The following is a 230,686-nucleotide window of genomic DNA, read 5'->3' as shown; positions in this document are numbered from 1 at the left end:
AACGTTTCCGGGTCAAATCGAAAGGAAAAAAATGTCGATTACCGGTGCATTGAACAACGCGATGTCAGGGCTCCGCGCCGCAGGTCGCGCGTCGGAACTGGTATCTTCAAATATTTCGAACGCGCTAACACCGGGTTACGGACGACGTGTGCTGGCTCTATCGACCTCAGCCATCGGAGACTTTGGTGGCGTCAAGATAGACGGCATAACCAGAATGGTGAATGAAGGCGTCGCATCAGATAAACGCCTCGCTGAAGCGAAGAACAATGGGGCTCAACTCATAGCCGATTTCTTTGGCCGCATTGAAGGTTTGACTGGAAAGCCAAATGAGGCGTTTTCAATCAGCGCCCGTATGGCCGCATTCGAAAGCGGTCTGATCAGCGCGTCCAGCCGTCCTGATGCACCAGAGCGTTTGGCCGGTTCAGTTTCAGATGCCAAGGCGCTCATTGCGAGCCTATCTGACGCATCTGACGGCATTCAAAAAGCACGAACTGCTGCCGATAGCCAGATTTCGCGAGACGTCAAGCAATTGAACACGGGTCTAGAACAGCTCCAGATGCTCAATTCGCAGATCACATCATCACAGGTTCGCGGCAGCGACACTGCGTCACTGATGGATCAGCGGCAACAGGTCGTCGATAGGATCGGTGCGCTGGTTCAGATTAGGACCGTACCACGGGACAATGGTCAGATAGCCATCTACACCGAAGGCGGCGCAATCTTGCTAGATGGCTCTGCTATAGAAGTCGGCTTTACCTCTGCGAATGTAGTTACTGCATATCAATCTGTTGGCGCAGGAACACTCTCTGGCATGACCATCAACGGTTTACCAATACGTTCAGATTCCCAAACTGGGCCCCTACGTGGGGGTAGCATTGGTGCACAATTCGCAATCCGTGATGAATATGGCCCTACTGCACAACGCCAAATAGATGCCCTTGCGCGCGATCTGGTCGAGCGGTTTCAAGATCCGACGATAGACACTACTCTTGCGCCCGGGGACCCCGGATTGTTCACGGACGGGGGCGTAGCATTTGATCCTCTGGACGAAGTCGGCCTCTCCCAGCGCTTGACGCTTAACGCTGCAGTCGATCCTGATCAGGGTGGTGAAGCCTTTCGCCTGCGAGACGGCCTTAACGCAACGATCCCAGGCTATTCGGGTGATGCGAGTTTGCTCAATACATTACGAGAGACGCTTAACACGACCCGCATTCCGGCCAGTGGCAGCTTCGGGGGTGGTTCATTTTCAGCCGTGAACCTTGTGTCAGCACTCACCTCCCAATTCGGAGCTGAGCGTACTGAATCAGAGCGGTTACTCAGCTTTTCTTCCGCCCGCTTGGGCGAACTCACTGAACAGTTGCTCGCCGACGGTGTCGATACGGACAGGGAATTGCAGCATCTCATGCTCTTGGAACAGTCTTATGCTGCAAACGCGCGTGTCCACGAAGCTGTTGACGAAATGATGCAAACAATCATGAGGATTTGAAAATGCGTGCCACAAACCTTGGGGATATGGCCCAATCCTTTCAACTTCAGCAGCGCAATGGCGTTTTGAAACAAGATATCCAGCGGTTGACCCAAGAACTTGCGACGGGCCAAATCGCCGATGTCCGCCAGGTCTTAAACGGAAATTATGCTTACCTGACAGATATTGAGCGCACCATGGACGTTCTGGCAGGCTTCAAGCTTGCAACATCGGAAGCAACCCAACTGGCGAGCGGCATGCAAGAAGCGCTCGCCCAAGTCGGAACTCTTAGCGATACGCTATCAAGCAGTCTTTTGTTTGCCGGTACATCGGTTTCAAGTCTTGATGCTGCAACGATGACCGACACCGCCAAGCAAACCCTGGAATCCATGGTTAGCGTTCTGAACACGCGCGTTGCCGGGCGATCTCTTTTTGCGGGTGCGGCTACAGATCGGGCACCAATGCCTTCTGCGGATGACCTAATCTCGGCGTTAAAAACTGCGGTTTCTGGAGCAATAACACCTGACGATATCATTGCTGCGGCAACGGACTGGTTTGATGATCCAGCGGGTTTTGCTGCCGTTTCCTATGGTGGAGCACCCCAATCGATCGCACCGCTTGCTCTCTCAGATACCGAGAACCTATCAATTGATGTTCGAGCTGATAACAAAGAATTAAGGGACCTTCTTCGTAACGCAGCGGTATCAGCGTTGGCGACTGACCCCTCTTTCGGATTGTCCCTCCTAGATCAGTCAGAACTCTTCGGAAAGAATGGAGCCAATATGCTCGGCTCAAACGAGCAATTGATACATCTTCGTGCAAGGGTAGGGTTTGCTGAGGCGCGAATTGAGCAAGTTGCCACTCGCAACAATGCCAAGTTAACTAGTCTGGAATCTGCAAAGGGCGAACTGCTTGGTGTCGACGCCTATGACACCGCGACAAAATTGGAGAGCGTTCAATTTCAATTGCAAAGCCTTTACGCCGTTACCGTTCGCATGTCGCAGCTATCGCTGGTAAATTATCTATGACACTCATCTTCTACATCCTAACAGTACTGTGTTTTTTCACTGGGAGCTTACAAGCGGGGTCTGTGAGGATTAAAGATCTCGTAAATTTCGACGGTGTACGAGGGAACGACCTTGTCGGATATGGCTTAGTTGTGGGTTTAAATGGAACCGGCGACGGCTTGCGCAACGCCCCATTTACTGAAGATATCATGACCAACATTCTCGAGCGGCTTGGCGTGAACGTTACGGGTGAGCAGTTTCGGCCAAAAAATGTTGCCGCTGTATTGGTCACTGCGACATTGCCTGCTTTTGCACGGGCCGGCGGCCAGATCGACGTGACGGTTTCGGCAATTGGCGATGCCAAGAGCCTGTTGGGTGGAACGCTCATCATGACGCCTATGAATGCAGCCGACGGAGAGATTTACGCAGTTGCTCAGGGTGCAATCATTGCCGGAGGTGCCGTCGCTGAAGGCGACGCAGGCACCGTGACACAGGGTGTTCCAACGGCGGGATCGATTCCGTCTGGTGCGAGAGTGGAGCGAGAAATCGACTTTCAACTTAGCAGTCTTGAAGAATTACGGCTGGCATTGCGGGAAGCGGACTTCACAACTGCTGAACGAGTGGAAAAAGCCATCAATCAGAACTTTGGTCGAAGAGTTGCGCTGATGTTGGATAGCGGGACTGTGATACTCAATATTCCAGCCACACAGATGCGATCGGTTGCGCATGCGCTTGGCCGAATTGAGAATATTGAAGTTGAGCCTGAACGGAAGGCACGTGTCGTTGTAGATCAACGTTCCGGGACAATTGTGATGGGAGAAGATGTGCGTATTTCGCGTGTTGCTGTTTCTCAAGGAAATCTAACACTACGCATCCAAGAACAACCCGTCGTGGTTCAGCCGAATCCTTTTTCTGAGGGCGCTACTGTCGTCGTTCCACGCACCAATGCTGCAATCCAAGAAGAACCCGGCATTGGATTGGCGGAAGTACCGTCGGGAGCATCACTCTCAGAAGTTATTAGCGGGCTGAATGCGCTAGGAGTTTCGCCAAGAGATATGATCGATATCCTCAAAAGCATTAAGGCTGCCGGGGCATTACATGCAGAATTCGTTGTTCAGTAACATGGGAACCAATCCAGTTGCGGCTTTCTACCTTCCCTTTCTTCACTAACAACTTGTGCAAACCGCTTTCTGAGGCGGTAAGCATTGCCCACCCCCTAACCGTTCTCAGAATTGAACACTTATATCATGAGGTGTTGTTGCAATAGCTTTGTTGTAAATTGGCCTGAATTCACACTCCGTTCACCCCAAACCAACTTAGCATACGCCCCAGTGCGGGGTATACCGAGTGCCTTGAAGCCATTTGGAACACAGCGCATATTTGGACTTCTGCAACCTGGTGGTCGAAGCAGCCCACCGACTGGCGCAAGTCGATTCAGTTTCACACAAAGCGCCCCACTGACGGCCAACATATCCTCGCATATCTCGTTATCAGGCGAGATCTGATAGATCAGACCCTGCGGCATGTGCGCGTCCCCGATACTGCTACACAGCACTTCAACTGCCCATATCTCTCGTGTTTCCAACATGAAAGACCTTGATGCAGCCTAGACCCATGTTGCTTATGCCGAGTCAAACTGAAGTGTCTTTCCGTCCCCAATGCTACGCCAATCATGGGAGAACCGAGCCATCTGTGGTTGGAAAGCACGCACCCATCCAGGTTTTTTGGCGAGCTGAGACGTCAATACAATCTATGTGGCGCATTCAGAAATCGCGGCGATATCCGACGACAAGGGCGTTGGACCCTCCGTTCGGCATCATAGCTCCAAATCCGTTCGAACGGTGGTGGAGACGGAAAAAAACACTGTCGCGGGGATGGCCGAAATCGATTTCCGCTTCAAGAAACCAGTAGATTAGCGTTTTGCGGGAATCCCCATAATTATCGACTTCGACCTGCGAGAGTTTTGTGTAGCGTGACCCTCCCAAGCCAAAAGCCAAGCTGTCAAAATATGGAAGCCACGGCTGTTCGGGATGATACCGAACGACCACGGGCAGTACCAACTCACCGAAGTCTTGTTTGCCAAAATGCCGATTGAACTGCAATTCTGCGCCGAGTGACCAATTGCTACCGCCTAGTGCATGACTGTATCCCAGAATAGCGCCCGCCACATAGTTGTCAGTAAATGCAACCTTTTGGGGATTAACGGATCCGCCAGCGTTATTGTTTGTCATCGCTCCAGTAAATAGAGCAAAGCTCCAGCCATTCTTCTTAGGTTCCTCAGTATCAGCAGATGCGGTGCCGGCGAAAAGCGACAAAGCTACAATTACAGGCCGTAAAAATTGCAAATTTCGCTTCCTTCGTGGCCAGCTTTGGGTAACATCTAAAACCGAGTTTTTCACCTTGTTGTATTGTTAGTCCGTATTCAGAAACCGGCAATGCAAAACTAGGTGCTATATTCTTCGCGCAGAACGTTTTTTTGCACTTTACCCATCGTGTTGCGCGGCAGTGCGTTGAGGATGATATAGCGACGTGGGTGCTTGAAACGGGCCAGAAGAGGTGCGATTTTGTCGGCGATCACCTCGCCTGCGAGTATTAGGCCCTCCTCCAGTACAATCGCAGCCAAAACGCTTTCACCGAAATCAGGATGCGGCACGCCAAACACAGCACTTTCGAGCACGCCATCCACATCGTTGATCACGTCTTCAATTTCTTTAGGGTAGATGTTGTAGCCCCCTGAAATGATCAAATCTTTTTGCCGCCCCACAATGCTGATCCGTCCATCCGCTGACTGAACGCCTAAATCGCCAGTTATGAAAAAGCCCGTGTCGCGCAGTTCTTCGCGGGTCTTTTCAGGCATGTTCCAGTAGCCTTGAAAGACGTTGTCACCACGCACCTCGATGATCCCAATTTCACCGACGGGCAATGGAGTGCCGCTGTCCGGGTCCGTGATCACAACTTCAGTATTGGGCAACGCAAAACCAACTGTACCGGCAATCCGGTCTCCCTCGTAGGGATTGGACGTGATCATATTGGTTTCAGTCATGCCATATCGTTCAAGGATACGATGACCTATACGCTGCTCAAACGCTGTGTGCGTTTCTGCAAGCAAGGGTGCTGAACCGGACACGAACAAACGCATATCAGCACAGAGACCTTTCGTCATGCGAGGATCGTTCAGCAGGCGTGTGTAGAATGTTGGTACGCCCATCATCAGGGTGGATTTCGGTAGTTCTGCGATGATCGCATCTTGGTCAAATGCCGCCATCAGCCGGATCGAAGTACCAGCCAACAGACAGGTGTTCATCGCGACAAACAAACCGTGCGTATGGAAAATCGGAAGGGCGTGGATCAAGCGATCTTGGCCCGTGATCTGCCACAGCTCGGTTAGGGATTGAGCGTTTGATAGCAGATTCTTGTGGGTCAGCATCGCGCCTTTTGATCGCCCGGTGGTGCCAGATGTATACAGAAGCGCGGCAAGATCATCAGGTTCGCGACAGACCGTATCAAATTCTTCAGGTGCCGCGTCGGCTGCGGTGGCAAGACTGCCCTTCCCGTCGGGTCCAAGAGTGAGGACCGTAATATCATCATCATGACAAAGCGCTAACATTGCCGCTTCGTCTTTGCTGTCACATATCACGACACGCGGCGCGGCGTCTTTGATAAAATAGGTCAATTCCGTCTGTGTATATGCCGTATTAAGCGGCAGATAGACGGCACCTGCCTGGACCGTTGCAGCATACAAGCCTAATGTATCTATCACCTTAGGGGCTTGGACAAAGACGCGATCACCAGGGCTAACACCTGCTGCCACCAGAACATGAGCCAGTTGGGATGTACGGCGGACAAAGCCCGCAAAAGTCAGGTCTTGGCCATCGTCATCAACCAAAAATAATTGATCAACATCAGCATGTGGTGCGATCAGAGCATCATAGAGTGTGTTCTTCATGATCCGGGTTCCTTGATCTTTGTCACGAACGCGGTTGTCGATAATGCGTTCACGACACGGGATGCCGCAACAGTTGATTTCATGGCAAATTCTCCGTGATTCCGTTCCGTTTGCTTTAGATTGTAGAGATAATTCACCATGGCACCGCTGGACTGCTTTTTACCATTCGCAGACATGTCAGCCTGCGCATGGACGTCATGCACCTCCGCACCGTTGCCCAAGTGAAATCGAGCTACGGGGTCAAGAGGCCTGCCATCGCTACGTTTAGCGAGCATTAGATACCGGGCAGCCATTGCGCGGACGTCCTGGGGTTCTGCTGCGCCTTTTAGCACCGCAGTGGCAATTGGGCCGAGTTGTGGATCATCTGTCTGACCTTCAATCCACCCGTTCAGACCGGGAATGGGCGAAAGAGTAACGAAGGCATCAATCTGTGGGCATACCAAGGAAAGTTCAGCTACGACCTGTTTGATCAACAGATTTCCAAAGCTGATTCCACTTAGCCCCTTTTGGCAGTTAGAAATCGAATAGAAGACCGCAACCTTTGCCTGATCAGCCTCAAGAGGGGTACGCTGATCCGACAGCACATCATCAATAGAACTTGGAACTTCTTTTGTTAAGGCAACCTCTACAAAAATGAGCGGCTCATCGGGCATCGCTGGGTGAAAGAACGCAAAGCAACGCCGATCCGGCGGGTAGAGCCTGCGGCGCAAATCATCCAAATCGCTAATTTCATGCACAGCCTCATAAGCGATAATTTTATCAAGGATGCGGGCTGGAGTGTCCCAGTTGATTTGGCGCAACACAAGAAAACCGCGATTAAACCAGCTGCGCAGAAGATGCACAAAGTCGAGGTTTGTTCGGGCAAGATCAGGATGCTCTTTCAACCGTTCAAGAAGGTCCACGCGCATTGAAACCAGTACCGTCGTTGCACCAAATGGCTGGTTTAGACGGCGCAGAAACTCTTGGCGCTTTGGCTCTGCGGCAACACATAGCGAGCCGAACAATTCAGCGGTTGGAGCAGCAGCGTATTGAGTGGCCAAGTCGGCAGTCTTTTCCGCATCAATGTCGAATTCTGAATTCAAGAACATGAAAAATGCGGTTTTTTCCGCTGAGTTCAATGCTGCGTAACGCGCAAGAATTGTCGAAGCGAGCCCTAGACCCGATACTTCACCTTCGGCAGACATCAGCGCATGGCACAGCGCATAGATGTCGCGCGTGTCGTTCTTGCCTCGCATCAAACTGCGCGGGTCAAAGAGCTGGGAAAGAAGGTCCCCAAGAAAGCGGTTTCGCTGCATGTCGTCCCCTTACAAAGAGTCGTTCATGGTTAATATCGATATTTTACAGTTCTGTATAATTAAATCGGTAAAGTATCTCTCAAACATCCAGACCCTTTGAGAGGTAATCTCCGGTGCGTCGGTAGTGGTTCAACAAGCTTGCCGACGCGCTATCTTGGTTGTGCTGAACGGCGGCTTCAAGAATCTCATCGTGCTCTCCGGAGACATCACGACTTTGATATGTACTGCTGGTTGCCGCAAGGTACCGGTAGCGAATGTTAAGATCATAAAGCTGAGAACAATAGCGCTCGAGCATGGGCAGCCCGCTATTGGCCAGCAAGGCCATGTGGAAGGTTTTATGAGCTTCCTCAAAGACTGCTGTGTCCTTCTTTGCCGCCTTCTTCATATGGTGATGCGTCAGTACCAGCCGCTCCTCCCAAGAGGGTGACGCGTTTGCTATGGATTGACGCAGTGCAAGATCTTCTAGCGTACATCGTAACGTAAGAATTTCCTCAAAATTGGCTTTGTTCGCAGGGGCGGCACGAAAGCCACGTTGATCAATCCGCTCGACCAGCATGTCAGATGTTAGCAGACTAAGTGCCTCACGAACGGGCGATGCACCTGTCTTTAAGATTCCTCGAAGCTGTTCAATCTTCAGCTTTTGACCTGCGGGCAATTCGCCAGTTAGGATCATACCGCGCAGCGTCAAATATGCCCCCCGGGTCGCAGAGGACTCTTTACCGCCGGTGTCATCGATCAAATTCATGCTCTGCACCTCTAACCGGATTTAGGATAAACTGACAGTCTTCGTGGAGAGGCCAACCGACAAATTCAACGAGCCTTCGTTTATCATCCAACGCCGCAACGTGAAGCTGCGCGCACCGCTCTTATGCATCGGATCATTTTGCGCCAAAACACGCGCCGCCTCTAAGCTGCCGGCACGGTAGATAATCAGGCCCATGCCTTGCATATGTTCGCCGGTCTCATCGGACATCGGCCCTGCCAGAGCGAGCTGTCCAGCGGCCTCTAACTTAGCTTGATACGCAAGGTGATCAGGCAATGCCGCCTTCACATCTTGCGGTGCTTTCGCGGGGGTACTTTGCACCACATAAAGCTCTAACGCGAGCGCGCCTCGGTTTTTTGCATCTGTCTTGTAGTCTGTCCAAGCAACCATGTTGATCATCCCAAAATATCGATATTTATTGACAATGTCTATTATTGTAGGCAGAATTTCTTGAAACTGACAAGGATACAATCATGAAATATCTGGTGGGCAAGACCCCTAACGGCACCGCGGTATTCGCTGTGGACGGCAATAAAGCCGTTAATCTTACCGCGCTGAACGCGGAGATTGGCAGAGATTTGATGGGTCTTATCGCGAAGCCTGACTTGCTCGAATCGGTTACTGACCAAATCGCTGATGCAGATCATGTCGACGTATCTTCGATCACGCCAGCATTGCCCGTGGCCAAGCCCGGCACGATCATTTGCCTTGGCTTAAACTATACCGACCACATCAAAGAAGGTGGGTATGACATCCCAGACTATCCCGCACTTTTCATGCGCGGCAAGAATTCTATCATGGCAGCCGGCGCGCCTTTGGTGCGGCCCACATGTTCAGAAAACTTGGACTATGAGGCAGAGCTGATGTTCATCGTGGGCAAAGGTGGCCGTCACATTTCCGAGGCTGACGCACTTGATCATGTCTTTGGCTACACAGTGTTCAATGACGGGTCGGTGCGTGACTACCAGCGCAAAACCCACCAATGGACGCCCGGAAAAAACTTTGACAACACAGGTGCCATCGGGCCCTATGTCGTTACGCCAGACGAGATTCCAGCAGGCGCTGCCGGTCTAAAGATCGAAAGCCGTGTCGGGTCCGAGATTTTGCAATCCTCCAACACGGGCAACATGATTTGGTCTGTTGCACAGACGATTGCGACGATTTCTGAATACACCACGCTAGAGCCCGGCGACATGATCGCGATGGGTACACCCCCGGGTGTAGGCCACGCCAAAAAGCCAAAGCCGCGTTGGTTGGTACCGGGCGAGGTTGTGGACATCGAAATCGAGAATATCGGCATCTGCTCCAATCCCATCGTGGACGAGAAAGATTTTGCCGCATGAATGCCCCGACAGGTAAAGACCTCGAAATCAAACGCGCCAAAGCGCAGGAGGATCACCGCGCCTTGCGGGGGCGCATTGATCGTCTATCTAGCGATGCAATAGACCTGATCTTGCGGGATGCGCGGTCTCACTATGCATGGTCAAAGAAGCCGATTGCAGATGAGCTAGTTCAAGAACTGTACGACATCACTATCAATGGCCCAACATCGATGAACACGCTGCCTGCGCGGTTCGTTTTTGTGAAGACCCCGGAAGGCAAGGAACGTCTTGCCAAATCCCTCAAGCCTCAGAATGTCGGGAAGATGATGGGCGCGCCTATCACCGCAATTATTGCGCATGATATGGATTTCTGGAAGGAACTGCCGTTTTTGTTCCCGCACGATGACCGACGTCATCTGTTTGATGGGAACACCGCGTATTGCGAAGACACCGCTTACCGTAACGGCACGCTTCAGGGCGCATACTTCATGATTGCCGCCCGCGCGCTTGGGCTTGATGTCGGTGCGATGTCTGGTTTTTCAAATGCGATTGTCGACGAAGAGTTCTTTGCAGGAACGACACTAAAATCAAATTTTTTGTGCAACATTGGTTACGCAGATGAAACCGCGCTGTTCCAAAAACTGCCGCGCTTCGCCTTCGACCAAGTTTGCAGCTTTGCATAAATAGGGGGACCTTATGGCCATGAAAATGAAAACCGTTGTGACCTACCGAGCGACGGCGCATTGCCCAACACATTCGCGCACAGAAATTCCAGTGCGCGATTTGAATGTTGTGATCGACGAACCCGTCGAGCGCGGCGGCACAAATCTAGGGCCATCCCCAACCGAGGCCGCGATGACCGCCTTGATCGCATGCACGAACGTGATCGGTCACAAATGCGCGCACCGCTTGGGCGTGGATCTTGGTGACGTCACTATCGACGCAAACTGTCAATTCGACCGGCGCGGCGTGCTTATGCAAGAAGAGATCGACGTGCCGTTTCCCGCAATGACCCTGACGGTGAATTGCAACACACCTGCAAGCCAACAAGAGCTGACACAGGTGGGCCAAGACACCTCTAAATTCTGCGCCATTGCCAAACTGTTTGAAGCGGCAGGCACGGATCTGACGGTGAATTGGGTGAAGACAAACTAGTCAACCAACACGGGCCACATGCCCGACTTTCTGGGAGGAATGAAAATGATGAACTGGACAAGACGCAGCCTAATCGGCGCTGCGCTCGCTACGATGACGGCCCTGCCCGTCGCCGCACAGGAAAAAATCTCCGCGGTTGTGATTGATGGTTATCCCGCGCGCGCGCTTTGGGTAAAAGAGTTCACAGCCTTTTTCATCCCCGAGGTGGATCGTCGCCTTGCGGAAACCGGCAATTATCAGATGAGCTGGCAAGAAAATTACGGTGGTTCCATCGTAAAGCCCAAAGGCGTTCTGGAAGGTGTGCAGTTAGGTTTGGGCGATATCGGTATCGTCACAACCATTTTCCATTCATCCAAACTGCCAAGCCAAGGCCTCGCGTCTGTGACGCCGTTTGTGTCGACTGACGCCCGCGCCGTGGCCCGTGCCGTGGACGAAATCGCGCGCGAATTCCCTGCGATGCAGAATGAATTTACCGCCCAAAACCAAGTCTACTTGGCGACCGGCGTTGTGCTCAACAGCTACCAAGTTTTCTCAACGACCGAAGTCAGTAGCTTGGCTGATCTAGAGGGCATGAAGGTTGCAGGCGCGGGCATGAACCTGCGCTATCTTGAAGGTATCAAGGACGCGGCTGGTGTGCGTGGCGGTCTGACGGACTTTTACAACATGCTGCAAACGGGTCTTGTGGACGCGGCACAACTTTGGCCAGAAGCCGCTGCAACATTCAAAATCTCTGAGGTTGCTCCATACATGTTGCGAGCAGATCTTGGTGCCGTGAATTCAAAGACGATCACAGTGAACAAAGATTATTGGGACGGTTTGCCCGATGAGGTCAAAGGCGTTCTTCAAGCTGTGGCAATCGACTACCGGGATCATTTGGCTGGCATCGCGATGGACCGCGCTGCAGCGGCCGAAGCTGCGTATATTGCTGCTGGTGGCACCATCATCGAAGTGTCTGATGCAGACCGAGCTGCTTGGGCAGCCGCAATGCCAAACATCGCGCAAGAACTGGCAGCGACGCTGAACGACAATGGCGAAGCGGGTACTGAGATGATTGAAGCGTATCTAGGCAAGCTTGACGCCGCTGGTTTCACAGGCGTCCGCGACTGGACCCAGCCCTAACTAAACGACGACCCAAGAGAGGAGCCTGATCATGCTAAAGCCTGCTGTAACGGCCCTGTCTCGGGTCGCCAATACTCTAGCGATTGCCGCCAACGCCGCCGGAACCCTTGCGGTTCTGGGGCTGGTGGCAATCCTAAACATTGACGTTGTGGCGCGTGGGGTTTTCAACGCGCCACTCAAAGGCACCTACGAAATCGTTCAGCTTTCGGTCGTCTTTATCGTGTTCCTACAATTGGCTGATGTGGTGCGGGTTGACCGCCTGACACGCTCAGATGGCTTCTTGAACCTAATGCACCGCACCCGACCGAAATCAGCCGCGACGTTGCGCCGTATCATCAACGCAGTATCTGCGATTTTCATGGGGCTGATCGCCTACATCATGTTCCCCGAATTCCTGCATATGTGGGATACAAAAGATTATTTTGGCGTACCGGGCGTATTTACCGTTCCATGGTGGCCGATAAAACTGGTCATTGCCTCAGGCTGCGCCCTGTCGTGTGTGATCTTCGTACTCAAAGTCATCACGGCGCAGGATCGGCCAGAGCTTCTCCGCGCCCCGGAAAATGAAGAGCCGCACCCATGAGCCCGATCGAAATTGGCCTGATTTCGGTCGCCGCAATTATTTTCCTGATCTATTCAGGCATGTATATTCCCATTGCCCTTGGTTCCGTGTCTTTGGTCTCAATCTGGTTGATGCGTGACAATTTCACGTTGTCTTTGAACCTGCTGAAAGTCGCCGTAGGCGACAGCGCGATGGAATACAGCTTTGCCACGATACCGCTGTTCACCTTTATGGGGCTCATTGTGTCCAAGGCGGGATTGGGCCGCGATATCTATGAAGTCATGACCATGCGTTTCCGCAAAGTGAAAGGCGGAATTGGCATGGCGACGGTTGGCGCGAATGCCGTGTTTGCGGCGGTCACCGGGTCGTCGATTGCGTCAGCTTCTGTGTTCACCAAGGTCTCTGTTCCGCAGATGATGGCCCAAGATTACAACCCACGCTTTGCGGTTGGCGTCGTCGCAGGGTCGTCGGTCTTGGGTATGATCATTCCGCCCTCTGCGATGCTGATTATCTACTCGTTTGTAGCGGAACAATCCGTTGGCGATATGTTTCTTGCCGGGGTCATTCCAGGCATCATGCTTGCAGTGTTCTATGTCGGCGCGATTTGGTTCATGGCCCGCTACACACCCAGATTTGTCGGTGGACGCGTCGTTCAGGATACCGAGTGGATGTCACGCCGCGAAATCGCATCCAAGACACTCCCAACGGTGGGATTGATCACAGTCGTTCTTGGCGGCATCTACACAGGTTGGCTGACGGCCGTGGAAGCGGGCGCCGCCGGTGGTTTGGTCGCTCTTGTGATCGCAATGGTTCGCCGTTCGATGACGATGAAGACTTTTTGGGAAGCTTTGCTTGAAACCGGGCACATCACGGCCGCGATCCTATTTTTGATTACTGCGGCCTCCATCTACAGTCGCATGCTCGGCTTGGCAGGACTGCCAAACCAACTGCAAGACCTGTTGGCCGTCAACGAGGCATCGTTCTGGACAATTATGATCCTTTACGTGCTCTTGATGTTATTTCTCGGAACCCTGCTAGACACCGCATCGATCATTTTGATCGTGGTCCCGCTGTTTTTGCCTCTGGTCGAAGCGATGGATATGTCGCTAATTTGGTTCGGGATTATCACCGTTGTTGGCGCGGAAATTGGTCTGCTCACACCGCCGCTAGGCATATCGTGTTTTGTCATCAAATCGACGATCAATGATGACCGCATATCGCTAAAAGACGTCTTTATGGGCGCATTGCCCTTCGCCTTTGTCATGTTGATTGCGTTGTTTATCCTGATTGAATTCCCAATCCTAAGCCTCGCTCTTCTTTAAGGAAACCTGTCATGCGTAACGTCACAGCCGAAAACATTACAGACGTCTTCAAAGGGTATATGTCAAATGAGATGGACCCACGGATGCGCGAAGTCATGGGGTCTTTGGTGCAGCACCTGCATGACTTTGCCCGCGACGTAAACTTGAGCCATGAGGAATGGCGCACCGGCATCGCCTTTCTTGAGGGATGCGCTGCGATCGAAACAGAAGACCGACACGAGTTTATCTTGGCCTCCGACGTGTTGGGCCTCTCGTCCTTGGTGGACATGCTGCATTCAAACGCTGATGCGACATCATCTTCGGTTCTTGGTCCTTTCCATGTGTCAGGCGCTCCCGAATTGGCTGTTGGCGGAGACATGAAGCGACACTTTGGTGGGCCGATGTTGTTGGCCGAAGGGGTTATTCGCGACACCGACGGGAAACCAATTCCAAACGCAGAAATCGATATTTGGCAGACCGCACCAAACGGGCTTTATGCCAGCCAAGATGACGAACAGGATACGTTTTCCTTCCACGGCCTGATGACGGTTGGAGACGATGGGCGGTATGCATTCACGACGGTCAAACCCGTCGAATATACGGTTCCGACAGATGGCCCTGTAGGCGATATTTTGAATGCTTGTGGCCGGCATCCGTGGCGGCCATCACATCTACATTATATCGTCAAAGCGCCGGGCTTCAAAACTCTGGTGACCGAGGTGTTTCCAAATGATGATCCCTACCTGGATCAAGACACAGTCTTTGGCGTCCGGAATGATCTAGTTATGAAGTACGAAGAGAAACAGGCAGCTGCATTCCCAGATGGGATGGTTCTTTCGGGAAATGTGTCTGATCCGTTTCTTTACGTGAACTTTGACGTCACACTAGCAGCGGACTAAGTTTAGGCAGCCACAGTTTAGATCAGCATTGTGGATAGACTTGCGAAATAGCTCAGCAAAATCAGAACCAAAGCCACAGCCAGCAAAAAGGGCCAAAGAGCTTTTAGAATGACGCCAGGCGGCGTGTCACTCATGGAAGATGCGATATAGAGACCGATCCCAACAGGTGGCGTTAAAAGCCCAAGGACGAGGTTCAAGCAAACGACGACACCAAATTGATAGGGGCTGATATCGTAATTCCCTACGGCAATGGGCAACAGGATAGGCGTGATCAAGATAATCGCCGCGATGCCATCGATCACCATCCCAACAAGCAGCAAAGCAAGATTGACGATAAGGAAGAACACGAACGGGTCGGATGTGATCGACGTGATCAGCCCTGCAAGTTTTTGCGGCAGCTCCTCGTAGATTATGACCCAACCGAAAACGCTCGCGGCCGAGATCATGAAGATGATCATTGAAGCGTTCACAGCAGTGCGCTTGAACATCTCTCCCAAATGGCTTGGTCTTAAGTCACCGTAAACGAGCCAACCAACGACAAAAGCGATGAGGGATGCGATGGCGGCAGACTCTGTTGGGGTAGCGACGCCGAAGAGGATGCCCCCGATAATCGCCATAGGGATCAAAAGAGCTGGCAATGCCTCGAGCACAGCGCGAGTTGCGTCTTTTCGTGACATCCAGACGCCTTTTGGGAATTGCTGCTGCCAACCTACGATTGCGATCACCAAGGCAAAAGCCATCGCCAAAAGCATGCCCGGAATAATTCCGGCAATGAACATCTCTCCGATTGGGACTTGCGCCAAGACGCCAAAAATAACGAACATCATCGAAGGCGGAATGACCGGGGCGAGTAGGCCCCCGGCCGCAGTCGTGGCGGCAGCAAACCCTTTCTCGTAGCCCTCAGCTTCCATCGCAGGCACCATGGCGCGCGACATAACAGCAATCTGGGCTGTGGCTGATCCAATTATTGCGGCCATAAACATGTTGGTCAGCAAGTTTATATATGCCAATCCACCCCTGAACCCTCCGACAAAAACGCGGGCCATATTCACCAGGCGTTTGGTCATACCGCCTTCGTTCATCAACTCCCCGGTCAGCATGAACAGTGGAATCGCCAACAGGCCGTAGTTTTCCAATCCGCCAAACATCTTTTGGGCAAAGCTGTCGTAGAGGACTGTGTTTCCGCTTTCCCAGATGTACCAAACCGCCGTGATGACCAGCACGATTGCCACTGGGACAGAAAGAAACAATGCAGCCAAGAAGACGATAGGGCTCACGACTGTTCATCCCGTGGACGCGCGCCGAGCAGGTGCATTGCGGAATGCAATGTGGCGCCTAATGCAAAAAGCCACATGACAGCCCAAAAAACATACTTTGGAACGCCGAGCGTCGAAGTTGGTTCAGCGTATATGAAATTGAACGTGTTGCCTTGGAAGACCTTACTATCAAAGCCAGATCGGGCGAATTCGAGGGGCATAAACCAGCGCCAGCAAAACCATAGCATTGCCAAAGCAAAGGCAAAAACGATGATGTCGACGATTTTGATTGTCACCGCTTTGACGCGCGGCGACACTGCATCGGGCAGCAGTGTGATCGCGACAGAATTGCGGTGATGCAACGCAGCTGAGGCACCCAAGAATGTCATCCACGCCATCGCGTAGATCGCAAGCTCATCCACCCAGAACAGCGCGTTGCCCGTGTTGCGCGTGGCAACGTTGAGTAGAACAAGAAATGTAACGCAGACCGCCAAAAACGCTGCCGCCCAAAGTTCAATTCGCGCCCATGCTGCAGATACGCGGTAGAGCATCATCCGTTCTCCATAAAAAAGGGCGCGAGTTCGACCCGCGCCCTTGTCCGCAAATTAGGTTTCGTTACTTGGTTTCTGCCGCAACAGCACGCAAGCCGTCAAGCGAAGGCGCTTTTTCCGACCAAATCGCATTCCATTCGTCGATCGCACCCCCAAAGAACGTGGCATCGACTTTGGTATACGTCTTGCCCGTCCCTTCGATCTGCGCCAACCAGCCGGCTTCTTTTTCAACGTAGCTATCAATGGTGCTGTCTACGTGCTTGGCCATAAGTTCGCCAATCATCGCGCGATCTTCTTCTGACAGACCTGCCCATACTTTTGCAGAAACCAGGCCCACCATTGGGAACATCATGTGATCAGATTGAACAATCGTGTCAGCGTGATCGTAGTACTTCAGAACCCAGATCAATTCCGCGTCCATATCAATAGCATCCACTTGCCCATTTGCGAGCGCGTCATAAACGGAAGGCAATGGCATAGGCGTTGGTGCTGCGCCGATGGCGTTATAGAAATCAAGAATTGGCGTAAATGGCGTGATCCGAAGCTTCAGGCCTGCGAGATCTTCGGCACTACTTATGTCGCCACGTGATACGATCTGGCGCAAACCAGCCATGCCGTATCCAACACCAACAACGCCAACTTCGGCCGGCAATGGCTCAAGCATCGATGTCGCCTTGTCAGACCGCAGAATACGACCTGCATGCGCAATGTCATCAGCCAAATAAGGGGCATAGAAGGCGCCCAGATCAACGTAACGGTTTGAGACTTCAGCGACAGTCATGAAGGCCATATCTAATGCGCCGGTTTGCAGCTGTTGCAACATCTCGGCTTCATTCCCAAGCTGGCGTGAAGGAAAGACTGAAACGCTGTGCGCGCCGCCGCTTTTTTCGGTCAACTCATCGCCGAACGCTCCAGCTGCTTTTGTCCAGATATGTGGCGGAGGCGTAATTAAACCCAGTCGAAATTCGTCTGCCTGAGCAGTCAAAGTTGACGCAGCAACCAGTGCCACGGACCCCATGAGCTTTGCTATATGTTTCATATTCTTCCCCAGTTGTTTGTTAACTTTGATCGATCAGATGGTGACCCAACCCTCTGGCGGCTCTTTGCCAGGGTGAACCGTATTGCAATTTGCGCAGGTTCGGCTTTCTTCCGAGGCATAAAATTTCTCGTAGACTGGTGGCAAATCCCTGACGATAGACGTCAGCTGCATCTCTGCCCGGTGAACAAGTGAACCACACTCAAAACAGTACCATTCAATAGCGTCTAGATCGCCCGTCTTTCGCTTGGGCTCGACGACCAGGCCGATGGACCCTTCTTCGGGTCGCTGAGGAGAATGGCGCACATGTGGTGGCAGCAAGAAAATCTCGCCTTCCTTAATCGGCACGTCATAGAATTCGTCGCCATCATAGATCTTGAGGACCATGTTGCCCTCAAGTTGATAGAAGAACTCCTCGACCGGATCATCGTGGTAATCCGTTCGCTTGTTAGGCCCGCCCACGACGGTCACCATAAGGTCGGCGTCTTCCCAAATCTGTTGGTTCCCCACTGGCGGCTTCAGCAGATGGCGGTGCTCATCAATCCAAGTTTTGAAATTAAAGGCTCGTAATTTGGACATGGTTCTCTCCCGTTACCAAAAACTTCCGTGACTTTGCCAATAACCGCAAAGAATAAGTGGGTAATTAGCTATCCGATTTGGTTATATCATGCCTCCGCGATTATGGCTTTAAACCACAACTCTCAAACGCACTTCGGATGGCTGCTTTTTCTGTTTCATCTAGTTCCAGCATAGGACTGCGAACCCGTCCGCCAGCTTGACCCAAGAGCTCTTGCCAGTACTTTCCAAACGCCGTCGGCTTACCGGCTGGCTTAGATTGTTTCATCGCATTTCGCACAGGTTCAAGGCTATCGCGTACCTTGCGAGCCTCATCGAACTTACCTGCGAAGGCGAGCTGGGTGTATTCGTGCATTCGCATATCGTTGGCTGTTTGCAACTGATACGGCGGAGAAGAGCAAAGGTACAAACGCCAACCAAGCTCTTCGATGTTGTCCAGCCAATCATCCTCGAGAGAGGTAGAGACCTGTATTTTGTCACCAATCATATGGTGCAATTTCACATACATTTCGCGCGGGACCGAGTATTTAATCGCGACGATGTTGGGGAGCTCAGCGATCCGAGCGCATTCTTCAGGCTGCATAAGATAACCGCTGTCTGGATGGCTCCACATTGCGATACCGATATCCAACTGATCGCAAAACGTCTTGTAATATTGATACAAAACCTCACCTCGATCGTGGACAAAACTGAGCACCGGCGCATGAAGTACAATGTAATCTGCGCCGCAGTTCTGGGCGTGATGCGCGAGCTCCAAGGCCGTATCCATGTTCTGGTCAGAGACTGAAACGATGACCCCAACCTTGCCGGCGCATTCATCCACTGCGATTTCGAAATTTCGCTTGCGCTCTTCAAGGCTCATCGAAAAGAACTCGCCTTGCTTACCAGCCACGAACAATCCCTGTATCTTCAGGTCATCGATCCAGTGACGAATGTTGGACCGCAACCCAACTTCATCCAATGAAAGATCGTCATTGAACGGGTTTAAGGCCGCAGCCCAAATCCCTGTCATGTTCTCACGTGCGTAGTCTTTGGCATTATGTTTGGTATATTTCATTGAGCAAAGCCTATGTTGGAGAGCCTGTGTATCCGACGACAAGAAGGCCGGATCGTATCCGTGATGCCAACCCGAAACAGTAAAATTAGATATCACTATTATCTATATCAAAACGCGGTCAATTTCGTTTAGATCAAGATCAACGAAGGGATAGAACTATGAAAATAGGATTGATCGGTAACGGTGCGATTGCAACATACGTGCGTAACGCGTTGGAGCAACGACCCCATCAGATTGATGCAGTTCTTATGCGGCCGACACGGGTTGCCGAAAACCCGGGCCTCTATGTGGGCTCGGTTCAGGACCTACCGGATGATCTTGATTTGGTGATCGATTGTGCGGGACACGCAGCGCTTGCAGCACATGGACCAGCGGTTCTGCGGCGTGGGATCGATATGATCACGGTCTCGCTTGGTGCGTTGGCTGAACAAAATGTGTTGCAATCGCTTGAAGCGGCTGCAAATGAGGGCGGTGCCAAATTGCATTTGGCAAGCGGTGCCATTGGTGCGTTGGATTGCCTGCAAGCGGCGCGCGTTGGGCAATTGGAGCAGGTGACATATGTGGGGCGCAAACCACCAATTGGTTGGCAAGGATCACCTGCTGAACAAAAAATTGACCTGGGTTCGCTGAAGAGTGGCGCACAAATCCACTTTGAGGGAACCGCCCGCGAAGCAGCACTTGCCTATCCCAAAAATGCTAACGTGGCAGCGGCGGTTGCCCTCGCCGGTGTCGGCTTTGATAAAACACATGTTCGCCTCATCGCTGATGCTGATATCTCCTCCAATATCCATGAGATCGAGGCCACAGGTGATTTCGGCAGTTTTCGCTTTCAGATCAGTGGGCAGTCTTTACCGGACAACCCACGCAGCTCCGCCCTTGCGGCGATGAGTGTGCTCAGCAAATTGGACAATATCGCCGGGACAGTAACGCTATGATTGCCAAACAATCCCGCATCGTCGACCGCGCTTTGACACGATTGAAACTGCGACAGCTCCGTCTGCTGGTCGCTGTCGGCAGTCATGGCAACATTCAGAATGCCGCACGCGAACTGGGGATATCGCAGCCCGCTGCCACCAAGATGATACAGGACCTCGAAATCGATTTTGAGGTCAAACTTTTTACACGCACAAACCGAGGCGTTGTCCCCACTGTATTTGGCGATACGTTGATCCGGCATGGCAAGTTAATCTTCGCGCAAGTGTCCAGCGCCGCGCAAGAATTGGATGATTTGAATGAAGGTAATAGCGGACGTGTCATCGTCGGTACGCTGCTTGCCGCCTCGACCAAACTGTTGCCCGCTGCAATCACTACAGTCCTGCGTGAACGTCCCAAAGTTGCGATCAAGATTAGTGAGGGGACCAACGAAGTTCTGATGCCCGCCTTACTTTCGGGCGAGATTGATCTTGTTGTAGGAAGGCTACCTTCACACCGACATCGCAACAAATTGCTGCAGGAGAAACTCTTTGAGGACCGCGTGATCGCTGTCGTCGGCAACGACCATCCATTGGCACATGCAAAATCATTACCTTTTGAACGCATTAAACCTTTTGGTTGGATATTGCCCCCGCTTGAGACAACGTTGCGCCGGCAAGTCGACCAGTTCTTTATCAGCCAACACCAATATTCGCCCCCCTTTGCAATTGAATCGGTGTCATATCTGGCCAATAGGGCACTGCTTCAATCCAGTGACTGGATCGGTTTGATGCCCGCCGAAGTGATTCAGCAAGATGTTGAGAATGGGTACTTATCGGTGCTGGATTGGGATGTCCCATTTGGTCAAAGCCCCATCGGACTGACGTACCGCAGCGACAACAGCCTCTCACCTGCTGGGCATGCCTTCAAAGACGCGCTGCACAGGGCAGTGAAGGATAGATAGCCTCTGGTATTCTTGAAATTGATACCAGTATTCCTCCAATTCACTTGAAGTAACATCCAACATTGCATGATCTGATGCAGCCATATGAAGGAGCGCTCGTCCCATGTACCCTGAGTTAAAGTTATTTATTGCAGGCGAATGGCGGACGACGCGCCGCGACATGGCAGTCGTAAACCCTGCGACCGAACAAGAGCTTGGGCGTCTGCCTTGTGCCGAACAGAGCGACCTCGATGATGCATTAGATGCCGCCGAGAGAGGCTTTCGTCTTTGGAGCCGCACATCTCCGCGTGATCGCTCCGACACAATTCTGAGGGCCGCAGCTCTAATGCGAGAGCGCCAAGAGGAGATTGCGCGATCCATTACGTTAGAGCATGGAAAACCGCTCACTCAGGCGCGTATGGAAGTTATCCGGGGCGCTGAGTTCTTTGAGTGGGACGCTGGTGAGGCGATGCGAACCTATGGTCGGGTCATTCCCGCAGCACAAGGGCATAAATTCACCGTCCATCATCAACCCATCGGTGTTGTTGCGGCTTTTTCACCTTGGAATTTCCCGATGAGCCAGCCTGCCCGAAAGATCGCAGGCGCACTCGCATCAGGATGCTCGATTATCCTTAAGGCTGCTGAAGAAACGCCCGCTGGAGCCGTCCATATCGCGCGTGCTTTTGCCGATGCGGGTCTGCCAGCCGGTGTTCTCAATTTGGTGTTTGGTGACCCGGCGGAGATTTCCAGCCATCTGATCCCACAAGAGCCTGTCAGGCTTGTGGCTTTCACGGGCTCAACACCAGTCGGCCGCCATCTAACGACACTCGCATCCCAACATATGACGTCCGTTCTCATGGAGCTTGGCGGTCATGCGCCGGTCATCGTCTGCGAAGATACGGACGTCAGAGCGGCAGCCACCTCTGGTGCCATTCGCAAGATGCGCAACGCCGGTCAGGTCTGTACCTCACCGACGCGGTTCTTTGTGAACGACGCCATCTTTGAAACCTTCACTGAGACATTCGTTACGCGGGCGGCAAAGACCGTCGTTGGCAATGGAATGGATACCGGCATCGAAATGGGTCCACTTGCAAATGACCGCCGCATTCCTGCTCTTACCGCGCTTGTCGAGGACGCTCGCTCTAAGGGGGCGATCGTTGCGACCGGTGGCGCGCGTCATGGCGACACTGGATATTTCTTCCAACCGACAGTGCTTGTGAACGTTCCCGATGACGCGCGTATCATGCAAGAAGAACCCTTCGGTCCAATCGCCGTGATCAACTCAGTTACGTCCCTGGATGACGCAATCACGCAGGCGAATTCGGTTCCCTACGGCCTTGCGGGATATGCATTCACAAATCAAGCGGATTACATTGATCGCATGATTGATGAGGTTGAGGTCGGCAACCTTTCGATAAACACACTCGAAGCTTCTATGCCCGAGACACCTTTCGGTGGGGTCAAATCCAGTGGGTATGGCCGCGAGGGCGGGTCCGAAGGCTTGGACAACTACATGACCATCAAGAACGTGTGGCATTCGTCCAATATCGTATGACCGTCAGAGTTTGAATCCCAAGGAAACTTTGCGAAATTTCCACCGTGCCCTGTAAAGATGGCCGTTACAGATCAACCTTCTTTCACGATCTTTAACGCAACCTGTTCAAAGACGGGTGGACACCTAAAAAAAGTGCAGCCCGTCTAGGCTATGAAGAAGCAATGGTTCCGGCTCATTAAAACGGTCACCTCAACTTCACCTAGACAGGTCGTAGGAATTCACTGGCTCCGATCAAGGTTTCAGGTTCTATGTCTACCCAGGAGGCCCCCATGACAGATCATCAAACCACCCATCAAGCCGAAGAAGATGCCCGTAACGACGGGATACTCATTTACGTCGACGGACAGTTGAAGCCCAAGGCCGAGGCCACTGTTTCCGTCTATGACAGCGGCTTCATGCTTGGCGACGGCGTATGGGAGGGTTTGCGCCTCTACAATGGCACATGGGCGTTTGTGGAGGAGCATATCGACCGCTTGTTCGAAGCGGCCAAAGCCATCGATCTTGACATAGGTATGGGCCGCGCTGGCGTGATGGCTGCATTGGAACAAACGCGTGAAGCCAACGGTATGCTGACCGACGCACACGCACGCTTGATGGTCACGCGCGGCGTTAAGCATCGGCCATTCCAGCACCCTGCATTGTCGCGGTCTGGCCCAACTTTCGTGATCATCATGGAACATTCACAGCCAAAACTACCCCGTCCAATCCGGCTCGCCACCGTTCCACATCTGCGCGGTTTGCCAATGACCCAAGACCCTAAACTTAATTCGCACAGCAAGCTGAACTGTATCCTAGCATGCATCGCTGCCGAGAAAGCTGGCGCTGACGAGGCACTGATGCTGGACCTTCATGGCTTCGTGAACACCACCAATGCATGCAACTTCTTTGTGGTGAAAAAGGGAGCTGTTTGGACCTCTACGGGGGATTACTGCATGAACGGAATCACCCGTCAAAAAGTTATCGATCTTTGCCACACCAATGGCATCCCGTGTTTTGAACGGAACTTCTCGTTGGTTGATACATACTCTGCCGATGAAGCGTTCTTAACCGGCACCTTCGGAGCACAAACTCCTGTATCGGAAATCGACGGACGTACGATTGGCACAGGCGAGCTTGGCCCTGTCACTACCCGTCTTCGCGCCCTCTACAAGGACCTCGTCGAAAGTGTCACTGCATGAAAATCGCCATGTGGTCCGGCCCGCGCAACCTGTCGACAGCGATGATGTACAGTTTCGGAAATCGCCCCGATTTTGAAGCGATGGACGAACCTTTTTATGCGCCGTACCTAATGGCTTCTGGTATCACCCATCCTATGCGTGCGCAGATCGTGACCGCGCATGAAACCGACCCCGACAAGGTAGCCGCCGCTTGTGCAGCAGCACCCGCTCAGCACCGCTATATGAAACACATGCCCCATCACATGCTGGATGGCATTCCGTTGGAATGGGCGAAAAATTGCATCAACATCCACCTGATCCGCCATCCGGCCCGCGTTATCGCCAGCTACACCGCTAAACGCGAGAACCCAACACTGGAAGACATTGGCTACGCGCAGCAGACCGCACTGTACGAGAAGATAGGTGGCTTGGTCATCGACAGCCACGACATCCGCGAGAACCCCGAAGCTGCCTTGCGTTCTCTGTGTAATGCGATCGACCTGCCATTCCTTGATACCATGTTGGAATGGCCAACAGGACCCAAGCCCTTTGATGGTGTTTGGGCGTCCCATTGGTACGGAGCCGTCCACCATTCTACCGGTTTTGCCGGACCTGAAGGCGCACGACCACAGCTCGAGGGTGCAGCCTCAGCCTTGTGCAAAAAAGCACTGCCGCACTACGAATTCCTCAAAGCACGTAAGCTGTCGATTGGTGTTGCCGGTGCTCTTGGCCAAAAATAGTAGGTTTGATCTGCAAAATCAGGGCCGCCTTAAGTTTTGTGCGGAAGGTGCGTCGTCTGGTAGTTGCTCCGCTCAGAACAGGTGAGTGCGTTGAATGAAGCGTGACAAGCCCACCTTCTAGAAGACGCACAGAAGCAATTCCCCACCAGCCTATGGGTGGGGCAAAGGGCCAATTCCGGTTTCAGAAAAATTTCGTGATAATAGCTGCGCCAGATTGGCGCAGCTATTTGTTTGCGTCGCGACCTATTCGGCGGCTTCTGCGTAGTCGGACATGGGCGGGCAAGTGCAAACGAGGTTGCGGTCACCATAAGCATTGTCCACTCGGTTAACCGGTGCCCAATATTTATCCATGTGCAACGATCCCGGAGGGAAGCAGGCCTGTTCGCGGCTATAAGGCCGATCCCAGTCACCCACCAGATCGCGCACCGTATGGGGTGCATTCTTCAGTGGATTGTTTTCGGGATCAATCTTGCCGTCGATAATGTCCTGCGCCTCACCTCGGATAGACAACATTGCTTCACAGAAGCGATCCAGCTCTGCCTTGGGTTCGGATTCTGTGGGTTCAACCATCAGCGTTCCAGACACTGGCCAGGACATAGTGGGCGCATGAAAGCCGCTGTCGATTAGACGTTTGGCAACATCATCCACGCTGACATGACCCGCTTCATCAAGCGGTCGGGTGTCGAGAATGCACTCATGCGCCACGCGACCAGTCTCAGACGTATACAAGATGTTGTAACTGTCCTTCAGGCGCGCCGCGATATAGTTCGCGTTCAAGATTGCCACCTTAGTTGCCTGCGTTAGGCCTGCCCCACCCATCAGCAAGACGTATGCCCAGCTAACCGGCAAGATCGACGGGGACCCAAACGGTGCTGCCGATACTGGTCCAACATCTGTGCCGTATTCCGGATGCCCGGGCAGATGCTCTATCAAGTGTGCTTTTACGCCGATCGGGCCCATGCCCGGACCGCCACCACCATGAGGAATGCAAAAAGTCTTATGCAAGTTCAGGTGACTTACGTCGCCGCCAATGTCACCCGGACGCGACAGGCCGACCATCGCATTCATGTTGGCACCGTCGATATAGACCTGACCGCCGTGATCATGCGTGATCTGGCAAATTTCTTGCACAGTTGTCTCAAAAACACCGTGAGTGGACGGGTACGTGATCATACACGCCGCAAGATCAGCCGAGTGCTTTTCAGCTTTTTCGCGGAAATCGGCAACATCAATGTTACCCTTATCATCGGCTTTGATGGGGACCACTTTATAACCCACCATCTGCGCCGACGCTGGGTTCGTACCATGCGCAGAGGTCGGGATAAGGCAGATGTTGCGATGTGCCTCGCCACGTGCCGCGTGATAGCCACGAATGGTCAAAAGGCCGGCATATTCGCCCTGTGCACCCGAATTCGGCTGCTGACTGATGGCGTCATACCCAGTGATCTGACACAATTTGTCGTTCAGATCATCAATCATCTCATGATAACCCAACGCCTGATCCTTGGGGACAAAGGGGTGCAGATTGCTAAACTCGGGCCACGTAACGGGGATCATTTCGATGGTCGCATTCAGCTTCATCGTGCAGGAACCCAGCGGGATCATCGCCCGATCAAGTGCAAGATCACGATCTGCCAAACGCCGCATATAGCGGGTGATTTCCGCCTCGGCCCGGTTCAGGTGGAAAATCGGATGCGTCAGATATTCACTTTCGCGCAACGCGTGATTTGGCAAACGGTATTCCCGATTGGCCTTGGAATCGTCCTTCATATTGCCACCAAACGCAGCCCAGACAGCTTCGATGGTTTCAGGACGGGTCTGCTCATCCAAAGAGATACCAACTTTGGAGTTACCAACCTTGCGCAGGTTGATCCCGTTTTCCACGGCAGCATTCAAGATGACCCCCTGCAGGGCGCCAACTTCTACCGTGATCGTATCAAAAAAGACCTCGGGCTGCACATCAAAGCCAAGGCTTTCAAGACCTTTCGCCAGCCGCGATGTCTTGCGGTGCACCGATTGCGCGATTGCTTTGATACCATCGGCACCGTGGTAGACCGCATACATCGACGCGATGACAGCCAGCAGTGCTTGGGCAGTACAAACGTTCGAGTTGGCCTTTTCACGGCGGATATGTTGCTCCCGAGTTTGCAAGGACAAGCGGTAAGCTTTGTTGCCGCGCGCATCGATGGACACACCAATGATACGGCCCGGCATCCCACGCTTGTAGGCGTCTTTGGTGGCCATATAGGCAGCGTGCGGACCGCCGTATCCCATTGGAACCCCAAATCGTTGGGTTGATCCGATAGCAATATCAGCGCCCATTTCACCGGGGCTCTTCAGCAGGGCCAACGCGAGCGGATCGGCCGCGACAACAGCCAGCGCTTTGCTCTCATGCAAGCTGGCGATGGCATCCGTGAAGTCCCGCACATGGCCGTGTGTGCCAGGGTACTGAAAAATTGCCCCGAACACAGCACTTGCGTCCAGATCATTCGGACAGCCTACGATCACATTGATGCCCAAAGGCTCAGCCCGTGTCCGCATGACAGCGATGTTCTGCGGGTGGCAATTTTCATCAATAAAGAAGCTGTCCGACTTGGATTTCGCGGACCGCTTTGCCATCGTCATTGCCTCGGCGGCCGCAGTGGATTCGTCAAGAAGCGAAGCGTTTGCGATATCCAAACCGGTCAAATCTGAAACCATGGTTTGGAAGTTCAATAGCGCCTCAAGCCGGCCTTGCGAAATCTCGGGCTGATACGGCGTGTAGGCTGTATACCAAGCTGGGTTTTCCAGAATATTGCGCAAGATCGGAGCCGGTGTTGTGGTACCGTGATACCCTTGGCCAATCAACGAAGTCAGAACTTTGTTCTTCTCAGCAATCTGCTTCATATGAAAAAGCGCGTCGCGCTCTGTCATTGCAGGGCCCCAATCCAGCGGCTCCTTTTGACGGATCGCAGGTGGTACGGTCGCGTCAATAAGCTCGTCCAGAGTCTTAAAACCGATCACTTTGAGCATCTCAGCCATCTCTTTTACAGAGGGGCCAATGTGACGGCGATTTGCGAAGTCATAGGCTTCGTAATCGGTGAGTTGAAAGGACATTTCTGAGTTCCTTGTGTCAAATTCCAAAAGCGGCAGTGGCTCCGCAAGCCAGTACCGCTGGATGGTCAGGGGTGGAGGCTTGCTTTAGCCGATCAAGGCTTTGTAGCCGTCCAGGTCCATCAGGTCTTCGAGCTGTGCCTTATCAGCAAGCTTAACCTTATAGATCCAAGCGTCGCCCTCAGGGTTTTCGTTCAAGGAACCCGGTGCATCTTCAAGTGTACCGTTGGCCTCAACGACTTCGCCATCAACCGGCGCGTATATTTCCGAGGCCGCCTTGACGGATTCGATAACACCGATCTCATCGCCTTTTTCAAAATCATCGCCGACGTCTTTTTGTTCAACAAAGACAATCTCGCCCAGCTGATCTGCAGCATGCTGGGTGATTCCGATAGTGGCGATGTCGCCGTCGACTGTGATCCATTCATGGTCATCAGAATAATAAGTGGTCATTTTTTAGTCTCCGAAATTAGCGTTTGTAGTTTTGCTTTACGAACGGCAGCGATACGATTTCAGCAGGCTGAGCCTTGCCACGAATGATGAGGTTTACCTTCTCGCCCGGTACAGCATGGGCCGTCGAAACGTAACCCATAGCAACCGGCGCCCCAACTGTAGGGCCAAAGCCGCCCGAGGTGATGGCGCCAATCGTATTTCCATCGACACACTGCACCTCAACACCTTGGCGCGCAGGCGCGCGGCCTTCGGGTTTGATGCCCACTAATTTCTTTTCGGCACCTTCTGAGAGCTCTCGTTGAATGCGTGCAGCTCCAGGGAAGCCACCCTCTTCACGGCGACGTTTCTGCATCGCCCAATTGAGGGAAGCTTCGACAGGTGATGTCGAATTGTCGATGTCATTGCCATAGAGGCACAGACCAGCCTCAAGCCGCAAACTGTCGCGCGCGCCAAGGCCCGAGGGCGCACAATCGTCATCTGCGAGGAATGCTCTTGCTACCTTTTCGGCATCACCCTCAGGTATCGAAATCTCATACCCGTCTTCGCCGGTGTAGCCCAACCGTGAGATGCGGCATTCGACTCCAACAATATCAGCCAGTGTGGATTCCATGAATTTCAATTCGCGCGCCGCAGGGCAAAGCTCGCCCACGACATCTTCGGCCTTGGGGCCCTGCACCGCAACCAATGCGCGATCAAAGATCTCAATGACTTCGATACCGTCGAGGTGTTTGGCCATATGCGGAATATCTTGGTGGCGCAGCGCTGCGTTGACCACCACAAACATATGGTCACCTGCATTCGTCACGATCAGGTCGTCCATGATCCCACCATCTTCATTTGTGAAGAAAGTATAGCGCGCCTTGCCTTCAGGCAGTGTCGTGAACGCCGACGGGGCAATGCTCTCCAGCTTTTCTGCAACGCCTTCACCGCGCAGAATCACCTGCCCCATATGGCTCACGTCAAACAGCCCAGCTTTTTCACGGCATTGGGCATGTTCGCCCATGATGCCCATTGGGTATTGAACGGGCATTTCCCAACCGGCAAAATCGACCATTTTGCCACCAAGTTCCACATGCAGATCATATAGGACAGTGCGTTTTGGCGCGTCAGCCATTGGTAGCTCCTTTTTTTGGTTCAGTTACGAACACCCGTCACGGTGCAATGCGTATCTCGCATGACGCAGCTGAGGTTAGGAGCAATTTCATAGTTTGGGAAGCCTTCCTAGCTCGATGCTATGAAGGCTCAATCAAAACCCCGTTATTGGCAGTTTCAGAACTTTCCGGTCGAGGCGGCATTTTTTGATGTGCCAGGAAAATTATCCGCTCCTGCAGAGGCCAAACCCAATCAACAGGCAGCAAGAGAAGCGCAGTCTACCTTCCTTTTTTCGGCATATAGCAACGCCATACAAACCGAGAGGAATGGGTGGAAATCTGGGAAGCTAACTTGACGGGGGTACGTTCAGGCTGGCCGGGACAACGTCTTGACGCCAAACGGTGAGAATACCGGGCGCCATTTTGATGGCAAATCTGGAACGCTCACCCGAAAGGTGTAGCCTCTTCAATACATGAGCCGTTCCATCGAAACCGCCTCTAGCGAGGATTTTGGACCTCTGCTTGAGATGCCGCTGGCAACGTCCGGCACGCACCGGAGTCAATTTTCTCAAAACGATTGAGCAAGCTATTTTCCTTCAGCTTGCCGTCCGTAGTCTTCGGCATCAAACCAACCGCGCGACGCTTTTACCTTAAGGTCTTCACCAATCTCCCACTCTTCCCAGCCTCGAATATTGAGCGGGTTGCCAGTGGCCGCATCGTGTCCTGTGAATGTCCAAACGAAAATCACATGGTTCCCAGCGCAGCGCACATCATCGCAGGTAAGCGTCAGATCAGGAACATCCGCATAAAACCCCGCAGCCATGTCCTGAACGCGAGATCGACCACTCCATGGGTCACCATTGTTGATAATAATTCCACCATCCTTTGCGTAAAAGGAAGCTACAGCCTCAGCGGATTTAGAGTTCCAAGCGGCTGTGTAATCTGCCGCGATCTTGGCCACTGCCCGTGCATCAATCATTGCATCGCCTTTCCAAATTGTAATGCCAATAACATGACACACCGCCGTTCGCTGTCTAGGTTGGAATGACAATGTCAGTTGGTGGGGGCCGCGCGAACAGGTTGTTATTTGGTCCTACAGGAAGTCCAAAAAAACCTGCGTGTCCATTGCTTGTGTATCACAATCGCTTTGTAAGCCGAGGAAGGCCCAATCAGATTTTCAGTTTTGAGTAGTATTTCTTAAACAAGGCGGGCAAAAAAAAGGCGACCCTCAGGCCGCCTGTTTCATGTCGCATATGTGCCGTTTTAGTTTGACGCGGGGGCCCCAGGGCCAACGGAAACTAGATACGCCCAGACGTTCTGTGCATCCGCTTCCTTCTTAATCTTGAGTGACATTTTGGATTTGGCCTTTTTGTCATCCAAATAGGTCGCCAAGAATTTCTTTGGGTCTGCGACATAGGACACAAAATCCGCCTCGTTCCACATTAGACCCTTTTCGCCAGCCTCAACGATCGAGCCGCCAAATTTGAAACCATCAAACGTACCGGCAACCCGGTCGTAGACACCGTAAAGGTTCGGGCCAGTCCGGCCGCCCTTTTGAATTTTGGTCCCGTCATCGGCTATGATCGAGTGGCAAGCCTTACATTTCTTAAAAACCTTTTCGCCTGCTGCTGCGTCTCCCGATGCGTGGCCATCGGCAAAAACAGGGGCCGCCAGCATCGCAAACGCCACTGTCGTGATGGAAAGTCGATTCATGTGATTACTCCTCACTTGTATGACACGAACTTAGTGTGGGGCACTGGCGAGTAAAGGTACCATCACGCAAATGACGTCATTGTGCATGACCTTTCCAACCGCCGCCTTTTTCCCGATCAAGAAAAAGTAACTTTGCCATTAGTCGCCCATCTTTCGAGCCCTAAGTTGGCAAAAGCTGGGGCAAAACACCCCCTTGGTATATTTGAAATCGGGAATAGAACCTTGCTCACCTGACCAGACTCGTGTCACAGACGCGCGTCTGAAATGTTCGATATCGAGGCCCCCTTGCACACAATCATGATCCCCGCCTGGATTGACGGCATCTTACAGCCTGTTGAGAAACTGGCTGCGCATAAACGCGGCTTGCGGCATATGGCGGTCTCAGTGTTCTTGATGGAGGGCGACCGAATTCTGCTTCAGCAACGCGCTTTGGGAAAATACCACACTCCAGGTCTTTGGGCGAATACATGCTGCACCCATCCAGATTGGCACGAAGACCCTAGCGTTTGCGCGACACGCAGGCTTGGCGAAGAACTGGGGATCAAGGGCCTGCAGCCAACCCACGTGGGGCAAGTCGAATACCGCGCAGATGTAGGCGGTGGACTGATCGAACATGAAGTGGTTGAAGTCTTTGTCGCACAGGTCGATGGCGCGCTGCCCTTGTCGCCCAACCCCGACGAAGTGATGAACACGCGCTGGGTTTCACACAACGATTTGATGGCGGAAATCCAAGCAACACCAGAGGATTTCACGCCCTGGCTCCGGATCTACCTCGGCCAACACGGCGCAATGATCTTTAGCGATTGAACCGAGTATTATCGCTCGCCGCGTCACATGGGCAATCAAAGCTACCTTTTGCCCGCCTGAGCCGTTGCCATTTTTTTCCGAACAGCCGGTCCAATCCGGGTCATGAGTTTATTCCTACCGTTGGCATTCAACGCGTCCAGCTGATCCCAAAGGGCATAATCAACGGCATAGTATTCTCGCACCTCATCCAAGAGGCGCTCGGGAATGACCGAAGGCATCTGGATGTGACTAGCGTTCATATGGGGCAGCGGTGCGGGTATGCCTAGCGCACCACAAATCTCTTGAAAGGTCTTAGCCACCTCGTGGAACGGGATCACCATATCGACGATGGGCTGACCATCCCGGTGGCAGAACATGTCGCTTTGCAGGCGCTTATTGCCGTTCGGCCGGCGAATGTTCCAATCATTCTGTTCCCAGAACCCAGCGAAATCCATCTCTTCGGGCAGCGGGGTCTCGACTTGATTACCTTTCCGGTAGCGAAACCAAGATCCGATCCAATCCATCGGCTCGCGCATGACGCCAAAGCGGAAAAATGTACGCGGCGCGAAATCTGGCTGCTTGAATAAAAACGGATAGGCGGGATAAGCGTCTCGTGCGGAAATGTGTTTGCGCGCTGGCGTGCCACCCCGGTATATATCTGTATATGGCAAAAGAGCATCTTCGATCGAGGTCGAAGCGGTCTTAGTGTTCGCCAAGAACATGAAGCGTTTTTCGATACTGATCAGCATAGGCCCTGTCCGGCGGCGGGAATTGGTTAACCCTCTTTATCCTGTCTAACACCCGGGGAACAAGTCGGTTCATGGTTATGACCAGACTATACATGTTAATGTGATATGAACGCCCCGGACGACGTAGTGTCATTTCTTTCAACGCCAGCACGCAGATTTCGGGAGATGTTCACATTTGCCCGGAGGCCCTATGCCCGACCGCTCACCCATCCTTAATTTGCCATTCATTTTGCCATCGCAGGCGCAAAAACACGTCACTCATAACGAAGCGTTGCGCCGTCTGGATGTTGTCGTCCAACTTGTCGTGCAATCAGTGGGCGCGACTGATCCGCCCAGCCTGCCCGTCGAAGGACAGGCCTTTGCGCTTGGCCCCAGCCCAAATGGTGCATGGGCTAGCCAAGGGGGCAGCATTGCCGCCTACCTTGATGGCGCGTGGTATTTCGTTACCCCCCACGAAGGGTGGCGAGCATGGGACAGCGCTGCTCAGCTTTTGCGGGCTTGGAATGGCACCCTTTGGGCTGCCGTTGGTGGGGGAACCGAAAATCTGCCCCGGCTTGGCGTTAATGCCACAGCTGACAATACCAACCGCCTGAACGTGTCCAGCGAAGCAACGCTGCTCAATCATGCAGGGATGGGGCATCAACTCAAAATCAACAAAAGGTTTGCGGGAAACACCGCCTCCCTGCTCTACCAGACCAGCTTTTCTGGTCGCGCTGAAATGGGGCTGAACGGCAGCGACGCCTTTTCGATCAAGGTGTCTGATGACGGCAATGCCTGGAACGACGCGCTGGTGTTTGATCCCCAAAACGGCACCGCATCTGGTACGGCTATTCAAGGCGCGACCGATGACACCACCGCACAACGCCTCTTGCGCGTGGGCTCTTTTGGTCTGGGCAATCGCGTGGTGCGCTATAACGCATCTGACGATCTGGACGGTCTTCGGGATTTATCCGCGCTTGTGGGCAACACCCTCAACAACGCAGTGCCGGTCAATTCGCCAACCAACAACGGCGCGTTCGTTGGTCTGACCGCAGCGCTAAATGCGACACGCGGCGCGCAGTTCATGATTGAGACGGTCAGCGACCAAGGCGCATTCTTTCGGGTGGACAACAATGGCTGGAGCGACTGGCGCCGGGTTGTCGACAGCGGCAATATGGTAGGCACAGTGTCGCAGGACGCCGGCACGCCGACAGGGGCAGTGATCGAAAGCGGCAACACAGCAAATGGGGACTACATCCGTTATGCGGACGGCACCCAATGGGCCACCAACAGCAATGCACCCATCACAACAGCACCCGCAGCCTTCGTCGGGACAATCACGAAAATCGACAGCGATAAACTGTGGATTGGGCGCTGGTTCTAACTAAAACGAGCCAACGTAGGATCGCTTGCCAGGTAGCGTGATTGTCGATTGATACGGCGCTCTCTAGCTCGCTTTGCCATTCAGCAAACAACCCTGACCGTGGATAATTTCTGCGGTTTGGGACCCGCGAATTGCTACAATTCGATGACCCGCCTCCCTGCATTGACACTCAAGGCCGCTACAAGATCACGCCGATTTTTTGGCCCGTGCCCCAAGTCACTCTAACAGAACAGCCGCCTTTAGCGCTGGACCCCGGCCCTCAGAGCGTTAGAACAAAGGGATCAAGCCTGAAGGCACCTCCCATGATCCCCGTCAAACTCACCACACTTGCGGCTCTTTCTTCCATCCCAGCGGATACGATCATCGACGTGCGCTCACCCACCGAATTTACCGAAGACCACTTGCCTGGCGCGATCAATCTGCCTGTTCTGTCTGACGCGGAACGTGCAGAGGTTGGCACCATCTACGCGCAAGACAGCGCATTTCGGGCGCGCAAAATCGGCGCAGCGCTGTTGTCGGCTAATGCCGCGCGTCACTTGCAAGGCCCGCTTGCAGATAAGCCCGGCGAATGGCAGCCGTTGGTCTATTGCTGGCGGGGCGGGCAACGCTCTGATTCCTTTGCGACGATCCTTGATCAAATTGGCTGGCGGGTCCGGCTGGTGGAGGGCGGGTATCGCAGCTACCGCACGCTCGTGGTCAACGCGCTCTATACAACCCCCCTGCTGCACAAATTATGCGTCATCGAAGGAGGCACCGGCACAGCCAAGACCCGGCTGTTGGAGCATCTTCGCGAGGCAGGTGCGCAGGTCATTGACCTTGAAGGGATTGCTCAGCATCGCGGGTCACTTTTCGGCGGATTATCACAGGACCAGCCGTCGCAGAAGATGTTTGAGAGCCATTTAGCGACTGCTTTGGGCCATCTCGATCCGGCTCAAACAACATGGATCGAAGCGGAAAGCAGCAAGATCGGCGCACGGCTTATTCCGCCGTCGCTTTGGGCGCGCATGTGTGCGGCCCCCCGTGTTGAACTGCACGCCCCACTCGACGCCCGCGCAGACTTCCTGTGCCGCGCCTACGCTGATCTAACCCAAGACGCGGTCACCTTGCACCGGCTTATCGACAAACTCCGGCCCTACCATGCCGCTGAAACGATCGCGAGTTGGCAGGCATGTGGCAGCTCAGGTGATTTTGCCACATTGGCCGCGCGACTGGTGTCCGAACATTATGACCCCCGCTATGCAAAATCAGCAACGCGCAGCGACACATCAATGCGCGCCATAACACTGGATGACCTGTCGGATGCGACCCTTGCCAGCGCTGCGCGAGCGTTGACGTCACAAACTATACCAGCTTGATAGGCCCAAATCCTTCGGTGAGCTGACCGATAATGACGCCCATCTCACCTTCGGCCTCCAGCGCCACGATCGCCTTGGCCGCCGCAGTCTTGGGAAGTGCCGCAAGCAGTCCACCCGCCGTTTGCGGATCGTGCAGCAGCGGATCACCGACGCCTTCTATCGGTGCATTGTCGCGATTTGCCTGTAATAGAGACGAAAACACACCTGCTTGAGACAAAGCCCGTGCGCCGTCATACACTGGAATCTTGTTCTGCCACAGCTCGGCTTGGACACCCGACGCCGCACATATTGCCTGCACATGCCCCGCTAGGCCAAACCCCGTCACATCCGTCATCGCATGCGCGGACTTCAGCACCTGTGCAGCAGCGGATTGCGGGGTTTGCATAACCTTCAGGACTTCGGTCACCACGCGACCCGGCGCACGGCCGTCCATGTGTCCTGCCATCACAACCCCTGAACCAATCGGCCGGGTCAACACCAGCACGTCGCCGGCCTTTGCCCCTCCGACAGTAATCGGCATCTGGTCCCTAAGCCCGGTCACCGTAAACCCAACGGTCAGTTCCGCGCCGCTTGTAGTGTGCCCGCCGACCAACGCAGCACCGGCTTTGGTGAAAACCTCGTTCGCCGCATGGGTCATCTCTTTGAGGGTCCGCGCTTGAAGTTCCGGGCTCATCTGCGGCAAAATGATGCTGGCCAGTGCCGCTTGCGGAGCAGCCCCCATGGCCCAAACATCGCCCAATGCATGCACAGCAGCGATCCGGGTCATCTGCACCGGGTCGTGAACCATCGCGCGCAGATGGTCCGTGCTCATGACCTGAAATCCCCCACCAGCTTGTCGGAAAACGGCTGCATCATCCCCCGCTCCAGTGACTAAATCAGCCCTATTTCCCTGTGTTAGAGACGATACGGCACTAGCAAGTGCACCGGCCCCAACTTTTGCACCACACCCACCACAAAGCGGTTTCACAGACATCATTTCTTGTACATCAAGGGCTGATGCGGCAGGGGGATGGCTCCGTTTCATCTGCGGCAAGTCACTCAGCCGATCCATGAACGCGCAATCAATGCGGTCTTTCCAACGCCAAAGCGCGGGCCCCGCGAGCGTCATGCCATATTTTTCTGCCATCGCCGATTTGCCGCCCAAGGAGATCAGCTTGAGGTAGTTTTTTTGCGGCCTAAACGATCTACGCCTGGTCCCCATCAAAGCTGCCCGCAAGTTATCATGCAGCACTGGAGCCGCCCGAACCGCAAAAACGCCGGCTTTGGGTCGCGGGGCCCATGACATATGTGCGCAATCACCAACCGCAAAAAGAGTTGGGTCGCCCCGCACAGTCAAATCAGGCTCTATTTCAATAAATCCGTCCTTCAAAGGCAGATCGGTTTGCGCGATCCAGACATGAGGAAACGCGCCAGCAGCACCGACGCACAAAGTGGCAGGCACCGGGTCTTGACCCTGTAGCTGAACCTGATCCGCATCAATCTGCGTCACTTGCGCATTCAACCGCACTGACACACCAAGCGACGCCATTGCCTGGATCATCTGCGCCCGCGCACGGCGCCCAACACCCGAGATCTCAGAACCCGCCTCAATTACGGTAACCTGCGCTGCAGTTCCCACCTCTCCCAAGGCATAGGCCATTGCCATCGCCAGCTCACACCCGGCGACGCCACCTCCAATAACTGCAATTTCCCCTGAAACAGAGCCGCTTTTCGCCCGATCTAGATAATTCCGCCATGTTTCCGCATACACATCCAGCGGCTTAGCCCCCACCGCATGTTCAGCAAATCCCGGCAGGTCCATGCGCGCCGTAATTCCAATATCAATCGAAGCCACGTCATAGGCGATGTCCCCACGGCCATCGACCGTGATCACCTTCGCATTCCGGTCTATTGCATTGGCTGCCCCAAGAATAAGTCGAGCACCCGCATGCCGACAAAGCCGCACGAGATCGATCTCAAGCATGTCGCGTGAATAATGCCCCGCGACGTGCCCCGGCAACATACCGGTATAAGGTGCCGTGGGACCGGGGTTGATTACCGTCAGACGTGCGCCAGGCAGCGGGTTCATGCCCCATTTGCGCAACACCAGCGCGTGGGCATGCCCACCTCCGATCAGAACAAGATCACGGGTCAGTGGCACCGGTTCAATCATGCGTCATCCCTTGGACCATTTCATTTCTACTCTTGGCCTAGCTCCCCTGCCGTCACCTGTCGAGCCATTGCATCCGTCAAAGACCATCACATTGACGCTGGGTGCTAATCGTTTGGAGCAAGTGCTTGACCTATCCAGTCACTACGATAAGCCTACATGATAATAAGGTAAACTTACCAATTGGACACCTGATGCCACAAGACACCGCAATTAACCCCGATAGCCTTGGCTTTTTGATCAATGACCTCGCGCGGTTGATGCGATGCGCGCTCGAGCGCGAGATCGAGAGTGCCGCCATTCCCGTAACCACCGCCGAAGCTCGCGTATTGGCCCATATGGCGCGCTGTGGCGACATCAGGCAGCACCAACTGGCAGAACGGCTGGGAATGGCCCCGATGAGCCTGACCGGGTTTCTTGACCGGCTGGAGCGCGCGGGGCTGGTTGCTCGCGGCTGTGATCCCAAAGATCGCCGTGCCAAGATAGTATCGCTGACAGACACAGCGCCGTCCCTTCTGGCCAAAATCGCCCAAGCAGGGGCCCGCGCAAGTGACACTGCGCTGAGCGGGTTAGACATGCAACAAAGCGACGTGTTTATGGAGTTGGCCAAGGCAATCTGCACAAACTTAGATACCGCACGATCAATGCCAGTCGAGGCGGAAGATCGTCCATGACCACCCCCCTAATGAGCGGACGACGCGTCAGCCTGATCGGCGCTTTGCTGGTAGCAGTCGGCCCCGTCTCAATGGCGCTCTTCACCCCTACAATGACAGCTTTGACGGAAGTGTTTGGCTCTAGTGATGCCGTGATAAAGCTCACTCTGACGCTCTACTTTGGCGGCTTTGCCTGCGCACAACTTATCGCTGGGCCATTGTCGGACGCTCTGGGTCGACGCCCCGTGACGGTAGGTTTCATTGCGCTCTATTGTGCCGCGAGTATCCTCGCTCTATTTGCCCCGACTGTTGAAGTGTTGATCGCCGCCCGCTTTGCGCAAGGCGTTGGGGCATCGGTTGGCATTGCGATCGCGCGCGCGCTGGTGCGTGATCTTTTTACCGACGAACGCTCTTCCCGGATCATGAACCTGATCGGGATAATTCTGGCACTTGGTCCGGCACTCGCCCCGTCACTGAGTGGCCTGATGTTACCTCTCTTTGGCTGGCGGTCGATCTTTGTTTTGATGAGCCTGATTGGCATCATCGTCATTGCCGTCGTCATTTTTTCGATGAAGGAAACAGTTGTCGCGGATCGAAGTCGCCTAAACCTACCGCAGTTGGGCCGCACTTACCGCATGCTGCTAGCAAACAAGCATTTCGTGACGGCATCAATGGTAATGGGAGGATCACTTGGCGCGATTTACGCCCAAGCCACGTTTCTGCCTTTCGTCCTGATGGGGGACGTTGGGCTGTCCCCTGCGCAATTTGGGTTGGCGATGCTGGCCCAATCCGGCGCTTTCTTGATCGGGTCGCTCGTTTTCCGCCGTCTGATGGGGATCTACGGAGCTGGTCGTTTAGTTGCGCCCGGTCTGGTTTTTATCGCACTGGGGAGCATCGGCACTCTCACTTTGCTGTTTTGGCCGCCCAGCTTTTTGCATGTTATGGGCCCTGTTGCGGTCTATTCTTTTGGCATAGCGTTTGTGATGCCCGCCATGTCCACCGCAGCCCTTGCCCCATTTGGCAAGGACGCCGGAGCGGCGGCGGCAATGCTTGGATTTATCCAGATGGGGTCAGGCCTTTTGATAGGCTCAATCGGTGCATTGATGGCCAGTACACTCACCGCCATGGCAGTACTTATCCCTCTGATGGGATTAGCCGCCTGCATCAACTACAAGCTCTACGCGCGGCTTGGCGCATTTGATGCCAAAGCACCTGCTGGATAATCTTTACCGTGGAGATCCAAGGCGTCCAAAATGGCTCTTAACTAAGACTAACCACTAGTCTAAATCGTTACTTAGGCTCTAGTATTCAGCTTGAGATCATAGTTCAGCAGTTAGGGCCTAAGTATAGAGGAGCGACTCGCCGTTCACGAATAGATGCACTTTGCTGGGATCTGCCGTCAGGTTCATCACATTCCCACGCAGATTACGGTGAATGCCAGGCAGCTTGGCGATAACTTTCGGTAGGCCAGAATCGTTGCGGGTGAGGTAAAGCTGAGTGACTTCACCTAGGGCTTCGCTGATCTCGACCGTGCCGGCAAAGGCGTAATCCTGACCGTTAGTCAGCACCATATCCTCAGGCCGAATACCAACATTCAGAGCGGTACCGTTAAGTGCGGCCGTGGTCGGTATGTTGGCACGCACCGTACCTTTGCCCTCGTCCAAGACAATTTCGGTAACCTTGCCGGTTTTTGTGATTTTGCCAGGCAACAAGTTCATCGCGGGTGAGCCGATGAATTGAGCGACAAACTCATTCTTTGGCGTCTCATAAAGCTCAAGCGGCGTGCCGACCTGTGCGATACCCTTGTTGGCAAGAACGACGATCCGCGTCGCAAGGGTCATGGCTTCGACCTGATCGTGGGTCACATAGACCATGGTGGAATCCGGCATGGATTCCTTGAGCTGCGCAATCTCAATCCGAGTGGCGACCCGCAGAGAGGCGTCGAGGTTTGAGAGCGGTTCGTCAAAGAGATACACCTTGGGGTCCCGCACGATTGAACGTCCAATGGCGACGCGCTGGCGCTGGCCGCCCGACAGGGCCTTGGGCAACCGGTCCAGATAGCTATCAAGTTGCAACGCTGTCGCGGCGCGGTTCACAGCTTCATCAATCTCTTCCTTGCTTTTTTTGGCAAGTTTGAGGGCAAAAGCCATGTTTTCGCGCACGGTCATATGCGGATAAAGCGCGTAAGACTGGAACACCATCGCTATGCCGCGCTGCGCCGGGGGGACGTCATTGACGAGCATCCCATCGATGCTGAGATTGCCCGCGGTGATTTTCTCCAACCCGGCAATCATCCGCAACAAGGTGGATTTGCCGCAGCCCGAGGGGCCAACAAACACAATTAGCTCGCCCTGTGCGATGTCGAGGTTGATATCCTTGAGGACCTCAACACCGCCATAGGATTTGCCGACATTCTCGAGAACAAGGTCCGCCATTGGTAAATCTCCCTTAAGTCTAAGTGTCTTGGTCTGTGGCAAAAAACGCCTGATGGGGCGGCAACGTCACCGTCTGCGCCACATCAGTAGAAACAAATGGGGACCCTTCGGTCAGCGCCCACGCGCCCGGCGGCATAGCTATGTCTTGCGGCTGATCACCCAGGTTAAAGGCGCAGAACACACGTTGTGCCCCCTCAGTTCGAATGATCGAAATCCAATCGTCGCTATGCCCCACCAAATCCAGAGTGCCTTTGGTGAGCGCAGGCAAGGTTTGACGAAATGCAATCATGCTGCTGTAGAAATTCAACATGCTTTCAGGGTTGTCTTGTTGGCGCGCAACGGAACGTTCCAGGTGTTCAACTGCAACCGGTAACCACGGCTTAGCGTCCGAAAACCCACCAACCGCGTTGTCCGTAACCCACGGAATTGGCGTGCGACATCCATCGCGGCCGCGATAGTTGGGCCAAAAGCGGATGCCGTAGGGATCTTGCAGATCTTCAAAGGGAACGAAGGCCTCTGTGAGACCCAGTTCCTCGCCTTGATAGATGCACACACTGCCACGCAAACACATCAGCAACGCGGCATAAACCTTGCAAGCAGGCTCACTCAGATTCCACCGGGTCGCATGCCGGGTGACGTCGTGATTGGAAAACGCCCAGCACGCCCAACCGTCTTTGTTCACATCTGCAAAATGGTTCAGCACTTCCGCGACGCGGGTACCACTGGGGTAACTGTTGGAGAGAAACGCGAAATCATAGCACATGTGCACCTTGTCTGTGCCAGCGGTGTATTGGGCCTGAATTTCCATCCCGTATTGGCCGTCGCCCACTTCACCGACCATAGTGGCGGCAGGATATTCATCCAACACGGCGCGCATTTTGCGGAGAAAATCCAAATTCTCTGGGCGGTTCTTGTCGTATTGGTGATCTTGCCAGTTATAGGGGTTCACCGCGGGCGCGATGGTATCGTTGCGGTCCTCAATGGGGAGGGCGGGATTGTCGCGCAGTTGGGCGTCGTGGAAGTAAAAGTTAATCGTATCAAGTCGAAAACCATCGACACCGCGGTCGAGCCAAAAGCGGGCAACCTCCAAAAGTTCTGTCTGCACTTCCTCGTTGTGCAGGTTCAGATCGGGTTGAGCCGTCAGGAAGTTATGCAGGTAATACTGCATCCGTTCTGCGTTCCATTCCCAAGCGGAACCGCCAAAGATTGCCAACCAGTTATTGGGCGGCGTGCCATCAGGTTTGGCGTCGGCCCAGACGTACCAATCAGATTTAGGATTGCTGTGTGAGCTGCTGCTTTCGCGAAACCACGGATGTTCTTCTGACGTATGGCTAAGCACCAGATCAATCAGGACTTTCAGCCCAAGACGGTGCGCTTCTTGCATGAGGACATCGAAATCGCCCAGCGTTCCGAACATCGGATCAATGTCGCGGTAGTCACTCACGTCATAGCCAAAATCCAGCATCGGCGAACGAAAGAACGGCGAGATCCAAATCGCATCGACACCCATGTCGGCAATATGCTTGAGACGGTGCACGATCCCGGCCAAATCGCCGATACCGTCGCCATTGCTGTCTTGGAACGAGCGCGGGTAAATCTGATAGATCACCGCGCCACGCCACCAGTCCTTATCCGCAGTCGTCGGGACTGCAATTGGTTCCATTTGAGTCATTGAGTAGACCATTTCTTACTTAACTGAGCCAGCCAGCAACCCACGCACGAGATACCGCTGCATTGTGAAAAATACGATCAGTGGCACTGCTATTGAGACAAAGGCGGCAGCCGCCAGAATGCCCCAATCGCCACCACGTGATCCCAAAAGATCATCGGCAATTTTGACCGTCATGACCCAAGATTCGGAGTTGGAAGGGAGAAATACCTTGGCCACCAAAAGATCATTCCACGTCCACAGAAACTGGAAGATCGCAAAGGATGCAAGCGCCGGAAAACTGAGCGGGAGCACGATTTTTGTGAACACCTGGAAATCAGTCGCGCCGTCTACTTTTGCGCTCTCGATGATGTCTCTGGGCAGGCCGACCATGTAATTTCGCAAAAGATAAATGGCCAGTGGAAGCCCAAAGCCGGTGTGGGCCATCCAAATTCCCAAAAAGCTCTGTCCGATACCGATCTTGTTGTGAAACTGCAAAAGAGGGACCAGCGCCAGTTGCAAGGGCACAACCAACAACCCCACCACCACCGCGATGATCAATCCGCGCCCAGCGAAATCCATCCACGCCAGCGCATAGGCCGCAAAGGCTGCGATGAGGATCGGGATGATTGTCGCGGGGATCGTGACCGTGAGCGTGTTGATGAACGCGCGGTCCATGTTCGACGAGGTCATAATAGTCTCGTAATTGTCGAGCGAGAAATCAGGCGGGCTTGCGAGGGAAAAATAGACTGTTGGATTTCGGGTAATCTCTGCGGGAGACGTATAAACAAAGTCCCCATTTACCTGAACAGTCAGAGCGCGGTCGCGGGTCAGCGCTGCCGTTTCACCAGCCGCGTAATCCGTAGGAGCCGACCGGCTACCACCAAAGCGAATGACTTCGCTGCCTGTTTCCTCAAAGACATTACCCTTGATGACAAACAGGTCGCCCTCTGGCGTGGCAGTGTCAGCGGCAATCTTTACGCCAAAGTTTTGCTCAACCGCGAAGGCGGACAGCCACCAACCAGAGGCGGAAATTTGATCGCGATCGCGAAACGACGACACCAGCAAGCCTATGGTCGGCAACAGCCAGATTAGGACCAGCAGAATGACTGAGATGTTGGTGACCCAACGAAGGGCGGGGCGTGAACCTGCAATATTTTCCATGATCTACCTCATTTCCGCGCGGGCTTGTCGGATGTTCCAGATCATGACTGGCAGCACGATCAACATGATCACAAAGGCTACCGCAGTCGCGCGCCCGTCGTCACGGAACATGTAAGACATCATATAGCTGGGCAGAATATCTGTGCCAAAGTTGCCGCCCGTCATGGTGTAGACGATGTCGAATACCTTGAGCACGAGGATGGTTATCGTTGTCCAGACCACGGTGATTGTGCCTTTGATTTGCGGCACTTTGATTTTGAAGAAGACTTGAAACGGGTTGGCTCCATCGATAATTGCAGCCTCCACCGTTTCTTCGGGTATTCCGCGCAATGCACCGCTGAGGATGACCATGGCAAAGCCCGTCTGGATCCACACAAGGATGATCATCAAAAAGAAATTGTTCCAAAATCCGACCTGAAGCACGTCGATGGGACCTGCCCCAAACATGTCCCGAATGGCATTGATCAATCCAACATCGGCGTTGTTGGCATAGACAAATTTCCAAATCAGCGACGCCCCAACAAACGAGATTGCCATTGGCATAAAGATCAGGGATTTTGCTATGTTCCCCCATTTTAGCTGATCGGTGAGCTGCGCCACTAAGAGTCCAAAGAAGGTCGAAGCTGCGGGGACAAACAAAATCCACAGAAAGTTATTCGTAAACGCAGTTTGAAACCCGGGATCAGCAAACATGGTGCTGTAATTGTCAAAACCGACAAACTCATCACCGGATCGGTTGTGAAGGGAGCGGACGAATGAACCCACGACCGGGTACATCAGATAGAGGCCCAAAGCGGACAGCGCGGGCAGCAAAAACAACCAAGGGCGGATCACATTGGCCCTGTTGATGTTGCGCCCTGCGTGCGGGCCGCGCGGAGGAAAAAACACTTTGTCGAGGGCTAGGTTTGAAAGCCAGAAATAGGCTACGCACCCCCCAACGCCAAAGAAGACCGTCACAATACCTTGCATCATCGGGGACATGGGCGGCACTCCTGTTGATGGGTTCTCTGGCGCGATTTACCGCGCCAGAGAGTTTTCGCCTAGAGCAAGCTTACTGCATTGCATCCCAACGTGATTGGATACCTTTGGCAACTTCAGCCGCATCCGCACCCGTGGAATAATCCACCATGCCGGTCCAGAACGCACCCGCACCAATTTCACCTGGCATCAAATCAGATGCGTCAAAGCGGAACGTGGTCGCATTGCGCAAAATGTCACCCTGCCCACGCAGGCTGTCATCGGCGTAGGTGGCTGGGTTCACGCCAGCATGTGCTGTAAGAAAGCCACCTTGGGCCATCCACAATTCATGTGCGATAGGTGTTTTCAGGAACTCGATGAAAGCGGTCGTCGCATCCGAAGGCTTCGTGATCCCGAAAAGTGTACCTGCGCCCAGAACTGGTTTGCCCAGATCTTTGTCCGCGTATGCAGGGAAGTAGAAGAAGTCTGCATCTGTACCAATTGAAGTGCCTTCAGGAAAGAATGCAGGGATAAACGATGCCTGACGGTGCATGTAACACGCGGGTGGGATCGCAAAGAGACCTGCGGGGCTTTCACGGAAGTCGGTGTTTGCCACGGCGGAAGACCCACCATCAACATACGCGTCGTTACGTGCAAAGTAGCCGAATTCTTCGATCGCAGCGATGACTTTAGGATCATCGAATTTGAGCTCGTTTGAAACCCATGCATCGTAGTCTTCGGGTGATTGCGTGCGCAACATCATATCTTCGACCCAGTCAGTCGCAGGCCAGCCCGTCGCCGCACCAGAACCCAGACCGATGCACCAAGGCGTTCCGCCGTCAGCGACGATTTGGTCCGTCAGCGCCTTGAGCTCTTCCATTGATTGCGGAATGTCGTAGCCCGCTTCGTCAAACGCATCTGGTGAATACCAGACCAGAGACTTCAGATCGACCCGGTAGAAAATACCATAAAGCGCATCTGCGCCGTCTTTGCCTGTATAGGTGCCCAGGTCGACCCAAGACTGCCCAGCAGCGAAATTTTCGGCAACCCATTCAGCGGTACCGTCAGCCAAGGGCGTCAGGAAACCCTGGCTTGCCAAATCAGCGGCAAGACCCGGCTGCGGGAAGACAGCAAGGTTCGGCGCAGAGCCTGAACGTGTGGAAATCACGATGTCCTGCTCAAAGCTATCAGAGCCGGAGTAGTTAACCGTGGCACCTGTTGCTTCGGTGAAAAAGGCGAAAACCTTGTCGACCTTTTCTTTTTCATTACCTGTCCAAGGGCCCGTGATGTCCACGGTCTGGCCAGCGAGATCATTGGCGTCTGCAAAAGCCTGATAGCTATCCCAGTTGAAGTCGCCTTCGCCAATGACAAATGGGGCGTGGCCGTCCGCAAACGCCATCCCTGCGAAAAGAGCAAGCGCACTTGCGCCGCCCAGAGCTAATCTTTTCATCAAGTCCTCCCAATGCGGTCTATTTGCCGCGTCCTAACCATGCGCAATGTACAATGATTTGCCCAAAGCGCTTTGGATGACCCACCCTGCGCAATTAGAGGCTCAGAGTCAACACGCCCTACTTGCATTGCCAAAGCGCTTTAAATTATGGATAGTGCGGTGACCCGATGCCCAAGTTTGCCGCTTCTTGGTTTTCAAAGCGGTTTGGGAAAAAGGATCCGAAATGAATCTCAAGGAACTAGCAGACGCGCTTGAACTCTCGCAGACGACGGTAAGCCGAGCGCTGAACGGCTATCCTGAGGTTAGCGAAGGCACGCGCTTGCGGGTCCTGAGTGCTGCGCGATCATTCAACTACCGCCCAAGCGCCGGGGCCCGCAATCTTGCGACGGGTCGCAGTATGGCCGTGCGCCACATCATTCCTTTGTCGGCTAACCATGAGATGATGAACATCATCTTTTCAGATTTCATCGCCGGAACGGGGGAAATATATGCCGAGCATGGCTATGACATGATCGTGTCCGTGGTCCCCGAAGCCCAAGAGTTGCAATCCTACCGTGATGCTGTCGCGCGCGGATCGGTCGAAGGGTTCATGATCCACGGACCTCGCCGGAATGATCCACGCCTGCCTTTGTTGCAGGAGCTGGGCGTGCCGTTCTTTGTGCACGGGCGCAGCACAGGATACGACGAACCTTATGCTTGGCTTGATGTGAACAACCGCCGCGCCATCGAACGGGCGACGAACTATTTGATCGAATTGGGACACCAGCGGATCGGTCTGATCAACGGGGGCGAGCAGATGGACTTTGCCCAGCGCCGCCGCGAGGGATACGTGACGGCACATGTTAAAGCCGGCATATCGACGGATACTACCTTGATGACATCCGGTGACATGACCGAACCGCAGGGCCACATTGCTGCATTAGTAATGCTAGACCTGCCTGACCCACCCACCGCGTTTGTGGCGTCATCCATTTTGTCGACGCTCGGTATTAGGCGCGCCGTCGAAAGCCGCGGGCTAATGGTCGGGCGGGATATTTCGATAATCTGTTTTGACGATGACATTACCACATTGCCAAATGGAAGTCCTGCGGAGCCCACGTTCACGGCATCGCGTTCTTCTGTTCGGGCCGCCGGTCGGCGCTGTGCCGAACTCCTGATCGACCGCATCAACAACCAGCATCTTCCACCCCACCAAGAGCTGTGGGAAGCGGAGCTTATCTTGGGTGGCTCAACCGCCGTCGCAAAAAAGGACAAGACAACGTGAAATACAAGCGCTCTGATTTCCCTGAAGGGTTTCAATTTGCCGCCGCCACATCGAGCTATCAAATCGAAGGCCACGGCTTTGGTGGGGCCGGGTTGACCCATTGGGACAGCTTTGCTGCGACCCCGGGCAATGTGGTCCGAGGAGAACATGGGCAAACAGCGTGCGATCATTATCACCGTATGGAAGAGGATCTGGATCTTTGTCAGGCGTTAGGCCTAGATGCCTACCGGTTTTCAACCAGCTGGGCCCGTGTGCTGCCCGAAGGCCGGGGACAAGTGAACCAAGAGGGTCTCGATTTCTACGACAGGCTGGTGGATGGATGCCTCGCTCGCGGATTAAACCCGATGTGCACGCTGTATCATTGGGAGCTGCCTGCAGCACTTGCGGACGAAGGTGGCTGGCGCAATGCGGACATCGGCAATTGGTTTGCTGATTTCACAGAGACCATCATGTCACGCATTGGCGATCGGGTGTTCAGCGTTGCCCCGATCAACGAGCCGTGGTGTGTCAGTTGGCTGTCCCATTTTGAAGGCCATCACGCGCCAGGTTTGCGCGATATCCGTGCAACTGCGCGTGCAATGCACCATGTGCTGGTTGCCCATGGCCGCGCTATAGAGGTCATGCGCGGGCTGGGTGTTAAGAACCTTGGTGCAGTGCTGAACTTTGAATACGCTTTTGCCGGCGATGATACGCCCGAGGCGCGGCAGAGCGCAGAGCGTTATGACGCGATCTACAACCAATTTTTCTTAGGTGGAATTTTCAACAAGAGCTATCCACCTTTAGTGCTGGAAGGGCTTGAAGAGCATCTTCCAGCAAATTGGGAAAAGGATTTTGACACCATTGCCGCACCGCTCGATTGGGTGGGGGTTAACTATTATACCTGCAAGCGCATTGTGCCTGCGGATACCGGGTGGCCTAGCCTGACTGATGTTCCGGGGCCGTTGCAAAAGACGCAGATGGACTGGGAGGTTTATCCCGAAGGTCTACATCATTTCCTCAATCTGGTGCACCAAGCGAATGGTAAGAACTTGCCAATCTATGTGACGGAATCGGGTATGGCGCAGGCGGTTGAACCGGGTGCAGCAGACATCCAGCGTACAGATTACATCGACGCGCATCTGGGGCAAACCTTGCGCGCAATTGACGAAGGATTGCCGGTCAAAGGTTTCACTTATTGGTCGGTGTTCGACAATTACGAATGGGCCCTTGGGTACGAAAAACGCTTTGGGCTAGTGCATGTGGATTTCGACACATTGGAGCGCGCACCGAAAGCATCATACCATGCGCTTGCGGCAGCCTTGGCAAAATAGAAAAGACCAAGCGCAGCCGTATTTTGACCGCTGCGTCGTTTTGCTTAACGTTGCCGCACTGTGTCGATCATGAGTTGCACATTCTCAGGATCTGCATCCGGCGTTATGCCGTGACCTAGGTTAAAGATATGCGGACCGCCGGACAACGCATCGACAATGCGCCGCGTCTCGCTAACCAATGCGTCACCGCCACTAACCATGTGCGAGGACGCCAGATTGCCTTGCACGCAGCCATCCGTTTGAACGTGACGCGCGGCCCATTCAGCCGTAACGCCATCATCGAGCGCTATACAATCCGCACCAATCGACGCATGCGCTCCGACATACCGCTCGCCAGCACCTCGCGGGAAGGCGATGATCGGCGTATTGGGGTGTTTTGCCTTGAGCGCAGCCGTGATCACCTGCATTGGTTTGATAGAGTATCGCATAAAATCAGCGTCTTGCAGCGAGCCAGCCCAGCTGTCGAAAAGTTTAACGACTTCAACACCCGCCTCGATCTGGGCAGATAGATACGAAATTGTGGCGTGGGTAATACGCTCCATTAACGCGTCGAAAACGGCACGGTTTTCATCTTTCAATGCATGGGCGGGGCCCTGATCCGGTGTGCCTTTGCCGGCAATCATGTAGGTCGCCACGGTCCATGGGGCGCCTGCAAAACCGATCAGCGTAGTGTCACTCGGCAATTCCTTGGCCAGGATCCCAACGGTTTCGTAAATGGGCGAAAGATGTTCGTGAATGTCATCTGCGGGTTTTAGCTTATCAAACTCAGCTTGGGTGGTGATCGTCGACAGTCGCGGACCTTCGCCAGTGACAAACCATAAATCCGCGCCCAAAGCCTGAGGCACCAACAAAATGTCGGCAAACAAGATCGAGGCGTCAAACCCGTAACGGCGAATGGGCTGTAGCGTCACTTCGGCGGCCAACTCGGGATTATAACAAAGCGACAGAAAATCACCGGCTTTTGCACGGGTTGCGCGGTACTCTGGCAAGTAACGTCCAGCCTGACGCATCATCCAGATTGGGGGGGTCGGAAGGGTCTCGCCACGCAAGGCGCGAAGGACGGTTTTCTGGCTTGTCATGCTGGGCTTCTTTCATGCACTCTTATGAGCGTCATCTTGTAACGCCGGGCGGTGTGGATACAAGAGTTGTCAGGCATGGGTTGCACGCCTAGGAGTGTTTTATGACAGCAAATTTACCTACACCCGCCGAGCCGTTGAGGATTGGCACACGTGGCTCACCACTCGCGCTTGCTCAAGCTCATGAAACGCGCGCGCGGCTGGCCGATGCTTTTGATCTGCCTCTTGAGGCGTTTACCATCGTGGTCATAAAGACCACTGGCGACAAAATCATTGATCGCCCGCTCAAGGACATTGGCGGCAAAGGCCTTTTTACCCGCGAAATCGAAGACGACTTGCTTGGTGGGCGTATCGACATCGCGGTGCATTCGATGAAGGACATGCCGACACTGCAGCCGCAGGGACTGGTGCTTAAAACTTACCTGCCGCGTGAAGACGTACGCGATGCGTTTATTTCCCCAACCGCAACGTCACTGGATGATCTGGCCGTGGGGACGGTTGTTGGTACCTCAAGTTTGCGCCGAAAAGCACAGTTAAAATTACGTCGTCCTGATCTCGAAGTTGTCGAATTTAGAGGCAATCTACAGACCCGGTTGATGAAATTGGACCAAGGTGTGGCTGCAGCGACATTCCTTGCGATGGCTGGGCTGAACAGGCTCAAGATGAACAACGTGCCGGCGAATGCGATAGAGACCGATGTGATGCTGCCTGCGGTGGCCCAAGGCGCGATCGGGATAGAGCAACGCGAAGGCGACACTGGCGTGGCAGGCTTGTTGAGCGCAATCAATGATCCGGAGACATCGCTACGTTTGGCCGCGGAGCGGGCGTTTTTGCTGGCCCTTGATGGTTCATGTGAAACGCCCATCGCGGGGCTGGCAACGCTGGAGGGCGGGACTTTGCATCTGCGCGGTGAAGTGCTGCGCCCGGATGGGTCTGAGGCGATCAGTGATGTGGTTACTTGCCCGGTTGAAGACGGTGAAAAGGCGGGCACAGAAATGGCCCGAAAACTGCTCGCTCAAGCTGGCGCGGAGTTTTTTGACTGGCGCTAATGCGATGTCTAACGTGGGGTTGTCCAGCTACGTTCAATCGAGCGGTAAAAATTGACACAAACAGGTGACGGGATGAACGAGCACGAACTTATCGCATTGCGCCGGGAATTTCACCAGTTTCCCGAGCTTGGTTTTGCAGAAGAGCGGACCAAGGCGCGTGTGTCCGAAATCTTGAAAGATCTTGGGCTTGAGGTTCACGAAGGCGTGGGCGTTGTTGGCATATTGAAACGAGGGACCGGCAATCGTGCAATCGGTCTGCGGGCGGACATGGACGCGCTCGCGATACTTGAGACAAGCGCACATGACTATGTATCCCAGACCAGCGAGGTCATGCATGCCTGCGGCCATGACGGACATATGACGATGCTTTTGGGTGCGGCGGCGTCCTTGGCAAATGACCCAGACTTTGACGGAACCGTGGTTTTCTTATTCCAGCCAAACGAAGAGCATGGGCTTGGGGCGAAGGCGATGATTGCGGAAGGAGTGTTGGAGCGTTTTCCGGTAGAAGAGATTTACGCCATTCACAATTTACCGGGTGCTCCGGTTGGCCAAGTCTCTACACGGGTTGGGCAAATTTGTTCCAGTGAGAGCCTGTTTGAGATCAAGATCCAAGGCCAAGGTGGGCACGCTTCGATGCCACAGGTGGGACGTGATGCGATCACCGTCGGGGCGGGAATCGTCCAGGCTTTGCAGACAATTGTCTCGCGAAAATTGGCACCTGGTGCCGGCGTTGTCGTGTCTGTGACCGAGTTTTTGACCGACGGTCAGCGCAACGTTCTGCCTGGATCAGCAACGCTAAAAGGGGACGTGCGCGCGCGCATACCCCAAGATCGTGAGACCGTTAGCCACCTGATGCGGCAGATATCTGAGGGTATCGGGGCCGCGCATGGCGTCACGGTATCGGTATCGTTTGACACCGAGTTTATTGAAACCATCAATGCCCAAGAACCTGTGCAGGCGGCTGTCGATGCTGCCCTTGCCCTAGGCTTAGAAGCAACTGGCACCTGTGAACCCAAGAGTTTCTCAGAGGATTTCGCACATTTCTCTGCTGCTGTTCCGGGGTGTTTCTTGTTGATGGGCAATGGCGTGGATGGCCGATGTGGACAACCACTGCATGCGTCAGACTATGATTTCAACGATGATCTTTTGCCAATCGGCGTCGCCTTCTGGGCGCAGCTTGTCCGCGACCGCCTCCCAAAGTCTTGCGACTAGAAGATCAAAGTCAGTTTCAGCAAAGCGAGTCCAAGAGTGGGATCAACAACAACGAGGAGGGCAGCTATGGGTAGAAGCTCAGCATTCGCGTATGGAATTTTTTCATACATCTTTTTCCTTGTAACGTTGCTTTATGCCATCGCATTTCTTGGAAATTTTATGGTGCCAAAAACAATTGATTCCGGCGAGCAAGGCACCGTCGTAGCTGCCGTTTTCATAAACCTCTTGCTCCTTTCAATATTCGCCCTTCAGCACTCGATCATGGCGCGGCCTGCATTCAAGAAAATCTGGACAAAGGTGATCCCCGAAACCATTGAACGAAGCACGTATGTCTTGTTGTCCACTGTGGCACTTGGCTTGATTTGCTCATTTTGGCAGCCTTTGACGGGCGTAATCTGGGATTTCAGCGGCTCAAACATCGGCACCGCACTTTGGCTGCTGTTTTGGGGTGGGTGGCTCATTGCTCTGTGCTCTACCTTCATGATCGATCATTTCGATATGTTTGGTTTGCGCCAAACTTACTTGCATTTAAACGAGCGGAATTTTAACCGACGCGGCTTTCAAAAGCTTTTCTTTTACAAGCTTGTGCGACATCCCATCATGACTGGATTTCTCATCGCCTTTTGGGCGGCACCCGTGATGAGTGTCGGTCATTTGCTGTTTACGGTTGTTATGACAATCTACATCTACATCGCCGTTAAGCACTTCGAGGAAAAGGACTTGGTCGACATAATCGGGCCAGATTATATCGCTTACCAGCAAGATGTCGGCATGCTCATCCCCGGAGTGGGAAAGAGGAAATGACCGCAACAACTCGCCCGCATTTTGCGAACAGAAGCGCACTCACTTCAAAGGCATAGACACCCCAAGCTCACACTACAAAATACCCGGTAAATTCAGCCCATTTTCACGGGCACAATCCAGCGCGTCCTCATAACCCGCATCCGCGTGGCGCATCACCCCAGTTGCAGGGTCATTCCACAACACGTTCGCGATCCTGCGGTCCGCATCCTCTGTTCCGTCACAACAAATGACCATGCCAGAGTGTTGGGAAAAACCCATACCGACCCCGCCACCATGGTGCAGCGACACCCACGTTGCGCCACCTGCAACGTTCAACATCGCGTTCAACAATGGCCAGTCCGACACCGCGTCAGACCCGTCTTTCATCGCTTCCGTTTCGCGATTTGGGGAGGCAACCGATCCGCTATCAAGGTGGTCGCGGCCAATGACAACAGGTGCTGACAACTCGCCCGTGCGTACCATTTCGTTGAACGCGAGGCCCAATTTGTCACGCAGCCCTAACCCGACCCAACAAATCCGCGCTGGCAGGCCTTGGAATTCGATCCGCTCGCGCGCCATATCAAGCCAATTGTGCAAATGCGGATCGTCGACCAGTTCCTTAACCTTGGCGTCCGTTTTGTAGATGTCCTCGGGATCACCTGACAGCGCACACCAACGGAACGGACCGACACCGCGACAAAAAAGCGGACGGATATATGCGGGCACAAAACCCGGGAAGGCAAACGCATCTTCGAGCCCTTCTTCCAGAGCGACCTGACGAATGTTGTTGCCGTAATCCAGCGTCGGAATGCCAGCGTTCCAAAAATCGACCATCGCTTTGACTTGGATCTTCATGGAAGCGCGTGCAGCTTCTTCGACCGCCTTTGGATCGCTCTCTTGTTTTTCGCGCCACTGCGCCACCGTCCAATCCTGTGGCAGATACCCATGGATCGGATCATGGGCGGAGGTTTGGTCTGTGACCATGTCAGGCCGCACGCCACGCCTCATCAGTTCTGGGAACACATCAGCCGCGTTACCGATCAAAGCAACCGATTTGGCATCGCCCGCTTTCGTCCATGTATCGATCATCGAAAGAGCTTCGTCGAGGTCGTGGGTTTTGGCATCGACATAGCGGGTGCGCAGACGGAAATCGGCGCGCGTCTCATCACACTCAACGGCCAAACAACACGCGCCTGCCATCACAGCAGCCAAAGGTTGTGCACCGCCCATGCCACCCAAACCGCCCGTTAGTATCCAGCGCCCAGTCAGGTTCCCGTCATAATGTTGGCGTCCTGCCTCCATGAATGTCTCATAAGTGCCTTGGACGATGCCCTGGGTGCCGATGTAAATCCACGATCCCGCGGTCATCTGGCCATACATCGCAAGGCCCATTCTATCGAGCTCGTTGAAATGTTCCCACGTGGCCCAATGCGGCACGAGGTTCGAGTTTGCAATTAACACACGCGGCGCATCCTTGTGGGTGTTGAAAACGCCAACAGGTTTACCCGATTGCACCAACAGCGTCTGCGTTTCCTCAAGGTCCTTTAGAGCTGCGACAATCGCATCAAAATCTTTCCAGGTGCGCGCGGCACGGCCAATTCCACCATAGACAACAAGCTCATGAGGGTTTTCTGCGACATCAGGATGCAGGTTGTTCATCAACATCCGCATCGGGGCTTCGGTCAACCAGCTTTTGGCTGTGATCTCTGTTCCGGTGGGCGGGAAAACGTCGCGGATATTGTGGCGGGAGTCGGTCATGAGGTGCCTCCTAAAGTCGGGGCCAGATTGGCCAGAGCAGTCAAAATTTTTGTCAGATGGGTGCGGATACGGGCCGCCTTGGCTGGGTCATATGTCCAAGGCGCGGCCTCGTTGGTCAGGTATGTTGACTGGGCCAATTCCATTTGTATGGCATGAGTGCCGTCATGCGGTTGGCCGTAGTGCCGCGTCGTCCATCCGCCCTTAAAGCGCCCGTTTAGCGTGGCGGAATACCCCGAAGCGGTTTCACAAATTCCAGCCACCGTGGTTTCAATCTGAGGATCGCAAGTTGCACCCATATTTGTGCCCATGTTGAAGTCTGGCAGAGTACCCTCGAACAGGAACGAAATGTTCGACCTGATCGAATGGCAATCATACAAGATCGCAACGCCGTGCAGATGGCGCACGCGCTCAATTTCAGCGGCAAGGGCCGCATGGTAGGGTGCGTGAAATTGCAAACGACGTTGCTCAATTTCAGCCTCGGTTGGGGGAACATCCCAAATACTCCCCCCATCGAAATCGGTCTGTGGCACCAGTCCTGTCGTGTTTTGACCGGGGTAAAGGCTTGCTCCAGTCGGATCACGGTTGGCGTCGATGACGTAGCGATGGAAATTAGCTTTGACGGTCGTGACCTGAGGGGCAAGCCCGTCATAAAGGCGATCAATGTGCCAGTCAGTATCTGCCAGTTCACGCCCAGCTTTATTGAGTTTCACCGCAACATCATCGGGCACATAAGTCCCCGAATGTGGCAAACCCAGCACGATTGGGCCTGTGCCTTGATCGGTTGTGACAGGTGTCATTCCACGGACCCTGTGACCGTCGCAGGTAGGTCAACCGACCCAGCAAGTGTACCGGCCGCAACCAATTTCGCGGCCGCCTCAATAGACGGTGCCATATAGCGATCCTCTGCGAGGGTCGGAACCTGCGTACGAAGAGTAGCCATCGCCAACCGTAGCGCGGAACTGGTCTGCAAGGGCGCGCGGAATTCGATACCTTGCACCCCGCACATGGCCTCGACCCCTAGGATCACATTCAGATTCGCGTTCATCCGCAACAGTCGCCGCGCGGCATGGGCGGCCATACTGACATGGTCTTCTTGATTGGCCGAGGTTGGTGTGCTGTCGGTTGTGCATGGGTTTGCTAAGTGCTTGTTCTCGCTCATCAGCGCCGCAGTTGTGACTTCTGCAATCATCAAGCCGGAGTTCAAGCCCGGATCAGGGGTCAGGAATGGCGGCAGGTCAAAGGACAACGTAGGATCAACCATAAGAGCCACCCGGCGTTGGGCAATCGCGCCAATCTCAGACACCGCAACGGCGATCTGATCGGCCGCAAAACCAACCGGTTCAGCATGAAAATTTCCGCCCGAAACGATCAACCCTTCTTCCACCAAGACCAGCGGGTTATCCGTCACCGCATTCGCCTCAATCTCTAGCGTACGACCTGCAAAATGAAGCAAATCCATCGCCGCCCCCGTCACCTGCGGTTGGCACCGAATGCAATATGGGTCTTGGACGCGGGTATCTCCCTCACGGTGGCTTTCGCGAATTTCGGAACCGTCCATTAGGGCGCGTTGGGCGCGTGCAACGGCGATCTGACCCGCGTGTCCGCGCAACGTATGGATCGCATCCTGTAAGGGTGCGGTTGAGCCCATAATCGCATCCGCGGAAAGTGCACAGGTCAGTACAGATGTCGCCGCATTGCGCCACGCGCCCCACAGTCCGACCAGCGCACAGGCGGTCGAAAACTGTGTACCATTGATCAGCGCCAAGCCTTCTTTTGCACCCAACGTTATAGGATCAAGTTCCGCTCGCCGCAAAGCAACCGCAGCTGCCATCCGCACACCGCCAAAAAACGCTTCACCTTCGCCGATCATCGCTGCCGCCATATGCGCCAACGGGGCCAGATCGCCAGATGCACCCACTGATCCCTGACTTGGAATCACAGGAGTGACGCCCTTGATCAACATGTCTTGGATCATTTCAACGGTGGTCATCGCCACACCTGACGCACCCCTTCCCAGCGAGAGCAGCTTGAGCACCATTATCAAACGGGTTGTCGGCTCATCCAGCGGATCACCCACACCGCAACAGTGAGACAAGACCAGATTGCGCTGCAACGTCGTGACATCCTTTGCCGCAATCTTGACGCTCGCCAATTTCCCAAAACCCGTGTTGACGCCGTAAACCGCGTCTTCGCCGCTTGCGGCCTTTGCCACCAGAGCAGCTGCGGCTTGAATCCCTGCGTGTGATGACCCGTGAAGCGCCGCGGATCTACCGTTTGCCCAGATATCTTGAAGTTGTGCCAAAGTTGCAGTGCCCGGTGTCAGAATGACAGTCATAGCGACCCCTTAAAAATACGAGAATGGAGCGGGTTAAACCCGATGCGGTAAGCAAGTTCTGCCGGATGGGCCGCATCCCAGACGCATAGATCAGCGCGCGCACCAACAACGATCCGGCCGCGATCCTGCACGCCGAGGGCTGTTGCGGCATGGGCCGTCATACCCAGCAATGTCTCAAGCGGCGTCATGCGGAACAAGGTGCAAGCCATGTTCATCGCAAGCAAAGCCGACGCCAGTGGTGAAGAGCCGGGGTTACAATCTGTTGCAACGGCCATAGCCACCCCGTGATCACGGAACGCCTGTATCGGCGGAGCTTGTGTTTCACGCAGCGTATAAAATGCCCCGGGCAACACGACAGCTACGGTGCCAGCCGTGGCCATGGCCTGTGCGTCAGACCCGGTTGCGTATTCGACATGATCCGCACTCAGCGCTCCATATTTGGCTGCCAATTGCGTGCCGCCAATATTTGAGAGCTGTTCGGCGTGAAGCTTGACCGGCAAGTCCAGTGCGACAGCCACATCAAACACCCGCGATATTTGCGCGGTATCAAATGCGATGCCCTCGCAAAACCCATCGACCGCATCGACAAGCCCTTCTGCGTGGGCCGCCCTGAGTGTGGGGATGCACACCTCATCGATATAGCGATCAGGCACGTCTTTGAATTCCACAGGAACCGCATGCGCACCGAGAAAACTAGTTTTGACGTCAACGGGGCGTTCCAGAGCAATCTGGCGTGCGGCCCGCAACATTTTTAACTCTGTTTCAGTATCTAAACCGTAGCCAGATTTGATCTCGATCAGGCTCACGCCCTCAGCGATCATCGCATCCACGCGTGTCAAAGCATCCGCAAGCAAAGCCTCAGGCGATGCAGCGCGTGTCGCCGTTACGGTAGAGACAATGCCGCCGCCTGCGCGCGCAAGCTCTTCGTAGCTGGCACCGTTTAAGCGAAGTTCGAACTCGGTTGCACGATTGCCGCCAAAGACAATATGCGAATGGCAATCAATGAGCGCGGGCGTGACAAGACGCCCGCCAAGGTCGTGAGTTTCGCCGCCGCTGTACTCTTGCGGAACATCATGCGCTGGACCGACCCAAGCAATCTTCTCCCCGTCGACTGCAATTGCGCCCTGCGCAATCAAGCCAAAACTGTCATCGCTCTTAAGAGTCGCAATCTGTGCATTAGTAAAAAGCATGGTGAGCGACTCGCTTGCTATTATTCGTTCTTAATGTTTTTATGTGCATACATAATATTCTGTCAAGCGAGTCTACCATGCAGACAATTTGGGCCAATCATGCGTTGCTGCCGAGTGGATGGGCGCGCAATGTCCTTATCGAATTCGATGCCAATGGGCGTATCCGCACCGTGCAGCAAGATAGCCCGGCGCGTGGGACGCAAGTTCCCTTTCTGGCCCCTGCTCCTGTCAACGTTCATAGCCATGCGTTTCAACGCGCAATGGCTGGCCTGACCGAACAGCGTGGCCCCAACCCCAGCGACAGTTTCTGGACTTGGCGCCAGTTGATGTTCCGATTTTTGGACCGACTTACACCTGATAACATCGAAGCGATCACCGCCTTCGTGCAGATGGAAATGCTTGAGGCTGGTTATGCCACAAATGTCGAATTCCACTATTTGCATCACCAGCCGGGCGGCGTTCCATATGACAATATTGCGGAGATGTCTGAAAGAGTTGCCGCTGCTGCAAGCCAAACCGGCATTGGGCTTTGCCTTCTGCCGGTCCACTATGAGTTTGGTGGGTGTGATGGGCGTAATCTAGCTGCAGGGCAGATCAGATTTCGCAATTCAATCGACCGGTTCATGACACTCCATGCCGCAGCTGGAGTTGCTCTGAAGTCCTTGCCTGACGATGCAAATTTGGGCGTCGCGCCACATTCTCTCAGAGCTGTTGGAATGGCGGATTTGAAAAACTACGAGTACCATTTTTCAACGGGTCCCATCCACATGCATTTGGCGGAACAAACCGCAGAGGTGGAGGAGGTCGAGCACCATTGGCGCGCGCGCCCCGTGACATGGGCCTTGGATAATATGGGGATAGATGAACGGTGGTGCCTGATCCACTGCACGCAAATGACCCCAGATGAGACAATCAATCTGGCCGCGTCAGGCGCTGTAGCTGGCCTATGTCCCATTACCGAAAGCAGCCTTGGCGATGGGATATACGACGGGGTGAGGTGGACGGATCATGGCGGCAGGTTTGCGATCGGGTCCGACAGCAACATCCGCATCTCGCTGAGCGAAGAGCTTCGCACGCTCGATTATTCCCAACGATTGCGCGACGGCACACGTGCAGCCTTGGCTACACCGGATCATTCGACGGGGCGCCGGATGTTTGACAGCATCCTAAAGGGCGGCGCACAGGCCGCCCAGCGGCAAACCGGCCGCCTCGAAGTTGGATATTGGGCAGACATGGTTTCGCTTGATACAACATCAGAACATTTATGGGCTCGGGCAGAAGACGCGATCCTTGATAGCTGGATCTTTGCAGGCGATGATCGACTTGTTTCTGAAGTATGGTCCGCGGGTCGGCACGTAGTTTCAAATGGCATACACATTGCTCGATCTGAAATCGTTGCGGCCTATAAACAGACACTAAACTCCCTGAAAGACGCCCTATGAACGTACCGACTTTTCGCAACTGGCAAAGCGTACAAGACGAAGTCTTGCGCCGTATCCATGCCCGTGAATGGAAGCCGGGCGACTTTATTCCGAACGAAACGGACCTTGCTTTGGAGTTTGGATGCGCGCGAACAACCGTAAACCGCGCGCTGCGCTCACTTGCTGAAAGCGGCCTTCTGGATCGGCGGCGCAAAGCGGGCACTCGTGTCGCAATGCAACCTGTGGCGCGTGCGGTCCTTGAGATCGCAGTGATTAGATCAGAGATTGAGCAGCGCGGGCAAAAATACCGGTATCAGTTGATTGCCCGACAAGAAATGGCACCGCCCGTGGCTGTAAGTGCCGCCATGCGAACCGACACGGCGCATCCACTGCTGCACATTCGCGCCCTGCACGTTGCCGATGACGTGCCCTACGCGTTGGAAGATCGTTGGATCAACACAGCCGTTGTGCCCGCAGCATTGAGTGAGGCCTTTCAGGAGGTCAGCGCCAACGAATGGTTGCTCAAGCACACGCCATATACCCACGGTGAAATCGCGTTTTCAGCAACGGCCGCCACGACGGATGACGGCACCGTCTTGGGGTGTCCAGAACGCAGCCCGCTCTTTACCATAGATCGGCTAACTTGGGATAAAGATGCATCCGTGACAAAGGCACGCATTATGTTCAGCCCCGGACACCAATTACGTACCATCCTGTAGCGCGCAAACCAGTTACGACAGAACCTTCAACACGGCGTCAAAGTGCGGATCTGGCGCACGCAAACTGGACCAGATGAGGCTAATGTCAGCGGTCGCTTGCGGTGTCCGAATAGGAACAGTGACGAGAGGTTTTCCATCGTAACTGACATCGGTAGGGGGGCATGAATAGCTAATCCCGACACCGATCCCATGTGCTGCAAGGGATCGCATCATTTCAAGCGACGCTGCTCTTTGTCGAACGACCGGCGCTAACTGCACACGTTCAAACAGGCTGCGCATATAGCCCTCGGACAGGTGATCATTGAACAAAATGATCGGGTATTGCGCAAGGTCGCCCAACTCCACAGAGGGTTTCTTTGCCAGCGGATGGTCCGTCGACAGAAATGCAACTGGAGAGGCATCTTCAATCTTGCGGCGTTCGAAATTTCCATCAAATCCCAAGTCATAGGAAATCGCCAAGTCCACGCGACCCTCGGCCAAATCACACGCTAGGTCTAAAAACCGACCCTCAGAGCCCTGGACTGTGACATCGGGAAGCTGGGTACTTAACCGCATGAGCGCAGGCGCAAGATACCAGGGAGCGATGTCCTCAAAACAACCCAGCACGAATGCCTGCGACGCCGCTTGCCCCTGTTCCATGTTAACTGCCAATTCCAGCAACTCTCGCGCTGATGCGATAAAACCATGGCCGAAAGGCGTGACTTCAATCGACGCGCCCTTGCCACGAACAAATATCAAATTCTCCAGACGCTGTTCAACCCGGGTGATCGCAACCGACAAAGACGGCTGCGAAATGTTCAGGCGCGCGGCGGCTTGGGTTAGACTCCCCGCATCGGCCACCCCGACGATATATTCATACTGGCGAAGAGTATTATATAGCATGAAGTTACTAATAATATGCTTTCTTATTATTGGAAACTAAAACTTATCCAGCTTATCCTTCAGCCTAAGGAGAATTTAGGCCCATGCACCCACTCATCACTCAGGACCATATTGACACTTTTCAACGCGACGGTGTCGTTCTGGTCAAAGGCTTGTTCCGCGATCATGTCGATCAAATTCGCACAGGGATCGACCGCAACATGCGAGATCCAGGACCATACGCTGCAGAAAACCTGAACGCAGGTGAAGGCGGCCGGTTCTTTGATGATTATTGCAATTGGACGCGCATTTCCGAATTCGAGGATGTCATCCGCACGTCACCTGCGGCCCACGTCGCCGCCGACCTCATGTCGTCTGATAAGGTGCAGGTGTTTCATGATCATATCTTAGTCAAGGAACCCGGTACGGCCAAACCAACGCCCTGGCATCAAGATGGTCCTTACTATTTTGTAGATGGCATTCAAAACGTTAGCTTTTGGTCGCCTATGGACGTTGTGACCGGCGCGTCCCTTAGGTGCGTGGCGGGAAGTCACGCTTGGGAGAAACCCGTACTGCCGACGCGTTGGCTTTCTGAATCCAGCTTTTACCCCAATGATGATGAATATATGGCTGTGCCCGACCCAGAGGCAGAAGGCATGGACGTCAAAGAATGGGAAATGGAGCCGGGGGATGCAGTAGCCTTCAATTACGGAACGCTGCATGGTGCGCGGGGCAACACAACCACGTCGCGCCGTCGCGCATTTTCATTGCGACTGATTGGAGATGACGCTCGCTACGTTGAGCGCGCGGGCCCAACATCGCCCCCGTTTCCCGGTCACAACATGAAACCTGGGCAGGTTCTGCGAGACGATTGGTTTCCGGTTATCTTTCAGCGCTGATACTTAAGACATACTGCAGCCTGAAGGTTCTTCGCGGACGGAAAGTACGGGCCAGACAAGGAAACGCTCCTGATGGCCCGCGGGTCCGTTCAATCCACGGCACGAAAATTCGTGCCGTGACAAAGTTTAGTTAGCCTAGCCCGGTTTGTAGTCAACCAGTCTTTGCCCCTGAAAAGGTGGCACCACTGCCTGTATCACTCCACCGGTGTCCAGTCGGATGTCGGATTATACGACAGCATATCCGCCGCGATTTCCAACGTTTCTTCGCCCAGAATGGCTTCGAGAACCACACCGTTTTCCGATACCATAAAGCTATGGATGCCGGTTGAACCAAACACGGCTGGAACCGCGAGCAGAGCGTGGCCTGACACCATGTTGTCGTTGACAAGATAGCTCATTTCCCCGCCGGGAGCCTCCGCAGATTGTTCGGTAAGAACTCGGAAGTAATAGCCAGAATAGGGATCAGGTTCATGATCTTGTTCCCCGTCGCTGTATCCGTTCACAGACGCGCGGGCAAACAACTCACCCAACGGACTGTCAGGAGTGGCCCAGAACAAGCCATCCGGCAGGTCCGGTGACGACGCAATAATCTGGCGGGCAAACTCCATAACTCCGTCTTTATCATGGTCGGTAAGACGGAAAGCGCCTTGGATATCCACGTAGGCTTCCAAGAGTTCGATCACATCCAATTCATTGACGCCAATTTCGCGGTGCAAAACCTCGTCTCGGCCAGCATCAATATCAAATGCCCAGCTATCACCCGTTTTCGCCAGCGGGATTGGAAACGGCCAGCCCTCCGCGCCAAGTGCAAGCACCAATGAGCCGTCTGCCTGCGGTGCCATGCGGTAGCCTTCGGAGTAGAGCGTCAAAAGCTCCTGCCTGTTGGAGGCATCTTCAGCGGGGTCACCGTCAGAGATAAAGTCTTCGGATTCGGCTCCGAAAACGGTAAGCACTGCCTCTTTGTTGCCAGCCTTCAGAGCATCCATCATAGCATCCAACGCATCTTGAGGTGTTGCGTAAGAAGCCGGTTCTGCCGCGAGCGGCCCCGCTAGAAAAAAGGATAAAGCGGCAATTTTCAGAATTGATTTTCTCATGGCTTATCTCCGCCCTCTACGCTTGTTGCCGGAACTGCGACCACGACCTGATCCCGCCTTAGATCTTCCAGCAGAGGAGTGCCGTTTTGTTGCAGATCTTTGTTTATGAGCCGCTGGCTTCTTATGTGCTGCGCGCTTTTTGGTTGCTGCCGGTTTTCTTGCTGCGGGCTTTTTTGCCGCGGACCGTTTCGCAGCGGATTTTTTGGGTTTAGCTGTTTTTGCAGCCGCCTTCCGGGTTTTATCACGCTTTGCTGCTGGGCGATTCTTCGACCCCAATCCGTCTATTGACGGTTTCGCGTTTGGCCGTGAAATATCCGATGCGCCAGATTTAGCTGACAGCTGGCCGCGCAGATTGTCCGTCTTGGATGCTTTCCTTTTGGTTGGCAGCTTTGACTTACCGTCCGGAGCCCGCTTTTTGGAAATCTTGTTGCGTGCATCCTTTTTCTTGCGATCATTGGGCTTCCAGCTTCCGTCAGCACCACGATCGCCACGGTTTTTGATCTTGGTTTTGTCGATGTCGATCTTGTTACCAATGTTAACATTTCCGTCCACATCGATGTCGATATCTGGGTTCCGGTAGATTGGTCGCCCGCCCCAGCCGCCGCAATTTCTGCAGCCCCAGTAGTTGTTCCAATCATCATCATCATCAAAAATCGCGTCAATCAAAGCAACTGTGCCAAAGACAACAGCCCCGGTTACAAGTGCGTCACTAACACCGTTATTGTTATTGTTGTCCTGCACATAAACAACTTGTGGATCATACTGAGGAACGTAGACGGTTTCTGGGTTGGTTGGCTGAATGATCACCGTCTCTTCTTCGGTGACTTCAACAACCTGCTCTTCGCCACTAATCAAAGCACCCGAATTGATGGCTTGGGTGCGCATCGTTTGAACGGCAACCATGACGTCATCACTTTGGGCGAGCATCGCGTCACCCATGGTCTCCGTCCACTCGATGTGCGTGGCCATGTCTGCGATCACGTCTGGAAACGCTGTTGCCAGCACCTCCACGCTTGGATCGTACTCTTCGGCTTCTATCGCAGCTTTGATTATCTCTGGTTCAGCGTCTTTGTTTTCGGCCAACAACCGATCACTTTTGACGACTTCAATGGGCACAGTCGCAGCGACCAGAATTTGGATCAACAGAGTATCTGGATAAAGAGCAACCGGAGCTACTAGGTTTTCCAGTTCTGTTTGCGTCAGCATCTCTTCGTCGGAAGCTTCAGGCGCGTCTTGTTCTGCTGTGTTTTCGTCGGTCTGTGCCTGAGCAATCGGGGCACCAAACACAATTGCAAAAACCAAAAATAGTCTGATTAAATGCAGCACTGTGATCTCCTTCTGTCATTTTCGTCATAATTGTTACCGTTCATCTCCGAGTGTAAAGGAAAAATCCAAATCTAGATACATCTGCACTCTAATCTTCGGGCAGCAGGCCTGCTCTACACCGCCTTCCAAACGCCAATTTTACTGGGTTGCGTTGCAATTCAGATCGTCTGTACCGCAAGACAGACATCGCGGGTTGCGTCATAAATTTCGGGTTTGATGCCACAGGTAAGTTCCACAATATTGAGTACTGTTTTAACTTTGCCAATTTCTTGCCAGTTAATTGTTGTTAGTTACAAACGAAACAATTATTGTTCCGGCAAAGCAGCCCAAGGACTCGCCATGAACAAGCTTAGCAACCCGCATCAGATGATTCAGGCTCCCTCACTGGCAGGCCCCCACGAAGGCTATATGTCCGGTTTTGGAAATGACTTTGAAACCGAAGCGCTGCCCGGCGCGCTGCCGCAAGGGATGAATTCGCCGCAAAAGGTAAACTATGGTCTATACGGCGAACAGCTGAGCGGCACGGCCTTTACGGCCCCCAGCCACCAGAACGAACGCACGTGGTGTTACCGCATCCGCCCCTCAGTCAAACATTCTCACCGCTATGAGAAAATCGCCCTGCCCTATTGGAAATCCGCGCCTCACATCCCCGAAGATGTGACCAGTCTGGGCCAGTATCGTTGGGACCCGCTGGCACATAGTGCAGAAAAACTAACTTGGCTTACTGGCATGCGCACCATGACCAGCGCCGGCGATGTGAACACGCAAGTTGGCATGGCCAGCCATATCTATTTGGTCACCGACAGCATGGTGGACAGCTACTTTTACTCCGCGGATTCAGAGCTGTTGGTCATTCCCCAAGAGGGCCGTCTGCGGTTTTGTACGGAGTTGGGTATCATCGACCTTGAACCCAAGGAGGTTGCCATCCTGCCACGCGGTTTGGTGTACCGCGTTGAAGTGCTAGATGGGCCTGCGCGCGGGTTTGTTTGCGAAAACTATGGGCAGAAATTTGAACTTCCGGGCCGCGGGCCAATCGGAGCCAACTGCATGGCCAACCCCCGCGATTTCAAAACGCCAGTGGCCGCCTACGAAGACCGGGATGCACCGTCGACTGTGACAATCAAATGGTGCGGTCAGTTCCATGAAACCAAAATCGGTCATTCCCCGCTCGACGTGGTGGCATGGCACGGAAATTATGCACCGTTGAAATACGACCTGCGCACCTATTGCCCTGTCGGCGCGATCTTGTTTGACCACCCCGATCCGTCGATATTCACTGTGCTGACAGCCCCATCCGGACAAGATGGCACCGCAAATATTGACTTTGTTCTATTCCGGGAACGCTGGATGGTGGCCGAAGATACGTTCCGACCGCCGTGGTACCACAAAAATGTCATGTCTGAACTGATGGGCAACATCTACGGCCAGTATGACGCCAAGCCCAAAGGGTTCATTCCAGGCGGCATGTCATTGCACAATATGATGCTGCCACATGGACCGGATCAGAATGCCTTTGAAGGGGCCTCTAACGCGGAACTGACAGCCGAAAAGCTCGATAACACCATGTCTTTCATGATCGAAACGCGCTTCCCGCAGCACCTCACTAAATTCGCTGCGCAAGAAGCACCATTGCAAGACGATTACATCGATTGCTGGGACTCCCTTGAGAAGAAGTTTGACGGGACACCGGGCAAGAAATGAATGTCGAAGCTCCCCAATCTGTTGTTAATGGACTGCAGATCAGCGGCGCTGGATATTGTCGGGCAAGGCCTGCGTATCCGGGCAACTAGCCGAGAAATTTTACACCCTAATTAGATGGGCGCCGGGTGCGCCCTGAATAGACAGGAAAAACCATGACTTTGATAACCTCTTGGGTGGAAAGTGCCAACAGCGCAGACACCGATTTCCCTCTCAACAATTTGCCATATGGGGTGTTCTCGACCGATGCGCTTGAGCCGCGCTGCGGTGTTGCGATTGGGGATATGGTCCTTGATGTGGCCGCGCTTGAGGAGGCTGGCCTGATAACCTTATCCGAAGACGCGGTTTTCGATGTCCCTTATTGGAACGACGTAATGGAGCTGGGCCCCGATGCGTGGGAAGCCCTGCGTGCGCGGCTCGTTTCGATGCTAAGCAATGGGTCCGCTGATCAAGCCGAAGTCACCCCATTTCTGATCGCAATGGACGGTGTGCGGCTGCACATGCCGTTGGTCGTATCCGAATACACCGATTTCTACGCAGGCCGAAATCATGCAACCAACGTCGGGACAATGTTTCGTGGCGCTGAAAACGCCCTGCCGCCAAACTGGCTGCATATCCCTATTGGCTACAACGGCCGCGCCTCGACTGTGGTTGTATCCGGCACCGACATCACCCGCCCTTGGGGCCAGTTAAAAGCACCAGACGCCGAAGTGCCCCGCTTTGCCCCGTGCAGACGGCTCGACATCGAGTTAGAAATAGGCGCGATTGTCGGCACCTCCACGGATATGGGCGACCGCATCACCGTGGGTCAGGCAGATAAGATGATCTTTGGATACGTCTTGCTGAACGACTGGTCTGCGCGCGACATTCAGGCGTGGGAATATCAGCCGCTGGGGCCGTTTCAGGCCAAAGCATTTGCCACCTCGATCAGCCCTTGGATCGTGACGCGCGCGGCTCTTGAGCCGTTTCGCACCTCTACGCCTGAGCGTGAAAAGGACCTTTTGCCTTACCTGCGCGAACCCGGTCCCATGCTCTATGACATCGACCTTAGCGTGATCATGCAACCCGAAGGTGGCAAGCAAGAGGTGATCGCGCGCACCAATTACAATGAGATGTACTATTCCGCAGCCCAACAACTGACCCATCACGCATCTTCGGGATGTGCGATGAATGCCGGTGATCTTCTGGGGTCTGGCACCATTTCAGGCCCCGAGAAATCTCAACGTGGTTCGCTGTTAGAACTGAGCTGGGGTGGCAAAGAACCAATGACACTAAGCAGTGGTGAAACCCGTACATTCATAGAAGACGGCGACACTATGATCCTAACAGGACATGCGAAGGGCGAGGGTTACCGCATCGGCTTTGGGGCCTGCGAGGGCACGATATTGCCTGCGACCCCAGACAATTTTGACGCGTAAGGAGCACAACATGGCCAAGAAATTCGCATCACAGGGCGACATGACCGAAAAGACGATCACCTTTGATGAGATCGGAAAAGACCTTTGGGCGTTTACCGCTGAGGGTGATCCGAACTCAGGCGTTATCATCGGCGATGAAAGCGTCATGATCATCGAGGCACAAGCGACGCCACGTCTGGCCAACAAGGTCATCGAAAAGGTCCGCACAGTTACGGACAAACCAATCAGCCATGTCGTATTGACCCATTATCACGCCGTCCGCGTACTGGGCGCGTCCGCTTATGGCGCGGATCAAATCATCATGGGGGACAAAGCCCGGGCGATGGTCGCTGAGCGCGGACAAGAAGACTGGGACAGCGAATTCCAACGGTTTCCACGCTTGTTCGAAGGCTTTGAATCCATCCCCGGCCTAACATGGCCCACCATGACGTTCAGCGATAGCATGACCGTCTATCTGGGCAACCGCCGGGTTGATCTAAAGCACCTTGGCCGCGCGCACACGGCGGGCGACATCGTGATCCACGTGCCAGACGAGAACGTGATGTTCACAGGTGACATCGTTGAGGACCAATCCGCCTGTTACTGCGGCGATGGCCATTTTGGCGACTGGGGCGGCACACTGGACAACATCGCAAGTTTTGATCTGGACGCCATTGCGCCCGGCCGAGGTGGTGCATTGATCGGTAAGGATGCTGTCGCGCGCGGCCTTAACAGCACGCGTGATTTCGTTGACAGCACCTATGCGCCAGCCGCTCGCGTTGCGGCCCGTGGCGGATCAATGAAAGAAGCATGGGATGCCGTGCGCGCTTCTTGCGATCCTAAGTTCAAGGATTACGCAATCTACGAACATTGCCTGCCCTTCAATGTTGCACGCGCCTATGACGAAGCTCGCGGCATCGATACCCCACGCATCTGGACGGCCGAACGTGACATTGCCATGTGGGAGGCATTTCAGGGATGAACGCCCCGCTGATCGACCGGTATCCGCTGGCATTTCAGCTGTATCCATACCGCAGGCATGCAGACCAAGACGCCACAACACCAAAGCGACACCCGGTTGTGGTTGTGGGCGGTGGGCCAGTCGGTCTTGCATCAGCGCTTGATCTTGGTTTGCGCGGCCAGCCTGTGGTGGTGCTGGACGATCACGAGGGCGTCGGTCTTGGTTCACGCGCCATCTGCTTTGCCAAACGCACGCTTGAAATTTCACACCGGTTGGGTGCGGGAACGCAGATGCTCGACAAGGGCGTTGTCTGGCAGAAGGGTCGCGTTTTCCATGACCGAGAAGAGGTTTTCAATTTTGACCTGTTGCCCGAAGAAGGCCACCGCTTTCCGGCATTTATCAACCTCCAGCAACCGCATTTTGAACGTTTTCTGCACGAGGCAATTGAAAGGGCCAATGCAGATGGGGCCCAGATCGACATTCGTGGAAAGAACCGTGTGGATGCGCTTAAGACAACAAAAACCGGCTCTGTGCTGGACATAATGACCCCCGATGGCAGCTACCAGGTTGAGACCGATTGGCTGATTGCCTGCGACGGGGCACGTTCGCCTCTGCGCGATATGATGGGGTTGGGCTTTGACGGGCGCGTGTTCGAAGATAATTTCCTAATCGCCGACGTTAAGATGACCGCCGATTTTCCAACAGAACGTTGGTTTTGGTTTGAGCCCTGGTTTAAATCAGGATCCTCCGCTCTGCTGCATAAACAGCCCGATGATATTTGGCGGATCGATTTTCAGCTGGGATGGGACATTGATCGCGAAAAAGAAATGAAAGAAGAAAATGTCCGCGCGCGCGTCGATGCAATGCTGGGTGCGGACGTCGAATACGAGCTCGATTGGTGCTCAATCTATACATTTCAGTGCCGAAGAATGGAAAAGTTCCGCCACGACCGTGTACTCTTTGCCGGTGACAGCGCGCATCAGGTCAGCCCGTTTGGCGCGCGCGGTGCAAACTCAGGTGTGCAAGATGCTGACAACCTCGCATGGAAGCTGGATTTGGTTCTCATAGGCACCGCGCCCGAAACACTTCTGGACAGCTACTGCGACGAACGAGTGGCCGCCGCAGAAGAGAACATCCTCAACTCGACCCGCGCAACTGATTTCCTGACGCCCAAGACCGCCGCAAGCAAAACCTTGCGCGATGCGGTGCTGTCACTCGCAACCAAATACGAATTTGCCCAACCGGTGATAAACTCAGGGCGTCTTAGCACCCCAAAATTCTATGACGGTCATGCGCTGAACAGCGAAGACAAATTGAATGGCCCTGACAGGTCCCGCCCCGGCGCGCCCTGCCCTGATGCGCCTTTGGCTGGTGGATTTCTGCTGGACCACCTTGGGGCTGGTTTTTGCGTCCTTGCGATCAACACTGACGCCGGGGACTGCATCGACCTAGACGGTACCTGTTTGAACGTCATCACCATTCGCGGCGATGACCTGAATGACATCATTCGTGATCGGTATTTAGGCGACGCAGACGCAGCGGTCTACCTGATCCGACCTGATCAGTATGTCGCTGCTCGGTGGCCGAAAATCGATGCCGTGGGCATTAAAGATGCCCTGTACCGTGCAATGGGAAAACTTGATTATGCCGCTTAACCTGAAGCCAAACTTCCAAGATGCCGATGGGTTTTACGACAGCCTTGTTCAGGCCCATGATGATCTGGATCCAGCGCAAAGCGAGGCGCTGAATGCGCGGATCATCTTGATGTTGGCAAACCATATTGGCGACACGGAAACGCTAGCGCTGGCCTTGCAATTGGCACGCGAAGACGTGTTGAAATAGTCGATTTTATAATGTGTCGAGCTTGGCATCTTCGCCTTCAAGCAACGTATCAAGAATATCTGACAAGCTCTGCGCCTGTTCTTGCGTCAGCTTAGCCATGAAATGGTCCTCGTTACTGCCCATAAACGGCCAGCAGCTGCGCATCCGGGCCTTTCCCAACTCTGTGACAGTGATTTGGCGACCCCTGCCATCCTCAGCACGCAAAGAGCGTTCCAGCAGGCCCTCAGTTTCCATCGTCTTGAGCAATCGCGAAATAGCTGGACGCGCGACCCCGATGTGATCCGCAAGATCCGATGGCGCTTTGATCCCCTCAAGCGCCACACCGGACAAAACGCACCACTTCAACCGCGTCAGACCGTGCTCAAGAATATCATCCTCAAGGCGCGACTGAATGGTTTTTGCCAGTTTGGTCAGGCGAAAGCCGATGCGGCGCTGTAGCTGATAGTCAGTGGGGAGAGATGTGATGTCTTTGTTCATAAATGAATACCTAACACGCGGCATAATGATGCCGAAACCCGTCTCTTGACATTTAGTGAACAATGTTAACTAAATCGCAATCCAAATATCTCACCCGCTTGTTCCGGGTTTACGAGGCTTCACCATGACAATTCGCTTTTTCTCAGACAAAGACCGGCCCGTTCATATGGGCCCCTATCCCACCGAGCTTTTGGGACGCAGCACAGACGTGCCGGATTTTTCCTACGTTCCGTCCATGCAGCAATTGTCGTTTGATCGCCCGACTGACCCGCGATCCATTGTTAACGCGATGCGCGAACATCAAGCGATGCTGGACGCCATGCGTGGTGGGCCAATCAACAGAGCGATTGCCGGTGCACCTGCGGACCCCACAGTACGCGCCGAGCATCTAAAAGCGTTCGGTTATTTCTGCGACGCCGCCGTTGTGGGCACCTGCTTGCTGCCCGTTGCTGCCTTGCTGGATACGCCATTTCGGAACCCTGATTTGGAACGGTTGGCGAATGATCTGAAGACTCGGCAGACCAAGACACTTGCATCGGGCATCGACAGCATCATGGCCGATCTCAAAGACAGCGTTGAAGCCCCTGCAGTACCAATAGATGCACATAAGCACGCGCTTGTTTTCCTGTATGAGAACCCACGAAATCCGGACGCGAATGAACCAGGTACTGGCTGGATCAAGGATGCCCAAGCTCACCGCGCGGGGCTGCTCGCCTCTGAAACGGCCACGGTTATCGCCAACTATCTGCGCCTTTTGGGGCATGATGCACGCTCCCATACAGCCTCGTCCTCCGACGTGGACCTTGGCCGACTTGCCGTCGCTGCCGGATTGGCGACTGTCGAAGACAACTTGCTGAGCCACCCCTATATCGGGACCCGGTTTGGGCTGGCCGCCGTAACAACAACATTTGAAATATCCCCTGATCAGGCACTTTTGCCTATGTCACAGCAACCACGTTCTGCATTTGGGTTACGATGGAAAACAGGCAACGGGTTCGCTAAAAGTGCCCTGAACGCAGTCCCTTACGCCAAACGCCGGTTTGTCGATGGCGCGCATCCGTTCGAGACGCTGAAGCGGGTTGATGACCCCACTACCTATATTGATGAACCCAATGTCGCGCGTGTCCCAAAACGTGCGGACATGTTCGCGCGGGCGCAATTTGGCGACATGGGCAAGAAAATGCAGGACGGTGCGAAGGGCGGGCATTATGTCCAACAGGCTGCACCATCAATGGCGCAGCGCCGCGCGCTTGGCGCTTTTGTGCTGCTGCAAGACGGTGAGCCTGCACAAGAAAAAATCCAACTTGATCCACGCGAGGCGGCGGATCTGGTCAAAGCGACCTCTTACTACCTCGGCGCTGATGCGGTGGGCATTTCGCGTTGCCCTGACTGGGCTTGGTATTCCCATGATGCGCTCGGCAACGTGATTGATCCGCCTCACGATCAGGCAATCAGCATGATCATTGATCAAGGCTATGAGACAATGGAGGGGTCCTCAGGTGATGATTGGATTGCTGTAGCACAATCCATGCGCGCCTATCTGCGATTTTCGCTTCTAGGCGGCATCATTGCCCGACAGATCAGGGAACTCGGTTACAAGGCAAAGGCCCATTCCGTGATGGATGGCGAAGTGTTGCAGCCGCCTTTGCTGTTGCTGTCGGGTCTGGGCGAAGTCAGCCGAATTGGCGAGGTGATCTTGAACCCCTTTCTTGGCCCGCGCCTTAAATCAGGCGTGGTCACGACGGATTTGCCTATGGAGCACGACAAGCCGATCAATTTCGGCCTCCAGAGCTTTTGTGAAAGCTGCAACAAATGTGCGCGTGAGTGTCCTTCCGGGGCAATCACAGCAGGGCCAAAACTGATGTTCAACGGCTATGAAATTTGGAAATCGGACAGCCAAAAATGTGCCACTTACCGCGTAACCACCCCCGGTGGTGCCATGTGTGGACGCTGCATGAAAACATGCCCTTGGAACCTTGAGGGGTTGCTGAAGGAAAAACCATTCCAATGGGCGGCGATGAATGTGCCCAAGCTGGCACCCGCTTTGGCGCGGTTGGATGACAGCCTCGGCAAAGGGTCCCTGAACCCCGTCAAGAAATGGTGGTGGGACCTTGAGATAGAAGAAGATGGCGGGTACCGCCCAACCAAGCACCCTGTCAACCAACGTGCGCTGCAACGGGATCTGGACCTAAAATACGAAGACCAGACCTTGGCCGTTTACCCAGCCCCGATTGCGCCTCATCCTTACCCCTATCCTTTCCCAATGGACCGCGAGGCAGGCATCGCCGCTTATCAGGCGATGATAACTGCCGAAGAGTACAAAGCCCTGTTGGAGCGTGACGAAAAGGGGCATCTGCACATCTATACCGCAGCCGGGGAAAGCCCCGTCATTCAAGTTACAATTACGAAAGCGGAAGTGACCGCCGCAGGTGTAACGATATACGAATTTGAGCCGGTGGCGGGCGAGGAGTTGCCCGAATGGCAGGCCGGCGCGCATCTTGATATCGTTGTCGCCCCTGAGTTCCTTCGCCAATATTCAATGTCAGGCGATCCAGCGGACCGATCAAAATATCAAGTCGGCGTTCTGCGCGAAGAAGGTGGGCGTGGAGGATCGAAACTGCTGCACCGCATCTTTAGGGAAGGTCGCAAAGTGTTCATCTCGCGGCCGATCAACCACTTTCCGTTAGACGAAGCTGCAACCAAAACGATCCTTATGGGGGGCGGCATTGGCATCACCCCGCTTATTGCGATGGGGTATGAATTGCATGCTGCTGAGCGCGACTTCGTCATGCATTATTCAGGCCGGTCTCGTGAAAATATGGGGTTTTTAAACGAGCTTACTAATGTTCCTTGGGCGAACAGGGTTCAGTTTCATGTCACAGATGAAGGCAATCGTGCTGATATTGATGCGCTATTAGGAGGATATCAGACCGGTTGGCATATCTATACCTGCGGCGCTGGCTCCTACATGGCAGCCGTCATGGAGGCTGCAAATCGCGCCGGCTACCCAGAAGAGGCACAACATCTGGAGTATTTCTCGGTCCCAGAACAGCCCGAGTACGAAAACCATGATTTCACCCTAAAGCTTGCCAAGTCAGGTCAGGAATTCCTGATCCCAGCGGACCGCACTGCGACAGATGTACTGGCCGAGAACGGGGTGCAGATTGATGTTAAGTGCTCCGATGGAATATGCGGTGTTTGCAAATGCGGGCTGGTTTCAGGTGCCGTAGAACACCGCGATTTTGTGCTCTCCAATGTACAGCGCAAAGACGCCCTGATTCTGTGCCAAAGTCGGGCTGCTGAAAAGAACGGTGTGATTGAAATCGATCTTTAAGAGTTGGCTCCAGACCCGCATTGCAGGTGGAAAGGCGTTCCCAAGGTTAGGGAGTTGGGACCTAGTTTACCTTTCACCCGCGGTTAGCGGATTGATCCTTGAGGGATCGTATGGCGCAGAACTGTGCGCCCCTAGTTTCTTACGCGCTTTCAATAAGGCGCTGTTTGCAGCGGCCCATTGGTCGGATTGATCGTCTTTATCAACACCGTAAATACGCGCGCCAACACCCGAAATTGCAGCGGACAAAGATGCGTTTTCTCGAGGATCATATCCAACGCACCGCGAGGCCCAAATATCCAGCCGGCTAAGGAATTCACCAAGGTCGCGTTTGCTCAAAGCTACTTTTGCCTGCTTGAAAGCCCATTTTTCAGACAAGAGATACGCCTTTTTTTGACCAATAATGTACCGCTGTGCCAACGGTCGAACCCATTTGAGCACCGCCCACAAGACAAGCAAAGCGACCGCCAAACCCAACAGTACAACCGGTGCCCATTCCCGCAGGCCAGACCACATTTGCGACGGTTTCGCTGGGGCATCTACACTCAAGCTAAAGCCAGGCACGGTTGCTGTTTCAACCTCGCCTGTCTCCAAATTGAACCATTGAATATCGAGGGCTGGAACCTCTCCCGAACCGCCGTTCTGGGCTATGAATGTTACCTCTTCGGTTCGTGATCCGGAGAGTATGCTATCTTGAACCTCCTCGCTCACAATGGGTTCTGCCGGATACGTTGCCATCCCTGGAATGTCATGGATAGGCAGCAGTTTTGGCAGGAACATCGGGGACGCGCCTGTAATCGTGCCCGTTATGGTTCGCGTGAAACTGTCGCCAGGTTTTAACACGCCCGGCTCTTGCGACAGCTCTTGCGTCAACGTCAAACTTGTGGCGGCAATGAACGGATCAATATGTTCACTGCCCTCAGGAAACTGCGCCGAAAACTCAAGTGGGTCTGTCTTAAAAGTGCTGTCGTTGGGGGCCGCCGCGCCGGGATTTGCCCATAGAATACGTAGATCTTGTGCTGCGATTTGAACGGGCCCGGGAACCATTGGATACAAATGATACAACCTCGAGACGCCAGACCATGTTTCGCCCTCTATGGATTTACTGATCGGAGTCGTAGCGTTCTCAAACACCCGAACCATCAGGTTTGGGGCCTCAAAGGTGGGAAAATTCACCGGCGTGGACAGCCATGTGGGAACAAGAACCGTTACGCGCAGCTTCACAGGCTGACTTGGAATTGTCTCAGTTTGCTCAAGTGCCACTTCGACCAAGGGCTCGGCCGTTTCTTGGGCTGTGGCTCTTGCAGCCAAGATACTCAATGCGAGGCTCAAGGTCAGAATGATGGAAAATATCTGCCTCATTGTTCTTTGCTCGTCTCAAGCAGGAACCGCAATCGCAGGAAGTCGCTGGTGCGGGTATCCACGGTATTCATCCACTGTTCAGTGGTTAAAACGCCGATGCTCTCTTCCGTTGGCGCCACTAACTCGGTTCCAACGCCGCGGTCACTTTCGTTGTCAAAAACAACCTCATCCGCCCCGATACCGCTGTCTTCTCCCGTGTCTGATTGCTCTCTCGTTTTTTCAACGTACTCAACAATCTCACGAGCAACTTCGAGATTTTCGGCAGCACCCGGAAAGGAGGGATCACGCTCAACGACAGCCTCAAAAGAGCGCACACCGTCGCGGTAATTTCGGTTCCTAATAAAGGCCAACGCACGAATAAATTCAGCCTCTGCGGTATCAACGCGGCCAAGCACTTCCGCAGCCTTTTCATAGCTTCCATTTTTGAAAAGCGCATAACCTTGCCAAAGCGGGTCGATGAATAATTCTGAAGCCCGATCAAAGTCTTTACGATCATATGCCAGACGGCCCTGCTGATCAGGGGTCAGGAAATAGTCCTTTAACCCGTCCGCCCGCAAAGGCATTGGCGCACCCACACAAATGAACACGGCAAGTGCCAGACCCCATTGCATTGTCCAGCCACGTCGAAACCACAGGAGCGTTAGAAACGCAGCGGGCCAAGCAAACCACCACGCCCGGTCATTCCATTGCTGACTTTCGTCTTCAAGCATTGCTCTGCGGAAGGCGGTATTCAGGCTCCGGTCAATTTGTCGAACATCGTTCCCTTCCGGGGTGGCATAAACAACTGGCGCATCACTAATTTGGTCCAATCCTTGATCCCTGGTGCCCTCTGGCAGCATCGCAAGGAAGGCAACGCTGGTTCCCTCTACTTGCGACAAACTGGGTAAATCGGAAGTTTCAAATCCATCGAGAACAAATAGAACGCCGCCCGGTGCCTCTTGTGCTGCCAGAATATCAGTCGCGATTTCAAGCGCCGCTGTTGCGTTTGATCCGTCCTCTGGCATGATTTCGGGCGAAAGACCTTCAAGATATGGCAGCATAACCTGCGCATCTTCTGTCAAAGGCACGACGCGGTGGGCCGTTCCGCTATACGCCACCAAGGCGGTCCTCGCTCCCGCGCGTAGCTCCAACAAATCGCGTATCTTTTGTTTGGCACGTTCAAGGCGCGACGGCATAATATCTGTCGCTTCCATCGACGTGCTTACTTCCAAAACAATCACGACAGGTGCGGTTTGGGCCAAAAAGGGATCAGGCACGCGAGACCATGTTGGTCCAGATGCGCCAAGAATGGTCACCACCAGAATTGCAGCCACCCCATCAATGGGCTGAAGTCGCCGAGCTGATTTTGCGCCCAACAACATGGCGTCGCGAAGATGAGGTGCCAGGCCATCATTGGCAAACGGTTCAACGTTGGCACGCCGGCGAATGCTCCACCAGATCACCCCGACCACGGGTAGCAAAATCAACCAAAGTGGCCGGATCAAGTGGAAGGCTTCAATGAACAAAGACAAGTCGGTCATGCCGGTGTCCTATTTCGCTGACGCAGATGAAGAAAAGTTACGGCAAGCAAGCCAAGGATGGCTGCCAACCCAAGCGGCCAAAAAGCCAACGACTGACGAGGACGATAGGAAAGCGTCTCGACGTCACGCGGAGTGAGTTCGTCAATCCGTTTGTATACTTCGTTCAACGCCGACAGATCACCGGCAAAGAAATACGACCCGTCTGTTCGTTTGGCTATTTCTTTCAGTGTCTCGACGTCGACCCGGTTTTCACCCGAACCCTCAGGATCACCGACAGCAATCGTATAGATCTCAACCCCTTTGGTTTTTGCAATTTCGGCTGCGTTGATGGGGCTCATCTGGCTGGCAGTATCCGCGCCATCCGACAGCAAGATCAGCAGTCGCTGTTCTATATCGCTTGCTTCAAAGGTGTGAATGGAGAGGCCCAATGCGTCTCCCAACGCCGTATGCGGCCCCGCCATCCCAACTTCAGTGGTCTCCAAAAGTTCGACGATGGTGGTGAGATCTTCGGTTAATGGTGACTGAAGGTAGGCTTGGCTTCCAAACACGATGAGCGCCATTCTATCGCCTTCGCGTGCTTCAACAAATGAGCTGACCACGTTGCGGACAGCCGCGAAGCGCTGAATGCGGGATCCGTCCTCCGCGAAAAAATCAGCTTCATCCATGGAACCGGAAATATCGATAGCCAGAACCACATCGCGGGCAGATTTTGTAATCTCTATCGGTGCGCCGATGCGTTCTGGCGCGGCCAACCCTATGACCAGCAAACACCAGATGATCACTGCAGTAATTATCTGAAACCTAGAGCGGACAAGCACAACGGATCCCGCCCGGGGCTTGATGTCAGTCGCGTCTACAATTTGGCGGAAAAACGGAAACCGGACCGCAGGAGCGGTTTCGCGATAAGGAGGCGCAAATCGCCAAATGAGCCAAGGAAGTGGCAGAGCAACCAGAGCCCATGGGAGTGCGAGCGAGATCATGAAATTGGACCCCGTTGATGTTTCAATATCCAGTGGCGTGCGGCCGAAATCAGCTCATCAGACACCGGGATTGTCAGGTCATAAGGTGCGCGGGTAATCTGCTTTGCCAAGTCCCCTTTGAAAGGCTGCCCTTCACATGTCCTTTCCAAGAATGCCGCCCAATCATCCCCATAAAGCCCAGCAACGTCTTCACGGGGAAAGGTAGCAAGCGCGGCCTTTCGAATGACCCGTGCAAGCATACCGGCATCATCCGCGGCAAATGGCAATGCAGCGATAGCATCGCGCCGGTATGCATTGGCCCTATGACGTTTCACCAAGAACCTGATCAACCCCAAGATAATCAGGCCCAAAAACAAAGCTAAAAAATACCATCCGCCGGTTTCGGGAACCAACGATATTGGCAGGGGTTCCGACGGAAGAACCAACTTATCCAACAAATCAATCAGATTCTCAGTTTGTATGTTTTCGGGCTCACTGCTCATCGGGGCCTAAGCCCCATAAGTCTTCGCATCTGGGTCAGGCTATCCTCTGCCGACGATAATGGGAGAACTGGCACGCCTGTTTTTCGCTGCCAATCCAGAATTTCGACAAGCCGATCGCTCGCCATTTCGGACAATTTCTGATGAGTCTTCTGATCACCCATGTCGATTGCGACCTGAAGGCTACCGTCTGACACTACCAGACTTGCACCTTTGGGAAGGTCCTTGGCGTACGGGTCCGTCACAAGACCAAGGACGACATCATTGTGCTTTGACAAGCCCGAGACGATCTTGCGGGTTTTGCCATCAATCTTGCTGAAATCGCTTAATATGATGAGGAGATGATTTCTTGGCGCGATGCGGGCAACCGCATGCAACACTTGATTAATCGAAACTGGATCGACGTTTGGCGCATCAGCCTGCAACAGGTTATTTGCGTCCGCGAGAGCTGTCAAAAAGCGGTTCAGAGCGCCGCGGCTGCGCTGGGGGCGGACTTCGGCGATGATATTATCACCAAAAACAATCCCTCCCACCCGGTCACCTTGATCAAGGATACGGAACGCCGCAAGTGCCGCACATTCCGCCGCAGTTACGGATTTCATGTTGAGCTTTGAGCCAAAGAACATGGACATACGCTGGTCCACGACGATCAGGACTGGTCGATCACGCTCTTCGGTGAATACGCGGACATAGGGCTTGCCAGTTCTTGCTGTGACTTTCCAGTCGATGGACCGCACATCGTCTGATGGCAAATAGTCGCGCAACTCTTCAAAGTTCAACCCACGCCCTCGAAGCCGGGATGCATGACGTCCATTCAACGCACTTCGGGCCGGTTGACGGGGCAAGAAAGTGAGCGATTTTGCTTTGCTCTCAAGCGAAAGCAGGTGTTCAAAGTCAATGTGGCACCGCGTGTCCTTGCGGACCTTTGCACCCGCTGATGCTGGCCATACCCCTGTCCGTATCCGTGCGGCCTTATCCTGCATGGTACTTTCCTTTAGGCTAGGGCCACTTGCCGAAGAATTTCGTCGATGACCATATCTGGCGTCACCCCTTCGCCTTGCGCTTCGTAGGTGAGCCCTAAACGATGGCGGAAAACATCCGGCGCAATCGCACGTACATCCTGTGGGTCGACGTAATCCCGGCCCTTTAACCATGCGTGCGTGCGGGAGCATTTGTCTAACGCCAGCGATGCCCGCGGGCTTGCACCAATCTCAATCCAACGCTTCAGATCGGGCCCATAAGCCTCCGGAATACGCGTCGAATTCACAAGATCGGCCATGTAGCGCTCAATTGCATCTGACACGTGAATGGCGACAATTTCCCGACGCGCAGCAAAAACAGCTTCTTGGGGGATCGCATCGATCTTCTTTTTGGCCGATTTCTCGCCGGGTGCTAGGTTGGCTGCCGCTTCCTCTGCGCGCACCAGTCGGATGACCTTCACCTCATCCTCGACAGGCGGATAGGTGATCAATACATGCATCAAAAACCGGTCCATCTGTGCTTCGGGCAGCGGATAGGTCCCCTCTTGTTCAATCGGGTTTTGCGTGGCCATCACCATGAAAAGTGGTTCCATTTTATGCGTCTTGCCCGCGACGGTCACCTGTCGTTCTTCCATGGCCTCCAGCAAAGCAGATTGAACTTTTGCCGGTGCCCGGTTGATTTCATCCGCCAGAACGACATTTGCAAAAATTGGGCCTGGATCAAATCGGAATTCAGCACCCTCAGCCGTCTGATGGTACACTTCTGTTCCGGTAACGTCGGCTGGCAAAAGGTCAGGCGTAAACTGAATGCGGCTAAACTTGCATTCCAGGTTTTTGGCTAAGGATTTGATTGCGCGGGTTTTTGCAAGGCCAGGAAGCCCTTCCACCAGCAGGTTTCCGTTGGCGAGCAGACCAATTACCAATCGCTCGACAACGCGTTCTTGTCCGATAATCGAAGCTCTCATGCGTGCCATGAGATCCTCGATCAGTTGAGGTGCGACTGCTTTTTCATGAGTTGCCATTTATGATCCGCACTCCTGTTTCTTTGGTCTGTTTCACAGTGGTTTCGTCCATAGCTTGCCACCGTGATGCTTGGATTAAGAGGGTATCTAAAATTCAGGGCAGTACTTCGGGAAGGGGTTCACCCGTTGCGCCAGAAGGCGGCTTTGCGCCCATAAACGAAGCGATCGTAGGTGCAATATCCACCGTTGATATGCGTCTGCCAACGCGCTTGGGTTCAATCCCCGGTCCAACAAAAATGGCAGGCACAAAAGTGTCATAGGTCCAAGGCGACCCATGCGCCGATGCAACGGTTAGCCCATCGAAATCAGCCACAAACCAATGCGGTTCAAAAACGACGTAAATGTCACCTGACCGGTCAGCGTTAAAATTCGCCATCACCGCATCACTAATCTTGTTTTGTGCAAATGCACCAGTTCTGAGAGACGAACTGCCGATTGCCATTCGGATGCCCGGCAAGAGCTGCAGCTGTTCAGCCACGGCAAACTCTACTTCAACCGGGTCAAGTCCAGCGTCCGCGATCACCTGTTGATTGAGGTAGACGTAGGGGTTGGAGAAATTAAGGATCAAATCCGCTGCGATGTTGAACTGATCCTTCAACGCGGCAAACCCTGCCTGCGTATCAACATCTGCGAAATCGAATGTATCAGCCTGAATACCGAGGGTCTTGAGATATCCAGGTGCTTCGGGGCTCCCGTGATCGGCAGACAGAACGATCAGCGTATGCTCGAGCCCAACAGTTTCATCCACAAACGCCAAGAAACCAGCAAGTTCAGTATCCAATCTCTTGAGGTTGTCTTCCGCCTCAAGACTGGAGGGCCCAAAGATGTGCCCCACGTAGTCGGTGGATGACAAGCTAACGGACATATAATCAGGAACGTCGTCTTGGCCGACGCCTTCTTCCACCATCAAGGTTTCTGCAAAATCCAGAGTGATTGCATCGCCCGCCGGGCTAAGTGTCAAAAAGGTGGTGTAATATGGGTTATCTGTTTCGCCCCAATTATGCGGAAAAGTGCGTCCCCAACCGGGCAAGTCGGTTTCCCAAGCTTGGTCATCGCTGTCTGCAAAGAGATAATCCGCAGTTGGCCGCAGCAAAGTCCATTCTTTGTTTTCAAAAGAAGTGACCATGCCTTTGTCCTGCCAGGCACCCATCCAAGCAGGGTAGTCATCGCGGTAAAATGAGCTGGTGACAAAACGTCCTTCAGCTTTTGAGAACCAATAAGCCTGCCCCGCGTGTCCGGCCATCGCAATGGCACCGCGGTCCTTAACTGAAACGCCAAAAACCTTTGATGCAGGTCCGAAGTGCATGGCAATCTCGTCACCTATCGTTGACGTCATGATGTTTCGAGGGGAGCGGCCATCGGTGGTCGCCGCGCGCTGCGTCGGATCGATTTCTGCGTTGGCATCGACGCCCGCCGCCCCAACCAAGGGGAAATCAGCATCCTGAACATTGTAATATTGTGTGCCTGCTTTGCGATCGAACCAAAGGTTGGCGATCATCCCATGCACGGCCGGGTCAGCCCCTGTTGCCAACGTGGTGTGGCCCACGATTGTCTCTGTATTGGCATGCCTATGATGAGCGTTGGTAAACACCGCGCCATTTTTCAGCAAATAATTGAAGCCGTCATCGGTCATACCCGCGCTAAAGCGGTCAATCAGGTCACCCCGAAGTTGGTCAACAGTAATCTGGAGGACCATCCTTGGTTTTTCTTGCGCCTGAGCTGGGACGCAAAATGCGCCCGTCAGTAGTGCCGCAGAGAGAAATCGAAATGACATAACAAAAAGCTCTCAATTCAAATACCCCGCCCCCTAAGATGAAGGGGGCGGGACATGTTTCCATCGGTTTACTTCGAGCCAGCGGTCGACAAGATCTTGTCCTTGGCGTCGCCGATCGTGAAGCTACCCGGCTTCTGACGTGGCGGGTATTCACCAAAGGTCTCAAGGAACTTGCCTACATAATCTGCCGCTGGAAGCAGGAGGTATGCACGGTCGATGTACCAATCCCAATAAGTGTTGGATGTGATATTGGCCCGTTCATACGGGTCACGACGCAAGTTAAAGAGCAGCGGGATACGAAGCTCGGTCCATGGTTCGGCCCAAGCGCGCAGCGTTTGTGGGTAACGGTGCTCTAGGAAGATCGCCTTCCAGTCCTGATAACGAAGTGCAGTCAAATCACCATCATCCGAGAAGTAGAAAATCTCATCACGTGGTGATGTTTCCTCTTCGCCCGTCAGATAGGCCAGCGAGTTATAGCCATCCAGGTGCACTTTGTAGTCACGTCCGCCGCCTACTTCGGCCACGGTGATACCTTCCAAGAGCTGTTCTTTGATGTCAGGTACGCCTGCCATCGCAGCGAAAGTCGGCAACCAGTCCATATGGTGCATGATCTCGTTTGAGATGGAACCTGGTTTGATTTTTCCAGGCCAACGGATCATCGCTGGCACGCGCCAGCCACCTTCCCAGTTGGTGTTCTTTTCACCACGGAACGGTGTCATTGCCGCATCTGGCCACGTGTTCATGTGCGGACCGTTGTCCGTTGAATAGAAGACGACCGTGTTGTCTGCGATGCCCAGTTCATCAAGAACGGCGAGGAATTGACCGATGTGCATATCATGCTCAACCATCCCATCGCTATACTCGTCCTGACCGGAAATGCCGCGTAGCTCATCCTTGACGTGCGTGCGGAAGTGCATGCGTGTGCCGCTCCACCAGCAGAACCACTGAACGCCTTCTTCATTCTTGCGTTTGATGAAGTCGATCGCCGCTGCGGTAGTTTCGTCATCAACCGTTTCCATGCGCTTTTTGGTGAGCGGGCCGGTGTCTTCGATTGTGCCGTCTGCCGAAGACTTGATCACACCACGTGGACCAAAGCGTTCGCGGAACGCAGGGTCTTGTGGGTAGTCTTCGTTCTCAGGCTCTTCTTCGGCATTCAGGTGATAAAGGTTGCCAAAAAACTCATCGAAACCATGGTTTGTTGGAAGCATTTCATCTTTGTCGCCAAGGTGGTTCTTGCCGAACTGACCGGTCGCATAGCCCTGGCTTTTCAAAATACCAGCAATGGTTGGATCTTCAACTTGCATGCCTTCGGAAGCGCCCGGCATACCAACCTTGGAAAGGCCCGTACGGAACACAGACTGACCTGTGATGAAGGAAGACCGGCCCGCGGTGCACGACTGCTCGCCGTAGTAATCGGTGAACATCATACCTTCGGTGGCAACACGGTCGATATTTGGCGTTTGGTAGCCCATCAAGCCTCTTGTGTAGGCTGAGATGTTGGACTGGCCGATATCATCACCCCAGATCACTAGGATGTTCGGCTTATCGCCTGATGCTGTTTGTGCAACAGCCTCTTTGGCAACACCGGTGACGGTGCCTGCCGCAGCTACGACAGCAGCACCCGACATCAGCATCTGCCGACGGCTTATGCCTGTCTTTTCAATTGGGTTATCACTCATATTACAAATTCTCCTGAGTTAGTGACTTAGTTCGTTCTATGCACCGGAATCCGATGTGGCTCATGCCGCTGTCAATCATCTGCGCATGCCGTGCCGCTGGCCGATACCGTCGACAGTAGCTCGGCGCACAAAGAAAGGAACCGCCCTTCACGACTTTCCTTGGAATCTTGATGTTCGGCTGTTGCGGATCATAACTTTCACTCACGGACGGTCCGCGTGGGTTATCCAAAGTGCAGCATGAAGTTGTTTCTTTTTCGGAATGGTGGCTCACAAACCAATCGGTCGTCCACTGCCACACATTCCCGGCCATGTCGTAAAGCCCATACCCATTAGAGGGATAGGATCCGACGGGAGCCGTCCGAGCGAGTTTCTTTTTGGCTTTGTTCCGCCACGGAAAATCGCCCTGCCAAGTCTTGGCCATGATTTTACCGCGCGGTTTGAAATCATCCCCCCAGACATAGGGTTTGCCATCCAAACCGCCGCGCGCGGCGTATTCCCATTCCGCTTCAGTGGGCAGCTCCTTGCCCACCCAAGTCGCATAGGCTTGGGCATCTTCAAAAGCGATCTGAACGACAGGATGATCAAGACGACCGTCAATTCCGCTGTTCAAACCTTCGGGTCGGTGCCAGCACGCACCCGGCACATACGACCACCAATTCGATACATCGCGCAAATCAACCGGGCCGGCGGTCATGTTGAAAACCAAAGATCCCGGGACCAATAACAACGGATCTGCGCCGGGAAAATCTGCGGGATTCAAGGGGCGCTCTGCGACGGTTACGTATCCGGTCGCCTCTACAAATACGCTAAACTGCGCGTTGGTCACAGTCGTCGCATCCATCCAGAAACCGGCCACCGTCACCTTATGAACTGGCGCTTCGTCAGCATAGTGCTCGGTCGATCCCATATGGAAGTGACCGGGCTCAACCCAGTTCATATCTTGATGAGGTTTGCAGAGCTTATTCATCGTCCTCACGCACTTGTTTACGGAACTCAATTTTGAAGTCTTACTCATTGGAATGCAAGGCGGGGAACGCACGCCTGCGTTGAACTTCATTGAAATTAGAAATTAAAAAATACTTGAATCAATGGTTAAGAATGGCGCAGCCTTCGATCCCCCATTGCACGGAGTCTGCTTTATTGATCATAGGACGCTGCGCAGGCAACGGTCTAACCTCGCGCGCATATCACTGCACTAACATCAGACACTTACCTAACTAACAGCAAAGCATGACATGGGATTTACTCTAGCCTTTTCCCCCTCAATGAAGATGGCCTGCCGTCCCGGCAGTATTCTATCGGGCGCCTAGCTGAATAGCCGCCGTCATTACTGCTCCAATACTTGTTCTTTGTTTCTGTGACGGCTTCCACCTGAAATGAAAACTGAATGAAATAGCGGCCCCGCAACTATCAGTTTATCACCGCGCACACGAATCGTCTGACTGTGCCGACCGGGTTTCTATTTGAACATTTCACTGCGCATTGCCTCTGAAAACCGAGGAGCCGCCGCTGAGGTTTATACCCATTGCACAAGCCCGTTTCTGTCCGCCTTTGCAAGCGCTCTTAGGGGGTGACGACGATGCTCAGATCTTGCATGGGTTCGATTCAACCGCTTCAGAGTGGCCTTTTTCCAGTGACCCGATCACTCGCCCATATGTTACGGCCCCTAGATCACCCACCCAGAAAGAACCTGCCGAAGTGTCTTCAGTCCGCCCATTGAGCGGTTTTCCGAAGACGATATGCACTGAGATACAAGCGCGCCCCACATGATACACACCAGCAGTTCTGCCGCACTGTCGGTGTCAATTTCATCTGAAAGAGTTCCTAATCTTTGGTCGCGCTCAAGCACCGCTTGGGTCTTTGTAACCAGCATCGCGCGGTAGGCCCGCACAATCTCGATGTGGCTTTGCTCAAGTGTGGCGCTTTGCGTGGCAGCTCCGACCATTAGGCAACCAACGGGCCAACCAGAAACTTCATCGGTTTGCTCCATCAGCGCTTCAAAAACACCCAACAAAGCCTCGGCGCTCTTATCACGCGTCATTTCTTCAAAAAGCTGTTCGATCATCGCGTGGTACTGCTGCAGAGCCTGAGCAAACATATCAGACTTATTGCCAAACGCATTATACAAGCTGGTCCTAACCAGCGACGTTGCGGCCTCAAGCTGGCTTAGGTTTGTCGCCTCGTATCCACGCTCCCAAAACACCTGCACAATCGCATTTCGTACTTTTTCGTCATCAAATCCCCTAGTTCGTGACATTTTGTACCGCTCCAAACAAAATTATTGCATTTTGACCTATCTTACTAGATATCCATTTGTACTGGCCGATACAATATCGAGTCCGTAGATATATTTAAGGTAGAACAATGACAGCAGAATTGACCTCACTTTTCGCGTTTTGCGCAACTCTCCTAGCCATCATCTTGGCTCAGGCTATGGTTTTGGCCAAGACTAATGGCATGGCCTATGTGATGGGGAATCGAGACACATCGCCCACAGCACAGAGCGCCCTTGGTGGTCGGCTGGCGCGCGTTTTGGGCAATAGCATCGAGGCCGCCGTCATCTTTGCTCCGTTTGTTTTGATCGCCGCTCAACTGGGGATTTCCAACTCCATGACGCAGTGGAGCGCCGTCATTTTTATCATCGCAAGAATAGCCTATGCCGTCATCTATGCAGCAGGGATCAACGGATTGCGGACGCTTGTTTGGAATGTCGGATTTATCTGCCTTGTCATCTTTGGTCTTGGCATTTTGTTCGGCTAATAGCGGAGCGATGACAGCGTTTCAGCAACTCTTGTTTAGCAAAAGCCGGCCTTGCGATCTAAAAATGTAAGGCCGGTCAAACGCCGCTTTGGCTTCCAGGTACGCTGCGTATCTATCTTTGGTCGAATAGTCATAACTTGGCAGTTTCGACAGCAATAAGATGATTGTCCCAGAGCAGGTCTTGCTGTGCCCTCAAAGGCTTCGTGCGGTTCCCAATTTTCTGGAGGACACCCAAACCGGAAGTAATAACAAAACCATCCTCATTCGGCGCGACCCCACTTACGTCCACCAAGTGATGTGAATGGCTGAAACCTCCCGTTTCGGCGTTGAACATATGCACAGATCCGCCACGCGGCGACGTCGCCGCGACAGTTTTGTCATCTGCCTTGAACGCAATGCTACCCACATACCCCTGCATCGATCGGACCTGTTCCTGCGGCGCTTGCAGGATGCGGACTGATTGCCCCATTCGGTGTGTTCCAACCAGCCCAATGACATCAGTGTCCCCCTGCCATTGCATCCCAAAGGCGACCATTCCCTTTGCAGATACCGCCAGATGGCGGATCGAGTTCTTTTGCAGATCAGGAGCAAGTTCGGCGGTCTCAATCACCACGCCTGCATCAACATAAGTAAGGTTTGGCCTCATCGTCGCAATGTTGAGCTTGGTGCGGCCGCTATCTGGGTGCGTGTCGATCCCACCATTGGCGATAACCAGCGTATCCGTGCCCGGCAGGCGCTTGATATCATGTGGTCCGATACCACCGCTTGGAAATTCCGCCGATCGAACATAACCAGCCGCCACATCCCAAACGCCGATACATCCCTGCCCTGCCTCATAGTCGTTCTCTGTCGTAAACAGCCAATTGCCGTCTTCTGAAAACGCGCCGTGTCCATAAAAATGGCGACCGAGTGGAGCCATCAATCGCGCCGTTTCTGTTTGGGTTGTGCAATCAATCACGACGGCAAACGTACCTGGTCTACGGGCAAAGGCGACGACCTCCGGCTTACTGGGGTGCGCAGCCGCGGCATGGCCTCGATCTGGCAAAGGGATCTGGAACAGCACGGTCAAATCCGCCGCAATGCCGCACAGTAAATAAGATCCATCCTGCGTCGCTGCCGCAGACAAATAAGCGGGCGATCCAGCATCTGCCCATGTGGGGTGCGGGATCAAACTTGCTGCGGCCAGTCCCGCAAGGAAACCCCGCCTGTTTGGGATCGAAGCGGTCACAACTAGTCTCCGTCCAGCGCGTTAAAGCCAGCGGCCACCCCAAGTTTCGGACCAAGCCTATCTTGGATGATAGTGCGAGCGGTGTTGATTGACTGCTGAACAACCTCGATTTTCAGGCGACCTTGCGGCTGGACAACACTCGCAAAGATCGGGTCGTCTAAATCTGCCAATTGCTGCTGGGCGCGACCAAAGGCACCGTTCAAATCAGAAACCAATTCGGCATCATCGCCCGCCAACCGAACCGCAAGATCGCGGGTCACGGCAAGGCTCAGGGAAACATGATGCGCCGATTGCCCGGAACGCCAAGCTTCGGCACGAGTGGGCCGCGGTTTTTCGAAGGTTCCCATAGGCCGCCCAAGCCGGCTCTCTGCGGTGAACTCTAGCCCGGTCGACGTCGCTTTTAAGAGCTCCTGAAGCACTTCTTCGTCCGACCGATATGTGCCCTCAATTGAAGGATTCAACAGCCGTTCGGCGTAGTCGCCCGGCCAGCCATCCCATATATCCGATGTCATATCAGCAGTGTCTGCTGCAATTGTTTGGAGTAAGCGGCAGCGATAGGCATCGCCTCCCGCAGTGCTGAGCGCCTCATCGAAAAGCAAGAACTCCAACGCATAAAAACCCCGCGCGGCGATGGACATATCAGCATAATCCTCAACACCCAGTCCTATCGGGTCTTGATCCATGATCAGCTTGCCCAGCGCTCTTGGGGTTTTGCCTCGGCTGTCCGGCCAAAAGGCGAGGGCAAAGCCACGGTCCTCAATCTCTGTTGGTCCAAACCGCAAATGACTGACCGACACCCAAGCGTCGAATGCACTCAAAAATGCCACCCTCAGTGGATCTGATCCCGGTGAACAGTCCGCCTGCGCAGCTTCTGCCAATGTTGCAGATTGCTGTGCAAGCGCCTCAAATCGGGGCAAAATATGCGCTGTGACGATTTCATCAATGACTGGATCGTTGCCATCCGCCAACACAGTGACAGGACACAGCGCTAGAGCGAGCGGCATTAAGAAACGTTTCATAGACTCTCCAAAAACGAGATAATGGCGTCACGGTCTTCGGTGCTCATCTCGATGACCGCATCGCGTTGATCTTGCGCCTCACCGCCGTGCCACATCACCGCCTCCAGCAAGGATCGCGCGCGACCGTCATGCAAGAAGTAAGTGTGTCCACTCACCTGCTCGGTCAGGCCGATACCCCAGAGCGGTGGCGTGCGCCATTCCTGACCCGTTGCGCGTGCTTCTGGCCGGTTGTCCGCCAAACCGGGGCCCATGTCATGGAGTAACATGTCTGTGTAGGGCCAGATCAATTGAAAACTCTGCTCAGGTTGATTTTCTAATCGGTGCGTTACAAAGCTTGGCTTGTGGCAAGCGGTGCAGCCCGTATCATAAAACAACTCCTTGCCGCGCAGCACCTGAGCATCACCCACGTTTCGACGGGCAGGAACGCCAAGGTTGCGGCTATAGAATGTCACCAGCTCCAGACCCAATGCATCAATCTCAGTTCCACGATCGTCGCCATCACCGTGAATGGCAGTCTGGCAATCAGTTTGCAGATCCGTGCACTCTCCGGCCCCCGCGGTAAAGATCGGGCTGGAAATACCGATGTCCCCAAGAAACGCAGACGCGCTCTGTTCTTGAACCGTAGGACTGCCGGCCTTTAACCCAAAACGCCCCAACATCGGCTGATCATGCACTGCTGACCACACAATATTTGCACGGCCAGATATCCCATCGCCATCCGCATCTTCGGGGTCCGTTCCAGCAAGAATATCCGCGGCGGGTATCGCCTCCAATAGCCCCATGCCGATCATCTGCGGTGCAACGCGCGGGCTTAACATCGCGTCAGGGTGCAGCGGTCCATAGCCAAGGTTTCCCGCGGCATAGGTCGGGTGGCGCAGGGATACTGTTTGTCCCTCAGCAAGGGTAAGGATCTCTTCTTCATAGGTAATCTCAAGCGCGTATTCAGCGACGTACCCCTGAATCGCAAAATCTTGCAGCTGACTGCCATAATTCGGCTCTGGCAGAGTTGCCAGGTAACCTTCAATCTCAGCTACTGCATCCTCAGGATTTCCTGGAATGGACACGCGCAAAAACATCGATATTGAATTGTCGTCCGGCCCCTCAGGCGGATGCCCCCGCCCATCTTTGATGTGACATCGCTGACAAGACCGCGCATTGTAAAGCGGACCCAACCCATCGGACGCAAGTGTCGAGGACGGCGACGACACCCAAAGCTTGCGAAAAAGCCCGTTGCCGACTTTGAAGTCCAGCTCATCCTCAAAACTGATGTTGTCGGAGGGTTGCGAAAAGGCGTCTGCGGATTTCAACACCCGAACAGTTGCGGCCCCGGCGGAGCGTTCTTCAAAACGTGATGGCTTGGAAAAATCAGTCGCTAGCGCCGTTGCACCAGCAATTCGCGCAGCTTCGGCGACCGTTCTAGGAACGACGTTCAAATGCAGGTCGCCTAGAATAACACCGCCACCGTCGGCGAAAGCGGCGGATCCCAAAAGGGCCGCCGCGAGGATGAATTTACTCGGCTTCATCCATTTTCGTTGCATTGAGCAGGGCATACTTTTCATCACCTAGTTTCGCCACAAGGTCGAGCTGCGTTTCAAGGAAGTCGATATGCCCCTCCTCATCCGTGATCAGTTCCTCGAAGATGTTCTTGGTCACGAAATCACCGACAGCTTCGCAATGTTTGCGCGCTTCGAGATACAAATCGCGCGCATCGTGCTCTGATGCCAAGTCGCATTCCAGCGTCTCTTTTGGTGTCTGGCCAATCCGGAGTGGGTCCAGTTTTTGCAGGTTTGGATGGCCTCCCAGAAACAGGATGCGGGTGATAATCTTGTCCGCATGGTTCATTTCTTCGATGCTTTCTTCGCGGGATTTTTTGGCCATGTGGCCAAGACCCCAGTCTTCTTGCATCCGGTAGTGCAGCCAATACTGGCTAACTGCCGTCAATTCGCTGCGCAGCGCGTCGTTGAGGTACTCGATAACTTTCTTGTCGCCGTTCATGTTGGTTTTCCTGTGTTGCTGCGGATCTTAGATTTCGCAGGTGCATGGGGACTTCCAGATTGTTGTTTGATCGCATGGTAGACAGAAACAGCGACATGCAGCCGCCGCAATCTGCCGCTTTACCCAGTGCGCGATAAACTTTGCCTGGGGTGATGATGGCCATGTCATCCGATGCCCGCATCCAATCAATGGCTGCGTTGATGTCGTGATCGCTGATGTTTTGACAATGACAAACTATCATTGGGTTCAACCTTTTGCATTGACCATGATGACAAGACCTTTGATTTACTGAAACACAGCTTCGGGATCATCGAGGCTGTCTGATCCTTCAATCGCAACCTGATCAAGGCCAAGCGCAGTGACGACACGCTCGATGCTGCGGGTCTGGTCAATCAGACCGTTAACACCGCCCATGACCAATGCTTCGCCCGCTTCATTGCCACGTTCCAGCATCTGGTCATAAGCAAAGCCTGCCTCAGCTGCCGTCTTGATCCGGCCCAGCGCCATCATTGTCGCACTCAGCTTAAGCTGCATTTCTGCATCAAGGGCTTCATCGGTGCTGCTCACCAGATCAGCCAAGGATGGTCCGGAAACGATGGTACCGTCAGCACGGACATATTCTCCCAGATAGACATTCTGCACACCCAAACCATCGTAGAAGTGGCTGTTGTGGGTGTTGTCAGAAAAGCAATCATGCTCCTCTTCGGGATCGTTCAACATCAAGCCAAGGCGCATGCGTTCGCCCGCCGTTTCGCCGTAAGATAGCGATCCCATGCCCGTCAGAATGGCTGCAAGTCCAGCATCCGGATTTGAAACAACTTCCGCGCGCGCGGCACCATCGTCAGCCCATTGTGCAGTCATCCATTCAAGGTCAGAAACCAACAAATCTGTTGCGGCTTTCAGATATTCACCACGGCGGTCACAATTGTCATTCGTGCAGGCATCATCCACCGCATAATCTGTCCAAGCGCGATTTCCTGCGCCGTCACCATGGCCATTCAAGTCCTGACCCCAAAGCAAGAATTCGATGGCGTGATATCCAGTCGCCACGTTGGATTCGACGCCATCCGCTTCATGCAATGTCTCCGACAAAAGCGCCGGTGTAATTGCGGTTGCGTCTATCTCACTGCCCGACAGTGTGAACATTGGGTTTGCCACGATGTTCAGCGCAGCAAATGCGTTCTCGTCAGACGGACCGCCGTAGGACGCATCGACATAATCGATCAACCCTTCATCCAGTGGCCATGCGTTCACTTTACCTTCCCAATCATCGACGATTGCGTTCCCAAAACGATAAACTTCCGTCTGCTGGTAAGGCACTCTTGCTGCCAACCATGCCTCTTTTGCGGCCTGAAGCGCTTCGGCAGATGGGTTTGCAATCAAAGCATCGACCGAATTTTGCAAGGCCTGCGCCGTGATCAGGCTATCCTCATATTTGGCAGCCGCAATATCGGCATAGGTCTCTACAACATCCGCCTTTTCGAGAGCAAATGCAGGTGTGGCGAGCGCCACGAACAGTGCGGTAGAGGATAAAATCGTGCGTTTCATAGAAGGTCCTGTCAGTGAATTGTTGTCGTTTGTGATGAGGTTATGGGCTCGGTGCCCATCAGGTCTTTGGGAGCGCAAAGGTTCATTCTTCTAAGCGCGAGGCCAAAATTTGCCGCCAGTTCGGTGATCAGCGGGGCCACGTCTGGGCGGACCAAGAGCGTGGCTATCAACATGGCATCATTTCGATTTCCGTCTGTTGCCGCCGAAATGAAGTTGGCAAAACAGGCTTCATCCGCACCAAGGCATTTGCAGTTCACGGTATGACGCATCAAGGGCCTGCGGCCGTATTGCGCGCACAGCCTGCAAAGCTCTTCAAAGGCATTGATCGCTCTTTCGCCCTGACTGGCACCCAAGCTGGATACAAAGTCCTTCAAAACATCAGTCTGGCTATTGGGGCCGTTGCACCAAAGCCGTAGATAGATGACGGATGCCGCTTCTATACTACCTAGTTCGGTAATGAACCCGACAGGCGTGCCGCCACGTTGGCATTCTGCGCTCGTCATTTGGTCAAGATCAATTTGCCAGCCCGCGTGATCCGCAGGGTGTAGGTTTGTGTGCCCAGAACAATCTGAGCCTGATCGCCATTCTTGGTCAGATCCTCGGCAGCGTATGTCGGCAAACTGGTACTGATAGGTGCTGAAATTTCTTTGACAGAGTGAAAGGACATCAACCTTGCTCCCTTTCACTTCGATTATGCTGCTCATATCGGTCGATGATCCATTCCATACTGAAACCATCCGTGGCTCCGCCGAAGTTCAGCGCATCAGCAAGTTCTGATCTGTCTGGCCGAAGTTTGCAGCGGTCACTTGTCAGGTCTTTCAACAATTCAATTTTATCTCGCATCTGGCCCGTCCTCTCATCAACGAATGTCGGGCTTCCCTTCGTTGTCAGAAGGGTGGCTAGATGTGAATTCAAATCTGAGTAATTTAGTATGGTAAGTCAACCCGACTTTTTTAGTCGGGATTAAATTTCTACTGCTGGAGCGATAAATTGTACAAATTTTCAACACAATTCGGCGAGCCCCAAGCTTCGCAATTGTGGCCGCGCAGAGCATAAAAATATCATGATTTAGGTGTCAGAGACGCTTCCGAATGCGATAGCGGCGCTCGTTCGACAATATTTTGGTTTTGTGTGCTTTGCCTAAGCAACGTACGCGCGGATATCGCAAAGCACGTGCCAGCTCGTGAAACCACGCATGAGAATCATCTCTTTGCCTCAGCCCGAACGTGCTGCACCCTGCCCTGCGGCACGCCCAAATACCGCGCCAGAAGTAAGGCCTGACCCCCCCGGATAGCCGCCAAAGAACACCCCACCCACGATCTCTCCACAGGCATAAAGTCCATCGATTTTCGCGCCCTCTGTGGACAAAACGGACCCATCTTCATCAACCTTCAGACCTCCGTAAGTAAAGGTTATGCCCCCCGTTACCGGAAAAGCGCGGTACGGCGCTTGATCAATCCGCTGCGCCCAGTTCGATTTTGGCAACGCGATCCCTTGCGTGCCTTTGCCATCAAGCGCTGTTGGGTCAAATTCGACATCCTGCATCACCGCATCATTGAACTGCGCTAGTGTAACGCCAGCTGCCTTGGCAACGACGCCTTGCATCAAATCAGCCAATTCCTCCAACGTCTCCGCCTCGACAAAATGCGCGTCATGAAAGCTGTACTCTCCGTAGAGAAGATCAAACACTTTGCTGTCGAACACCTGCCACGCGAAATGGCCCGGTTGTTCCAGCACCGCGCGGCCAAACTGGGCGTAAGTGTAGTTGCGGAAATTTGCACCCTCGTCGACAAACCGCTCGCCTTCAGCGTTCAACATCACACCAAGGAAGTAGCTGATTTTGCGGTAGTTCTTGCGCTCGCCCGGAGGCAGATGCAGTCCACCGAAATCGGCCATGTGGAGGTCCATCGGCGTTGCATGGCAGCCCGAATAGAGACCGTATTCCATCGCCCCTGCGGCCAGCGCCATCTGCAAACCGTCACCCGTGTTATGCGGCGTACCCCGCACCTTAGCGTGCGCCCAATCAGGTCCAATGTATTTCACGCGCATCTCTTCGCTAGCCTCAAATCCACCGGATGCGAGGATCACTGCATCCGCCATGATCTGTTCATCGCCAATCATAACGCCTGTCACATTGCCATTTTCGTGAGCCAACCCAGTCACACCAGCTTCGTAGCGAATACGGCCACCCAGTCGCTCAAACGCAGCAAGCTCCATCTCAAACAGCCCCACGCCCTCATCCAAGGCAGCGAGCGTTAGGCCACCCCAGAACACGTGCTTGCCGTCTTTTTCAAAACTCTGACGGCTGTAGATCGGCTCGAATGTCACGCCCTGCTGCGCCAGCCAACGCATGACATCGCCCGATTGCTCGATTAATTTGACCTGCTCTTCTGACAGGTCGCGTCCTTCGTTGAACCCTAACAAATCTTCGCCAAATTTCTGCGCCGTGTAACTGCCAAAATCCGTATCAGGCAGCCGGGCATCATCAGGGTCACGCAACAGCGGCATGAGCGCGGCACCGTCATCATAGGCAAACCGCATCGCACCAGCGGTGTATTTGGTGTTGCCCCCGGCAAGGGCCTCGTCTGCTTTTTCCAGCATCAGCACGTCTGCCCCGCCTTCTAACGCTGCGATGCCAGCGCACATAGCTGCATTACCTGATCCGACAATGATGACCTTATTTGACATGGGCGTTCTCCTTGATGTACATGCTATGTATCCAACTGGATACAATAAAGGAAGTGATAATTTGACCAGCGATACGCAAGACATGTCGCAAGGGGACATCGCATACGCGCGACTTCTATCCTCGATCCGCGACGGCGTGTTTCGACCCGGCGACCGCCTGCGCGAGGTCGAGATTTCCGAACAACTGTCGTTTTCCCGCACCCCTATCCGCGAGGCCCTACGCAAGCTTGAGGCAGATGGTATCGTCGAGCATCGTCCCCGTATCGGAGCAGTGATCCGTACACTGTCCCAAGGCGAAGTTGTCGAGTTATACGAGATGCGCGTGGTCCTTGAACGCACCGCCGCAGAAATGGCCGCCAAGCATGCCACGGACGCCGAGACCGACGAATTGGAGAATATCAACACGACCTTTGGGGCCGCCAAAGCTCCAAATCTTGCCGCTACGATCAACCAGAAATTTCACCGTGGTATCTACCTCGCGACGCGCAACCGCTTCTTGGTGGAGTCAGCCCGCGGACTGAACAACGCACTTCTGTTGCTGGGCCCCACCACCATGACCGATGATGCGCGCATTCAAATTGTCACCCAGCAGCACCGCGACATTATCGATGCGATCCGCGCCGGCGATATAGAGGCCGCGGGGGCCAGCGCAGAAGCCCATCTTCAAACCTCGCTCCGCCACCGGCTTAAGATCATGCGCGGATGATCCGGGTCGCAATAACCTTTGCCATCGCACTTGGCGGTGTTGGGGCCTTCAGATTAGTTGACCTGCCTCTGCCCTGGCTTTTGGGTCCTGTCGTTGCCTGCCTAATCGCCGCGCTCTTGGGTGTGCCAATGCGCGGCATCAAGAAATTAAACGAAACGATGCGGACCATTTTGGGCGTCGCCGTCGGCGCGACATTTACCTCTGCATTGCTGATCTCGATGGCTGGTATGTGGCCAACGCTCCTGTTGATCCCACTGATGACGCTGTGCATTGGACTGTTGGGTGTGCCCTATTTTCAGCGCGTTTGGGGGTATGACTTTCCGACCAGCTACTACGCGGCGATGCCCGGCGGGCTCCAAGACATGATCGTCTTCGGACAAGAAGCCGGGGCAAATGTGCGCACGCTATCGCTGATCCATGTGACCCGTGTGCTGGTCATTGTGATCGCCCTACCGTTTCTACTTCACTGGATCTGGGACGCAGATCTCAGCACGCCACCCGGAGCCCCCGCTGCCGACATCCCAATACGCGAGATGCTGGTGATGGTCGTCTGTGCTATCGGCGGTTGGCAGATTGCCAAGCGTTTGGGCATGTTTGGCGCTTCGATCCTAGGGCCCTTGATCCTTGCCGCGATTGCTGCGCTTACCGGCGTTCTGCATTACCGCCCCCCGGCCGAAGCGATCTGGGCCGCCCAGTTCTTCATCGGGATGGGCGTTGGTGTGCAATATGTCGGGATCACCATGGAGGAAATCCGACGCGATCTGGTTGCCGGCGCAGGTTTTTGCGGCATCCTCATCGTGCTTACGCTGATCTTTGTCGAAGGCATTTACGTCGCAGGGCTCGCGCCTCAGATGGAAACACTGCTGGCCTTCGCCCCTGGCGGTCAGGCCGAATTGACGGTGCTTGCCTTGGTGGTCGGTGCCGACATGGCCTTTGTAATTGCACATCATGTCTTGCGCATATTCTTGGTAATTTTAGGAGCCCCGATCTTTGCTCGGCTATTTAGGCAGGGTTGATCACATGGATCGGGTTGCCTTGCGCGTAGGCATTCACCTGATCAAAGATATCGCCGAACTGCAGGTCAAATTCATCTTCTGTCACATATCCAATATGCGGCGTGGCCAGCACATTGGGATGGGTCGCAAGGATGTTGCCACAGTCCACCATCGGCTCATGATCAAAAACATCGACGGTTGCATGAATGCGACCCTGTCCAATTTCGGCCTCTAGCACGCCAGGTTCGATCAACCCTGACCGCGAGGTGTTCACCAGCAAGCTAAGCGGCTGCATCCCAGCCAAATCATGCGCGGTAATAATGCCTCGCGTCTCGGGCTTAAGGCGCACATGCAGACTGACAATATCGCTTGTTTCAAAGAACGCAGCTCGGCTCTCAGCAACGTTTACGCCGTCTGCCAATGCCCGCGCACGCCCTGCCTCTGAGGACCACCACTGCACCTTCATCCCCAACGCTTCAGCGTAACCTGCAACCGCCCCAGCGATCCGGCCATATCCATAAAGACCAAGCGTCCGGCCGCGCAATGTACGACCTACACCCATCTGCCATGTGCCTGCTGCCAATGATGCAGCCTGCTGAGGGATCTGGCGATAGCTGGCTAGCATCAGCCCGAGCGTCATTTCAGCCGCCGCATAGGACGGCACCCCGCCGTGCATATTTGAACACAGCATCACCCCGTTGGCCGTACAGGCATCCACGTCGATATGCGGATAGACGCTGCGCTGCGAAATCAATTTGAGGTTAGGCAAGCGCCTCAACAACGCTGGGCCGACTTTTGTGCGTTCGCGAAACAGCACCAAACATTCCGCCTCTGCGATCCGCTTGGCCAGTTTTTCGGGGTTGGGTTCATGGTCGGTCCAAACGGTAACGTCGTGGCCCGCCAACTTCTCAAAGCACCGAAGGCCGCGCAGCGTATCGAACCAATCGTCCAGAATATGTACCTTCAACGACTTTCAATCCCCGCCACTTGAGTTGGGCTGCGCGGTGTAGGAACAAACACAGCCGTGTCCAAATTTCGCAAAGCCGCACTAACTTTCTGACGCTCGCCGAGCAGGTGATTGAATTGAGCATCGCAGCCAGATATCGGCGTTGGATAATTCCGGATTTCGTCTTGCAACAAACGGCTAGCACGCATCAAAGCGGTACGGGCAACGGCAATTCGCTTTTCAAAAGACTCTATCATGGTGTCCCCTTAGATTTGGTCAATGATGCATTTTGTATACCACGGTATACTGAAATTTCAAAGTCCATCCAATACCCGCTTGGAGATCATCAATTCACCGCGCGCCAGAAGCCGTGCCGTGCGAACCAAGCCCGCCGATTTTAGCGTGATCTCGCCAGCATCTACGGCGTAGTCCACCAAGACATCAATCGATCCGGAAGCGTGTTCCAGCGTAATCGTCGCAGGTGATGTCGTCGGTAGCGTGGTCATTCCGTCAGCCACACTGCCTGGCGTCAGGACACAGGACGCCAGACATTGGGCACCCGTCACTGCCATAGAAGGATGCGCGACCCACGGCATGAAGTAGCGGGTTGCGATGGTCCCGCCCTGCACTGCCGGTGCCAACAACCCAAACTTTGGTGTAACCGAAGTAGGCACATCTTTGATCCCCATCGCAGCACCAGCCTTGATCCGAATGGCTTCCATCCGAGCAAAGAAATCACGGTTTTCGTTCAACTCATCTGCCGTCTCGTACCCCGTCAGGCCAAATTCCGCGGCCCGCGCAATAACCATCGGCATCGCCACATCCATGCAGGTCACATTGATACCGTCGAAGATGTCGATCAAATTGCCCGTTGGCAAAAACGCCCCCGTGGCACCGCCAACTGTGTCCATAAATTGCAAGGAGACCGGGGCCGCTGTACCAGGCACACCATCGATTTGCGCGTCGCCATCATAGCGCACTTTGCCATCTTCAATCTGCACCGTCGCGACAACCCGCGCGCCTGTGTTCACCGCTCGGATATTCACAGTCGCTGTATTGCCAACAACCGGGATAAGCCCCATCTCAATCGCAGCAGGACCTACGCCACTTAGGATGTTGCCACAGGTGGGTTTGTAATCGACCTTGCCGTCCCCAACGCTGACCTGCGCAAAGAAGTAATCGACATCCGCCCAATCATCTTTGGAGGGCGACAGTATCGCCACCTTGGTTGTCACCGCATTGCCACCACCGATCCCGTCGATATTGAGCGGATGACCCGAGCCTAAAGCAGCAACTAGAACCCGGCTCATTGCGCCTCGATCCGAAGGCAAATCCTTGGCTTGGAGGTAGGGACCACGCGACGTACCACCGCGAATGAACAAGAAGGGGAGTGCAATCTGGGTCATTTCAGCGGCCACGGCATATCAGTGACAGTTTGCAACAATCCAGAGGGGAAGTCCCGATTTAGAAGCGACGCCATCCCACACACAAAGGCAATGCCGCAGGCCGTGTAGATCGCCGCGTAAGCAGGCCCCTTACCCGCACGCAGCATCATGAACGCAAAGAGGAAGATCGCCAGCGCAATGATAAATCCAAAGATCGCAGTTAGCCCCAGAAGCCCAGCAAACCAAGCAAGCGTCGGCCAGAGACCGTAAACATTGACCTCGCTATCTGCCGCTTCACCGTCCGAGAACAAGGGATGCGTTTCTGGCTTGAGCATCATCTGGATGAACAAAATCACTCCGCCAGTGATGCCCACCAGCCCGACGAAAGCCGGGAACACCCGATCAGCCGAAGAATGGTCCGGGATCAACATCGCATTCCAGTATGAAACTACAATGTAGGACAACAGGACCAGTAAGAACACAAGCGGCGCACGCTTAGTGCCCGACTTCACATCCCCTTCCGCCATGATGTTTTTGGCCTGCCGCAAACCCACCACAACAGAGATCACGGTGATGATGATCAACACGATCACGATCGGGCTAAAGACATATTCCAGCCCTTCGTCAAACCCACGGCGAAAACGCGACCGCGCGATTTGTACCGCCTGATTGGCGTAAGTTTCTGCCGGATCAGACAGCACAAAGCCAATCAGAAATGCGGGACGCGACCAGTCAAACCGACGCATCATGATGCCCAAAAAACCGATTGCAAAAAGCGCGACGAGGTCCATCAGATCCTGATTAGATTGAAACGCTGCAAAGCTAATGATCATGAACAAAAACGGCGCAAGCAGCGCAAAGCGGATCGACGTAAGCCGTGCAATCCCGCCCGAGGCCGCAATACAAATCAGCGTACCCACAACATTGGCGAGCGCCAGCAACCAGACAATCGCATAGGTGAAATCAAGATTGTTCTTGAGCATGGACGGTCCGACCTCAATCGAGCCTGTGCCCAGCAGCGCCACTGCTGAAATAAAGATGGCCATCGAACCTGAACCGGGAATACCGAACAGAAGCGTTGGCACCAGCCCGCCGCCCTCCTTGGCATTGTTGGAACTTTCTGGCCCGATCACACCACGCACGTCGCCACTGCCAAATCCGCTCTTGTCCTTGGCGGTCTGCACGGTGTGGCCGTAGGCAATCCAATCCACGACTGATCCGCCCAAACCGGGGATCACGCCAACCGTCACACCGATCAAAGAACAGCGCACCGACAGCCAGACATTCGCCCACCAGTCACGCACACCCTCCATCCAACCGCCGCCCAATTGGGCGCGGTCTGAAATCGCTTTGTCCTGTCGAAGCAATGCGACAATCTCGGGAATGGCAAAGATGCCCAGACCCACAATCACCAGCTTCAGCCCGTCCGTCAGATACGGCAAATCATAGCTCGACATCCGCAGGGCACCTGCAGATGCCCCCTCTCCGATGGTGCCAACCAACAGACCTAAACAGGCCGCGACGATCCCCTTGATCGCCACGCGCCCTGCCAAAATACCGACCATCGAGAGGCCAAAAATGGTGATCATCAAAAGCTCTGGCGTCTGAAACAACAACACCACAGGCCGCGCCACCAGAATAAATACTGTCAGGAATGCGGCCCCGACCAATCCACCAAAAAGCGACGAGGCAAAGGCTGCGGACAATGCGCGTGCCGCCTGGCCCTTTTTAGCCATGGGAAACCCGTCAAGCACGGTCGCTTGACTGGCCGATGAACCCGGAATCCCCATCAGCACGGAGGCAAAAGTATCCGATGTCGGCACCACCGCGACCATACCAACCATCAATGCCAAACCCGTCAGCGGTTCCATGCCAAACATGAAGGGCAACAACAGCGAAAGCCCGGCAATGCCACCCAATCCCGGAAAAACGCCGATGGCCAAGCCCATACAAACGCCAGCTATCAAATAGCCAATCACATGAACCTGCAAGATCATCCCAAACGCATCAGAAAGTGCGGGCAAAGCTGTCGCTAGAAAATCCATGTCGGCCTCTATCTATTAAGGTCTAGAGAAAGAAAAACCCCCGACCTTTTCAGGCCGGGGGTTTGGTCAGTGGCTTAGTTCAGCGTCACGCCGTAGCGCTCGCCCAACCAGTTCACGACAAAAGCTTTTGCTTCTGCGGGTACCTTGGTGGCGCTTTCCAGAGCCGTCTGCGCCGCGTCACCGGTCATCTGTGGATAGATGCCCAAACGCCCTTCGGAGATTTCCTTGAAATCGGGACGCGCTTTGATGTCCTCGAAGGCCTTTGTGTAGGTCACAATCGCGTCTGCGGAAGCGCCAGCAGGCAAGAACACCATCTTTTGCGCAGGGAAGCCCGCGACAAAGAACGCTTTCCACGCATCCCACTGCTCGCCAGAGGTCTCGCAACCATCCGTTGCTTCACAGACTTCCTTGAAAGTCGGCATGTCTGGGAATGTAGGATCGCGTACAATATTGCCATCGCCATCTAACGCACCAAAGCTGAACCAAGCTGTCGCCGTGCCCGCTTCGACCAGTGGTGTCACACCTTTGAGGTAGCTCGAAGACGTCTGATAATCGATATTGGCTTCGCCGCGTTCAAACATCAGACGGCCATCACCGCGGCCTTTGATGCCAAACACTGGCTCAACATTTAGACCCAGCATTTCCCAAGCCAAAAGAGGCACCAAGTCAAGGCGCGTGGCGCCCTGGCTGCCATAGATGAAGTCTTCGCCGGCAAGGGCCGCGGCACCGCCGTCTGCCAACTTGGTCGCCAACTCTGGTGGCAGATAAGAAACGCCACCTGTGCCGGAGGCCAGTACGACATTCCAATCACCATATTCATATTTCACCCGCGGATCACCCAACAGATAGGGGAACTGCGTAGAGCCTGACGATCCGAAGATGGTCGTACCATCCTCATACTCTTGGGCTTGAAAGAAATTTGCGCCCTTGGTCGAACCGGCACCCGGCATGAACTTAACGACGACCGTTGGCTGACCCGGCAGCGCTTCTGACAAAAGTGGCGCATAGAAGTTGGCCCATTTGGCCGATCCGCCAGTTTCGGAGAATGGGATAATCCATTCGACGGTCTTGCCCGCCAGATCAATGCCGTGTCCGCCTGCGGTGGCGGAAGTTGCAAGACCCGCTGCCAGACCGACGGCCACAGCTCCGCTGATATATTTGATAGTCATGGTTTTCCTCCCTTAGGTGGCACCCTCTTCAAGAGGCTGCCCAAACGACAAGGCGAGTCTATATGCCCGCTTGATGTTGCTAACATCTAACGTCAAACTTGCATGAACCTTGCACTTCAAAAAGTTGAACAACCCCATGCGGATCGTCATCGTAGAAGACAATATCAGCGTGGCGCGCGGCATCGCCTATGTGTTGCGTGACAGCGGCCATGCCGTGGATCTTTTGCATGACGGGCAAGAGGCAGATGTGTTTTTACGAGGCGACGGCGGCGATGTGATCGTGCTTGATATCAACCTGCCAGGCCTTAGCGGCATCGATGTGTTGCGCGGTTTGCGCCAACGTGGCGACACCCGACCTGTCTTGCTGTTAACCGCGCGCAGCAGCACCGGCGAGCGTATCCAAGGGCTTGATGCGGGGGCAGATGACTACCTCATCAAACCCTTCGAGATGGCCGAGCTTGAGGCACGCATTCGTGCCCTTGCCCGACGCCGCGATGTGCCCGTGTTACAACCAATGGCCATCGGCGCGTTGCAATTTGATCCCCAAACCCGGCAAGTCACCGGCCCCGACGGTCCAATTGAGCTGCCGCGTAAAGAGCTGTCCGTATTCGAAGCGATGATCCTGTTGCGTGGGCGCACGGTGTCAAAATCCAGCCTTCTCGACAGTGTCTACGGCACGGGTGCAGATGTGGATGCCCAGGTGGTCGAAGTCTACGTCTCGCGATTGCGCAAGCGCCTCAAGCCCCATGGTGTCGAAATCCGCGTACAACGTGGGCTGGGCTATGTGATGCAAAGCGCAAAAGAATGAGATGGCCGCTGCCCCCCGGCCCACTGTCGTTGCGCATGCGACTCACGCTCATCATTTTGATACCCCTTTTATGCATCGCCGTTGTGATCGGGGCATGGGCATTGAACGACGCGCAATCACGGGCCAGCGACCGCTTTGACCGCTCGCTCCTTTCAGCAGCCCTCGCCATCTCTCGCGACGTGGCCGTCTCAGGTGGAGATGCACTTAGCCCAGAGACCAATACCCTCCTGCGCGACACGTCTGGCGGCCCTGTCTTTTATCACGTGTACGCGCCAGACGGCGTGTTCATCACAGGGTACGCCACGCCCCCAGTACCCCCATCCGGCGCGTTCGTTCAGGGCGATCAACAGACCTATTTCGAAGCCACATATCAAGACAACCCGGTCAGGGTATTGCGGTTTCAAGACGCCATGCAAATCGAAGGCGTCAGTGGACAATTCAACTTCACCGTCTGGCAAGACACCCGCCTGCGCACTGCGATTGTTCGCGATTTGTCGCGCCGCACCTTCAGTGTCACGGCGCCCCTGATCATCGCCCTCGCATTGATCGTTTGGTTTGGTGTGCGCCTTGGCCTCAGCCCTTTGATCGACTTGCAGGCCGCAATTGCGCAACGCTCCTCCGATGAGCTGACACCGATCCGCCGCGCCGTTCCCCAAGAAGTCCGTGGGATTACCCGCACGCTCAATGCTCTGCTTGGACAGGTCGAAACCACGCTAAAAGCCAAGGATGATTTTATCTCGGACGCGGCTCACCAGTTGCGCAATCCCATCGCCGGGATCCTCGCCATGTCAGAGGCCGTGCAATCCGCGCGCACCGCCAAAGATGCCCGTGAGCGTAGCGCTGATTTGCTCACAGCCGCGCGTCAAGCATCTGATCTTGCAAATCAATTATTGACCCACGAACGCGCCAAAGGATCAAATCTCGAGGACAGCTTTGCCCTTCTTGATATCAACGCCATGATGACCAGTCTGATTGAGCGTCGCCGCAAAGTTTGCATTGCTGCAGGTGTGGCGCTCTCCTTCTCTGCAGCGCCCGGCACGCCGTATCTTCTCGGGGATGAACTGCTACTGAGCGAGGCAATCTTGAACCTAATCGACAACACACTGGCCCACGCGACCCCAACTGCAACTGAAATTCACGCCAGCGTTGTTGTCAGCACGCATACCCTTGCGCTGAGCGTTTCGGACAACGGGCCCGGCATCCCCGTCGAACAGATCATCCGCGCAACGGAGCGCTTTGTGCAACTTGAAGGGGGGCATGGCAGCGGCCTTGGCCTCGCCATTGTCAAAGCCGTCGCGCAGGCGCATCACGGCACCCTTACTTTAGAAAATGACGCGGACCGCTTTGTCGCGCGCCTTGTCCTGCCTTACGCGTGATAGCTGTCGATGAGGGCAACTTCATCTTTTGATCCCAAAATCACGGGCACCCGTTGGTGATGCCCTTCTGGCTGCACCTCCATGATCCGCGCCCGCCCTGTCGAAGCAGCGCCGCCCGCTTGCTCAATGATCATGCCCATCGGATTGGCCTCATACATCAGCCGCAGCTTGCCGCCCGTTGACGCATTGCCACTGTCCATAGGATACAAAAACACGCCACCTCGGGTCAGGATACGGTGTACATCTGCCACCATCGACGCCGTCCAGCGCATGTTAAACGTCCGTCCGCGGACGCCGTTTTTACCCGCAACACACTCATCAATATAACGTCGAACCGGGGCCTCCCAAAGCTCTGCGCGCGATGTGTTGATTGCGTATTCCGACGTCGTTGCGGGTACTGTCATGTCGGGCTGCGTGAGCAAGAATTCCCCAGTGCCTAGGTCTTGGGTAAAGCCATGCACCCCGTGCCCCAGCGTAAGAACAAGCCCGGTCGACGGCCCGTAAATCGCATATCCGGCACAGACCTGTTCCGTACCTTTTCGCAACACCGCCTCGGGGCTAGGTGTTACTGCCTCTGCTAGCTGAACGATCGAAAAGATCGAACCGACGCTTAGGTTTACATCTACGTTCGACGATCCATCCAAGGGATCAAAATAGACCAGATAATCCCCGGCTTCCGGCTTCTCTTTCAACCAATGAACATCATCGACTTCCTCGGAAACAAGTGCGGCGACCCGCCCTGAATTGGCGCAGTGGCGCATGAATTCTTCATCTGCGATTACATCTAGCTTCTTTTGCGTTTCGCCTTGAATATTGGTGCTTTCACTTGATCCCAACACGTTTGCAAAGGCCCCGTTTCGGATATGATCCGACACCAACCGGCACGCCGTCACGATATCCTCAAGTAAAAACGCGAGGTCGCCGGCGACCGGCTTTCCCCCGTCTGCCTGCATCAGGAACTGTCGAAAGGTCATCTGCGAATTTGGCATTAGGGTCGTCCTCTTGGGAATGAATTGGCGCGACTATAGAACGCCACCAGCCGCGGCGCACCTGCGAATCTGCGCGCCACTACAAACCCCAGTCTAAGCTTGTTGAACGTGCTTTGATTTGACCTGCGTTGGCAACAAGTCCAGCGCTGCACACATTGTACAGATATCATGGCGTTAGTTCAGAACACTTCAAGCTGTGCCCCTGACAGTCCGACCAATACCGGGTACACAGCGAATTCGACAGTGGGAAAGGTGACTCAGGTGGATGACATAGAGCTGGTGATATTCGACTGCGATGGAGTGCTCATCGACAGCGAGGGTATTTCGGCGGAAGTGCTGATAACTGCTCTGGCCCAACTTGGTGTTACGGTAAATTTTGACCATTTTTGTACTCGGTTTGTAGGGCGGAGTTTTCCGACGGTCGCCGAAGATATTCAGACTTTGTTTGATGTGCAGCTGCCAAAAAATTTCGAACAAGATTACCGCCGCGAGCTGTTGGATCGGTTCAAAACGGGGCTTGAAGTGACCCCGGGGGTCTTGGGAGTAATTGACCGCCTACGGGTACCGCGTTGCATCGCCACCAGCTCCAGCCCGGAGCGAGTAGCCCGGTCTCTAGAGTTGACGGGGCTTGCCCCGCTTTTCCCCGGCGTCGTCTTTACCGCGTCGCAGGTGGCGCGGGGCAAGCCGGCTCCGGATCTCTTTCAGCTGGCCGCCCGCGACATGGGTGTGGATCCTGCGCATTGTCTGGTCATTGAAGATAGTCTGCCGGGCATTGAGGCCGGTGTTGCGGCGGGCATGCGGGTATTGCGTTATACCGGCGGTGCCCATCTGCGCGACCGCGTCCTGAAGCATGACCAAGAGCTGGGCAGCTTTGACAATTGGGCGGAATTATTCTTACTGCTGCCAGAACTTTTTGATAAGGCGGCGTAGGTAATGGCAGGACAGGGCAAACAAGATCAGACGGCCGGACGGCTGGATGATGCGGCGCGGGCTGGCTGGCTTTACTACGTTGCAGGCAATACCCAAGACGAGATCGCGCGCGCGCTTGGCGTATCGCGGCAGAGTGCGCAGCGGCTGGTGTCGTTGGCGCTTAGCGAGGGATTGATCAAGGTTCAGGTCGACCACCCCATCGCCCACTGCATGGAACTGGGGCAAAGTCTGGCGGAGCGGTTCGGCCTGCATTTTTGCGATGTTGTGCCCAGTGATCCTGAACGGCCAGAGCTGTTGACTGGGATTGCAATTGCCGGCGCTGCGCAGATGACGCGGTATCTGAAATCGAAGGAACCAAAAATTATCGCTCTTGGGACTGGGCGAGCTTTGCGTGCCTGTATTGAGCAGATGCCGTCCATGTCGTGCCCGCAGCACAAGATCGTTTCGCGACTGGGCAACATCAATGCTGACGGATCGGCAACGCCCTATAATGCGGTGATCCGGATGGCCGATAAGACGGGAGCCGCGCATTATCCAATGCCGCTGCCGGTTCAGGCCAACAGCCTTGAAGAACTCAAAGCGCTTCATAGCAATCGACCGGTACGCAAAACGCTTGATTTATGCCGGGCTGCCGATGTGACATTTGTAGGGATCGGGCAAATATCAATTACGGGCCCGATCGTCGTTGACGGCTTTATGCCCGCAAGCGAGGTGGCAGAGTTGGTAGCAGCTGGTTATGTCGGAGAAATCACCAGCTATATTTACAATGTTGATGGCCGCCTGCTGGAAGGTTCCTTTAATGCCCTGGTTGCGTCGGCGCCTTTGGAAATTATTGACGACAGACCGATGATCGGTATCGGGCTTGGTACTGCCAAGGTTGGGGCGACGATTGGTGCTCTGAAAGGGCGACTCATCAATGCTTTGATCACCGATGAAGCGACCGCTGCGCAAATCCTCAGCGAAACAGCGTAAAAAAATTTCCATAAAAACCGGGCAGAACGTCGCCAATCTAAGGGTGCGCGCAAGATTTTGATTGACTCGCAGCTCACGAGAAGCAAACAATTGCCCAACTGCGTGGCATTTGCCCATCGCAGGTCTAGGGAGGACATCATGAATAAGACTATCCGCGCCCTGTTGGGTGCTACAGCAATTTGTACTGTTGCCACTGTTGGTTTCGCCGAAACCCTGACCATTGCAACCGTGAACAACGGTGACATGGTTCGTATGCAGGGTCTGACAGACGACTTTACAGCAAAAACTGGCCACGAAGTTGAGTGGGTTACGCTGGAAGAAAACGTACTGCGCCAGCGCGTGACAACGGACATCACCACCAAAGGTGGCTCGTTCGACATCATGACAATCGGCATGTACGAAACACCCATCTGGGGCAAAAATGGTTGGCTTGTGCCGCTGGACGATATGTCCGCGGAATATAACGCCGACGACATCTTGCCTGCGATGAAAAATGGCCTGTCCTATGACGGCACCATGTTTGCTTCACCTTTCTACGGTGAGAGCTCCATGATCATGTACCGCACGGACTTGATGGAAGCCGCTGGCATGGAAATGCCAAAGGATCCAACATGGGAATTCGTTCGCAAAGCTGCGGCCGCAATGACCGACCGTGACAACGAGATCAACGGTATCTGCCTGCGCGGTAAGGCTGGTTGGGGCGAAGGCGGTGCTTTCATCACAGCGATGTCCAACTCTTTCGGTGCTCGCTGGTTCGACATGGATTGGAACGCACAGTTCGACACAGAGCAGTGGGCCAACACGTTGAACTTCTATAAAGGCATGATGGATGAATCAGGCCCTAATGGTTACCCAACAAACGGTTTCAACGAAAACCTGTCGCTGTTTAACCAAGGCAAATGCGGCATGTGGATCGACGCCACGGTTGCTGCGTCTTTCGTAACAGGTGATGATTCAACTGTTGCCGACAAAGTTGGCTTTGCACTCGCACCTGACACAGGTCTGGGCAAACGCTCCAACTGGTTGTGGGCATGGGCGCTGGCAATTCCTGCCGGTACTCAGAAAGAAGCTGCTGCAAAAGAGTTCATCGAATGGGCGACAGGCACAGCGTATATCGAGCTCGTTGCGGCCAACGAAGGTTGGGCCAACGTTCCTCCAGGCGCACGTATCTCGCTCTATGAGAACCCTGACTATCAGGCCGTTCCTTTCGCTCAGATGACGCTGGATTCAATCCTTTCAGCTGATCCGACCGACTCTACCGTTGAACCAAGCCCGTATGTGGGTATTCAGTTCGCGGCTATCCCTGAGTTTGCCGGTATTGCGACTGAAGTGAGCCAAGAGTTCTCTGCAGCATACGCAGGCCAACAGACCGTTGAAGAAGCCTTGGCAAAAGCCCAGGCGATCACAAACGAAGCTATGGAAGCCGCTGGCTACAAGTAAGCTTTGAGCGCTACCAGAAGGGCGGCGGAACAACTGCCGCCCTTCATTTAAAGATTTAAGACCTTTTCTCTCATAATTTGAAATCTCAGACGGCTAGTCCGTCAACGAGGAAGGTGAATCCAAAATGGCCACCAAATCATCCAGATCCGCCGCCAGATTGATGATGGCGCCCGCTGTAGTCCTACTCTTGGGCTGGATGCTGGTACCTCTCACGATGACGCTTTGGTTTTCGTTCCGCAACTATCTGCCCTTGCGTGGCGGTGATCTGGGATGGGCCGGTTTTGACAATTACACCCGCTTTGTAACCTCAAGCGCGTTCTGGCCCAGCATATCAGCCACGCTGATTATCGTGGGCTCCGTCCTGATTATTACAGTTTGCCTAGGTATCTTGCTGGCGATCTTGTTGGATCAACCGATGTGGGGCCAAGGGATTGTTCGCATCCTTGTGATTGCACCCTTCTTCGTAATGCCCACCGTATCCGCGCTGGTGTGGAAGAACATCTTTATGGATCCGGTGAACGGTCTCTTTGCGCATCTTTGGAAACTTTTTGGGGCCGAGCCGGTATCATGGCTCAGCGAAGCGTCCCTACCGTCGATCATCTTGATCGTGAGCTGGCAATGGTTGCCATTCGCTACACTGATCTTGTTAACCGCTATTCAATCGCTGGACAGTGAACAGCTGGAGGCGTCCGAAATGGACGGTGCGCCGCACCTTAAACGGTTCTGGTTTATCGTCCTGCCACACCTGAGCCGCGCCATCACCATTGTGATCTTGATCCAAACGATCTTCCTGCTGTCGGTTTTTGCAGAGATCTTTGTGACCACGGGTGGTGCATTCGGGACCAAGACGCTCACCTATCTGATCTTCCAGCGAGTGCTGGAAAGCCAGAACGTTGGCCTTGGGTCTGCGGGCGGGGTCTATGCAATCATACTTGCCAATATCGTTGCCATCTTCTTGATGCGCATCGTCGGCAAGAACCTGGACGCCTGAGGGAGGAACAGACATGTCACGCGCAGTCACACCACAACGCAAGGCTCTCAATACCACCATCGCATGGTCCATTGGATTGCTTATCTTTTTCCCGATCCTGTGGACGTTCTTGACCTCGTTCAAGACTGAGGCACAGGCCATTTCAAGCCCGCCGGTGTTCTTGTTCTTTGACTGGACGCTAGAAAACTACACCGTTGTACAAGAACGCTCCAACTACATGCGTTTCTTGTGGAATTCTGTCGTCATCGCGGGGGGATCAACCTTGCTCGGTGTGATCATCGGGGTGCCTGCAGCATGGTCGATGGCTTTCGTGCCCTCCAATCGCACCAAAGACATTCTCCTTTGGATGCTCAGCACCAAGATGCTGCCGGCGGTCGGCGTCCTTTATCCAATGTACTTGATTTTCATCAAGATGGGTTTGCTCGATACCCGCACCGGTCTGGTGATCATTCTGATGCTGATCAACCTGCCGATTATCATCTGGATGCTCTATACCTACTTCAAGGAAATCCCAGGTGAGATCCTCGAAGCGGCACGTATGGACGGGGCCACGCTTAAGTCAGAAATCTTGTATGTTCTGACGCCGATGGCCATTCCGGGCATCGCCTCAACCATGTTGCTGAACTTCATCCTTGCCTGGAACGAAGCGTTCTGGACGTTGAACCTGACGGCGGCCAAGGCGGCACCGTTGACCGCGTTCATCGCCAGCTATTCCAGTCCCGAGGGACTGTTCTACGCGAAACTCAGCGCGGCTTCCACGATGGCCATTGCGCCGATCCTCATCCTTGGCTGGTTTAGCCAGAAACAATTGGTCCGCGGACTTACATTCGGAGCGGTAAAATAATGGGCAATATTACACTCAACCAAATCACCAAGAGCTTTGGCGATACGCAAGTCATTCCACCGCTCGATCTTGAGATCGTCGAAGGCGAGTTCGTGGTTTTCGTAGGCCCGTCAGGCTGCGGTAAATCAACGTTGCTGCGGTTGATTGCGGGGCTTGAGGACGTGACCTCAGGGGAGATCCAAATCAACGGGCGCAATGCAACAGAAGTGCCGCCAGCCAAGCGCGGTCTTGCGATGGTGTTCCAATCCTACGCACTTTATCCGCATATGACGGTCCGCAAGAACATCGCCTTTCCGCTGCGGATGGCGGGTATGGATCAGGCCGAACAAGATGCCAAAGTTGAAGCAGCAGCCAAGGTTCTAAACCTGCATGACTACCTTGATCGGCGTCCCGGTCAGTTGTCAGGCGGCCAGCGCCAACGTGTGGCCATCGGCCGTGCAATCGTACGTGAACCTGCAGCGTTCTTGTTTGACGAACCACTGTCGAACCTTGATGCGGCACTGCGTGTGAACATGCGCCTTGAGATCTCTGAGCTGCACCACGAACTGAAAACTACCATGATCTACGTGACTCACGACCAGGTCGAAGCGATGACCATGGCGGACAAAATTGTGGTTCTGCAAGCCGGTCATATCGAACAAGTTGGTAGCCCAATGGAGCTTTATGAGGCACCCAAGAATACGTTTGTTGCTGGCTTCATCGGTTCGCCAAAAATGAACCTGATGACAGGCCCAGAAGCTGCGAAACACGACGCCACCACCATCGGCGTTCGTCCAGAGCATCTGTCTGTGTCCAAAACCAAAGGCATGTGGAAAGGGCGCGTTGGCGTCGCTGAACATCTCGGATCAGATACCTTCCTTTATGTCCATGACACAGGCGTGATGGACATGATGACCGTGCGGGTAAATGGGGATGTAGCATTGCGCAATGGCGACACGATTTATGTCACGCCGGATCTTGAAAAAATGCACCGGTTTGACGCGGCGGGTCTTCGTATTCAATGAAGCGATTGGATGGAAAACTAGCGCTGATCACGGGGGCTGCGCGGGGCATTGGTTTGGAATTCGCCGCGCGGTATCTTGAAGAAGGCGCGCAGGTTGTGTTGGGGGACATAAATCTAGAGGCCGCCGAAAAGGCCGCTGCAGATTTAGGGACTGGCGCGTTTGCCGCTCATATTGATGTGACAGATCAAGCCAGCATTGAGAATTGCGTGAACGGCGTTGTGGCCGACCATGGCGGGATCGATATCCTGATCAACAACGCCGCCCTATTTGATCTGGCGGGCATTCCCGACATCACCCGCGCGAGCTTTGATAAGCTATTTGCGGTGAACGTTTCCGGCACCCTTTTTACGATGCAGGCAGTTGCGCGCTCGATGATAACGCGAGGCCAAGGCGGTCGGATCATCAACATGGCCTCTCAAGCTGGCCGGCGCGGTGAAGCGCTGGTTGGTGTTTATTGCGCAACCAAAGCAGCGGTGATCAGCTTAACGCAATCAGCAGGGCTGAACCTGATTGAGCACGGCATCAACGTGAATGCGATCGCCCCTGGTGTGGTCGAAGGCGACCATTGGGAACATGTCGACGCATTATTTGCCAAGGCCGAAGGCCTGAAGCCGGGCGAAAAAAAAGCAGCCGTTGGGGCTGCGGTGCCTTTTGGCCGCATGGGACGTGCTGATGATCTAACGGGGATGGCGGTGTTTCTCGCCTCCACAGATGCGGATTACATCGTCGCCCAAACATATAACGTCGATGGCGGGAATTGGATGAGCTGATGACCACACCCCTGACCCTCCAGAGCTTGCCGGACCTCGGCAACAATATCACCACGCCCAACTATGCACGCAGTGATTTGACCGCGGGTATTATGCATGTTGGTGTTGGTAATTTTCACCGTGCGCATCAGGCGGTTTATCTTGATCGGCTATTCTCTCAAGGTCTCGACCATGACTGGGCGATCTTGGGTGCAGGGATCAAAAGCTTTGATGTGATCAAACGCGACCAACTTGCCCCGCAAGACTGGTTGACCACAGTGGTCGAATTGGATCCAGCGAACCTATCAGCGCGGGTGACAGGCGCCATGATCGATTTCCTGCCTGTCGAAGCCGGCGCAATTTCGAGTGCCTTACAGGGCCCGGAGATCCGCATCGTATCGCTGACAGTTACTGAGGGTGGGTACTACGTCGACGCGGCCACCCATGGTTTTGACGCGTCGCATCCTGAAATGGTCGCAGATGCGACCGCCGCTGTGCCGTCATCCGTTTTTGGAATCTTAATCGACGCTCTTGCCGCCCGGCGCGCAGCTGGGATTATGCCCTTTACGATCATGTCTTGTGACAACCTGCCAGAAAATGGCGATGTTGCTCGCCAAACTATTCTTGGGCTTGCGGCGCTGCGCGATGCCGAATTAGCCGCGTGGATTTCAGATAACGTGGCCTTCCCTAACAGCATGGTTGATTGCATCACGCCAATGACCACACCCAAAGAAATCGTACTGGTCGCTGAGAAATTTGGGCTGGCAGATCAAGCTCCGGTTATCTGTGAGCCATTTCGTCAATGGGTGATGGAAGACAACTTTCCCGCCGGACGCCCAGCGCTGGAAAAAGTTGGTGTTGAATTTGTGCAAGACGTCAAACCGCACGAGTTGATGAAACTGCGCATTCTCAATGGGGGCCATGCGGCGATTGCATATGTGTCCCAGTTGTTAGGCTATGAATTTGTACATGACGCGATGAGAGATGCGGATGTATTGGGCTGGTATCGCCATTTGGCAAAGACCGAAATTATCCCGACGCTTACACCAATTGCCGGCGTTTCTTATTCCGACTACCTGGATATGTGCGCGACCCGGTTTGCCAATGAAGCAGTGGCCGACCGGACAGCGCGTCTATGTCAGGACGGATCAAACCGGCAACCAAAATTCATCCTACCGACACTAACGGACGCTCTTGCCACGGGCGGTCCTATGGATGGGTTGGCCTTAGAGGTCGCACTTTGGTGTCGCTATTGCGGAGCATCCGAGTTGAGCTTGGATGATGAGCGTGCGGATCAATTGCGCGCTGCAGCAGAAGCCAGCAAGACCGATCCACAAGCGTTTCTTGAGCAAACAGACATATTTGGAACGCTTGCAGATCAACCGCGTTTCGCGCAAAGTTTTGCAGCGCAGTTGGCTCCGCTTTGGACAGGTTCCATCCGGGACGCGCTGCGCAATTTTGCAGCCGTTGGAGCGAAATCTGAATGATCATATGTTGTGGTGAGGCGGTCGTGGATATGATCCCGGCCCCTACAAAAGCTGGCCCCGAAGGGTTTGTTCCTCACGTGGGTGGTGCGCTTTATAACAGCGCAATTGCATTGGCGCGGCTGGGTCAAAAGGCCGGGCTTTTGACTGGCATGTCGTCGGATATGTTTGGCGTTTTACTGCGCGCGGGGCTTGTCGATAGCGGGGCCGATACGCAGTTTTTGATTGATACGGACCGGCCTAGTACGCTCGCCTTTGTCCATATGGTCGATGGGCATGCGCAATATAGCTTCTTTGATGAAAACAGCGCAGGCGGGCTCATTGCTCCAGATGATCTGCCCTCCATTCCCGATGATGTGACGGGAATGCTCTTTGGTGGGATCAGCCTGTGCAAAGGCCTAGGGGCAGAGACCTATTTGGGGCTGGCCAAGGCACAGGCCGCACACCGGGTCATCATGCTTGATCCCAACATTCGTCCAGCATTTGTCACGGATCGCGGTGCCTATATTGCTCGGCTGGATACGATGATTAGGTTGGCAGATATCGTCAAAATTTCGGATGAGGATTTGCACTGGATCGTGCCGGGTGTTGCGCCACTTGAAGACAAAGCGCGCGCGCTGCTCACGCGAGGCCCCGCTGTTGTACTCCTGAGCCGAGGTGGTGATGGGGCGACAGGTTTCACTGCGCAGTATTCGGTTGATGTGCCCGCGCATAAAGTCACCGTGGCCGATACCGTTGGCGCAGGTGATACGTTCAACGCCGGCGTTCTGAGCCAACTTTCAAACGATGGTTTGCTTGAGAAATCGGCCATTGCTGCATTACCCCAAGAGGCACTTCACGCCGCCATCTCACGCGGGGTTGAAGCCGCAGCGGTCACTGTGTCGAGGGCGGGTTGTAACCCGCCCTACGCCCGCGAGCTGTCCTGAAGTTCTAGCGGAGGCGCGCTTCAGATTCAGCTTCAAACACCATCACGTCATCATCTGAAAAGCTGATCACGACCCCTGCCTCTTTGGTTAGGGTACTGTCATCTTTCATCTCGACCACGATGCGCTCTCCCGTTGGTGTCACAAGGTAGTCGTATGAAACACCGCCCAGATGTTCGCGAATATCGAGGCGCACTTTGCTGTCGCCATTGGCCGCCGTAAGGTTTTGCGGGCGCACACCAACAATTACTTTGGCACCATCACCGGGCAAGGCCACGCTTGTTTCGATCAACCTGTCATCAAGTGCGGGCACTCGGATCTTACGACCTTCCACCACACCGTTCATGAAGTTCATGCTGGGCGATCCGATAAAGCCAGCAACAAACCGGTTGTCGGGGTTACGGTAAAGCTCAAGCGGCGAGCCAACTTGTTCGATGTAGCCTGCGCGCAGCACAACGATTTTGTCAGCAAGGGTCATTGCCTCGACTTGGTCATGCGTAACATAGATCATGGTCGCGCCGATCTCGTCATGCAGCCGCGAGATCTCAACACGCATGTCAACGCGCAACTCAGCATCTAAGTTCGAGAGCGGTTCGTCGAACAGAAATACTTCGGGTCCGCGCACGATGGCCCGGCCAATCGCAACACGTTGGCGTTGACCACCCGAGAGCGCCTTGGGTTTGCGCTTGAGGTAATCCTGCAGTTTGAGGATCGCAGTGGCTTTGCCGACTTTCTCGTCGATCTCGGCCTTGGGCACGCCGTTCATCTTGAGACCAAAGCCCATGTTTTCTTCGACGGTCATGTGCGGATAAAGCGCATAGGTCTGGAATACCATTGCCACCCCCCGATCAGATGCATCGGCCCGCGTCACATCGCGGTCGCCGATCGATATCTGCCCGTCTGTGGTTTCTTCAAGCCCGGCAACCATGCGAAGCAAAGTAGACTTGCCGCATCCCGAAGGTCCAACAAAGACGCAAAATTCGCCTTCGTTGATTTCCAAGTCGATGCCGTGAATGACCTCGACGTCGCCGTATTTTTTGACAACTTGTTTGAGGGTAACGCCGGACATGGGCAAAGCTCCTTTAAAGGGGTTCAGGTCAATAGGTCAGGGTTGAGCGGGGAACTGCCAGTTCTCGGCCGCTTGGCCAATCTGTTTTGCAGCTGCAGTTAAAGCGGGGCGAAAAGCAGTAAGGCTGTCGAGAGATTGACGGGTCGTTGAGGACACAACCGACAGGGCGCCGATCACACGCGAGTGGCTGTTGAGGATCGGGGCCGCGATGCTGATGATGCCAAGCTCGTGCTCTTCGCGATCAAATCCGACACCGTCGCGGAGGATCACATCAAGCTCTGCGGTCAAGGTGTCAATGCGGGTGTGGGACTGAGGCGTATAAGGCAAAAACGCTTGCTGGCGCAGCGCACGGGTGCGGCGCTCTTCGGACATATAAGCCAAGATTACCTTGCCAACGCCTGTGCAGAACGCAGGTGCTACGCGACCGGGCTGGGCCATCGTTTCAAAGTTACTGGTGGTGCGTCGCTTGTCGACAAAGATCACGTGACCCGCATCTATCTGAGCGAGGTGCACGGCCTCGCCTACTTCAAGCGCCAAAGCATCAAGCGTTGGTGCCGCAATAGGAGCAAGTGAACTGCGCTGCCAAGCGCCGTGCGCCAATCGAACCAACCGCAAACCCAGCGTGTAATTTTGCGTATCGGGATCGTAGCTAAGCATCCCTTGATTCGTCAGCGTTTGCAGGAAACGGTACAAGGTCGCCTTGGGATGGGGGCTTGATTCCAGCAATTCAGAAAAGCGCACAGGCCGGCCAATTGCCGCCACACTATCCAGAATATCCAAGGCTTTGCCGACTGTTCCGTCGCCGCCTACAGGCTGGTTCATCTTGTTCCTCCCAGTGACACCAAACGTCTTGTGCGCAGGTTATCGTTGACAAGCTTAGCCACTTGCCGCATCATTTTCAATAGTTGAGATTAAGTTTCATTATTTGAAACCAAATAACAAGGCGCACATAAGCGCTGGACGATCATAGGAACCAAGGGAGGAAACCATGTTCCAACGCACCAAAACCCTCGTAGCCGTGCTGGCCGCGACAACGATGCTGTCGGGCGCTGCTTTTGCAGATGGCCACGCGAAACTATCGGGAGATCTTAAGATCTTCCTCGATACATCAAACCCAGCGCCGCGCGCGACGATGGAAAAGATGATCGCAGACTTCGGCGCAGCAAACCCAGATCTGAACATCGAAACCACTGTCATCGACCGTGAAGCGTACAAGACGCAAATCCGGAACTTCCTGACAGCGGACGCGCCTGATGTGGCGACATGGTACGCCGCCAACCGGATGACACCTTACGTATCGGCTGGCCTCTTCGAGGACATCTCTGATCTGTGGGCCGAGCCTGAGATCGCAGAGAACCTAGCTTCGACAAAAGGTGCGATGACCATCGATGGTAAACAGTGGGGCGTCCCCTACACATACTACCAGTGGGGCATCTATTACCGCAAAGACATCTATGACGAACTCGGTCTTTCAGAGCCTACAAACTTTGATGAGATGAAGTCGAACTGCCAAGTGATCCTCGATTCAGGTCGCAAGTGCTATACCATCGGCTCCAAGTTCCTTTGGACTGCTGGCGGCTGGTTTGACTACCTGAACATGCGGACCCACGGTTTTGATTTCCACATGGAAATGGCCCGCGGCGAGATCGAATGGACAGACGACCGTGTACGCGAGACATTCGCCAACTGGCGCGAGCTGATCGACATGGGTGGCTACATCGACAACCACCAGAACTACAGCTGGCAGGAAGCATTGCCTTTCATGGTCAACGGCGAAGCGGCTAGCTATCTGATGGGTAACTTTGCTGTCGCACCTTTGCGCGAAGCGGGCCTTTCAGATGATCAACTGGACTTCTATCAGTTCCCGTCGATCAACCCGAATGTAGAGCTGGCCGAAGATGCGCCAACAGATACGTTCCACATCCCAGCCAATGCAAAGAACAAAGACAACGCACGTGCGTTCCTGCGGTTTGTGGTGTCAGCTGATGTTCAGACCGAGATCAACAACGGTGCCAACCTTGGCCAGTTGCCTGTGAACGCGAAAGCATCTGTGGATGATGACAAGTTCCTGAAAGAAGGCTTTGCGATGTTGTCTTCCAACAGCCCAGGTGGCGTAGCGCAGTTCTTTGACCGCGATTACTCTGCGGAAATGGCTGCTGAAGCGATGCAGGGTCTGCAAGAGTTCATGGTTATCCCTGACAATCTTGACGAAATCCTTGCGCGTCTCGAAAAGGTCCGCGTTCGGATCAACAAGTAACCTAAAAAAGAGGCTGGGCGTCCCCTTCGGATGCCCGGCCTTTTCGACCAGCGGCTCTGGCATCCGCACTTTGCCCTGCCTACATTCGAGGAGATGCGTCGATGTCAAATGTGGCTACATCTGATACACCCCGCAAACAACGTAGCTGGTACAAACGCAACGAAGTTGCCATCACGCCATGGCTGTTTCTTGCCCCTGCAATTTTCTTCTTTGCGGTCTACGTCATTTGGCCGATCTACCAGTCCATCACAATTTCATTCTATGACTGGGACGGTTTAGGTGAAGCGACTTACATCGGTACGGATAACTACACCGAACTCATGGACGATGACGCCTTTAAGGTGTCCCTATGGAACAATCTCAAATGGTTGTTGTTCTATTTACTGGCGATCCCCGGCGGACTTTTCATCGCAATCTTCCTCAATCAATCCGTACGTGGCATTCGCATCTATAAATCGCTTTTCTTCTTTCCTTTTGTTGTCTCGCAAGTGGTCGTGGGTCTGGTGTTCTCTTGGTTCTATCTCCCTGATGCAGGGCTTTTAAACAGCATCATTGGGATGGTTGGATTAGGGCCGATCAACGTGCTGGGCGATCCGACATGGGCGACCTACGGCATCATCGCCGCCGGCCTTTGGCCGCAGACGGCATATTGCATGATCTTGTATCTGACGGGCTTGAACGCCGTGGATCCCGAACAGATTGAAGCCGCCCGTCTTGATGGCGCCAAAGGGTTGCGCATGCTCTGGTATATAATCATCCCCCAGCTGAAGCCTGCGACGTTTATCGCGTTTGTCGTTACGATTGTTGGGGCGCTGCGTTCATTCGATCTGATCTCGATCATGACGAACGGCGGGCCATTCGGTCAGACACGCGTGTTGTCGTTCTATATGTTTGAAAAAGCACTCAGCGAATATGGTTTCCGAATGGGTTATGGTGCCGCCATTGCCGTTGTTTTGTTCCTGATCATGCTCGTGTTCATCGCCTACTTCTTGTGGTCGATGTGGACTGAAGAGAAAGGGCGCTGATATGTTTCCCACCCCTATTGAAAAAATGGACCGTTCTCATCAGCTGACCTATCAGTCGTTGTTGCCTGTCGCATTGATCCTATGGTTGCTGCCACTGATTGCGGTCGCCGTTTTTTCCGTCAAGCCCGCGTCTGATTTTACCCAAGGCAACTACTGGGGCATGCCAGGCTCGTTCGAGATGGTGAACAATTACAGCCAAGTCTTTTTCAACTCAGACATGCCGCGCTACATGTTAAACTCTGTACTAATTGCGATCCCCACAGTCATAGGGGCGGTGGCGTTGTCTTGCCTAGCTGGGTTCGCTTTGGGAATCTACAACTTCAAATCGAACATTTGGATTTTCTTCATGTTCGTCGCCGGTAACTTTGTACCGTTCCAAATCCTGATGGTCCCGGTCCGAGACCTGACACTTGGCATGGGGCTGTATAATACTAAGACAGGGTTAGTGCTGTTTCACATCGCTTTTCAAACCGGTTTTTGCACCCTGTTCATGCGCAACTTTATTCGAACGCTGCCGGTCGAGTTGATCGAAGCGGCGCGCGTTGAGGGTGTCGCAGAATGGCGCATCTTCTGGTACGTTGTGATCCCACTGATGAAGCCCGCGATTGCTGCCCTGTCAGTGCTAATCTTTACGTTCATTTGGAACGACTACTTCTGGGCCGTTGTCTTGACCCAAGGGCCCGAAAGCCAACCTGTAACTGCGGGGATCACCAGCTTTAACGCGCAATACCGGGCGGCTTACCACCTGATGAGCGCCGGATCCATCGTGGCAGCACTGCCTCCAGTGCTGATGTTCTTTGCGATGCAAAAGCACTTTATTGCTGGCCTGACCTTGGGGGCCGTAAAATGACACAAAGCTGGCGGCTAGATGATGCCCGCCAGACGATTGTGCTGGGGGCCCAAGAAGGACGTTTGGCTGAGGTCGTATATTGGGGACCTCGCCTGTCTGACGACGAAAACCTGACGACACTCGTGCGTGCAGGTAAGATCGATGTGACAGGCGGTATGCTGGACGAAAACCCGGACCTGTCGATTTGTCCCGAGGCAACGCGCAGCTTTCCTGGTCAACCCGGCATGGTGATCCACGATACGACAGGAGCGCCGATTTTGCCGCGCTTTCAATTTGCCAAAGCCGATGAGGCTGAGGGTAGCCTCGTGCTGCATTATACAGACGTTGCCAACGGGCTTCGCTATATCGCGCATTTCGCGTTGGATCCTCAAACGCATATGAATGTTACCAAAGCAGTGTTGGAGGCCGACGCTGCAGTGCACCTGCATTGGCTTGCGGCACCTGTACTCCCCGGCCCCCAACTAAGCGACGAGATCATCGATTTTTCTGGCCGCTGGTGCGGCGAATTTCAGATGAACCGCACTGCATGGAGTGCGGGCATCAGGTCGCGCGAAAACCGAACTGGCCGGACCGGGCATGAACATTTCCCCGGCCTGTTGGTTCCCTGTCGCGGTGCTGGCAATACGCATGGCCATGTATACGGATTTCACTACGGCTGGTCCGGTGGGCACAAGATGATCGCTGAGGAACTACCCGATGGCCGACGCCAAATTCAGTTTGGTCACGCCAGTCAGATAGAACACGCAACGCACAAAAGGTTTGAAACTTCGCCCCTTTATGCAGTGTTTTCTGACAGTGGCATCAACGGCTGCGCAGTCTCATTCCAGCGCCATCTGCGAGATAAGATCGTCAGCTGGCCCGATCCCGCGCGCCCGCGGCCGGTGCATTACAACTCTTGGGAAGCAGTCTATTTCGATCACGACCTGACCGTACTTCAAGACCTTGCCACCCGTGCCTCTGATCTAGGCGCTGAGCGTTTCGTGTTGGATGATGGCTGGTTTGGCAATCGCGACAATGACGAGCAATCTTTGGCAGATTGGGTGGTTGATCCGCGCAAGTATCCGCAAGGGCTGAACCCGTTAATCGCGCATGTAAACGATCTGGGTATGTCCTTTGGCATCTGGTTTGAGCCAGAGATGATCAACCCAGATTCAGAGATTTATCGCGCCCATCCTGACTGGGCGACAGGGGCTGATGATCAGATTTTGGGTCGCCAGCAAAAAGTACTGGATATGGCCAATCCCGAAGTGCGCGATTACCTGTTTGAACGCATTAGTGACGTGCTGCAAAACCACGCGATTGACTATATCAAATGGGACCATAATCGAGTGCTCCCCTTGCCGGATGCGGCTCAAACCCGCGGATCCTATGCGTTACTTGATAAGGTGCGGATGGCCTTCCCTAAAGTTGAGATTGAAAGCTGTGCGTCGGGCGGTGGGCGGATTGACTTTGGCATTCTCAGCCGCACGCACCGTGTCTGGCTTTCTGATAGCAACGACGCGTTGGAGCGTTTGCAAATGCAGCACAACGCGGCGATTTTCCTTCCGATGGTTGTGATCGGCAGTCATGTCGGCCCACGTCAATGTCACACCTCGGGCCGCACGCTTGATTTACATTTTCGCGCTTGGGTCGCCGCACAACGGCATATGGGTTTTGAAATGGACCCGCGCGAGCTATCAAAAGAAGAAACGCGCGTTTTGACCGAGGTCACAACATGGTGGAAACACAACCGCGCTTGGATGGAACGTGCCGATATTCTGCGCCTCGACAGCCCAGATCCGGCGGTTGTCGCGGAACAGCAACAAGCGCAAGATGACAGCCAGTTTGTGGTCTTTGCTGGCAAGGCGCGCACGTCTCCGCAGATTTCGCCGCGGCCCTTGCAACTGACCCGCTTGCAGCCAGACGCAATGTACCGCATCAACCTAATTAACCGGATCGCCGCGCCTAATTTGTCGCGCGGCAATCCCCTGCTAAAGACCAAAGAGATGGACGTCACTGGCGGCTATCTAATGAACCATGGGCTGACCCTGCCCTGGTCTTTTCCAGAGACAATGTGGGTGATTGAAGGAACTCGGCTATGACTGAAAAACCCCGCCGCAATCGCGCTTGGTATGGCAAGAATGACAAGGACGGTTTTATTCACCGCTCGTGGATGAAAAACCAAGGGTTCCCTGATCATGCCTTTGATGGACGTCCCGTGATTGGCATCTGCAACACATGGTCGGAACTCACGCCTTGTAACTCTGGCCTGCGCGATCTGGCCGAAGGCGTAAAACGCGGCGTCTGGGAAGCAGGTGGCTTCCCAGTTGAATTCCCTGTGATGAGCCTCGGTGAAACGCAGATGAAACCGACTGCGATGTTGTTTCGCAATCTGTTGGCGATGGACGTCGAAGAGAGCATTCGTGCCTACGGTATCGACGGCGTTGTCCTGTTGGGCGGGTGTGACAAGACCACGCCCGGTCAGTTGATGGGGGCAGCTTCAGTCGATCTGCCAAGCATCGTGGTGTCTTCCGGGCCGATGCTGAATGGCAAGTGGCAAGGTCAGGATATCGGGTCCGGTACCGACGTTTGGAAATTCTCCGAGGCAGTCCGCGCAGGTGAGATGACCTTGCAGGATTTCATGGCCGCAGAGTCCGGCATGTCGAGAAGCAAAGGTGTTTGCATGACGATGGGCACTGCATCGACCATGGCGTCGATTGTGGAAGCAATGGGGATGTCGCTGCCAACAAATGCCGCCCTACCTGCAGTTGACGCGCGGCGCATGGCGCTGGCCCATGTGACCGGTAAGCGCATTGTTGAGATGGTCGAGGAAGATTTGAAGCCATCGGATATCATGACGCGCGAGAGCTTTGAAAATGCGATCCTTGCGAATGCTGCAGTCGGCGGTTCGACCAATGCAGTTGTGCATTTGCTGGCGTTGGCAGGGCGCGTCGGAATTGATCTAACTCTTAATGATTTCGAAATCGGCAACAACGTACCGCTGCTCGTAAACTGCATGCCGTCGGGCAAATATCTGATGGAAGACTTCTGTTATGCGGGCGGAATGCCGGTCATCCTGTCAGAGTTGGCGCATCTGATGCGGCCTGCAAAAACCGTCTTGGGTGGCGATATCTCTGCCTACGGCAAGGGTGCGGAATGTTGGAACCGCGATGTGATTCATGCATTTGATGCGCCTTTGAAACCCGCCGCCGGTTTGCGTGTCTTGCGTGGTAATTTGGCTCCGCGCGGGGCCATCGTAAAACCCTCTGCTGCTACCGAAGCATTGTTGGAGCATGAAGCCGAGGCGTTTGTTTTTGAAACCATCGAGGATCTAAAAGCCAATATCGACCGTGAAGATTTGCCAGTGACCGCCGACACTATTCTGGTGCTCAAGGGCTGCGGCCCAAAGGGGTATCCCGGCATGCCTGAGGTCGGAAATATGCCAATCCCCGGCAAGCTGGTTAAGCAAGGCGTGCGCGATATGGTGCGGGTTTCCGATGCGCGGATGTCGGGCACTGCTTATGGCACGGTGATCTTGCATGTATCGCCCGAGGCGCAGGACGGCGGCACACTTGCCTTGGTAAAAACAGGAGACCGCATCCGTATTTCGGCAAGTGAAGGTTTGCTGGAGTTGCTGGTGGATGAGGCTGAGCTTGAAGTACGCCGCGCTGCGTGGGAGCCCGACCCACCCCATTACACACGCGGTTACGCAAAGATGTATGTGGATCATGTCTTGCAGGCCGATCAGGGCGCTGACCTTGACTTCTTGGTAGGTAAAGACACCCGCCCGGTCACGCGGGAGAGCCACTGATGGATATGAACTGTAGCTTTTCGGACCTCAAAGGTGCGAGCGTATTTATCACCGGTGGCGGCTCTGGCATTGGTGCGTTTTTGACCGAAGGATTCTTGATGCAAGGGGCAAAGGTCGCCTTTGTCCAACGCTCAGACTCAACTGCATTTTGTGACGAGATGGAAGCCAAGCATGGCAACCGTCCTGTGTTCATTGCTTGCGACATAACTGACATGAACGCGTTGAAAGCGGCCATTGGACAGGCAGCAGAGGCGCACGGCCCGGTCACTGTTCTTGTCAACAATGCTGCCAACGATCAGCGTCACGAAACATTATCGACCACCGAAGAGTTCTGGGATTGGTCACAGGCGATCAACCTCAAGGCCTATTTCTTTGCCTGTCAGGCTGTGATCGATGACATGCGTCAAAGCGGTGGTGGCGCTATCATCAACTTTTCCTCGGTCAGCTATATGATGGGGAACGCCGGCTATCCGTCTTACACGACAGCCAATGCCGGGATCACTGGCATGACACGTTCGCTTGCGCGCGAGTTTGGACCAGACCGCATCCGGGTGAACGCTTTGGCACCGGGATGGGTGTTGACGGATAGGCAAAAGGAAAAATGGGCGACGCCTGAGGGACTCACTGCACATTTGGAGCGGCAGTGCCTCAAGGACATGCTCAGCCCAGAAGACATCGTCGGAACAACTCTCTTTATGGCATCTTCGGCCAGCAAGATGATGACGGGTCAGGTCATGGTCGTTGACGGCGGTGTGGTGACCACCGGATGAGTGCTGAATGGATTGCCGTTGATTGGGGCACCACCCATCTACGTGCCTGGATTTTTGAGGGTGAGAACACGCCAGCGCATAGCTTGTCCTCAACAGATGGCATGGGTTCGCTGGATCACGATGGATTTGAACCAGCGCTCTTGAAGCTGATCAGCCCGCATTTGGGTGATGCGCCAACGCCCGTGATCTGCTGTGGCATGGTCGGTGCCCGGCAAGGATGGATCGAGGCTCCTTATGCAAAGGTCCCCGGCTCGCCCCCCAATGCACGCGGCGCAGCCCGTCTTGTGGCGCAAGATCCGCGGCTTGATGTTCGCATTCTTCCTGGCATGTCGCAGGCCAAGCCCGCTGATGTCATGCGCGGTGAAGAAACCCAAATCGCAGGTTACCTTGCAGCGCACCCTAACTTCGATGGTGTACTTTGCTTGCCTGGCACCCATTCAAAATGGGCACATATCAGCGCGGGCGAAGTTGTGAGCTTTCGCACTTTTATGACCGGCGAGATGTTTGCGCTTTTGTCGAAAAACTCCGTTCTGCGGCATGGGATGGCGGGCGACGGTTGGGACGATGCCGCATTCAGTGCGGCTGTCGATGATATGATCTCGCGGCCCCAATCGCTGGGGTCTGATCTCTTCTCACTGCGCGCTGAGGGTTTGTTGAATGGGTTGTCCTCAGATTCAGCTCGAGCGCGCCTGTCAGGGTTGCTGATCGGCTTGGAGCTGGCCGCTGCTCGCCCCTATTGGCTGGGGCAAGCTGTGGCTTTGATCGGGAATGACACGCTCGCCAGTCGCTATGCCGCCGCCCTTGCAGGCCAAGGTGTGGTCGCCCAAATGTTGGACGCTGACGCGATGACCCTTGCGGGCCTATGCAGCGCCCATAAGACACTCAAGGAGATATAACTGATGAGCCGCCCTCTGATTGCAATCCTGCGGGGTATCACCCCAGACGAAGTCGAAAATATCGGAGCCGAACTGGTTTCCTGCGGTATCACCCGGATTGAAGTGCCGCTAAATTCACCGGACGCTGTTACCTCAATTGGCCGGCTTGCGCAGAGGCTCAAGGGACAGGCGCTGGTTGGTGCAGGTACTGTGTTAAGCGTTGAACAGGTGGCCGCGGTCGCAGCTGCCGGTGGTGCGTTGATTGTATCGCCAGATTGCAATCCAGAGATTATTGCTGCGACCAAGGCCGCAGGCATGCAATCTTTTCCCGGCGTAATGACCCCAACGGAGGCGTTTACCGCCCTGCGCCACGGCGCAGATGGGTTGAAGTTTTTCCCTGGCAATTTGATCGGCCCGGCTGGGCTTCAGGCGCTCAAAGCAGTGCTTCCGCCCGAGGTCGAAACCTATGCTGTAGGTGGCGCGGCACCTGATACGTTCCAAAAGTGGATCGACGCGGGGGCCACAGGCTTTGGCATCGGCAGTGGGCTTTATAAGCCGGGATTTTCCGTCGAAGAAGTCAGTCGCCGTGCAGGCGCTATCGTTGCGGCTTATGACGCCCTTACAGGCACAGCATGACAGCTACGATCTTTAATTCCACGCCGTGCAAACTTGGGGAAGGGCCACTGTGGCATCCCTTGCGAAATGAGCTCTTTTGGTTCGATATTTTGGGTAAACGGCTGCACAGCAATGAAAAGGTTTGGCAGTTCAACGAGCATGTTTCCGCAGCAGGTTGGCTGGATAAAGACACGCTATTAATCGCGTCAGAAAGCAAGTTGTTTCAGTTTGATCTGGAAACCGCCGTGCAAACCGTCGTGAGTCCGTTTGAAGCAGATAAGCCCGGAAATCGATCCAACGATGGGCGCGCAGATCCTTTTGGGGGTTTCTGGGTTGGGACGATGGGAAAAAATTCTGAAGCAGGGGCTGGAGCTATTTACCGTTGGTACGGTGGCACGCTTGAGCAGATGTTTGATGGGATTACGATTTCAAACTCTATCTGCTTTGCGCCAGATCGCAGCACTGCGTATTTCAGCGATACGGTCACGCGCCAGATCATGCGCCAAAGCTTAGATAGCGAAGGCTGGCCCAAAGAACGTCCTGAAGTTCTAATTGATCTAAACGACGAAGAGCTAAATCCCGACGGCGCTGTCGTTGATACAAAGGGGTGTCTTTGGGTCGCACAATGGGGTGCTGCGCGCGTTGCACAATACGCGCCAGACGGAACATTTATGAGCAGTATTGCAGTGCCCGGAAAACAAGCCAGCTGTCCTGCGTTTGGCGGTAAGGATCTGCGTACGCTTTATGTTACCACTGCTGCCATTGGATTGAATGGACCGGCCGAAGGACTGACCTACAGCCAAGAGGTTCCCTCCATTGGACAGGCCGAACACAGGGTCACGATATGAGCACACTAAAGCGCAGCCTTGGCACTTGTTATTATCCTGAGCACTGGCCCCGCGAAATCTGGGAAGACGACGCCGCGCGGATGGTCGCAGCCGGCCTGACATGGGTGCGGATTGGCGAGTTCGCGTGGTCGCGGCTGGAACCTCGCGCTGGGGACTACCAGTTTGAATGGCTAGACGACGCAATTGCCGTGTTGGGCAATGCGGGTTTGAAGGTTGTTCTTGGTACGCCCACCGCGACCCCGCCGCGCTGGGTCTTGGACAAGCACCCCGATATGCTCGCCGTCGATGCCCAAGGGAACCAGCGTGGCTTCGGCTCACGCCGGCATTACTGCTTTAGCCACTCCGGTTTTCGCGATGAAGCAGCGCAGATTGTTGGCAAATTGGCAAAGAGATATGGCAACAACCCCCACGTAGCAGCATGGCAAACAGACAATGAATACAGCTGCCATGACACCACTCTGTCGTATAGCGATGCTTCTCGTGAGGCCTTTCAAGGTTGGCTTCGCGCGCGCTATCCGGGGCAAGGAAATAACGGTGATATCGATGCGTTGAACACGGCGTGGGGTAACGTGTTTTGGGCAATGGATTACGATGATTTCGGCCAAATCGGCCTCCCCAACCTCACCGTTACAGAGCCTAATCCAGCACATGCCTTGGCCTTTCGGCAATTTAGCTCTGATCAAGTCGTAGCATTCAATCGGATGCAGGTTGATATCATTCGCGACCATTCTGACATGCCGATCACCCATAACTACATGGGCCGAACCACTGATTTTGATCACTTCGCCGTTGGAGCAGACCTCGATTTCGCCAGTTGGGACAGCTACCCGCTTGGCTTTTTGGAAGACCGAGTAGGCGCATCGCCTGAGCAGCAAAAGAAATACGCGCGCCAAGGTGATCCAGATTTTCAAGCCTTTCATCATGACCTGTACCGCGCCGTTGGGCATGGACGTTGGTGGGTCATTGAGCAGCAACCCGGCCCGGTCAATTGGGCACCCTATAATCCAGCGCCATTGCCCGGCATGGTGCGTCTATGGACTTGGGAAGCCTTTGCGCATGGGGCAGAGGCCGTTTGCTATTTCCGCTGGCGCCAAGCCCCCTTTGCTCAAGAGCAGTTGCACGCCGGGCTATTGCGACCTGACAGCGCAGACGCCCCTGCACTTGCCGAAGCCCGGCAGGTTGCAGATGAGATTGCAGATGCGCCCGATGTCGCACCCGGGCAAGCTCCCGTTGCGTTGATCTTTGACTACCGTGCGGATTTTGCTTGGACGGTACAGCCTCACGGTGAGGGGCTCAGCTATTTTGGGCTAACCTTTGATTTCTACCGAGCGCTGCGCAGCCTTGGCCTTTCGGTTGATATTCTGCCTGCGGAAACGACCGATTTTAGCGGCTACAAACTGGTGCTTGCCCCCGGTCTGATGGAAATGAGCAGCGGATTGAAAAACGCGTTGGCGGCCAGCGATGCTGCTTGTGTTCTTGGCCCACGCAGTGGAGCGCGAGGGCCCGATATGCTCATTCCAGTCCCGCTGCCGCCAGCCATTTCCGGTTTGGATGTGACAGTCTCATTCGTTGAAAGCCTGCGGCCAGACAGCCCGATATCACTGCAGAACGGTGGTAATTTCATCGGCTACCGGGAACATATTGAGGGCAATGCTGAGGTGATAGAACAGGACGAAAATGGCGCGCCTGCTCTCATGCGCGAAGGGAATTTGCACTACCTTGCAGGCTGGCCTGATCACGCGGCGGCGCGGCGTATATTCGGCGCGCTCTGCACGCAAGCTGGCCTCAAGATTCATGATTTGCCGTCGGGTGTGCGTTGTCGTGACACTGGCTCAGAGCGGTTTTGGTTCAACTATGATACAACGTCTCACAAGATTGGAGGCGTAACATTGCCACCCATCTCGGTCCTACGCGAAACCCTCTAAATCGTTCCAAGCAGAATACAAACCACAACCGCATGGTGACTTTGAGCAGCCTGTTGAGGCGATAGACTCAGGGCCGTCTAACTTATCCCTGCGAGAACGGCGCGAAGACCGGAAAGCAGGACGAAGCCGCCGTTGGATTGGGCCAACGACCCCAATAATCCGGTACCAGAACCTCACTCACTCTTTTCGAAGTGATTCAGCACCCAAGACTGTCAAAAAATGCTGCTTCCGGGTCGTATAGCCGAAAGTAGGTGAACCAATCCTGCCATTCTTCCGTCTGTATCCAATTGCTTTTCATGCCTTCGGGAGCCTCTGGGCCGATGTAGAGCGTAGTGGTTCCGTCCGAATTCGTGACAATCTCGTTGGATGAATTGACTCCCGCGTTGCGTTGCGAGTTCTGGATAATTGTCCGCTTGTGACTATTGTAAACCGTAAGTGCCCAGAATTGACTGGCGGGCACATCAGCAGGGACTTTCTACGTAGGGGTGCTCACGCCGTCAAAGCCGTGCCCATTAGCATCTTCGTACTGACCGAGACAAACGGACCCACGTCCCGGTGCATCCAGCTTCACTGCATAAGTGGACCCAATCGCTTCGTGGAACCAAGACGCGCGTTCGAAGAGCTCACCATACGTCGTTTGAATTTGATCAGGCGAATTGATCAGAGCCACATACCAACGCCGGCCTTCGTAAAAACCCGCGTCTTCAAATCGCGTTTTGAAGGTATTATTTATCGCCATGAGGTAACCAACCCGCTCCGCTTTGATCAGGAGCTCTTCTTGTTTGGCCGTGGGCGCGAACGGTTTACCTTTTTCGATACCAAGATTCTTAAGAATGGCGTGAAAGAACACGTCGCGATCCTGCATCTTTTCGCGTTGGACGATTGTGTTCAGGTTCTCCCAAAACGCCATGCCATATAGCTGCGCTTGCATGAATACGTCATTGGATTTCCCCAGTTTTTCGCGTTGTGCAAGTTCTGGCTTCAGGAACGGGTAAGAGTCGAATTCCGCATTTATTCTTTCGTGGTCCTTGCCAGGTGGAGTCAGATTACGGGTACCCAACCACACTACGTTGGTGGGAGAATGTACAACTTTATAGGAGCCATCATGCGCCGGGACCTTTTGCTGCGAGCCGACGATCAGCAGCTTGAGGCCCTCACCTTTGTCGCCGCCTGTCACTCTGGTGTCGAGGATTGGCCGCTACCACTGATCCCCTACATATCCGGCGGTTGCGCCGGCCGGAATAACCCAGACAGCCGGGCCGTGCACATTCGTATCTACGAATGAAATCACATAAGTTACCCGCGTATTCGGAGTTAGAATTCCGGACGCTTCATCATAACCATGATAAAGTGAAATCTGACCGTCCAGACTGGGATGCGCTCCCATGTCTATGTTCGCGTTTTCCCAACCTTTGAGGTCCATGGCAGGCATCGACCATAGATAGGTGTAGCACCCCGCCGTAATAGTCCATCGCCTCGAAGAGTTTCTCAAATGACTCCGGTTGGAATGCCGTTGATCATTTCGACCCCGTAACACCGTAGGTTTCGCGTTCCAAATTCTGTGCCATTGCCACGTTTGAAATCAGCACTGCAGATAGAACCATAAGAAATTCCATAGCGTCCCCCCATAGCAGAAAACCCGTAAACACGAACATGAAGTCGCGTCACACCAGTGTGTGCCAACTTATGTGGTGAAGATTAGCGCTCTGTCTTCATTTGAAAAACACACCAAGCATTACAGCTATTTCTTTTCTGCATTTGCTGCTTCTTCAACCAGCTGCTGTTGAACCGCACCGCTTGCCGCCCCTTGGATGGTAGCACGCTGTTCCACATTCAGATCATCGTGATCTTCCATGCCCGGTATGGCGACCCGTACTTCGCGACGTGCGAATTCGATCCCATTTGCCTCGAACTCTTTGCGCACACGGTTGTAGATTTCCTTGCGGATGGTGAACTGCGTACCCGGCTTCGCCATGAACTTGCCGCGCATAACGATACCAACATCATCGAACTGGAATACGCCCTGGCTTTTGAACGGCTCTAGGAAATCTTCCTTGAAGAGCGGGTCTTCCAGCATCTCAGCGCCGATCTTCTTAAAGATCTTTTTGACCTTGTTCGGATCGGTATCAAACGGAACCGTGAACATCAGTTTCATGATGACCCAGTCACGGCTAAAGTTCGTGACCTTTTCGATACCACCATAAGGAATGGTGTGCACATTGCCGCGGTGATGGCGCATTTGCATCGACCGGATAGAGATCTTTTCGACCGCACCCATCGTTCCGCCAACGTCGATGTATTCGCCGATACGAAAAGCGTCATCGATCAAGAAGAATACTCCAGACACGATGTCCGTCACCAGTTTTTGTGCACCGAAACCAATTGCCAATCCGAGGATACCAGCACCTGCCAAAAGCGGCGTGGTGTCGATGCCAAGGCTCCCTATGGCCAACAAGCCAAAGATCGTGCCAATGGCCATCTGCGCTGCAATCAGCACCATCGGCAACACAGTCGCAAGCCGCGATCCGCCCGCGCCGCCGCCATCGCCACCAGCCTGATCCGACGTCACACCAACCGACTGCTCGCGCGCTAGTCGTCTGTTAACCCAGAGCGACATCATTTCATAAACGATGTAGCCAACCGCACAGATAACAAGGAACTCGATCAGATTGCCGGCAAATTGCGCGCCCACACCTGACGAGCCAATATTGGCAAGGTCGATATTCCACGTCCCCGCTATGATCAGCACAATCAAGCCAAATGCCAGAACTCGGCCGATCCGGATCATACTGCGCTTGTTCGATTTATAGGCCTGTTCTGCGATCGGACCATCGCCAATCATCGGAGGTTGCAGATGCTTCACAAGACCGCGGTTTGCGGTGTCGATCAAAGGAGCGCTGAGCAACCAGAACATCGTGGTGTAATGCGGCGCATTCAAAAGCATGAAGCCTTGGCCTTTGCCTATAATGATGTTGGTTACGGCCCATACAGCGACTGACACCGCAATCATGAAATGGGGATAGTAGCGCGCCATCTGCTCGTCGAAATCTGTGCTGTCTGGGTCGTTTCCGCGCATCATCTGCGTAAGACCATCGCGCGCTGTCCACGCAATCACGATGACATAAAGGAACAACGCATAGGTAAGCCAAAGGCCGAGACTGGTCTCTCCGAGAGCAATTCCAAATCGCACGTTAAAGCCAACGATAAAGAGTGGGAAACCTCCGAGCAGCGTTAGCCCGATCACATTACGATGAAGGTATTTAGCCCAGTGATCACTGACGCTCAGCAAGCGAAACTGCGGTTTTTCAGGCGCAAGTACAAACCGTGACAGTGCCGCGACAATACGTGGGAATAAGACCAGATATTTTACGGCAGGTGCGGCGACTGCCGCCTGTTCGGCCGTCAAGAATGATGCCCCAATCGCTCGGATAACAGTATAGAAAATTATGATCCCAAGGATTTCACGCCACAATCTGAGAGCCAGAAATTTCAAAGTCCCCAAAAGAGTATCGGATTCCGGAGCGGTCGGCGACTTGCGCCAGCGTTGAAAGAGTTGGGTCAACAACCGTTCAGCGCCATATCCTACAACCATCGCGGCGGCCACAATGGCGAACATACTCAGCATGCCATTGAGACCAAAAGCAGTTGCGAAGTTAGAGAAGGCTTCAATCTGTCGGCTCACTAGGTTCGGCAAACTCGTAATTGCATTAAGACCTGGCGTGTAGAAAGCCGTCCAGGTGTCGGAAATCACGTCAATAATAGAAGGCGTCACAACCCTTACCTCGGCCTCAGCCTCGGCAACTGCGTCCAACCGACCAAGCAACATCAGTCGCACTTGCTCTTCTGACATCAGGGATACCATCTCCCGCACGGTTTCCGGTGTCAAAGGAGTGGGCAAATCAGGCACGGTGGTTCCAACCTGAGCCCCGCCTTCGCTTCCAAGCATCACCTGCGCTGTTGCGCCGACTGTTGTGCAAAACAACAATGACAGTGTGGCTAAGAGCAGCGTGACGCGATTTCGCATTTTTATTTCCTGTATGAATTGGAAGGGCAAAGAACTTCCTCTTTGTTTTCTACCCTTTTTTTCGAATATATTTCAACTGATCTGTGTGATTTGCATTTTGAATTTAGCGCCTTAGGCACTGTTTCTGGTCTAGACTTGCTTCTCCTCTTTTTTGCAAAAGCGCGTTATTGCGCTCACTTCAACTCTTCAGTGACTTCGCCCCCCGCACTAATTGTTAATTATGGTACGCCCCACGCGCCTGATCGTACGCATCAACTGCACTCATCCGGGATGTAAAATCACTGTTCTTCGCAATGGTCACCCTTTTACGAACCCGAGTAACGCAAAGTGACGGATAAGGTGATGTCTATGGCAGGGACCCATGGCCCATCATACTCGATTAGGGAGCTTCGGCTTGTTTCAGCAACGTTCCGAGCCTAGATAACATGGCATGAAAAGTGACCCTTATTATGTAACCACCGCTGCTCTTTCTGAGCTGGGAGGACAGCGCGTTTGGTCGTTGATGGTCACGCTTTTTGGCGACCTCGCGCAAGCGCCTGGCGATTCAATTGACGGGCCCGTTCTGTCAGCAATCATGGCCGCAATGGATATTCGACCCGAAGCGGTGCGTGTTGCCCTGCACCGGCTGCGCAAGGATGGTTGGATCACATCGAACAAGACCGGGAGAACGAGCCGTCACAGCCTGACACCCTCTGGCCGCGCGCAGACCGTTGCAGCCAGCAAGCGCATCTATGCTGATCCGAGCGCGCAAGATGAAAACTGGCAGGTCGTCCTTTTGGAAGACGCTACAAGTTTTAGCCGTGCAGAAATGCTGCAACACGGTTTCGCGCCTCTTATGCCACGAACATATATCGGGTCTGCACATGCGCAGACCCTCAAAGGCATGGTGACCCTTCCCGGCGGCGAAGTGACAGATTGGTTGCGCGCGCAGCTGGAACCTACTCAGCAGTCACAAGACTATGCCGAGCTGCTGCAGATTCTGGCGCAAGCGCAAAGCGCCCTGCCTGATCAAACAAATTTCAGCGCCTGCCAAATTGCAGTATTGCGGTGCCTGATCGTGCACAATTGGCGTCGCATCATACTGAAACACCCCGATTTGCCGCGCGCCCTTTTCCCCAGCGATTGGGCGGGTCACAGTTGTCACGCAAGCGTCGATGCGCTTTTGAATCGTTACCCTCGCCCTGCGTTAACCGATATCCTTGAGCCCTGAGCAAGCGTACTTTCCCTACCCACTGCCCCACGATATAGAGAAAACCATGACCAATCGCCTCTACCAAAATGACCTACCCGACGGCCTTGACCTGGGCCCTATCGTCGCCATCGACTGTGAAACGATGGGGCTACGTCCGCATCGCGACCGGCTGTGTGTCGTGCAACTGTCTGGCGGGGACGGCAACGCCCACCTGATCCAGATCGCGAAGGGCCAAACTGCCGCTCCAAACCTCTGCGCACTGCTGGCAAACAAAGACGTACTCAAACTTTTCCACTTTGGTAGATTTGATATTGCCGCAATGGAAAACACGTTCGGTACTGTGGCGACGCCCGTCTATTGCACAAAAATTGCCAGTCGCTTGGTGCGCACTTATACTGACCGTCATGGGTTGGCCAAATTGTTGCAGGAACTTCTGAGCGTCGATATCTCCAAACAGCAACAGTCCAGTGATTGGGGTGCCGACAAGCTTACCACTGCACAGATCGACTACGCAGCCTCCGATGTTTTGTACCTGCATGGATTGCGCAAAGCGCTAAATGTCATGTTGTTGCGAGAAGGACGGATGGAAATGGCACAGGCCTGCTTTGATTTTTTACCGATGCGCGCACATCTTGATCTGGAAGGGTGGCCCGAGACGGACATCTTTGCCCACGCATGAGTACACCTTTTCTAGATACCGCCCGGCGCGTCATCCGGACTGAAGCCACCGCGCTTAACACATTAGCAGATATGCTCGATGACAGCTTTCGGGCGGGTATCGATTTGCTGAACGGTGCTAAAGGCCGAGTCATCGTGACAGGCATCGGCAAGTCAGGCCACATCGCCAACAAGATCGCAGCGACCCTTGCAAGCACCGGGACACCTGCCCAATTCGTGCATCCCGCCGAAGCCAGCCATGGCGATTTAGGCATGATCACTGCAGCTGATGTAGTGCTTGCGATCTCGAATTCTGGCGAAGCACCTGAGCTGGCAAACCTCATCGCATATTCCCGCCGTTTCGACATCCCATTGGTCGGCATAACCAGCCGTGCGGACAGCAGCTTGGGCAATCAATGCGATGTCGTCTTGTTGCTGCCGCGTCTCGAAGAAGCCTGTGGCACCGGCATCGTACCCACAACATCGACCACTATGACCCTAGCGATGGGGGATGCACTCGCAGTCGCGCTCATGGAAAACCGCGCCTTTTCAGCAGAGCATTTCCGGGCTTTCCATCCAGGAGGAAAATTGGGTGCACAGCTTAGTCTTGTGTCCGATTTGATGCACAGCGGCGACTCGATGCCTCTGATAGACATGAACGCGCCCATGTCCGACGTATTGACCGAGCTGGGCGACAAGGCGTTTGGCGTTGTTATTGTGATTAATGATGCAGGACAAACCCAAGGGATCATCACCGTGGGCGACCTAAGCCGCAATATGGAAGGGCTTTTGTCACTCAAGGCCTGCGATGTCATGACCAAGGACCCGATCGTAATCTCGCCTAGCGATCTAGCCGAGAAGGCTGTTGGCATCATGAATACGCGCAAGATCACCTGCCTGCTCGTCGCTGACCCAGCGCACCCTCAAAAACCCGCAGGTCTGTTGCACATCCATGACTGCTTGCGCGTCGGGCTGAGTTAGAAAGCCATGCGCCCGGATAGCCATACGAGAACGGTTACTTGGTTGAAGGTGGCGTTCCCACTGGCAGCACTGGGGATTCTTTCAACGCTCTTTTTACTGTCACGCACCATCGACACGGAAAGCGCTATCCCCTTTGCTGACAAAGAAATTCAGGAGAGACTGCGCGACCAGCAAGTCACCGCTCCATTTTTCTCAGGCAGCACAGCAGACGGTGATCAACTGTCCTTTTCGGCCGTCAAATTGACCACACCCAGCGGCCAGCTTGGCGCGAATGAAGCCGAAGGCGTCCTTGCGCGAATTGAGACCGCCGACGGTAACCGCATTAAAGTTCAAGCCAACATGGCGCGCTTTGACATAGCCGCTGACATGGCTGACTTGGAAGGCGACGTGGTGCTAGAAACTTCGTCCGGTTACCGAATGACAACCCGAACGTTGACGTCTCAAATGTCATCGTTCGAGATCAACGCCCCTGATGCCGTCCACGCGGTGGGGCCTTTAGGTGTCCTCGATGCAGGCTCAATGACGATAAAAACCCCACAAGCGGGTGAAAACGTTCAATTGATTTTCAATAACGGGGTGAAGCTGGTATATACCCCAAATTAAGTCGACGATCGGTTTGGAAAGTGACGCGCGTGAAGATTCTTCGAATTATATGTATACCACTTTTCGTGGTCCTGTCTTTTTCTGCCGTTTACGCTCAAGGCACAGGCGTTGCATTTGGGACGATACGGCAAGACACGAACCTTCCTGTCGAGGTGACATCAGACGATTTGTCCGTTGATCAGGCCACCGGAACAGCAATTTTCACAGGAAACGTCGTGATTGGACAGGGTGAAATGCGCCTGTCTGCGGCTCGTGTTTTGGTCATCTACAGGGCTGAGCAACAAGGCATCGCACGCCTCGAAGCTACGGGTGGTGTGACGCTAGTTTCTGGCCCTGATGCTGCAGAATCAGATCGTGCAGATTACAATATTGACGAAGGTACGATCGTGATGACCGGCAGTGTTTTGTTGGCCCAAGGCCCTAGCGCATTAAGCGCAGACAAGATGACCGTGCGCCTCTCAGACGGTACGGCGCGCATGTCGGGGCGGGTTAAAACCATCCTCCAGACGGGTCCTGAAAACTAATGGCCAACCCAACATTGACCGTAGCGACAGGCGGCGCGGGCCTGCGAATCGAACATTTGCGCAAGTCCTATCGCAAAAAGATCGTGATTCGCGACTTCACGATGGAATTGAATCGCGGCGAGGTCGTGGCCCTGCTTGGCCCCAACGGGTCGGGCAAAACAACGACATTTTATTCTGTAGCCGGGTTGGTCACCCCCGAAGGTGGCACTGTCACGATTGACGGCAAAGACGTCACTGCCTTGCCTATGTACCGCCGCGCGCAGCTTGGCATTGGGTACTTGCCACAAGAAATGAGCATTTTTCGAGGCCTCAGTGTGCAAGACAACATCGGTGCCGTGCTTGAGATCGTCGAGCCGGACCGCCGCAAGCGGCGCAAAAGACTCGAAGAACTCCTCAGCGAATTCTCAATCGAACACCTGCGCCGCGCGCCCGCGTTAGCCTTGTCAGGCGGCGAGCGTCGTCGCGTTGAAATCGCCCGCTGCCTTGCAGCGGACCCCAAATACCTGCTGTTGGATGAACCCTTCGCCGGTGTCGATCCAATCTCTGTTGGGGATATCCGGAATCTTGTCGCGGACCTCAAGAAACGTGGCATTGGCGTGCTGATTACTGACCATAATGTCCGCGAAACACTGGAAATAGTTGACCGCGCCTACATTCTTCACGAAGGGCGGGTCTTGATGTCTGGCACTCCTGAAGAAGTGGTGCGTAACGGCGATGTACGGCGGGTCTATCTGGGTGATAATTTCCGCATTTCCTGAGGGTTAACGTGAAATCCTTAACAGGTTCGTGTAATCAGCAGCATTGACTTTTGTAAAAGATTCGGCGTTTGATAGGACTATGGTAACCCCGTTGTTCCTGTCTGTTCTGCCTTCGACCGCACTTTGTGGCGTGGCTGCAGACAACCTGAAAACGGCTACCACTTTCCCGATCTGAACTGCATGCGCCTGTGATCAAAATCACAGGACAACTGCCGTTCGATCACACTAAAAAGGAGAAGATATGCGGTACCAAATCAGCGGCAAACAAATCGATATCGGCACAGCACTTCAAACGCATGTGAAAACCGAGCTTGGTGAGGCTGTCAAAAAATACGCTGAACGACCTACGGACGCTACAGTCGTCTTCTCAAAATCGGGACACGAATATGTCTGCGAAGCGACTGTGCACCTATCGACTGGCCTGACTGCCTCCGCTCGGGCACATGAAAACGAAATTTATGCAGCTTTTGATGGATGTTGCGAAAAAATGGAGAAGCAACTGCGCCGATACAAGCGTCGGTTGAAAGATCATCACAAAGATCGTGCCGAACCGGTTGAACTTTTCGGTGCCGCCTCCTATATCCTCGCCTCAGAAAGTGATTCCGAAGGACAGGAACCCGATACGCTCCAACCCATGATCATTGCCGAAATGCAGACCAAGATTGCAACCTTGTCTGTCGGCGAAGCGGTCATGCAAATGGAATTGTCAGGTACTCCCGTTGTGGTGTTTCGCAAGCAAGGTAATGAGGGGGTCAACGTCGTGTACCGTCGTGAAGACGGCAACATTGGCTGGATCGACCCCGCTTAACAAAAGGCGGCGCGCTCAAAGGGCGCGCCACAACATGGCGGACTGTATGAACTTTGAGAAACTACTCATCCCCAAAGCCGTAAAGGTTGTGACATCGGTCACGAGCAAAAAGCGGCTGTTGTCGGAACTCGGAGACTTCGCCCATGAAGTCTACGATATGCCTGCTGTCGCCGCCGTCGAGGCGCTGCTTGCACGCGAAGCGTTAGGGCCCACGGGTGTCGGACACGGTGTTGCGCTGCCACACGCCCGCATCAAAGAGCTTGATCATGTCGTTGGCCTGTTCGTGCTCCTTGACAAGCCCATTGATTTTGGCTCGGTTGATCGCCAACCTGTCGACATCGCATTTGCGCTCTTTGCGCCTGAAGAAGCCGGGGTAGAGCATCTCAAGGCGCTCGCACTCGTATCAAGGACCCTACGCGATACGGCCACTTGCGCGAAATTGCGCGCGAACCCCGAAGCCAGCACACTCTATACCATCCTTACCGAAGCCGAAGCGATGCAGGCCGCCTGATCAGGCCCAGCTACCAAATCCGAACATCATGTAGTCGCGTTGGTAAACCTGTCCGGTAAGCTTTTCTATTTCTTCGTCATAGACGTCATCAAGCAAGAACGCGGTGTTGGGCCCTGCCGACTCGGGCGCTGTTGTTTCAGGGTAGCCCAGCGTTTCGGCAAGCTGTGGCAGCGTGTCGGCGATTTCGCTCTCACGCAAGATAAGATCAGGCAGGGCAAAGTCTCCAAACCCCTGAACGGTTTGCGACTGAGTACACCACGATTGGTCAACCCGCACAGCCGTCTGGCCAGCAAGATTGCCCTTGAGAAAGCTCAGAAACGCTTTGAACGCAGTCCGGTGCGCCATAAGATCATAGCCTGCATCTTCCATCGTCGCCGGCAGGGGCATTTTGTACCTACGGATCAGGGTCTGTCGCAACTGCGCGTAGCCTCCCTTGCCCGTATTAAGAATGCGATGACAAAACGCCTCGTGCGCCCGAGAAACGGGGTGGCGCAGAACCGTAAAACTGCGATGGCCAACAGTGCGCCGCTTCCATCGCCGCAAATCCTTTTGCATCATGCGTGACAGCAAGTCCGTGGGCTGCACCCCATCCAAAGCAGCCAGCCATTGTCGTATCCCAGCCTGGGGCCCCGACGGGATTGGCATGAACAACAGCGGTGCCTTTGCTCCGGCTACGTAGCTTGGCACATTTGGGCCTCTTCGCGGCTCGAAATTCGGCGTGCGGTTGAGGTCAAAGCGATCCAATCGGGACAACATCTGTGTCATCTCAGCAAAGTTGCTGACCTTGTCTGAGATTGGGCTAGGGTTCTGCTTTTTAAGCTTCTTGTCCAGCTCCTCAAGCGTATCGTCCACACCGAGATATCGCGCGATACCATTCATCACCTCGACGCTTTGGAGATCTTCATAGGCCACATAAAACGCCGTCTGCCCGGAGACCTGTAAGCGGTGCATCAGCTCAAGCTGAAACGCTTGCAATGCAGCCAGATGTGCTTCGAATTCATCGCCGTTAAACTTGGCCTGCGCGGATTTATGCGCTTTGACATCTGTTAGCTTCCACTGCCCGGTTTCCTGCGCAATCTTCCAACTTACATAGCTCTCTACCGGGTTGCGGGTCAGAATGATCTTGGCGCAGCGCGGGTTCTCCAGCACCACGTCCAACACTCTCGGGTCATGGTCATGAAAGTAACGAAAACCGCTCATCTCAGGTGTTGCACAGATCGCTTCCAGTAAAACGGACGGCTGCGCATCACGACTCTTCTGATCGATACCCAGAATGGAATCCACATTTGGATAGCCAATGAAATGTGGATTGAACGCCTCGCCATGACAGGCGATGCCGTCAAAGGCATTCAAATTCGCTTCAAGGAAATTTGAACCTGTTCGCATCTCTGCAAATACGGCGAAACTGTCAAAGCGTGCGGTCATATTTTACTTCACCAGATAGGGTTTGCGCTGCTGCTTTGCGGTTGCTGTTGGGCCATGCTCAACCGGGAAATCTCCCATGAGATAGGGATGCATTCCTTGGTTTTTGAGGTTTTGTAAGAACTGCCCAAACCCATGCAGGTCCACCATCTTGGGTGCCTCAGCCAGCCGCCGTATGCGTGTTTGCCCGATCTCATCCAAAATCCCCTGCAACGGCTCCATCGGCGCTTCGATAAATTCCGCCATGGTCCATATGCGCACCCGTGCCTTTGTATAAGGAGAGCGCAAAACATCCATCTGATCGCTTTCAATCTTTTGTAGGTTAGCAGCCAGCTTGCGAATATCGGCGAAATCGCGGTTCGATCGGAAAAGCGGAATTGCCCAAGCACCTGTGATGACAGAAATTTGCGCGTGTGGATCTTTGGCGACGCGCCAGTTCGTATCTTGGGTATCGTCTGGCCCAAACTGAAAACACTGCCGCTCACCTCGTGTGTTCCAAATGAGATTGGTCAGAAAGGCGTTAGCGTTATAATCGCGCAACTCTGCACTGTCGCTCAATGCACCGTTCAGCGCGGTTTGGCCGTCGGCATAATGCACCCTATCAGCAGCAAAAAGATGCCCATGCACCCTCGCCGCAGTCGCTTTTGCCAACCACGGTTCGAAATTCTCAAAAAGTTCAGTAAAGCCCTGAAACATCGAATAAGGCGCGGCAGTAACGCCATTTTCCCAATCTTCATTAGGAAAGCGGCTCTGCATATAGAGACCTGGACGGCCCCGTGTCCGACGCTCAACCGCCTTCGAGAAAATACGGTCAATTTTACCTGGGTTTGGCTCCGTCTTTTTCATTGCCCCAGCAGCATCCGTCAAAAACGCTTCATAAAGCCGATCTGCGTAAGGCCAGATCTTGCGCGCTACGAAACAATCAGAACGGCGTAAGAGCTGCAGATGGTCATCATAGAAAATATGCGGTTTACCCTGAAAATCGAACTTCGACAGGGTCAAAGAGCGGCTTTCTACATTGATCGCATAGAGCCGCGACAGGGTCTGGAAATAGCTCTCATCGGGTATCCAGACGCGTTTGAAATATCGGTCATATTCGTCCCGATCAGGGTCTTGAAGAATTGCCGAAAGGGTCTGCCGGGTCAGGCACCACCACTGCGAACCCATGTGTGGGATAATGCCGTTAGGCATCTTGCGCCTAAAACCAAAGCGCCGCTGAAATTCAACAGTGCGGTCAAAAAGGAACCGCTGGCGCTTCCACGAAAAGGGGAAATGCATGGTGAACCGTTCCGCATCCAACCCCCCGACGGTCCAAGGAACATCCGCCGTTGTCGCACTTTCAATAAAGTCGGTTTGAGGTCGTGCAGCGAGATAATCGATCAGTTCTTGCACCGGGCGCAGCGGTAGGCATGATCCGGAAGCAAGATAGACATGGCGCACCTCAGCGAAGCTCGCCAGCACAAGTTCGGAGGCGACCTGCGAAGCAGCCACGATGCCCCACGTGCCCCACTCGCACCGGAAGCGTTTTGAAAACATCAGGTTTGGCACATCCGACAAAGCGCTGACAAAAGCGTCGTACGTACGCTTGGGCACTCCTTTGTCTACATGAATAACAACGGGACAATCCGCTTGGGCCCAGTGGCGCGCAACCTGCTCCGCCCTCCCAAGTGCTGTGTGGACCAGCATCACGATCCCGACGCCCGCCGTCACGCCCAGTTGCCTTTCGACATCAGGCCAAGGATCTCAAGTTGGCGCCAGTTGATGTAACGCTCTGACCATTTGCACCACAGATGCGGATTGTCAGAGAGGCTTTGTGCATACGCTTTGTATTCTACAGAGCCTGCATAATGCTGACCGCGCTCAAGCTCTTCTTGTGCCTTGGCACCAAAGGTGTCGAGAAATTTGGTATGCAACAACACGCCCGACGCTTTTTCCCCGCCCCACTCGTCATAGACTTGGTTTAGACCGCGCGGCAAAAGCATATGGGTTGAACTAACGTACGCATAACGGCGATCCCACTTAACCAGCGGTACCTTATTGAGCGCCGGTGCTTTCTCCGGCTCATCAGGAAAGAAGACCCGGCTGCGAGGGCCGCCTTGGATCCACAGATTTGTAAAATTATGATTGCGCGAAATGGTATAGTTGCCGCTGTCAAACCACGATGCAATCTCAATCGGGTCTTGGCCCATCCGGTAGGGTTGCTCGTCCAACCGGCCTTTGGGGTACATATCAAGTAGCATTGCAGAGAACGATTTGATCGACGATGCATCTAACCAATCGGTCAACGCGCGCAAAGGCCGCGTGTCACAAAACGGATAGACCAGGAATTCGTCCGGATCGACTGTAAGCACCCAATGCCCGTGAGCGTGCTTCATCTGTAAATAGTTCAGCCAATCTACACCAAATCTTGAGCGCTTGTAGCTTGCGCGTGTACTCCAGACGGACACGTCAGGCTGATTTAGGAGATAGTCTAGCGATCCATCTTCACTGTCGTTATCCACGAAAAAGAAGTGACCGACGCCTTGCTTGCGGTAATAATCAAGAAAATAGGGGAGGCGGATTTTCTCATTCCGTTGGGTACAGAACAGCAGAATATCGTCGGGCCGGATTTGTCCGGTCCTGTTTGCAACGCTTTTCAGCTCTCGCTTTTTACGTAGCGCCCTAAGGCGCCACCGCTTGCGCTGAAGCCTTAGCCGATATGACTGCAAAGCTCCCAAGAACTACCCTTAACACCGCGGACATTCGCTCTTCTATGGCGGTTATCAGGTTAACCTTAACACGGTCTTGAAATGATCGTCCCATTTTGGGGCGTCAAACCTGATTTTTTCCCGCTTAGCGTGAGAACGTGTTGTCCAAGCCTCAATCGTACTTAACCACAGATAGCTGTCTGAAACCGTTGCGTAAACGGCTTTTTCGCCCAAAATCTCCCTAAAGGTCTCAATATCGTTGCAAAAAACCGGCGTACCTAACGTCAGTGCTTCAATCGCTGGTAGGCCAAAGCCTTCTGCATGGCTTGGAAACAACAAACCCTGTGCGCCAGCGACCAGTCTTGAGAGCGCCGCGTCACTAAGATCGTTGACCTCTTTTACCCGTGAAGTCGCGCTCAATCCATCAAGTTGGTCAAAAACTTCACGATTGTTCCAGCCTCGATTGCCGCATATCAACAAGAGTGGCGCAGCCGGCCCCATCTGCGCCCAAAGATCCAACAAGAAAGCATGGTTCTTGCGCGGCTCGATGGTGCCGACGGTGACAAAATAGGGCTCAGTTGGCGATAGCCCAGGCGGTAATTTTGAAGCGTCAGGCTCGGATATGGTTGTGCCTAAATGGGCGACAACCCCGTTGGGAACTGTGCCCCAGCTTTGCATGTGCGCCTCAGCGCGGCGTTTAGTATCGGCTGAATTATAGATGATCAAATCCGCGTGAGCTTGAGCCCTACGCAACTTTTCCTCAAACGGGCGGACGGTATTAGGGCGCTGAAACTGCGGGAAATCCAGCGGAATAGCATCATGGATCAGCACAGATATGTGCGCGCCTGAAACCGATTTTACGGCCCGAAAGACTCGATCTGTAAGGTTGCTATGCCCAACATTGAGATACGCAAACCCAGGTGGCAGATGGCGTTCGAGCAGTTTTGGTAAGCCCCAAGGAGCCACGCGACCAATTGCCAATCGTCGCGCAGAACTAAGCGCCTGCCGGACCTCAGTCGTCACATTTCGGTGCATCCCGGAGAGAATGCCTGTTGGCGGAAATGGCGACACGCCACGCAGCTGTTGAGCAAAAATTGTCAGAACAGCAGGGTCCAACAAAAGGTATCCTAGCGACGTCCGGATCAAACCAAAGACAGGTACAGGATCAGCAATCAGCGCCTTCAGATACGCAGCTTCAACCCGGTCCACCCCTGTTGGCAAATGGCCCGCCCGACGCAAACTGCGTGTAAGGTCCAAAAGCCGCGCAGGCGGCTCACTATTGATTGTAATGCCCTGTTTGATGCCATCTCCACGCGTCGGTGATCATTTGCCGCAATGTAGAACGCTCAGGCTTCCACCCAAGCTCAGCGATCGCGCGGGATGAGCCGGAAACGAGCTTGGTGCAATCTCCGGGCCGCCGGTCACCGGGGACGACAGGCACAGGCCGGTTGGTGACATCGCGACTGTGATCAATCACTTCACGAACGGAAAAACCGCTGCCAGTACCAAGGTTGAAAACCCTATTCTCCTTGCCGTCTTGGAGCCACTTGAGCCCCAGAACGTGGGCATCGACTAGATCGCAGACATGTACATAGTCGCGGATACAGGTGCCGTCGGGTGTGTCATAATCTGTACCAAATATCGTGAGCGCATCACGCTTGCCATCGATTGCATCAAGCATGAGTGGGACAAGATGTGTTTCTGGTTGGTGGAACTCGCCCACCTCGCCATCTGGGTCAGCCCCAGCCACGTTAAAATAGCGGAAAATCACGTGATGCAGACCATAAGCCTCACCAAAATCGCGCAAGATATCTTCGATTGCGCGCTTGGAGGCGCCATATGCGTTGATTGGGTGCTGGGCGCTGTTTTCATCCAGCACCACATTATCTTGATCACCGTATGTTGCGCAGGTCGATGAAAAGACAAAATTCATGCAGTTTGCCGCAACAGCCGCCTCAATCAAGTTGAGCGACCCCATAACGTTATTTTGCCAGTAAAGCCCAGGCTTCGACATGCTCTCGCCCACTTGACTGAGGGCCGCGAAATGCATGACAGCAATGGGCTTATGTATCGCAAAAACCTCGTCGAGGCGTGCGCGATTCATCAGATCGCCTTGTTCAAACGGGCCAAATTTGACCGCATCCTGCCAACCTGTCACCAGATTATCGAACGTCACAGGAACAAAACCTGCCGCCGCAAGTGCTTTGCAAGCGTGGCTGCCAATGTAGCCCGCGCCGCCCGTTACCAATACTGTACGCATTGCAGCCCCCTGCAGCTTTATTGCGCCGCTTTGTCCACTTGCATGATGTCATGCAGATACGCCCGCAAATCGGCCTCCAGATCGGGACGCCCTAGGCCAAAAGACACGGTCGCCTGCAAAAAGCCCGACTTAGATCCGCAATCAAATCGCTGGCCTTCGAAACGGTAGCCATAGACCTTACGGTTCTGATCAAGCTCTGCTGCAATAGCATCGGTCAACTGAATCTCACCACCTGAACCGCTTTTCAATTTGTTTAGGTTTTGTAGAACAGTTGGTGCCAAAATATAGCGCCCAATCACGGCAAGGTTTGAGGGTGATTTATCGGCATCAGGTTTCTCAACCATACCTTTGACATCAACCATATGGCCCATATCTTCTCGAATATCGAGCATACCGTAGGACGAAGATTTTTCCGGAGCGACTTCCATCGCCGCAACCATATTGCCACCAGTTTCTTCATAGGCCTCGACCATCTGCTGCAGGCACGGCTTGTCAGCGGCGATCACGTCATCAGGCAGCATCACGGCAAACGGTTCATCACCGATTAGGCGTCGCGCGCACCAAACAGCATGCCCCAGACCCAATGCACGGTGTTGGCGGATATATGCAATTGCACCACTTTCCATGTTCGTATTCTGAAGAACCTCAAGCAGCTCAGTTTTGCCCTTCCTGCGCAATTCTTCTTCAAGCGCCGGAGCGTGATCAAAGTAATCTTCCAGCGCGCCCTTGCCACGAGACGTGACAAAGATGAATTCCTTGATCCCGGCTTCTCGCGCCTCATCGATGGCGTATTGAACCAGTGGCCGGTCCACCAAAGTCATAATCTCCTTTGGGACAGATTTCGTTGCAGGAAGAAACCGTGTGCCCATACCAGCGACAGGAAAAATGGCTTTTGTTACTTTGTTACGCATCAGGACCTCAATTTACGTCACCACTAGTTGGTGCATTTGTATATATATTAACCGCTTTTCAGGACGAAAAGCACCATTTTGAGTATGATAAAAGGGCGTTTCGGCGATTTATCACGTTTGTGATTAAAATCAATTGATTAACCCCCTTTGAAGGGCTATTCGAGCGCGTTCTTGCCGCACTCTTCGGCGGAAATGCGTTACCTGAACCAATTTTCCCCCCCGGTCAGATCGCCCAAATTGGCCACCACGCTGCACCCAAACACCCTGATCGTTAAAACTTAAACGATGAAAAGCAGATGTAAGTGACAAAATTATGACCGTTGCGATACCACCCTCAGCCACATGAGCTGCGGCCCGATCCTGCGCTGCCCGCGCCCCAATCAGCCGCGTTTGAATGAGAATGCTGGCTTTGGGCTCATAGGGAAACGCCTTGAACGGTGACGCCGGATGGTTCGGCAATTTCGTAGTAGTGATCGCGCGCAACAATCCGTTGCTGTGGCCCCCGTCAAGGCGGCCCAGCAAACGCGAAATATCACGCGGCTCCAAGCGCCCTGCACACATATGCGATAGCAACCGACGGCGCTCAGCGGTTCGGATGGTTTGCCAATGTAGTTCTCTGTCAGCATCAGGGATGTATTTTCGCGCAAACACTGCCCAGCTTGCACCAATATCAAACAGATCTGACGGAACGCGATCAGCCCGGCGCATACGGTTCGGCGCAAAGCCATGATGCACCTCAGCCAACGGCGAAATAGCGGTCGCGTGACCGGCCCGCGCGAGGCGCATATTCAAGTCGGTTTCTTCAAGATAGTAATGAAACGCGGGATCAAACCCACCAATCGCCACGAGCACGTCGCGCCGAAACGCCATGTTGGTGCCCTCGGTTTTAATCGCGCGTCCTTTGGGGGGGGTCAAAACCGTGGCTTGCGTCGCGTCCACTTCTAGCCCGCCTGGCTGACCCAGGCCATTAAGTCCCTGGGCCCGCCATTGAAAGCTGATACCGTTGCGCCCACGCACAAACCCAGTCATGGCCGCAACATTTGGCTTGACTACAGGAGCTGTCAGATAGCGCAACCATTGCGGTTCAGGAATGGCATCGTCATCGATAAAAGCCACCACATCGCCTGCCGCATGAACGAGGCCAAGATTGCGTGCTTCGGATATGTTGGCTTCGTCAAACGGAACGAGTTTGAGTAGCTCAGCAAAGGGCATCTTCTCGGCTGCCGCGATCCCTGTGGGGTCGGCAACAACGATCACCTCAAATGCGGGGAATTGCAGTTGAGAAACCCCAAGCAGGCAGCGCATCAAGGCCTGCGCGCGGTCGCGGCTGACAATGACAACGCTGACAGTGATGTCGGTCATTCGAGACCCATCTGTCCCATCATGGTTTCGATCTTTGGGACGTCCTGCGGGTTATTTAACTCCCAAAATTGGCGCCCCCGTGCTTCAACCTCAACACAAAGCACTGCCCGACCGTTTTCCATGAACCGAAGCTGTTCTAGCCCTTCAAGCTGCTCTAGCGGGCCGGCCAGCCACGCCGGATAAGCTGCCAGGGCGTCGGGACGGTAGGCATAGACACCAACATGGTGGAAAACTGGCGTGGGATCCGCATCCGCATAGGTTTTCGAGGTGAAAGGAACGACTTCCTTAGAGAAATAAAGGGCGCGCCAATTCCTATCAAAGACGGCTGTGGTACCGCCCACCCGGCCCGCCTTGCGGTCAGCGAGTAGGCTCGTCAGCATTTCGCCCTCGCAGCGCAACACAGGCGTGGCGACTTCGGCTTTTGGCGCGGCCTGCAGCCCTTCGATCAAGCCCTCAACGAACCAAGCGGGCGTCAACGGCGCATCCCCTTGCAGGTTCACGACAATCTCAAATCCACCGCCAAGCTTCGCATGTGCCTCTGCGCAACGCTCGGTTCCGTTTGTGCAGGACTCTGAAGTCATAACGACCTCTGCGCCAAATGCTTCGGCCGCGTCTTTGATCCGCGTGTCGTCCGTTGAAACCACAACGCGGTCTACGCCCTTCACTTCCATAGCCGCGCGCCAACTGCGCTCAATCAATGTTCGGGACACCCCACTAGCGCCAGTCAGCGCAACGAGCGGTTTTCCGGGGTAACGTGTCGAAGCGTAGCGCGCCGGGATGACGATAAGTACTGACATTACGCGCCCTTCAAAACGACACCGGGAGCATAAGCGATAAAGAAGGGATTGGCGAAATCCTCCTTGCCATAGACGAGCGGCTTTTGGTCATCAAAGCGGACAACTTGGCCCCCCGCGCCTGACAAAACCGCATGGCCTGCAGCCGTATCCCATTCCATCGTGCGGCCAAGGCGAGGGTAGATATCTGCTTCGCCAGTAGCGACCAGACAAAACTTCAACGATGATCCCGCACTGGTCATGTCGCGCACAGCGTATTTGCCAATATAGTCGTCCGTTGCTTGATCCCTATGGGATTTACTGGCCACAACCATCAGCGCAGCATTGTCCGACGCCGCAACGTGAATGGACTGCGTTGCGCCGATGTTTTGTTTGTCAAAAGCACCTGTTTCTTCAACTGTTTGTCCATCGGCGAGCGTAAAGAACATACGGTTCTTGGCAGGTGCATACACAACCCCACGGGTTGGCACGCCGTCCTCGACCAGAGCGATGTTGACGGTGAAATCTCCACGGCGGTGAATGAACTCTTTGGTGCCATCAAGCGGGTCCACGATTAGGAACGTCGTTCCAGAAGCACTATGGGTATCCGCCTGTTCTTCAGTGACCAGCATCACATCGGGAAAAGCCGCACGCAGACCGTCAGAAATTATCTTGTCCGCCGCCTCATCTGCCGCTGTGACAGGGCTATCGTCAGACTTGGATTTAACATCAAAATCATCCTGACCATAGATTTCCATGATCTTGTCGCCCGCCTCCAACGAAAGAGTGCGCATCACCTGCACCAACTTTTCATAATCCATCGGTTCGGCCCTTTTCAGTTTCGTTGATTACTTTGTTCGAACCCCTTATGGTCAAGCTGTAACGGATCATCAAGAATTCCGTGCAAAGCTGGAAACTTCCGCAAAGCAGGCCAATCATGTTCCAATCCACGCAGAAGCCCCGCACCAGCTTTGGCATCGCAATGACGATGTGCGAACTGATCTACCATTCTATCGTGAGGTCGGTGCGCAAGACCCACAATAACGCGTTTATGGCGATTGCGATGAACATGTTGCAGGCGGTGATCTTTGTGCTCGCCTTCTATTTCATGTTCTCAATTCTTGGGCTGCGTGGGTCCGCGATACGCGGTGATTTCTTGATTTACATCATGTCGGGTATTTTTCTTTATATGACCCACACAAAGACTTTGGGCGCGGTTGTCGGATCAGAAGGACCGGCAAGTGCAATGATGCAGCATGCGCCGATGAATACGATCATCGCGATCACCTCTACGGCGCTGGGCGCACTCTATATTCAGGTGCTGTCCCTGGCTATGATCTTGTTTGTCTACCACGTTGCCTTCACCCCAATTCACATTGAGCAGCCTATTGCTGCCTTTGGCATGCTGTTGTTGGCGTGGTTTACCGGATTGGCGTTGGGCCTTGTACTTTTAGGGATAAAGCCTTGGTTTCCAACATTTGTTAGCATCTTTTCGACCATCTATCAGCGTGCAAACATGATTGCCTCGGGTAAAATGTTCGTGGCCAACACCCTTCCCGGATTTATGTTGGCAATGTTTGATTGGAACCCTCTGTTTCACAGCATTGATCAAGCCCGTGGGTATGCGTTCATCAACTATAATCCACGCTATAGCGATCCGATGTACCCTCTTTGGGTCGGATTGGTGTTATTGATGGTGGGGCTTATGGGCGAATTCTATACCCGCAGACACGCATCGATCAGTTGGAGCGCGCGGCGCTAAGTCACGACACGCAACGTTAGATTGATCCGACCGCCTTTGGACAGCAGTGGCGACGTATCGGATTTGATCCTATCAATCCCATGATAGCAAAGCCGGGCATCCCCACCCATCAATACGACGTCACCCGAATGCAGCCAGATGCTTTCAGTTTTTCCACCCCGCTCAGAATGACCCATCCGAAATAGCGCGTCATCGCCCAAAGAAATCGACAATACTGGCCATTTAAACGCCGCCTCGTCCTGATCGCGGTGCAGACCCATGCGGGCATCATCAGTGTAAAAATTAATCAAACAGCACTCAGGTTGCTGCACCAACCCCGTTAGGTCGCGCCAAATGTCCAGCACCAGCGGCGGGATCGGCGGCCAAGCCACACCATTAGGATGTGTCGAAGAATACCGGTAGCCTTGCCGATCAGAGAGCCACCCAAACTCACCCGCTGCGCTGATACGAACGCTCATTGTCTTACCAGATGGGGTGATTGGTTGAAAAAGAGGGGCCTGCGCCACAACACTTCGCACCTCCTCTACCAGAGCGCGCTGCCTGGACAGATCCAGATAATTCGGGTGAATTTCAAAACCTCTGATCCGTAACATCGCCCTATTCTCCATTTTAAAGCAGCATTTCGCAAAATTCGTAGCAGATTCCTCGCTTCACAGCGCGTAGGGCGGTTGCAGGGTGCCAATGGCCTCCTTATATACGCTCCGAACCGCTGCAAACGAGCCGTTTGTTGCGTTAACAGATCGGAGTGCAGGTGCCGCAATGGGCCTGAGCTTCGTGTCATCGCCTTGAGTAAAAAGAGGGATCGAAACTATGGCCAAAGTAATCGGCATTGACCTTGGAACTACAAACAGCTGTATCGCCATCATGGACGGCAGCCAGCCCCGCGTAATTGAAAACGCAGAGGGTGCACGCACAACCCCGTCGATCGTCGCCTTTACGGATGATGAGCGCCTCGTGGGCCAGCCGGCAAAGCGCCAAGCTGTCACGAATCCAGAAAACACAGTCTTTGGCGTCAAACGCCTTATTGGTCGTCGCAACGACGATCCTGATCTGGCCAAAGACAAGAAAAACCTGCCCTTCAATGTAATTGATGGCGGCAATGGTGACGCGTGGGTTGAGGCCAAGGGTGAGAAATATTCGCCAAGCCAGATTTCCGCATTCATCTTGGGCAAAATGAAAGAGACGGCTGAGAGCTATCTTGGCGAAGAGGTGACCCAAGCGGTCATCACTGTCCCTGCATATTTCAACGATGCTCAGCGTCAGGCAACAAAAGACGCAGGCAAGATTGCCGGTCTTGAGGTCCTGCGGATCATCAACGAACCAACAGCTGCGGCCCTTGCCTACGGTCTTGATAAAGAAAACACGCAAACCATCGCCGTCTATGACCTTGGCGGCGGTACATTCGACGTAACCATCCTCGAGATCGACGATGGCTTGTTCGAAGTAAAATCCACCAATGGCGACACGTTCTTGGGCGGTGAAGACTTTGACATGCGTATCGTCAACTACCTCGCAGAGCAGTTCAAGAAAGAGCACGGCGTTGATCTGACGAAGGACAAGATGGCCCTGCAGCGTCTGAAAGAGGCCGCTGAAAAAGCCAAGATCGAATTGTCGAGCGCGTCCCAGACAGAAATCAACCAGCCATTTATCTCCATGGGCAAAGACGGCTCACCGCTCCACATGGTGATGAAGCTGACGCGCGCAAAGCTTGAAAGCCTTGTGAGCGATTTGATCAAAGCCTCCATCAAGCCTTGTCAGGCCGCGTTGAAAGACGCCGGTCTGTCAGCTTCTGACATCGATGAAGTCGTCATGGTCGGCGGTATGACTCGTATGCCGCGCGTCGTTGAAGAAGTGACAAAATTCTTCGGCAAAGAGCCGCACAAGGGTGTGAACCCAGACGAAGTCGTTGCACTTGGTGCTGCGATCCAAGCGGGCGTTCTGCAAGGCGACGTCAAAGATGTGGTTCTGCTCGATGTAACCCCGCTGTCGCTGGGCATTGAGACTTTGGGCGGGGTGTTTACCCGTTTAATCGACCGCAACACGACGATCCCAACAAAGAAAAGCCAGATCTTCTCGACCGCCGAGGATAGCCAGAGCGCCGTGACGATCCGAGTGTTCCAAGGTGAACGCGAAATGGCTGCCGATAACAAAATCTTGGGTGCCTTCAACCTCGAGAATATCCCACCGGCACCCCGCGGCATGCCACAGATCGAAGTGACCTTTGATATCGACGCCAACGGTATCGTGGCTGTTGGTGCGCTTGATAAGGGCACAATGAAAGAGCAGAAGATCACCATCCAAGCTTCGGGTGGCCTGTCGGATGCTGACATCGACAAAATGATGAAAGACGCCGAAGAGAACGCGGAATCCGATAAGGAACGGCGCTCGCTGATCGAGGCGAAAAACCAGGCCGAGAGCCTCATCCACTCCACTGAAAAGTCGATGGAAGAGCACGCGGACAAGGTTGACCCAACCACGGTTGAGGCAATCGAATTGGCCATTGCTGCGCTCAAGGACGAGCTGGAAACCGAGAACGTCGAAAAGATCAAATCGGGCCTCCAAAACGTAACAGAAGCGGCAATGAAACTGGGCGAGGCTATCTATAAGTCCGCTCAGGAAGATGGCGACGACATGGCGCAGGCAGCAGATGCCCCACGCGATGGCGACGATGACATCGTGGATGCCGACTTCGAAGACCTCGACAACGACAAGCGCGGGTAACACCGCGTCCGGAACCACTGTGTGGGCCGGTCCGATCAGACGGGCCGGCCCTTCACGTTCCAACAAAGGACGTAAACGATGGCAAAACGTGACTATTATGAAGTCCTAGGCGTCTCCAAAGGAGCCGCTGCGGACGAAATTAAAAAGGGCTATCGCACCAAGGCCAAAGAACTGCACCCTGACCGCAACACCGGAAACCCGGACGCGGAAGGCCAGTTCAAAGAAGCGAATGAAGCCTACGAAGTCCTAAAGGACGCTGACAAAAAAGCGGCTTACGACCGCTACGGCCACGCTGCCTTCGAAGGTGGTATGGGCGGCGGCGGACGACCCGGTGCTGGTTTCGGTGGCGGTCAGGGCGATTTCTCTTCTGCCTTTTCAGACGTATTTGACGACCTTTTCGGCGATTTCATGGGTCAACGTGGGGGGCAAGGCGGTGGACGCCGGGCCGCACGTGGTGCCGATCTGCGCTACAATCTGCGCATCTCCCTAGAGGACGCATTTGGTGGGCTACAAAAGTCGATCAACGTGCCGACCTCCGTCGGATGTACATCGTGTAACGGCTCCGGCGCAGAAGGTGGCGTGGAGCCAACGACCTGCCCAACATGCTCCGGCATGGGCAAAGTTCGCGCACAGCAAGGCTTTTTTACGGTCGAGCGCACTTGCCCGACATGCTCGGGCCTGGGTCAAATCATCAAGAACCCCTGTAACAACTGCCGTGGCGCTGGCCGGGTCGAAAAGGAACGCTCGCTTTCGGTCAATATCCCGGCTGGGGTCGAGACTGGTACGCGCATCCGGCTCGCTGGTGAAGGTGAAGCAGGCATGCGTGGTGGTCCCTCGGGTGACCTCTATATCTTCATCGAAGTCGATGAGCATGACCTCTTTGAGCGTGACGGTTCCAACCTGTTCTGTCGTGTACCCGTGTCGCTGACTGCAGCAGCGCTGGGCGGTAGCATCGAGGTACCAACAATTGATGGTGGTCGCGGCAGAGTGCAGATTCAATCGGGCAGCCAATCTGGCCGTCAAATGCGCCTGCGCGGCAAGGGTATGCCCCCTTTGCGCGGCGGTGGGACCGGCGACATGATCATTGAACTGGCAGTTGAAACGCCTGTGAACCTGACAAGTCGCCAGAAAGAACTGCTGCGGGAATTCGAAGAGCTATCCGAGAACAACAATCCTGAGGGCAGCACGTTTTTTAGCTCTGTCAAAAGCTTCTGGGATTCGATGAAGGGTTGAAGCTAGGTCGTGGGCAACGCCCACGGCCTCCTAAAGCCAAAAGACGGTCCGTTTTTCCAGCAAACCAAGCATTAAATCCTGACGCCAGCTTACATATGTTGGCGATGATACGGGGGCAGCATCATGGCTACCTGCGCAGCTCAATATGCTTTGAAATGGATAGCGTATCAGCGCACCCAAACTTCGACACGCCGGTTTGCCTGACGCCCCCACGCACTGTCATCACAGGCCATCGGCATCGCTTCACCGAAGGCGTCGATGTCTAGAACAACACGGTCCAGATTGGCCGCCACAGCAGCTTCGCTGACCGCACGCCGCACTGCGTCTGCTCGTTTCAGCGCGATTTCGCGATTGGCCTGCGCAGGGCCATCGCCGTCACTAAAGCCCACAAACATCAGCCTTCGGGCATCGTATCGGCCTATCTCCATGGCACGGGCCAACTGCTCCACATTCGACCGCGACTGCGCATCAAGCCGGATTGAACCCACTTCAAACCGAAACGATGTGGTAAGTCGCGCCATTGGCGTCAGCGTGTTGGCCATGCGTTGCAGTTCTTCCAGAGTCGTTTCCAATCCGGCAACAGTGATCGCATTCGCAAAGCGGTTGCCCTGCTCTTCTACCGCAATTTCTTCGGGAGTCTGATCCACAAACCCGGCACGACGTATCACAATCTGCGCCGAAGGGCCGCGTGTAAAGGCAAGGAACTCCCGAGCGATTTGAGGCAACCGCCGTGCAGGATAATAAAGGAACATCGGCGCGGTCAGCGGATAATCTTCAGTCTTGATCGTTCGCCGTGATGCGTCCAGCGAAAAACCACATCGCCCCGTCAGGCTTAGCACAGCAGCTCCCTGCCGCTCTGCATAGGCGGTCAAACCCAGCGCAAGCCCATCATCCACTACCGCTGCTGCAAGCTCTGCCAAGGTGTCATGTCGTGCCATGCTCTCCGTAAGGGTCAGCTTTGCAGGCATCATCACCAGATCATCAATTGCCTGTGCCAATCCTGAACCAGCAGCGGGCATATGCAAATCAATGGGCGCATCTGGTCCACCCAACACCTGCCAATTGGTGATCTTGCCAGCGAAAACATCCGCCAAAGCCTGTGGGGAGATTGCGCGCACTGGGTTCTTGGCTGCAACGATGGGGACTAGGGCATCCAGTGCCAAAACGCGACTTCGGTTCCGAGCCGTCATATCACCCAAACCCGCCTCACGAGCGCGGGCACGTTCGTCTGGACGGATCTCTCGGAGGGCCATAACGATGTCGGCCTCATCCGCCAGCAAATCAGCGAAACCTTCGTCAGAATCGCTCACATTGAAATGAAATTCTGCAGCCAACTTACCGCTGTCTTTGCTCCGGATAAGATACGTGAATTCATCAGGGCCATCGACACGGCGTTCTGTCTGGTGACCTGTATTTTCTGCAAAGGCTTCAACCAATGCAGGCATCAGAATCGACCCCATGGTGGCAGACCCTGACAGTTGAAGTTCGGCGACGAAATCATCGAGATTGGGGCAACCGGGACCACTGCAAAGCACGCCAGAACCGTCGACGGTTAACTCACCATAATCCGTTTCCAGCCGGTAGAATTCACCGTCGAAGCCCAACAGCGTACCGGTTATTTCAACACGGCTATCGCGCGATGTCAGCGTCACATCCTGCGCAAACGCAGAAAATGCGGTTATCCAAAAGGAAAGCGCGGCGCAAACCGCCGCACGTAGCAATATCACCATGAAACCCCGGCAGTTGCGTTAGCGTCCGGCGACTTTCATGTCTTCGAGCAGATTATTCAACACCAGAAAGGTACCCACAGCGTCGCAATCAGGTACGGAAAGGGTCAGGCTCCGAGTATTCGTCTCTCCCGAAGGCATAGTTTGGAGTGTTTGGGCCTCAATCTCTAGGCCACAATTTTCTGTGGTTACTTCTGCTTCAACCGTCAAATCAATGTCGCCGCTCTGTGCGGAATTCCCGATTGGGAAGGTATAGATTTCAGCCATCAATGCTTCTGGTAAGTCATCATTGCCGTAGCGTGTAATGAAACCACCCAAGCCAGTGACGGCCGCGACACTGTCACGGGATGCACCGGACCAGACATGGCCATCGCTGTCGTAGTCAGCGCCAAATTCACGAGCGTGGATTTCAAAGCCATTCTGGCCTCTCCATTGCAAGACGACCCGTTCAAATTCTGTGATCTGATCCACTGTCGTTTGCGCCATGCCGCCATCGCCATTTGGGAATGCGAGAACAAAAACAGCATTTTCTTCCAATGCAGGCACGATCAGATCAATGAGACCAGCATCATCCGTAACTTGGCTGAACATCATACCATTATGATGCACAGTCAGGCGCTCGTTTTGAAAACACGGGGCCTGCATCGTTAGGTTGACCATCGCGGCAGCCACGGCTCGCGCCTGAACCTCAATATCGCAATCTGCGACAGCGGTTTCAGCAAGCGTATCCGCCTCTGGCAAAACTGAAGCTGGAGCCGGAACGGTTTTGACCTTTTCCTCTTTGGCTGGAATTTCAAGAGCGGTGTCAAATTCTGCGGACGTCAGCTCGATATCTAGAACGTTGAGCAGGACCTGATCCGCATCGACGATATCTTCGACCGCCTCAACGGTGCCGCTATCATCTTCTTTGCCGTAGCGTTCTTTTGCAGCCTCTGAGCCTTGCATCACAAAACCGATGCCAATCGCGCACCCTAGAGTGCCAACGGCAGTCAGTAACTCTTTGCGGTACGACATAGACCTTGCCCCTCGTTAAAGATCGAACAAGTTCACTATTTCCGCAAAACCAAGGCTAGTTTATGACAACCACAGGTTATGAATAAGGCAACTTCTGGGCAGCCCTAACCGAGACGCCCATGACAGTGTTTGAATTTCTTACCACTGCCACAGGGGCACACATCATTCCGGCCTGGATTCCCCCAAGTAGTTGGGTCGCCTTCGTCAAAGCCGTCAATAGCGTCTTCAAGTGTCTCTGCTTGGCTTTTCGGGCCTTCAGCGGCTTCCTGAGCAGCCCGTTGCTGCGCCAACATCTGCTCAACCATCTGCTGTTGTTCTTCTTCCGACATCGGCTGAACTTGAGATAGTTTCTGCGTAACGTCAGAGCGCAAACTATCGAGCATGCCTTCGAACAACTGGAACGATTCGTTTTTGTACTCGTTGAGCGGATCGCGCTGTGCGTACCCACGGAAGCCGACAACAGACCGCAAATGCTCAAGGGTCAACAAATGATCGCGCCACTTGGCATCGATGGTTTGCAGCAAGAACTGCTTTTCAATGTTGCGCATGTTGTCGGGACCAAAGAGCTTAGTCTTTTCGGCCATCAACTCATCGGTAGCTTCAATTAAGCGCTCGCGAACCACCTCGTCATCCACACCATCCTCTTCACACCAATCAATAACCGGGACATCAACACCCAGCTGCTCGATCACAGCGGCGTAGAAGCCTTGAGTGTTCCACTGGTCGGCATAGGTCTTGTGCGGCATATATTCATCGATCAGATCGTCGATGACCTGGTGACGCATATCCGTGGAGATTTCACTAAGGTCCGCAGCTTCCATAATGTCACGGCGCTGGCCAAAAATGACCTTACGCTGTTCATTCATCACGTCGTCGAATTTCAGCAGTTGCTTGCGGATGTCAAAGTTGCGACCTTCCACCTTGGCTTGGGCACGTTCCAGTGACTTATTCACCCAAGGGTGCACAATCGCCTCGCCTTCCTTGAGGCCAAGCGTTGTCAGCACCTTTTCCAACCGTTCAGATCCAAAAATCCGCATCAGATCGTCTTCGAGCGACAGATAGAAAGATGACCGGCCCGGATCCCCCTGACGGCCAGAACGACCGCGCAATTGGTTGTCGATCCGCCGGCTTTCGTGACGCTCAGACGCAAGCACATAGAGCCCGCCAGCCGCCAGCACTTTAACTTTTTCGTCGGCGTGTTCCGCCTCAATACGGGCGCGAATAGCTGCGGGATCCGCATCAGGATCGGCATCCAGCGCTTCAAGCACCTTCAACTCAACATTGCCACCCAACTGAATGTCAGTACCACGGCCTGCCATGTTGGTGGCGATCGTCACCGCTTCAAACTTGCCCGCATCAGCAACGATCTGAGCTTCCTGCTCGTGCTGGCGCGCATTGAGAACGTTGTGCGTGATGCCTTCTTTGGTCAACATCTGGCTCAGCATCTCGGATTTTTCGATGGAAGTCGTCCCAACAAGACACGGTTGCCCCTTGGCATGCGCTTCTTTGACCTTTTCGATCATGGCTGCGTATTTTTCGACAGCTGTACGGTAAACAGCGTCATCTTCATCAACCCGCGCAACGACGACATTGGTCGGCACTTCGACAACGCCCAACCCGTAGATCTCGGAGAATTCTTCAGCTTCGGTCAACGCAGTACCCGTCATACCAGCCAGCTTGTTATAAAGCCGGAAGTAGTTCTGGAAGGTAACGGACGCCAGAGTGACGTTTTCTGGTTGGATTTTGACACCTTCTTTGGCCTCAATCGCCTGGTGGAGTCCGTCAGACATACGGCGTCCCGCCATCATCCGGCCGGTGAATTCATCAATCAGAACGACTTCGCCGTCGCGCACAATGTAATCTTTGTCCTTCGTGAACAGCTTGTGTGCCCGCAGACCCTGATTGACGTGGTGCACAACTGAAGTGCTTTCTGGATCATATAGAGTCATGTCCTCTTCCAGCAGGCCACGCGCGCGCAGTTGCTCCTCGAGGAATTCATTACCGTCATCGGTAAAGGTGACGTTTCGTGTTTTCTCATCCAGTTCATAGTGCTCGGGCACCAGCGATGGGATCAACTGATCGACGGTCTGATACATCTCAGAACGGTCTTGCGACTGGCCAGAAATGATCAGCGGCGTGCGCGCTTCGTCGATCAAAATACTGTCGACCTCATCCACAATCGCGAAATTATGCTGCAGTTGAAAAATTTGGCTAAGTTCGGACTTCATGTTGTCGCGCAGGTAATCAAAGCCCAACTCATTGTTGGTGGCATAGGTGATGTCGCAGCCATAAGCGGCACGCTTGTCTTCATCTGCCATGCCGGCATGCACGTAACCCGTTGTCAGACCCAAAGCCGAAAAGACTTTGCCCATCCACTCGGCGTCTCGCTGAACAAGGTATTCGTTCACCGTCACGATATGCACACCCTTATGGGTCAGCGCATTGAGGTAGGCGGCAAAGGTCGCGGTGAGGGTCTTACCCTCGCCCGTTTTTTGCTCGGCCACGTTGCCTTGATGTAGAAAAATTGCGCCCAACAGCTGCGTGTCAAAAGCACGCAGCCCCAGCGTCCGCCGAGCAGCCTCGCGACAGTTTGCAAAGGCCTCTGGCAACAGCGCATCAAGATCTTCACCTTCCAGCGCACGCTTTGCAAACGCCTCAGTCTTCTCTTTGATGCCCTCATCGCTGAGTGCTTTGAACTCTTCTTCCAGCGCGTTGACCTTACCAACCAGCGGGAGTGTCGCCTTGATTTTGCGGTCATTTGGCGTGCCAAAGACCTTTTTGGCGATTGTTCCGAGTCCCAGCATGTATTCTCCAGCCGAAGTTGTATGTGTCTTTAGCGATCTGCTTGCCCAGCACCGATCCAGCCCATAGATAGAATGGGAAGTTAGCTGCTTTTGCCGCGCCCATAGGGCGATGTAAGGGTCGTACCAAACCGTGTCAATGTAGCAGCCCCAGAGAGGGCTCATCGATAGGACAAACTATGCATAAATCACTCAATTTTCTCGCACCGTTCGCATTGATCGCTGCGATGGCGTTGCCCGCAATTGCCCAAGATACTGTCGGTAGAGACAAAGTCGTCGCCACAGTGGATGGGATCGACATCACGATCGGTCACATGATCGTGGCCCGCGCCATTCTGCCAGAGCAATATCAGCAACTACCTCCCGAGGTCTTGTTCACCGGGATCCTCGATCAATTGATTCAGCAAACTGCCATGGCTCAGGCCTTTACTGGCGATTTGCCAGCGCGCATCAGCTTGCAACTGGAAAACGAACGTCGCTCGTTGACGGCCGGTGAAGTGATCGAAGGTGTGATGACCGACAAGATCGACGATGCCGACATTCAAGCGGCCTACAACGCGGCATATGCCACCGTTGAGACCAGCGAAGAGTTCAACGCATCTCATATTCTTGTTGAGACCGAGGAAGAAGCGATCGCGATCAAGGCAGATCTTGATGGCGGTGCTGATTTCGCAGCCCTCGCCATGGAGAAATCTACTGGGCCCTCAGGACCCGGTGGCGGTGCGCTTGGTTGGTTCGGTGCAGGTGCCATGGTGCCTGAATTCGAGGCGGCTGCGATTGCGCTGGAACCGGGTGCCGTATCTGATCCCGTCAAAACCCAGTTCGGTTGGCACCTGGTAAAGCTGAACGAAAAGCGCATCAAAGAAGCGCCCGCGTTGGATGATGTCCGCGAAGAGCTTGAGCTTCAGGTTCGTCAAACCCGCGTTCAAGAGGCAATCGATGGCCTCACTGAGGCCGCAGATGTGGACCGTTCAGGCAGCGAAGGGATCGACCCATTGATCCTGCAACAAATCGAATTGCTGGAATAAACCATGGCAACGATCACTGACGTCTCGCCGCTCGCCCCTGCGCAATTTCCTGACCTGCCAGTCATTGCTGGCGTCCGATTTGCAACCGCGGCGGCGGGCGTCAAATACCAAGGTCGCACCGATGTAATGCTGGCGATGCTTGATCCCGGTACCGTGGTCGCCGGAACGTTTACCCGTTCTGCCACGCGGTCGGCGTCGGTGCTGGATTGCCAGGAAAAAATCTTGAAGACATCATCAGATGCTGCGGCGATTTTGGTGAACTCTGGTAATTCAAACGCATTTACTGGCAAAAACGGTTTCGTTGCCGTCCAAGCCATTGCCGCGGCCGTTGCTGACGTCTGTGGTATCGCGGTGAACCGGGTGTTCACATCTTCAACTGGCGTCATAGGCGAACCGCTGCCGCACGACCGCATTACTGCATGTCTATCCGAACTCCATACCCAACTGGACAGGGCTCATATTGCAGACGCGGCCGACGCGATTATGACGACTGACACCTTTCCCAAAGGCGCGCACGCAAGTGCGACGGTCAGCGGCAAAACCATTACCATTGCGGGTATCGCCAAGGGATCCGGAATGATTGCGCCAGATATGGCGACGATGCTGGTCTACATCTTTACCGACGCAAAAATCGAACAAGCCGCGCTACAGCAACTGGTGGCGGGCTACACTGATACGACCTTCAACTGCATCACGGTAGACAGCGACACCTCGACCTCTGATAGTTTGATCGTTGCAGCGACTGGCGCGTCAAACGTTGACGTGTCCGGCAACGTTGACTTTGAAAGCGCCCTACATGAAGTGATGATGGATTTGGCGCATCAGGTGGTGCGCGACGGCGAAGGTGCGAGCAAATTCGTTGAGATCAACGTGACCGGTGCGGCATCTGATGCCGATGCCAAGATCCATGCGATGTCGGTAGCTAACTCCCCTCTCGTCAAGACTGCGATCGCAGGGCAAGATCCAAATTGGGGCCGCGTGGTTATGGCAATCGGTAAGTCTGGTGCCGCCGCGGACCGCGACAGACTTTCAATCAGCTTTGGCGACGTTGAGGTCGCCAAAGATGGTTGGCGCAGCCCGGGATATTCCGAAGAAGCCGCCGCAGCGCACATGAAGGAAGAGAACATTGTTATTTCGATTGATCTCGGTTTGGGCTCAGGAAAATCCACCGTTTGGACGTGTGATTTGACCCATGGATATATCTCAATCAACGCCGATTACCGGTCTTAGATCGGAAATGAAGATCGTCCTCGTCTCTGCTGTTGCGCTGATTGACCCGGATGGGCGGGTGCTGCTGGCCCAACGCCCTGAGGGTAAATCGATGGCCGGTTTGTGGGAATTTCCCGGTGGGAAAGTGGAGCCAGGAGAAACACCCGAAGCGGCCCTGATCCGCGAACTGCACGAAGAGTTGGGGATTGATACCTGGTCATCTTGCCTCGCACCGCTGACCTTTGCCAGTCACAGTTATGATGATTTTCATCTGCTTATGCCGCTTTTTGCGTGCCGCAAGTGGGACGGAACCCCGCAGCCCAAAGAGGGCCAAACATTGAAGTGGGTACGGCCCAACCAGATGCGCGATTATCCCATGCCCGCGGCTGACATTCCATTGATCTCTGTCCTACGCGACTGGCTGTAGAATCTCTGGCGAAATATAATTACAAAATCACCTGGCTAATTTCGCGATTCTACAACGATTGTTCTGGATTAGTTAACAATGAGGCCTAGAGTGGTCATTAGTCACATTCTGGGGAGGAGATGACATGCTTCGTACAATCGCGTTGGGTAGCTGCGTATCCGTTCAGGGTATTTTTGTTCGCTCAATGCCTGACGGACGTATCTCCGTTCAGGTAAACGACACAGTATATTCCGGTATTCCGGTCTCAAAGAAAAATTGATCTGACAAATTGGTCAGCAAAAAGGGGACGGCTTTAACACCGTCCCCTTTTTCATGTCTAATGGTCAGCGATTTAGCTCAGCGTGCGTGTCACTTCTTCGCGCTCAAAAATCTCGATAACATCGCCAGGGCGAATATCATCGTAGTTCTCAAATGCCATGCCGCACTCTTGGCCAGATTGCACTTCAGGTACTTCATCTTTGAAGCGCTTGAGTGTCTTCAGCGTACCTTCGTGGATCACCACATTGTCGCGCAGCAGGCGCACACCGGCAGAGCGACGTGCAACGCCCTCAGTGACCAAACACCCAGCAACTTTGCCAACACCGGTAACCTTGAACACCTCTTTGATGTTTGCATACCCGATGAAGTTTTCCTTGATCTCGTTGCTCAACAGGCCGCTTGCGGCTGCTTTCACATCATCGACCAAATCATAGATCACTGAATAGTAGCGAATCTCTACGCTCTTTTGGTTTGCCGTATTCCGAGCAGACGCATTTGCACGGACATTAAAGCCCATGATTGGCGCGCCAGACGCTTCGGCCAAACCGACGTCAGTCTCTGTGATCGCGCCCACACCGGAGTGGAGCACGCGCACGCGAACCTCATCGTTGCCGATTTTCTCCATCGCCTGAACAATTGCTTCGGCAGAACCCTGCACGTCCGCTTTGATCAGAATAGGCAGTTCGGAAACGTCTTCGTTCGCCTTGGCATTCGCCATCAGCTGTTCCAGCGTCGTTGCTGCACCGGCTGCTGCGCGCTTGTCTTTGGCGGCGTTTGCACGGTATTCCGCGATTTCACGCGCCTGAGCTTCGGTTTCAGTCACGCTCAGCACATCGCCGGCTTCGGGTGTGCCGTTCAGGCCAAGAACCTCAACAGGGACGGATGGTCCGGCCTCTTTGACGCGCTCACCTTGGTCGTTGATCAGCGCACGAACCTTACCGTACTGCTCACCCACAACAAAGATATCACCTTGGCGCAGTGTACCGTTCTGGATCAGAACCGTCGCTACAGGGCCACGGCCGACGTCGAGTTGTGCTTCAATCACGGCACCAATCGCAGCCCGGTCCGGGTTTGCTTTCAGTTCAAGCAATTCGGACTGCAGCGCAATCGCCTCAAGCAGCTGATCCAAGCCTTGACCCGTTACAGCAGAAACTTCGACGTCCTGAACTTCACCAGACATCTGTTCCACGACCACTTCATGCTGAAGCAAATCTGTCCGAACTTTCTGGGCATTCGCAGCAGGGCGGTCGATCTTGTTGATCGCCACAATCATTGGCACTTTCGCCGCTTTTGCGTGGTTGATCGCTTCGATGGTCTGCGGCATCACAGCGTCATCGGCTGCGACAACCAGAACGACAATGTCCGTCACCTGAGCGCCGCGTGAGCGCATAGAGGTAAAGGCCGCGTGGCCCGGCGTATCGAGGAACGACAGCACTGCACCAGTATCGGTGGTTACCTGATAGGCCCCGATATGCTGCGTGATCCCGCCAGCTTCGCCAGCGACAACTTTAGCATTTCGGATGGCGTCAAGCAGCGATGTCTTGCCGTGGTCGACGTGGCCCATAATCGTAATAACGGGCGGACGTGGCTGCAGGTCCTTCTCGTCATCATCGATCACTTTGATCACATCTTCGACGTCTGCATCGGAAACGCGTACAACCTTGTGGCCGAATTCCTCGATGATCAGCTCCGCTGTGTCCGCATCAATTGTTTCGTTCTGCGTAACCATCAAGCCGTTGTTCATCAGCGCCTTAACGACAGCACCGGTTTTTTCGGCCATCCGAATGGCGAGCTCAGAAACCACAATCGCTGGCGGCAAATTCACGTTGCGCACGATCTTTTCACGCTCAACATTGCCGCCAACGGCCTTTTGACGGGCACGCTCCTGCTTACGCTTCATCTGCGCCATAGACAGCTGACGGCCACCTTCGCGGCCAGACAACGCTTGGTTCAGCGTCAGCTTACCTGAGCGACGGTTGTCTTCGTTTTGACGGTTGCGCTTGTCGGTGTCCTCGCGGTCACGATCTGTTTTACGCACAGGCGATGCAGGCAGTGCCTTATTAGGCTGCTGCTTGACGGCCGCAGGTTGAGCTGGGGCAGCAGCGGCTTGCGTTGCGGCTTCCGCTTCGTCCTTGCGACGCGCATCTTCTAGTGCCTTTGCCTTCAGGCTTTCTTCGCGCTCACGCTCGGCAGCCTCTTTGGCGTCAATCTCAGCACGACGGCGCTCGCGGTCTTCAGCGCGGGCTTTTTCATCTGCTTCACGCTTGGCGGCCTCTACGGTCTCGCGGGCCTTAGCAGCCTGAACTGCCTTCAGACGGCGATCCATTTCGGCATCAGTGATACCGGCGGGACGCTTGGAGGGGTCACCAACGGGACCGGCTCCCGGACCAGATGGCTTTTGGCCACCAGGTTTCGGGACCACAACGCGCTTGCGTTTGGTTTCGACTACAACGTTCTTGGTCCGCCCATGGCTAAAGCTTTGCTTTACGTTGCTCGGACGCGCAGGCGCGCCGCGCAGACCCAATGTTTTCTTGCCGTCACTATCGCTCATTTAGCTCGTCTATCCTTTCGGCTGGCCCTTGCCAGCCTCGTTTACGCGTACGCCCTTTAGTCGATTGGCTTCCTCTACAACACGTTGCGTGAGTCCACCAGAGGCGAGCGCCCCATGTATCACAGTTTGGCGGCCGAATGCCAAACCCAATTCATCTGCCGTTAGCCAGCCAATATAATGACCGTAATGCGGCGTACTTAGTTTCGATTTGCCCCGCCCTGAGCCATCTACGGCCTGTACCAGAACTTCGGCTTCTTCCATTTGCAGCCAGCCTTTGACCTTCTCATAGCCCGCTACGGCTTTTCCGGCCTTGCGCTGCATCGAGATCAGATCGACCACGCGTCTGGCCAACTGCTTTTCTACTTCGTCCACCAGATCTTCTGGCACTTTGACCGGTTGTTTCGCACTGCGCGAAAACAGGCCTTTCTTAACGGCCAGCTCAAGTGCAGCACGATCCGCCGACACCCAAATACCACGACCCGGCAGTTTCGCCAGAATGTCCGGCACAACCTGCCCTTCGGGTCCGACTACAAATCGAACCAAGCCATGCGTCGGCTGAGCCTCGCCTGTAGCGATGCATTTGCGTACTGGACCATCCTCGCGGTCTTTTTGAGCGCCTCCGCGTCCCATCCGGTATTCCCGAGACCTGCGATCAGGCCTCGGCTTCCTCTTCTACTTCGTCGTGACCTTCTTCGCTTTCGGCGTTTTGCGCCTCAAGTTCCGCCGGATCAACCCAACCCAACAAAACGCGGGCCGTCATAATCATCTTTTGTGCATCCTCAAGGCTCAGGTCAAACGGCTCAAGCGTGCCATCATCTTTGACCCGCTCCCCATTTTCTGTTGTCCAACCACCGGCCAGTTCCCAATCCGCACAGGTTGCGAAATCTTCGAGGGTTTTTACATCATCATTGGCCAGCGCTTCAATCATCTGGGGTGTCAGACCCTCAAATTCAATAAGGCTGTCCTCTACACCCAAGGCACGAGCAGCATCCAGCGCCGCCTTGTTCTGTGCTTCTAGCACATCACGGGCGCGCGCCTGCAATTCGCCAGCAGTTGCTTCATCAACACCGTCGATGACCAGCAATTCACCTACTTCGACATAAGCTACTTCCTCAAGGTTCGTGAACCCTTCCGACACCAGCAGCTGAGCAAAGAACTCGTCCAGATCAAGGTTATCCATAAAGAGCTTCGTGCGCAGTTCAAATTCTGCCTGCCGGCGCGAGCTTTCCTGCTCTTCGGTCATAATATCAATGTCGAGGCCCGTGAGCTGGCTTGCCAGACGCACGTTTTGACCACGGCGACCAATCGCAAGGCTCAACTGCTCTTCTGGAACAACCACTTCGATTTTACCGGCTTCTTCATCCAGAACAACTTTGGAAACTTCAGCAGGCTGCAGCGCGTTCACAAGGAACGTTGGCTGATCTTCATTCCACGGAATAATGTCGATCTTTTCGCCCTGAAGCTCGTTCACGACTGCCTGAACACGAGAGCCACGCATACCAACACAGGCACCTACAGGATCAATGGAGCCATCATAAGAAATCACGGCAATCTTGGCACGTGAGCCTGGATCGCGGGCAACAGCTTTGATCTCGATGATGCCATCGTAAATTTCGGGCACTTCCATCTTAAAGAGCTCGGCCATGAATTCAGGTGCCGTGCGCGACAAGAAGATCTGCGGGCCGCGCTGCTCGCGACGCACATCCTTGATGTAGACACGGATGCGGTCGTTAGGACGGTAAGATTCGCGGCCAATCTTTTCGTTGCGGCGCAAAATCGCTTCGCCTGCACCCACATCAACAATGACATTGCCGTATTCTTCGCGTTTGACCAAACCGTTGATGATCGAGCCTGCACGATCCTTGAATTCCTCGTACTGACGGTCGCGCTCTGCTTCGCGCACCTTCTGGAGAATGACCTGCTTGGCTGACTGCGCCGCGATCCGGCCCATTTCAACGGGTGGCACTTCTTCGATAAATTCCTGCCCTACTTCGGGGCTGTCCATATATTCTTTGGCCTGCTCAACAGTGAATTCTGACTGATAGTTTTCCAGTTCAGATTCTTCGACCACAGTACGCACGCGGGTAAATTTTGCGCGGCCAGTCTTGCGATCGATATGAACGCGAATGTCCATTTCTGCGCCGTAGCGTGACTTTGCAGCGCGGGCGAGCGATTCTTCCATCGCTTCGATAACCAGACCAGGGTCGATCATCTTTTCGCGGGCAACAGCCTCAGCGGTTTGCAGCAACTCCAGCTGGTTGGCAGATGTAATGGCCATTTATTCGTCTCCCTCGCCAGACTCTGTCTGGATCTCATCAAATTTGTCTTCGTCGATTAAGCCCGCAGCTTTGCGCTGGCGCAGCATTTCCTTGATCAGGTCTTCCGTCAGCACCAGTTTGGCATCTGACAACCAGTCGAACTTTAGTCCAATTGTGCCTTCTTCGACATTGATCAGAACCTCGTCACCCTCGATTCCCGCCAGCTCGCCTTTAAAGCGGCGGCGCCCATCAATCAGGTTACCCGTTTCGATCTTTGCTTCATACCCTTCGAACGCTTCAAAATCCTTGAGTCGGGTCAAGGGGCGGTCGATACCGGGCGAAGACACCTCAAGCGTGTATTCATCCAAGATTGGGTCTTCGACATCCAGTGTCGCCCCAATAGCAGTGCTAATCTTGGCGCAGTCATCAACTTCGATCCCACCTTCAGGCTTATCCGCCATGATCTGCAGGATCGTTGATTTGCCGGACATCAATCGAACGCGCACCAATTCAAACCCCAGATCTTCGATCACGGGTGTAATAATTTCGGCCATACGACGGTCAATGGCGGCTTTGGCAATTAGGTCGTTGCTCATGGGTACAGTGGTTGCTTTCAGGCACAAAAAAACGGGCGCGCGGCCCGTTGTGAATTTCGGTGGTGCGTTTGGTTTGGACCCGAACGCGCCGCTGTTATAGGGCATATAGGCCAGCACGCACCAATCCGCAACCCCTCGTTAGGCCGCCCACCAGCGCTGCGCCGCTCGTAGGTCATCCATCGAGTGCCGGGTTCCGATGTTTCCAGGCATTGCAATGCTACGAGAAGCGGCTTGCCCGGCGTCCAGATGCACCGCGATGTCATCAAAGATGGCGAGTGGCGTGCCGTCTGTCAGATCCACGGCATCGACAAGATATTCCGCCAGCGCTTGCACACGTACAGCTTCAGATGGGATCGACACCAGTTCAATCCGGTCAAACCAGCCAGCTAGCCCGTCCTTCCAATGGTTCGGGCTGCGCTGCGCCAACAATTGCTGGCCTGGTGCGAAGTGCACTAGTTGATAGAGGCCAGTGCCAATCCCCTTGTCCAGCGCATGGGCCGGTCGGATCACATGGGCCGGGGCCGCAAGGGTGAACGGAAATGCGGGGTCAGGACTATCCAATGTCGCGCGCACGCGTTGGGGTCCTTCGGCCTCTATCGTCGCAGCTGGCCCGATACTGCGACGCAAGCTTGCGACAACATCAGAAGCGCCAAACGCATGACCGTCGTGAAACATCACATCGCGGCGCAGATCAAAACTCCAGGTGCGGCTGTCTGCACTGGCGTTCCATGCGGTGGCCAACTCCGGCCGCAGCGTGCCATCGGCAGCAACCTCAGTCAGGGCTTCAAAGACAACGCCAAGGCGCGCAACTTGCATAAAAAGGCCATCACCCTTGGCCCAACTGTCCTTGCGAGAGGCTCCCGATAGAGCCAACCGCAGCTTGCCGCCTTGCTGTGGCAAGGGTCCTGCCGAAACGCCAGCCGCAGCCAGCAATGCTGCCGCTGCACCACTGGCAAAAAGCGCACGGCGATCAACGGAAGGTTTGCGCATCATTGCTGCCCGATCCGATCCATAGCGCGCACCAGCTCTGCGCTGATGCCCGGCTCTGAAAGAGCATGTCCGGCATTGCGTACCATTTTCAACTCAGCATTGGGCCAAGCCTGCGCCAATTCATAAGCGCTCGTTGGTGGGCAGATCATATCATAGCGACCCTGCACAATAACGCCCGGGATATGCGCAATCCGGTCCATCTGCGCGAGGATTTGACCGTCTGTGTCAAGAAAGCCTGCATTGGTGAAATAGTGATTCTCTAGCCGTGCAAAGGCACGCGCATATTCTCCCGGCCCCTCCGACATGCCCCCCGACGAATGGATCGATGCAAGCGCATTTTCCCAGCCAGCCCAAGCACGGGCATACTGCGTTTCAATCTGCGTATCGCCAGAAAACAGCCGTCGATGGTACGCACCGATGAAATCATCCTGTTCCTCTTTGGGAATCAACGCAGTAAAGCGCGCCCAGACTTCTGGCCAAAAGCGCCCAGCGCCACCGCCATAGAACCAGTCCAGCTCAGCTTGGGTCATCAAGAACACGCCGCGCAGAACAAGATGGCGAACAGCCTCCGGATGGGCCTGTGCATAGATCAACGACAAGGTAGCGCCCCAACTGCCGCCAAAAACAATCCAGTCGTGGATCTGAAGTGTTTCGCGGATCAGTTCGATATCCGCAACAAGGTGCCATGTGGTGTTGTCGACAACAGATGCATGCGGACCTGAACGGCCACAGCCTCGCTGATCAAACAGGATAATTCGGAAAATTGCCGGATCAAAATAGCGCCGCATCGACGGGCTACAGCCGCCGCCGGGCCCCCCATGCAGCACGACAACAGGGATGCCTTTCGGGTTCCCACATTGCTCAACATAGATCTGATGCCCTTGGCCCACGGCAAGCATCCGCTGGTCAAAGGGATCGACCGGCGGGTAGAGATACTGTACCGCGCGTTTTTGATCAGGGATTTTGTCCATTACCGCCCTATATATCACGTATCGAACAAATGAGCATATGGAGAACAGAATGCAAGCGCCTCAAACCACCGTTGACCCCGCAGAGATCGCCAAATTCGAAGCCATGGCCGCAGAGTGGTGGGACCCCAATGGCAAGTTCAAGCCTCTCCATATGCTCAATCCCTGCCGGTTGGATTACATCACCAGCCAAATCGCCGGCGAATTCGACCGCGACCTGAAATCAGCAAAACCTCTTGCTGGCCTGCGTATTCTCGATATCGGTTGCGGCGGTGGACTGCTGTCAGAGCCGATGGCGCGACTTGGCGCTGAGGTTGTAGGGGCAGATGCAGCAGAGCGAAATATCCCAGTCGCACAAGTGCATGCCGAAAAATCAGGGCTCGAAATCGATTATCGTCACACCACTGCCGAAGCCATGGCCGATGCTGGTGAGCAATTTGACGTCATTCTAAATATGGAAGTGGTCGAACACGTTGCGTCCCCGATCGATTATCTGATCGCGTGCCGTCAACTGTTGAAACCCGGCGGGCTGCATCTGTGTTCGACCCTAAACCGAAATCCCAAATCCTATGTCATGGCGATTATCGGCGCTGAGCATGTGATGCGCTGGCTGCCTAAAGGCACTCATGAGTGGTCCAAGTTTATCACGCCCGATGAACTGTTTGAACTGCTCAAACAGGCCGGACTAAATCCCGTCGACCGCAAGGGCTTCGTTTTCAATCCGCTAGGGTGGTCTTGGAGTTTGTCAGACAGAGATTTAAGCGTGAACTATGTGACGGCGAGCCTAAAGCCCGCCTAAAACGTCAGATTAGCTGCTTACGCAATTCGCGAAGGATCGGCAGCGTTGCGCGAACCTTTTCGTCGCCCAGTTGATCCACAACCTGATTGATCATCGGGGTCAGCGCCGTGATTGCTGTGTCACGTGCCAAACGGCCTGACGGGCTGATCGACACCATCTTGCGGCGCGCATCATCCCAATCGGGGCGTACATGGACATAGCCCGCCCATTCCAGCTTGGTCAGGGTGTTGGTCATTGCGCCACGCGTCACATGAAAGGTCTCGGCCAATTGCGCCGGACTGCGCTCGCCTTCGCGCCAAGCAAGGTGATTCAAGACAGAGAAATGCGAAATTTCCATGCCTTTTGGCAGAACTTTTGACAGCCGACTGCGCAGCATCTGATCTGCCGCAAGCACTTCACTAAAGAGCATGATGGCCAGAGTATTGCTGTCGTCACCCATTCACGGACCTTTGAATTCTCGCTTGTGTTTCAGACTGGGCACCTTAGCCCGCGCATTTGAAACATGTTCCATGTCGAGATCAAACATGTAAATGCCTTCTTCGCATTCTGCGTCAATCAATACCTCTCCCCAAGGAGAGACTGCCAGCGCGTGACCGTATGTATGACGCGTCTTATGGAGGGCGCTCGCGTGCTCTCCCGTTTGTGCAGGCGCAAGGACATAGCACCCCGTCTCGATCGCGCGGGCGCGCAACAGGCTATGCCAATGCGCAGCACCTGTAACGGGCGAAAAAGCTGCTGGAACGGTAATGATCTGAGCACCCGCTCCCACTAGTTTTTGGTAAAGCTCCGGGAAGCGAACATCGTAACATACTGACATTCCGATATTGGCAAAGGGTGTTTTTGCCACAACCGCCTGTGTGCCTGGGCGGTAACTACTCGATTCGCGGAACGTTTCGGTCTCATTAATCTGCACATCGAACATGTGGATCTTATCATAGCGCGCCGCGATCTGACCCTCTGGATCAATCAGGAAAGACCGGTTTGCAAAACGGCCATCAGGATCCTCAGTCTTGAGCGCAAGGGACCCGATCAAAAGCCAGATGCTGTGATTCGCGGCAGCACCTCGCAGCGCGGCCAGCGTGATATCGTCTTCTTCGCTTTGCAAAACTTCTTGCTGATGCCGACGGCTGGTAGAAATGCAATTCGCTACTTCGGGCAACAGGACGAACGCGGCACCCTGAGATGCCGCGTTTTCAATATGCGCCAATGTGATCGGCAGGTTCGCCGCCGGATCATCGCTAACGCTAAGCTGGACAAGCGCTGTCTTCATCAGGCCGCAAGCAAAGTATCGAGCTTACCCGCCTGCTCCAAGGCAAAGAGATCATCGCATCCACCAACATGGGTTTCGCCCACAAAAATCTGGGGAACAGTACGGCCTCCATTGGCGCGTTTGATCATCTCGGGCTTGCGCGCAGGGTCAGCAAGCACATTGATTTCAGAAAAGCTTATGCCCTTCTGGTTAAGCAACCTTTTGGCAGCTTGGCAAAAACCGCAAAGCGGTGAAGTATAGATTTCAACAGATTTCATGGCCCAAAGCCCCTTATTCAACAAAGCCGTTTCAGGTGATTTAGGTATCTTTAGCAGCTCTTGCTAGGGTCAACACGCGCACGGGGCCTGAACCTGCGTCTAAACACGCCCGTGTCGCTGCGCCCAGAGTGGCCCCAGTGGTCATTACATCATCAATCAATAGAACCGGGCGACCTACGATGCGGTGCCGCTTTCCTGGGCTGACAGTGATGGCATTCTCAAGCGTTTGATATCGCGCGGCGCGTCCCAAGCCGCCCAACGACTGCGTTTGTTGGGAGCGCAACAACAGATCGGGATTCCATGGCAGGCCTGATTGTCCGGACAAAGCCTTGGCCAATAGCGCTGATTGATTGTAGCGCCGCTTGAGCAGGCGCAGCCAGTGCAGAGGAATGGGTAAAATGATCATGTCATCTCTCATTATCCCGCGCGCGGCGTTCGCCATCCAAAGAGCGGCAGGCTTTGCGATCTCTTGCCGGTCACCATGCTTGAGGGCCAGCACAAGCTTGCGGCCCGTATCGCGGTAAATCAGCGCTGAGCGACCTTGTTTCCATGGGGGTGGCTCTGCCATGCACGCATCACACCGGACCAGCTCATTGTTTTCAACGCCCAGCAATTGAATGCCGCAGCCGTCACAAATGGTCCCCCCAACAAAAGACGTATCCCGCCAACACGAACCGCAAAGACCAAAGTCAGTATCCACCGTCTTACCGCAGGTCAGACACCGGGCCGGGTAAATCATCGAAAGGGCCGTTTGAAGTCCGGACCACGCCAATCTATTATCCTTTCATGTCCAACCAACTTACAGACCCCCGCGCATTGGCCCTTAACCGTGCCCGCGCTGTACCTGCCGCAATGTTCTTGCATGATGCTGCCGCTGAGGAAGTGCAGGATCGCCTAGGGATGGTTAACAGACCGTTTACATCTGCGGGTGTGGTGAGTGGTTTCCCACAAATCTGGGGAACGGTATTTCCCAACGCGCTTATGGTGCCGGACACCGATACTTTACCGCTTGAACTAGCGGCTCACGATTTGGTGTTGCACATGATGGCGCTTCATTGGGCAAATGATCCTGTTGGGCAGTTGATCCAATGCCGCCGCGCCTTGCGCCCTGATGGCCTGTTCCTTGGAGCCTGTTTTGGCGGGCAAACGCTGGTCGAACTGCGCCAATGCCTCAGCGAAGCCGAGATCGCGATCACTGGCGGTTTGTCACCGCGTGTGGCCCCAATGGCTGAATTGCGCGATCTGGGTGGCCTTTTGCAGCGCGCTGGGTTTGCCCTCCCCGTCGCGGATAGCGTGACCCTGAAGGTTGAATACCGCGATATCTGGCACCTGATGCGCGACTTGCGTGCCATGGGAGAAACAAACGCCCTTGCACGCCGCCTGCGTAAACCAACGCGCCGTGCAGTAATTCAGCACGCCGACATGCTTTATGAAAAGTACTTTTCAACTCCCGAAGACAGGATTACCGCAACCTTCGATCTGCACCTGCTTACAGGTTGGGCCCCCTCGGATAATCAACCAAAGCCCCTGCGCCCCGGCTCCGCGCAAAAGCGGCTTGCCGATGCGCTCGCGACAAATGAGCAACCCTTGCATGATTGACGTCGGCATAAATCCATCTATTTCAGCCAAGATAGCCCACATCAGGAAACGTCCATGACCGATACACGCCCGACACATGCCGCGCCGGATCATCCTGCCCTACCAAAGCCCAAAATTGGCGTTTTGTTGGCCAATTTAGGTACTCCAGAAAATTATGACTACTGGTCAATGCGCCGTTACCTAGGTGAGTTCTTGTCTGATAGACGCGTGATCGACTACAGCCCGTGGCTTTGGCAGCCTCTTTTGCAGCTTGTGATCCTGACCAAACGACCCTTCACCAGCGGTGCGGCCTATAAATCGATCTGGAATGAAGAAGCAGGCGAAAGCCCCTTACTGACAATTACCAAGGCGCAGACCGCCAAGATCGAACAGAGCATGAAAGAGCGCTACGGCTCAGACGTTATGGTTGATTTCTGCATGCGCTATGGCAACCCATCAACCAAGTCGCGCGTTAAAAATATGGTCAAAGCTGGATGCGATAAAATCTTGTTTTTCCCACTTTATCCGCAATACGCAGGTGCCACGTCTGCAACCGCCAATGATGCATTCTTTGCGGCGCTGGCCAAGGAAAAATGGCAACCTGCAAGCCGCACTGTTCAACCATATTTTGATAGGCCCGACTATATCGACGCTCTCGCGCAGTCGATTGAGCGCAGCTACGCTGGGTTATCAACGCGACCCGACATCTTAGTTTGCTCGTACCATGGCGTCCCGATCCGCTATTTGATGGAAGGTGACCCGTACCACTGCCAATGCCAGAAAACGACACGCCTGCTAAAGGAGCGATTGGGATGGGACGACACAGAAATTAAGACAACTTTCCAGTCAAAATTCGGACCCGAAGACTGGCTTCAGCCTTATACTGTCGAAGAAGTCGCGCGTCTTGCTGAAGCAGGTAAAAAGAACATTGCTGTTTGCGCTCCTGCCTTTTCAGCCGATTGCATCGAGACGCTCGAAGAAATTAATGAAGAAATAAAAGAAAGCTTTGAAGAGGCCGGAGGAGAGGTTTTTACCTACATTCCATGCCTCAATGATGATGACGCCCACATTGCGGCGCTATCATCTGTCATAGAGGATAATCTGTCAGGCTGGATCGATCCCGTTTAACCGGCGTTAAAGCTGACCGGCCAATAAAAAAGGCGGTGCCAAAGCACCGCCTTTTTTCAACAACCGAAGTTGTAATTAGTCAGCAGCAATAGCTGCAGCAACGACCACGAGCAAAAGCAGTGGAATCAGAGCGCCCGAGGACGAACTTGTAGCTTCTTCTACGATGACCGGTGCTTCGATGATCGGATCTGCAACTGAACCTGCAAATGCGGTCGAAGCTCCAGCTGTCAATGCAGCGGCGAGAACGAGTTTCTTCATAACATAACCTCCAGAAAAGGCGTCGATGTTTCTCGAACATCAAACGCACCTAAGACTTACCTCGTGGCTACTTTCTAAACAGCTAAATGCACAAATTGCAAATAAGGTTTCAAAGAAGCAACCGCGATACAGGCACGATGTCGTCAAATAAGCAACACTTGTGTTCCGACCTTAGTCATCGAGAAAAGCTCTGCAATATGCTCGTTGTAAAGGCCGATACAACCATTTGACGAACGCCGCCCAATCTTGCGCGTGTCGTGGGTGCCGTGGATTCGGTAGTATGTCCAGCTGAGATAAAGCGCGTGGGTGCCAAGGGGGTTGTCCGGACCCGGGCCAATAAACTTTGGCCATTCAGGATTACGCTTTAGCATAGACGGTGTCGGGCTCCAGCTGGGGCCATCAACCTTACGGATTACCGAAGTACGGCCGCGGCGCGTCAACTCTTGGGTTAGAGGAACACTGGAAGGGTAAAGTTTATAGACGCTTTGATCGTCAGACCAGTAATGTACAGCGCGGCTGTCGATATCGACTAGAATGGCACCATTACGTGTGTTGCTAAAGTACGGCTGCCAATCCAACGTACGAAAACTTGATACGTTGCGGCGCACCACTTCGGTGATATCGCGTTCGTTCTCCGTCGTATTGGTGCTGTTTACGTTATCCGTCTGCGCAATTGCAGGAGCGGCAAGCACCGCAGCAGAGCCCGCAAGGAAGCTCCGACGGCTCGGAGTATTAAATTTTGAGTTGGGCATGAAATGCCTCCACTAATTGACAGCGATTCACACCCATATATGGCGCGAAAGCCACGTTATCAAATCAAACCCGCGTTACGCAGCGATCTTACACCTATGTGAGTTTGATCTGTCGCACTTCAACCTGTATGGCAAATCAATCAACAAAGTGCTTGGAGCCTTGCCATGATCCGTCTGATCTCAATTTTTCTGGCATTTGCCCTAGTGTTGTCAGCATGTGTGCCTGAAACCACAACGATTGGCGCGGACGGACGCCCCGTGCCGAAAGCCTACCGAATCAGCTCGGGTGACAAGAGTAAAATCCAATTCCGCATGCTCGATTCGGTTAACGCCCTACGCCAGGGATCAGGTCTGACCCCCGTTGAACTGAATTCCAGCCTTACCGCAGCCGCGGCCACGCACTCTCGCGACATGTCGAACCAAAACCGCCCATGGCACTTTGGCTCTGATGGATCGTCGCCCGTGGATCGTGTCCAACGTGTTGGTTATAATGGCCGCCTGATAGGCGAAGTGATCTCCGAGACCTATGAGACCGAACTAGAGACCCTTGGCGCTTGGATGGAACAGCCCGATACGCGCCGGATCATCATGTCCGACAAAGCAACCAACCTTGGCTTCGCATGGTATCAGGAACGAAATGGCAAGATTTGGTGGACTCTGGTGATGGGCAACTAAGCCCAGGTCCTCTCACAGCCGTTAGGCAAGAATGTAGATGGGCGTGCCGTCCTGAACCATCGCATAGATTTTTTCGATCTGTTTATTGCTGACTGCAATGCAGCCCCACGTCCAATCACCCTTGTCTTTACGCAGCGGTGATTTCTGCCCGTGAATAAAAATGTCCCCGCCCGGCTCTTTGCCAAGCGCCGCCGCTGTCTCGCGGTCTGCCTCGTTGGGATACGAGATACCCAGAGATAGGTGAAACTTGCTGTTCGGGTTACGCCGGTTAATCGTATAGAGGCCTTCGGGGGTCCGTCCGTCACCTTCGATCAGTTTATGACCGTATGGCGCAAACCCAAGCTTAACTTTGTACTCTTCCAGCACTCTCTTTTCGTTCATTAAATACATTTTACGGTTGGATTTTCGGACGACAACGCCCGTCACGTCAGGTCCGTCATAGCGCTTGAATTTGCTACTTGCCCCACAAGCGCCAAGCGTTACTGCGGCGCCGCCACCCAATAATACGTTCCTGCGTTTCATCTGCTCGCCCTATCCTGATCGGATTATTTTGTTCACTCTACGTCACGGCGTAAGATTATTAGATCAAAAAATCGTTATTACAAAGATAAATTGTCAGATTCGATTGGTCCACGCAACTTTTTGACGCACGCCCGTTTGCGGTTTCTTGCGCAGCGATGCGACCAACTCGATATGAGACGACCAACGGAATTGATCCACGGGTTGCACCCATTCAAGCTCATAACCTTCCGCCACCAAGTACGCCGCATCACGTGCAAAGCTGACCGGGTTACAAGAGACATACGCGATCCGTGCCACATTCGATCGCGCGAGCTCGGCAACTTGCGCCTCTGCTCCAGAACGAGGCGGATCAAGAACGGCGACATCAATCTTGGCAAGTTCATCAGGTAATAGGGGGCGACGATAAAGGTCTCGCGTAACGTGCGTCACCGACTTGAGGCCCTTGGCCATCCGCCAACCCTTATCGAGCGCTACCATCATCTGCGCTTCACTCTCAACTGCGAGGACTTCGGCGTTTTCCGCCAGCGGTAGGGCAAAAGTTCCACAGCCAGCAAACAAGTCAGCCACGCGGTCCGCATCCCCGACCACTTCACGCACCCCTGCCAGCAATTGCGCTTCGCCATGAGCCGTTGCCTGCAAAAACGCGCCCGGTGGTGGCGAAACCATTGCGCGGCCAAACCCGTGCAGCGGTGGCTCGCGCATGGCAATCACTTCATCTTCCCACGTCAAGCGCGACAGGCCTTGGTTCTCGCAAAACTGAGCAAGGTGTTGTTGTAGAGGACCGTCCAGCGGCTTGCCTCCGGCGACCTGCACGTCCAGTCCGGTCAGCGTCGTGGTGATTTGCACAGCCAGCGTAGCCTTGCGGCTGGAGCCAATAATCGCCAGCGCCTTTGCAACCTCAAGCCCTGCAAGTACTTCGGGCAACAGCAACTGACAATCGGGCACCTCAACCAGCACATCAGATCCGCGACCATAGAACCCAGCCATCGCGCCTTTTTTCGTGCGTCGCGCAGCAAATGTCGCCCGCCGACGTGATTGTGCTGGCGAAGTCAGGATCGGTCTTAGTTCAGCCTCAAGCCCATGGGCCGCCAAAGCGTTACGCACGACATCTGTCTTCCAATCAGCCACCAACGGGTCGGAAGCATGCTGCACCTGACAGCCACCACAGGATTTAAAATGCCGGCAAGGCGCTGCCACGCGTTGCTCTGACGGTGTCACGATCTTGATGTCGGTCAGGGTATTTCCCTGCACCACACCTGTAACCAACTCACCGGGAAGGGTCATAGGCGCAAAAACAGGGCCATCGGCAACGCCGTCCCCATGTTGTCCTAAACGTCTGATCTGAAATTCACTCATGCCCCGCCATACGGCACCTATCTGGCGGGGGGTAGACCCTATTCCGCGGCACGCAGGTTGAGAAACCCACCCGACTGCCGCTTCCAGTACCGCGCATACAGCCCCTTGGCTTTAATCAGCGCGTCGTGAGTCCCGACTTCGGCAATGCGGCCCTGATCCAGAACGACAATGCGGTCCATTTCCTTTAGTGTCGACAGCCGGTGCGCGATGGCCAATACCGTTTTACCCACCATAACCCGCTCAAGGGCTTCCTGGATCGATGCCTCAACCTCACTATCCAACGCACTTGTAGCCTCATCCAAAATCAGGATCGGCGCATCCTTTATGATCGCTCGGGCAAGCGCGATCCGCTGACGCTGGCCCCCTGACAGTTTTACGCCCCGCTCGCCAAGATGCGCGTCATACCCTGTACGGTCTTTGTGGTCTTGAAGGGTTAGAATAAATTCATGTGCCTCTGCTTGCCGCGCAGCGTCAAACAGCGCCTCATCATCGGCTTCGGGATTGCCATAAAGGATATTGTCACGGGCGGAGCGGTTAAACATTGCGGTCTCTTGCGTGACCATCGCAATGTTGCGGCGCAAGCTTTCTTGTGTGACGGACCGGATATCCTGTCCATCGATCAATATACGACCACTTTCGCTTTCATAGAGCCTAAGCAACAGCGCGACCAACGTCGACTTGCCAGCCCCAGACGCACCCACGACACCCAGTTTTTCGCCCGCATGAATGGTCAGTGAAATGTCATCAATGCCGCCGGTCTTGCGACCATAAGCAAAGCTGAGGCCCTCGATCACGATCTCTCCAAGTTGAGCATTCAGCGGCTGTGCGTTCGCACCATCTTCCAGGCGGTTGCGCGGGGTCAGCGTGCGCATACCATCCTCAATCTCGCCGATGTTAGAATAAATCGCCATTAACGTGAAACTGACCCAACCCGTCATTTGGGCGATGCGGATTGCGATGGCACCCGCAGCGACAATATCGCCCTCACTCGCCAGCCCGCGCTGCCACAAGACCAAGGTTCCACCGAGCAGTAAGACAGGCAGCAGCCCGGCAAGGCTCATCAAAGCAAGCCGGAACCCAGCAGCGAGATACCCAAACTCAAGCGCGCGGCTGCGGAATGTCTGCATCGCACCAAGTGCTGCACGGTCTTCGTGATCGTCATGGGCAAAGAGCTTGACCGTTTTGATGTTGGTGATCGTATCAACAACCTGTCCCGAAACCATCGCGCGCGCGCCCGCACGGCTTGCAGAGCGCTCACGAACGCGCGGCAAAAACCAATTTATCAGCGCAAAATAGAAAATCAGCCAAACTGCGAACCCAAAAGCCACCCGCCAGTCTATCGCAAAAAGCAAAATGACCGATCCAAACAACGACGCCAGAGCAAATGCCACGACGTTGATCATTTCAGAGGCTACATCCGTAACAGCCCGAGCCGTCTGCATCTGCTTTTGCGCAATCCGGCCCGCAAAATCATCGTCGAAAAATCCAACTGTTTGACCCAAAGTCCAACGGTGCAGGCGAGACAACACCAGAGGGTTCACATTCGGCTGTACAATGATCGCATTCGACGCAGCCGAAAGCCCAAAGAAAATCGGACGCGCAATAAGAAAAAAGGCCATCGCGGCCAAGATAAGGCCAAGGTTCTGACCTTCAAAAAACCGCTCTGGTCCGGTGCCCGAAGCCGCATCAATGACGCGACCCAATATCAACGCAGTACCTGCTTCTAACGCGCCAGCAGCGGCAGATAAAAACGCCGAAAGCCATAGCGCAGGCCACGCCCCTGACAAACACCAACGCATGAAAGCGCCCAATGTTTCTGGTGGCGGCCCTTCCGCAGGGCGAAACGAATCAATCCAATTTCCAATGTTCACGCGTCTTCTTCCGTTTTCAGAAACCCACCGGATTGGCGCGCCCAGAACTGAGCATATAGGCCGCCTTCCGCCAAAAGCGCGTCATGGCTCCCATCTTCAACGATGCGTCCTTGATCAAGCACCAAAATCCGGTCCATCTCAGCAATGGTAGAAAGCCGATGTGCGATTGCGACAACCGTTTTACCCGACATCATCTGATAGAGCGTCTCTTGGATCGCCGCCTCTACTTCACTATCAAGCGCACTTGTCGCCTCATCCAGCAACAAGATTGGCGCATCCTTCAAGATCACACGTGCGAGCGTAATTCGTTGCCTTTGCCCACCTGACAGTTTGACGCCACGTTCCCCTACACGCGCTTGATATCCACTCCGGCCTTCCGGGTCCGTCAAATCAAGAATGAACTCATGCGCCTCCGCCTGCTTAGCGGCCTCAATCGCGGCCTCTTCGGTCGCATTGGGTCGTCCGTAAAGAATATTCTCCATCACCGATCGGTGCAGCAAAGAGCTGTCCTGCTGAACCATCCCAATGTTTTGCCGCAAACTATCCTGCGTCAGCCCACAAATGTCCTGGCCGTCAATTTCAATCCGTCCGCCTTCGACGTCATAAAACCGCAAAAGAAGCTTAAGTAGGGTCGATTTTCCAGCTCCAGAGCGCCCAACAAGGCCTATCTTTTGACCTGACTCGATCATCAGATCCACAGCCTGCAACCCACCAGAACTGCGTCCGTAGTGATGCGTGAGATTCACCAGTTCAATTCGTCCATCCTCTAACAGCAAGGGCTTAGCATCCGATGCATCAACCAGTGTTATCGGTTGAGCAATCGTTTCCATCCCTTCGGCAACCACACCAAGTTGGCGGAAAAACGTCGACAACGCCCACATGATCCAAGCCGTCATTGAGTTCAGACGCAGCGTTAGCGCGGCCGCAGCCGCTACTGTTCCGACGCTCGCCTGCCCGTTGATCCAAAGCGACAATGCCCAGCCAACGACCCCGACAATCAGCAGGCCGTTCAATGCAACCAAAGTGAAATCCATCACCGTAAAAATTCGCATCTCAACCTGAAATGTCTGCCGCGCCTTTTCGATCGCTTCCTTGGCGTACAGCTCTTCGCTGTCATGATGCGCAAACATCTTGACCGAGTGGATATTGGTATAAGCATCCACGACGCGTCCAGTCACGCCGGATCGGGCATCAGACGCCGCCTTGGACGCAGGGCCGATCCGGCGCACCGCCCAAGTTGTTAGGCAGCAATAAAGCGCAAACCAGATCAACAATGGCAAAAGCAGACGGGGATCGGCGCTGGTGAGTAGAACCGCTGCACCGATCAGATAGGCCAAAGAGAATGAAAGCGCGTCAAACGTCTGGAAAATAACTTCGCCCGCCGCAGGTGGCGTTTGCATGATGCGGTTGGCAATGCGCCCTGCAAAGTCATTTTCAAACCAACCAACCGATTGCCGCAACACCTGCCTATGCGCCCGCCATCTGATCAACGTGCCAAAGTTTGGCATGATCGCATTGTTCACCAGCGCGACATCGAGCGCCTGAATGGCCGGTCGAATGAACACAATGAACAGGGCCACCAAGACCAGCTCAGTGCCATATGTTTCCCACATCATGGCGGGGCCTTGTTCCAACAAATCAACGACCCGGCCCATGTAATATATCAACCCAACCTCAATCGCGGCGACAACGACCGACATGCAGGCTGTAAGGGCGAAAATCTTGAGAAACGGCTGGCTATAGGCGCGCAAGAACGGCCACACCCGCTGTGGGGGCGTGTCATCCTGCGGATACGCCGTATACGGATCCACTAATGTTTCGAAGAATCGGAACATGTTCAACTCTGATTTATGTGCTTATGCATATATCGCGGAAATTGGCGGAAAAGCCACCGCCTACGATCACTCTTTTGGCAGAGCCAGCAATTCACCGCGCGTCATGGTAAAATCAGAAGCAACCCATCGTTCTTTCAAGTCAGCCAACCGCGAGCCAAGCGCGGGCCCCTCAACATCTGGCATCAAATCTGCGGCAGCAATTGGAAACACCTTGTTCGAAGCGCTTTCGATCGCCGCAAGAACGGTTGGCTCTGGAACCTGTTCCGCCAGAACGGACCGCAACAAAAGCGCCTGACGTGCGACTTCGGAACCCTCACGGTAGGCAATGGCATTAAGTCTCGAGCTCCCAAATGCTGCGTCTTTGATCGAATGGTACATACGAGTATCAGCTTTGCTTAGCCGCAGGCGTTTAGTCGGATCATCGCCGCCAAGCGCCACCAGCCGGCCAATCCAATTCGGCGACAACTCTAGGGCTTGCTCCATATGCGCAAGCGGTCCGATCCAGCGGTCATCAGTACTAGGCAATACTGCGTTCATCACACCAGTTTGCCGCATCCCAGCCAATGATGGTGCCGGGTCAAATGCACCAAGGAGTTTGGTCAACTCTGAACCGACTCTTTCAGCAGAAAGCGTCTCTAAACCTCCCAAATTTGACGCAATTGCATCCAACGCATCTCGATCAAAACCTACTGCTGGATCCGCATACAAAGCGTGAAACCGAAAATATCGAAGGGTACGAAGATAGTCTTCGCGAATGCGCTGCCCTGCATCTTCGATGAAACGAAAACGGCGCGCATGCAGATCATCCAGCCCGCCAAGTGGGTCGATAATTTGTCCATCAGGAGTCGCATAAATCGCGTTCATAGTAAAATCTCGGCGTCTTGCATCCTCTGAAACATCGGTCGAAAAGGCGACAACCGCACGTCTGCCGTCTGTTTCTACATCGCGCCGAAATGTGGTGACCTCAAAAGGTTCACCACCCGAAACTATGGTAACCGTACCATGCTCAATTCCCGTTGGAACAGCCTTCAATCCGGCGCGTTCGGTTATCGCAATGACATCATCAGGCAGCGCGTCGGTTGAAAGGTCGACATCGCTTACCGGCACACCCAAGAGCGCGTTGCGTACACATCCACCAACGAAATATACAACGTGCCCAGCGCCCGTTAACGCATCGCATACGGCTTGGGCCTGGGGGTTGGCGAGCCAAGGCGTATCAGAAGGGATTAGCGGTGCATTGTTTCGGTCCATGCACGCAACATACGCGCAGTGGCCCCCCAGATGTAATAGGGTCCGTAAGGTACAGTAAAATAGTGGCGCTGCTGCCCACGCCATCGTCGCGACTGAATAGAGTATTGTGTCATGTCGAGCACATGATCCAATGGTACAGAAAAGACCTCATCCACCTCACCTGGTTCTGGTCGAATATCAAAAGCGTCTCTAACAACGGCTATTACAGGCGTAACGTGAAATCCAGTTACTGTCTCATGCGGCGCAAGCGTGCCAAGCACTTCAACAATTCCGGGGGGCAAACCGATCTCTTCATCCGCTTCACGCAAAGCTGCTGCTATAACATCCGCGTCGTCTTTGTCTTGTTTGCCACCTGGAAAAGCAATTTGCCCAGGATGATTTTTCAACGCCGAAGACCGTTTTGTCAGCAAGAGTTCAAGCAGGTTGTTTCGCAATACAATTGGAGCCAACACGCCCGCGGGGCGCAAGGTTCTGCCAGGAGGCAGCTCTACTTCGGGATTCAGATCGAAATCCGACGACGCCACACCAGTTTTGGTCAGCGCCGCACGGATCTCATCTATCTGATCAATCAGCATTCTTATCTTCGGCTTCAAATCCAACGGACGTTGGATCAAGATCATAATGCGCACCGCAGAACTGGCAATCCGCCGTGACGCGACCCTCATCCGTGGTCATTGTTCCAATATCCTTAGCCGAATAGATCGACAGACTTTGCCGCACGCGGTCTTCTGAACAAGTACAGCCAAAACGAACGGCCTGCGCATCAAATACCCGCGGTGATTCCTGGTGGAACAACCGCATCAACAGGTCTGTCGGCTGCAACGTTGGGCCGATCAACTCTAAGTCCTCGACGGTATCAAGCAACATATTCACGCGGCTCCAGTTTTCGGCCTGATCGTCCTGCAGTAGATCATCAGCCTGCAAGACTTCACCAGTACCTTCTTCTTTGGCCGCGAATGGAGACGCCTTGGGCATATGTTGCAGCATTATGCCACCTGCCCGCCAACTCTCTTCTTCGCCCCGAAGCATAGATCGACCAAAGCTCAGCGAAAACCGCGTCGGCAGCTGCTCTGATTGAGCAAAATATGCTTCCGCGCATTCCGAAATCGTCTTGCCAGTCAGCGGCGTGATGCCTTGATAGGGCGTCATTCCTTCGCCCTGATCGATCATGACAGCAAAATACCCTTCGCCGACCTGATCAAAGGGCACACCATCTGTCAGCCTTTCAGCGTCATAGCTTGCATAAGCACGAATGCGCGCTGGGCCGCCGTCTTCCTGCGGACCATAGTAATCTGTCGCGATCATCCGAACAGCACCTTTGGACTGCACCTGCAGCGAAAGCTTCCAACGCAACTTTATCGTCTGGCCAATCAGTGCGGTCAGCAATGTCATTTCTGCCACCAACGCTTCGACCTGCGGCGGGTAATTATGCTGAGCAAGCACGCCATCAAGAGTTCCGTCGAGCCGCGCAACACGGCCCCGGATATCGGAGGCATCAAGCTGAAATGGCAGGACCGTATCGTCCCACGCGAGTTTGTTTCCGAGGTTCATTGGGGTTTCCTTAACGCTGGGCGATTGGCATACCGCGTCTATATAAGACCGGCAAGGCAACTAAAAAGGGGCGAACCATGATCAGACGCTTAGGAGCGCCGCCGCAACAAGGGAAAACCTACCAAATCAGGGCCGGGGCTTATGCCATTTTACCCATAGACCGGCGGTTTCTTCTTACAGCTCAGATCGGCAATGAAATCGACATTCAGCTCCCAGGTGGTGGAATCGATCCAGGTGAATCACCGCTGCAGGCACTTCATCGGGAAGTAATCGAAGAAACTGGTTGGAAAATTGCAACACCTCGTCGGATGGGCGCGTTTCGGCGTTTTGTTTTCATGCCAGAGTACGACCTTTGGGCCGAAAAGTTGTGCCACATCTATCTGGCGCACCCCGTAAGGCAATTATCACCACCCACCGAACCGCTTCATCAAACCATGATCTTAGATGCGCAGGATGCAATCCAACATCTTGGCAACGATGGGGATCGACTTTTTTTGCAGCGCTACGCGTCGATGGCCTGAACCCCGTACTCGAACAGGATGCCTGAAACATCATCAGGGAAATCTTCGCTGCCCGCAAACTCACTGAGCTGCCAAACTAGCGATTCCAGAAATGCCGGTCCATGTACGTCGCTTAGCCCATCCATAAGGCGGGATAGGCCGTCTTCACCAAGCATGTCGCCGGTTGAATCAGGGCATTCAGTCACACCGTCTGAAAGAATGAGCAGCCGGTCCCCTTGGTAAAGTTGGAGATCAAACTGCTCAAAAGTAATGCCGTACATAAGGCCAACAGGAAAACCACCGGTTCCGCATTGCTCAATCGAACCATCCGCCCGTTGCACTGCTGGATGGGGGTGGCCCGCTTGAGACAAGACCACATGCCCTGTCGCCAACTCAATAAAACCCAACATCAGCGTAAAATAGTGCTCCGTTTCCATCTCATCCAGGACCAGATCGTTCAAAGCTTCAATCGCATCTTCTGGTGCGCGAGGCACGAAATTGCCGACATCATCGCGCATCAGCGCAACATTTTGATCTGGCGAGGCGGCCGAAAGATACCCTGCCAAACGTGCCGTCATCAAGGCAGAGCTGATTCCATGTCCAGATACATCAATCGCATAAAGGCCCAGATGATGCTCACCCGCAGGAAAGAAACCTACCAAGTCTCCGCCTACGTGTCCGGACGAACGCAACATTAGTGATAGTTCTCCACTTGGGAAAACCTTGTTGCGTTGCCTTAGCAAAGATTGCTGAAGTTTCTTGGCTTCAATCAGATCGCTGTCGAGGGAATCGTAGACCCGCCGTAACTCGTCCAGCGTATCTGTGATCATTCGATTTTTTTCGGTCAATTCCCGCTGCATTTCGAGAACCCGCTCGCCAGCAGCCATTCGTGCGCGCAACTCATTGCTGTCGACCGGCTTTGTCAGAAAATCATCAGCACCGCTATCTAGCCCAAGAGCGATTTCAGCCTTTTCGTTCTTTGAGGTCAGCAGAATAAAACAACAATATTGATCACCGCTCAGCGCCCTAAATGCACGGCAGAACTCCAAGCCTGACATGCCGGGCATCATCCAATCACTGAGCACGAGATCAGGCAAGGAGGCTCTGGCCAACTCAAGTCCGATTTCTCCAGACTCGGCCTCTTGGACATCAAAGCCCCAACGTTTTAGCGATGCTGTAAGAATTCGGCGCTGAAGCTTACTGTCATCAACGACCAACACGCGTTTCATCGCACCGCTACGCACCGCGTCCTTGCCGGGCAATTCTGAGTTTTGAGTAAGCGGCATAATACAACGCGTCTATTTGTTTCGCCCTACCTGTAGAACGGCGTCCATTAACAGCTCATGAAACCTAAAATTCTTGGAAATACCTTACATCTGTCGACGATTTCTTAACGGACGTCCACTAGTTCTCGATCCAACCTTTGAGGTCGAAGATGATAGACTGGAATCGCATAACTAACCTAATTGACGAAATCGGCGCTGAAGATTTCGACGAAGTTGTCGAGCTATTCATTGAAGAAGTGGATGAGGTAATCGCCCGCCTACATAGCACCGCGGATATAGTCACCCTTGAGGCTGACATGCATCTGCTCAAAGGTTGCGCGCTAAACCTTGGGTTTTCAACATTTGCTCAAAAATGCCAAAACGGTGAGACGATGGCAGCTTCTGGAAAATCAGAAGATGTCGATATTATTGATGTTCTCGAATGCTACAGCGCTTCCAAAAAATCATTCGTGGATGGGCTTCCTGCAGCGCTGGCAGCTTAAACCAGCTTATAAAAATCCTGGACGTTTAGGCCAGGGTACTCGGCCTTCGCTTTGGCCCGCAATAGTTGCATTCCCTTGATCCAGCGCGTCGAATCTTGGGCCCGTAGCTCGTAGTAACCAGCAACCTGGCTATGCGGCAGGATCATAAATTCATCCGCCTCGACACCCATTACTATGGTTTGCGCCACCTGGTCTGCAGTCAACAATGAGTTACTTTGATCTGCATCTAGATCACTCAGGCCCAGAAGGGGCGTGGCGACATATTGCGGACAAACCACCGATACACCCACACCGTCATCGCCGTGAGAAATAGCCAACGATTCCGCAAAACTGACCGCTGCATGTTTGGTGGCTGTATAGGCCGCATCGCCGATCTGATTCAGGAGCCCCGCAGCCGAAGCGACATTGACCAAATGCCCCGATCCGCGCGCAATCATCTTTGGCAAAAGCGCCCGCGCCGCATAGACATGTGCCATCACATGCACCTGCCAACTTTGCATCCATTCGGCGTCGGGGGCAGACGCTGCGTGATCCGGATCACCCCGCCCAAAGCCTGCATTAGAGACAAATATATCTACATCACCGAAAGCGGCTTCGGTCTGCGCAATTGCTTGGGTTATCTGCGTTTCGTCCGTTACGTCACACGCGACGGACAAACCATTGATGCGTCCTGCAACAGCCTGTGCGCCGGCCAAGTCAAGATCCGCAACGCAGACGCGCGCGCCTGCTTCAGTTGCGCGCTCCGCAAGGGCCGCACCGATGCCACTCGCGCCGCCTGTGATGATCACTGTTTTACCTTCAAACTTCATCACAGCCTCCTAAATCACAAACTGGGCCAGCGTTTCGTCATTCGTGATGTCTGTATATGCAAATCCAGCAGCGTCCAGTTGGGCCAAAAATGGGCCAAAGCTATCCGGTTTGCGCGTCTCAATGCCAATCAAGACCGAACCAAAGTTGCGCGCCGATTTCTTGAGGTATTCGAATCTGCAAATGTCATCTTCAGGGCCAAGAATGCCCAAAAACTCCTTCAGCGCACCCGGTCGTTGCGGCATCCGTAGAATGAAGTATTTTTTCACCCCCGAATAGCGCTGTGCGCGTTCTTTGACCTCAGGCAGTCGCTCAAAGTCAAAGTTTCCCCCGGACGCGACACAAACCACAGTCTTACCGCGGATTTCGTCCGCAACTTCAGACAGCGCTTCAATGCTCAACGCGCCTGCAGGCTCCAGCACAACTCCTTCGACATTTAGCATCTCTGTGATGGTCACACATATTCGATCCTCAGACAGCGTGATCACATCCGATGGGTCAATCCCACGCAACCGCTCAAAATTGCGCGCGCCAATTTTTGCAACCGCAGCGCCGTCCACAAAGCTGTTGATTGGTGAGACATCTACTGGCTCTCCTTTGGCCAATGCGCTGGCAAGACTGGGAGCCCCATCAGGCTCTACAAAGGTATAGTTGCAGGTTTTACCAAAATAGCTAACCACTCCTGCCGATAGGCCTCCACCTCCAACTGGTAAGATAATGTGAGCGGGTACGCGCGCCAACTGGTCCTCAATCTCAACCGCAACGGATGCCTGGCCCTCAATCACATCCTCATCATCGAAGGGCGAAAGAAAATGCGCGCCCTCCTGAATGCAAAACTCTTGTGCAGCCGAAAGCGTCTTATCGAAATAGTCGCCAACGAGGCGCACTTCGATATGCGCTCCGCCAAAAATGCGGGTTTTCTGGATTTTCTGCTGGGGCGTTGTGACCGGCATAAAGATGACACCACGTACACCAAAATGGCTGCACATGAACGCAACGCCTTGGGCATGATTGCCAGCCGATGCGCATACAAAAACAGATTTCTCCGGAATAACTTTGCGCATGGCATTGAACGCCCCACGCAACTTGTAAGACCGCACCGGACTAAGATCTTCGCGCTTGAGCCAAATGTCTGCCTCAAACCGATCCGACAGATGATCGTTGCGCTGGAGCGGGGTCGCGCCAAAAACGTCGCGCATTGCTTGAGTCGCGGCCTTCGCCTTAAGCTGGAAATCGGTCATCATGTCCCCTTGCGCACCTTATGTTTCTTGTCGATAGGGCTGCTTTCGGCACAGGTCAACGAAGGCTTCAATCTTGCCCGTCCGGACAAAACCCGATACGTCGCGTGTCGAACCGAAAAGGAACCTCCAATGTCTGCGCCTAAAAAAGTTGTCCTCGCCTATTCCGGTGGTCTCGATACCTCCATCATCCTGAAGTGGCTGCAAACGGAATACGGCTGTGAAGTCGTGACGTTTACCGCAGATTTGGGTCAAGGCGAAGAACTAGAACCCGCCCGCGCCAAAGCTGAGATGATGGGTGCCTCCGAAATCTATGTCGAAGACCTGCGCGAAGAGTTCGTGCGCGATTTTGTCTTTCCGATGTTCCGCGCCAATGCTGTGTATGAAGGCCTGTATCTTTTGGGTACGTCTATCGCACGTCCGTTGATTTCGAAGCGCTTGGTTGAAATTGCCGAAGAGGTTGGAGCCGATGCCGTTGCGCACGGGGCAACTGGCAAGGGCAACGATCAGGTTCGGTTTGAGCTGGCCGCCTATGCATTGAACCCTGACATCAAGGTGATCGCACCTTGGCGTGAGTGGGACTTGTCGAGCCGTACCAAGCTGCTTGAGTTCGCCGAAGAGCACCAGATTCCCGTTGCGAAAGACAAACGTGGCGAAGCGCCATTCAGTGTCGATGCAAACTTGTTGCACACTTCCTCCGAGGGCAAAGTGCTGGAAGATCCCGCTGTCGACGCCCCTGAGTATGTCTATCAGCGCACCGTGAGCCCCGAAGAAGCGCCTGATACGCCCGAATACGTTGAGGTCGGATTTGAAAAAGGGGACGCCGTAAGCATCAATGGCACTGCAATGTCCCCTGCAACGATTTTGACCAAACTGAACGAGCTGGGTGGCAAGCATGGGTGCGGTCGCCTTGACCTGGTTGAGGGTCGCTTTGTTGGGATGAAATCGCGCGGAATATATGAAACACCGGGCGGTACTTTGTTGCTTGAAGCGCACCGTGCCATCGAATCAATCACGCTGGACCGGGGTGCAATGCACCTCAAGGATGCGCTGATGCCTCAATACGCTGAACTGATCTACAACGGGTTTTGGTTCAGCCCCGAACGGACCATGCTGCAAGCGGCAATCGACGCCAGTCAAACGCACGTAACCGGAACCGTTCGGCTCAAACTCTATAAAGGCCATGTGCGCACAGTGGGCCGCTGGTCGGATTATTCACTCTATTCCGAAGCGCATGTGACATTCGAAGATGATGCGGGTGCCTACGATCAAAAAGATGCGGCCGGCTTCATTCAGCTTAATGCGTTGCGCCTCAAACTGCTGGCCGCGCGCGATAAACGCCACAAATCTTAGGTTTAGAGATAATAGTGCCCCAGTCAGCTTCTTGACCGGGGCACTATTTTCGATTTTCTCTAAGCACTTCGTCGTGGATCTTAACAGCTGGCATGATCAGACATCCCTGTCAGAACTCCGGAACGACCAAAGCCGTTGCAAAAGTAAACTAGCATCACCACCCCGTGAGATTTGCTTTCAGACATTGCGTCGCGCCCAACACGGCGGCAGGCTTGTGGGAAAGGAGATCGTTACAATGAAACTTGCGACAATCAAAATGTATCTACTTGCGGGTCTGATCGTATTTGGCGGCATCGTTCAAGCGACAGGCGCAAGAGCCGCTGATCTTGAAACGCTCACGGTTGCCGGTGGTTGTTTCTGGTGCGTTGAGGCCGATTTTGAAAAGGTTGAGGGAGTCAAAGGTGCCGTATCGGGTTTTGCCGGCGGAACCGTCACAAACCCAACCTATAAACAGGTCGTTAAGGGCGGAACCGGGCACTATGAAGCCGTGCAAATCACATTCGACCCGTCGATCGTTTCATCCGACCAGCTGCTGAGCCTTTTCTTCCGCTCTGTCGATCCGACAGACGCAGGCGGTCAGTTTTGCGACCGGGGTGACAGCTACCGCACCGCGATCTTTGCCGATGACAGCGCACAAAAGGCCGCGGCGGAAAAAGCCAAGTCAGATGCCGCAGCTGCCTTGGGGCAAAAAATCGTGACACCAATATTGGGCGCAGCGAAGTTTTGGCCGGCAGACGGGTCCCATCAGAATTATTACAGAGGCTCTAAGTTGGTCCTGACCCGGTTTGGCCCGAAACGCCAAGCTTCAGCGTATGAAGCGTATCGAAACGCCTGTGGCCGAGATGCACGCGTCAAACAGCTTTGGGGAAGCGCCGCGCCGTTTGCCAGTTAAGAGCCGAAGTGATCCTGGATTTCTTTGAGGTCTGGGATCACATCGCCGGTGCCTAACCGCGACACCATCAAGGCACCGGCCTTGAGGGCCAAGTCTATAGAAGCTTGCATCGACAAGCCCCGATCGAGGCCCGCCAGCAAATATCCGGTAAAAGTATCACCTGCTCCGGTGCTGTCTATTGGGTTGGCTGGATAGGCATCAAAGGCCAAGGTGCCCTTGTTAGAGACCCATTTACATCCAGCGGCACCCAAAGTTACGACCACATCCCGAACGCCCAGCGCCCCGAGGTCTTGCCCTGTAGCTTTTTCCAGCTGCGCCGCTTCGACTTCGTTCAGGACCATAAGGTCAATCTTGTCCAGCAGCGTCGCTACCGCATCTGCGTCAAAAGGGGCCGCCGCATAACAAATCCGCAAGCCCAGCACTCGGGCAGTGGTGGCAGCATAGCTTTGGCCGTTGGTTTCGTGTTGCATCAACAGAAAATCGCCCGCCATTGCCTCAGTCAAAGCAGCGCCAATCATCGCGTTAGTGATGGCGACATTAGCGCCGGGGAAAAGGACAATGGAATTTTCCCCCGCTTCATCCACACTGATATTGGCATGACCTGTTGGGCCACCCAATTCAGCGATATGCGGGGTATCAACGCCGTATTCGAGGAGTCTCGCAACACACCAGCGCCCATCCTGACCGACTGCACCGATATGGGCCACACGTGCAGCAGCTCGCGCGGCCGCGATCGACATATTCGCCCCCTTGCCACCTAGGCCCTGAGAATAGTCAGTAGCGGCAAGTGTCTCTCCGGGGCCCGGCAGATGCGGGACTCGGTAAACGTTATCGATATTGATTGAGCCGAGATTCCAGATCATCCGCCAACCTTACATGCGGCAAGAACGGCCATGTTCAAGATGTCGTTCGCGGTCGAGGTAGAGGATGCAATCTGGATCGACTTATCAAGGCCCGTCAGGATTGGGCCAATGACGGTCGCCCCCGCCATTTCTTGCATCAGCTTCACAGAAATGCTCGCCGAGTGGCGGGCTGGGACAACGAGAATATTTGCAGGGCCCGTCAATCGCGAGAAAGGATAGTTCGCCTGAGACGCGGCATTCAGCGCAACGTCGACTGTCATCTCGCCCTCGTATTCAAAGTCCACACCACGTTCATCAAGAACACGAGGTGCGAGGTGCATTTTTTCCGCGCGCTCCGACACAGGATAGCCAAAGGTCGAAAAACTAACGAAGGCTACACGTGGCTCCAGCCCCATGTGGCGCGCAACTCCAGCAGCACTTTCAGCGATGTTCGCCAAATCCTCGGCGTCAGGCCATTCATGCACCAACGTATCCGCGATAAACACGATACGCCCCTTGTGAAGCAAAGCGGTCACGCCGGTCACACCGTGTTCGGCATCTGCGTCAAATACGTGGTTGATCCGCTCAAGCACATGCGCTGATTTGCGGGTCGCTCCAGTGACCAAGCCATCGCCATGACCATGCGCCAGCATCAACGCCGCGAAAACGTGGCGATCACGCGCGGCAAGGCGGCGGATATCTACACTGTCGAAACCTTTGCGCTGGAGGCGTTTATACAAGAACGTCTTGTAGGTCTCGAGATGCTCGGTGTTGGCGGCATTAACGATCTCAAGCTCGCTTGCTGCACCGCCTAGCCCTGCTGCTTTCAGCTTGGCGTCAACATCATCAGCACGGCCAACAACAACCGCCTGCCCCAAACCGGCACGGTGGTACATAACAGCAGCGCGCAATACCTTCGGGTCGTCCCCTTCGGCAAAGATCATACGTGCTTGATTGGCCCGCGCCCGCGCGTTGATTCCGCGCAAGATGTTCGCCGTCGGATCCATCCGTGACTTTAGCGATGCCTCATAGGCGTCCATATCGATGATTGGTCGCCGCGCAACACCTGTGTCCATCCCCGCGCGCGCTACGGCGGGAGGGATACGGTGGATCAAACGCGGATCAAATGGCGTAGGGATGATATAATCGCGGCCAAACGTTAGGTTCTTACCATAGGCCAACGCGACTTCGTCAGGCACATCTTCTCTCGCCAAATTCGCGAGCGCATGAGCACAGGCAATTTTCATCTCGTCGTTAATGGCGCGCGCATGAATGTCGAGCGCACCGCGAAACAGATAAGGAAAGCCCAGCACGTTGTTAACTTGGTTTGGGTAATCACTACGCCCGGTCGCAACAATCGCATCTTCACGCACAGCGTGCGCCTCTTCGGGAGTGATTTCGGGATCAGGGTTCGCCATTGCAAAGATAACTGGGTTTGGCGCCATTCCCTCAACCATTTCAGGTGTCACCGCGCCCTTGGCGCTCACGCCAAGAAATACATCTGCGTCCTTCATGGCATCGGCCAAACTGCGCGCTTCTGTCATTGCGGCGTGCGCAGATTTCCACTGATTCATACCCTCAGTTCGGCCCTGATAAATCACGCCCTTGGTATCGCACATGATGCAATGGTCGTGTCGGGCCCCCATTGATTTTAACAGCTCAAGACACGCAATCCCTGCGGCACCCGCACCGTTCAGGACAATCCGCACATCCTCGATTTTTTTCCCGGAAATGTGCAGCGCGTTCAGCAATCCCGCGGCACAAATCACAGCGGTTCCATGTTGATCGTCATGAAAAACCGGGATGTCCATTTCTTCTTTGAGCCGTTGCTCAATGATAAAACACTCCGGTGCTTTAATGTCTTCGAGGTTGATGCCCCCAAAGGTTGGCCCCATTAATCGAACTGCATTGACGAACGCATCTGTGTCTTCGGTATCAAGTTCGATATCGATAGAATTAACGTCGGCAAAGCGTTTGAACAAAACCGCCTTTCCTTCCATCACCGGCTTGGACGCCAGCGCGCCCAAATTGCCTAGGCCTAGCACCGCGGTGCCGTTGGAAATGACTGCAACCAAATTGCCTTTGTTCGTGTAGTCGTAAGCGGTTTCCGGGTTTGCGGCGATAGCCTCGCAAGGCACGGCAACGCCTGGAGAATAGGCCAAGCTAAGGTCGCGCTGCGTTGTCATTGGGACAGTCGCAGTTATCTCAAACTTGCCCGGTGTCGGTTCAAGGTGGAAGGCAAGAGCCTCTTCGGCGGTGACTTTGTTCTTGGTCATGGGTTGAGGTCCTTTGAAATCCGACTCAGCTTGCTTAGCCTAGCGCGCCACCGCTCTCAAGCTTACGCGGTTTTGCCTTTCGCCTGTGCACGCGGATTTGTAAGGTCGCGCAAGTTTGCCGGGGGGCCCTTTATGACCGTCACACCAATGATGGCGCAGTATCTAGAATTGAAGGCAGGGTACGAAGGTGCCCTGCTCTTTTATCGTATGGGCGATTTCTATGAGATGTTCTTCGACGATGCCGTAGCAGCAGCCGAAGCGCTCGATATCGCACTGACCAAACGCGGCAAACATGACGGTACCGACATCCCGATGTGCGGCGTTCCTGTGCACGCTGCCGAAGGATATTTGCTGACCCTAATTCGCAAGGGGTTCCGAGTTGCTGTCTGCGAACAAATGGAAACCCCAGCCGAGGCGAAAAAACGTGGCCATAAATCCGTGGTTCATCGTGATGTCGTGCGATTGGTGACCCCCGGAACCTTGACCGAAGAATCGCTGCTTGATGCGCGGCGTCACAATTATCTGGCCGCCTATGCGGAAGTCCGCAATGCAGCGGCGCTGGCATGGGTTGATATATCAACAGGTTCGTTTCACGTGATGCCATTGTCTCGCGTTCGGTTGGGTCCAGAGATTGCGCGCCTTGCTCCGTCGGAGCTTTTGATTCCGGACATTAAGTTCGAAGAACTACGTTATTTAGAGACTGAATTTCCCATCGCTTTGACCGAACTTTCAGGTGCAAGTTTCGATAGTGCGGGCGCTGAAAAACGGATTGAAACGCTGTTTGGCATACAAAGTCTGGATGCGTTTGGCGCATTCTCGCGACCTGAAGTGGCGGCTATGGGCGCGGTAATCTCCTATCTAGAGATCACACAAAAAGGCAAATTGCCCTTGCTGCGCGCACCCACCAAAGAATCTGAATCGCGCACTGTGCAGATTGATGCCGCTACACGCAGAAACTTGGAATTGACCCATGCGCTCAGCGGCGGGCGTGCGGGATCCCTTCTGTCTGTGATGGACCGTACATTGACTGCCGGCGGCGGGCGCTTGTTGGAAAGCCGGATCTCCAGCCCCTCTCGAGCGCTTGATGTCATCCTAGGGCGTCAGGAAGCAATAGAATTTGGGGTCCTGCAATCCCAACCAGTTGGCGACGTTCGCGCAAGATTGCGGAATGTCCCTGACCTTGAGCGCGCCCTCTCTCGACTTTCCTTGGACCGAGGCGGGCCCCGCGACCTGACATCGATCAGAAACGGCTTATCCGAAGCCGCCATGCTTAGCACGATGATGCAACCGTTAGATCTTCCCAATCTTTTGAGGGATGCAGTCAATTCCTTGACGGGTCATGATACGCTAATCAACCTGCTGGACGAGGCATTGATTGCAGAGCCGCCCTTGCTCGCACGTGACGGCGGATTTATCGCACCTGGCTATTTGCCGGACTTGGACGAATCCCGTCAACTGCGCGACGAAGGCCGCAGTGTCATCGCCCGGATGCAGCAAGAATTTGTCTCTGAGACAGGTATTTCGACTCTGAAAATCAAACACAACAATGTGCTCGGATACTTCATCGAAACGACATCAACCCACGCAGAAAAGATGCTTTCTGCACCCTTGTCTGAAAAATTTATTCACCGCCAAACAACCGCAAATCAAGTGCGCTTCACGACGGTGGAATTGTCCGAATTAGAGACCAAAATTCTCAATGCTGGTAACCATGCGATTGAAATGGAAAAGCGTGAATATGAGACACTAAAACGGGCAATTCTTCTGGACGCTACAGATATTGCGGCTACCTCTGCTGCGCTGGCTGAATTTGATCTAACATGTGCATTGGCTGATTTGGCCGTATCAGAGGATTGGGTAAAGCCGACAGTTGACGATAGCCGCGCGTTTGAGATTTCTGGCGGACGGCATCCTGTTGTTGAGCAAGCCCTGCAGAGGCAATCAGGTACCCCATTTGTCGCTAACGACTGTGATCTCACTGCGGATCAGGGCGCAAGTATCTGGCTTTTGACGGGCCCCAATATGGCGGGTAAATCTACCTTCTTGCGGCAAAATGCGATAATCGCGCTGATAGCACAAATAGGTAGCTATGTGCCGGCACAGGCCGCGCATATTGGTTTGGTCAGTCAACTTTTTAGCCGCGTTGGTGCGTCCGATGATTTAGCCCGCGGTCGCTCGACCTTCATGGTTGAGATGGTGGAAACCGCCGCGATTTTGAACCAAGCCGATGATCGCGCGCTCATAATCTTGGATGAAATTGGTCGCGGGACAGCGACCTACGACGGTCTGTCCATCGCTTGGGCCACTTTGGAACACCTTCACGACGTGAATCGTGCACGCGCGCTGTTCGCGACGCATTACCACGAGATGACCGCACTTGCGACAAAACTAGACGGCGTCGAAAATGCGACCGTCACCGTCAAGGAGTGGGAAGGCGAGGTGATCTTCTTGCATGAGGTCCGCAAGGGGGCCGCGGATCGGTCTTATGGCGTGCAGGTTGCGCAACTGGCAGGCTTACCAGTCTCGGTGATCAGTCGCGCTCGGGTCGTGCTAGAGGCGCTTGAAAAGGGTGAACGCGAAGGCGGGGCAAAACAAAAGACCCTAATCGACGACTTACCGCTGTTCGCTGCAACTGCTGCGCCAGCGCCGAAGCCCCTTAAGACTTCAGCCGTAGAAACGCTTGTGGGGGAGATATTGCCTGATGAGCTGACCCCGAAAGAGGCGCTTGATCTGATCTACAAACTAAAAGAGGCGGCCAAATCCTGACCGCCTCATAAATTATGCACCTATCAGAAACCTACCCGGCAGGCTGAGACGACACGCCAACCTGCGCAGGACGCAAAAGGCGGTCATGCAGCATGAAACCCTCAGCGGCGACTTGAATAATATCACCCGCTCTGGTGCCCGGTACAGGTGCCTCAAACATCGCTTGGTGATGTTTGGGATCAAAACGGTCACCAACTTCCGGTGCGATAATCTCCATGCCGTGCTTTTTGAACACGTTCAGCAGTTCACGCATCGTCAGCTCAACACCTTCGAGCAGTGCACCAGAAACCGCGCGCTGATCTTCAGTCGCGACTTCGAGGGCACGTTTCATATTGTCGTAGACCGGCAGCATATCCCGCGCGAGCTTTGAGCCCCCGTAGTTTTCTGCCTCACGGCGGTCCTTGTCGGACCGCTTACGTGCGTTCTCTGCTTCAGCAAGTGCGCGCATAAAGCGGTCACGATACTGATCTCGGTCCGCCCGAAGCTCATCAATCTCTACCGCTTCGTCATCAATCTCTTCCATTTCGTCCGCGTACTCTTCGGCTTCTGCCGAATCCACGTCATCCAAGAAGTCTTCGTTTTTGGGGTCTGCCATCTTCCACCTCTAACTCCGGTCGGAAATTAACTTCCCAACCAGTTGTGCCGTGTAATTCACAATCGGCACGATCCGCCCATAGTTCAGACGTGTCGGACCGATAACGCCCACCGCGCCAATTATCTTTCGATCAGCGTTCATATAAGGGGAAACGACGAGAGAGGAACCCGAAAGTGAGAAAAGTTTGTTCTCAGAGCCAATAAAAATGCGAACACCCTCTCCATCTTCGGCCAGTTCGAGGAAATCAGCGATATCACGCTTGCGTTCCAGGTCGTCAAACAGAAGGCGAATGCGGTCAAGGTCCTCCGCTTCACCTGTTTCGGTAAGGAGATTTGCGCGGCCCCGAACGATAAGGCGCTCTGTGTGATCTTCGCCCTCTCCCCAAATCGCCACGCCACTTTCAACCAACTGCCGCGCAAGGACATCGATCTCTTGCCGTCGGCTTGCGATTTCATGACCGATATTGCGCTGAAGCTCGCTGATGGTTTTACCCTCAACTAACGCATTCAGAAAATTAACCGCTTCGCGCATCGAGCTGGGTGTTTGGCCGGGGGGCGGCGTAAACAGGCGGTTTTCGACATGCCCATCCGAAAAAACCAAAACCACTAGCGCCCGATCATGGGCCAACGAAACGAACTCTATATGGCGTATTGGTGCCTCATGTTTGGGTGCTAACACAAGTGACGCACCCTGCGTCACCCCGGACAGCGCTGAACCCACACGATCAAGGATTCCACTCACATCATTTTCGTTGCGGCCCAGTGTAGCGTCAATTTTTTCTCGATCCGTCTCGTCAGGATGACCTACCTCCAGCAATCCGTCGACAAACATTCGCAGACCTAACTGCGTCGGAACCCGTCCAGAGCTGACATGCGTACTGCCCAAAAGTCCCATATACTCGAGGTCTTGCATGACATTTCGGATGGTGGCGGGACTCACCTTTTCGCTGAAATCCCTTGTTAGGGTACGCGAACCCACGGGATCACCATTCGCCAGATAGCCCTCGACAACCCGGCGAAAGACTTCGCGGGACCGGTCGTTCATCTCTTGCAGCAGGGATGTGGCATCATGGTTCATCACATCTCAATAAAGGGAGTGTTGGAGCAAACGTCAATCGGGGTTGCATCCTGTGTGGTACGAACGCTATCCCGACTGCGTACTCAATAAAGGATAGCCCCATGCGCCCCTCCGGCCGGAAACTTGATGAAATGCGCTCTGTCTCTGTCGAGACAGGATTTACAAAACACGCCGAAGGGTCTGCCTTGATCAAGATGGGCGATACACACGTGCTGTGTACCGCCACGATCGAAGACCGTGTGCCGCCCTTTATCAAGGGGTCTGGTTTGGGCTGGGTCACTGCGGAATACGGCATGTTGCCCCGTGCGACCAACACCCGCATGCGCCGCGAAGCTGCTTCAGGCAAGCAAGGCGGGCGTACCGTTGAAATCCAGCGGTTGATCGGCCGCTCCCTACGCGCGGGCGTTGACCGCGTTGCATTGGGCGAGCGTCAAATCACTGTGGACTGTGATGTATTGCAGGCCGATGGCGGCACGCGCTGTGCATCGATCACAGGTGGCTGGATTGCGTTGCGTCTGGCGGTGAACAAGCTGATGAAAGCTGGCGATGTCACCAGCGATCCACTGGTCGATCCAGTTGCCGCAATTAGCTGTGGAATCTACGCAGGCCAGCCGGTGCTTGATCTTGATTATCCTGAAGATTCAGAAGCTGGCGTTGATGGCAACTTCATCATGACCAGCACCAAGAAACTGATTGAGGTGCAAATGAGCGCCGAAGGTTCAACTTACTCCCGTGATCAGATGAATGCGCTTCTCGATCTTGCTGAAAAAGGCGTTGACGAATTAGTCGCCATCCAAAAAGCAGCCACCGCATGATAAGAAAATTCACCGATACCCGCATTCTGATCGCCACCCACAACGCTGGCAAGCTTGAAGAGATGGGGCACCTATTTGCGCCGCGCGGTGTATCGGTGGTCGGTGCCGCAGAGATGAACTTGCCGGAACCAGAGGAAACTGAAGATACCTTTGTTGGGAATGCTCGGATCAAGGCACATGCTTCGGCCAAGGCAACGGGCTTGCCAGCTTTGGCCGACGATTCCGGAATTCAGGTCGCAGCTCTAGATGGTGCTCCCGGTGTCTATACTGCTGATTGGGCTGAAACGCCGAACGGTCGAGATTTCATCATGGCGATGACAAAAACTCACGACCTGCTTGAAGCAAAAGGTGCGTCTCATCCGCGTCACGCGCGGTTTTGTGCCACGTTGGTTTTGGCCTGGCCCGATGGTCATGATGAAGTTGTTGAGGGGTTTGTCGATGGAACTCTTGTTTGGCCAATGCGCGGCGAAACCGGCCATGGATACGATCCTATGTTTCAGCCTGTAGGTCACGAGATAACTTTTGCACAAATGCCCGCAGCGGAGAAGAATGCCATCAGCCATCGTGCGGATGCATTCAAAAAATTGCTGGCCCTGTGCTTTGACTGAAGACTGGCAGAACGGTGGCTTTGGAATTTATATCCACTGGCCGTTTTGCGAGGCAAAGTGCCCCTATTGTGACTTTAACAGCCATGTTGCGCGCCACATTGATCAAGCAGCTTGGCGGGACGCATACCTGACGGAGTTAAAGCGCGCTGCCTCCGAAGTACCCGGTCGGATCGTAAATGCTGTCTTCTTTGGTGGGGGCACACCCAGTCTCATGGACCCAGATACGGTCGCAGAGGTAATCGCGGAAATCAGGCGGCTGTGGCCAACGTCGAATGACCTTGAGATTACGCTTGAAGCCAATCCAAGCTCTGTTGAGGCTGGTCGTTTTGCGCAATACCGTGATGGAGGCGTTACGCGCATCTCAATGGGCATTCAGGCCTTGAACGATGCTGACCTCAAACGCCTCGGTCGCATTCACACAGCCAAGGAAGCATTGGCCGCGTTTGATACAGCGCGTGGGATTTTTGAACGGGTCAGTTTTGATCTGATATATGCCCGCCAAGATCAAACCCTGGCCGCATGGGAAACAGAGCTCAACCAGGCTCTATCCATGGCGATAGATCACATGTCTCTCTATCAGCTGACAGTAGAAGACGGTACTGCGTTTGGCGATCGATATGCCGCAGGTAAGTTGCGGGGGCTTCCAGCAGATAACTTAAGCGCTGACATGTACGATTTGACGCAGGAAATCTGCGAAGACGCTGGGATGACGTCCTACGAAGTTTCCAACCACGCGCGGGATGGCGCGCAATCGCGGCACAATCTGATTTATTGGCGGTATGGAGATTATGTCGGTATCGGTCCAGGAGCCCACGGTCGGTTGACCATTGGCGGATCAAAATTTGCGACGACCTGCTACAGTAATCCCAAACGTTGGTTGGACGGCGTTTCTTTGGCGCAAACGGAACAGCCGAGAGAAACGCTGAGCCAAGGTGACCAAGCGACCGAAATGCTCCTTATGGGTCTTCGGTTGAAAGAAGGCATTGATCCGGAGCGCTATGCCAAGCTGGCCGGCAAAGCGCTTAACCCTGATGCCCTATTAAAACTGACCGATCTAGGCATGCTGGATCAATCAGATTCAAGGTTAATTGTTTCAAAACAAGGATTTAACGTCTTAAACTCCATACTATCCGAACTGCTACAAGACTAACTTCCACTTAGCATTCTGCAAATCTCGTCCAGCTGGTCGAGAGATTTATAATGCAGTGTCATCTGTCCGCTTTCTTTGCCCGAGTTATGGTTCAGAGAAACCCGCATTCCCAAATTCGCAGAAAGATCGCCCTCAAGGGCTTTCGTGTCGGCATCTTTTTCCGCAGTTTCTGGTTTTGCCGATTTCGACCCACCCGTGGATTGCCCACCAGACAGCTCTTTCTTGACCAAAGCCTCTGTCGCTCGAACAGACAACCCGCCCTTTACGATCAGTTGCGCCAGCTTCAGTGGATCCTTAGCAGGAATGAGCGCCCTAGCATGGCCGGCGCTTAGGTCACCTTGGCTCACTAGATCAATCACAGTTTGCGGGAGGTTCAATAGACGAAGCAGGTTAGCGATGTGGCTTCTGCTCTTTCCGAGCGCTTCCGCCATCTTTTCCTGAGTATGCCCGAACTTGTCCATTAGCTGCCGATATCCGGTCGCTTCCTCAATTGCATTTAGGTCGGCGCGCTGAATGTTCTCGATGATCGCCACTTCGAGTACTTCAACGTCCGTGAATTCACGCACAATAACAGGCAGTTCATGCAATTGTGCCATTTGAGATGCGCGCCAGCGACGTTCTCCCGCAACAATTTCATAACTCTGGTCAACACGTCGGCGCACGATCAGAGGTTGGATAACGCCCTTTTCTCGTATCGAGGCCGCAAGATCATCTAGATCATCTTTAACGAACTGCTTGCGGGGCTGATCCGGGTTAGGCGAAATCTGCTCGATCGGAACCATTCGCTCAGCAGATATTGATCCGCCAGCCGCCCTGGCTTCCGTCTCATTCACGTCTGCCATCAACGCGGACAAACCACGCCCCAAACCGCGTTTTCGATCAGGTGATTTAGCCACTCTGCACCTCTTTCTGCTTTTCTGCGTTATTCGCCAAAAGTTCGGCCGCCAAAGCACGGTATGCCATGGCCCCCTTGGATGTTGAGTCATAGCTCAGGACCGGCATTGCAAAGCTTGGCGCCTCACTAACACGAACGTTTCGGGGCACTACCGTCTTAAACACCAATTCACCCAAATTGCTTCGTGCATCCTGTTCGACTTGCTGCGACAGATTATTCCGGCTGTCGTACATTGTCAGCACTACACCTTCTATGCGGAGATCTGGGTTCCCCGTTTGTCTCACCTCTCTGATGCTGAGCATCAACTGGGACAGGCCCTCAAGCGCATAGAACTCGCTCTGGAGCGGGATAAGGATAGAATGCGCGGCGATCATCGCATTGACCGTCAATAGATTTAAAGACGGTGGACAATCAATCAAAACAAAATCCAGCTCGTACGCATCAATTTGCGGCTGTCGCAAAGCGTCGTGAAGCAAGAAGCTTCTTTTCTCATTGGAAATAAGATCCAGATCAGCCGAGCTAAGATCAACTGTCGCCGGAATAATTGACAGGTTCTTCGTTGCAGAAGGCAAGATAACATCCTTGAGTTCAATGTCTTCCAGCAAGAGTTCGTATGTCGTGAACTCCCGGTCCTCCATATCAATTCCAAGGCCCGTCGAAGCATTTCCCTGAGGGTCCAAGTCAACAACAAGTACTTTTAGGCCGAGTTCAGCCAGTGCAGCGGCCAAGTTTATGGTTGTTGTCGTTTTCCCAACACCACCTTTTTGGTTCGCCACTGCTATGATTTTCGGACCAATAGGTCGTGATAAATCAGACACGTTTTATTCCTCTAATTCGCAGAATAACCGCTTCGGGGTTCGTCTTACTAGTAATCTCTTCTGCTTCATAAGACCACGCCAAACGCGCAACATCACTCTCTTCTCGCCAAGACTTTCCCTTGGGAAAAAGCGCGGTCCCGCCCTCTGCCATGTGGCGTTCGGCATGGCCAAGGAGTTCATTTAGGCTCCCCAACGCCCGCGCGGAGACAACTGGTGCGTCAACCGGAGGTGCCTCTTCTATTCGTTCGGAAATTACTTCAACTGTTAGACCCATTTCACGAGCCGCCGTTCGCAAAAATGCGCACTTACGTTGATCGCTTTCAATAAATGTGAATTTTCGCCTATCGTTGCTTTCAACGTCCATTATCGCTGCCACTACGCCAGGAAATCCGCCTCCGCTACCGATATCAAGCCAATCAGCTCCGGACGGGGCTAGATCATAAAGTTGCGCGGAGTCCGCAATATGACGGTCCCAAATATGGTCCAGACTACTCGAAGACACCAAATTAATCTTGGGGTTCCACTTCCTGACGAGATCGACAAAAGCGTTTAGCCGATCGAATGTTTCACGTGAAACATCTAGCAGCTCCGGATTGAACTCCATCAAGCTGTCTTCTTCTGTCGTCTACGCAACATCGCAAGCAACAGCGTTAACGCTGCAGGCGTCATTCCGTCTAGCTTTGCAGCCTGGGCCAAACTCGAAGGGCGCGCTCGCTCAAGCTTTGCTTTCAATTCATTCGAAAGACCTTCAATGGATGAGTATTCAAAATCTAGAGGGATTAACTCTCCCTCGTCCTTCCTAAGCCTTGCTACGTCTTTCTCCTGCCTTTTTAGATAGTTAGCGTAGAGCGCGTCTTTGCTTAGCTGTGCAGAAATTTCCGAGTTTATGCTCGTCAGCTCTGAGTCCAACACGGTAAGCTGTTCAAATGAGACGTCAGGAAAAGACAACAACTGGAAGGCAGTCCGCTTTGTGCCGTCTTGACTGACCTGTATTCCTGCCCGCTCAGCTTCTTTGCCACTAAAGCGTTGGCGTTCGAGCAGTGACATTGCATTAGAAAGTAGCACAGCCTTCTCTGTGAATGCCCGCATTCTCTCGTTCGAAACACACCCAATATCAATCGCTTTCGGGGTCAGTCGCTGGTCTGCATTATCCGCCCGCAGTGAAAGTCGGAACTCAGCACGCGACGTGAACATTCTATACGGTTCTGTCACGCCCCGACTTGTAAGGTCATCAATCATGACACCGATGTAACTCTCAGTTCTACTGAACAGAATGGCATCTTGATCAATCGCGGACGCGGCTGCGTTCAATCCAGCGACCAAGCCTTGCGCTGCTGCTTCTTCATATCCGGTCGTGCCATTAATTTGGCCGGCAAGGTATAGCCCTGGAACATTTTTCAGCTCCAATGTGTTCTTGAGTGATCTAGGATCGATGTAATCATACTCAATCGCGTAACCCGGTTGAAGAATGTTTGCACCCTCAAGTCCAAAAATCGAACGTACGTAGTCTTCTTGAACATCCACCGGTAATGACGTCGAAATACCGTTGGGATAAACCGTCGATGTATCGAGGCCTTCTGGCTCTAGGAATATTTGGTGGGAGTCTTTGTCAGCAAACCGAACTACTTTATCTTCGATTGAGGGGCAGTATCTCGGGCCAATTCCGTCAATATGACCACCGTACATAGCAGAGCGACCTAGGTTATTTCGAATGATCTCATGAGTATTTTCATTTGTATGAGTGATCCCACATGAAATTTGACGAGCTACCAACCCTTTATTCATAAAGGAAAATAAGGTGGGATCAGCGTCCCCTGGTTGAGATTCCAACTTCGACCATTCAATAGTCTTGCCATCCAGCCTTGGTGGTGTTCCTGTTTTTAGTCGACCCAGATCAAATCCAAAACCATCCAGTCGTGCGGCTAACCCAACAGACGCCTTATCACCTATACGGCCGCCACTTTGCTGAACGTCTCCAATGTGAATAACGCCACGGAGAAACGTCCCGGCCGTCAGTATCACCGAGTGTGAAGATATCTCAGAGCCATCTCCCAAGACAACACCGCCAACAGCCTCGCCATTCATCATGAAATCTACAACTTCGCCCTCAATGACATCAAGGTTTTGCTGATTCTCAATTTCTGCCATTATCCCAGCGCGATACAAGTTTCGGTCTGCTTGAGCCCTTGGGCCCTGAACAGCGGGACCTTTGCGCCTGTTTAGCAGTCGGAATTGGATACCTGCGGTATCCGCGACACGACCCATTATGCCATCAAAAGCATCAATTTCGCGTACAAGGTGGCCTTTGCCAAGGCCGCCAATCGCTGGATTACAGGACATTACGCCAATCGTGTTAGCCGACATTGTCACTAGCACGGTTCGGGCACCCATCCGAGCTGATGCATGGGCTGCTTCAGAACCCGCGTGACCACCGCCAATTACTAAGACATCAAAATGTTTCACGTGAAACACTCCTCACTTTCCAACACAAAAGTTGGCAAAAATTTCGCCAAGCAGAGTTTCAACATCAATCAACCCGACAAGAGCCTCAAGCGAGCGAACGCCAATCCGAAGTTCTTCTGCCGCTAAATCATAAGCATCTGGACCACTATCTAGCAACTCCAGACAAGCCAATAGGCCGACCAATGCATCTGTCATGGCTTGAGAATGCCGTAAATGAGTTGCAAGCCCAGCGCCAGCTGCCATTTCTGTCAGCCGCTGACCGATCCGGGCCAAAAGTTCGTCAATTCCGGAACCAGACAAACCGGATACAAACGGGAACGGCTCGCCAGTCAAATCGGCCTTAGGGTGAATAACAATATCGCTGGTCTCTAGACGAACCGGAGCCGCAGATCCTTGCTCCAGCATGACAACACGCAGATCAGCGTTCCCAGCACGCGATAACGCTCGGTCAATACCAATCTTCTCTATCTCATCGCTGCTTTCACGAATTCCAGCCGTATCCAGCAAAGTGACCGGCAGGCCGCCGATTTCCATTCGGACTTCAATTACGTCACGGGTAGTCCCCGCAATGTTAGATGTAATCGCAGCCTCTCGACCCGCAAGTCTATTAAGTAGCGTTGATTTTCCCACATTTGGTTCACCAATGATGGCAACCTCGAACCCCAATCGGATCCGTTCCGCTGCAGAGGTCCCCGCAATTTGCCCTTCCAGATCCTGTCTGACGCCACCCAGCAAATCTCGGACCTCGCTTGAAACGTCAACAGGAACATCTTCGTCCGCAAAGTCGATTGTCGCCTCTAAAAGGGCTGCTGCGCGTATGAGCTTTGAACGCCAAATTTCAACCTGCGCTCCCAATTCCCCGTCCAAAACGCGCAGCGCTTGCTTCCTTTGCGCCTCTGTCTCCGCGTCAATCAAGTCAGAAAGGCCTTCGACTTGTGTTAGGTCCAGCTTTCCGTTTTCTAATGCCTTGCGTGTAAACTCACCTGGTTCGGCCAGTCGAAAGCCCTCCATCAACGATAGTTCTGTCAGAATTCGCCGAGTAATCGCGATACTGCCGTGGAGATGAAGTTCGACAACGTCGTCGCCTGTAAAGCTGGCTGGGCTCTCAAAAAAGAATACGAGCGCTTGGTCAACAAAGTCGCCATCTGCGCCCCATAGCTTTCGGTACGCAGCAAATCGCGGTTTTGGAACATCACCGGCAAGGGCCAGGCATGCACATTGGGCGTTAGGGCCCGAAATTCGGACAACACTAACACCCGCTCGGCCCATCGCTGTCGCCTGCGCAAAAATCGTTTCCATAGACCTAAGCCTTTGAAATATTTAGGTATTCATCGAATCAAAGAAGTCTGAATTCGTTTTTGTCTGCTTTAATTTGGATACCAAGAATTCAATCGCATCTGTCGTTCCCATTGGATTCAGAATTCGGCGCAACACAAAGGTTTTCTGCAGGTCAATTTTATCAACCAACAGTTCCTCTTTGCGGGTGCCAGATTTCAGAATATCAATCGCCGGGAAGACCCGCTTGTCCGCGATCTTGCGATCCAGCACGATTTCAGAGTTACCAGTCCCTTTGAATTCTTCAAAGATCACTTCGTCCATGCGTGAACCCGTATCAATCAAGGCCGTCGCGATGATTGTCAGCGAGCCACCTTCTTCAATGTTCCGCGCCGCACCAAAGAAGCGCTTAGGACGCTGCAAAGCATTCGCATCCACACCACCGGTCAAAACCTTGCCTGATGACGGAACAACAGTGTTGAATGCACGGCCCAGACGCGTAATCGAATCAAGCAAGATAACAACGTCACGCTTATGCTCAACAAGGCGTTTGGCCTTTTCGATGACCATGTCAGACACCGCAACGTGACGGGTCGCCGGTTCGTCAAATGTTGATGATACAACTTCACCTTTGACCGAACGCTGCATGTCCGTGACTTCTTCGGGACGTTCATCAATCAGCAACACGATCAAGTAACACTCTGGGTGGTTCTTTTCGATGCTGTTGGCAATGTTCTGAAGTAGAACCGTTTTACCTGTACGCGGCGGTGCTACGATCAATGCACGCTGGCCTTTGCCAATCGGTGATACCAGATCGATAATCCGTGCTGAGCGGTCTTTGATCGTCGGATCATCAACTTCCATAGTCATCCGTTCATCCGGATAGAGTGGTGTAAGGTTCTCAAAGGCAACTTTGTGACGCGCCTTCTCAGGGTCTTCAAAGTTGATTTTGGTTACCTCGATCAGGGCAAAGTAACGCTCGGTGTCGTCAGGGGCCTTAATGAGCCCCTCAATGGTATCCCCAGTACGCAGCGAATGTTGGCGGATCATGTCCGGAGACAGATAAATGTCATCTGGGCCTGGCAGATAGTTCGCTTCAGGCGAACGCAGAAAGCCAAACCCGTCCTGCAGGACTTCAAGCACGCCATCACCCGAAATTTCCCAACCTTCATCCGCCCGCTCGCGCAGGATTTGGAACATCATCTCGCCCTTACGCATGGTCGAAGCGTTCTCGATCTCAAGCTCTTCGGCCATCGACAAAAGGTTTTTAGGGGATTGTGCCTTAAGATCGGCAAGGTTCAGTGTATCAATTTCAGTGGTCATGGAAGTACCCGCGCCAAAGCCACGCCAATGGGCGGGCTGGTCATATTCAAAAATTTCAATGTTGCGCCATCCCCGAATGGGGCGGTGACTGCCATGTAAGCAAACCGGTCCATTTAGTCAATCACTCAGAACTTCACGGTCACTGACAGTACGATCACGATCATCAGCACCGTCGGTACTTCATTCAACATTCGGTATTGTTTGCCGCTGAGCGTATTTTCACCGCGCCCAAAGCTCTTAACACGCCCCTCGAGCCAAATATGAAAACCAGACATGGCCAGAACCCCCAACATCTTTGTCCAAGGCCATACTGCTGACCAATCAACAACGCCCGGAGTCAGAACTAATAGCAGCCCAAAGAACCAAGTGGCCAACATCGCCGGTCCCATAATCACTTTTGAAAGCTTAAATTCCATCATGCTAAACAGCTCATGGGTTTCACCACTCAGACCAACACGCTCTGTGTGGTGCACCAAAAGCCTCGGAAGATAGAACAGCCCGGCCATCCATGATATCACTGCCATGATATGGAAACCCTTGATCCAGGGATAAGCAAGGCTGAGAAAATCGGTCACGGGGCATCCTTCCTGTCTCGGCCCTTCTTAATATAATATAAGAAGAAGGAAAGATTGATGATGTAAGTAGGGAAGGCATTTTCTGTGGATTATTGTGTTATCCCCAGAGATGTCCCCCTGTTAGTTAGCGAAAATAGGTGATGTGATTATCTAGAAGGTATCTGTTTTAAAGTAATAAAATCAGATGCTTAAAAGATAATTTTGAGTTTTTGGCTGTGTGCATCTCTGTGAATAATCTTTGTAGACCGAGAGTTTGCCACAAGCCGTTTTTATCCTTATCCACGCAGGGATAAAACTTGCAGAGAACTGCATAAATCGCCGAGTTTTCCTGACTTGCGCTCGAACCCCAGATTCCGGACAACAAGTCCACCTTACATCCCGAACCTTGTACAAGGCTTATCCACATGGCGTCGCAGATCATACTTGCCTCAGGTTCCAAAATTAGGTCGCAGCTTTTGCACCAAGCATGCGTACCGCATCAGGTGATCATCGCTCGGGTTGATGAAGAGATGATCAAGGACGCGATGATCGCAGAATCTGCACCACCCCGGGATATTGCGGATGCGCTTGCCGGGCTGAAGGCAGCTAAGGTTAGTGAAAAGAACCCCGGTGCCTTGGTCATTGCATGTGATCAAGTTCTTGATTTCGCCGGTCAGATGTTCAGCAAACCAAAAAACCAAACCGAAGCCATTGCTCAGCTTAAGACATTACGTGGCAACCGTCACATGTTGTTGTCTGCCGCGGTGATCTATGAAGACGGCAAGCCTCTTTGGCGCCATGTCGGTCAGGTTCGCCTGCGGATGCGCGAAGCATCAGACGACTACATAGATGACTATGTAACTCGAAATTGGGACAGCATTCAGCATGCGGTGGGTGCCTACAAGCTGGAGGAAGAAGGAGTTCGGCTTTTCACCAGCGTCGAAGGGGATTACTTTAACGTTCTGGGTATGCCACTTCTGGAGATACTCAATTATCTAACCCTGCGCGGAGACATTGCTCAATGAAAGACCCCTCAGCGGCCCCGCAACGTATACCAATTGCCGGCGTAATCGGGTGCCCTATCGCGCAATCCAAGTCGCCACAAATACACCGCCACTGGCTTAAGACCTACGGTATTGCTGGCCACTACATTCCAATGCACGTTGAGGTGTGCGATCTTAAAACGGTACTAGAGACGCTCCCTAAAATGGGCTTTGTTGGTGCTAACGTCACAATTCCGCACAAAGAGTCCGTGCTGGAGCTTGCAGATCTGGTGACGGATCGGGCAACCCTGATTGGTGCCGCGAACACGCTTATTTTCCGCAAAGATGGAAAGCTGCAGGCAGACAACACTGACGGATACGGTTTTACAGAGAACTTGCGCCATAATGCACCCACTTGGGACCCAAGTTCCGGCCCCGCCGCGGTTCTTGGGGCCGGCGGTTCTGCCCGCGCGGTCATCGCTTCTTTGATTGAAGCCGGTGTTCCGGAAATACTTTTGTCGAATCGGACACGCGTCCGCGCCGAGAGGCTTAAATCTGATTTCGGCAGTCGTTTGAAGATTTTTGACTGGGTGCAAGCAGGCAACATGCTGGATGAAGCCGCACTTGTGGTAAATACCACATCGCTTGGCATGATTGGCAAAAGTGAATTGCGTGTTCCATTGGACGGTTTGCGCGCCGGTACAGTTGTGACTGATCTCGTTTACGCGCCTCTAAAGACATCGTTTTTAGAAACCGCAGAACAGATGGGCTGCGTTACTGTCGATGGCCTTGGTATGCTCCTACATCAGGCGGTGCCTGCGTTTGAACGTTGGTTCGGTCGCCGTCCAGAAGTAGACCGCGCCACACGTGCTGCCGCTTTGCGCTGATGTTTCTGCTGGGTCTCACAGGATCGATCGGTATGGGGAAATCGACGGCCGCTTCGATGTTTGCTGATTTGGGCTGTGCCGTTTGGGATGCGGACGCCGCCGTGCACCGGCTTTACGCGGTTGGAGGTGGTGCTGTATCGCAGATGAAAGATGCTTTCCCAGATGCAATTGTGGACGATGCCGTTTCGCGACCCGCGCTCAAAGAAATCATCTCGTTGAATCCGGCCGCGCTCAAGCAAATCGAGCGTATCGTGCACCCCTTGGTCGCCCAAGACAGGGCCGAGTTCATTTCACAGGCCACCACTGATATCGTCGTTTTTGACATCCCCCTATTGTTTGAAACCGGCGGCAATATCGCTATGGATGCCACCGCCTGCGTTTTTGTGAATGATGACGTTCAAGAAGCCCGCGTAATGGAGCGAGGCACAATGACCTATGATCAATTTATGTCGATCCGGGCCAAACAGATACCAGCTGCGGAAAAATGTAAGCTTGCAGACTATGTAATCCCTACTGATACGCTTGAAGAGGCCGCACGTGAGGTCCACAACATTGTTATGAAAATCAGGAGCCAACTGTCCCATGCGTGAGATCGTCCTTGATACAGAAACCACCGGATTCGACCCCAATTCGGGCGACCGTATCGTAGAAATCGGCGCGGTTGAGCTGATGGGCCATATGGCTACCGGCAAGACGTTTCACGAATATATCAACCCCGAGCGCGGCATGCCAGATGAAGCTTTTCAAGTTCACGGGCTGGGGGATGATTTCCTGCGGGATAGACCAAAGTTTGCAGCGGTGGGTCAGGCCTTTCTTGATTTCATCGGCGAGTCAAAGCTGGTGATCCATAACGCAAGTTTCGACATTAAGTTCCTCAATGCTGAACTGAAATGGATGGGTTTGCCTCTGATCCCATGGGAACAGGCAATTGATACGCTCGCCATGGCCCGCAAGAAGTTCCCAGGCTCACCTTCCTCGCTGGATGCGCTTTGTCGGCGTTTCAATATCGACAATGCATCGCGAACACTGCACGGCGCGTTATTGGACAGTGAAATTTTGGCCGAGGTTTACCTTGAGCTGATCGGCGGTAAGCAGCCTGATTTCGGACTTTCGACCAAACCACAGCAAAAAGCTGGTGAGACCTCAACCCAGTGGACGCCGCGATCACGCCCGATGCCTTTGCCAGAACGCATCACTGAAACAGAAAACGCCGCCCATGCTGAGTTTGTCAGCAAATTGGGCGGCGATGTGTTGTGGCTAAAGTCGTAAAGGCTTAGGCGTCTGCCTTGCCCTTTTGCTCTGCCTGAAGCCGTGCGACTTCATTGCGGTAAAGCGTTACGAAATCGATGTTTTCCAAGTTCAGCGGCGGGAAGCCGCCATCGCGGGTGATGTCGCTGACAATGCGGCGCAGGAATGGGAAAATCATCCGAGGGCATTCGATCATCAAGAACGGGTGCATTTGATCTTCTGGCACGCCCTCGATGTGAAAAATACCAACATAATCAATCTCTAGTGCGAAAAGAACGGTATCGGCGTCCTTTGCCTTTGAGGTGACGTTCAACTTGATCGCCGTCTCATACTGATTTTCTGCTGGGCGCTTCTTGGGCTCCAGATTGATCTGCATCTGCACATCTGGTTGCACATCGGCTGGCGCGCCTTTTTGTGCCATGATGTTTTCAAATGACAGATCGCGGATAAATTGACCCAACACACGCATTTGTGGTGCGGTGGGTGTTGCTGCTTCGGCCTCAGCCATGGGTGTCTCCCTTTGGAGGTTGGAAATAAATCTGCTGCGTCCTAGCAGGTTGCTGCGTGTCGCTCAATGCTTTGTCCAACCGGAAGGCCCTTTGGGCGCGTCGTCCTCCTCAGGAATCTCTACATAGTCGCCTTCGATCACATCGCCATCCTTGGCGCGTTGGCCCGGACCTCGTGGTTGTGCACCTGCGTTTTGGCCAAAGCTCTGGATTTTCACACGAGCACGTATCGCGTGGTAAAGCGCTTGTCTGATCTGTGGGACCAACAAGCTAAACCCAACGGCGTCCGTAAAAAACCCGGGCGTGAGCAAGAGTGCGCCTGCAAATAAGATCATGGCCCCACTCATCAAAGATTCTGTGGGATCACGCATGTCAGAAATCGATGATCGGACCTCGCTCATGGCCATAAGGCCCTGACTGCGGACCAAATAAGCACCTAACATAGCTGTGAACACAACAATCAGCAGGGTTGGAAAAAGCCCAATAAACCCGCCTACCTGAATGAATAACGCAATCTCGATCACCGGTACGGCAATAAACGCGATCAGAAGCCACATGAGTATGTCCTTTCCGGGGGCCGAGCAGTGGACTTGGCCCCATCGACAACCTACATAAGTTGCCTAGACGCTTTTTTCCACGCTTCATCTTCAACGAGGTCCCTATGAATTCGCCGCTCATTCAGCTTTTGGTGCTGGCAGGAATTGCCGTGTTCCTGATCCTACGCCTAAAGAACGTCCTTGGAACACGTGAAGGCTTTGAAAAACCGCCTGTGCCTCTGTCCGATACCACCCGCCGTCCCGGCCCCGCACTTGAGGTGATCGAAGGCGGACCTGATCTGGATATCACCGATCATGTCGATGAAGGCTCCGATGAAGCGAAAGCATTGGCTGAAATGAAACGGATCGAACCGTCGTTTCACGTGGGTGATTTCCTCGGCGGCGCGCGTGGTGCTTATGAGATGATTGTGATGGGCTACGAACACGGTGATCTAGATGAAATTCAGCCATTTCTCTCTGAGCCGGTCTACGAGAGCTTTGTCGAAGGCGTTTCAGCACGCGAAGATCAAGGTCTGACCATCGAAGCAAACTTTATCGGTGTGCGCGAGATGAGCCTTGCCAATGCGACCCTCGACCCCAAAACCAACGAAGCTGAGATAACAATCCGCTTCGTGGCTGAATTGAACTCGGCCGTGCGTGACGAGGGCGGTGACATCATTGAGGGCAGCCTTACAGAAATCAAAAAGCAAAAAGACACGTGGGCGTTTGCCCGCATAATGGGTTCGGATGATCCAAATTGGCTCTTGGTCTCTACAGACGGCTAAGCCATGTTTTTGGCGTATTGGCGATCATGGGGGCCACGCTGATGGCGGGCCCCTCGGCTGCCGATGTGCGGTATGACATCCTGAGTTTTGAGGACTTGGAGGGTTGGGTCGACGACGATCACGCCGCTGCCCTCGCCGTCTTTCTCAGCACGTGCCGCGACATGAAAGACCCCGATTGGCGCGCGCTTTGTTCGTACGCTGACGCAAATCCCGATCCCCGCAGCTTTTTCGAGCTACTTTTCCGTCCCGTTTTAATTGATGACGGTAGCGAGGCTATGTTCACCGGATACTTTGAACCTGAGCTTGACGGGGCTTTGAGCCGTTCATCGCGTTATCAATATCCGATCTATAAGATGCCAAATGAGGCCTTGAGTTCTAGTCCATGGCTGACACGGCGCGATATTCTCGAAAGCGGTGTCATGGCGGGGCGTGGCCTTGAAATCGCTTGGGTCGATGACCCGGTTGAGCTTTTCTTTTTGCAAATCCAAGGCTCCGGTCGTGTTCGACTTCCCAACGGAGGGGGTCTACGGGTCGGGTATCGCGGATCGAACGGGCATAACTATCGGTCTATCGGCGTAGAGCTGGTACGGCGTGGTATCTATGACGCGCATCAAGTCAGCGCAGAGGTCATCAAGAACTGGGTGCGGCGCAACCCCGAGGAAGGCCGCGAACTGTTGCTTCACAACAATTCCTACGTCTTTTTTCGAGAGGTAAGTCAGGTTCCCGCAGACAAAGGGCCATTGGGCGCCATGAACCGGTCGGTTACCACAATGCGGACAGTTGCGGTTGATCCCGCATTTGTCCCGTTGGGCGCCCCGGTTTGGATCGAAAAAGAAGGTAAAAAGCCACTGCGTCGGTTGATGGTCGCCCAAGATACCGGGTCCGCAATCAAAGGATCACAAAGGGCGGACGTTTTTTTTGGCACCGGGGATAAAGCGGGCCGTGCTGCGGGTGAATTGCGTGACGCTGGCCGGATGATTGTGCTTATGCCTATTCAACGGGCCTACGCATTGCTTCCAGAGCCCGCAATATGAGGCGGCGGAGGCTAGCGCCTGAAGAAGTGGCGCTGTGGCAGCAAGTTGCGGAGCGGACCGAGCGCCTCAACCAAACGCGTAGTTTTGATCCTGACACCGCATTGCCAGCACCACCAGCGCCTGCACTACGAAAAGCTAAGTCGGTGATCATGGGTAAGCCGCAACCAAAACTGAAAGCACGGCCCAATGATTTGATCCCTGCAATAGACGATCAAATCCGGAAATCCCCTGTCGCGATGGATCAGAAGTCATTCGGCAAACTTAAACGTGGCAAGATCAAACCCGAAGGCCGCATTGATTTGCACGGTATGACGTTGGACCGCGCGCATCCTACGTTGACTCGTTTTATTCTGTCTGCCCATGCGGATGGTAAGAGGCTCGTTCTTGTCATTACTGGCAAGGGCAAGCAGCGCGATGAGGGGGGGCCAATCCCGGTGCGCCACGGCGTTTTGCGCCATCAAGTACCGCAATGGCTCAAGATGCCGCCGTTGTCGTCAGCGGTCTTGCAGATCGCGCAGGCGCACATCAGTCATGGCGGCGGCGGTGCTTATTACGTCTATCTACGCAGGCAGCGGTAAGCTGCGCTGGTACCGGATGATGCCTATGGCGGCGAGTATTGCCGCCCCCACGTAGAACAACGAAATCGGCAACATTTGCTCGGGAAAGACGATCCCCAAATCAATGAGCACGCCCGTAACCCCAGGACCAATTGCGGAGCCAAACACCATAAGTGCCGCCGCGACGGCCTTTATGCTACCCAGATGTCGAGTACCGTAAAAAACCGACCAAAACGCCGTCGCCCCGGTTGATTGCAGGCCCTGTCCAACACCAAATATCATCATGCCAACACCTGCCATGAAAATTGTATCTGCATAGGCCAACACGAAAAACGACACTGCAAATGGCAGCATCTGGATTGGCACAATCCATTTCACGCCGAAACGGTCAATCGCCCAGCCTGAGAGGAACGTGAAGGTCACCGTAGCGACAGTATAAAGCGGCATCAGGGCAACGAAGGATACCAGATCCCAACCCTTCACTTCTGTCAGGTGGACTTGCTGAAAAAACAGCGCAGTTCCCCAAGCGCTTGGGCCTAAAACCATTGGAATCATTAGGTAGAACAGAGGATGGCGCAACATCTCACCACGGGTCCAGTGACGCCCCTGCATTCCCGCCGCCTGAACATCATCCGACATAGATTGTGGCGTGCGTTCTTGTTGCAATAACATCTGCATCACAGGGATAATGAGCAGAACGCAAACCGCAGCGATCAGCCACAAACTACGCCAATGAAGGACCGCAAACATTGCAACAAACAGCACTGGCAAAGTGGCCTGACCGGCCGCGAAACCCATTGAAGACAGCGAAAGCGCACGTCCGCGTGTTGCAATGAACCACCGCGACATCGCCACAGCAGCAAGTTGTGACATCATTCCCTGCCCTGTTAACCGCAGCGCAAAGATTACAAAAATCAACAGTAACGCGTTCGGCACCACAGCCATTGCGACGCAGGCGGCTGCTAACGTGATCATGACGACCAAAGACAACCCTCGCACGCGGAACCTGTCGGTCAGTACCCCAACCCAGACCATTGCGACCGCAGATACCGTCGTGCCGATCGTATAGATCAGGCCCCAGCTACCATCGGTGAGAGAAAAGGTATCTTTAATCTCACCTGCAAACAGCGAGATGAAATAAGTTTGCCCAAAGGACGACGTAAACGTCAGCAAAAATCCTGCGAACAGAAACAGGCGATTGTTGATAAGAAAGCGGAGGTATCCCATACGCCTTGGTCTCAGGCGCATGGGAAAATGAAAAGGGGTTAAAGCACGTAGCGGCTAAGATCTGTGGACTTTGTTAGTGCGCCAAGGTTCTTGTCGACAAAATCCGCGTTCACAACAATTTCTTCGCCGCCTCGGTCTGGCGCAGTAAAGCTGAGCTCCTCAAAAACCCGCTCCATCACCGTGTAAAGCCTGCGAGCACCAATGTTTTCAATACTTCGGTTCACGTCGGCCGCGATCTTGGCCAGCGCAGAAATGCCATCATCGGTAAAGCTGACCGTGACTTCTTCGGTGCCCATGAGGGCTGTGTATTGCAGTGTCAGCGCATTGTCGGTCTCAGTTAGGATGCGCACGAAGTCTTCTTCGGTCAGCGCACGCAGCTCCACTCGAATCGGCAGCCGGCCTTGCAACTCTGGAAGCAGATCAGATGGTTTGGCCACGTGAAACGCACCTGACGCAATGAACAGGATATGATCCGTTTTGACTGGCCCATGCTTGGTGCTGACAGTTGTGCCCTCGATCAGCGGCAGAAGATCGCGCTGCACGCCTTCACGGCTTACATCGGCGCCACGGGCATCGCTTCGTGCGCAAACTTTGTCGATCTCATCAAGAAACACGATACCGTTCTGCTCGACTGCTTCGACAGCAGTGCGGGTCACGGCTTCATCATCCAGCAGCTTGTCGGCTTCCTCGCCGATCAACACTTCATAGCTTTCTGATACGCTCAGGCGTTTCTTGGTCGTACGGCCACCCATTGCTTTGCCAAAAAGATCGCCGATGTTCATCATTCCCATGCCGCCACCGCCGCCGGGTTGTCCGGGAATTTCCATGGCCGAAAAAGGGTTGGAGGTGTCACTCACCTCAAGCTCGATCATTGTATCGTCCAGTTCACCAGTCTTGAGCTTCTTGCGGAACATGTCACGCGTGCCTTCGCGTGCGTCAGTGCCCGCAATCGCGTCAATCACACGCTCTTGTGCCGCATGATGCGCACTGGCCTTAACGTCTTCGCGCATGTGGTCGCGGGTCATGGCGATGGCATTGTCGACCAAATCGCGAATGATCTGTTCAACATCGCGCCCGACATACCCAACCTCAGTGAACTTCGTCGCTTCGACTTTAAGGAACGGAGCGCGTGCAAGCTTTGCCAAACGGCGGCTGATTTCGGTCTTGCCGACACCAGTTGGCCCGATCATCAGAATGTTTTTTGGATAAACTTCGTCGCGCAGGTCATCATCCAATTGCTTGCGCCGCCACCTGTTGCGCAGGGCCACAGCCACAGCGCGCTTTGCATCACCCTGGCCAATAATAAAGCGATCAAGCTCAGAGACGATTTCACGGGGGGTCAGGTCGGTCATTTGCTGATTTTCTCCACGGTCAGGTTGCCGTTGGTATAAACACAGATATCTGCGGCGATCTGCATGGCATCGCGTGCCACGCCTTCAGCATCACGGTCGCTGTCCATCAAGCCACGTGCTGCTGCCAGTGCGAAGTTGCCGCCAGATCCAATAGCCGCCACATCATGTTCAGGTTCCAGCACATCGCCAGCACCGGTAATCACGAACATCTCTGCGCCATCCGTTACGATCAGCATCGCCTCGAGCTTTTGCAGATACTTATCGGTGCGCCAGTCCTTTGCCAGCTCCACGCTCGCGCGCGCCAGTTGCCCCGGTGTTGCTTCAAGCTTTGCTTCTAGCCGTTCGAGCAGCGTAAAGGCGTCTGCGGTTGATCCAGCAAACCCTGCCACCACGTCAAATCCACCGGGCGATAGGCGCCGAACTTTGCGGGCGGACCCTTTGATAACCGTTTGGCCAAGGCTGACCTGCCCGTCACCTGCGATCACTACTTCGCCGCCCTTTTTGACGCCGATGATCGTCGTGCCGTGCCAACCGGGAAATTCTTGCTTTGCCATAAGGCCTCCATCTGGTTGGTTCATATATGGCCGTAGGGATTTGCGGGTACAAGGGCAGGTCTTGCTGGTGGTTTGATCGCCCGCTAGCGTCTGCGCATGACAAAGCCAAGTACAATCCGATTTTACCTTGAACCGCCTTTGCGAAAAAGCGCCGAAGAGGGGCGGCATAATTTCATCGGTAAGATGGCAGGGGTGCTTGAGAAAGCTGGATATCAAGCAGTATTTGAAACTCCGGGAATGCTGGGCGCGCTACCAAATCGAGGGCGCTCGCTTTCCCATATGAAGCCTCCTCCCGATCACGAGGGGCTCGTTTTTCGCAGGGCCTATCACTACCCATTTTGGCAAATTGAACAGACGGAAAAGCGGTGGAGTTGGGATACCGCTCTGTCATCGTTCGATCCTGAACACTCCCCACGAAAAGAAGCGGAACATTTTTATGCGTTCTGGCAAAAGCGGCTGTTTGTGGGTGCTGTCGAGCAGTCTGAGCGCGCAGGGTTCGTCTATGTCCCGCTGCAAGGTCGATTGCTGGAACACCGATCGTTCCAAGCTTGCAGTCCGATTGAGATGCTGCACCATTGTTTGGTGCATGAACCCAATCGCCAAATTATCGCCGCGCTGCACCCCAAGGAAAATTATACAGCGACTGAAGTCGACGCAATTGAGGCGCTGGCGGCTCAGCACCCACGCCTAGAGGTGATCATGGGCAACATGCAGGCGCTTCTGAAGTCTTGCGACTATGTTGTGACGCAGAATTCATCGGCTGCGTTCAACGGGTACTTCTTTGGAAAGCCAGCGCTGCTTTTTGCGCAGGTTGATTTCCACCATATCGCGGTTGCGGCTGATTTGCATAACTTGAGCCAGAGTTTTGCAGAAATGGAGAACCACGCACCCAATTACGCCGCATACATACACTGGTTTTGGCAAGATCAATGTATCAATGCTGGGCGCGAAGATGCTGAGGAAAAGATCGCAGCAAGGCTCAAGCGGTTCGGCTGGCCCGTGGGCTAAGCCCGGCCGCCAATTCGGAGTTTATCCCCCGGCAATGCGTTTGCCGAAGGATAAGTTAGTTTTTCAGATCAAATAGATTCTTCGATCCAGCTTTGCAGGGCCGCTTTAGGGCGTGCGCCTGCCAAGTTGGAAACGACTTCGCCACCTTTGAAAATGAACAGAGCTGGAATGCCGCGAACGCCCATTTGAGCCGGTGAGTTGGGATTATCGTCCACGTTCACTTTGACGATCTTAATTTTGCCTTCCATTTCGGCGGACAGCTCTTCGAGGGCCGGGCCGATTTGTTTGCATGGACCACACCATTCGGCCCAGAAATCCACCACTACGGGGATGTCGGAATTTTTGACTTCGGCGTCGAATGTTTCGTCTGTGACGGCTACGGTGGCCATGATTTTCTCCTGACAGAATTATTATACTGTTTAACTAAGAACCTGCCGTAGTTGCGTCAAGGTCGGGCGCACGAGCAAGCGCAGAAGTTACCAGATCGTGAGGCAAAGCCATCAGGCTGCGATCGCGGGTCCAAAGGATCGCGGTTTCGATTGTTTGGTTGGGATAGATTGCCCTGAGAGCTTGGGCGTAGGCCCCCATCTGCCTAAGCAAACCTTCTGGACAGGTGCTAGCCTCCGACGGGACCAGTCGATTTGACTTGAAATCGATCGCCAATATGCGCTGCGGCGAAATCAACAACCTGTCGATGATGCCATACATCGGCCGTCCAGCAAGCGTGGCGGTTACGGCGACTTCTGCCAGCGCATCGGTTTCGAAAACAAACGATAGGGCCGAATCCCGCAAAACGGCGATGACCTCAGCAAGTGCAGCACGGGCCATTTCCGCATCTGCGCCTCGGACAAGCGATTGCGCAGCGTCATTCCACATTTCAGAGGGAAGGAGCGGCAGGCGCTCCAAGAGGAGATGAACGAGGCTACCAAAGCTTAGCGCGGTATCCTCATCGCTGCCGTCATCACCGGCAAGCGCTTTAGCACCGCCCAACTCCGACGGCGAAAGGGTAGTCTCTCGGGGCAGGGCTTCAAGGAGCGGAGCGCCAAAAACAGTGTCTAATTCTGGGGCTTCTTCAGTACCGGAGTCTTCCACAATGATCGGTAAATCGTCCCAGACGTGCTCTTCAAACCGCAGTATATTGGCGGATTTTTCAGTGAGCGGGACAGCACCAAGATGCACCATCGCCTGTTCTACTAGTTTGTACCAGCAGTCAGATGTATCTGAAACGGGGCCCATTCCAGCCACGATCAGCCATTTTTCAGCCCGCGTCATGGCGACGTATAAGAGCCGCATATGCTCCTCAACCTGCGCCTCTTTCAGGGATTGTAGCTTTTGATCTACAATATTTGGCGTCTCCGCTTTGTTAGGCCGCCAGATTGGCACCCCATCAAGAGATATAATTTCGTCTTTGATCGTGGTGTTCGACTTAACCGTATCAGGCAGGATCACGATGGGCGCTTCCAGACCTTTGGCACCATGCACCGTCATGACTCTGATCTGGTCTGAAGCGCTGTCGATCTGTCGTTTGATTTCCAGATCATCCGTTTCAAGCCAGCCTAAGAAACCTGTTAGGCTGGGGACGGCTGTACGTTCATAGGCGAGCGCTTGATTGAGTAGTGCGTCGATGCCGTCTTCCGCTTCGGGCCCGAGCCTTGCCAGCAGGTTGCGCCGACCATCATGGCGGATCAAAATGCGTTCGATCAGGTCGTAGGGCCGCAGGAAATCGACCTGTCCGCGTAAATCGCGCAGCACCGTGAGCGTTTTGGGGTGCAATTCTTCTTGCAGACGCAAGGCTTGCCACATGTGCTTTTCTTCACGCCGATGCGCGAGGGTAAAAAGCGATTGCTCCGACCAGCCAAACAGGGGTGATCGCAAGGCTGTGGCCAGTGAAAGGCTGTCTTCGGGCGTTGCAAGAAACGACAGCAACGCTGCGATGTCTCGCACCGCCAACTCCGCCCCAACCTTGAGGCGGTCAGCACCTGCAATCGGGAGTCCGGCTGCCTTGCAGGCCCGAATAATCTCTGGAAAGACACCTGCACGACTTTGAACAAGGATTAGGAAATCTCCCGCACGGATGCGTCGTTTAATCAAACCTCTGTTTCTATCTTCGTCGGGTATGAAGTTCTCAGTGTTAACCAAGTGATTGATCTGCGCCGCAATTTGTTCAGCGAGGATTACCGTTTGGTGCTGGCCGCTGCGCCGGTCCAGTGGCGTCGACCAATCCTCGGCCTCCTCTTTTTCAGGGCGCTCAACCAGCGGCCATAGATCAACCCGACCAGGCAGCGCGGATTTGAATGCCAAGTGCATCGTCTTTTCACCCATCAGATCGTTTATCTGCGGGTCGAACGTTTGATCCACGGCTCGCAAAACCGCGCTGGATGACCGAAAGGAGTAATCCAAACTTTGGCTCTGAAACTTCAACCCCGCAGCGGTCAAGCTTTCATCAAACATCACGCGTTTCAGGTCGAATTCACGTGGATCAGCACCTTGGAACGAGTAGATCGATTGCTTTTTGTCTCCCACTACAAAGAGGGTACGGGCCGCGTCGTTGTCACGCGCGCCGAGGCCGCTGGTGAATTCCTCAGCCAGCTTTTCGATAACATCCCATTGCCGAGGGCTGGTGTCTTGCGCCTCGTCAACAAGGATGTGGTCGATGCCGCCATCAATTCGGTACAAAACCCAAGCCGCAACCTTTGGATCGGTCAACAACGCCCGCGCGCGCAGGATCAGATCATCAAAGTCGAGCCAACCACGAAGTTGTTTTTTCCCCTCATAGAGACTGATAAAACGTGTTGCGAACCGCTGAAGCGCACCTGTGCGGGCAGCATTTCGGTGTCGCAGCTGCTGATCCTTTGCCTCTGCGGTGCGCTCCATCAAATCCTCGAATGAACTAAGAGTAGGTCCAAGTTGTTCCTTTGCTGCCTTAGACGGGATTTGCTTTCTGGGCGTCCGGTCCAACGTAAGAAGCGCGTCTTGCAGAGCGCGAAGATCGTTGGGTTTTGGATTCTCAAAGTCGATCTCTTTTAGTTTCTCAACTAGCGAGACCATCAGCTTTCCGGTCTGTGCCTCAAAGATGCCGATCGCCTCTGGCATCCACCGCGAGACGGCTTGGTCCATAACTTCGCCGGGCAGGGCGGAGATGTCAAAGTTCGGATCGAGGTCAAAAATTTCATTTAGCTTCTCGCCGGGCGCATCGTTTGAAAACAGCTCTCTGTTAGATGTGATGGCTTGACTGAACTTACCAAAGTTCTCGTCGGTGAAATACCGAGCCAGATCATGCACAAGGGCGGCATCTACACCATCAGCCATCTCGTCAACAATCTCTGCCCGCAACAGCTCAGCAGCGCGATCCTCAACTTCGGTAAAGTTCGGGCTAACCCCCGCTTCAAGTGGAAATCTCCTTAATAGAGACGCGCAAAACGAGTGAATCGTTTGAATTTTCAACCCACCCGGCGTTTCAATTGCCTGAGCGAATAACGTTCTAGCGCGGCGCAATTGATCAACTGGAATGCTCTGGGTTACGCCAAGATCACGCAGGGCATTCCCCAAATCCTCATCGTCCAACATTGCCCATTCGCCTAGCCGCTTGAACAAACGGTTCTGCATCTCAGACGCGGCTGATTTCGTGTAGGTCAGGCAAAGAATTCGCTGCGGTTCAGCCCGATCCAACAACAGACGCGCAACCCGATCTGTGAGCACGCGCGTCTTTCCAGACCCCGCATTCGCACTGAGCCATGTTGACATGTCAGGACGTGCTGCGGTGATCTGTGCGCGCGTCGCTTCATCCCATTCTGGCAATCCGGTCATGTTAGGTCCTCTGGCCTTGGCATATCGGAGGCATCCCATTCGCCGTATCGTGACAGCTGATCATAATCACTTTCGAAGCCGTCTCGCTCCATCATGCGCCGCGCGGTATACCCTTGGTTAGGATCAAAGTAGGTGGCTATCAGAGCGCGTAATTTTGCCAGCACTTCTTGCGTCGGCTCTTCGGCCAAGGGCGCAGACTCTTCCACGGGAGGATTGCCCAGACCAATAAACGAAGCACGGGCCACAGGGGCAGGGCCGATTTCCTTAAACGCGCCCTCTTCAACCATCGCAGCCTCGATCAGCAGCTGTTTATCAAAGAGTTTCTGCTGAGTTTTTGTGGGAGGTTTGCCAGTCTTGTAATCATAAATCTCGATCTCACCAGCGCTGGTCTGGTCAATTCTGTCTGCCATACATCGTAAGGTGAACCCGATGTCGCGCATAAATAGCATACCTCGGGCACCATCCTCAAAGGCGAGGGGTTGCGAATTGATTTGCCGAGCGCGTTCTTCTTCAACGAACCAATCAGCGATTCTATCGATCCGGGCGAGCCAGAGACTACGCGCTGCAGGCCAAGGGGCAATCTCGTCCAGAACGGTTTTAGCGGTCTCTAACAAGGCACTTTTCGTCAGGTTATCAGGATCCGCAACGACGCTCTTGATGAACCTTTCCATCACCGCATGCACGACAATACCTCTTAACGGGGCGTCGGGTGATTGAATAAGAGGTCGAAGTGCGCGCAGACGCAGGCTGTGCTTGGCATATATGGCGTAGGGGTCACGGATCAGCGTTTTGATCTCGGTGACGGAAAGCGCACATGGACGGGCCGCGATTGGCGGGCGCGGCGATGGGCGATGTGCCGGATCTACCCGTTCAACAGCCTCAAGCGCCTTTGCCTGTGCTAACCAGACATTCCCCCGGCCGATCATTGCCGCATAGGCCGCATCACCACCAATTTCTTTAAGGCCATTCATCAGGTTGCCTAGGCGGTTCAGCCATCGCGACGGCACTGTTTCGGAATCCTCCGACCTGATTGCCCGGGTCATCCAAACTTCTGGCGCGCAAACGGCCTGTTGGTAGTCATGCGCAGATAAGCCAACGCGACGTTCAGGCAGCAAAAGACCTGCGTCATGCCTCATCTTCCGGTTGAGCCATGGATCCGGAGTCGGGGCTTCAGGCCAGGTACCATCGTTCAAACCGCCAAGGATCACCAGATCGGCACCCTGTACGCGCGCTTCTAGGGTGCCCCAAATCATAATATCCGGATGGGGGGCGTCGCGGTCGCGAACTTCCTCTTGCGACAGGAGCGCGCCCACCAAATCACCGTAATCCACCGCCGAGAAATCGCCGCCATGTGCTGCTTCAGCTTGCAGGCCCTGCATCACCTGCCAAGCTTTTTCACCAGACTTCTTCCTCCATAACTCATGCCCCTCAAGACCCAAGGTACCGGAAGCAAGTTGGTTCGCCAGCGTCAGGTGTCTTGTGGTCCAATGCTCCAGACTCAGAGAGTTAGGGTCACATATTTCAGTCAGGGTGGCGCTTACCCATTCTGCCCAGACCACCGTTGGCTCTGGGTCTTCCCCTTTTGGAACGCTACGGGTCGCAAGAGTGATTAACTCCCCGCGATCAGGATAGGGCAGGCCGTTGCGCCGGATTTCTAGTTCGAGCCGCTGGGTGCGCAGTTGGTGCAAATTGCGGTCACTGGCGCTATGGGTCAGAGGGTGTTTGAGCAATGTGAGCAGTGCTTCTGCATCTAGTCGTCGCGAAAGTAGCGCAGCCACATGGCGCAAGAACCGACCAGGCGGCGAAAGATGAAGTGGTGTACCCGCACTGTCATCAGGTAAAATATTCCATCGGCTGAGTGCGGCAGTCACCCGGCGTGTTAGCATCCGATCAGGTGTGATCAACGCAGCGGTTTGACCCTCTTCGGCGGCCATACGCAGCCGCATCGCTATCGCAAGAGCTTCGGCTCTTGGAGTGTCTGCCTGGATAAGTGTTACGTCTTTGACGGCTTCTCCAATGTTCTCCAGCATTGGCCCCTCAACGCGCCAAGCATCTGTCACAGGCGCAGGCCGGAGCGACAAAGACACCAGCCGATTTCGCGCAGGCGCGGGAGGCCGAGTATCATCCCAAGGCATCACGCTGTTGGGCGAGGCACCGAGCCCCTTCATCATGCTATGGAAACGGTATTGCGGGTGATCTTCGGACATCAGCGGATCATCTAGCGCGGCCCAAACTCCAGCAGGCAACGCATCGTCAAAGCCAGGCAGGACCAATGCGCCTTGTGGCAGTTTCGCCACCGCTTGCATTAGCATCATTGTAGTCCCGCGGGATCCGGTCGAGCCCGCGATTATTACTGGGTTCTGGGGCGGCGTGTTTTCCCAATGGGCTGCGATATCCAGAACCAGTTTGCGCTGCCGTGCTTCGGCGTCAGGCTGCGCGGTTGTTTGATCAATGTAGTCCTGCGCAATGCCAAGAAAGGTTTTGGCGCGCTGCCAGTGGCCCGATTGATCAGTCACATCAAGTGCTGCGATATCGTCGGCTGTGACTCCTTCACCCTGAATTTCATCCATCAGCTTTGCCAGGCTGTCTGTCAGATCATAAAGCGAGGCGCGCGGTGCCAATTCAGGCGCACGGTCAAGTAAAGCAGAGATCAGGCCGATCAACTCTAACCGTCTGCGCAAAGGGGGCATCGGCGCGGGGGCAATAACAGAAGGCGCAAGAGAACCAAGATCGGTGATGAGCCCAATTCGGGGTAACAGCCGCGGCGTGCCGGCCTCGAATATCTCACGCAAGCGTCGGGCCATCCGGCGTGTGTTGACGATCAAATCAACGCGTGCGAGAGCCTCGGGAGGCGTACCTTCGGTCCTGCGCAAGAGCCCGGAAACCAGAGCTTTTGGGAAGTCGACACCAGGCGGCAGGCCGTAAACGCGTGGGCTTTCATTTGACTCAAACATCGGCTCTACTCAGCATGTTTTCCGCAAGAGCCACGCCCTGAGGATGACCAACATCGCACCAGTGACCATCATAGGTCAGACCAAACAAGCGCTGTCTCTCCAGCATCAGATCCCAGATTCTATTGAGTGAGAAAGCGGTCTCCGGAATCGTCGCAAGCAGGTCAGTTTTGATGATCTGTATTCCACCATAAATCAGGCCCGGCCCTCGCGTCAGGCGCCCGTCGATATCAATGGTAAAGTCCCCGCTGCCAGAATAACCCACCGCTTGATCAGGGGGGACCGCAATCAGCAGCGCGTCCATAGTTGACCCATCCCACGCATCCAGAAGCAACTTTAGCGGATTTGCGCCGCGCCAGATCGCATCCGTGTTCATGGTAAAAACGGGGCCATCGCCAAGCAAGGGCAGGGCATTGCGAAGCCCGCCTCCGGTTTCAAGAATATCCGGCAGCTCGGTCAACGTTTCCACATTGAGGGGATGCAGGTGATCTTCAAGCATCTCGGCCTTGTAGTGCAAGTTCGCAACGAGATGTTTGGGCTGAATGGCGTGTGTCAGATCAAGTGCGTGGTCGATCAGGGGTTTGCCGGCGACCTGTATCAACGGCTTTGGTTGATTGGCTGTAAGGTGTTTCATGCGTGTGCCAAAGCCCGCAGCGAACATCATTACAGCTTCTGGACGGTCGCGCATTTTGCCTTCAACCTTTCGAGTATCTTTTCCGTGGGGGCAGGTAGCGTATCTATCAGCGGCCTCAGAGATCCAAGTGCAGGATGGCGGAGGTTGGTTTGAATGTGGCCCCAAACACGCGGGATCAGATCGACGTAATGCGCCTTGCCATCACGCATGCATAGACGTGCGAACACACCCAAAATACGTAGATTCCGTTGAAGGCCAAGCAGGGCATATGCCGAAATAAATGCGTCACGATCCTGTGGGTTTTGATCGAGATAGCGTTCAATCATTGCGCGCTCTAACTCTGGATCCACATCGCGGCGAGCATCTTGAAGAACGGACACCAGATCGTAGGCGGGGTGACCTGACATAGCATCCTGAAAATCCAAGAGCCCTACGCGCGCGACGCCTTTTCGATCAGGAAGCCAAAGTAGGTTTTCAGCATGAAAATCGCGCTGAATTAAAACGCGCTGTGCGGTATCAAGCGGGGAAAGGAGGGCGCGAAATTTCGCTTCGAATTCAGCCAAGGTGGTTTGATCTAGGGCATCCTTGGTCCCCAGTTGATACCAGTGAAATGCCAACGCGGCTAACGGTGTCATGGTGGCTGCATCATACGGAGCTAAATCTGGGGCAGGGGCCGCGTGCTGGGCCGTCAGCACGTCAATGGCAGCATCATAAATCGGACGTTCCATTGTCGGTGTGGCCTGAACAACCCTCGCAAAGAGCGCATCACCGAGGTCTTCGATCAACAGCAAACCAAGATCGGTGTCGCTGAAGTGGATTTCTGGAGCACTAAGGCCCATTGCTCTCAAGTGCCTTGCAATGGCGACGAAAGGGCGAATATCTTCGCCTTTTTCCGTCGGCGCATCCATAAGGATCAACGTGCTGCCATCGGCTTTTTCAAGTCTTTCATAACGACGGTTTGATGCGTCGCCTGCAACCAGCCTGCGCGGGGTGTTTCCCCACCCACTTGCGGTCACAAACTGGTTGATCTGGCAGCTACGATCTAACATTTTCCCCAGCCTACCAATTTTGCGTCCCATTTGGGATGTGTCCAGCGAACGTCCATAACTCGGCTATCCTCAGTCGAGCCAACCTGCAAGCCAATCAACAGCGCTTCTTGCGGTGTCAGGTCGCCTAATCGGTCCGGCCATTCTATCAGGCAAATCGCAGTGTCGACGGCCTCAAACAGACCAAGCTCTTCGATCTCATGGGTGGAGCTTAGACGGTAAAGGTCCGCATGCCAGATTGGGCAATCCGCACCTTCATAGGTCTGTACGAGGGTGAAGGTCGGAGATGGAACATCTTCCGGGGGATGTATGAGGGACTGGATCAATGTGCGAGCGAAATGGGTTTTGCCCGCACCCACATCACCACTCAGCAAAATAGTATCGCCTGCCGAAAGATGTGCGGCCAGTGTCAAAGCATGCATGTTAGTAGCATCAGCTGAGTCGAGCGTTAGAGAAAGGTGGCGAGTATCCATTGCGCCAAACTACGTGGCCCACCCGCAGCCGCAAGGGTCGCTATACTATTCCTTTGCCTGCGCCACAGATTGATGCAGTTTGGGCAGCTGATTTGCTAGGCAAAACCTGATCATTGTCGCACCAGACACAACAGGAACGACTTGGCACGCCATCGGGTTTTTGCCTTTGATCTGGACGGGCATGTCCCATGGATAACGGTCCGCGGCACCCATAACGAAATCCTCGACATCTTGCCACATCGGGTTCGGCGAGGCCTGTTCTTTCCACGCTTTAATGGAATCTCCAATCGTCACATTGGCAAAGCTCTGTTCGGGATTGAGGCCCCACATGTCCCCATAAGCGGCATTAGAAAAAGTCAGAACGCCGGATTGCGAAAAAACCACGATACCGTCGCTTAGTGTATCAAGAAGGCATTGCCCCAAATCTAATTCGGCCCTGAAATTGCGCGCCAGGGTCACCTCTGCGCTGATATCTTCGATTAAGAAAGCAGTTGCGCCATCCGGGTGAGGTCGCCCACTGACCTTATAGGTTTGGCCCGTCTCGAGCGACCAGGTTTCTTGATAGCGCCCATCATTGGCCGCTGCGATAACTTCAGCAATTTCCTGACGCCAGTTTTTGTAATTCTTCGGCTCTGGCATGCGCCGGTTCTCCCGCAGCAGATCAAAGAACGACATCATCGTCGGCCGCCCGCTAAGGAACTCAGCCGAAAGGTTTGTAAGATCAATCAATGCTGGGTTAAATATCGCTAGCTGCCTTTTGCGATCAAAAATTGCCAAACCAATGGATAGATGCGCAAAGGTCTTGGCGAGGGTCTGCACAAAATTACGCTGGGCCTTTTCGGCGCGAACAACGGCATCCAGACATGTTGCGCGAATGACCGCGCCACCTTCCATCTGAGTTCGGTGAATTTGATACCATTCAAGGCTCCCATCCTCACCAATCGACAGTGAAGCGCGCTGTTCTTTAGCGTCTTTTTGTCCGACGATGTCGACGGCAAAGAGCGGTGATATGGGGTCAGGTTCCGTACCTGTTGCGTGACGATAGAGGGCTGCATAAGCAAAATTGTGCCAAGTCACCCGCCCCTGAGGGCAGACCTGCCAAACGGCTTGAGGGTTGCTTGTAGTGATCGCACGAAGGTTGATCAGCTCTGTCAGATCTGCGGTTTCTGAGGGTCCATCTCGAAACGCTACCCGTGTCATGGGGCCACGAAAACTGATCGCAACGTCACCGCCGCCATCGATCAGGACGCGCGTTTCACCAAAGGCAGCAACGCCGGGCCGTAGCGGGAAATCAGGGACTTGCTTGAGAATTTTATCGCGTAGATCCTCCCATTCATGCGCACCCGGTTCCAGCGAAAAACGGTCCTGCGCATCAGGCGTCGCATGGTGCAGTGCGCCTTCTTCGAACAACAAAACCTGCCCTTCGGCTCCAGCCTCGGCAGAGATTTCTGCTGCAGGTGTTATGCGGTTCAACCACCAAATCGCAATCACGGCGCTAATGAGTGATCCGGTCACAACAATCATTAAATCGAACATAGGCATGAACGTACCGCTCGCTAAGGAAAGACTCCCTTGATTGTTCGGCAGCGCAGTTAATAAGTGGTTAACTCAAAGGTGGGCTTCGTTGACCGAGCTCAATTTCACACGGTGATTTTCTGGTTTTGACCGTATTCAATAGGCGTTGCGCCGTCGCGTGCATCAATCTTGACGCGAGGCCAAGTTACTTCTACCACAGCTCCAGAAAGCGCAGATTTAGCATCTGTATTCTCTGCACCATTCGCAAAGCTCAGTCTTGCGCCAGACCGCTCAAGCAGTGTTTTGGCAATAAAAAGACCCAAACCCATCCCCTCATATTCAGGCCTAGCCGGGTCAGTTTGTGTCGATTTGCCGCGCGGCATGAAAGGATCACCGATCCGGCGCAAGAGGTGTGGCGGAAAGCCCGGACCGTCATCCAATATCCGAACCGTTATCTCCTGTTTCGACCAGCGCGCTTCGATCCAGACAGTCGTCTCTGCGAAATCCACGCCATTTTGTACGAGGTTGCGCAACCCATGAATGATCTCTGGCATCCGTAAGATAGCAGGTTGGCTTGTCTCAGGTCCGCTGCTTTCGTCATGCAAAATGATGACCTTTTTGCCTCTATCCAAGTGCGGATCCGCAGCGCCTTCGATCACTGTCATTAGGGGAGCCTGACGCAAATGCAGATCATCTTTACCCGCACGGCCCATATCACGCAGAATATCGCGGCAACGGTCGGTTTGATCGCGGATCAGAACGGCGTCCTCTAGCAACTCTGGTCTGCCCTTCAACTCGCCGACCAATTCAGCGCTGGCCAGCTTGATTGTCGCAAGTGGTGTGCCCAACTCATGTGCCGCGGCAGCCACCACACCGCCCAAGTCGGTCAGCTTTTGCTCTCGAACCAACGCCAACTGTGTTGCGGCCAATGCGTCAGACATGGAGTGGATTTCGCT

General features: G+C 54.0%; 215 protein-coding genes (1 of these 215 running past the window's edge). 94 read left to right on the top strand and 121 right to left on the bottom strand.

Annotation, left to right across the window (positions count from 1 at the left end; translation table 11 throughout):
• Positions 1-31: 31 nt before the first annotated feature.
• The 3 genes from flgK to C1J03_RS01340 all read left to right on the top strand — a co-directional run bounded on the left by flgK (position 32) and on the right by C1J03_RS01340 (position 3,593).
• Entirely contained in the window at positions 32-1,486 is a 1,455-nt protein-coding gene (gene flgK / locus C1J03_RS01350; protein ID WP_114882945.1) for a flagellar hook-associated protein FlgK, read from the top strand.
• A 176-nt stretch (positions 1,487-1,662) separates the two neighbouring features.
• Positions 1,663-2,493 (top strand): flagellin, encoded by an 831-nt coding sequence (locus C1J03_RS01345; RefSeq protein ID WP_254694156.1) that lies wholly within the window; start codon positions 1,663-1,665, stop codon positions 2,491-2,493.
• Positions 2,490-3,593, top strand: a complete 1,104-nt coding sequence (locus C1J03_RS01340; RefSeq protein WP_114882942.1) for a flagellar basal body P-ring protein FlgI — start codon at positions 2,490-2,492, stop codon at positions 3,591-3,593. Before C1J03_RS01345 ends, C1J03_RS01340 begins: the two co-directional genes overlap by 4 nt.
• Before the next feature lie 642 nt (positions 3,594-4,235).
• On the opposite strand, the gene C1J03_RS01335 is transcribed toward C1J03_RS01340, so the two are convergent.
• From C1J03_RS01335 to C1J03_RS01315, 5 genes are all read right to left on the bottom strand, one after another.
• The gene (locus C1J03_RS01335; protein WP_254694155.1) at positions 4,236-4,871 is read right to left on the bottom strand and encodes a hypothetical protein; all 636 of its coding nucleotides are present in this window, start codon (positions 4,869-4,871) and stop codon (positions 4,236-4,238) included.
• A 44-nt stretch (positions 4,872-4,915) separates the two neighbouring features.
• The gene (locus C1J03_RS01330) at positions 4,916-6,418 is read right to left on the bottom strand and encodes a malonate--CoA ligase (RefSeq protein WP_114882938.1); all 1,503 of its coding nucleotides are present in this window, start codon (positions 6,416-6,418) and stop codon (positions 4,916-4,918) included.
• On the bottom strand, positions 6,415-7,713 hold the full coding sequence (locus tag C1J03_RS01325) for a malonyl-CoA decarboxylase domain-containing protein (RefSeq protein ID WP_114882936.1): 1,299 nt from the start codon (positions 7,711-7,713) through the stop codon (positions 6,415-6,417). Before C1J03_RS01325 ends, C1J03_RS01330 begins: the two co-directional genes overlap by 4 nt.
• A gap of 79 nt (positions 7,714-7,792) precedes the next feature.
• On the bottom strand, positions 7,793-8,458 hold the full coding sequence (locus tag C1J03_RS01320; protein ID WP_114882934.1) for a GntR family transcriptional regulator: 666 nt from the start codon (positions 8,456-8,458) through the stop codon (positions 7,793-7,795).
• 21 nt (positions 8,459-8,479) lie between these two features.
• Positions 8,480-8,866: a YciI family protein gene (locus C1J03_RS01315; RefSeq protein ID WP_114888789.1), complete on the bottom strand. Its 387-nt coding sequence runs from the start codon at positions 8,864-8,866 to the stop codon at positions 8,480-8,482.
• A gap of 83 nt (positions 8,867-8,949) precedes the next feature.
• Here C1J03_RS01315 and C1J03_RS01310 point away from each other — a divergent pair, with 83 nt between their 5' ends.
• Genes C1J03_RS01310 through C1J03_RS01280 form a run of 7 tightly spaced genes read left to right on the top strand, consistent with a single transcriptional unit; the run spans position 8,950 to position 14,834 of the window.
• On the top strand, positions 8,950-9,819 hold the full coding sequence (locus tag C1J03_RS01310) for a fumarylacetoacetate hydrolase family protein (RefSeq protein ID WP_114882932.1): 870 nt from the start codon (positions 8,950-8,952) through the stop codon (positions 9,817-9,819).
• Positions 9,816-10,481, top strand: a complete 666-nt coding sequence (locus C1J03_RS01305; protein ID WP_114882930.1) for a malonic semialdehyde reductase — start codon at positions 9,816-9,818, stop codon at positions 10,479-10,481. The genes C1J03_RS01310 and C1J03_RS01305 overlap by 4 nt, the downstream gene beginning before the upstream one ends.
• Positions 10,482-10,494: 13 nt before the next feature.
• Positions 10,495-10,953 (top strand): OsmC family protein, encoded by a 459-nt coding sequence (locus C1J03_RS01300; protein ID WP_254694154.1) that lies wholly within the window; start codon positions 10,495-10,497, stop codon positions 10,951-10,953.
• A 45-nt stretch (positions 10,954-10,998) separates the two neighbouring features.
• Entirely contained in the window at positions 10,999-12,072 is a 1,074-nt protein-coding gene (locus tag C1J03_RS01295) for a C4-dicarboxylate TRAP transporter substrate-binding protein (protein WP_114888787.1), read from the top strand.
• A gap of 31 nt (positions 12,073-12,103) precedes the next feature.
• On the top strand, positions 12,104-12,655 hold the full coding sequence (locus tag C1J03_RS01290) for a TRAP transporter small permease subunit (RefSeq protein ID WP_114882928.1): 552 nt from the start codon (positions 12,104-12,106) through the stop codon (positions 12,653-12,655).
• Positions 12,652-13,956: a TRAP transporter large permease gene (locus C1J03_RS01285; RefSeq protein ID WP_114882926.1), complete on the top strand. Its 1,305-nt coding sequence runs from the start codon at positions 12,652-12,654 to the stop codon at positions 13,954-13,956. Before C1J03_RS01290 ends, C1J03_RS01285 begins: the two co-directional genes overlap by 4 nt.
• Before the next feature lie 11 nt (positions 13,957-13,967).
• Positions 13,968-14,834, top strand: coding sequence for a dioxygenase family protein (locus C1J03_RS01280; RefSeq protein WP_114882924.1), 867 nt, complete (start codon positions 13,968-13,970; stop codon positions 14,832-14,834).
• A 17-nt stretch (positions 14,835-14,851) separates the two neighbouring features.
• On the opposite strand, the gene C1J03_RS01275 is transcribed toward C1J03_RS01280, so the two are convergent.
• From C1J03_RS01275 to C1J03_RS01255, 5 genes are all read right to left on the bottom strand, one after another.
• Positions 14,852-16,111 (bottom strand): TRAP transporter large permease, encoded by a 1,260-nt coding sequence (locus C1J03_RS01275; RefSeq protein ID WP_114882923.1) that lies wholly within the window; start codon positions 16,109-16,111, stop codon positions 14,852-14,854.
• A complete protein-coding gene (locus C1J03_RS01270) occupies positions 16,108-16,644 on the bottom strand; it encodes a TRAP transporter small permease (protein ID WP_368073916.1) in 537 nt (178 codons plus the stop codon). The genes C1J03_RS01275 and C1J03_RS01270 overlap by 4 nt, the downstream gene beginning before the upstream one ends.
• Positions 16,645-16,705: 61 nt before the next feature.
• On the bottom strand, positions 16,706-17,680 hold the full coding sequence (locus tag C1J03_RS01265; RefSeq protein WP_114882921.1) for a TRAP transporter substrate-binding protein: 975 nt from the start codon (positions 17,678-17,680) through the stop codon (positions 16,706-16,708).
• A gap of 33 nt (positions 17,681-17,713) precedes the next feature.
• The gene (locus C1J03_RS01260) at positions 17,714-18,256 is read right to left on the bottom strand and encodes a 3-hydroxyanthranilate 3,4-dioxygenase (protein WP_114882919.1); all 543 of its coding nucleotides are present in this window, start codon (positions 18,254-18,256) and stop codon (positions 17,714-17,716) included.
• 100 nt (positions 18,257-18,356) lie between these two features.
• The gene (locus C1J03_RS01255; RefSeq protein ID WP_114882917.1) at positions 18,357-19,310 is read right to left on the bottom strand and encodes a dihydrodipicolinate synthase family protein; all 954 of its coding nucleotides are present in this window, start codon (positions 19,308-19,310) and stop codon (positions 18,357-18,359) included.
• A 158-nt stretch (positions 19,311-19,468) separates the two neighbouring features.
• Here C1J03_RS01255 and C1J03_RS01250 point away from each other — a divergent pair, with 158 nt between their 5' ends.
• From C1J03_RS01250 to C1J03_RS01230, 5 genes are all read left to right on the top strand, one after another.
• Positions 19,469-20,245: an aspartate dehydrogenase gene (locus C1J03_RS01250; RefSeq protein WP_114882915.1), complete on the top strand. Its 777-nt coding sequence runs from the start codon at positions 19,469-19,471 to the stop codon at positions 20,243-20,245.
• Positions 20,242-21,186, top strand: a complete 945-nt coding sequence (locus tag C1J03_RS01245; protein ID WP_114882913.1) for a LysR substrate-binding domain-containing protein — start codon at positions 20,242-20,244, stop codon at positions 21,184-21,186. The genes C1J03_RS01250 and C1J03_RS01245 overlap by 4 nt, the downstream gene beginning before the upstream one ends.
• Before the next feature lie 103 nt (positions 21,187-21,289).
• Entirely contained in the window at positions 21,290-22,720 is a 1,431-nt protein-coding gene (locus C1J03_RS01240; protein ID WP_114882911.1) for an NAD-dependent succinate-semialdehyde dehydrogenase, read from the top strand.
• A gap of 269 nt (positions 22,721-22,989) precedes the next feature.
• Positions 22,990-23,898, top strand: a complete 909-nt coding sequence (locus tag C1J03_RS01235) for a D-amino acid aminotransferase (protein WP_114882909.1) — start codon at positions 22,990-22,992, stop codon at positions 23,896-23,898.
• Positions 23,895-24,617: an HAD family hydrolase gene (locus C1J03_RS01230; protein ID WP_114882907.1), complete on the top strand. Its 723-nt coding sequence runs from the start codon at positions 23,895-23,897 to the stop codon at positions 24,615-24,617. Before C1J03_RS01235 ends, C1J03_RS01230 begins: the two co-directional genes overlap by 4 nt.
• Before the next feature lie 243 nt (positions 24,618-24,860).
• Here C1J03_RS01230 and gcvP read toward each other — a convergent pair whose 3' ends face one another.
• The 5 genes from gcvP to C1J03_RS01200 form a co-directional block, all read right to left on the bottom strand.
• Positions 24,861-27,713, bottom strand: coding sequence for an aminomethyl-transferring glycine dehydrogenase (gcvP, locus tag C1J03_RS01225; RefSeq protein ID WP_114882905.1), 2,853 nt, complete (start codon positions 27,711-27,713; stop codon positions 24,861-24,863).
• 84 nt (positions 27,714-27,797) lie between these two features.
• Complete coding sequence (gene gcvH / locus C1J03_RS01220) at positions 27,798-28,163, bottom strand: glycine cleavage system protein GcvH (protein ID WP_114882903.1); 366 nt, start codon at positions 28,161-28,163, stop codon at positions 27,798-27,800.
• 16 nt (positions 28,164-28,179) lie between these two features.
• On the bottom strand, positions 28,180-29,277 hold the full coding sequence (gene gcvT / locus C1J03_RS01215) for a glycine cleavage system aminomethyltransferase GcvT (RefSeq protein WP_114882901.1): 1,098 nt from the start codon (positions 29,275-29,277) through the stop codon (positions 28,180-28,182).
• 563 nt (positions 29,278-29,840) lie between these two features.
• Entirely contained in the window at positions 29,841-30,233 is a 393-nt protein-coding gene (locus C1J03_RS01205) for a nuclear transport factor 2 family protein (protein ID WP_114882896.1), read from the bottom strand.
• 284 nt (positions 30,234-30,517) lie between these two features.
• Positions 30,518-30,967: a c-type cytochrome gene (locus tag C1J03_RS01200; protein WP_114882894.1), complete on the bottom strand. Its 450-nt coding sequence runs from the start codon at positions 30,965-30,967 to the stop codon at positions 30,518-30,520.
• A 264-nt stretch (positions 30,968-31,231) separates the two neighbouring features.
• Here C1J03_RS01200 and idi point away from each other — a divergent pair, with 264 nt between their 5' ends.
• Entirely contained in the window at positions 31,232-31,774 is a 543-nt protein-coding gene (gene idi / locus C1J03_RS01195) for an isopentenyl-diphosphate Delta-isomerase (protein WP_254694153.1), read from the top strand.
• Between the two features lie 41 nt (positions 31,775-31,815).
• Here the strand turns inward: idi and C1J03_RS01190 are convergent, their stop codons facing one another.
• A complete protein-coding gene (locus tag C1J03_RS01190; RefSeq protein WP_114882892.1) occupies positions 31,816-32,502 on the bottom strand; it encodes a hypothetical protein in 687 nt (228 codons plus the stop codon).
• Between the two features lie 190 nt (positions 32,503-32,692).
• On the opposite strand from C1J03_RS01190, the gene C1J03_RS01185 reads away from it, so the two are divergent.
• Positions 32,693-33,865, top strand: a complete 1,173-nt coding sequence (locus C1J03_RS01185) for a DUF2793 domain-containing protein (RefSeq protein ID WP_114882890.1) — start codon at positions 32,693-32,695, stop codon at positions 33,863-33,865.
• Between the two features lie 305 nt (positions 33,866-34,170).
• The gene (mnmH, locus tag C1J03_RS01180; protein ID WP_441351148.1) at positions 34,171-35,220 is read left to right on the top strand and encodes a tRNA 2-selenouridine(34) synthase MnmH; all 1,050 of its coding nucleotides are present in this window, start codon (positions 34,171-34,173) and stop codon (positions 35,218-35,220) included.
• On the opposite strand, the gene selD is transcribed toward mnmH, so the two are convergent.
• Positions 35,207-37,372: a selenide, water dikinase SelD gene (gene selD / locus C1J03_RS01175; RefSeq protein WP_114882886.1), complete on the bottom strand. Its 2,166-nt coding sequence runs from the start codon at positions 37,370-37,372 to the stop codon at positions 35,207-35,209. The two genes, mnmH and selD, sit on opposite strands and share 14 nt — an antisense overlap.
• A gap of 191 nt (positions 37,373-37,563) precedes the next feature.
• Between selD and C1J03_RS01170 the strand changes: the two genes are divergently transcribed.
• On the top strand, positions 37,564-38,043 hold the full coding sequence (locus tag C1J03_RS01170; protein WP_114882884.1) for a MarR family winged helix-turn-helix transcriptional regulator: 480 nt from the start codon (positions 37,564-37,566) through the stop codon (positions 38,041-38,043).
• On the top strand, positions 38,040-39,245 hold the full coding sequence (locus C1J03_RS01165; protein ID WP_114882882.1) for a multidrug effflux MFS transporter: 1,206 nt from the start codon (positions 38,040-38,042) through the stop codon (positions 39,243-39,245). Before C1J03_RS01170 ends, C1J03_RS01165 begins: the two co-directional genes overlap by 4 nt.
• Positions 39,246-39,362: 117 nt before the next feature.
• On the opposite strand, the gene C1J03_RS01160 is transcribed toward C1J03_RS01165, so the two are convergent.
• The 5 genes from C1J03_RS01160 to C1J03_RS01140 all read right to left on the bottom strand — a co-directional run bounded on the left by C1J03_RS01160 (position 39,363) and on the right by C1J03_RS01140 (position 45,676).
• Positions 39,363-40,457 (bottom strand): ABC transporter ATP-binding protein, encoded by a 1,095-nt coding sequence (locus C1J03_RS01160; RefSeq protein WP_114882880.1) that lies wholly within the window; start codon positions 40,455-40,457, stop codon positions 39,363-39,365.
• 19 nt (positions 40,458-40,476) lie between these two features.
• Positions 40,477-42,129, bottom strand: a complete 1,653-nt coding sequence (locus C1J03_RS01155; protein ID WP_216825887.1) for an alpha-amylase family glycosyl hydrolase — start codon at positions 42,127-42,129, stop codon at positions 40,477-40,479.
• Positions 42,130-42,144: 15 nt separating this feature from the next.
• Positions 42,145-43,269: a carbohydrate ABC transporter permease gene (locus C1J03_RS01150; RefSeq protein ID WP_114882875.1), complete on the bottom strand. Its 1,125-nt coding sequence runs from the start codon at positions 43,267-43,269 to the stop codon at positions 42,145-42,147.
• 3 nt (positions 43,270-43,272) lie between these two features.
• Complete coding sequence (locus C1J03_RS01145) at positions 43,273-44,250, bottom strand: carbohydrate ABC transporter permease (protein WP_114882873.1); 978 nt, start codon at positions 44,248-44,250, stop codon at positions 43,273-43,275.
• A 70-nt stretch (positions 44,251-44,320) separates the two neighbouring features.
• A complete protein-coding gene (locus C1J03_RS01140; RefSeq protein WP_114882871.1) occupies positions 44,321-45,676 on the bottom strand; it encodes an ABC transporter substrate-binding protein in 1,356 nt (451 codons plus the stop codon).
• Between the two features lie 223 nt (positions 45,677-45,899).
• On the opposite strand from C1J03_RS01140, the gene C1J03_RS01135 reads away from it, so the two are divergent.
• The gene (locus C1J03_RS01135; RefSeq protein WP_114882869.1) at positions 45,900-46,940 is read left to right on the top strand and encodes a substrate-binding domain-containing protein; all 1,041 of its coding nucleotides are present in this window, start codon (positions 45,900-45,902) and stop codon (positions 46,938-46,940) included.
• Positions 46,937-48,250, top strand: coding sequence for a GH1 family beta-glucosidase (locus C1J03_RS01130; protein ID WP_114882867.1), 1,314 nt, complete (start codon positions 46,937-46,939; stop codon positions 48,248-48,250). The genes C1J03_RS01135 and C1J03_RS01130 overlap by 4 nt, the downstream gene beginning before the upstream one ends.
• A 44-nt stretch (positions 48,251-48,294) precedes the next feature.
• On the opposite strand, the gene hemE is transcribed toward C1J03_RS01130, so the two are convergent.
• Positions 48,295-49,329, bottom strand: coding sequence for a uroporphyrinogen decarboxylase (hemE, locus tag C1J03_RS01125; protein ID WP_114882865.1), 1,035 nt, complete (start codon positions 49,327-49,329; stop codon positions 48,295-48,297).
• 101 nt (positions 49,330-49,430) lie between these two features.
• On the opposite strand from hemE, the gene hemC reads away from it, so the two are divergent.
• From hemC to mddA, 3 genes are all read left to right on the top strand, one after another.
• Positions 49,431-50,375 carry a hydroxymethylbilane synthase gene (gene hemC, locus C1J03_RS01120; RefSeq protein ID WP_114882863.1) on the top strand — a complete coding sequence of 315 codons (945 nt, stop codon included), beginning with the start codon at positions 49,431-49,433 and terminating at the stop codon, positions 50,373-50,375.
• Between the two features lie 72 nt (positions 50,376-50,447).
• Positions 50,448-51,587 carry an amidohydrolase gene (locus C1J03_RS01115; protein WP_114882861.1) on the top strand — a complete coding sequence of 380 codons (1,140 nt, stop codon included), beginning with the start codon at positions 50,448-50,450 and terminating at the stop codon, positions 51,585-51,587.
• Between the two features lie 66 nt (positions 51,588-51,653).
• Entirely contained in the window at positions 51,654-52,391 is a 738-nt protein-coding gene (mddA, locus tag C1J03_RS01110; RefSeq protein ID WP_114882859.1) for a methanethiol S-methyltransferase, read from the top strand.
• Positions 52,392-52,463: 72 nt separating this feature from the next.
• On the opposite strand, the gene hutU is transcribed toward mddA, so the two are convergent.
• Genes hutU through hutI form a run of 4 tightly spaced genes read right to left on the bottom strand, consistent with a single transcriptional unit; the run spans position 52,464 to position 57,653 of the window.
• Positions 52,464-54,128 carry a urocanate hydratase gene (gene hutU / locus C1J03_RS01105; protein ID WP_114882857.1) on the bottom strand — a complete coding sequence of 555 codons (1,665 nt, stop codon included), beginning with the start codon at positions 54,126-54,128 and terminating at the stop codon, positions 52,464-52,466.
• Positions 54,125-54,925: an N-formylglutamate deformylase gene (gene hutG, locus C1J03_RS01100; RefSeq protein WP_114882855.1), complete on the bottom strand. Its 801-nt coding sequence runs from the start codon at positions 54,923-54,925 to the stop codon at positions 54,125-54,127. Before hutG ends, hutU begins: the two co-directional genes overlap by 4 nt.
• A complete protein-coding gene (gene hutH, locus C1J03_RS01095; RefSeq protein WP_114882853.1) occupies positions 54,922-56,463 on the bottom strand; it encodes a histidine ammonia-lyase in 1,542 nt (513 codons plus the stop codon). Before hutH ends, hutG begins: the two co-directional genes overlap by 4 nt.
• Positions 56,460-57,653 (bottom strand): imidazolonepropionase, encoded by a 1,194-nt coding sequence (hutI, locus tag C1J03_RS01090; protein ID WP_114882851.1) that lies wholly within the window; start codon positions 57,651-57,653, stop codon positions 56,460-56,462. Before hutI ends, hutH begins: the two co-directional genes overlap by 4 nt.
• Positions 57,654-57,730: 77 nt before the next feature.
• On the opposite strand from hutI, the gene C1J03_RS01085 reads away from it, so the two are divergent.
• Both C1J03_RS01085 and C1J03_RS01080 read left to right on the top strand, forming a co-directional pair.
• Positions 57,731-59,095 carry a formimidoylglutamate deiminase gene (locus C1J03_RS01085; protein WP_114882849.1) on the top strand — a complete coding sequence of 455 codons (1,365 nt, stop codon included), beginning with the start codon at positions 57,731-57,733 and terminating at the stop codon, positions 59,093-59,095.
• A complete protein-coding gene (locus tag C1J03_RS01080) occupies positions 59,092-59,793 on the top strand; it encodes a GntR family transcriptional regulator (protein ID WP_114882847.1) in 702 nt (233 codons plus the stop codon). Before C1J03_RS01085 ends, C1J03_RS01080 begins: the two co-directional genes overlap by 4 nt.
• Before the next feature lie 12 nt (positions 59,794-59,805).
• Here C1J03_RS01080 and C1J03_RS01075 read toward each other — a convergent pair whose 3' ends face one another.
• The gene (locus C1J03_RS01075; protein WP_114882845.1) at positions 59,806-60,675 is read right to left on the bottom strand and encodes a LysR family transcriptional regulator; all 870 of its coding nucleotides are present in this window, start codon (positions 60,673-60,675) and stop codon (positions 59,806-59,808) included.
• Between the two features lie 83 nt (positions 60,676-60,758).
• Between C1J03_RS01075 and C1J03_RS01070 the strand changes: the two genes are divergently transcribed.
• Positions 60,759-61,553 carry a phytanoyl-CoA dioxygenase family protein gene (locus C1J03_RS01070; protein ID WP_114882843.1) on the top strand — a complete coding sequence of 265 codons (795 nt, stop codon included), beginning with the start codon at positions 60,759-60,761 and terminating at the stop codon, positions 61,551-61,553.
• Between the two features lie 194 nt (positions 61,554-61,747).
• Here C1J03_RS01070 and C1J03_RS01065 read toward each other — a convergent pair whose 3' ends face one another.
• Together C1J03_RS01065 and C1J03_RS01060 are read right to left on the bottom strand one after the other, a co-directional pair.
• Positions 61,748-62,647 (bottom strand): DUF2950 family protein, encoded by a 900-nt coding sequence (locus C1J03_RS01065; RefSeq protein WP_114882841.1) that lies wholly within the window; start codon positions 62,645-62,647, stop codon positions 61,748-61,750.
• A gap of 3 nt (positions 62,648-62,650) precedes the next feature.
• Complete coding sequence (locus tag C1J03_RS01060) at positions 62,651-63,973, bottom strand: DUF3300 domain-containing protein (RefSeq protein ID WP_114882839.1); 1,323 nt, start codon at positions 63,971-63,973, stop codon at positions 62,651-62,653.
• A gap of 339 nt (positions 63,974-64,312) precedes the next feature.
• Here C1J03_RS01060 and hmgA point away from each other — a divergent pair, with 339 nt between their 5' ends.
• From hmgA to C1J03_RS01035, 5 genes are all read left to right on the top strand, one after another.
• Positions 64,313-65,674: a homogentisate 1,2-dioxygenase gene (hmgA, locus tag C1J03_RS01055; RefSeq protein ID WP_114882837.1), complete on the top strand. Its 1,362-nt coding sequence runs from the start codon at positions 64,313-64,315 to the stop codon at positions 65,672-65,674.
• A gap of 152 nt (positions 65,675-65,826) precedes the next feature.
• On the top strand, positions 65,827-67,089 hold the full coding sequence (gene fahA, locus C1J03_RS01050; RefSeq protein ID WP_114882835.1) for a fumarylacetoacetase: 1,263 nt from the start codon (positions 65,827-65,829) through the stop codon (positions 67,087-67,089).
• A gap of 10 nt (positions 67,090-67,099) precedes the next feature.
• Positions 67,100-68,050: an MBL fold metallo-hydrolase gene (locus C1J03_RS01045; protein ID WP_114882833.1), complete on the top strand. Its 951-nt coding sequence runs from the start codon at positions 67,100-67,102 to the stop codon at positions 68,048-68,050.
• A complete protein-coding gene (locus C1J03_RS01040) occupies positions 68,047-69,684 on the top strand; it encodes an FAD-dependent oxidoreductase (protein ID WP_174234428.1) in 1,638 nt (545 codons plus the stop codon). Before C1J03_RS01045 ends, C1J03_RS01040 begins: the two co-directional genes overlap by 4 nt.
• Entirely contained in the window at positions 69,674-69,871 is a 198-nt protein-coding gene (locus C1J03_RS01035; RefSeq protein ID WP_114882831.1) for a DUF2783 domain-containing protein, read from the top strand. Before C1J03_RS01040 ends, C1J03_RS01035 begins: the two co-directional genes overlap by 11 nt.
• 6 nt (positions 69,872-69,877) lie before the next feature.
• On the opposite strand, the gene C1J03_RS01030 is transcribed toward C1J03_RS01035, so the two are convergent.
• Positions 69,878-70,348, bottom strand: a complete 471-nt coding sequence (locus C1J03_RS01030; RefSeq protein ID WP_162798423.1) for a MarR family winged helix-turn-helix transcriptional regulator — start codon at positions 70,346-70,348, stop codon at positions 69,878-69,880.
• A 124-nt stretch (positions 70,349-70,472) separates the two neighbouring features.
• Between C1J03_RS01030 and C1J03_RS01025 the strand changes: the two genes are divergently transcribed.
• Entirely contained in the window at positions 70,473-73,682 is a 3,210-nt protein-coding gene (locus tag C1J03_RS01025; RefSeq protein ID WP_114882828.1) for a 2Fe-2S iron-sulfur cluster-binding protein, read from the top strand.
• Positions 73,683-73,748: 66 nt separating this feature from the next.
• Here the strand turns inward: C1J03_RS01025 and C1J03_RS01020 are convergent, their stop codons facing one another.
• The 10 genes from C1J03_RS01020 to C1J03_RS00975 form a co-directional block, all read right to left on the bottom strand.
• Entirely contained in the window at positions 73,749-75,041 is a 1,293-nt protein-coding gene (locus tag C1J03_RS01020; protein WP_114882826.1) for a BatD family protein, read from the bottom strand.
• Positions 75,038-76,561, bottom strand: coding sequence for a VWA domain-containing protein (locus tag C1J03_RS01015; protein WP_114882824.1), 1,524 nt, complete (start codon positions 76,559-76,561; stop codon positions 75,038-75,040). Before C1J03_RS01015 ends, C1J03_RS01020 begins: the two co-directional genes overlap by 4 nt.
• Positions 76,558-77,541: a VWA domain-containing protein gene (locus tag C1J03_RS01010; protein ID WP_114882822.1), complete on the bottom strand. Its 984-nt coding sequence runs from the start codon at positions 77,539-77,541 to the stop codon at positions 76,558-76,560. The genes C1J03_RS01015 and C1J03_RS01010 overlap by 4 nt, the downstream gene beginning before the upstream one ends.
• Complete coding sequence (locus tag C1J03_RS01005) at positions 77,538-78,023, bottom strand: DUF4381 domain-containing protein (protein ID WP_114882821.1); 486 nt, start codon at positions 78,021-78,023, stop codon at positions 77,538-77,540. The genes C1J03_RS01010 and C1J03_RS01005 overlap by 4 nt, the downstream gene beginning before the upstream one ends.
• Positions 78,020-79,003: a DUF58 domain-containing protein gene (locus C1J03_RS01000; RefSeq protein ID WP_114882818.1), complete on the bottom strand. Its 984-nt coding sequence runs from the start codon at positions 79,001-79,003 to the stop codon at positions 78,020-78,022. The genes C1J03_RS01005 and C1J03_RS01000 overlap by 4 nt, the downstream gene beginning before the upstream one ends.
• Positions 79,004-79,014: 11 nt before the next feature.
• On the bottom strand, positions 79,015-79,974 hold the full coding sequence (locus C1J03_RS00995; RefSeq protein ID WP_254694152.1) for an AAA family ATPase: 960 nt from the start codon (positions 79,972-79,974) through the stop codon (positions 79,015-79,017).
• Between the two features lie 142 nt (positions 79,975-80,116).
• Positions 80,117-81,796, bottom strand: coding sequence for an alkaline phosphatase family protein (locus tag C1J03_RS00990; RefSeq protein WP_114882814.1), 1,680 nt, complete (start codon positions 81,794-81,796; stop codon positions 80,117-80,119).
• 68 nt (positions 81,797-81,864) lie between these two features.
• Entirely contained in the window at positions 81,865-83,475 is a 1,611-nt protein-coding gene (locus C1J03_RS00985; RefSeq protein ID WP_254694151.1) for an arylsulfatase, read from the bottom strand.
• A gap of 1 nt (position 83,476) precedes the next feature.
• The gene (locus C1J03_RS00980) at positions 83,477-84,442 is read right to left on the bottom strand and encodes a formylglycine-generating enzyme family protein (RefSeq protein WP_254694150.1); all 966 of its coding nucleotides are present in this window, start codon (positions 84,440-84,442) and stop codon (positions 83,477-83,479) included.
• A gap of 699 nt (positions 84,443-85,141) precedes the next feature.
• Positions 85,142-85,732 carry a TetR/AcrR family transcriptional regulator gene (locus C1J03_RS00975; protein WP_114882810.1) on the bottom strand — a complete coding sequence of 197 codons (591 nt, stop codon included), beginning with the start codon at positions 85,730-85,732 and terminating at the stop codon, positions 85,142-85,144.
• 107 nt (positions 85,733-85,839) lie between these two features.
• On the opposite strand from C1J03_RS00975, the gene C1J03_RS00970 reads away from it, so the two are divergent.
• Complete coding sequence (locus tag C1J03_RS00970) at positions 85,840-86,235, top strand: MAPEG family protein (protein ID WP_114882808.1); 396 nt, start codon at positions 85,840-85,842, stop codon at positions 86,233-86,235.
• 130 nt (positions 86,236-86,365) lie between these two features.
• Here C1J03_RS00970 and C1J03_RS00965 read toward each other — a convergent pair whose 3' ends face one another.
• From C1J03_RS00965 to tcuA, 10 genes are all read right to left on the bottom strand, one after another.
• Complete coding sequence (locus tag C1J03_RS00965; RefSeq protein ID WP_254694149.1) at positions 86,366-87,463, bottom strand: DUF1513 domain-containing protein; 1,098 nt, start codon at positions 87,461-87,463, stop codon at positions 86,366-86,368.
• A 2-nt stretch (positions 87,464-87,465) separates the two neighbouring features.
• Positions 87,466-88,482: an imelysin family protein gene (locus C1J03_RS00960; protein WP_114882806.1), complete on the bottom strand. Its 1,017-nt coding sequence runs from the start codon at positions 88,480-88,482 to the stop codon at positions 87,466-87,468.
• Positions 88,479-90,005: a di-heme oxidoreductase family protein gene (locus tag C1J03_RS00955; RefSeq protein WP_114882803.1), complete on the bottom strand. Its 1,527-nt coding sequence runs from the start codon at positions 90,003-90,005 to the stop codon at positions 88,479-88,481. The genes C1J03_RS00960 and C1J03_RS00955 overlap by 4 nt, the downstream gene beginning before the upstream one ends.
• The gene (gene bfr / locus C1J03_RS00950; protein WP_114882801.1) at positions 89,992-90,477 is read right to left on the bottom strand and encodes a bacterioferritin; all 486 of its coding nucleotides are present in this window, start codon (positions 90,475-90,477) and stop codon (positions 89,992-89,994) included. The genes C1J03_RS00955 and bfr overlap by 14 nt, the downstream gene beginning before the upstream one ends.
• On the bottom strand, positions 90,410-90,718 hold the full coding sequence (locus C1J03_RS00945) for a (2Fe-2S)-binding protein (RefSeq protein WP_114882799.1): 309 nt from the start codon (positions 90,716-90,718) through the stop codon (positions 90,410-90,412). The genes bfr and C1J03_RS00945 overlap by 68 nt, the downstream gene beginning before the upstream one ends.
• A gap of 44 nt (positions 90,719-90,762) precedes the next feature.
• Complete coding sequence (locus C1J03_RS00940) at positions 90,763-92,025, bottom strand: imelysin family protein (RefSeq protein WP_114882797.1); 1,263 nt, start codon at positions 92,023-92,025, stop codon at positions 90,763-90,765.
• Between the two features lie 11 nt (positions 92,026-92,036).
• On the bottom strand, positions 92,037-92,528 hold the full coding sequence (locus tag C1J03_RS00935; RefSeq protein WP_114882795.1) for a hypothetical protein: 492 nt from the start codon (positions 92,526-92,528) through the stop codon (positions 92,037-92,039).
• On the bottom strand, positions 92,525-92,692 hold the full coding sequence (hemP, locus tag C1J03_RS00930; protein WP_114882793.1) for a hemin uptake protein HemP: 168 nt from the start codon (positions 92,690-92,692) through the stop codon (positions 92,525-92,527). The genes C1J03_RS00935 and hemP overlap by 4 nt, the downstream gene beginning before the upstream one ends.
• Entirely contained in the window at positions 92,692-92,868 is a 177-nt protein-coding gene (locus C1J03_RS25195; RefSeq protein ID WP_162798422.1) for a hypothetical protein, read from the bottom strand. Before C1J03_RS25195 ends, hemP begins: the two co-directional genes overlap by 1 nt.
• Positions 92,869-93,240: 372 nt before the next feature.
• The gene (tcuA, locus tag C1J03_RS00925; RefSeq protein WP_114882791.1) at positions 93,241-94,713 is read right to left on the bottom strand and encodes an FAD-dependent tricarballylate dehydrogenase TcuA; all 1,473 of its coding nucleotides are present in this window, start codon (positions 94,711-94,713) and stop codon (positions 93,241-93,243) included.
• 61 nt (positions 94,714-94,774) lie between these two features.
• Between tcuA and C1J03_RS00920 the strand changes: the two genes are divergently transcribed.
• Together C1J03_RS00920 and C1J03_RS00915 are read left to right on the top strand one after the other, a co-directional pair.
• Complete coding sequence (locus C1J03_RS00920; RefSeq protein WP_254694148.1) at positions 94,775-95,419, top strand: GntR family transcriptional regulator; 645 nt, start codon at positions 94,775-94,777, stop codon at positions 95,417-95,419.
• Positions 95,416-96,435 carry an AbrB family transcriptional regulator gene (locus tag C1J03_RS00915; protein ID WP_114882789.1) on the top strand — a complete coding sequence of 340 codons (1,020 nt, stop codon included), beginning with the start codon at positions 95,416-95,418 and terminating at the stop codon, positions 96,433-96,435. Before C1J03_RS00920 ends, C1J03_RS00915 begins: the two co-directional genes overlap by 4 nt.
• Here the strand turns inward: C1J03_RS00915 and C1J03_RS00910 are convergent.
• From C1J03_RS00910 to C1J03_RS00890, 5 genes are all read right to left on the bottom strand, one after another.
• Positions 96,422-97,381 (bottom strand): D-2-hydroxyacid dehydrogenase family protein, encoded by a 960-nt coding sequence (locus tag C1J03_RS00910; protein WP_114882787.1) that lies wholly within the window; start codon positions 97,379-97,381, stop codon positions 96,422-96,424. The two genes, C1J03_RS00915 and C1J03_RS00910, sit on opposite strands and share 14 nt — an antisense overlap.
• Complete coding sequence (locus C1J03_RS00905; protein WP_114882785.1) at positions 97,378-97,617, bottom strand: hypothetical protein; 240 nt, start codon at positions 97,615-97,617, stop codon at positions 97,378-97,380. The genes C1J03_RS00910 and C1J03_RS00905 overlap by 4 nt, the downstream gene beginning before the upstream one ends.
• Before the next feature lie 57 nt (positions 97,618-97,674).
• On the bottom strand, positions 97,675-98,766 hold the full coding sequence (locus C1J03_RS00900; RefSeq protein ID WP_114888780.1) for a 4-oxalomesaconate tautomerase: 1,092 nt from the start codon (positions 98,764-98,766) through the stop codon (positions 97,675-97,677).
• Positions 98,763-100,790, bottom strand: a complete 2,028-nt coding sequence (locus tag C1J03_RS00895; protein ID WP_114882783.1) for a tripartite tricarboxylate transporter permease — start codon at positions 100,788-100,790, stop codon at positions 98,763-98,765. Before C1J03_RS00895 ends, C1J03_RS00900 begins: the two co-directional genes overlap by 4 nt.
• Before the next feature lie 74 nt (positions 100,791-100,864).
• Positions 100,865-101,959, bottom strand: a complete 1,095-nt coding sequence (locus C1J03_RS00890) for a tricarboxylate transporter (protein WP_114882781.1) — start codon at positions 101,957-101,959, stop codon at positions 100,865-100,867.
• A gap of 136 nt (positions 101,960-102,095) precedes the next feature.
• Here C1J03_RS00890 and C1J03_RS00885 point away from each other — a divergent pair, with 136 nt between their 5' ends.
• Both C1J03_RS00885 and C1J03_RS00880 read left to right on the top strand, forming a co-directional pair.
• Positions 102,096-102,767 (top strand): response regulator transcription factor, encoded by a 672-nt coding sequence (locus tag C1J03_RS00885; protein ID WP_114882779.1) that lies wholly within the window; start codon positions 102,096-102,098, stop codon positions 102,765-102,767.
• Positions 102,764-104,143, top strand: a complete 1,380-nt coding sequence (locus C1J03_RS00880) for a sensor histidine kinase (protein WP_114882777.1) — start codon at positions 102,764-102,766, stop codon at positions 104,141-104,143. Before C1J03_RS00885 ends, C1J03_RS00880 begins: the two co-directional genes overlap by 4 nt.
• Here C1J03_RS00880 and C1J03_RS00875 read toward each other — a convergent pair.
• Complete coding sequence (locus C1J03_RS00875) at positions 104,134-105,132, bottom strand: class 1 fructose-bisphosphatase (RefSeq protein WP_114882775.1); 999 nt, start codon at positions 105,130-105,132, stop codon at positions 104,134-104,136. The genes C1J03_RS00880 and C1J03_RS00875 overlap by 10 nt on opposite strands.
• Positions 105,133-105,393: 261 nt before the next feature.
• On the opposite strand from C1J03_RS00875, the gene C1J03_RS00870 reads away from it, so the two are divergent.
• The 9 genes from C1J03_RS00870 to C1J03_RS00830 all read left to right on the top strand — a co-directional run bounded on the left by C1J03_RS00870 (position 105,394) and on the right by C1J03_RS00830 (position 114,472).
• Positions 105,394-106,062, top strand: coding sequence for an HAD family hydrolase (locus tag C1J03_RS00870; protein ID WP_254694147.1), 669 nt, complete (start codon positions 105,394-105,396; stop codon positions 106,060-106,062).
• Positions 106,063-106,065: 3 nt separating this feature from the next.
• Positions 106,066-107,034 (top strand): sugar-binding transcriptional regulator, encoded by a 969-nt coding sequence (locus tag C1J03_RS00865; RefSeq protein ID WP_114882771.1) that lies wholly within the window; start codon positions 106,066-106,068, stop codon positions 107,032-107,034.
• 138 nt (positions 107,035-107,172) lie between these two features.
• Positions 107,173-108,474, top strand: a complete 1,302-nt coding sequence (locus tag C1J03_RS00860) for an ABC transporter substrate-binding protein (RefSeq protein ID WP_114882768.1) — start codon at positions 107,173-107,175, stop codon at positions 108,472-108,474.
• 124 nt (positions 108,475-108,598) lie between these two features.
• Positions 108,599-109,465, top strand: coding sequence for a carbohydrate ABC transporter permease (locus tag C1J03_RS00855; RefSeq protein ID WP_114882766.1), 867 nt, complete (start codon positions 108,599-108,601; stop codon positions 109,463-109,465).
• Positions 109,466-109,478: 13 nt separating this feature from the next.
• On the top strand, positions 109,479-110,309 hold the full coding sequence (locus C1J03_RS00850) for a carbohydrate ABC transporter permease (RefSeq protein ID WP_114882764.1): 831 nt from the start codon (positions 109,479-109,481) through the stop codon (positions 110,307-110,309).
• Positions 110,309-111,313: an ABC transporter ATP-binding protein gene (locus C1J03_RS00845; RefSeq protein WP_114882762.1), complete on the top strand. Its 1,005-nt coding sequence runs from the start codon at positions 110,309-110,311 to the stop codon at positions 111,311-111,313. The genes C1J03_RS00850 and C1J03_RS00845 overlap by 1 nt, the downstream gene beginning before the upstream one ends.
• Positions 111,310-112,083: an L-iditol 2-dehydrogenase gene (locus C1J03_RS00840; RefSeq protein WP_114882760.1), complete on the top strand. Its 774-nt coding sequence runs from the start codon at positions 111,310-111,312 to the stop codon at positions 112,081-112,083. Before C1J03_RS00845 ends, C1J03_RS00840 begins: the two co-directional genes overlap by 4 nt.
• Positions 112,083-113,549, top strand: a complete 1,467-nt coding sequence (locus tag C1J03_RS00835; RefSeq protein ID WP_114882758.1) for a mannitol dehydrogenase family protein — start codon at positions 112,083-112,085, stop codon at positions 113,547-113,549. The genes C1J03_RS00840 and C1J03_RS00835 overlap by 1 nt, the downstream gene beginning before the upstream one ends.
• Positions 113,546-114,472: a carbohydrate kinase family protein gene (locus C1J03_RS00830; RefSeq protein WP_114882756.1), complete on the top strand. Its 927-nt coding sequence runs from the start codon at positions 113,546-113,548 to the stop codon at positions 114,470-114,472. Before C1J03_RS00835 ends, C1J03_RS00830 begins: the two co-directional genes overlap by 4 nt.
• Positions 114,473-114,476: 4 nt before the next feature.
• Here the strand turns inward: C1J03_RS00830 and C1J03_RS00825 are convergent, their stop codons facing one another.
• The gene (locus tag C1J03_RS00825; protein WP_114882753.1) at positions 114,477-115,538 is read right to left on the bottom strand and encodes an ABC transporter ATP-binding protein; all 1,062 of its coding nucleotides are present in this window, start codon (positions 115,536-115,538) and stop codon (positions 114,477-114,479) included.
• Between the two features lie 36 nt (positions 115,539-115,574).
• A complete protein-coding gene (locus tag C1J03_RS00820) occupies positions 115,575-116,360 on the bottom strand; it encodes an IclR family transcriptional regulator (protein ID WP_114882750.1) in 786 nt (261 codons plus the stop codon).
• Positions 116,361-116,526: 166 nt separating this feature from the next.
• Here C1J03_RS00820 and C1J03_RS00815 point away from each other — a divergent pair, with 166 nt between their 5' ends.
• The 10 genes from C1J03_RS00815 (at position 116,527) to C1J03_RS00770 (ending at position 128,493) form a co-directional block, all read left to right on the top strand.
• Complete coding sequence (locus C1J03_RS00815; RefSeq protein ID WP_174234427.1) at positions 116,527-117,795, top strand: ABC transporter substrate-binding protein; 1,269 nt, start codon at positions 116,527-116,529, stop codon at positions 117,793-117,795.
• Between the two features lie 101 nt (positions 117,796-117,896).
• Positions 117,897-118,820 (top strand): carbohydrate ABC transporter permease, encoded by a 924-nt coding sequence (locus C1J03_RS00810; protein WP_114882747.1) that lies wholly within the window; start codon positions 117,897-117,899, stop codon positions 118,818-118,820.
• Position 118,821: 1 nt separating this feature from the next.
• Positions 118,822-119,670: a carbohydrate ABC transporter permease gene (locus C1J03_RS00805; RefSeq protein ID WP_114882745.1), complete on the top strand. Its 849-nt coding sequence runs from the start codon at positions 118,822-118,824 to the stop codon at positions 119,668-119,670.
• The gene (locus C1J03_RS00800; RefSeq protein ID WP_114882743.1) at positions 119,667-121,751 is read left to right on the top strand and encodes an alpha-galactosidase; all 2,085 of its coding nucleotides are present in this window, start codon (positions 119,667-119,669) and stop codon (positions 121,749-121,751) included. Before C1J03_RS00805 ends, C1J03_RS00800 begins: the two co-directional genes overlap by 4 nt.
• Positions 121,748-123,460: an IlvD/Edd family dehydratase gene (locus C1J03_RS00795; RefSeq protein WP_114882741.1), complete on the top strand. Its 1,713-nt coding sequence runs from the start codon at positions 121,748-121,750 to the stop codon at positions 123,458-123,460. Before C1J03_RS00800 ends, C1J03_RS00795 begins: the two co-directional genes overlap by 4 nt.
• Positions 123,460-124,230, top strand: a complete 771-nt coding sequence (locus C1J03_RS00790) for an SDR family NAD(P)-dependent oxidoreductase (protein ID WP_162798421.1) — start codon at positions 123,460-123,462, stop codon at positions 124,228-124,230. Before C1J03_RS00795 ends, C1J03_RS00790 begins: the two co-directional genes overlap by 1 nt.
• Positions 124,227-125,126: a 2-dehydro-3-deoxygalactonokinase gene (locus tag C1J03_RS00785; protein WP_114882739.1), complete on the top strand. Its 900-nt coding sequence runs from the start codon at positions 124,227-124,229 to the stop codon at positions 125,124-125,126. The genes C1J03_RS00790 and C1J03_RS00785 overlap by 4 nt, the downstream gene beginning before the upstream one ends.
• A gap of 3 nt (positions 125,127-125,129) precedes the next feature.
• Positions 125,130-125,741 carry a 2-dehydro-3-deoxy-6-phosphogalactonate aldolase gene (locus tag C1J03_RS00780; RefSeq protein ID WP_114882737.1) on the top strand — a complete coding sequence of 204 codons (612 nt, stop codon included), beginning with the start codon at positions 125,130-125,132 and terminating at the stop codon, positions 125,739-125,741.
• Positions 125,738-126,568 (top strand): SMP-30/gluconolactonase/LRE family protein, encoded by an 831-nt coding sequence (locus C1J03_RS00775; RefSeq protein ID WP_114882735.1) that lies wholly within the window; start codon positions 125,738-125,740, stop codon positions 126,566-126,568. The genes C1J03_RS00780 and C1J03_RS00775 overlap by 4 nt, the downstream gene beginning before the upstream one ends.
• The gene (locus tag C1J03_RS00770; RefSeq protein WP_114882733.1) at positions 126,565-128,493 is read left to right on the top strand and encodes a beta-galactosidase; all 1,929 of its coding nucleotides are present in this window, start codon (positions 126,565-126,567) and stop codon (positions 128,491-128,493) included. The genes C1J03_RS00775 and C1J03_RS00770 overlap by 4 nt, the downstream gene beginning before the upstream one ends.
• A 196-nt stretch (positions 128,494-128,689) precedes the next feature.
• Here the strand turns inward: C1J03_RS00770 and C1J03_RS26020 are convergent, their stop codons facing one another.
• Entirely contained in the window at positions 128,690-128,953 is a 264-nt protein-coding gene (locus C1J03_RS26020; RefSeq protein ID WP_114882731.1) for a DUF1214 domain-containing protein, read from the bottom strand.
• A 15-nt stretch (positions 128,954-128,968) separates the two neighbouring features.
• Positions 128,969-129,424: a hypothetical protein gene (locus C1J03_RS25190; RefSeq protein WP_162798420.1), complete on the bottom strand. Its 456-nt coding sequence runs from the start codon at positions 129,422-129,424 to the stop codon at positions 128,969-128,971.
• Positions 129,425-129,574: 150 nt separating this feature from the next.
• Here C1J03_RS25190 and C1J03_RS25185 point away from each other — a divergent pair, with 150 nt between their 5' ends.
• Complete coding sequence (locus C1J03_RS25185) at positions 129,575-129,778, top strand: hypothetical protein (RefSeq protein WP_162798419.1); 204 nt, start codon at positions 129,575-129,577, stop codon at positions 129,776-129,778.
• 456 nt (positions 129,779-130,234) lie between these two features.
• On the opposite strand, the gene C1J03_RS00750 is transcribed toward C1J03_RS25185, so the two are convergent.
• Positions 130,235-132,517, bottom strand: coding sequence for a mechanosensitive ion channel family protein (locus C1J03_RS00750; RefSeq protein ID WP_114882725.1), 2,283 nt, complete (start codon positions 132,515-132,517; stop codon positions 130,235-130,237).
• A gap of 430 nt (positions 132,518-132,947) precedes the next feature.
• Here C1J03_RS00750 and C1J03_RS00745 point away from each other — a divergent pair, with 430 nt between their 5' ends.
• From C1J03_RS00745 to C1J03_RS00710, 8 genes are all read left to right on the top strand, one after another.
• Positions 132,948-133,727: a PaaX family transcriptional regulator C-terminal domain-containing protein gene (locus tag C1J03_RS00745; RefSeq protein ID WP_114882723.1), complete on the top strand. Its 780-nt coding sequence runs from the start codon at positions 132,948-132,950 to the stop codon at positions 133,725-133,727.
• Positions 133,728-133,773: 46 nt separating this feature from the next.
• Positions 133,774-134,388, top strand: coding sequence for a ribonuclease D (locus tag C1J03_RS00740; protein WP_114882721.1), 615 nt, complete (start codon positions 133,774-133,776; stop codon positions 134,386-134,388).
• Positions 134,385-135,347 (top strand): KpsF/GutQ family sugar-phosphate isomerase, encoded by a 963-nt coding sequence (locus C1J03_RS00735; RefSeq protein ID WP_114882719.1) that lies wholly within the window; start codon positions 134,385-134,387, stop codon positions 135,345-135,347. The genes C1J03_RS00740 and C1J03_RS00735 overlap by 4 nt, the downstream gene beginning before the upstream one ends.
• A 6-nt stretch (positions 135,348-135,353) precedes the next feature.
• Complete coding sequence (locus C1J03_RS00730; protein ID WP_114882717.1) at positions 135,354-135,950, top strand: hypothetical protein; 597 nt, start codon at positions 135,354-135,356, stop codon at positions 135,948-135,950.
• 20 nt (positions 135,951-135,970) lie between these two features.
• Complete coding sequence (lptA, locus tag C1J03_RS00725; protein ID WP_114882715.1) at positions 135,971-136,474, top strand: lipopolysaccharide transport periplasmic protein LptA; 504 nt, start codon at positions 135,971-135,973, stop codon at positions 136,472-136,474.
• On the top strand, positions 136,474-137,232 hold the full coding sequence (lptB, locus tag C1J03_RS00720) for an LPS export ABC transporter ATP-binding protein (protein WP_114882713.1): 759 nt from the start codon (positions 136,474-136,476) through the stop codon (positions 137,230-137,232). The genes lptA and lptB overlap by 1 nt, the downstream gene beginning before the upstream one ends.
• A 241-nt stretch (positions 137,233-137,473) precedes the next feature.
• Entirely contained in the window at positions 137,474-138,040 is a 567-nt protein-coding gene (hpf, locus tag C1J03_RS00715) for a ribosome hibernation-promoting factor, HPF/YfiA family (RefSeq protein WP_114882712.1), read from the top strand.
• Positions 138,041-138,086: 46 nt separating this feature from the next.
• A complete protein-coding gene (locus C1J03_RS00710; protein ID WP_114882710.1) occupies positions 138,087-138,551 on the top strand; it encodes a PTS sugar transporter subunit IIA in 465 nt (154 codons plus the stop codon).
• Here C1J03_RS00710 and C1J03_RS00705 read toward each other — a convergent pair whose 3' ends face one another.
• From C1J03_RS00705 to cysQ, 9 genes are all read right to left on the bottom strand, one after another.
• The gene (locus C1J03_RS00705; protein ID WP_114882708.1) at positions 138,552-139,976 is read right to left on the bottom strand and encodes a sulfotransferase family 2 domain-containing protein; all 1,425 of its coding nucleotides are present in this window, start codon (positions 139,974-139,976) and stop codon (positions 138,552-138,554) included.
• Positions 139,977-139,979: 3 nt separating this feature from the next.
• Positions 139,980-141,659, bottom strand: a complete 1,680-nt coding sequence (locus tag C1J03_RS00700) for a DUF5927 domain-containing protein (protein WP_114888777.1) — start codon at positions 141,657-141,659, stop codon at positions 139,980-139,982.
• A 20-nt stretch (positions 141,660-141,679) separates the two neighbouring features.
• Positions 141,680-142,690, bottom strand: a complete 1,011-nt coding sequence (locus C1J03_RS00695; protein ID WP_114882706.1) for a glycosyltransferase family 2 protein — start codon at positions 142,688-142,690, stop codon at positions 141,680-141,682.
• A 45-nt stretch (positions 142,691-142,735) separates the two neighbouring features.
• Entirely contained in the window at positions 142,736-143,917 is a 1,182-nt protein-coding gene (locus C1J03_RS00690) for a glycosyltransferase family 4 protein (RefSeq protein WP_162798418.1), read from the bottom strand.
• Between the two features lie 19 nt (positions 143,918-143,936).
• Positions 143,937-144,920 carry a UDP-glucose 4-epimerase GalE gene (gene galE, locus C1J03_RS00685; protein ID WP_114882702.1) on the bottom strand — a complete coding sequence of 328 codons (984 nt, stop codon included), beginning with the start codon at positions 144,918-144,920 and terminating at the stop codon, positions 143,937-143,939.
• Positions 144,921-144,937: 17 nt separating this feature from the next.
• Positions 144,938-145,831, bottom strand: coding sequence for a UTP--glucose-1-phosphate uridylyltransferase GalU (gene galU / locus C1J03_RS00680; protein ID WP_114882700.1), 894 nt, complete (start codon positions 145,829-145,831; stop codon positions 144,938-144,940).
• Positions 145,832-145,960: 129 nt separating this feature from the next.
• Complete coding sequence (locus tag C1J03_RS00675) at positions 145,961-147,193, bottom strand: glycosyltransferase family 2 protein (RefSeq protein WP_114882698.1); 1,233 nt, start codon at positions 147,191-147,193, stop codon at positions 145,961-145,963.
• On the bottom strand, positions 147,190-147,990 hold the full coding sequence (locus C1J03_RS00670; RefSeq protein WP_114882696.1) for a 3-deoxy-manno-octulosonate cytidylyltransferase: 801 nt from the start codon (positions 147,988-147,990) through the stop codon (positions 147,190-147,192). Before C1J03_RS00670 ends, C1J03_RS00675 begins: the two co-directional genes overlap by 4 nt.
• Positions 147,990-148,787: a 3'(2'),5'-bisphosphate nucleotidase CysQ gene (cysQ, locus tag C1J03_RS00665; RefSeq protein WP_114882694.1), complete on the bottom strand. Its 798-nt coding sequence runs from the start codon at positions 148,785-148,787 to the stop codon at positions 147,990-147,992. The genes C1J03_RS00670 and cysQ overlap by 1 nt, the downstream gene beginning before the upstream one ends.
• A gap of 116 nt (positions 148,788-148,903) precedes the next feature.
• Between cysQ and C1J03_RS00660 the strand changes: the two genes are divergently transcribed.
• Positions 148,904-149,728 carry an ABC transporter permease gene (locus C1J03_RS00660; protein ID WP_114882692.1) on the top strand — a complete coding sequence of 275 codons (825 nt, stop codon included), beginning with the start codon at positions 148,904-148,906 and terminating at the stop codon, positions 149,726-149,728.
• On the opposite strand, the gene C1J03_RS00655 is transcribed toward C1J03_RS00660, so the two are convergent.
• Positions 149,725-150,321 carry an alpha-ketoglutarate-dependent dioxygenase AlkB family protein gene (locus C1J03_RS00655; protein ID WP_254694146.1) on the bottom strand — a complete coding sequence of 199 codons (597 nt, stop codon included), beginning with the start codon at positions 150,319-150,321 and terminating at the stop codon, positions 149,725-149,727. The genes C1J03_RS00660 and C1J03_RS00655 overlap by 4 nt on opposite strands.
• A gap of 217 nt (positions 150,322-150,538) precedes the next feature.
• Here C1J03_RS00655 and dnaK point away from each other — a divergent pair, with 217 nt between their 5' ends.
• Positions 150,539-152,449, top strand: coding sequence for a molecular chaperone DnaK (gene dnaK, locus C1J03_RS00650; protein WP_114882688.1), 1,911 nt, complete (start codon positions 150,539-150,541; stop codon positions 152,447-152,449).
• A gap of 78 nt (positions 152,450-152,527) precedes the next feature.
• Complete coding sequence (dnaJ, locus tag C1J03_RS00645) at positions 152,528-153,682, top strand: molecular chaperone DnaJ (protein WP_114882686.1); 1,155 nt, start codon at positions 152,528-152,530, stop codon at positions 153,680-153,682.
• A 167-nt stretch (positions 153,683-153,849) separates the two neighbouring features.
• Here dnaJ and C1J03_RS00640 read toward each other — a convergent pair whose 3' ends face one another.
• The 3 genes from C1J03_RS00640 to secA all read right to left on the bottom strand — a co-directional run bounded on the left by C1J03_RS00640 (position 153,850) and on the right by secA (position 159,227).
• Positions 153,850-155,412 (bottom strand): phosphate ABC transporter substrate-binding/OmpA family protein, encoded by a 1,563-nt coding sequence (locus C1J03_RS00640; RefSeq protein ID WP_114882684.1) that lies wholly within the window; start codon positions 155,410-155,412, stop codon positions 153,850-153,852.
• A gap of 18 nt (positions 155,413-155,430) precedes the next feature.
• Positions 155,431-156,423, bottom strand: a complete 993-nt coding sequence (locus C1J03_RS00635) for a hypothetical protein (protein WP_114882682.1) — start codon at positions 156,421-156,423, stop codon at positions 155,431-155,433.
• A 104-nt stretch (positions 156,424-156,527) separates the two neighbouring features.
• On the bottom strand, positions 156,528-159,227 hold the full coding sequence (gene secA, locus C1J03_RS00630; RefSeq protein WP_114882680.1) for a preprotein translocase subunit SecA: 2,700 nt from the start codon (positions 159,225-159,227) through the stop codon (positions 156,528-156,530).
• 176 nt (positions 159,228-159,403) lie between these two features.
• On the opposite strand from secA, the gene C1J03_RS00625 reads away from it, so the two are divergent.
• The 4 genes from C1J03_RS00625 to C1J03_RS25930 all read left to right on the top strand — a co-directional run bounded on the left by C1J03_RS00625 (position 159,404) and on the right by C1J03_RS25930 (position 162,147).
• Positions 159,404-160,252, top strand: coding sequence for a peptidylprolyl isomerase (locus C1J03_RS00625; protein ID WP_114882677.1), 849 nt, complete (start codon positions 159,404-159,406; stop codon positions 160,250-160,252).
• Positions 160,253-160,255: 3 nt separating this feature from the next.
• Positions 160,256-161,482 (top strand): bifunctional glutamate N-acetyltransferase/amino-acid acetyltransferase ArgJ, encoded by a 1,227-nt coding sequence (gene argJ / locus C1J03_RS00620; RefSeq protein WP_114882675.1) that lies wholly within the window; start codon positions 160,256-160,258, stop codon positions 161,480-161,482.
• Positions 161,483-161,489: 7 nt separating this feature from the next.
• Positions 161,490-161,888, top strand: a complete 399-nt coding sequence (locus C1J03_RS00615) for a (deoxy)nucleoside triphosphate pyrophosphohydrolase (RefSeq protein WP_114882673.1) — start codon at positions 161,490-161,492, stop codon at positions 161,886-161,888.
• A 124-nt stretch (positions 161,889-162,012) separates the two neighbouring features.
• Positions 162,013-162,147, top strand: coding sequence for a hypothetical protein (locus C1J03_RS25930; protein ID WP_302661612.1), 135 nt, complete (start codon positions 162,013-162,015; stop codon positions 162,145-162,147).
• A gap of 72 nt (positions 162,148-162,219) precedes the next feature.
• Here the strand turns inward: C1J03_RS25930 and infB are convergent, their stop codons facing one another.
• The 6 genes from infB to pip all read right to left on the bottom strand — a co-directional run bounded on the left by infB (position 162,220) and on the right by pip (position 169,512).
• A complete protein-coding gene (gene infB / locus C1J03_RS00610) occupies positions 162,220-164,697 on the bottom strand; it encodes a translation initiation factor IF-2 (protein WP_114882671.1) in 2,478 nt (825 codons plus the stop codon).
• 9 nt (positions 164,698-164,706) lie between these two features.
• Entirely contained in the window at positions 164,707-165,327 is a 621-nt protein-coding gene (locus C1J03_RS00605) for an RNA-binding protein (RefSeq protein ID WP_114882669.1), read from the bottom strand.
• A 22-nt stretch (positions 165,328-165,349) separates the two neighbouring features.
• A complete protein-coding gene (nusA, locus tag C1J03_RS00600) occupies positions 165,350-166,975 on the bottom strand; it encodes a transcription termination factor NusA (protein WP_114882667.1) in 1,626 nt (541 codons plus the stop codon).
• Positions 166,976-167,551 carry a ribosome maturation factor RimP gene (rimP, locus tag C1J03_RS00595; RefSeq protein ID WP_114888776.1) on the bottom strand — a complete coding sequence of 192 codons (576 nt, stop codon included), beginning with the start codon at positions 167,549-167,551 and terminating at the stop codon, positions 166,976-166,978.
• Between the two features lie 138 nt (positions 167,552-167,689).
• Positions 167,690-168,544 (bottom strand): ABC transporter substrate-binding protein, encoded by an 855-nt coding sequence (locus tag C1J03_RS00590; RefSeq protein ID WP_254694145.1) that lies wholly within the window; start codon positions 168,542-168,544, stop codon positions 167,690-167,692.
• Positions 168,541-169,512 (bottom strand): prolyl aminopeptidase, encoded by a 972-nt coding sequence (gene pip, locus C1J03_RS00585; RefSeq protein ID WP_114882665.1) that lies wholly within the window; start codon positions 169,510-169,512, stop codon positions 168,541-168,543. Before pip ends, C1J03_RS00590 begins: the two co-directional genes overlap by 4 nt.
• A 49-nt stretch (positions 169,513-169,561) precedes the next feature.
• On the opposite strand from pip, the gene ubiG reads away from it, so the two are divergent.
• On the top strand, positions 169,562-170,308 hold the full coding sequence (ubiG, locus tag C1J03_RS00580) for a bifunctional 2-polyprenyl-6-hydroxyphenol methylase/3-demethylubiquinol 3-O-methyltransferase UbiG (RefSeq protein WP_114882663.1): 747 nt from the start codon (positions 169,562-169,564) through the stop codon (positions 170,306-170,308).
• A gap of 4 nt (positions 170,309-170,312) precedes the next feature.
• Here the strand turns inward: ubiG and C1J03_RS00575 are convergent, their stop codons facing one another.
• The 4 genes from C1J03_RS00575 to C1J03_RS00560 are packed head-to-tail and all read right to left on the bottom strand — an operon-like array spanning position 170,313 to position 172,574.
• Positions 170,313-170,747 (bottom strand): MarR family winged helix-turn-helix transcriptional regulator, encoded by a 435-nt coding sequence (locus C1J03_RS00575; protein WP_114882661.1) that lies wholly within the window; start codon positions 170,745-170,747, stop codon positions 170,313-170,315.
• Positions 170,748-171,578 (bottom strand): carbon-nitrogen hydrolase family protein, encoded by an 831-nt coding sequence (locus tag C1J03_RS00570; protein ID WP_114882659.1) that lies wholly within the window; start codon positions 171,576-171,578, stop codon positions 170,748-170,750.
• The gene (gene grxC / locus C1J03_RS00565) at positions 171,578-171,835 is read right to left on the bottom strand and encodes a glutaredoxin 3 (RefSeq protein WP_114882656.1); all 258 of its coding nucleotides are present in this window, start codon (positions 171,833-171,835) and stop codon (positions 171,578-171,580) included. The genes C1J03_RS00570 and grxC overlap by 1 nt, the downstream gene beginning before the upstream one ends.
• Positions 171,836-171,875: 40 nt before the next feature.
• Positions 171,876-172,574, bottom strand: coding sequence for a ComF family protein (locus C1J03_RS00560; protein ID WP_114888774.1), 699 nt, complete (start codon positions 172,572-172,574; stop codon positions 171,876-171,878).
• A 47-nt stretch (positions 172,575-172,621) separates the two neighbouring features.
• Here C1J03_RS00560 and C1J03_RS00555 point away from each other — a divergent pair, with 47 nt between their 5' ends.
• Both C1J03_RS00555 and hemH read left to right on the top strand, forming a co-directional pair.
• A complete protein-coding gene (locus C1J03_RS00555) occupies positions 172,622-173,434 on the top strand; it encodes a methyltransferase domain-containing protein (RefSeq protein WP_114882654.1) in 813 nt (270 codons plus the stop codon).
• Positions 173,435-173,488: 54 nt separating this feature from the next.
• Positions 173,489-174,541, top strand: coding sequence for a ferrochelatase (hemH, locus tag C1J03_RS00550; protein WP_114882652.1), 1,053 nt, complete (start codon positions 173,489-173,491; stop codon positions 174,539-174,541).
• Between the two features lie 75 nt (positions 174,542-174,616).
• On the opposite strand, the gene C1J03_RS00545 is transcribed toward hemH, so the two are convergent.
• Positions 174,617-174,799: a hypothetical protein gene (locus tag C1J03_RS00545; RefSeq protein WP_114882650.1), complete on the bottom strand. Its 183-nt coding sequence runs from the start codon at positions 174,797-174,799 to the stop codon at positions 174,617-174,619.
• A gap of 143 nt (positions 174,800-174,942) precedes the next feature.
• On the bottom strand, positions 174,943-175,551 hold the full coding sequence (locus C1J03_RS00540; RefSeq protein WP_114882648.1) for a L,D-transpeptidase: 609 nt from the start codon (positions 175,549-175,551) through the stop codon (positions 174,943-174,945).
• 165 nt (positions 175,552-175,716) lie between these two features.
• Here C1J03_RS00540 and C1J03_RS00535 point away from each other — a divergent pair, with 165 nt between their 5' ends.
• Positions 175,717-176,226, top strand: coding sequence for a CAP domain-containing protein (locus C1J03_RS00535; RefSeq protein WP_114882646.1), 510 nt, complete (start codon positions 175,717-175,719; stop codon positions 176,224-176,226).
• Between the two features lie 21 nt (positions 176,227-176,247).
• Here the strand turns inward: C1J03_RS00535 and C1J03_RS00530 are convergent, their stop codons facing one another.
• The 7 genes from C1J03_RS00530 to hslO form a co-directional block, all read right to left on the bottom strand.
• Positions 176,248-176,748, bottom strand: a complete 501-nt coding sequence (locus C1J03_RS00530; RefSeq protein ID WP_114882644.1) for a L,D-transpeptidase family protein — start codon at positions 176,746-176,748, stop codon at positions 176,248-176,250.
• A gap of 93 nt (positions 176,749-176,841) precedes the next feature.
• On the bottom strand, positions 176,842-178,104 hold the full coding sequence (locus tag C1J03_RS00525) for a class I SAM-dependent RNA methyltransferase (RefSeq protein WP_114882642.1): 1,263 nt from the start codon (positions 178,102-178,104) through the stop codon (positions 176,842-176,844).
• 38 nt (positions 178,105-178,142) lie between these two features.
• The gene (locus tag C1J03_RS00520; protein ID WP_114882640.1) at positions 178,143-179,975 is read right to left on the bottom strand and encodes an ABC transporter ATP-binding protein; all 1,833 of its coding nucleotides are present in this window, start codon (positions 179,973-179,975) and stop codon (positions 178,143-178,145) included.
• Positions 179,972-181,810: an ABC transporter ATP-binding protein gene (locus C1J03_RS00515; protein WP_114882638.1), complete on the bottom strand. Its 1,839-nt coding sequence runs from the start codon at positions 181,808-181,810 to the stop codon at positions 179,972-179,974. Before C1J03_RS00515 ends, C1J03_RS00520 begins: the two co-directional genes overlap by 4 nt.
• A 66-nt stretch (positions 181,811-181,876) precedes the next feature.
• Positions 181,877-183,061, bottom strand: coding sequence for a CCA tRNA nucleotidyltransferase (locus tag C1J03_RS00510; RefSeq protein ID WP_114882636.1), 1,185 nt, complete (start codon positions 183,059-183,061; stop codon positions 181,877-181,879).
• Positions 183,037-183,636, bottom strand: coding sequence for a CoA pyrophosphatase (locus C1J03_RS00505; RefSeq protein ID WP_114882634.1), 600 nt, complete (start codon positions 183,634-183,636; stop codon positions 183,037-183,039). The genes C1J03_RS00510 and C1J03_RS00505 overlap by 25 nt, the downstream gene beginning before the upstream one ends.
• Positions 183,626-184,612 (bottom strand): Hsp33 family molecular chaperone HslO, encoded by a 987-nt coding sequence (gene hslO / locus C1J03_RS00500; RefSeq protein ID WP_114882632.1) that lies wholly within the window; start codon positions 184,610-184,612, stop codon positions 183,626-183,628. Before hslO ends, C1J03_RS00505 begins: the two co-directional genes overlap by 11 nt.
• Before the next feature lie 77 nt (positions 184,613-184,689).
• On the opposite strand from hslO, the gene C1J03_RS00495 reads away from it, so the two are divergent.
• Complete coding sequence (locus tag C1J03_RS00495; RefSeq protein WP_114882630.1) at positions 184,690-185,133, top strand: NUDIX domain-containing protein; 444 nt, start codon at positions 184,690-184,692, stop codon at positions 185,131-185,133.
• Here the strand turns inward: C1J03_RS00495 and C1J03_RS00490 are convergent.
• Positions 185,115-186,398, bottom strand: coding sequence for a PP2C family protein-serine/threonine phosphatase (locus C1J03_RS00490; RefSeq protein WP_254694144.1), 1,284 nt, complete (start codon positions 186,396-186,398; stop codon positions 185,115-185,117). The two genes, C1J03_RS00495 and C1J03_RS00490, sit on opposite strands and share 19 nt — an antisense overlap.
• A gap of 149 nt (positions 186,399-186,547) precedes the next feature.
• Here C1J03_RS00490 and C1J03_RS00485 point away from each other — a divergent pair, with 149 nt between their 5' ends.
• Complete coding sequence (locus C1J03_RS00485) at positions 186,548-186,880, top strand: Hpt domain-containing protein (RefSeq protein WP_114882628.1); 333 nt, start codon at positions 186,548-186,550, stop codon at positions 186,878-186,880.
• Here C1J03_RS00485 and C1J03_RS00480 read toward each other — a convergent pair.
• Together C1J03_RS00480 and ilvA are read right to left on the bottom strand one after the other, a co-directional pair.
• A complete protein-coding gene (locus tag C1J03_RS00480; protein WP_114882626.1) occupies positions 186,877-187,689 on the bottom strand; it encodes an SDR family oxidoreductase in 813 nt (270 codons plus the stop codon). The two genes, C1J03_RS00485 and C1J03_RS00480, sit on opposite strands and share 4 nt — an antisense overlap.
• 9 nt (positions 187,690-187,698) lie before the next feature.
• Entirely contained in the window at positions 187,699-188,928 is a 1,230-nt protein-coding gene (ilvA, locus tag C1J03_RS00475) for a threonine ammonia-lyase IlvA (RefSeq protein WP_114882624.1), read from the bottom strand.
• A 129-nt stretch (positions 188,929-189,057) separates the two neighbouring features.
• Between ilvA and C1J03_RS00470 the strand changes: the two genes are divergently transcribed.
• Together C1J03_RS00470 and msrA are read left to right on the top strand one after the other, a co-directional pair.
• Positions 189,058-190,278, top strand: a complete 1,221-nt coding sequence (locus C1J03_RS00470; RefSeq protein WP_114882622.1) for an argininosuccinate synthase — start codon at positions 189,058-189,060, stop codon at positions 190,276-190,278.
• Positions 190,279-190,513: 235 nt separating this feature from the next.
• A complete protein-coding gene (gene msrA, locus C1J03_RS00465) occupies positions 190,514-191,170 on the top strand; it encodes a peptide-methionine (S)-S-oxide reductase MsrA (RefSeq protein ID WP_114882620.1) in 657 nt (218 codons plus the stop codon).
• On the opposite strand, the gene C1J03_RS00460 is transcribed toward msrA, so the two are convergent.
• Positions 191,167-192,033, bottom strand: coding sequence for a ribokinase (locus C1J03_RS00460; RefSeq protein ID WP_114882618.1), 867 nt, complete (start codon positions 192,031-192,033; stop codon positions 191,167-191,169). The two genes, msrA and C1J03_RS00460, sit on opposite strands and share 4 nt — an antisense overlap.
• Positions 192,030-194,288, bottom strand: a complete 2,259-nt coding sequence (locus C1J03_RS00455; protein ID WP_114882616.1) for an NADP-dependent malic enzyme — start codon at positions 194,286-194,288, stop codon at positions 192,030-192,032. Before C1J03_RS00455 ends, C1J03_RS00460 begins: the two co-directional genes overlap by 4 nt.
• 132 nt (positions 194,289-194,420) lie before the next feature.
• Between C1J03_RS00455 and mutS the strand changes: the two genes are divergently transcribed.
• Positions 194,421-197,054, top strand: coding sequence for a DNA mismatch repair protein MutS (mutS, locus tag C1J03_RS00450; protein ID WP_114882614.1), 2,634 nt, complete (start codon positions 194,421-194,423; stop codon positions 197,052-197,054).
• A 31-nt stretch (positions 197,055-197,085) separates the two neighbouring features.
• On the opposite strand, the gene C1J03_RS00445 is transcribed toward mutS, so the two are convergent.
• Together C1J03_RS00445 and hrcA are read right to left on the bottom strand one after the other, a co-directional pair.
• Positions 197,086-197,649, bottom strand: a complete 564-nt coding sequence (locus C1J03_RS00445; protein ID WP_114882612.1) for a nucleotide exchange factor GrpE — start codon at positions 197,647-197,649, stop codon at positions 197,086-197,088.
• 9 nt (positions 197,650-197,658) lie between these two features.
• Positions 197,659-198,693, bottom strand: coding sequence for a heat-inducible transcriptional repressor HrcA (gene hrcA / locus C1J03_RS00440; protein WP_216825916.1), 1,035 nt, complete (start codon positions 198,691-198,693; stop codon positions 197,659-197,661).
• Between the two features lie 134 nt (positions 198,694-198,827).
• Between hrcA and rph the strand changes: the two genes are divergently transcribed.
• The 3 genes from rph to hemW are packed head-to-tail and all read left to right on the top strand — an operon-like array spanning position 198,828 to position 201,299.
• Positions 198,828-199,541 carry a ribonuclease PH gene (gene rph, locus C1J03_RS00435; RefSeq protein WP_114882608.1) on the top strand — a complete coding sequence of 238 codons (714 nt, stop codon included), beginning with the start codon at positions 198,828-198,830 and terminating at the stop codon, positions 199,539-199,541.
• Positions 199,538-200,149 (top strand): RdgB/HAM1 family non-canonical purine NTP pyrophosphatase, encoded by a 612-nt coding sequence (gene rdgB, locus C1J03_RS00430; RefSeq protein WP_114882606.1) that lies wholly within the window; start codon positions 199,538-199,540, stop codon positions 200,147-200,149. The genes rph and rdgB overlap by 4 nt, the downstream gene beginning before the upstream one ends.
• Complete coding sequence (hemW, locus tag C1J03_RS00425; protein WP_114882605.1) at positions 200,142-201,299, top strand: radical SAM family heme chaperone HemW; 1,158 nt, start codon at positions 200,142-200,144, stop codon at positions 201,297-201,299. The genes rdgB and hemW overlap by 8 nt, the downstream gene beginning before the upstream one ends.
• On the opposite strand, the gene C1J03_RS00420 is transcribed toward hemW, so the two are convergent.
• The 7 genes from C1J03_RS00420 to C1J03_RS00390 form a co-directional block, all read right to left on the bottom strand.
• On the bottom strand, positions 201,296-202,195 hold the full coding sequence (locus C1J03_RS00420) for a ParB/RepB/Spo0J family partition protein (RefSeq protein ID WP_441351123.1): 900 nt from the start codon (positions 202,193-202,195) through the stop codon (positions 201,296-201,298). The genes hemW and C1J03_RS00420 overlap by 4 nt on opposite strands.
• On the bottom strand, positions 202,188-203,012 hold the full coding sequence (locus C1J03_RS00415; RefSeq protein ID WP_114882603.1) for a ParA family protein: 825 nt from the start codon (positions 203,010-203,012) through the stop codon (positions 202,188-202,190). Before C1J03_RS00415 ends, C1J03_RS00420 begins: the two co-directional genes overlap by 8 nt.
• A complete protein-coding gene (gene rsmG / locus C1J03_RS00410; RefSeq protein ID WP_114882600.1) occupies positions 203,005-203,616 on the bottom strand; it encodes a 16S rRNA (guanine(527)-N(7))-methyltransferase RsmG in 612 nt (203 codons plus the stop codon). Before rsmG ends, C1J03_RS00415 begins: the two co-directional genes overlap by 8 nt.
• Positions 203,616-205,475 (bottom strand): tRNA uridine-5-carboxymethylaminomethyl(34) synthesis enzyme MnmG, encoded by a 1,860-nt coding sequence (gene mnmG / locus C1J03_RS00405; RefSeq protein WP_114888771.1) that lies wholly within the window; start codon positions 205,473-205,475, stop codon positions 203,616-203,618. Before mnmG ends, rsmG begins: the two co-directional genes overlap by 1 nt.
• Positions 205,476-205,487: 12 nt before the next feature.
• On the bottom strand, positions 205,488-206,774 hold the full coding sequence (gene mnmE, locus C1J03_RS00400; RefSeq protein WP_114882598.1) for a tRNA uridine-5-carboxymethylaminomethyl(34) synthesis GTPase MnmE: 1,287 nt from the start codon (positions 206,772-206,774) through the stop codon (positions 205,488-205,490).
• A 21-nt stretch (positions 206,775-206,795) separates the two neighbouring features.
• Positions 206,796-208,073, bottom strand: coding sequence for a transcription termination factor Rho (rho, locus tag C1J03_RS00395; protein ID WP_114882596.1), 1,278 nt, complete (start codon positions 208,071-208,073; stop codon positions 206,796-206,798).
• A gap of 125 nt (positions 208,074-208,198) precedes the next feature.
• Complete coding sequence (locus C1J03_RS00390; RefSeq protein ID WP_114882594.1) at positions 208,199-208,648, bottom strand: CopD family protein; 450 nt, start codon at positions 208,646-208,648, stop codon at positions 208,199-208,201.
• A 404-nt stretch (positions 208,649-209,052) separates the two neighbouring features.
• Between C1J03_RS00390 and C1J03_RS00380 the strand changes: the two genes are divergently transcribed.
• The 4 genes from C1J03_RS00380 to dnaQ are packed head-to-tail and all read left to right on the top strand — an operon-like array spanning position 209,053 to position 211,766.
• Positions 209,053-209,652 carry a Maf family protein gene (locus C1J03_RS00380; RefSeq protein ID WP_114882591.1) on the top strand — a complete coding sequence of 200 codons (600 nt, stop codon included), beginning with the start codon at positions 209,053-209,055 and terminating at the stop codon, positions 209,650-209,652.
• Positions 209,649-210,497: a shikimate dehydrogenase gene (locus C1J03_RS00375; RefSeq protein ID WP_114882589.1), complete on the top strand. Its 849-nt coding sequence runs from the start codon at positions 209,649-209,651 to the stop codon at positions 210,495-210,497. Before C1J03_RS00380 ends, C1J03_RS00375 begins: the two co-directional genes overlap by 4 nt.
• On the top strand, positions 210,497-211,087 hold the full coding sequence (coaE, locus tag C1J03_RS00370; protein ID WP_114882587.1) for a dephospho-CoA kinase: 591 nt from the start codon (positions 210,497-210,499) through the stop codon (positions 211,085-211,087). Before C1J03_RS00375 ends, coaE begins: the two co-directional genes overlap by 1 nt.
• Complete coding sequence (dnaQ, locus tag C1J03_RS00365) at positions 211,080-211,766, top strand: DNA polymerase III subunit epsilon (protein WP_114882585.1); 687 nt, start codon at positions 211,080-211,082, stop codon at positions 211,764-211,766. The genes coaE and dnaQ overlap by 8 nt, the downstream gene beginning before the upstream one ends.
• A 4-nt stretch (positions 211,767-211,770) precedes the next feature.
• Here dnaQ and secB read toward each other — a convergent pair whose 3' ends face one another.
• On the bottom strand, positions 211,771-212,253 hold the full coding sequence (gene secB / locus C1J03_RS00360) for a protein-export chaperone SecB (protein WP_114882583.1): 483 nt from the start codon (positions 212,251-212,253) through the stop codon (positions 211,771-211,773).
• Positions 212,254-212,316: 63 nt separating this feature from the next.
• The gene (locus tag C1J03_RS00355; protein WP_114882581.1) at positions 212,317-212,808 is read right to left on the bottom strand and encodes an FxsA family protein; all 492 of its coding nucleotides are present in this window, start codon (positions 212,806-212,808) and stop codon (positions 212,317-212,319) included.
• A 104-nt stretch (positions 212,809-212,912) separates the two neighbouring features.
• Between C1J03_RS00355 and C1J03_RS00350 the strand changes: the two genes are divergently transcribed.
• Genes C1J03_RS00350 through C1J03_RS00340 form a run of 3 tightly spaced genes read left to right on the top strand, consistent with a single transcriptional unit; the run spans position 212,913 to position 215,184 of the window.
• Entirely contained in the window at positions 212,913-213,572 is a 660-nt protein-coding gene (locus C1J03_RS00350) for a Tim44/TimA family putative adaptor protein (protein ID WP_114882579.1), read from the top strand.
• Positions 213,573-213,613: 41 nt separating this feature from the next.
• A complete protein-coding gene (gene mltA / locus C1J03_RS00345) occupies positions 213,614-214,606 on the top strand; it encodes a murein transglycosylase A (RefSeq protein ID WP_441351147.1) in 993 nt (330 codons plus the stop codon).
• Complete coding sequence (locus C1J03_RS00340) at positions 214,603-215,184, top strand: Smr/MutS family protein (protein ID WP_114882574.1); 582 nt, start codon at positions 214,603-214,605, stop codon at positions 215,182-215,184. Before mltA ends, C1J03_RS00340 begins: the two co-directional genes overlap by 4 nt.
• Here the strand turns inward: C1J03_RS00340 and C1J03_RS00335 are convergent.
• Genes C1J03_RS00335 through hslV form a run of 3 tightly spaced genes read right to left on the bottom strand, consistent with a single transcriptional unit; the run spans position 215,167 to position 218,296 of the window.
• Positions 215,167-216,390, bottom strand: coding sequence for an MFS transporter (locus C1J03_RS00335; protein WP_114882572.1), 1,224 nt, complete (start codon positions 216,388-216,390; stop codon positions 215,167-215,169). The two genes, C1J03_RS00340 and C1J03_RS00335, sit on opposite strands and share 18 nt — an antisense overlap.
• 38 nt (positions 216,391-216,428) lie before the next feature.
• Positions 216,429-217,742, bottom strand: a complete 1,314-nt coding sequence (gene hslU / locus C1J03_RS00330) for an ATP-dependent protease ATPase subunit HslU (protein WP_114882570.1) — start codon at positions 217,740-217,742, stop codon at positions 216,429-216,431.
• Positions 217,739-218,296: an ATP-dependent protease subunit HslV gene (gene hslV, locus C1J03_RS00325; protein ID WP_114882568.1), complete on the bottom strand. Its 558-nt coding sequence runs from the start codon at positions 218,294-218,296 to the stop codon at positions 217,739-217,741. Before hslV ends, hslU begins: the two co-directional genes overlap by 4 nt.
• 96 nt (positions 218,297-218,392) lie before the next feature.
• Here hslV and C1J03_RS00320 point away from each other — a divergent pair, with 96 nt between their 5' ends.
• Entirely contained in the window at positions 218,393-219,304 is a 912-nt protein-coding gene (locus C1J03_RS00320; protein ID WP_114882566.1) for a capsular polysaccharide export protein, LipB/KpsS family, read from the top strand.
• 68 nt (positions 219,305-219,372) lie between these two features.
• Here C1J03_RS00320 and trxA read toward each other — a convergent pair whose 3' ends face one another.
• The 8 genes from trxA to regB form a co-directional block, all read right to left on the bottom strand.
• Positions 219,373-219,693, bottom strand: coding sequence for a thioredoxin (gene trxA, locus C1J03_RS00315; protein WP_114882564.1), 321 nt, complete (start codon positions 219,691-219,693; stop codon positions 219,373-219,375).
• Positions 219,694-219,727: 34 nt separating this feature from the next.
• Positions 219,728-223,111: a double-strand break repair helicase AddA gene (addA, locus tag C1J03_RS00310; RefSeq protein ID WP_114882562.1), complete on the bottom strand. Its 3,384-nt coding sequence runs from the start codon at positions 223,109-223,111 to the stop codon at positions 219,728-219,730.
• On the bottom strand, positions 223,108-226,065 hold the full coding sequence (addB, locus tag C1J03_RS00305; protein ID WP_114882561.1) for a double-strand break repair protein AddB: 2,958 nt from the start codon (positions 226,063-226,065) through the stop codon (positions 223,108-223,110). The genes addA and addB overlap by 4 nt, the downstream gene beginning before the upstream one ends.
• A complete protein-coding gene (locus C1J03_RS00300) occupies positions 226,058-226,750 on the bottom strand; it encodes a nucleotidyltransferase family protein (protein WP_114882559.1) in 693 nt (230 codons plus the stop codon). Before C1J03_RS00300 ends, addB begins: the two co-directional genes overlap by 8 nt.
• Complete coding sequence (locus C1J03_RS00295) at positions 226,726-227,745, bottom strand: aminoglycoside phosphotransferase family protein (protein ID WP_174234425.1); 1,020 nt, start codon at positions 227,743-227,745, stop codon at positions 226,726-226,728. The genes C1J03_RS00300 and C1J03_RS00295 overlap by 25 nt, the downstream gene beginning before the upstream one ends.
• Positions 227,739-228,215 carry a tRNA (adenosine(37)-N6)-threonylcarbamoyltransferase complex ATPase subunit type 1 TsaE gene (tsaE, locus tag C1J03_RS00290; protein ID WP_114888769.1) on the bottom strand — a complete coding sequence of 159 codons (477 nt, stop codon included), beginning with the start codon at positions 228,213-228,215 and terminating at the stop codon, positions 227,739-227,741. The genes C1J03_RS00295 and tsaE overlap by 7 nt, the downstream gene beginning before the upstream one ends.
• Before the next feature lie 45 nt (positions 228,216-228,260).
• Positions 228,261-229,757: a PAS-domain containing protein gene (locus tag C1J03_RS00285; RefSeq protein WP_114882557.1), complete on the bottom strand. Its 1,497-nt coding sequence runs from the start codon at positions 229,755-229,757 to the stop codon at positions 228,261-228,263.
• A gap of 98 nt (positions 229,758-229,855) precedes the next feature.
• Positions 229,856-230,686, bottom strand: partial view of a sensor histidine kinase RegB gene (regB, locus tag C1J03_RS00280; protein WP_114882555.1) — the 3' portion only. It continues 558 nt past the right edge of the window; the window shows 831 of its 1,389 coding nt (coding positions 559-1,389); its start codon lies off the right edge, out of view; its stop codon occupies positions 229,856-229,858.

It is taken from the genome of Sulfitobacter sp. SK012, assembly GCF_003352085.1.
In the GTDB taxonomy this organism is placed as follows: Bacteria; Pseudomonadota; Alphaproteobacteria; order Rhodobacterales; family Rhodobacteraceae; genus Sulfitobacter.
Note: the sequence above shows the minus strand (reverse complement) of the source record. Positions and strands in the feature narration are given on the sequence as shown.

Excerpts from the sequence above, each read along its gene's own strand:
- C1J03_RS01200 (WP_114882894.1), bottom strand. The coding sequence starts at position 30,967 with ATGAATCGACTTTCCATCACGACAGTGGCGTTTGCGATGCTGGCGGCC.
- C1J03_RS00530 (WP_114882644.1), bottom strand. The coding sequence starts at position 176,748 with ATGAAACGCAGGAACGTATTATTGGGTGGCGGCGCCGCAGTAACGCTT.
- C1J03_RS00980 (WP_254694150.1), bottom strand. The coding sequence starts at position 84,442 with ATGAATAAGCTCTGCAAACCTCATCAAGATATGAACTGGGTTGAGCCC.
- C1J03_RS01345 (WP_254694156.1), top strand. The coding sequence starts at position 1,663 with ATGGACGTTCTGGCAGGCTTCAAGCTTGCAACATCGGAAGCAACCCAA.
- C1J03_RS00350 (WP_114882579.1), top strand. The coding sequence starts at position 212,913 with ATGAATTCGCCGCTCATTCAGCTTTTGGTGCTGGCAGGAATTGCCGTG.
- idi (WP_254694153.1), top strand. The coding sequence starts at position 31,232 with ATGTTCGATATCGAGGCCCCCTTGCACACAATCATGATCCCCGCCTGG.
- C1J03_RS01015 (WP_114882824.1), bottom strand. The coding sequence starts at position 76,561 with ATGACCGACTTGTCTTTGTTCATTGAAGCCTTCCACTTGATCCGGCCA.
- rho (WP_114882596.1), bottom strand. The coding sequence starts at position 208,073 with ATGACCACTGAAATTGATACACTGAACCTTGCCGATCTTAAGGCACAA.
- hutG (WP_114882855.1), bottom strand. The coding sequence starts at position 54,925 with ATGACACCTGTCACAACCGATCAAGGCACAGGCCCAATCGTGCTGGGT.
- C1J03_RS01295 (WP_114888787.1), top strand. The coding sequence starts at position 10,999 with ATGATGAACTGGACAAGACGCAGCCTAATCGGCGCTGCGCTCGCTACG.
- C1J03_RS00850 (WP_114882764.1), top strand. The coding sequence starts at position 109,479 with ATGTCACGCGCAGTCACACCACAACGCAAGGCTCTCAATACCACCATC.
- galU (WP_114882700.1), bottom strand. The coding sequence starts at position 145,831 with ATGCGTAACAAAGTAACAAAAGCCATTTTTCCTGTCGCTGGTATGGGC.
- C1J03_RS01140 (WP_114882871.1), bottom strand. The coding sequence starts at position 45,676 with ATGAAAAGATTAGCTCTGGGCGGCGCAAGTGCGCTTGCTCTTTTCGCA.
- C1J03_RS01040 (WP_174234428.1), top strand. The coding sequence starts at position 68,047 with ATGAACGCCCCGCTGATCGACCGGTATCCGCTGGCATTTCAGCTGTAT.
- selD (WP_114882886.1), bottom strand. The coding sequence starts at position 37,372 with ATGATTGAACCGGTGCCACTGACCCGTGATCTTGTTCTGATCGGAGGT.
- C1J03_RS00970 (WP_114882808.1), top strand. The coding sequence starts at position 85,840 with ATGACAGCAGAATTGACCTCACTTTTCGCGTTTTGCGCAACTCTCCTA.
- C1J03_RS00750 (WP_114882725.1), bottom strand. The coding sequence starts at position 132,517 with ATGCGAAATCGCGTCACGCTGCTCTTAGCCACACTGTCATTGTTGTTT.
- C1J03_RS00575 (WP_114882661.1), bottom strand. The coding sequence starts at position 170,747 with ATGGGTGACGACAGCAATACTCTGGCCATCATGCTCTTTAGTGAAGTG.
- C1J03_RS25185 (WP_162798419.1), top strand. The coding sequence starts at position 129,575 with ATGTACAACTTTATAGGAGCCATCATGCGCCGGGACCTTTTGCTGCGA.
- C1J03_RS00890 (WP_114882781.1), bottom strand. The coding sequence starts at position 101,959 with ATGACTATCAAATATATCAGCGGAGCTGTGGCCGTCGGTCTGGCAGCG.
- nusA (WP_114882667.1), bottom strand. The coding sequence starts at position 166,975 with ATGGCCATTACATCTGCCAACCAGCTGGAGTTGCTGCAAACCGCTGAG.
- C1J03_RS00480 (WP_114882626.1), bottom strand. The coding sequence starts at position 187,689 with ATGAAGTTTGAAGGTAAAACAGTGATCATCACAGGCGGCGCGAGTGGC.
- C1J03_RS00295 (WP_174234425.1), bottom strand. The coding sequence starts at position 227,745 with ATGTTAGATCGTAGCTGCCAGATCAACCAGTTTGTGACCGCAAGTGGG.
- C1J03_RS00355 (WP_114882581.1), bottom strand. The coding sequence starts at position 212,808 with ATGTGGCTTCTGATCGCGTTTATTGCCGTACCGGTGATCGAGATTGCG.
- C1J03_RS00905 (WP_114882785.1), bottom strand. The coding sequence starts at position 97,617 with ATGATAGAGTCTTTTGAAAAGCGAATTGCCGTTGCCCGTACCGCTTTG.
- C1J03_RS25930 (WP_302661612.1), top strand. The coding sequence starts at position 162,013 with ATGCTTCGTACAATCGCGTTGGGTAGCTGCGTATCCGTTCAGGGTATT.
- secB (WP_114882583.1), bottom strand. The coding sequence starts at position 212,253 with ATGGCTGAGGCCGAAGCAGCAACACCCACCGCACCACAAATGCGTGTG.
- C1J03_RS00915 (WP_114882789.1), top strand. The coding sequence starts at position 95,416 with ATGATCCGGGTCGCAATAACCTTTGCCATCGCACTTGGCGGTGTTGGG.
- C1J03_RS01260 (WP_114882919.1), bottom strand. The coding sequence starts at position 18,256 with ATGTCCAAATTACGAGCCTTTAATTTCAAAACTTGGATTGATGAGCAC.
- cysQ (WP_114882694.1), bottom strand. The coding sequence starts at position 148,787 with ATGGATTATGAAAAGTTGGTGCAGGTGATGCGCACTCTTTCGTTGGAG.
- C1J03_RS01155 (WP_216825887.1), bottom strand. The coding sequence starts at position 42,129 with ATGACTCAAATGGAACCAATTGCAGTCCCGACGACTGCGGATAAGGAC.
- C1J03_RS00505 (WP_114882634.1), bottom strand. The coding sequence starts at position 183,636 with ATGCTGATTGATCAGATAGATGAGATCCGTGCGGCGCTGACCAAAACT.
- C1J03_RS00700 (WP_114888777.1), bottom strand. The coding sequence starts at position 141,659 with ATGCTGGTCCACACAGCACTTGGGAGGGCGGAGCAGGTTGCGCGCCAC.
- C1J03_RS01030 (WP_162798423.1), bottom strand. The coding sequence starts at position 70,348 with ATGAACAAAGACATCACATCTCTCCCCACTGACTATCAGCTACAGCGC.
- C1J03_RS01205 (WP_114882896.1), bottom strand. The coding sequence starts at position 30,233 with ATGATTGATGCACGGGCAGTGGCCAAGATCGCGGCAGATTACACAGCC.
- fahA (WP_114882835.1), top strand. The coding sequence starts at position 65,827 with ATGACTTTGATAACCTCTTGGGTGGAAAGTGCCAACAGCGCAGACACC.
- C1J03_RS00445 (WP_114882612.1), bottom strand. The coding sequence starts at position 197,649 with ATGGCAGACCCCAAAAACGAAGACTTCTTGGATGACGTGGATTCGGCA.
- C1J03_RS00570 (WP_114882659.1), bottom strand. The coding sequence starts at position 171,578 with ATGAAGACAGCGCTTGTCCAGCTTAGCGTTAGCGATGATCCGGCGGCG.
- lptB (WP_114882713.1), top strand. The coding sequence starts at position 136,474 with ATGGCCAACCCAACATTGACCGTAGCGACAGGCGGCGCGGGCCTGCGA.
- mnmE (WP_114882598.1), bottom strand. The coding sequence starts at position 206,774 with ATGGAAACGATTTTTGCGCAGGCGACAGCGATGGGCCGAGCGGGTGTT.
- C1J03_RS00745 (WP_114882723.1), top strand. The coding sequence starts at position 132,948 with ATGAAAAGTGACCCTTATTATGTAACCACCGCTGCTCTTTCTGAGCTG.
- C1J03_RS00935 (WP_114882795.1), bottom strand. The coding sequence starts at position 92,528 with ATGACGAGCGCAGAATGCCAACGTGGCGGCACGCCTGTCGGGTTCATT.
- rph (WP_114882608.1), top strand. The coding sequence starts at position 198,828 with ATGCGCCCCTCCGGCCGGAAACTTGATGAAATGCGCTCTGTCTCTGTC.
- C1J03_RS00795 (WP_114882741.1), top strand. The coding sequence starts at position 121,748 with ATGACTGAAAAACCCCGCCGCAATCGCGCTTGGTATGGCAAGAATGAC.
- dnaK (WP_114882688.1), top strand. The coding sequence starts at position 150,539 with ATGGCCAAAGTAATCGGCATTGACCTTGGAACTACAAACAGCTGTATC.
- hmgA (WP_114882837.1), top strand. The coding sequence starts at position 64,313 with ATGAACAAGCTTAGCAACCCGCATCAGATGATTCAGGCTCCCTCACTG.
- C1J03_RS00815 (WP_174234427.1), top strand. The coding sequence starts at position 116,527 with ATGTTCCAACGCACCAAAACCCTCGTAGCCGTGCTGGCCGCGACAACG.
- C1J03_RS00675 (WP_114882698.1), bottom strand. The coding sequence starts at position 147,193 with ATGACCGACATCACTGTCAGCGTTGTCATTGTCAGCCGCGACCGCGCG.
- C1J03_RS00825 (WP_114882753.1), bottom strand. The coding sequence starts at position 115,538 with ATGTCCGGCGTTACCCTCAAACAAGTTGTCAAAAAATACGGCGACGTC.
- C1J03_RS01235 (WP_114882909.1), top strand. The coding sequence starts at position 22,990 with ATGACAGATCATCAAACCACCCATCAAGCCGAAGAAGATGCCCGTAAC.
- C1J03_RS01035 (WP_114882831.1), top strand. The coding sequence starts at position 69,674 with ATGCCGCTTAACCTGAAGCCAAACTTCCAAGATGCCGATGGGTTTTAC.
- C1J03_RS01305 (WP_114882930.1), top strand. The coding sequence starts at position 9,816 with ATGAATGCCCCGACAGGTAAAGACCTCGAAATCAAACGCGCCAAAGCG.
- C1J03_RS00840 (WP_114882760.1), top strand. The coding sequence starts at position 111,310 with ATGAAGCGATTGGATGGAAAACTAGCGCTGATCACGGGGGCTGCGCGG.
- C1J03_RS01145 (WP_114882873.1), bottom strand. The coding sequence starts at position 44,250 with ATGTCCCCGATGATGCAAGGTATTGTGACGGTCTTCTTTGGCGTTGGG.
- C1J03_RS00710 (WP_114882710.1), top strand. The coding sequence starts at position 138,087 with ATGAACTTTGAGAAACTACTCATCCCCAAAGCCGTAAAGGTTGTGACA.
- C1J03_RS00515 (WP_114882638.1), bottom strand. The coding sequence starts at position 181,810 with ATGTTCCGATTCTTCGAAACATTAGTGGATCCGTATACGGCGTATCCG.
- C1J03_RS00885 (WP_114882779.1), top strand. The coding sequence starts at position 102,096 with ATGCGGATCGTCATCGTAGAAGACAATATCAGCGTGGCGCGCGGCATC.
- secA (WP_114882680.1), bottom strand. The coding sequence starts at position 159,227 with ATGCTGGGACTCGGAACAATCGCCAAAAAGGTCTTTGGCACGCCAAAT.
- C1J03_RS00615 (WP_114882673.1), top strand. The coding sequence starts at position 161,490 with ATGAAGATCGTCCTCGTCTCTGCTGTTGCGCTGATTGACCCGGATGGG.
- C1J03_RS00460 (WP_114882618.1), bottom strand. The coding sequence starts at position 192,033 with ATGATCTGGAATCTCGGCTCAATCAATATCGATAACGTTTACCGAGTC.
- C1J03_RS25190 (WP_162798420.1), bottom strand. The coding sequence starts at position 129,424 with ATGCAAGCGCAGCTATATGGCATGGCGTTTTGGGAGAACCTGAACACA.
- C1J03_RS01330 (WP_114882938.1), bottom strand. The coding sequence starts at position 6,418 with ATGAAGAACACACTCTATGATGCTCTGATCGCACCACATGCTGATGTT.
- C1J03_RS00810 (WP_114882747.1), top strand. The coding sequence starts at position 117,897 with ATGTCAAATGTGGCTACATCTGATACACCCCGCAAACAACGTAGCTGG.
- mltA (WP_441351147.1), top strand. The coding sequence starts at position 213,614 with ATGGCGGGCCCCTCGGCTGCCGATGTGCGGTATGACATCCTGAGTTTT.
- C1J03_RS00820 (WP_114882750.1), bottom strand. The coding sequence starts at position 116,360 with ATGAACCAGCCTGTAGGCGGCGACGGAACAGTCGGCAAAGCCTTGGAT.
- C1J03_RS00975 (WP_114882810.1), bottom strand. The coding sequence starts at position 85,732 with ATGTCACGAACTAGGGGATTTGATGACGAAAAAGTACGAAATGCGATT.
- hutH (WP_114882853.1), bottom strand. The coding sequence starts at position 56,463 with ATGACTGTCATTCTGACACCGGGCACTGCAACTTTGGCACAACTTCAA.
- C1J03_RS01300 (WP_254694154.1), top strand. The coding sequence starts at position 10,495 with ATGGCCATGAAAATGAAAACCGTTGTGACCTACCGAGCGACGGCGCAT.
- mddA (WP_114882859.1), top strand. The coding sequence starts at position 51,654 with ATGGGTAGAAGCTCAGCATTCGCGTATGGAATTTTTTCATACATCTTT.
- bfr (WP_114882801.1), bottom strand. The coding sequence starts at position 90,477 with ATGAACGGCGACAAGAAAGTTATCGAGTACCTCAACGACGCGCTGCGC.
- C1J03_RS01340 (WP_114882942.1), top strand. The coding sequence starts at position 2,490 with ATGACACTCATCTTCTACATCCTAACAGTACTGTGTTTTTTCACTGGG.
- C1J03_RS00285 (WP_114882557.1), bottom strand. The coding sequence starts at position 229,757 with ATGCCTATGTTCGATTTAATGATTGTTGTGACCGGATCACTCATTAGC.
- infB (WP_114882671.1), bottom strand. The coding sequence starts at position 164,697 with ATGAGCGATAGTGACGGCAAGAAAACATTGGGTCTGCGCGGCGCGCCT.
- C1J03_RS00960 (WP_114882806.1), bottom strand. The coding sequence starts at position 88,482 with ATGAAACGTTTCTTAATGCCGCTCGCTCTAGCGCTGTGTCCTGTCACT.
- C1J03_RS00605 (WP_114882669.1), bottom strand. The coding sequence starts at position 165,327 with ATGGGACGCGGAGGCGCTCAAAAAGACCGCGAGGATGGTCCAGTACGC.
- C1J03_RS01085 (WP_114882849.1), top strand. The coding sequence starts at position 57,731 with ATGCAGACAATTTGGGCCAATCATGCGTTGCTGCCGAGTGGATGGGCG.
- C1J03_RS00590 (WP_254694145.1), bottom strand. The coding sequence starts at position 168,544 with ATGATGCGCAAACCTTCCGTTGATCGCCGTGCGCTTTTTGCCAGTGGT.
- C1J03_RS01270 (WP_368073916.1), bottom strand. The coding sequence starts at position 16,644 with ATGATGCTCTACCGCGTATCTGCAGCATGGGCGCGAATTGAACTTTGG.
- hpf (WP_114882712.1), top strand. The coding sequence starts at position 137,474 with ATGCGGTACCAAATCAGCGGCAAACAAATCGATATCGGCACAGCACTT.
- C1J03_RS00895 (WP_114882783.1), bottom strand. The coding sequence starts at position 100,790 with ATGGATTTTCTAGCGACAGCTTTGCCCGCACTTTCTGATGCGTTTGGG.
- C1J03_RS00835 (WP_114882758.1), top strand. The coding sequence starts at position 112,083 with ATGACCACACCCCTGACCCTCCAGAGCTTGCCGGACCTCGGCAACAAT.
- hutI (WP_114882851.1), bottom strand. The coding sequence starts at position 57,653 with ATGCTTTTTACTAATGCACAGATTGCGACTCTTAAGAGCGATGACAGT.
- C1J03_RS00375 (WP_114882589.1), top strand. The coding sequence starts at position 209,649 with ATGAAAGACCCCTCAGCGGCCCCGCAACGTATACCAATTGCCGGCGTA.
- C1J03_RS00830 (WP_114882756.1), top strand. The coding sequence starts at position 113,546 with ATGATCATATGTTGTGGTGAGGCGGTCGTGGATATGATCCCGGCCCCT.
- C1J03_RS00900 (WP_114888780.1), bottom strand. The coding sequence starts at position 98,766 with ATGACCCAGATTGCACTCCCCTTCTTGTTCATTCGCGGTGGTACGTCG.
- C1J03_RS00845 (WP_114882762.1), top strand. The coding sequence starts at position 110,309 with ATGGGCAATATTACACTCAACCAAATCACCAAGAGCTTTGGCGATACG.
- grxC (WP_114882656.1), bottom strand. The coding sequence starts at position 171,835 with ATGAAATCTGTTGAAATCTATACTTCACCGCTTTGCGGTTTTTGCCAA.
- C1J03_RS00775 (WP_114882735.1), top strand. The coding sequence starts at position 125,738 with ATGACAGCTACGATCTTTAATTCCACGCCGTGCAAACTTGGGGAAGGG.
- C1J03_RS00525 (WP_114882642.1), bottom strand. The coding sequence starts at position 178,104 with ATGAGTGAATTTCAGATCAGACGTTTAGGACAACATGGGGACGGCGTT.
- hutU (WP_114882857.1), bottom strand. The coding sequence starts at position 54,128 with ATGACCGACTCCCGCCACAATATCCGCGACGTTTTCCCGCCCACCGGA.
- C1J03_RS00995 (WP_254694152.1), bottom strand. The coding sequence starts at position 79,974 with ATGGCACGCATGAGAGCTTCGATTATCGGACAAGAACGCGTTGTCGAG.
- rimP (WP_114888776.1), bottom strand. The coding sequence starts at position 167,551 with ATGAGCAACGACCTAATTGCCAAAGCCGCCATTGACCGTCGTATGGCC.
- addB (WP_114882561.1), bottom strand. The coding sequence starts at position 226,065 with ATGTTTGAGTCAAATGAAAGCCCACGCGTTTACGGCCTGCCGCCTGGT.
- C1J03_RS00485 (WP_114882628.1), top strand. The coding sequence starts at position 186,548 with ATGATAGACTGGAATCGCATAACTAACCTAATTGACGAAATCGGCGCT.
- C1J03_RS00730 (WP_114882717.1), top strand. The coding sequence starts at position 135,354 with ATGCGCCCGGATAGCCATACGAGAACGGTTACTTGGTTGAAGGTGGCG.
- C1J03_RS00800 (WP_114882743.1), top strand. The coding sequence starts at position 119,667 with ATGACACAAAGCTGGCGGCTAGATGATGCCCGCCAGACGATTGTGCTG.
- C1J03_RS00635 (WP_114882682.1), bottom strand. The coding sequence starts at position 156,423 with ATGTCGTACCGCAAAGAGTTACTGACTGCCGTTGGCACTCTAGGGTGC.
- C1J03_RS01190 (WP_114882892.1), bottom strand. The coding sequence starts at position 32,502 with ATGCTGATCAGTATCGAAAAACGCTTCATGTTCTTGGCGAACACTAAG.
- C1J03_RS00540 (WP_114882648.1), bottom strand. The coding sequence starts at position 175,551 with ATGCCCAACTCAAAATTTAATACTCCGAGCCGTCGGAGCTTCCTTGCG.
- C1J03_RS01115 (WP_114882861.1), top strand. The coding sequence starts at position 50,448 with ATGAACGAGCACGAACTTATCGCATTGCGCCGGGAATTTCACCAGTTT.
- rdgB (WP_114882606.1), top strand. The coding sequence starts at position 199,538 with ATGATAAGAAAATTCACCGATACCCGCATTCTGATCGCCACCCACAAC.
- C1J03_RS01325 (WP_114882936.1), bottom strand. The coding sequence starts at position 7,713 with ATGCAGCGAAACCGCTTTCTTGGGGACCTTCTTTCCCAGCTCTTTGAC.
- C1J03_RS00555 (WP_114882654.1), top strand. The coding sequence starts at position 172,622 with ATGTCCAACCAACTTACAGACCCCCGCGCATTGGCCCTTAACCGTGCC.
- C1J03_RS01315 (WP_114888789.1), bottom strand. The coding sequence starts at position 8,866 with ATGGTTGCTTGGACAGACTACAAGACAGATGCAAAAAACCGAGGCGCG.
- C1J03_RS01265 (WP_114882921.1), bottom strand. The coding sequence starts at position 17,680 with ATGAAACATATAGCAAAGCTCATGGGGTCCGTGGCACTGGTTGCTGCG.
- hslV (WP_114882568.1), bottom strand. The coding sequence starts at position 218,296 with ATGGCAAAGCAAGAATTTCCCGGTTGGCACGGCACGACGATCATCGGC.
- C1J03_RS00560 (WP_114888774.1), bottom strand. The coding sequence starts at position 172,574 with ATGATTTACCCGGCCCGGTGTCTGACCTGCGGTAAGACGGTGGATACT.
- addA (WP_114882562.1), bottom strand. The coding sequence starts at position 223,111 with ATGACCGGATTGCCAGAATGGGATGAAGCGACGCGCGCACAGATCACC.
- C1J03_RS00865 (WP_114882771.1), top strand. The coding sequence starts at position 106,066 with ATGGCAGGACAGGGCAAACAAGATCAGACGGCCGGACGGCTGGATGAT.
- C1J03_RS00770 (WP_114882733.1), top strand. The coding sequence starts at position 126,565 with ATGAGCACACTAAAGCGCAGCCTTGGCACTTGTTATTATCCTGAGCAC.
- C1J03_RS00940 (WP_114882797.1), bottom strand. The coding sequence starts at position 92,025 with ATGAAACGCACGATTTTATCCTCTACCGCACTGTTCGTGGCGCTCGCC.
- C1J03_RS01245 (WP_114882913.1), top strand. The coding sequence starts at position 20,242 with ATGATTGCCAAACAATCCCGCATCGTCGACCGCGCTTTGACACGATTG.
- hemC (WP_114882863.1), top strand. The coding sequence starts at position 49,431 with ATGACAGCAAATTTACCTACACCCGCCGAGCCGTTGAGGATTGGCACA.
- C1J03_RS00655 (WP_254694146.1), bottom strand. The coding sequence starts at position 150,321 with ATGTTACGGATCAGAGGTTTTGAAATTCACCCGAATTATCTGGATCTG.
- C1J03_RS00545 (WP_114882650.1), bottom strand. The coding sequence starts at position 174,799 with ATGAAGAAACTCGTTCTCGCCGCTGCATTGACAGCTGGAGCTTCGACC.
- C1J03_RS00470 (WP_114882622.1), top strand. The coding sequence starts at position 189,058 with ATGTCTGCGCCTAAAAAAGTTGTCCTCGCCTATTCCGGTGGTCTCGAT.
- C1J03_RS01170 (WP_114882884.1), top strand. The coding sequence starts at position 37,564 with ATGCCACAAGACACCGCAATTAACCCCGATAGCCTTGGCTTTTTGATC.
- C1J03_RS00495 (WP_114882630.1), top strand. The coding sequence starts at position 184,690 with ATGATCAGACGCTTAGGAGCGCCGCCGCAACAAGGGAAAACCTACCAA.
- rsmG (WP_114882600.1), bottom strand. The coding sequence starts at position 203,616 with ATGGAGTTCAATCCGGAGCTGCTAGATGTTTCACGTGAAACATTCGAT.
- C1J03_RS00660 (WP_114882692.1), top strand. The coding sequence starts at position 148,904 with ATGTTCCAATCCACGCAGAAGCCCCGCACCAGCTTTGGCATCGCAATG.
- C1J03_RS01020 (WP_114882826.1), bottom strand. The coding sequence starts at position 75,041 with ATGAGGCAGATATTTTCCATCATTCTGACCTTGAGCCTCGCATTGAGT.
- C1J03_RS01075 (WP_114882845.1), bottom strand. The coding sequence starts at position 60,675 with ATGCTATATAATACTCTTCGCCAGTATGAATATATCGTCGGGGTGGCC.
- C1J03_RS01150 (WP_114882875.1), bottom strand. The coding sequence starts at position 43,269 with ATGGAAAATATTGCAGGTTCACGCCCCGCCCTTCGTTGGGTCACCAAC.
- dnaJ (WP_114882686.1), top strand. The coding sequence starts at position 152,528 with ATGGCAAAACGTGACTATTATGAAGTCCTAGGCGTCTCCAAAGGAGCC.
- C1J03_RS01280 (WP_114882924.1), top strand. The coding sequence starts at position 13,968 with ATGCGTAACGTCACAGCCGAAAACATTACAGACGTCTTCAAAGGGTAT.
- C1J03_RS00805 (WP_114882745.1), top strand. The coding sequence starts at position 118,822 with ATGTTTCCCACCCCTATTGAAAAAATGGACCGTTCTCATCAGCTGACC.
- C1J03_RS00625 (WP_114882677.1), top strand. The coding sequence starts at position 159,404 with ATGCATAAATCACTCAATTTTCTCGCACCGTTCGCATTGATCGCTGCG.
- C1J03_RS00490 (WP_254694144.1), bottom strand. The coding sequence starts at position 186,398 with ATGCCGCTTACTCAAAACTCAGAATTGCCCGGCAAGGACGCGGTGCGT.
- C1J03_RS00985 (WP_254694151.1), bottom strand. The coding sequence starts at position 83,475 with ATGAGTGATAACCCAATTGAAAAGACAGGCATAAGCCGTCGGCAGATG.
- ilvA (WP_114882624.1), bottom strand. The coding sequence starts at position 188,928 with ATGACCGATTTCCAGCTTAAGGCGAAGGCCGCGACTCAAGCAATGCGC.
- tsaE (WP_114888769.1), bottom strand. The coding sequence starts at position 228,215 with ATGGATACTCGCCACCTTTCTCTAACGCTCGACTCAGCTGATGCTACT.
- C1J03_RS00335 (WP_114882572.1), bottom strand. The coding sequence starts at position 216,390 with ATGGGATACCTCCGCTTTCTTATCAACAATCGCCTGTTTCTGTTCGCA.
- galE (WP_114882702.1), bottom strand. The coding sequence starts at position 144,920 with ATGCGTACAGTATTGGTAACGGGCGGCGCGGGCTACATTGGCAGCCAC.
- hrcA (WP_216825916.1), bottom strand. The coding sequence starts at position 198,693 with ATGAACGACCGGTCCCGCGAAGTCTTTCGCCGGGTTGTCGAGGGCTAT.
- C1J03_RS00510 (WP_114882636.1), bottom strand. The coding sequence starts at position 183,061 with ATGGACCGAAACAATGCACCGCTAATCCCTTCTGATACGCCTTGGCTC.
- C1J03_RS01320 (WP_114882934.1), bottom strand. The coding sequence starts at position 8,458 with ATGAATTTGATCGATGACACCGGCGGTAAAGAGTCCTCTGCGACCCGG.
- C1J03_RS00300 (WP_114882559.1), bottom strand. The coding sequence starts at position 226,750 with ATGCGCGACCGTCCAGAAGCTGTAATGATGTTCGCTGCGGGCTTTGGC.
- C1J03_RS01230 (WP_114882907.1), top strand. The coding sequence starts at position 23,895 with ATGAAAATCGCCATGTGGTCCGGCCCGCGCAACCTGTCGACAGCGATG.
- hemH (WP_114882652.1), top strand. The coding sequence starts at position 173,489 with ATGACCGATACACGCCCGACACATGCCGCGCCGGATCATCCTGCCCTA.
- C1J03_RS01290 (WP_114882928.1), top strand. The coding sequence starts at position 12,104 with ATGCTAAAGCCTGCTGTAACGGCCCTGTCTCGGGTCGCCAATACTCTA.
- gcvH (WP_114882903.1), bottom strand. The coding sequence starts at position 28,163 with ATGACCACTTATTATTCTGATGACCATGAATGGATCACAGTCGACGGC.
- C1J03_RS00380 (WP_114882591.1), top strand. The coding sequence starts at position 209,053 with ATGGCGTCGCAGATCATACTTGCCTCAGGTTCCAAAATTAGGTCGCAG.
- mutS (WP_114882614.1), top strand. The coding sequence starts at position 194,421 with ATGACCGTCACACCAATGATGGCGCAGTATCTAGAATTGAAGGCAGGG.
- dnaQ (WP_114882585.1), top strand. The coding sequence starts at position 211,080 with ATGCGTGAGATCGTCCTTGATACAGAAACCACCGGATTCGACCCCAAT.
- trxA (WP_114882564.1), bottom strand. The coding sequence starts at position 219,693 with ATGGCCACCGTAGCCGTCACAGACGAAACATTCGACGCCGAAGTCAAA.
- flgK (WP_114882945.1), top strand. The coding sequence starts at position 32 with ATGTCGATTACCGGTGCATTGAACAACGCGATGTCAGGGCTCCGCGCC.
- C1J03_RS01240 (WP_114882911.1), top strand. The coding sequence starts at position 21,290 with ATGTACCCTGAGTTAAAGTTATTTATTGCAGGCGAATGGCGGACGACG.
- argJ (WP_114882675.1), top strand. The coding sequence starts at position 160,256 with ATGGCAACGATCACTGACGTCTCGCCGCTCGCCCCTGCGCAATTTCCT.
- coaE (WP_114882587.1), top strand. The coding sequence starts at position 210,497 with ATGTTTCTGCTGGGTCTCACAGGATCGATCGGTATGGGGAAATCGACG.
- C1J03_RS00780 (WP_114882737.1), top strand. The coding sequence starts at position 125,130 with ATGAGCCGCCCTCTGATTGCAATCCTGCGGGGTATCACCCCAGACGAA.
- C1J03_RS00640 (WP_114882684.1), bottom strand. The coding sequence starts at position 155,412 with ATGGTGATATTGCTACGTGCGGCGGTTTGCGCCGCGCTTTCCTTTTGG.
- C1J03_RS01160 (WP_114882880.1), bottom strand. The coding sequence starts at position 40,457 with ATGGCGGACCTTGTTCTCGAGAATGTCGGCAAATCCTATGGCGGTGTT.
- C1J03_RS01065 (WP_114882841.1), bottom strand. The coding sequence starts at position 62,647 with ATGAGAAAATCAATTCTGAAAATTGCCGCTTTATCCTTTTTTCTAGCG.
- C1J03_RS00990 (WP_114882814.1), bottom strand. The coding sequence starts at position 81,796 with ATGTCATTTCGATTTCTCTCTGCGGCACTACTGACGGGCGCATTTTGC.
- gcvT (WP_114882901.1), bottom strand. The coding sequence starts at position 29,277 with ATGGCTGACGCGCCAAAACGCACTGTCCTATATGATCTGCATGTGGAA.
- C1J03_RS01045 (WP_114882833.1), top strand. The coding sequence starts at position 67,100 with ATGGCCAAGAAATTCGCATCACAGGGCGACATGACCGAAAAGACGATC.
- C1J03_RS00320 (WP_114882566.1), top strand. The coding sequence starts at position 218,393 with ATGACAAAGCCAAGTACAATCCGATTTTACCTTGAACCGCCTTTGCGA.
- C1J03_RS01135 (WP_114882869.1), top strand. The coding sequence starts at position 45,900 with ATGAATCTCAAGGAACTAGCAGACGCGCTTGAACTCTCGCAGACGACG.
- C1J03_RS01185 (WP_114882890.1), top strand. The coding sequence starts at position 32,693 with ATGCCCGACCGCTCACCCATCCTTAATTTGCCATTCATTTTGCCATCG.
- C1J03_RS01255 (WP_114882917.1), bottom strand. The coding sequence starts at position 19,310 with ATGAAATATACCAAACATAATGCCAAAGACTACGCACGTGAGAACATG.
- C1J03_RS00740 (WP_114882721.1), top strand. The coding sequence starts at position 133,774 with ATGACCAATCGCCTCTACCAAAATGACCTACCCGACGGCCTTGACCTG.
- C1J03_RS00455 (WP_114882616.1), bottom strand. The coding sequence starts at position 194,288 with ATGACCAAGAACAAAGTCACCGCCGAAGAGGCTCTTGCCTTCCACCTT.
- C1J03_RS00785 (WP_114882739.1), top strand. The coding sequence starts at position 124,227 with ATGAGTGCTGAATGGATTGCCGTTGATTGGGGCACCACCCATCTACGT.
- tcuA (WP_114882791.1), bottom strand. The coding sequence starts at position 94,713 with ATGTCAAATAAGGTCATCATTGTCGGATCAGGTAATGCAGCTATGTGC.
- C1J03_RS01025 (WP_114882828.1), top strand. The coding sequence starts at position 70,473 with ATGACAATTCGCTTTTTCTCAGACAAAGACCGGCCCGTTCATATGGGC.
- hslU (WP_114882570.1), bottom strand. The coding sequence starts at position 217,742 with ATGACCGACCTGACCCCCCGTGAAATCGTCTCTGAGCTTGATCGCTTT.
- C1J03_RS01310 (WP_114882932.1), top strand. The coding sequence starts at position 8,950 with ATGAAATATCTGGTGGGCAAGACCCCTAACGGCACCGCGGTATTCGCT.
- C1J03_RS01005 (WP_114882821.1), bottom strand. The coding sequence starts at position 78,023 with ATGAGCAGTGAGCCCGAAAACATACAAACTGAGAATCTGATTGATTTG.
- hslO (WP_114882632.1), bottom strand. The coding sequence starts at position 184,612 with ATGAACCTCGGAAACAAACTCGCGTGGGACGATACGGTCCTGCCATTT.
- C1J03_RS00705 (WP_114882708.1), bottom strand. The coding sequence starts at position 139,976 with ATGACCGCACGCTTTGACAGTTTCGCCGTATTTGCAGAGATGCGAACA.
- ubiG (WP_114882663.1), top strand. The coding sequence starts at position 169,562 with ATGCAAGCGCCTCAAACCACCGTTGACCCCGCAGAGATCGCCAAATTC.
- C1J03_RS00875 (WP_114882775.1), bottom strand. The coding sequence starts at position 105,132 with ATGCCAAATTCGCAGATGACCTTTCGACAGTTCCTGATGCAGGCAGAC.
- C1J03_RS00880 (WP_114882777.1), top strand. The coding sequence starts at position 102,764 with ATGAGATGGCCGCTGCCCCCCGGCCCACTGTCGTTGCGCATGCGACTC.
- C1J03_RS25195 (WP_162798422.1), bottom strand. The coding sequence starts at position 92,868 with ATGCGAGATAAAATTGAATTGTTGAAAGACCTGACAAGTGACCGCTGC.
- C1J03_RS00535 (WP_114882646.1), top strand. The coding sequence starts at position 175,717 with ATGATCCGTCTGATCTCAATTTTTCTGGCATTTGCCCTAGTGTTGTCA.
- pip (WP_114882665.1), bottom strand. The coding sequence starts at position 169,512 with ATGGACAAAATCCCTGATCAAAAACGCGCGGTACAGTATCTCTACCCG.
- C1J03_RS01165 (WP_114882882.1), top strand. The coding sequence starts at position 38,040 with ATGACCACCCCCCTAATGAGCGGACGACGCGTCAGCCTGATCGGCGCT.
- C1J03_RS01070 (WP_114882843.1), top strand. The coding sequence starts at position 60,759 with ATGCACCCACTCATCACTCAGGACCATATTGACACTTTTCAACGCGAC.
- C1J03_RS00790 (WP_162798421.1), top strand. The coding sequence starts at position 123,460 with ATGGATATGAACTGTAGCTTTTCGGACCTCAAAGGTGCGAGCGTATTT.
- C1J03_RS01285 (WP_114882926.1), top strand. The coding sequence starts at position 12,652 with ATGAGCCCGATCGAAATTGGCCTGATTTCGGTCGCCGCAATTATTTTC.
- C1J03_RS00955 (WP_114882803.1), bottom strand. The coding sequence starts at position 90,005 with ATGAAGCCGAGTAAATTCATCCTCGCGGCGGCCCTTTTGGGATCCGCC.
- gcvP (WP_114882905.1), bottom strand. The coding sequence starts at position 27,713 with ATGTCCTTTCAACTCACCGATTACGAAGCCTATGACTTCGCAAATCGC.
- hemE (WP_114882865.1), bottom strand. The coding sequence starts at position 49,329 with ATGACAAGCCAGAAAACCGTCCTTCGCGCCTTGCGTGGCGAGACCCTT.
- C1J03_RS00945 (WP_114882799.1), bottom strand. The coding sequence starts at position 90,718 with ATGATAGTTTGTCATTGTCAAAACATCAGCGATCACGACATCAACGCA.
- C1J03_RS01250 (WP_114882915.1), top strand. The coding sequence starts at position 19,469 with ATGAAAATAGGATTGATCGGTAACGGTGCGATTGCAACATACGTGCGT.
- msrA (WP_114882620.1), top strand. The coding sequence starts at position 190,514 with ATGAAACTTGCGACAATCAAAATGTATCTACTTGCGGGTCTGATCGTA.
- hemP (WP_114882793.1), bottom strand. The coding sequence starts at position 92,692 with ATGTCCTTTCACTCTGTCAAAGAAATTTCAGCACCTATCAGTACCAGT.
- C1J03_RS00670 (WP_114882696.1), bottom strand. The coding sequence starts at position 147,990 with ATGTCAGTACTTATCGTCATCCCGGCGCGCTACGCTTCGACACGTTAC.
- C1J03_RS00855 (WP_114882766.1), top strand. The coding sequence starts at position 108,599 with ATGGCCACCAAATCATCCAGATCCGCCGCCAGATTGATGATGGCGCCC.
- C1J03_RS01080 (WP_114882847.1), top strand. The coding sequence starts at position 59,092 with ATGAACGTACCGACTTTTCGCAACTGGCAAAGCGTACAAGACGAAGTC.
- C1J03_RS01010 (WP_114882822.1), bottom strand. The coding sequence starts at position 77,541 with ATGATCTCGCTCGCACTCCCATGGGCTCTGGTTGCTCTGCCACTTCCT.
- C1J03_RS01000 (WP_114882818.1), bottom strand. The coding sequence starts at position 79,003 with ATGCAGGATAAGGCCGCACGGATACGGACAGGGGTATGGCCAGCATCA.
- C1J03_RS00340 (WP_114882574.1), top strand. The coding sequence starts at position 214,603 with ATGAGGCGGCGGAGGCTAGCGCCTGAAGAAGTGGCGCTGTGGCAGCAA.
- C1J03_RS00735 (WP_114882719.1), top strand. The coding sequence starts at position 134,385 with ATGAGTACACCTTTTCTAGATACCGCCCGGCGCGTCATCCGGACTGAA.
- C1J03_RS00860 (WP_114882768.1), top strand. The coding sequence starts at position 107,173 with ATGAATAAGACTATCCGCGCCCTGTTGGGTGCTACAGCAATTTGTACT.